Below are 230,686 nucleotides of genomic sequence, written 5' to 3'. Positions count from 1 at the left end.
CCCGCGCGTGTCTGTCCTCCACTGGCACAACTACAGCATAATTATCTGACATCACTGCTTGCTACACATCGCACTGACGCCCTGAATATGGTGATGAAAGCCATTCAATCAGGAGTCGAAATCGAATCGATTTACCTGGATGTGATTCAGCCTGCACAGCACGAACTGGGTCGTTTATGGCAGACGGGACAAATCAGCGTGGCCCAGGAACACTATTGTACCGCGGCAACGCAGTTTGTCATGTCACAGCTTCAACCCTGGTTTCTCAAAACCACTTCTGCAGACCAGACCCTGGTAGCAACCTGCGTCGGCGATGAACTGCATGAAGTGGGTCTGCGGATTGTAGCTGATCTCTTCGAAGTCAGTGGCTGGAATACAATTTACCTGGGAGCAAACGTACCGCCGGAAAGCATAGCGGAGACTCTCGCATCCAGCAGGGCACAAATACTCGCCATATCCTGCACCATGACACAACATTTATTCGCCATGGCCGATGTCATTCGCATCGTGCGTTCCCACTCGGGATGCGAACAGGTAAAGATCCTCGCAGGAGGCTATCCTTTTAATATCGATCCCTATCTCTGGAAGCGTGTGGGAGCCGATGCAGCTGCTCTTGACGGAAAAGACGCGATCGATGTAGCCAACAGGCTGATTCAATCCCGGTGCCAGGCGGATAACCGGTCCGCTTTATCAGCAACATCTCAACAGGTAGAAGCACAGGTTCTTTCAGGACTGAACCAGTCGGACGATGATCTCAGCCGGTTGAATAACAGCCTGATCACTCTGCAACGTAAGCTTAACAAAGCGAATGTGGAACTGGCTGCGTTGAACAAGGCAAACGAAGAGAAAGCACAAGCCTTACAGCAGGCCGACCGTCGCAAGGATGAATTCCTTGCCATGCTGGCCCATGAATTAAGAGGTCCACTGGCGCCAATGGAACTGGCTGTGGGCCTGCTGCAGATGGATGATCTTGATCCATCTCTCATTCGAGAGTCTTGCGAGACAATGCAGCGTCAACTTGATCAAATGAAACACCTGATCAATGATTTGCTGGATGCATCCCGTATTGTGCACGGCAAAATTGATCTGAAAAAAGAAACACTCGACCTGACGCACGTTCTGAACCGAGCCATCGAAACTGTCAATCCCTTCATTCGAGAGAAGCAGCAAGACTTGAAACTGGAACTGTCAGAAACGCCAATCTTCCTGGAAGGTGATGAAATTCGGCTGGCACAGGTTTTCGCGAACCTGTTAACAAATGCCTCAAAATATACAGATAAAAAAGGCACGATCTGGCTTAACACAAAACAGGACAGGGATGCCGCCGTGATCGAAGTCTGCGATAACGGCTTCGGAATAGATCCCGAATTACTGCAGGACGTATTTTCCACATTCACCCAGGAGCAACGCTCGAAGCTGCATTCCAAAGGGGGACTCGGCTTAGGACTCAGCCTGGTGAAACAATTGGTCGAACTCCACCAGGGAAGTGTCTCGGCCGACAGCGAAGGCGCAGATCGGGGCTCAGTATTCTCCGTCAGACTGCCCGCACTGGAATCAGAAGAGAACTCCACCTTTGCGGAATCCGAATCGACGTCGTTGTCTTCCCAGAACATTCCCTCCCGTCGAGTGCTGATCATTGAAGATACGGCTGGCATTGCCCGTATGATATCACTCCTGTTTGAAAAGCTGGGCCACGCACCTCTGGTGGCCACCAGTGGCGCGACTGCAATCAGAATGTTTCAGGAAACGCCACCTGAAATTGTCGTATTGGATCTGATGCTGCCAGACATGAGTGGCCTGGAAGTCGCTCGAGAACTCCGAAGACTTGATCAAAAGAACTCAACACTCATCGTAGCTTTAACTGGACACAATGACGATGAACACCGTCAGCAGGCGCGAAAACATGGCTGTGATGAGTACTACGTAAAACCGATCGATATAAAAGACCTGCAGGAACTGGCGACGCATCCGAAACTGATGTCAATTAACAGATGACATCAGGCGAACAGAGACGTCCTTCAATGCAGGCATAGACTACGCTCACAAAACCTGTTTGCAGTACTGCCTTTGCTCTGGTTTTTCTGCGAATATCATGAATAAACCGCATGGCGCGACAATACGATCAGTAACAATCACCTTCGCGCCGCCACTTCTATTCGATCATCATTGTAATACGTTGCGCGGTTAATGATGATGATGGAAGGCTGCATCTTTAGCGTTTCCACCTGAGAGTACGTATGCCAGCAGATCCAGAATTTCTTCTTTGCCTAGAGTATTCAGCAACGCTGCCGGCATGATGGAGACAGGGGAGCTGCGCTGGAACTCGATCGCACTCTTCAATACTTTCTGCTCCTTCACCTGAGGCGGCCCCGTCACGATTGTGATTGAGGTCTGATCCTCTGCGACGATGTTGCCGTTCAGGCTCCGTCCGTCATCCAGCAGGATCAATACCGTTTTGTACTTATCCTCAATTTTACGGGAAGGCTCCAGAATCTCCGCCAGGATGGCTTTAGGGTCGTTCTTATGCTTCTTGATGACTTCATCAAGATTGGGACCGATTGAAAGATTATTGCCGAGGGTCGTACTGTCCTTATTTAACTTATGACACTGGGCACAGGCAAGTTTGGTGAAAACCTGCTGTCCCCGCGTAAAGTTTCGATGCTGTCCCACCCGTTTCAGGTCGGCTTCCAGATCGGCCAGTTTCCACTCTGTAATCTTAGTAACCTGCTCTGGATTTTTAGCAAGAAATTCTTTGAGATCGTTCGTCACGTACATCGTTCCACGCATCAGCAGGTGATGTCCGGGGAAGGAGCAGATATAAGGATAAGCGCCTTCCATCGTCGGAGCAACAAACTCGATCGTCTCTTCCTGACCATGGTCAACCAGCTTGCTGGCCCACAGGATTTCTTTACTCTCCGGAACAAAACCAACGGAAAACCCGCTGGCTCCCAGATCAATCGCCGCGAGTCCCACTTCATCAGCTTTCCCGGGATTGACCAGCATAATGTTATGAGGCATATAATCCGGGTTCGCAAATGTAAGCTTCACTTTCTTGCCAGGCTTGACGGTCAATTTCGTCACATCATATCTCATCCGTTCGCGGACCGTCCCGATGCGAATCGTCGTGAGTTCAGGCGTATCACTGAGAATGCCTGACTTCTGTGTTGCGGCTTCCTCCGATTCCGCAATCACGCCACCACGCATCGTGCTTTCCACGTTGAACCACAAATGCTTCACCGTGTTCGCGGCAATCCGCGCGTGAGGCTCAGGAGACTTCAACAGCACTCCCAGTAACTCAAGATTCCGGTCGTTATGTTGCTGATGCAGCCAGAGCGCTTCGAGCAGGTGGTGCGCATCTTCTTTTTTATTCGGATCAAACTGTTTGACCCACTCCCTGGTGGCAGCAATCACAGCCTCTGAATCGCGTTCACTCAATTCGACGCGGGTCCGATGGCGAATGCCATCAATGGGCGATTTCAGATTTTCGAGCAATGCGGCAATTGGCTGACCGTCAATAGCAACCGGCTCCTGCAGGGGACGTCCCTTCGCCGTCATTCTATAAATACGACCATGTTGATGGTCGCGGTTGGGATCACGCACATTATGCTGCATGTGTCCGATAATGACATTATGCCAGTCGCAGAAATACAATGATCCATCAGGGGCAAAAATCGCATCGGCAGGGCGGAAATTCTTGTCTCCACTCATCATCAGGCCTTTGGATTTGTCTTCCGTTCTGGATCCGTCTGCATTAACTCTCATTACCGCCAGGTCATCACCGGCAGGCTCACCCCACACAGTACCATCTTCGGCGTTTCGTGCCAGATCGTAGTGCTTGATGCCCAGAAACCCGATCACGTTACAGATCAGAAAGTCCCCCTGCATATCTTCAGGAAAGTGAGCACTGCTGACCACTTCGCTGGCGGTGACAGGTCGCACTTCTTTTTTCAACAGTTCGTGCATTTTGAATCCGGCTTTATCCGGTCGTACCTGGTACGCACGGCCCCCGGTTCCATCGGTTGCGTAATGATAACCCCAGTAATCAAATGAAATGCCGTGCGGATTCGGAGAATTGATCGCATGCATCGAAATGGTGAACCGTCGCGGATCAAAGCGATACATGGCCGACTCACTGGCCTGTAGAGACGGTCCCCAGGGGTGTTCGTGGTTATGCACCATGAATACACCACTCTGCCAGTAGATGGCACCATCTGGACCATAAATCAGATTATTCGCAGCATGGTGAGTATCAGAAGAATCGAGGCCCTGCAGCATCACAGTACGGACATCGGCTACGTCATCACCATCTGTGTCTTTCAGGAAGACGATTTCCGGTGCGGAGGCCACCAGCACACCCCCATTCCAGAACTCAAAACCCAGCGGATTCTGGATCCGGGCAAACTCGGTCACGCGATCTGCTTTGCCGTCGTTGTCATCATCATGCAGAATGATCAATGCATCGTTCATCTCTTTCAGCGGTTCCCACTTGGGATAAGTCGGCCAGACAGCCGCCCACAGGCGCCCTTTGGTATCGAACTGCATTTGTACCGGGTTGACCAGTTCGGGGAACTGTTTTTCATCGGCGAACAGGCTGACCTCAAAACCGTCAGCAAGAGCCATATGTTGAATGCCTTCCTCACCACTGATATAGTTGAGGTTCCCCTCTTTCACTGCACTGGAACTCTTGCTGCCTCCACCGACATTCGAGATCACTTTAACGGGCTGCGGTACATTGCTGTCGTCAACTTTAAGATCCTCACCCTTGGCAACGGCCCAGATACGTTCATCTCGATTGTTCGTCATCACATCCAGCATCGAAAGCTCATGCTGCAAGACAACGGCGTTAGTCTGATCGTTCGTAAACTTGAGAATCGATCTGCCTCCCCACACATCGTTCCCATCACGGGCACGATAGCGGTTATTCCACTTATACGCCTTATCCAGTACAGCCGACCGCAGAGGTTCCATCGTCTGCGATGCGCTCACCTGGTGACCGGACAATGACGACGAAATAATTTCGGCCAGTTTTTTGTTACCTTCTTCGGTCAGATGCACTCCGTTGATGGTCAGTGGCGCACTCGACTCCTTGAACATCTGCAGAGAAGGGTGAAACAGATCAACATACCCGACCCCCGCTTCTCGCGCTGCGGCTGCCGTGGCCTTGGTATAGGCGGCCAGTTGTATGTTGTGCGCCTTGCCATCAGGCACGTTTTTGTTTCCGGTATCTTCATGTGCAATCGGGCTGAACAAAACAATGCGAGGAAAAGATTTTCCGTTCGCCTTGGAGCCACGGGTCCTTTTGACAAAGTCCACGAGCTTTCTCTGATACTCGTCCGCCTGCTTCACACCTTCGAAAGATTCATTAAAGCCGAAGAAAGCAAACACGACGTCCGCTTTCACATGCCGCAGATATTCGGTAATCGTGGCGGCACCTTTGCTGCGCGGAAATGAATCCACACGGTCGCCGCTTGCACTCATGTTTCGAAAACGAACCTGTTTTCCCTGCAGTTCACTCTGTAACAGTGTTTCCAGCCAGCCGTCATGCTGCATCCGATCAGGCAGTCCATTACCGAGAATGGCAACCACATCTCCCTGTTGAAAAGCAAAGGGCAGGGGATCACGGTAACCAGCCGGTACGTCGACCAGCGTCGGATCGTCGTTTTGGCTGTGAGACTCCGCACCGACGGACTTGGACGTTGACTTATACGGAACACCCGCTGATCCCCTGAAGGTCAGATATTCCAGCTTGCCCCCGTGTTTGACGTCAATCTCCATCGTAAAGGGAGCGGCCACTTTCGCGACCTTAAACACCTCTTTCCGATTTGCGTCCAGCAGCGTCAGTGTGAAATCTTCCAGACGTCCCTCGAACCCCTGGCGGTTCCAGATACCAATCTTTTCGACATCGACTGGCTGCCCCAGATCGACTTCCCACCAGGGATTTTTTGTGCCCGCATTGGCAGTATGGGTCTGACCCCCTTTACCCCAGTCAGAACTTTTATTGCCATCCAGTGCCTTGGCAGCGACAGCGGAACCCATGGTGCTCGACTGTGTGGCCTTGCCCCCTTTTGCGATATTTTTCCCACCGCTGATCACTTCGACTTCTGCCAGTGTGAGAATGCGTTTGTCGCCCGGAAGTTCAATGCGTACAAACTGCGCCGGCTTACCTGTCGCAATCGAAGCCGTCGGCTTCCGGGACGTTTTTTTCTCAGGCTTGTTATTTTTCTCTTGCGAGTGATGATGCCCTTTGTGTTTTACTTTCGGCTTTTTAGTATTGTGATTAGCCGGTATCGGACTCTTAAAACCGGCATACGCTTCCGGTTTGATACCACGCGCATAAGTTCCATTACCAAATGTGTTAGGTTTAAAGGGACCAACTAAATCAACGTCAGCGTCCTCTTTGATCGCATCTTCCATCCCGAGCGCCCAGAAACACGCGTTGACCAGCATCCGCCGGTAGCCTTCATTCAATAGATCCTCGGGTGTTCCATACAGCGTCGTAAAAACGCGGCCTTTCTTTCCAGAAGGGGAGGTATACGTCCGGGTCCATTCGGAAGGCATAGGTGGCTTCGTCTCGTCGGCAGGTGAATCCTGTTTCATGCCGTTCAAAGGCTGTGCCATCGTCAGCACTTCACCATCAGTCGGCTTGCCCACATAGCCGCCCGCCTGCACCCAGATGTCTTTCACACCGCGCAAAATCGGATGATTCTTCTTGTCGTCAACTACTTTGATACGTGTGCTCTGCTTATGGTTGGTTCCATAGTGCCCCACCCAGGTCTGCCCCAGCACCTGATGACCAAAGCCCAGTTCGTAGTCTTTATCTTTACTGTTGTAGGAATATTCCGAAAAGGGAGCTGTCGCAGGCATATTGAACGCATGCGTCGCAGTTCGCATGCCGACCGCCGGCCCCCCCCGCTTGAGGTAGTCAACGAAATGCTGCATCTGTTCTTTGGGGAAATTCTGGAACCGCAGGAATACTACCGCCAGATCCGCCGTTTTAAGGGTTTCGAGTCCCGGCATGTTGGAGTTACCCGCCACGATTTCTCCGGTTTCCGGATCGATATTAAACAACACGGTACACTTGAAGCCGTGGTGTTTTGCCAGAATACGTGCCAGTTCCGGCAGTGATTCTTCAGACCGATATTCATGATCGCCTGCAAGAAAAACGATATGCTTTCCTTTACCAGGTCCCTCCGTCCCTTCGTAAACCAGCGGCGCCGCACTGACGAAACTGGTCACACAGAGTGACAGACACAGAGCAACAGTCCAACCAGCGGATTTCAAAGAAGGTACGGCACAGCGGAGAAAAAATGGCTTCATAGTTCTAGCATTATCCGTATTAAAAGAGCGACAGAGAATCAGATTGAAATTCATATCAACATTCTCAGTTTAATAGCAAATACAGGCAGAAGCCAGCGTTCCACGCATCAACTAGAGGATTATGCCTTGCCTGATTACAAAAAAGCTTCCTGGACCACTTAAAAACCCGTTTTCATACCAGTTTTTAAAGACAATTAAATCCACCATGAAAACAACAGGACAGTATGCGAAAAGGCGCTTGATCGTTTGCGAAGAACCCGGTCCCAGAAACAAAATAAAACGATTCACCACTCCAGTGAATCGCTGAATAACGCCCGGGTGGGTTCGAACCACCGACCTACGGATTAGAAGTGAACGAGACAGGCTGGAATAATCTACTATAACAGACTCAAATACTACCTACGCAGTGTTTGAGGTTATTACAACACCTTTTGAATGCCGCGCGAATGCCAATTGATCGGTATAAACCTGAACCAGTTCCGGCGTGTGTTTACAGAACACTGCCATACGCTCCCCCAATAGGTCAATTGCACTTAACCTGTTGCAGTTGGAATGATATGCCCTGCTATCTTTCACGACATTCCAGCCATTTATGCGAGGGCTCGCCTCATTCTTCCAGCCGAGACTTCAACCACGAATAAATACTCACTCCGATTTGCTGGTAACCGACCTTGTTGGGATGGACGCCATTATTGACGGGATAGCCGTTGACGACATCAAGGTTTAACTCAGTGGGGATGATGAACAGGTTTTGTTTTTCGCGGCCTGCGAATTTTTCGATTTGCCGTTGCACCAGCCGGTGTTGAATTTTTTTCCAGCCCCAACGGCTGTAGCGGTCTTTGTAGTTGGCATAAAATGCTTCCTGGCGGGAATTCCCGGGCGTGGTCAAACAAATTCCCACCTCTGCCTGCGGCGCGGCAGCTTGCAGGGCTTTGATTAAGATATCAGACTGGGTGAACATGCCATCGACTTTTGCATCAATGGCGTCCTGTTTCGCTGAGAAACAATCGTTGATGCCCAACATAATAATCACAACGTCTGGCGTGTTGCCGTTGCATTCTTCTTTGAAGTAACGTTTGAAGTCGAGGCCCGGCTTGCCGTCCTTACCGACGTACACGAAGGGGCTGCTGCGTTTACGGTTGGTACCATCGGGGTTGGGCTCGTACTGCGAAACGAACCGTTGCCAGGTCCAACCACCGTAACCTTCATGGGCGACACCTGCGGCGGCGGATTTCGGTCTGTGTGTTCCCAGCATCTGCCATTTCGGATTACCGGGTGTTGAGAGAAGTCGAGCGATTTCGTTGGAGTATGTGGTTGCGTTTGTTAAGCTGTCACCAATAATCAACAACCGACAGGTGTCGCGGAGGAAACCGGAATTGGCCGCTGAAACATGCAGGACTGTTTTCGCTGTTCCCAGGTTCGCTCCGTTGGCGTCAGTCACTTTGATGGACAACGGATGCTGGCCAACATCGGACGGTGTCGGTGTAATGGTCCAGCGGTCCTGTTCGACCGTGCCAATGTTACAACTGACTTCAAACCGGTATTTTTCTGGCGTTTCGGTCAGCACGATGTTGTCGTAGTAGATATTCATCTCCACTCCGGGCACTGCATAAAACGTGGGCGGCAATGTCAGTTGCAGAGATGCTGTTTTTTCTGCAGCGGCCACGGGGAACGCTGACAGAAGTAAGAGGAGAGATAAACGGATTCGTAATCGCGGAGCGTTCATTTTTTGCACTGTTCACTCAATCTGGTATTAGCCGGGATTTTAATTCAGGTTGATCCTGAAACCGCTCAGGCATAACCCGTTTTCTATCCTAACATCGCCCCCGCTTCGCGCCCAGTCGTTGGATACAAACAGGCTGTCGCACGTCTAGTTCTGTAGTGAATCAATCTTTGAAATAAAATCGGTTGAAAGAACTGACATGAGTTGGAGATCGTATGCCGTAAATGGCCGTTGGATGTGAGCTTGTCTCCAGAGGCGACTTCATCTTGAAATGGATTTCCACCCTGGCAGCGTCATTTCAGACGGCGAGATGGCTTGCGAGTCCCGGCCTACGCCCTGCGACGTTAGCTGGCACTTGATCGTAATGTATTTTGTTTTCATCAAGGCAAAGCCACTTCTAACAAAATTCACCGCCTTACTCTGTTTCGACAGAAACAGAACTGCATTAAGTCATCTCGGGGACAATTTCCCGGAAAAGCAAGTCCAGGGCCATTCTGAAGAAACTGGTTTTTGCCTTTCTATTTTCCTCGAAAGTTCCGAAGACGACACTGTCTGGAATAGTTGTAACAGTCGCTTATGATCGTTGCTTTTCCCCTGTCAGCACTCTTTCTCCCATAATTTCCTGCTGACGTTTTACAATTTACCGAACTCAAATCACTGAAAATACTCGCTATATTCGAACAGAAATTCGGTCCTTTTTGCAGACTCAAAACTGTTCAGATTCCGTTAATTTAACAAAACCAGGCAATTTGTTTTTCCATTTGCCGGTGTCTACGGCGATACAAGTAGCTCAGTCTTTTTGACCACGGCTTCAGGTGCGCAACTATGTATACCCACAATATCATTCGCCAAAATAATTCTTCGTCTCAAATACCTGATGACAATGAGGTAATACCTCCGCTCGATCATTGTCCGTTTATGCGATATTACTCAGCCGCACACCCTCATGTATACAGATATATCTATTCTCTGGTTCCCAGAAAAGCAGATGCCGACGAAGTCATGCAGGAAACATCTGTGGTTCTGTGGCAGAAATTTGAAGAGTTTCAGCCGGATCGCGATTTCACCCGCTGGGCTTGCGGGATTGCCCGTCTGGTTGTGCTGGAATCTCTGCGAAAGCAAAGACGCTTCATCGTCGGATTTGATGAACAATTGATTAAGGAACTCTCCATCCGTAGAGAAGAAAGGTATGAACTTCTGGAGATACGACAGGAGTTTTTGGAGGAATGCAAAGAGCAGTTGGATCAGCAGGACCTGAACCTGCTTGATCGGTATTACAACTCGCAGGAAAGTGACGTGCCCCCAAGTATGACACGCAGAGAAAAGCCATGCAACCATACCGTAGTGGCTCTTCAATGGCAGGAGCGCATTGGCAATGAATTGGACGGGATACGACGCCGTCAGCGACGATTCGTTCATCGACTTTGCCATCAGTTTTTGGTCCAGACATCTTATTTCATGTAAAAGGCGACACTCAGCAGGGCAGGTGCCCTGACTTTTCTTGACTCCCTTCGTTGATTTGAGATATTATAAATCTCATAAATCGACCAATATTAAGGTTGATCCAGCCATTGTATTTTGAGTTTCTGTTTAGGATGGACTCGATAAACTCTGCGATGGCAGACTTGCAGGCGAAGAATGGGATGTGAAAGGCTTGATTCGCGTCTGAATTGAACTCGAAGAGTTGCGTTCATTTTTCACAGCTTTGACTTTTTGTCATTGTGGGAACCAAACAAAGGACTCATTGAAAATGATCTTCGCATATCTCGGACCTGGTCTCGGCGCAGGTGCGCTACTGGTGGTAATCGGAGTTTTCTCACTCATTGCCATTACACTGTTCACATTCCTGTGGTTCCCGATGAAACGATTGCTGAAACGGATCTCGGAGAAAAGGAATTCATGATTTATGAATTCCTTTTCGGCGTTGTGGTCTCCCTGATTCTAATGATTGTTTTCAAGGGGCTCCAAATCCGTCGTTCCGTCGACAGCTGGATTCTTTCGATCGCAAAGTTCGTCTACCATAGCGGTCATCCCCTGCTGGACGATGATCAGCGGTTTAGACTTGCTAAGCAGGCATACAAACCGGTGGTCTTCTCTTTTTTGCAGGTGCTTTTCAGGACTATATTGCTCGTTCTTATTGTCGGCGCGATGATCGCTCTATTGGCCATTACTTTGGAGTCGGCCAGAGGGGAAAACCAAAATTCTTTTTTTTCTCCTGAGCTCTGGAGAGAGTCGGCTTTCCCGCAATACCTGCTACACTGGCCTTTCATCGCCGGGACTTTGCTTCCGCTCATCCTGCTGCCCTTCCTTCCGAAAACATCTGGTAGCTGGGAATACTCTGCCCTGGACAAATTTCTTCACTACCTCTTCCTCGGCAACAGAGGGATTACGAGACTCCAATGGTGCTTCGAGTGCATTCTGAACAGGAAGGAACTCGTTCCGCCTTTGCAACACGTCTACATCGCCGGGCTGGCACGGTCTGGCTCTACCTCGTTGATGCAGCACCTGGGTCAGTTGCCAGAATTTGTGAGCCTTTCCTATCGAAACATGCCATTTGTGTTGATGCCTCGAACTGGCCCAAAACTGATCTCACGCAAGACAGACAAGGAGAGGGAGCGGTCACATAAGGACGGAATGCTGCATAGCCTCAGCACCTATGAAGCGTTAGAGGAGCCATTTTGGCTACACTTCTCCGGGCCCGACTTTATTCAAGAGGAACGCTTGATTCAACATAACGTTGCCGAAGACATCCACGTTGAATATCAGAAGTTTCGGAGCATGGTTGCAGGTGGCAAGACCTATCTGATGAAGAACAACAATCATCTCCTTCGCGCCAAGTCACTCCATCGACTTGATGCAGGGAACGGACTGACCACAAGGACCGTGATTCCATTTAGAGAACCGTATGCTCAAGCGAAATCACTACTTGAGCAGCACAACATTTTATCCAAATTGCAGAAGGAAGACGATTTCGCCCTCGACTACATGGATCTCCTTGTCCACCACGAGTTCGGACTCCATTCGAAAATTCTGTTACTCGGCGAATATGCTGACGAATCGCTTACAGCCTCTGACCCGAGTTGCCTTGAACATTGGCTTCGCGTCTGGCACGTTTTCTACCGCGACGCATTCGATCTCTACGCGGGCGAACCCGACTTCTGTTTCTTTTGCTATGAGAAATATTTAGCAAATCCATGCGGGTCGTTGTTGAGTCTGTGCCCGTTTCTCGATATTGATGCCAAACGATTCGAAGCTATTGAAGTCAAGGAATGGCGACGCACTCGCTCCGAACAGGCTGAATCTACTGTTCCTTCAGACTCCAGACAACTCTATGACAAGCTGGTTAAGGTGGCCATCAATCATGAAGTTTAATCGCGACCAGGCAATCAGAGTTCTTCGACGCTTTCTGGTTCTGTTCTTTTGTGTTTGGGGGCTTGTCTGGCTGAGCATAAGAGCTGTCGAAAAACAGCCAAACGACCGAAACATCGTAGATAAATTCTTGCTGGCCGCCGCAAGCGTCCCTGAAACTGTGAAACTCTGGTTCTCTGTAAAATCGACCGGGCTGGAGCATCAGGAATTCGTGATGAATACAGAACCTGGTCTAGCCAGGCTGGGTGAACTCTCTGATATTCAACAACTGAACAACCACCTTTACCTGCTATATTACCGCTACGAAGGGACCGATACAGGTAGCGTTTATCTGCAGAACATCAAGACCGGTGAAGTGGCACATACCTGGCATGTTCCGCTACGGAAGATCTTCGCAGACATACAGGGGTTAAAACAAGAAGTGAAGGCCGATTTCGAAGCACAGGAAATCTCAGTCTCCTTACATAAACGGTTACCGAACAATCTCGCCGCGATTCGAATTCTTTCGCCGATTATCGGAGATGACATGTCCCTGATATTCCACTGCGGAGTACTGGGGTACATGTATAAGCTTGACAAGAAATCAGACCTGCTCTGGAAGAGTGAGGAGCTTGTTCATCATTCGATTGAACTGGACGACGACGGCAATATCTGGACTTGCTCCGTTGATTTGAGGCACTCACTCGCCAAAAACTTGCGATTTCGTGAGGACGCAGTGTTATGCCTTGATGCGAAGGGCAAGAGGCTCCATTTCTACTCACTGAGCGACATGTTTTCAAACAACGGTTTGCTTCAGACGCTGTTGGAGGCGACGCCGGCGACGACAATGCCAGACGGTCCCTACCGGGATCCGTACCATCTGAATAATGTGTTGCCCGTCAAGCGTGATGGTAAGTTTTGGAAGAAGGGAGATTTGTTTTTAAGTCTTCGCGATAAAAGTGCGATCGTTCAGTTTCGACCACAAGATGGTTCGATTGTGTGGTATCAACAGGGGCCTTGGCTTGCACAACATGATATCAACATCGTGAATGAGTCGACCATTTCGGTTTTCAATAATAACGTGAGCTTTACGTCCTGGGACTGGTCGGACATTCAAGGAGGGAGTAGTAATATTGCCTTTTTTAACTTTTCTGATAAGACCACAGAGTACTTCGGCAATGGTCTCTTCGTTTCGACAACTGAGGGGCGGCAAACGCAAACGGTAGACGATTGGATTCTGGTCGAAGAGACAAATAAGGGAAGATATCTCTTCATAGATTCTTTGGGCAACGTCCACTGCCAATTCTATATCCCGTACCACAACGAACCTTCACACGCCATGAGTCCAAATTGGGCGCGTTTATATCTCAAGAGTGGATCAGAGTTTCTATTGCAGGAGTAAACGACTCTCTGAAAAATCGGCAACCTTCAGATTCACTTGCGGTCACTGTGTTTCATTGCCGAAAGGACTGGCTTTTTCCCAAATGCGAGAACTCGAGCAAAAACATCTGGAATGGCGTGACGAACAGTAAGGAAAAAACATTTCACCGCAGGCTGGATTTAGTTGTGCTATTCTGAAATAAATAATACCCCTCAATGTGACCATATCACCTGACAATCGGGGCGTGCGTCTCGGAAACGCTTGATTGCTTTTTCTGAGATTTGGCAGTTGGTGAGATTCAGTGACTGTAATTGAGGCAGTTCAAGCAGGGCATCAATGCTGCGGTCAGAGATTAATGTGTTTGATATCTCGAGCGAACGCAACTCCTTGAGACTGGTGAGACCGGCCACGGTCTCGTCGCGAATGCCCGTCTTTGACAGGTTCAATTCACGCAGTTCACTAAGTGACTGTAATGTAGGCAGACAGTCGGATGTCGCTGCTGTGCCTGTCAGATTCAGGCCGACCAGCGCGGTGGCGCCCTGGATCTGGCTGAGTATTTTGTCGGTGCATTCTCTGTTGTCTGAAAAATTGAGCCGGGTTCCCTCAGGGACGACTTTGAGGTTTTCCAGTCCCTGCAGGTTAGTCACCCCCTGGGTCAGTTCGATGAGAACCGGTTCAGAAAGTGATTCAATGTTCGTCAGACCCTGGATGTTACAGTATGCGGTGAGCAGTTCTCCCGAACTGGTAGAACGAATCTGTCCACCCCGGCTGAGGACCGACATCAGCGCAGCCTTGCCGGGAGAAAGGAAGACGCGGCGCTGAAATTCGGAATAACGCCAGGGAGTCAACGCGCCGTCTGCTTCTCTGACCAGGCAGCGGAGATTCTGACTGCCCTCCTGCGATTCGCTGAGCAGTTCCCCCGAGGGCGTAAAGCTCGCAGAGGAACCATCCGCGAACATCTGCCCCTTCCACAGCACAGGACCGATTTCGGGACCTTGCTGATTGTCCAGTTTGTGAATGCAGAGTGTTCCCATTTTTTGTACCAGCAGGATCAGGTTACCCGCAGGGGAGGCAGAGAGAAGTGCAGTGGTATAATCGGGAAACTGATACTGACTGATCCGGGCCTGTTGTTTGTCGGGGGAGAAAATAACCAGAGCCCTGTCCGACTTACCAGCTTTAGAGCCCAGCCCCATAAAATACTGGCTGTCTGATGACCAGTTCCAGAATGAAGCATGTGAATCCTCAAAGGACTCTGGTTTGGGTATCTGAAGCTTTTGTTTGAGGTCACGACTGTAGAACGCTACTGAGTCCGATTGTTGCTGTGGGACTGCGATCCACTTTCCGTCAGGACTCCAGCGAATGATCATGATTCCTGGATTTGCTGGTTTCTCAGGAGACACTTTTCCGACCAGTGTTCCATCCGGTTTGTGCAGTGAAACGATACCATCGGTTCCACTGACCACAGCGAACACATTTTCTACAGGCGACCAGGCCGTGATCAATCCATAGCGCCCCTCTTTTTCGTAGGGTGGGGTCCAGGTAATTTTGTTTTGGTCGCGGTCGTAGACGCCTGATTTACAGGCAATGTAACGGCCGTCATGACTGAACGATATTTCCGGCCTGATGTAGTGTAGATTGTTATAAACCTTAGCCAGGATTTCGGCAGGAGGTTGATCGGGTTGACCGGACCACTGAAAAAAGTCGCCCCTCTATTGTTCCGATAGTAAGGAGATCGCCGCGCGGGTCAAAGTCCACTCGTGCGGCAGAGCCGGGGATCGACACGGTTTCCGCTCCGGTTCCATCGGCATTCCAGAGCTGAATATGAGAACGCCTGGACGTGGTATTGTAGCGACTGAACGTTGCCAGTTGTGTTCCTCGCCGATTCCAGACCATATTTTGCACTGGAAGATCTCCCCGGGAATCCCAGACAGGAACAGTAGCTGAGGGAGGTTCGACGACAGCTTGAGCTTCACCTGTTGTGAAATCGTACCACTGCAGTTCAAGCAGATTATCCAAGGCCAGAATACGTTGTCCGTCTCTGCCCGGTGTCGCTGCCAGCAGGTAGTCCCTGAGGTTTGATTCTGCTTTGCGAAAGGGGACCGGTTTTCCTTTTAGGGGAATCAGATACGAGGAGTTAGATAATACGAGTAAGCTCTCGGAATCAGGAGACCACAGCAACTCATGCGCCCAGAGATTAGCCAAAGTATGCCGTTTCTGGATATCCCCCTGGGGAGATGCCAATAAAATCTGTTTGTCGTCTGAAAATGCGATAGACTTTCCATCGGGGCTCCATACAGCCTGATGAATTGAGAAGGGATGATCTTGTAACCAGGGTTCGATTTGATTCGTCTGTGTATCGATGTGTAACACAGCATTCTTTCCTGTGCTACAGGCGATTAGATTATGGGAATCGGGAGACCAGGCCAGTTTCCAATAAGCAGGTTGCGGTTGCCCGGTCCGCATTAATTTTTGATCAATGAGCACGTCTCCGGGAGTACCGTCGGGATGATAGAGCCGTATTTGACTGCGATGATTCTCGTGATAAAGTGCGACGGCAATGTCGCGTCCATCAGGGCGCCAGGCCAGGCTGCTGATTCTACCCTCTAAAGGGATATTGATGGGGATTTGAACTGCTTTTCGGGTAGGATCGATCGAGGAGATAGTCACGCCTTGATTCGTAACCAGACAGTAGGAACGGCTGTCTGGCGACCAGGAGTACCAACTGTCCGCGGTCCACTTGTTGAATCTTATTGATTGATGAGTCTGAAGTTCCTCTCCTGTGGCAACCTGGGTCAATGTCAGGATTGGTGAGTTGTTGCCATCGCTGGAAAGATAATACTTCCCGTCCGGACTGAAACGCGCCTGTTTGTGAACTCCCGTCAGCGGGATTTGCCAGTCTGGGATTTCCGGAAACACGGCGGGCTCATTCAGAATCCCCTGAATTTTTGACGTTTTCGTCTTTGCGGGCCATTTGAAATCGGCAGTAAGATCTGGCTGTTCTTTTTTCAGCACGGATGGCTGCCCGGGCTCCTGCCTCGCCAGGGTTGTCTCAGGCTTCCGAGTGATACTGACGACTTCCGACTGTCCCCTCAAGACTCGGATCTGGTGTTTGTCGAGTTGAATCCGGTCGCTGGAGCCGTTCAACTGTAACTGGTATTCGCCAGTCGAGAGTTCGATTTTCCAGCCCGACTTCTGGTCGGCGACCTTGATGACCTGACCTGCCTGCAGGACATTGATCTGGATGTCGTCTGAAACACCATCGGCGAGTCTGATTTCCACAGAGCCGGATGCAGACTGCAGGAAAATAATTACGGACAGGACTGCGATCAGTCCCAAGCCTCCCAGCGAAGCCAGCAGAGTTCGTTTTTGATTGTCTCCACGATTGTCGTCAGAAGCGGGTTCGAGAACGGTTTTTTTTTCCGGTCGGGAGTCTGGCGCAAACCGGGTTCCATTCAGCGAGCTTTCCAGGATCGTCTGAGACGTATTGTGCAGGTCGGCGTATTCACTGGCGTCGGCTGAAATCAATTGTTCCAGATGACTTCCCTCGCAGTACGGTTCCAGGCTGTCTGCGATTTCAGCCATGGAAGCCGGGCGGTTTTCCGGTGTTCGCTCCAGCATTCGGGAAACCAGTTCTACAAGTGGTGCAGGCAGGTCCGCGCGAATCTCGGTGAGGGGGATAGTCGGTTGGGACGTGATTTTTTGCAGACGTTTCCAGACAGGTTCCTGTTCTTCAAATCGATACGGAGATGTTCCGGCGAGCAGTTTATACAGCGTGACTCCCAGGCTGTAGATGTCGGCCCGGTAGTCGACATCCATCATGGACTCCGCCTGTTCGGGGGCCATGTATTCCACGGTTCCCATGATCTGGCCTGTGGTGGTTAATTCCGCTTCCTGCTTGTCCTGATTCAACAGTCGTGCCAGCCCCAGGTCGAGCACTTTAACGACTCCCTGCTGCGTAATCATCAGGTTGGCGGGTTTGATATCCCGGTGGATCAAAGCCTGCTTGTGGGCAAACTCCAGTGCCTCTGCCGTCTGCCGGACAATTTCACAGGCATCCGCGACAGATAACTGTTTGAGTCGTTTGGATAACTGACTGACGTTGACGCCATCCACGTACTCCATCACAAGGTAATGAGTGCCTTCGACTTCGCCAGCGTCATGCGCTGCGACGATGTGGGCATGATTCAGGCTACCGATGGCCTCCATCTCGCGTTCAAACCGTAAGACGGCGGACGGATCGTCAGACATTTTCTTGTTGAGTACTTTGATGACGACTTCGCGTTTCAGTCTTCTGTGCAGCGCACGGTAGACAATGCCCATGCCACCGGCCCCGATCTGTTCGAGGATCTGGTAGTCTCGCATCTCCTCTGGTACCCCCATCAACGAGGGAGTGTCCTTCTGTTGCTGTTTTATACCTGCCCGTTTTGCAATCTGGATTGCTCTTAGAATTTCCGGGTCGTCTGCAGGCGGGGGAGATTTCAGGCCGCGACGTAACCAGGCCAGCAGGACCTGATCTTCCATGGTAATAATGTCATTGCATTGAGAACACTGTTCCACGTGGTCGGAGAGAACCTGTGAAGATGGTTCATCCAGTTCCCCCATCACAAAACGGTACATTTCCTGATGGTCCGGACATAAGCGGTTTGACGGGATTTGAATCATTTTTTCTGTTTCAACCGGATATCAAAATAAAGACTTGTGAGCGGTTACGTTAACAGTCAGAATAAACCCAGTTATTCCAGTTGACCTCTATTTTGTAATTATCATCATGTGTACTGAAACGAATTACAACCCGACCTCCCTGAGCCTGCTGGAACGCGCCCGGGGTGGAGACGAGACGGCCTGGGAGATGATCGCCACGATTTATGCACCGCTGGTTTATCGCTGGGTATCTCGCTATTCTCTGCAGTCCAGTGACACGACCGACATCCTGCAGAACATTTTTCAGACAGTCCATCGGAAGCTGGATGATTTTCAACACGATCAGCGCTGTGGGTCTTTCCGCAGCTGGCTCAAATCGATAACCCGTTCTCGCGTGATGGACTTTTTCCGCGCACGACAGAAACAGGACCAGGCTGCCGGTGGTACTGACGCCTGGCAGCAGTTGCAGGCACAGCCGGAAGTGACGTCGAACCCGCAGGAACTGCGAGAAGAAATGGCCGAAGTCTATCATCGCGCCCTCCAGATTCTGGAGCAGGACTTCAGCGACAATGTCGTCAAAGCCTTCTTGCGGTTTGAAATCGATAACGTTCCCGCCAGCGAAGTTGCCGACGAACTGGGCATGACCCGCGACGCCGTATACGCAGCCAAAAAACGGGTCCTCAACCGACTGCGGGAAGAACTCTCCGGACTATTGTAACGTTCTGCTGCATTCATATCTCTTTTTCTGTTAATGGCTTCAGATGAGCTATTCTCTTGCTTGCGCAATGCGCTGCAAACTCTCTGATTAATAGAACGGCACGATTGGACTCAAAAATTCGAATTTCTATTTTTTCAGATTCGAGTCCAATGGTCGCGTTTTCCTGAGTGAGACGATTTTTCGTTTCATATTTCCCTGAACTGACTGTTCAACAACCAGAGAAAAGGAAAACGCCCGATGTCCCACCATTTACTGATACCTGTGTGCCTGACTCTAAGCCTACTGGGGCAGACCGCCGATCTGTCTGCCTGTGAGAACTGTATTAAAAAACAGACGGTCGCAAAACTGGAACAGAAAATCAAGATTCTGGAAGGATCGGGGGCACCTGAGCAGGTAATTGAACAGGCTCGGAAAAAACTGCTTGAAATGAAAAAGCTGGTGGTTAAAGAGAAGAAAAGCATACTCGGCTACGATGCTGTTTCCCGCGAATTTTTCGTATTTCTGGACGGAAGCCTGAAGCAGGCCAGTGGTCCATGGCTGGATCCGCAGGAAATTTTGGAGATGAAAACCCCCTTCGTGAATTATTCCGGTCCCGGTATCAAAGTGGGGAATGCGCGCTGGGGAGCGTGGGACGAAGCAGGAAACTGGCGCTGGTATTACCGGGAGATAGATCAGAAAGATGTTCTGAATCCGAATATCTTGAAGTCGGGGGAACTACCTCCCTGGTTTATCGAAGATCAACGACGCGCAAAACGATCAATTTCACAATCTGATAACAGATCTATGACACCACAAAAAACAGCCAGTCTTCTGTCACCAGCGGTTTCCTATCTGAAGCACCACAAGTTTTTTCAGGTGGAGTTTGATAACGAGGAGAACCCGCGGCGAATTACAATCAAAGCACCTTATACAAACCCGTATCCCAGCAAATCAGAAGTGAGACTGGCCGAGATTGATTTTACTCAGCTGAGAGGACTGGACGGACTGCGCTCATTGACATTGGAAGGAGTGAATCTCTACGGCAGAGCTGAGGGGCTTGGTTTCTTTCCACGCCTGGAAGCTCTCACTCTGATCAATACAAATATCAGCGATCAGGATCGGGGGCGGATTACGACATTCACTCAACTAAAGACACTTCGGCTGGAAAATGTTCATCTGGGGAGACACCTGAATGACCTGAGCACTTTCAGAAAACTTGAGAAGCTGGCGCTGCGAAATTGCGGACTCGATGAGGACGACGTGGCAACACTCGGCAGTCTGACCCAACTTCGAGAGCTGGATCTTTCGGGAAACTCATCATTGAACGACGTGGCCTTATTTCATTTACGAAACCTGAACCAGCTCGAAGAATTGAAAGTGGCTTCCTACTACAACCGGATCACTGAAAAAGGATTACAGTACTTGAGACAGCCTCGAAAACTGAAGACACTGGATCTGATCGGTTGCATGTTGAAGGCAGACGGGCTGGCGGCGATAGGTGATGTATCAAGTCTCGAAACACTGAATTTGAAAGTGTATTGCCCTGAACGTGTTGATGCACACTTTTTTGATCCACTTCGTCATCTGAAATCCTTAAGAGAGCTCACGCTCGAATGCAGGCAGTTGAAGGGCGGCGAGGGACTATCATCTCTGTCCCAGCTTCCTGAGCTGGAAGCGTTGCATCTGCTTCAGACAAAATTGCAAGATGAAGATATAAGGTGGATTGCTAACTGCAACTCATTGAAAGCGCTGACACTTAATTCATATGAGGTTACCGATCAGGGGGTCAGCTCTCTTGGTTCCTTGAAACAACTGGAATCGCTCAATCTGGATCGATGTCGACTGGATGGCAGCGGGCTGGTTTCGTTGCAACAGTTGCACCGGCTGACCGATGTTAGTCTAAATCATACCGGAGTAACGGATGCCGTAATTCCTTTTTTATCCAGCCTCTCTCAGTTGAAACGGTTGACTCTGGAGAATGGACGCGTTTCGTCCGCCACACTTGAGTCATTGAAGGATCTCAAGAAACTCTCCGAGCTCAATCTGACGAATTGTCCTGTTTCTGATGAGATTTGTGAGTTGCTCACCCAGATGTCAGCGCTGAGAACTCTGAATCTGAATAAGACCAAGGTAAGTAATATCGGACTGGAAGGACTGCAGAAGGCGACCGGTTTGGAAACACTCTCTCTCCGCCGGACGAAAGTAACCCGGCAGGGGGTACAGCAGCTGCGGACGGTATTGGCTGATTGTCAGATTACGTTTTAGAACCAGAATGGCAGAATCCTTCCCTCTCAAAAGAAGCTTGTCAAAGGAACACACACGATGTCGAAACGAATGCTGATGATTCTGGCTGTCTTTGTATCTGGCTGGCTGCCTGCCCTGAGTTATGCTGATGAAAAGGTCGATTTTTATTTTCGCTTTTTAGCCAGCTATGCCCGGTCACCCGACAGTATCGAGAAGAATGTACCCGCTGGGGCAGAGAGTTTTTTCAGGCGTCATGGCGTGAAAAACATTCATGAGCTGCGTCTTGGATTCAACCGCGCGCAGCTTGCTGAATTAGCACAGAAATTAGCGGAAGAGTATCAGCGTGTCTTAAAAAATCCACGATCGATGGTCCGTACAAATGCCCTGGAGCTTTTACATGAGTTTGTCAGGGACCTGGATCCGCAGCTCGCTGCCCGTCTTCCTCGACCACAACGTCGTCAATCCTCTGGTGTTGGACCTCAAAATGCGATTGAAGACAGTATCAAAGTCAATCAGCAGACGATGGGACTGGGACAGGCGGCCATCAACCAGGGATATATTCTGGGAGAATCCCAGGGACAACTGCGAATGCCGAAAGTCACTCGTCCACGCAATCCAACGCCGGGCAGTTTTGCTGATCGTTTTCGAAATCGCATGCCCGATCAGTTGGGCAACGATCTGGGAAAACAGACCGGCCAACTGCTGGATCTGGATTCACTTCCCCAATTGCCGGCTCTCGACCTGGCTTCCCGTCCCGCCACGATTCGAAATCCAGAACCGAGGGAAGGCTTTGAATTCAACGAGGGGGGATTTCTTACCCCCGATGCGAATTTTGAGCCTGATCCGCCGGGCAGTGAAACGGAGATGGCACAAGCTGACCAGTCCACAAACCCGAATGATATGCAAACAACGGAATCAAATCAGATCAAAGGGAAATATGATGATCCGGAATTGAATCAAATCTATGAAGACTTTCAGGAATTGAAAAACAGCAAAGCTTCCAATGAAGAGCAGCATGCTGCTCAACCCGAAACTCCGATGAAAGAGTTTCCAGACATCCCGTATCAACAGCAGAATGACCCTGAGCCAGATTTGGAGTCGGACCTGCTTGTCGAACGACCCGAATTTGTCAAACCACCGCTAGAAACGGCAACGGCGAGCAGCATCATAAAAAAAGGTTTTGAAGAAGTCGCTAAGACGCTGACTAAAACAGACATCCCAATTAATGCTTATGAAGCATATTCCGGATATGACTTGATTACGGGTGAACCATTATCCCCCATGGAACGAGTCGGGCGTGGTGCAGAAGTTGCTGTCGATCTAGCTTCAAGAGGATATGGTGGTGCTGCAGTAGGAGCATTGGTGGGATCAGCTGGTGGGCCAATTACTTTAGCTGCGGGAGCAGTTGTCGGAGCTGTTGCTGGAGAAGTAATCATCAAAGGCGGCAAGAAAGTATACAAGTGGCTGAATCCCTAAACACCTCAGAGACTCCTTGCCCATAGAGTATTCATCTTTATCAAGAACATCAATACGCTGACTTCAACTTTATGAAAGGCAACTTCATGCCCACATTGCGATCCATTCTGTTAATTCATGGACTGCTTTTATTGTGTTGTTCGAGCCCCAGTATCGCACAGGACCGGATTCGCGAACTGGCTGACGAGCAATACCGGGCGGGGAACTACACGCAGGCGATTCGGATCTATGACCAGGCTGTCATTGTCAATCCGCAGAACTCGCTGAACTTTCATGATCGGGGAGTGGTCTATGCCGCGATGAAGAATTATGAGCGGGCGATTACCGATATGCTGATCGCGGAAAGTCTGAATCCGCGTAATCCACATCATTTTTTTGAGAAGGGACGGTTTCACTACGAAACGAAAGCGTATGAACTGGCTCTCGCGGAATTGAATCATGCGATTGTTCTCGATGATGAATATGCCCACGCTTATCTGTATCGAGGGAAGACGCTGGTTGAGATGGGACGGGAGCACCAGGGGCTTGCCGATTTAAAAACGGCAGTGAGGCTCAAGCCAGCCTATGACAAAGCGTATCAATGGGCCGTTACAAAGATTAAAAATCACTGGGTTCGGCTGGAATCGGTTCAGTTCAGAATTGATGAGCTGGGCAAAACGGATAGCTACCATACTCGGGCTCATGTTTACGCGAATCTGAAACAGTACGAGAAAGCCCTGGCCGACTTTGACCGGGAAACAGAGCGTGCCTCCGGTCCAACGAAAGAATCACAGATTAATAACTGTAAAGAAAATCTGATTGAGGATATCGCAATTGAAAAAGCAGTTGAGAAAAAACAGGGGCCGCCCCCAGACCCTGTAGGGAGGAAAGTGATCGTCCTTGCATCTGCTGACCTGAAAGAGGGGACCAAAGTCAAAGGTCAGGTTCACACCGGTCAAATTTACACTGTATCGCATGAATCGGGTGACTGGTTTTACCTGGCTGAGAGACCGGGATGGGTTCATCAACGGTATGTCATGCTGTTTGATGAGGCGGCTGACTATGCCGGACTGAAACATTTTGAGCGCCGTATTCAAGCGGCGCCTGCTGATCTCGTGGCGCTGTATTCCCTGGGCAGCCTCAAGGCCTGTCTCGGAAAGCATAAAGAAGCGATCGTCTATTTTCTCGACGGATTATCTGCCATCAAAAAACAGCAGCGTCTGCTGAAGCGGCTCTATGGAGATCAGACACTGGTGCTGTTTCAGTCTGATTTTATCATGAATGTGGGCAATTGCTATCTGGCCTGTGGCGGGGAAAAACGGGCCATCCATTATCTGAATCAGGCGATTGAAATCAGTCCGCTGAACTACGAAGCCTGTTACAACCGGGCTCTGGCTTACATCCGCCTGGGACAGCGACAAGAGGCGGTTAATGATCTCAACAAAGCCTTGGAACTCAGCCCCGGTCATCTGTTGGCGCAAAATCTGTTACGCAAAATTATCGTCGACTGAGATTACTACTCTGTCAAAGGCCACTTCTGCCGGCACGTTTGTGCCTGTGACATTTTCATCCTGTGGATCACGTTTGAAACGATGCATCTTCCCAAATGTCGTCTTCAAATTATCATTTTCGAGTCCAATTCCTGCGTTCTCTATTTAGGAACCAGGAAATTTCAATCCAAATTCTGAGAATGAGGAACTCGAATGCAAGTACATACCAAAAGGGTGCGAAAACGAATTAGTATCTGTTGTCTGCTGCTGGGGGCATTGTTTGAATGTGGCTGTCATTCCGAAACGGTCAATGCCAAAATCCAGAATCCATTCGGCACAGAACATAATCAGCTGTTAAAGAAGAAGACCGGACCTGTTGGAGAAGAGCAGGGGCAGATCCACTTTAATACCTTCTTTCTTCCCTTCATGGTCAAGTTGGGAGCGGACTGGGAACAGAGCCAGTCAGAACCGATTATCACAAATCGGGCTGGAGAAATATTTCCACCAGATAGAATTCCTGAAACAGACTGGCATGATGTGGCCCGAGCCGCCGTTTTTGTTGGCGTCTCTGACTGGCCCGCAAAACCACTACCGAAATCACACCAGTCTGGTTCCATGATTTCAATTGAGCTGAATCCCAGCTATCCCGGCGATTTGAGCCAGATTCAGCCGTCTCTGATGACCTACCGAAAAGAATGGCTGAGCGGTGCATTGGGAGATTTAAAACTGCGAGACGACACGCCCGATGTCAAGCTGATGGGAGTCAGATGGTCCACGTTTGAACTGGATGGGAGTCAGACTGAAAAGAAACGATCGTTTCGGTTTTATCTGGCACGCATTTCCGGCTGTATTATTGAGATCGGCGTTGGTTATCCGTCAGTAACTTCGTCTGCTGAAGTCGACCAGCGACTTACGAGTACTGTTTCACTCGGCCCCCCTTCAGAAGTCGGGCAACTGCAAAAACTCGATCGTTATGCGCGGCTGGGGGTGCTGAATCTGCTCTCAACCGAAGCAAGAGATCAAAGCCTGGGAGTTTCGATGCTGGGGATTCTGCGTAAACACACATTACGTGAACTGGAGAACGTGTCTTACACTCTGCGAAGACGTTATTGTGAGTTAAAAGCGAGCCTGGATCAGCATAACAGATTGCCCCCGGAACGCGTTCCAACAGGTGAACGGACAGACGCCTTTGGGAATCGCTATATCGTCTATTCGCTATACTCTCGGGTCGCCGTGAATGTGGAGCAGGAGTATCGTCTGGTCCGAAACGGTTTGAGCCTGATCTCGGCGATGCGTCGAGAAATTGAAAAGGCACCTGAACCGAACCCACAAGCCATTGAGTTGCTTTTGTCCACTCCCGAAACGCCATATGAGAAAGCTTATGCCCTGTATCGCGCCATTAAATATGGAGACACTCAGGAGGCACTGAAACTGATTGAAAGTGGAGCCGACCTGGCGGTGCTTGATAACGAAGTTGAAGGCTGGACGGTTCTGCATGCTGCCACTTACTGGGCTCACCCGGAGATTGTAACAGCATTACTCAAAAAGGGCTGTGATCCGAATGCTGTCATTTCCGGAACCAGTTATCGACCATTGGATGTTCTGGTTTCGAATACGCCCGATAAACCCCTCGACAGTGAACTGCATTTCTTCATGAATTCAAGCGTCAAGGATCCACGGACCATCAAATGCATCAAACTGATCTGGGATGCGGGAGGGCGAGGTGCCGTGTTTCAGCGAGTCCTGCAGTCGAATGCAGATCTGGGTGACCAGGAAGCAATCAATCTGCAGCGGATGCTGAAATAGCAAGTTTTCTTGAATGGGATCAGAGTATTAACCTTAATAAAACAGGTTTAAATGTGTCCCTCATTCTGGAATCAAAGATAAGTTTAACTATCAAATCAGATTCGACTTAAAAAGTAACACTAAATGAATCCTATGATTACATTCTACTTTATGAGCAATCATCAAGCGGAGCGAGCGATTACTCTGCCTTTTTTTCAGGAGAGAAGGCTCATGGGACAAACAGCATTGAAGAATGGTTATCGTTTCCTGATGCTGGCTCAAGCCCCATCCCAGAATTGTAAAAGCATTTCAATAATTCCCTGTAATTGGCCAGTAAAATCTGCGCGTAAGAAAACTGTGAGTTTATCTCGATAGAGATAATCTTACGCGTAGACTCATCCTCTAAGCGATTTCGTGTCAATCATCTGTAGTATCAGCATGCTGACTGGCGGTCTCCTGTAATCCATGCCATAAACGACGGACGGTTGCTTCCGCACACCCTGGAATTTCAGCGAGTTCCGCATTTTCAATCTGGTGCGCGCACTTCAACTGCATGATAAATACACGTCTCACGTCGGTCTCTGAAGCCACCGTTGAAATATCAATTGACAGTTCAACAGTGATACCAGAAATAACTGCTGACAATCGGGACTTTCCACGTTTCGTAAATTAGCTTCAGTCCTGCGTGACGAACTCAACACTCGGAAGAAACTCACGGACTTAGAACCTTTAATTGGAGACACAGCAGAGGTAATACTTAAACATGAAGTAAACTGCGTAAACTCTGCTGGCCTGTAAGGCCAATTACAAAAGTAGTTTTTAAATTTCGTCAGAACTCACATAGCACTAAATACATGAGACACTGCCGCGACTCGTTTTTGACGATCCCGAGTCGCGCCCCAGCCAGGCGATGGCCTCGTTCAAAAGCTCTTGAGGGACCGCCGGGTAGTGGATTTCGGCCACGACCAGCAGTGCGTGATCAAGAAACAATCTCTTCAGTCACTGGGAGGCACTCTCGTGGCGGTGCTGTAGCAACGTTTAATGCTACTCCGGTTTTTGTCACCATAAACGTGAATAAGTCATTTTGATTTCGAATACGACAATAACGAATTCACCCTGGATAGACCACAACGAGTTATGAGTAGTTTAGTAGACATTCGCGAAAACGAAGAATAAAGTTACATATTGAAAATCTAAGATTGCATCGTATCATATACAGCATGCTGGCATTATATCCAGCATCTATGTGTGATATGAAACCGCTGGGGTATCATAGAAGAACTAATACCGGTTATTTTGCAAAGGGCACGAATGGTAGATGTTGCTGCCGAACGCGAATCTCGCTTAGCGACTCTGCACCCGGTCTTCCGCGAACTCGATGCGGCCGTTCACGCATACGTTGATCTTGTCCGTGAAGCCCCGAACTTAACGGATGACCAGATCGAAGCGAGGCTACTCACTTCTGGTACAGAACAATCTGTCGCAACTGGTTGTGTAACATTCGTGCCGCTGGCATTCGGGCGGGTTGTAGTAACGCACTTGGGCGTCAATGTTTCTGACACATTCGTCGAATACGATTTGGCGACGAAGAGTGAAACAGAAAAGCCATTTGCCGAGCAATTTGAATACATCTGGGCAAAGAACGTCGTAGACATCTATCAGCGATCGCCCGATTACAACGAAGCATTTAAAGCAATTTCCATTCGCAGCGCGGAACTGTCTGCCGTAAACAACGCATTGAATGGTGGTTGCGATCCAGATTCGCTTCGTGAATCAACAATTGCACCGCCGACGGTATTTGTGGGCACGCCACCAAAACAGTGGTGGCAATTCTGGAAGTGAACGAGCAAAATAACAAAGCCGTGAACTCGAGCACTCGTTCACGCGGCAACTGAAAATCGAAGTCTTTCGGCCGCCGCCGGGTTACCTCAGGCGTAATCCAATAAACTCATTCGTTTCTTCAGACGTCCTGTAATTCGACCGTTAAAAGGTTTTACTTCACATTGATCTGATCGGAAATTGATCCATGTCAGTCCGACCTCTCAATTCTGTCCGTGAAACTCGTTAAATGCAGGACAGTAATTCAAAAGGAACATTAACGCAGTTTCCTCATTAGTTCCAGGAGCTTAAGTTGTATCGCAGTGTCTGGCTGCGATTATGAAGGGGCAGGGCATGTGTATCTGGTTTGACGCAAAGACGAACTGAGATGTCGCTATTACGAATTGGCATAGGTTAAGTTGCGCTTTATTCTCGGTTAAGATTCCAGTTTTTTTATTCTACAAACACTCCGTCTCTGATTGAGTGATTTTATTTATACTTTCTTACTTGAATCGAGGATTTATCATGCGCCGACGAGCTTTTACATTGATTGAGTTGCTGGTCGTGATTGCCATCATTGCCATCCTGATCGCGTTACTCCTGCCGGCTGTTCAACAGGCTAGGGAAGCAGCCCGCCGCTCTGCCTGCAAAAATAACTTTAAACAGGTAGGCCTGGCTTTACACAATTATCACGACACCCATTCCGTATTCCCACCCGGCTCACTGATTGCGGACAGTACTTGCGGGTTTTCCGTGCAGATCCGAGGCTGGGCCTGGAGCGTTTACATCCTGCCTTATCTGGACTTCGCCAACTTGTACAACCAGTACACGTTTACCGATAACTATTACAACACGAGCGTTGCCGACTGGTCTTTAGGCGCGACGCAGATCCCCGTCTATCTCTGTCCCAGTGATGATCAGGGGTTCGAACTGGTGTCCTGCTGCAGTAATCGGACTAATGGTGATTGCACAGTTGGTTCTGCCGGTGATGCCTGTGACAAGCAGGATTTTGGTATTACCAATATGGCGGGGGTGTCGGACAGTGTGCAGCGTCGCTGCTCTGCGACGGCCAATCGTATGGGAGTGAATAAAAATGGCATCTTCTTTGCGCTCTCGAATACAAAAGTCCGGGACGTCATCGACGGTACAAGTAACACCTTTATCGTAGGAGAAGTACTCGGCGGAGGCCCTGGTTCTCATGACGGATTTTACTGGAACTACAGTAACCTGGTTGATACGTCCGATGGCATCAACGGTTTTAATACGCGTCTGGGAACACCGCCGGGAAACTATCGGTTGGATGGGGCGCTGTCCAGTCGACATACCGGTGGTTGCCATATGCTGATGGCCGATGGCAGTGTGCACTTCATTTCCGAGAACATCGATGCGGGAGTTCTGGCAGACCTGACCACGCGTGCCGGTGGAGAAGTTGTTGGCGAATTCTAAGTTTAACGTTTCTATAATATTTAGTATCAGGATGAGTGCGAACCGGTTACGGCTCCTTCTTCTGTTTAGCAATAAAGGTACACTGTAATGATTCGAAGCGGGCTGTTTATCGGATTATTAAGTCTGGTTCTGTCTGGTTGTGGAGCACAACTCGGTGACGAACCATCGCGTCGGGTTGTTCAGGGAACCGTGATTTATGAGGAAGCACCCATCACGGATGGTCTCATCCGTTTTACCCCCCTTGGTGAGCAAGGGGGGCCGGCTTCTTCTGCGTATATTAAAAATGGTACGTTCATCATTGATCATAAGGGGGGCGTTCCATTAGGGAAGCATCGTGTGCAGGTAGAAGCATATCGCCCCGTCGATAAGAAGGTGGAAGACAGCCCGATGGACGATGGTCCGTCCACAGAACAGTACCTTCCCGATGAGTGGAACTCCGCTTCTACACTGGAAATTCAAATTGAAGCGGGACAGGAACCGCTCAAACACGAATTCAAACTGAAGAAATAGTCAATCTGAAAGAGACGCTGTTTAATCAGCTGACTCTGATTGCTTAAGGTCAGCCTCCCCCGAACCAGGCGGCTTTAATGTGTAAATTGTCAGGCCTTCGATCTGTTTCCTGCTTTGGGGCAGCAGCAGACTGAACAGCCAGCCGCTGAGAGCACAGGTCAGAATTCCAATGGCGCCGTATAGAAAAAAATGAACGGTGCCCCGCAGTTGTACCTGGTATAGTACGAATGCACTCAGCGAAAATCCAAGCAGGACCCCCGTCTGTGTCGTGCGGCGTGTAAAAATTCCCGCGATAAACATTCCCGCCAGTCCTCCGCCGAACAGTCCCATGATTTTCAGAAACTGGTCCCAGATGGATTGCGTGTTCGCGCGCGCCAGGTAGATCGCTGTCAGCGTTCCAAAGATCCCCAGTAACACAGTCAGCCAGCGCGCCAGCCGCAAGGCACTGCGGTCGGTGGCTTGCGGGCGTAAGCTCTGGTAGAAGTCGGCAGTGATGGCTGTGGCCATGGAGTTGAGGCTGGTATCCAGGCTCGACATGGAAGCCGCAAACAGGCCGGCGATCACTAATCCCGAGACACCGGCGGGAAGCTCATGCACAATGAACCAGGCGAAGATTTCATCGGTGCGACCGAGCGGATCGAGTCGTTCCGGGCTGGCCCGGTAGAAGACCCACAAGCCGGTTCCCAGCGCAAAAAACAGCGTCCAGACCGGAATCGATGCGGCGGCGTTGAGCCAGATTCCCCGCGCTGCCTGACGTTCGTCGCTGGTGGTCAGATAACGTTGAATCACTCCCTGATCGCTGCTGTAGGGAATCAGAAACTTGAACAGGTTCCCGACAATCACAACGCCGATTCCCGTGGATGCCACATCCCAGGAATAATTCACCGCATGCAGTTTGCCGGCTGAGAGACTTGCTGAAATGGCCGACTCCATCCCGCCCGGGATTTTCGACAGTATCACAAACAGGCTGATGAGGGCCCCTCCGATCAACACGAGAACCTGTATGACATCAGTCCAGATGACCGCTTCGATACCTCCCAGCGTCGTATACAATGTCGCCACGCAGCCGATGACCAGAATACAGGTATAGACATCCCAACTGCTGACCGTCGACAAAGCCAGGGCCGGCAGATAGACCACGACTCCCATGCGTCCCAGTTGAAACAGCAGAAATGCACTGCTGCCCACCAGACGCGTCGGTAGTCCGAAACGATGTTCGAGGTACTCATAGGCTGTCGTCACTTTCAGGCGACGGTAAAAGGGGAGATAAAACCAGATCACCAGTGGTGCGACCACCAGTATCATGAAGTTACCCAGCAGGTAGACCCAGTTGGTGCGAAAGGACATGGCTGGGAATGCCATGAAGGTAATGGCACTCAGCGAACTGCCCAGCAGACTCAAACCGGCAGCCCACCAGGGAATACGCTGGCCTGCCAGAAAATATTCCTGGCAGTTCTGGTTCCGCCTGGCAAAATAAACGCTCATCGCGATCAGCATGACCGAGTACAACCCGAGCACAATCAGGTCGGCTGTCTGAAAGCCTTGAGAAAGACGCCGTGAATGTCCCCAGAACAGTGTTTCCGGATAGACCAACAGCACCCCTTCCTGCCAGTTGCAGGCGGACTGAAGTGCGTCTCGTGTCTGGGCAGCGGTTGGCATTAAGCTAAAAGGGGCGATGCGCCAGGTGTCGGTGATCGTGTGATAGAGCAGATCGTGGTCCTGCGCGGAATCAGCCGGCAGCAGGAAATGAGAAGGCCCCAGGTTAAGGGCGGGCTGACTGAAAGTACTGCGCGGCGCCGAACTGACGGGTTGCCAGTCTCCCTGTTTCTTGTAGAGATAGACTTCGGAAGCTTGTTTCTGCAGCAGATATAAACTCCCGTTCTGAACCCGCAGCACAGGCTGCTGGAGCTGTCTTTCAGGCAGTTGCCATTCCTGCCACTTGCGTTGCTGTTGTGTGTCGGCTGAAACATCAAGCGACCAACCTTTACTGTCGGCACTGTTCTCAAACTGGCCCAATAGATACAGCACATCATTCAGAACAGCACAGGCGGACTGTTGAATCGAATCCGGTAATCGTGGCAGAACGGAAAGTTGCAGTCGTTCGTCACTGGCCCGGATCAGACGCACTTCTGCCGACGTCCCCCCGCTGCAGATAACGCCGGCTGTGGTGGATTGCAGACTGGCTCCCTGTTTAAGTTGTTGAAACAGCGTCGACCATTCTTCATCGGGGGCAAGGTCGGCCTGCTGCCAGGTTGCTTCCAGGCCGGTGAGTGTGAAGATGCAATTGTCTGCAGAGACGAACAGCAGTTGATTTTGCAGGACGGCATACTTGCCGGCAGTTTCAGTTTCCGGAACGGATAGCTCCTGCCAGTCCAGCGCAGCGGTTTGAGGCTCGGCAGCGCGGGCACTCCCGCCGAAAGACATCAGACACAGGTAGATGAGGAGGAAATACCGTAAGACATACAGCAGAAAGCATCCTCCTGTGCTACCAGGAGTCAAACCTGCTGTAGAAGTCATTCAGACACCCAATGCCGATACAATTCCTTGATGTTATCGGGAAGCTTTTCGAAAGCCTCTCTGCGAACCGGGATCGCATCGTAATTTTTACCTCCCGTTTCCAGCACCATCCGTTCATGATCGGGCGTGCCGCGAATCGTTGGCGTCAGATTGAGCCACCAGGGAGCATAGCGAATGATCAATGCGGCCCGCGACTCATCACTGTAGTTCGGTGCGACAGCATGCCAGAGCCGACTGTCGTAGAGGAAGACGCTGCCGGCAGGACCCGTGGCCTGCAGTTCATCCGGGTGATTCGCATCCTGGTCAATGTCGCTCATACCGCCTGCAGCCGGGTTGTTATCAAATTTGTGGCTGCCGGGAAGAATATAAGTCGCGCCGTTTTCTTTGGTAAACGGAGTCAGCATCCAGATCGAAGCCAGGTGCATCATCACGTCCGGATAGGGGGCCTTGACGTGTGTGGTATTCGTGGCATTGTAAGGCCAGTCGGCGTGCCAGTAACCCCGATCATTGCCGGGATGCGTCACTACACAGTCCGTACAGGAGATACGGACAAAGTCGCCGAAAATCTCTTCCGCGGCTCCCAGTACACGGGGATCGGCCAGGTAAGGAGTAAAGCATTGAGTGGCATTGACCACCTGCTTTAACAACCCTACGCCAATCACGCCGATCCGGTGCCCGCGGGCACGCGTTTTTTCCAGCTCGCGTTCGGCTTCTTCGTGATGCGTCAGTTGAGCGGCGACAACTTCTTCACGGATGGAATCGATCTTACCGGGAGGAATCACATTTTCGACAACACAGTACCCATCCTGTTTGAGGCGAGCGGCAACTTCAAATTGATCCATGGTTGTTCTAACTGCTTTTGATGTTTGATATTTTTAATCGGCCGTATGTCCCGTCACTGTGATACAACCGATTTTTGTCTGAAAAGAAAGGCCCATCGCAGTCTCACCTGATTATGGAACGGCCTGATTACCAAGGTAACATTTTCCTGACCATCGTCTATTCACAATTGCGAATCAGATATTCTGATACGCGTCATTTTCGTGTTGCAGTGTACTTACCTACTATCGCTTAAACAATTTGTTCCGGACTTTGAGAGGTCTGGCGAAATTCACCCGGAGTCTGACCAACTTTACGGCGAAACAGATCCATAAAATAGGCGGCACTGTTAAACCCGCAACGGTAGGCGATTTCCGTATTGGAGAGCGTTGTTTCTGCCAGTAGCTCCCGGGCGCGCACCAGTTGCAGGCGGATGATCTCTGCTTTGGGAGAACGGCCCAGCAGTTTTCGAAACCGTCGTTCCAGCACGCGGCGTTCCAGGTTGACCTGCTTCACGACGTCCTCCACCTGGATCTGCCGACAGGCGTAGCGTCTAATATACTGAATCGCGGTTGCCAGTTCCGGATCGGTGACAGCCAGTGAATCCGTCGAGTGCCGCGACACGACCCGGCGGGGAGGGATAAAGGTCAGATCGGGAACCGGTTTCTGGTGCATTAAGGAATCCAAGACGGCAGCCGCCTGGTATCCCACCCGTTGGGGATCCACGTCGATGCTGCTGAGACGCTCGTCACTGAGCTGGCAGAGAATATCGTCGTTACCAACTCCCAGTACCGCGACTTCTTCCGGAACGGAAATATTGTGTGTCTGACAGGCGTTCAAGACTTCCCGCCCTCGTGTATCATTGCAGGTAAAGAGCGCCAGTGGTTTGGGCAGACCTTGTAACCAGCGGGCGATCTGTTCCTGCTCGCGTTCCCAGGAAGGCCCCTCTTTGCCGCCTCCCCGTGGTGTAAACAGCGCGCATTCGGCACCGGTTTCCTGAATCTGCTGCTGAAATTTAAGACAGCGTTGATCGAGCATGGGACGCAGGCCGGTTCGAAATCCACAGGCGGCAAACGACTGATAACCCCGGTCCAGAAAATATTGAACCGCCAGTTCTGCGACCTGCTGATTGTCAGGCGCGACAAAGGGAACCTGTGGCTTGGGAATCAGTTCTCCGAGTAGATCAACCGTTGGTACACCGGATTGCTTTAACAGCCGTGCCGTTTTGGCGGTGTCGATAAAAGCGATGATCCCGTCACCGTCCCAGGAAGAGATCCAGGAAGGCGCTACTTGTCCAAAACCGCAGGGGCGATACAGAATCGACCAGGTTTCGTGTTCCTGTATGTATTGCCAGACGCCGTGCAGAATTCCACGACCATATCCTCTCGACGTTTCCACAAGCAGCGCTACTCGCAAACGATCCACTATGATGAGCCTTGTTGTTTTAAATCAGTAATATTCCAAAAGCTGTTGATAGTATTTTTTGTCAGTTCTGTTTGTAGAGTCTGTCGCCGGGAATAGCAAACCGATTCTGCCTTAAAAATCGGAAGTCGCAAAAGTGAACAGGTTATTCGCTATGTTGAATAGACGTCGGTTGCCGTAGCGACCATCATGAGAATGCGGTTTTCATTCCGGTCACCAGATCTTTTCAGTCAGAGTACCGGTGATTCACGTAGGAAAACAAAACAGACTTTTCATCGATTCAATACGGGAGCAGTGACATTATTTTTCATTCTCGACGATTCCTCATGTTGTGTTTTTTGCTGGCGGGATGGTTTAACGTGACCACGGTCTCTGCGAAAGAACCGGCGATCGACAAATTATTCCTCCTGGCTGGCCAGTCGAACATGGTTTCACAGGGAACCCTGGCAGAACTCCCGGAACAATTACAGCAACCACCGACGAACGTCTATTTCTGGTCAAACGGAACATGGATTCCTTATCACAATAAAGTTGCTTACGTAAAGCCCGGTAAGGAATTCGGTCCCGAGCTGGCGATTGCCCATGAACTGTCGCGGGCATTTCCGGACGAGAAGATTGGTCTGATCAAACATGCCAAAGGAGGCACGGCCATTCGTCTCTGGCAGCCGCGCATGCCTCTGGTTAGAGGCTTGTTTCAGAAACTGGACGACGCGCAGAAAGCCGGCGGGGGAGAAGTCGCTGCTCTGTTCTGGATGCAGGGGGAACGGGATGCCCGCTTCCATGAACCGGCATATGCAAAGAAATTCCAGAACCTGATTCAGGCGGTTCGACAGAAGTCAGATCAGCCTGAGTTACCGGTTGTCTTCGGTCGTATCAGCAGAATTATTCCGGAACGGGAATATACAGACCAGATCCGCCAGATACAGCAGCAGGTTGCCGATGAACTGGCGAACGTCGTTATGATCGATACGGATGCACTGGAACGGAAACCGGAAGAAATCACCGTGAACGGCAAGCCGACAAAGTTTCTGGCGCATTACAGTTCTCGCGGACAGATCGATCTGGGAATGCAACTCGCGCAAGCCTATTTAAAACTGGCATCGACTGGGGGCGCTGCTCCCCAGTCCGATGCTCTGGCAACGCGGCTGTTGAATGCCGAATCAAATGGGCAAGCCTGTTGTGAGAATGCAGCCCAGTTCGAAATTGCCCCTGTCAATCTCCCTTATCATCCCCAGGGGGACAATGACCATTATGGCTGGCCCGTCGCTACCAAGTCGGGCGATTCCCTGATTGTCGTTCATCGCGCCATGCCGGGACATAATGTGAAACTTTCGGGCAAAGCCGATGCCGACACGACCTATTCCGTGATTGTGCGTTCAACAGATGGAGGCAAAACCTGGTCCACACCTTACGATATACGGGACTGCATGCAGGCAGCAGACCGTAATCGAGGCGGAATGATTCCCCTGTCTCATCGTTACAAATTCGGCCCCAAAAACTTAAGTCCGCTCGGATACAAAGTGCATCTGAATGCCATTGGAACGCTGCGGAACGGGGCAGTCATTCTGGTCAGTAATCATGGTGTCTTCCGTTCGGATGACGAAGGGAAAACCTGGCGCCATCTGAAAACCGCCTTTCGGGAAGACCATCATTCCGGCCCCATTGTTTATGTCGGCCCCCGGATTATCGATGATCCGAAACTGGGCCTGCTACTGTTCGGCCACCATACGAAGTATAAGAATCATCGCCCCGGCACGATCGTCAGGGAACTGGCCCTGTATCAGTCGAAAGACGGGGGAGAAAGCTGGAACAATATCAGCATGCCGCTGCCCGACTGGTGTCATCAGGCCGAGCCCAACTTTATTTTTCACCAGGGAGAGTTCTATGGTCTGGCCCGGAACCAGACGACGCGCCATTTGATTCAGCTGCGCGGCAAACCCGGCGCATCGTTTGAGGCCAAAGAGACCAACATGATCAGTAAACGCTCGGTAGATACTTCCGATCTGATATTCAATCCCGTGACCGGAAACTTTGAAGCGGTGCAGTCGGATCGCAGCAGCATGTCGATCAATCTCTTCAGTATCTCACCAGAGAAATGGGAGACGGCGGACTGGAAGCTGGAATGCCGATTGCTGGACCGCAAAGGAATATTTTATGCGACAGCCGACGGCTTTCATACCGGAGGTTCTGTCGTCGATACAAAAACCGGTGTGCAGCATGTCTTCTTCTATTCCGGTGCACCGGGGGGACCTGCAGGTGTGTTTCGACTGACGCGTCCCCTCAAGACCACTCTACTGACGACCGATTGTGAAACGGAACAAAAAAACTGAACGCGATTAGAAATGAAAGTGTTCCCCAGGAATATTCCACGTCGCGTTTTTTAACCATTATTTACATGCCGTTGAAAACGAGCAAATCAAGTACGCATTAAAAACCACTCATCCAGGTACACAACCAGCAAGAAAACAATATCGTAACCGGTTGTCAATTAACACCTTACAATTACGCCCGGGTGGATTCGAACCACCGACCTACGGATTAGAAGACCAGATACATTGCTGTTTTCTAACTATAATACAGCACCTATTGTATCCTTTCTACCCGATACTTGGTACAAAAGGATACAATAATAAGGATACACAAATCCTCAGTGGTCCACTTCAATCAGTAGGGTTTGATCTCATGACAAAAACAATATCAAAAAATTGGGCAAATCGACAAAAAGCAAAAGGCATCAAACTAGAATTACAAGCTTATCCAGCAAGGGGTTGTTGGAAAAAACGACACAATCACAAAATATACTATTTCAAACATCCAATCACAAAAGATGGATATGAAGCAGCACTTTTGGAATGGTTGAAACACAAAGCTGAATTGAACTTTGAAAAGCCCTATATGGCTTTAATCAAACATTACCTAGACCTCTTCAAACCAGTTCAAAATCATTTTGATCAAACACGAGAACAAACCACCAAAGAACAAAAGATTGCAACGCAGATTGACCAGTTTGTGAACTGGCTGGAAGAAGCCTTTGTTGATCCTGAAACATTTATTCCAGAAGTGAATTCTTCAACATCATCTTTCTCCAAAAAAGAAATTGAATATTTTGGTATTGTAAAATCTGATGATAGTCCTCAAGAACTCAGTTTTACCAGAGCTTGCATGAAGGTATTGAGTAACAAACCTGAATTTTCAGATAGCTTTGCATGTCGTTTTTTTGGCAAAGATCATTTTGGCACTTTGACTTTTGAGCTTTCTGAACATTGGAAAGAAAAAACAGAATTTGCACAAACATCAGGTATCAAAATACCACAATCATTGGGCTATTGGGCAGATGATTATCTGAAAGCAAAAGCAAGTCAAGCTCTAGCTGGTCAAATTGAAATCAGCACTTATACAGATGCAATTGAAAGACTTGGAAAATTCAGAAATTTCTTTGGGGATAAAACGCCAATCACTAAAATTGATTCTGAGGCAGTCAAAAAGTATTACTATTTTTTGCTGAATTCAGAATATGCAAACAAAAGATTATACTTCCAATATTTCAAAACCTTTATCCTTTATATTGTCAATGAAGAAGCATGTAATCTTGAGCACATTCCAAATGCAATTGCTAGTAAGATTTTGGTCTTCCGCCAAGTGAGCAAAGCAAAAAGCGATATGGCGAAAAAGAAACATGAAAAACTTTGGACAAAAAAAGACATTCAAAGAGTCATAGCCAAAGATTCAAAAGTTCCTCAAAGGTTTCAATGTTGGATTTTGTTGATGTTAAATTGTGGAATGACACAATCTGACTTGAATGATTTGAAACGAGATGAAATTGATTTAGTAAAAGGCAGAATTGTAAGGATCAGAAAGAAAGCTGAAAAGTATCAAAACCCCCCAGTTGTAAATTACAAGCTCTGGGATGTGACTCTTAAACTTTTGAAAAAAGAAATGGCACTTTGCACTGATGAAGTTTTTGCACTTCAGGCGATGAACAATGCAAGGATCGTCACTGAAACAATTCAGGTAGATGCCACAGGCATTGTTAAAACAACAAAAGCAGATAATGCTTCAAGGAATTGGGGAAGAAATAGAGCCACTTATGGTTTCAAAGATCTGCAATTGAAGTTTGTTAAAAAAGCAGGCGTCACTGCTCTTGCAGAAAATATTCAATACATTCCATTGAAGCCAATTTATTTAGGACAAACCCACAGAACCATTGCTGACAAACATTATGATTCAAAAGGGGGTAGGGCTTACAAACCACTTGATCAAGCCATTGCCTATATTGGCAAGCAGTTTGGTTTAAAGTAAAACACAAAACGAAGCAGGCATTTCAGGATGCCCCTGGTGAATTGAATTCACTAAGCAGCCTTGCTGCAGCATACGCTGAAAACGGTGAATTCAATGAAGCGATCAAGTGTTTACGAAATGCGGAGAAAAGGGCCCCTACAAATTACACTGAAATCCGCAAGGCGATGTTGAACGCATTTCAATCCAACAAGCCTTATCGACAGGAACTAAAAAAAAAGTAATCAGTGACGCCACCAGTCTCTAAACCATATGATGATACTTATTGTGTTTTTTGCGGTGTGTTCAGCATCTTGCTTTGCTGTGCCTACGGAAAAAACCGCAGAAACTCAAACGCTGATAACAGCAGCACCCTGGTTGGCGGATTATTGAATCACAAGCACCTTATCGATCTGCTCACTGATAATATATTCCATGATCCGCAGGCTTTGCCGAATCGCTTCGTCTTCAGGGAGCTTTTCCATCTCGTCCAGGGAAATCGAAAGTTTACGAGCGGTATGTTGAAAATAATCCTCCGCCATTATCGAGTCATATATTTCCGGGCTGAAGACGACTCGTCCCTTGCGGCTCAATAAAAAGCAGGTCGGGGCAACATGAATGCCATGGTATTTCTGGTTGGTAGCGCCTCCCTCTGCCTGCCGCTGGTCAATTGCGGCCAGTGTTTTAAATCCGCGATTTTGATGAAACTCACGGATCTTTACTTTGGAAGTACCAGGCGGATAGATTTCCAGGAAGATGATCTCTTTGTCCGCGTACTTCTGATGCAGCCTGAGCAGCATTTTTTTGATTTCACCGACGTACTTTTCAATTTCGGGGGACATCCCTGAAAAATCGTAATTCAATACATCCTCGAGAAAGAGCAGCACTACGACCTTGCCCTCGAAGTCTTTCAGTTGATGAGTGTTTCCGTCCAGCCATTCTGTCACCTGCAGGGGAGGGGCCTGCGAGAAAAGATGCACCATCTCTGGAGGCTCTGGGTCTTCAGGCAGCGGCTGCTCTGTCCCGGTTGTGTATGTCCGACCGTCGATCTTGTTGTCATACACAGTCTCCTCTGGAAACCGCAGTGCCAGTGTCTCAGGGGCGATTTGCTGATGCGGATGGATGTCGAGGACATCCCAGGTGGTACTCCGCCCGGGGACCGTGGGGACGGCTGGCAGGTTCTCCAGGTTCTTCGTGAAGATCTTGATCTCGTTCGCTTGGGAAGATTGCTCCTGTTTTTTCGGAGTGCCGGTCGTGTATTCCTGAAACCGGATGCGTGTCGGGTAAAAACTACCATCAACCTGTTTGACCTGCAGCACCTCTGCATGCTGGCTCAAACCCCAGGCGAGTTGGTTCTTTTGATCAACATATCCCCATTCGATCCGTAAGGGGAGGTAACCCTGTGAGGGATCGACCCAGACGCGTGTCCGCCAGCGTTTCTCCGGACTCTGCTCATGCGGCTCGTTCAGGTACTCAACAAGGATCAACGCTTTTCCATCCCGGTTTTCTCGCCCTACAACCCGGTACCGGTGCGGCGGCTTTGTCAGGCAGGCATCCAGACTGTATTCAGACAACTCTTCTGTCCAGTGAAATTGTTTGAGTCCCAGCGGTGCGGTCGTCTTCAGGTTATGGATCTGCTTCAGATCGTTTCCGATTTCACCTTGCGGAATCTGGTTGTTTTTCTTTCTACCGTACCACCGCCTCAAGGGAGGCTGGTTCTGATTGGACCACGAGATCAGCTCGATCGCGTCATAATGCTCATTTAAATTCTCCGCCGGCCAGACTGGTCCCTGCTCTAAAGTGGTATTCTTCTGTTGTAACTGATAAGGCCGTCGTTGATGAAACGATCGACCATCTGTCCAGAAGTAACGTTGATCTACCACTGTTTCACTCAACCGCTTCTGTACTACTTCCGGGGTTAATTGACTATCCAGGAACATTTCCTGTGAAGAGTATGAGTAGGTAACCCTCATCTGGTACTCGTCCTCGCTCATGATCTTTCCATCGATCTTGATCTCACTTCGGTCGGCTTTCTGAATATTTCTGAGTGCTTCCAGAATCAGTCTGTCCCGGGTGATGCAGTTCATGTTCTCCTGTGCCATGATCCGGTACGTCATCCCCAGCGGGAGCAGACGCTGGAGGTTGTTCCGGTAACCGCCCAGAATCTCTTCCACGCTCGGCAGCTGGTTCGGTTTCTCTGCGACCTTTGTTTCCGCCTGTGAAGTGCCGGGTAGGGGGGCCAGCGACAATAATAACAAGGCCACTGTTACCAGCAGGAATTTTCCCCGCCGCGAAATCCGGTGCTTCAAGGAATCACACATGATCGACGTCAGCCGCTGTTCCAGAATCCGCTGGGTTCCCATACCGGTCGCAGCGGGGATGCACTGCGCCTGAGAAACGAAGCCTGTTGCTTTGACGAGGACTTCCGCATAGGCACGTCGTTTGTCTGGTTCAGTCCAGATGACCCAAGCATCACAACAGGTTTCTTCAATCACCCGAATTTCCCGGCGGCCCCACCACACGACCGGGTACCACCAGTAGAGTCCCGTTGTCAGGAGTTCGAGCAACCGCACCCAGTGATCGCCGCGGCGGTAATGTGCCAGCTCGTGCAGCAGCAGCGTTTCGACTTCAGCGTCGTTCAGTTCCTGCAGGAGTTGTGCCGGCAGGATAATTCGTGCCCGGCTGAAGCCGGCCCAGAGCAGGGGAGAGATCGCGCCTGAGATCAGGTCGACCTGGGGTACCGATTTCAATCCGATCTGTGTTCCCAGTGTTCGAGCTCGTTGCTGCAGTTCTGCAGGCGCGGGTTGAGCCTGTTTCAGCAGTCGCTGAAAACAGATGATTCGCACTGCACCCACGAAAAAACATACCATGGTTCCCGTTCCCCAGATCAGGAGTAACAGGGAGGACCATGTCCACTCCAGTCCAGCGAAATACGAAGTCAGTCGTGCCGACCAGGCTGGTTCAGTGAATGATTCCACCATCGGGGACGGTTGTTTGGTCATACCAGGGGATGGGATGTCCTCTGCTGTAGGATCTGCAGCTGTCGTCGTCTTTCGCAAGCCCTTTCGCAGAGCAGCAAAGGACGACAGCCCCGATTTGGCAGCAGCCTGACTCTCAGGCGTCGATTCTGTTTCTGCTCCTTGGGGAGACGCTATTGCGGGATGATTAGGTGCAGTCTTCGTTTTCGCCGTTAGCAGGTCGATTCGCGGATACCAGACAGCCGGGGTGATTAACTTGATCAACACCAGCAACAGCAGCAGATGCAACACCGCCGGGTTTTTCACCCAGCGGCGGACTAGCAGTACCATCACAAACAGACAGCCGGCGATCATCGCATTGCTGATCAGAAGTTTCCAGAGCAGATCCATTGCCATCTCCTTATGGTTTTTGGTGTTGTTTAGCCAGATCTTCGATCAAATCCATCAGCACTTTCTGCTGTTTCCGGTTCAGATCATTGTGCTGCGCCAGTTGCGTCAGCAGAGGCGTCAGGGAACCTTCACACAGAGCCTCCGCCACTTCCTGCAGGCGTCGCCCCACCAGTTCGTCACGATCCATACTCGCTTCGTAGATAAAAGCAATGCCAGCTGGTTCGCGGCTCACATAGCCTTTAGTAACGAGCCGTTCCAGCAGCTTTTTAACGGTGGAATAATAGGCGTCGGTTCGCTCGGGTTCAAGGATTTCAGTTATCGCGCGAATTGTTGCTGGCCCCTGCTGCCAGAGTACCTGCAATACACTCAGTTCCGCTTCCGTGACATCACGCGGCGTCTTGACCATCGCTATCGCATCCTTTCCATAAACCTGGGACATTATGTCGCAGGCAAGGGTAGGACAAACCGTCCCATGTGTCAAGCTGATGTTGGAAAAAAGGAACGGGCAGGAATTTTCACCTGCCGTACTGATAATTATCAGCTTCTGCTCCAAAACCAGCAGGTGGTTATTTGGGCGTTACGTTTTTATACCAATTTGCCACTCCCCGGCAGGCGCTACGCTTTCTGGCCGTTGTTTACATTTAGTGGAGGTGAGTTGCCTCTAACTCGTATTCTGATACATGTGAAGGTTTTGATAGAGCCAGAGGAGGCTACAAAACTGTCTGGAGCCTCACGATATATCGGCTTCATTAACTCGTTTTTCTCGGTGGGAAGGATCGGTAAAGGCACGATCGGACCAATTGCCGCATGGGGCCCATTCCAGGTCCGGTAGGCGTGGCATTTCAACTCTCCGCCGGCAGGGATGGGTGGTTTGCGGGGTGTGGGTGAATGAGTCGCAAAAAGATTCCATCTTTTGGGAGCAAGAGGTCTCACGTTCGAATCGTGTCGAACCGACTTTAAACCATTTTTGAGAAAAGGTTTAAGAAAACGAAAAACGGTCCACTATCTACTAAATGGTAGTGGTCCAGTACGTGGTCCGTTATTCTGCGGTTTTCTGTACAAGATCACACCCTCTGAGACGCCCAGAATCGCTTCTCTCGTCCCTTGATTCCAACCGTGGGCAATTTTCTCGCACTCTGCCTCTAAAACGCTCCTGAATGCCTCTCAGGAGGTACGTCAGTGCTGAGTGCCTTAAACTCCAGAAATGATTTGACTATTTGGGCACAATTGGCAAAATTGAAGGTACCTATTCAGCACAGATAGCGTTACGGTTTTCGACCGGCAGGCGCTACGCTTTGATTTCAGGCCAAGCACTCAATGTTGAGGCCGTTCTGATCTGGAAACAACGGGGCAACCTGTTTTCTAAAACTAAAATAGTAGTCCAACCATTGAATACCCAGCTAGACGGTAGTCTTATTCACTGCCTGTCTCCACCACGAAAGACGTCCAATGCCAACCCGATATGCAACCATCTCGATCAGTCACCACGGTCGACTTCTCGACCGATTCTGCACGTTTTCGATCTTCCTACTTTTACTCATGATGATCAACACTATGGCTGCTCAACAGGCACCAGGAGCCGAGATCGTTTGTTTGACGGTGGATGATCCGAACAATTACGAAGCGGTCACGTTTCTCAATCGCTACGCGACGCAGGAGCTTCGGCCGGCTGGCCATAGTGTTACGATTCTGGAAGGCAATCAGCCGTTGCCAACAGATATTCCTGGGCTGCTCAAAGCGGTTCCACGAGCCGACCTGTTGATTGTATTTATACGACGGGCAACACCGCCAGCCGAACAGCTCGAAGCGATCAAAAAACATCTCAATGCGGGTAAACCACTGCTGGGGATTCGAACGGCCAACCACGCCTTTTTGCCTCGGGGTAAGGATGCCAAACCTCCTGAAGGAGGAGCGGTCTGGCCGGAATTCACACCGGCTGTACTCGGCGGACAAAACACCGGCTATGAGACCAAGGGGTTGCCTTATCGGGTCACACGCCACCCAGATGCTCCCGCGAAAACGCCGTTCTTGAAAGGGATCGACCCGTCCAGCATCCGCGGTTACCAGTCGCTGTACCTGGTCTTGCCACTCGCCGAAGATGCTACCCCGCTGCTGCTTGGTAAAGCGGAGACGGATACGCCGGCCCAGCCGTTAGCCTGGTACCGCACCTACGGTCCCAAACAGGCTCGGGTCTTTTACACAAGCCTGGGTGCACCCGAGGATGTCAAACAGCCTGATGTGATCCGGCTCTACAACAATGCGATCACCTGGTTGCTGGCCGATTGACGGGTCGTTTTTACACTGCCCCAGGTAGGACTCGAAGGTGGGCATGTTGCCTCCTCGTCATCCTCAATCCTGATTAGTATATCAAGTTCTGGATGCGGTTAGGGGGGCAAGGTCAATGACTTTTTGCTAATCACGAAATACACGAATCCACAAATATTTCTGATCGACAAACTCAGTTGAGCGTGCAGTCCCCGTTTCAGATTTGCCAGGGCGCGCGATAGGGGCGTTGCAGCATCTGATTGGCTTCGTCATCACCGATGAACTGTTCTTTCTCAGGGTCCCACTTTAGTTTTCGTTTCAGCCGCATGGCGATGTTACCCAAGTGGCAAATGCTGGCGGTAGAATGTCCGGCCTCAACGGGTTCGATGGGATCTTTCCGCGACTTGACGGAGTCAATGAAGTTCTGGTAATGATTCTCGCTGACGGGTAGGTGAATCTCATCGGCTGTGATCACCGAATTCTTGATGGCATCTGAGGATGCTTCTACCTCGCGCATATTGTTGACACTGAATTGAACCCAGCCTTCAGTGCCTTCGATGCGGGCTCCGAAGCCGGGATCCTGTGTACGACAAATAAACTCGATGCCGTTGGCGTAGCGTGCGCGGAAGTCGGTTTTCATCGCAGTGGTGTATAGATGCCCTTTGGGCGGCCAAACGACCCCTGGTTGATTCTCGAATTCCACCGGGCCAGTGCCATCCATGTCCAGCGCCCACTGGATGATATCGGTTGAATGAGCACCGGTGTTGGTTACCTGTCCCCCTGAATAATCGAGATGGAAACGGAAACGGTAGAAGCAGCGATCGCTGTGATAGGGAGCCATCGGAGCGGGGCCTAACCACATGTTATAATCAAATCCAGCGGGTACCGGCATTTCCTTCCAACCTGGGCCCGGTCCTGCACCGCTGCTATTAATAATAGAAACCACGCGTTTGACCTCGCCGATTCGGCCATTGCGTACCAGTTCACACATGCGGCGCACTAATTTATTCGAGCGATACTGAGAGCCGGTCTGTAAAATACGATTGTGCTTGCGAACTGCTTTGATCATCTGCTGACCATCGTGAACGGTGAGTGACATGGGTTTCTGGCAATAGACGTCTTTGCCAGCTTCACAGGCTTTTACAGTCGCCAAAGCATGCCAATGATCGGGCAAAGTGATCATGACGGCATCGATGTCTTCGCGTGCCAGAACATCGCGAAAGTCACTGTAGGCATCACATCCCTGGTACTTCCCCGAACGCGCCTTTTTGGCATAGTGCTCATTCACTTTTTTCTGAGCGGGGTCGCGTCCCAGAAAATGCTCTTTACGAGCATATCCACCACTGGCTTTGTTGACGTCGCAGACGGCAACCACCTGAGCATCTTCGAGCCGCAACATACCGGGCAAGTCGGCACGACTCTGATTTCCACAACCAATCTGGGCAATGTTGATGCGGTTACTGGGGGCATTCGCACCAAATACAGAACTGGGGACAATGGTGGGCACCATAAAAGCAGTACTGGCGGTTGCAATGAAGTCACGTCGCGTCAGCTTGCTGCTCTTATTCTCAGGGGGGAGAATTTTATTTTGCATATGAGAGTACTCTCTTAGAGATTGAGTTTGGAGCCCGTCAAAGTTTGGCCTCTACACTAAATCAGTGGCCATTTTCACCATATCATTTTATGCATTGTTAATGATATCAATAGTTTGCCCTCGCCGACAGTTTTTATCCGAGTTTCCCCAGATGGATTGAGCCTGGGTGCCTGGCCGAGAACAAGTTGTTGGAGGTTTGTGATCGGTGGGCGAAGGAGTTTTTCCTGCGCAGGCCGGAAACAGCCCGGCTTCAGGCCATTTGAAAACGGAACAACTTTAACAGGTTCTGCGCATGATGCAGACTGACGCCATTACTTGAAACAAAGACATTTTTCGTATCGTCTGCACAGAACCCGGGAAGCGTGCTCTCCCGAAGTTTGAAAAGATACGAATTGCCGTCAGGGACTGAAACGAGTGCAGAAAACAAACCTTGAGATCTGTCAGCCACTAAGGGAGCTACCATGGTTCCGTTAGATGAAATCGCGAAATAGATTTCTCCTCTGACTGTGGTTTCAAAATCGAATATACGATGACGATCATCCAGAAGCTGGCCATTCTGATTATGGAATACGATCTCCGGAACGATGAAGTTGGGCGGCGCATATTTGAGTGGCGAGACGCCCGTGAACCGAGGGGTCTGGATGCTGACGCGGAATGTATCGAGGGCCGGCGAGTTCGCCTGCATGACTAGTCGCTGGAGCTTCTGTGGAGGCCCCAGATTCAGTGAATCGCCAATTCGTCCTTTGCTTTTGCTGTCTGAGTGAAGATTTTTTCGGGTCACCAGGAGATTCGCCTGCGGGCTTAACAGCAGCGAGGGAATGTATCCCCGGTTAACAAGAGTATTTTCATCTCGAACTTCCAGCCCCAGTGCCTGTGGAGAACGGGAGCCCTGTGAGGTCTGTCGCGCAGGGAATTTGAGATAATAGCTGGCCAGTTCCTTGCCGGTTGCTGCATCCCAGATGCGACCACCATAGCGGGTTACCGCCCAGATACGTGTTCCATCATCCGTTTGACCTGTAGCAAGACTTAAACTCCGCCCCCTCTGTTTGATTTCTTCTGCAATTTTGAGACCGGGGTCATGGCAGAGCAGCTTGACTGTGGTGTCGGCATTTTCCTGTGGGATTTTGAGAAGATTTCCTGCGTCGGTTGAGAAGACGACAGGATAATCATCTTCTTCAAATACAACCTTTAACTCGTCACCGTTCTGGGAGCTCGGGGCAATTCTGCCCGAACCTGATTTAGATTTGTCTGGTGCCGTGAAAGATGCCGTTTGCGACTCACTACCAGATGTGTTAGAGCTGTTCTCAGTCTCCTCTGAGGAAGTGCAGCCAGGAAGCAAAAACGCGAAAAGGACGGTGTTAGCAAGTAGCATTTTCACCAGAATGCACCTTCCAAAAAAGAGAGAATGCTGAATCAGATTATGTTCTGATTCTCACAGCAGTAATACTCGAGTTTGCTGTTGAAATCAGTCGTTGTAAAACTTTGACTCACACTATGATTTATAATGATTATCTGTATGTATTAAGTAGACCGGGTTCCCGGCCCATTGCAGCAGAAACGATTTTTCACTCGTCGATTTTTCGCCAGCGCAACTTGTGGTATGTCGTTTTTCCATTGCCATGACTCACCAGCAGCAGCGTGTCCACCGGATCTTTAGTGATCGTCTGAAATCCGCTGCTCAGTTGGGAAACGTCTCCCTGCCAGGAGTAGAGTGGATTCCCGTCTGCAAAAGCAGAAATTGTCGCCAGTGTTCCTTTAACCAGAACCTGTAATCGAATCTCGTGCCTTTTTCCTTCTTCAATGATGAATGCCGACGTGCTGCAGGGACTGCTGCTGTGACTGGGATCAAGTCCGCCAATGGTAGCAAGACCGCTGAGTTTTCTTGTTCCCCATCCAAAAAACACCGAATCGACGGAACGGTTTCCCACAGGCAAGGCCAATGCGATCGCCTTTGAGTCTGTGAGCAGAATATGGCGGGTGAATGCGAATTCGACTTCATATGAACCTTGCGGTCTGGCCGACAGTCGCAGGATATTTTCGTATCCTCCTGAATTCAGATTCAGCGTGTTGCCTGTTTTTTCCCAGTTGCCACTGATAACATCGCGTTTCAAGTCTAAGTCGGATATCAGGTCTTGCCATTCTCCTGCTACCAGTGGTGCATCATCAATCAGCGGAAACTTCAGAATACGTTCGTATTCCACTTTCGTAACATGGTCGTTGCTGTTATTTAAGGCGCCCGCACAGACTCTGTACTTACCGATATCAAAATCGAGTATGACCGGGTCGCCGCATTGTTTACCATTGAGAAAGACCGTCACCTTTCGTCCTTCAATTAAAACCAGCAACTGGTCAAACTGATTCAAACCGTGAGTCGGAGCGTGTTCGCTGAGTAAGTGGTAGGCAGGCATTAACGAATTCGTTTTTGCCCCAAACAGGGAACGCCGCAGACTCATTTTGCCATGTTTTAGTTCGATAAGAAAACCAAGGTCCGTTAAATCATTATGCAAATTGACCAGCCAGCCTGCTCCTTCTATGGTTCGCACATCGACCTGGATGAGTCCGGACCCAGTATGATCGGCCCAGGGCCATGCCCCATCAGTAAAACCAGGATCGGCCTCAATCAGCATCCGACCATCACGAATTGCTGTGAAATAGGAACCCGTTCGTAGAGGAGCCCGGTTAAAATCAAACTCCTGAACATGAACCGGCTTCTGTTTCATGATCGCTAACAGCTCCGAAAGGACCGGATCGGGCTGGTCGATTGCTGCTCTGGTTTTACGGGGTGCTGCACTCACTTTAGGGGGTTGCTCCCCACGATCCAACACTTCAATGGCAAGCGTCTGTTTCCCATTGTTTTCGACTTCAAATTTGAATTGATCCCAACCTTTAATCACCGCGCCGTCCCTGGTGACAGTGACTTCGTGCTGACCAATCTCCAGATCAACCTGGCCCATGTTTCCATCGAATTTTACTTTATCTTTGCCATCAATGGTCACGCCGGCAGTTGGGTCGTCTATCGTGACTTTAACGGTCCGGTCCCCCGTGCGGAACAAAAAAGTAATCGCCCCTAAAAGCAAAAACGCGGGCAGGGCTGCTGCAAAGATTGTTTTTTTCCGTGCCGAATCACCGTTAAAAAAATCGAACCAATTGAAGCGTCGTTGATGGTTCCCGGAGGACCGTTCTGACTTTTGCTTTTTAACCGGTTTCCGCAGTGCGGGAAACCCCTCGTTACCGACTGGCACAGCGGCTTTCCCCGACGGATTATTTGCTTTTTGTGGACAGGGCGTCGATAACTTTCGAGGATTCTTTAAATAAGCCGTCAACGCATCGACCACTTCCCGCATCGACTGATAACGCTCTTCTTTTTTTTTCGCCATCATTTTCAGGCAGATCGCTTCCAACTCAGGATCGATCCGCTGCTCATACTTTGAAGGCAGTACCGGATCCACTGCGATGATTTGACCGATCAGCATGACAACAGGTCCTTCAAACGGAACCCGGCCTGTCAGCAGTTCGTAAAGAATGACCCCCAGGGAATAGATATCACTCTGCGTTCCCACCGAGTTAATATCCCCCGACACCTGTTCCGGAGACATATACGCCGGCGACCCCATGATCATGCCCGCAGTTGTCAAACGTGCTGCATCGTCTTTATCCAGCTGGCGCGCTAAACCAAAATCCATAATTACCGGTTCATTATCCTCATCCATGATGATATTTGCCGGCTTGAGATCACGATGGATTACCCCTTTCTGGTGCGCCGATTCGAGGGCCAGCGCCAGTTTACGAATCACCACTGCAATATTTCGCATGGATTTGATCTTTCCGCTGGAGAGAAAGCGGGATAACGGCATTCCAGAGATATACGCCATCGCGATATAACTGAATCCGTCCTGACTTCCTACATCATAAACCGGACAGATCCCCCGGTGTCTTAAAGTCGCCGCGGCCCGCGCTTCTCGATAGAACCGTTCCAGTAGAGCTGCTTCTGAATCAGGATCGTCAATCTTGGGAACTTTCACAGCAACCTGACGGTCCAGTTCTGTGTCATGCGCCAGATACACAGCGCCCATCGCCCCTTCGCCCAGTAGAGCCTCGATCTGATATCGACCAAATTGCCCATTAAGTACCAGATTTCTGTCGCTCTGCTGACTGGTTGACTGCTCTGGATCGAGAGTGGCATCAGGCTCATCATTGGTTGCCTGTGTGTGGTTCAACTTGCGATCAGAAGAGGGCAGTAAATCGGATGCCGTTGGCCCAGCCAGTTTTTCAATCAATGCCACATCTGCAAAATAGGCTGCCAGATCCGTTTTTAAATGGGGATGATCTAAAAGCAGTTGCTGCTGATCGATGATCTCGCCCAGGTCAATTCGACGCATACAACTGGCAATAATCATTTCGAGATCGCCACTCAGAAGCTGATTCTCTTCAAACATATCCCGCCCTTAAAAAATAGTTCGCAACAATTTGAATTGCTCACTTAAACTTGAGGTTTGATGCTCAAGTCTCACTGTTGAGCTTCTTGCGTAAATTTTCGAGCCCGCGTTTGATCAATGATGCCACGGCTGTTTCCGAACGATCAAAATGCTTCTGCAAATCCGCTAACGACCAGCCTTCCAGGTGACGTAACCGCACTGCTTCCCGTTGATCTTCAGGAATCGAAGCCAGCACTTCTGCTAATCTGACTGCATCTTCCGCCTGCATGACTCTCTGGGAGGGACTCAGAGTTTCCAGGTGAAATAGACCCTGTAGATTCTCCCCAGCCGCTGCTACTTCATTGACGATTGTTCGTTTCTCTGCCCCTAAATGTTTTCGAATGGTATCCTGGATGTTTCGTTCGTGAATTTTTTGTATCCAGGCAATGAACTGCGCCTCTTCTTTCCCGTCAAATTGTTCAAAGTTGCGAAGCGCTGACAGACAGGTTTGCTGTACGATGTCTGAGTCATCCACCCGCGCCTGCAGCTGTCCTTCCAGTGCTCGCTGGGCGATTAATTTCAAATAGGGACGGTGTCGATCCAGCAACTGTCCAATCGCATCCTGATTTCCTTTCAACGAATCGTTGAGAAGCTGCTGGTAGTCCGGGTTGAGCATGCTCGTATCCTGAGAGATCTCGATCAGTTAACGAAAATAATTCGAGTCTCTTATTATGTATACAAGCACTCCCGTTTTAAACAGAATTTCAGAGAATAATTCTTGATATCCGTGACTAATGGACCAGAGCTGACCAGCGGAATTATCTTGTGAGTGGATACCTTTACGGCTCAGATCCCCATCTGGCTTTGGGAATGATTATGACCGAAGTACCACTTAGTAGATCACCGATGCGTTTGCCCGTTATCAGCAGCATGGCTGCCTCGACCAAAATCATCAGAATCGTAATTGGCGCACCGACCAGTATTCCGATGACAGGAATACATAAAAATATCGGTCCGATCGCGAGCGGGAGATTGCGCAGGATTCGTGGACCCACCCAAAATGGATCGTCATTATTATTCAGCACCTGCAATCCCAGAATTATTTTTCCGGGACTTGAGCCGGCAACATCGCGCATCAGCCAATATAAGGAAAGCAGAACGCCAATGAACATCAGCCCCAGTATGGGAATAAGGACCAGGGGAGCCAGAGCAAAAGTTGCCAGACAATCAATAAGATAGGCACATACCCGGATTCCGACACTGGCTGAATCAGTGACCGGGAGACTGACCGCGGGTGTGGGGATTGCCGGGACAGTCTCTGGTTCTGAACTGGCAGACAGTATCTCGGTTACGGCCGGTTGATTTCTGGTTGTCGATGGATTTTTCCTGGCAGCTGACCGTTTCTGTTCAACAAAAAACTCCAGACGCTGAATCTCCCTGGGGGTAAAAACTCTGTCAATTTCATTTGAAACCGTAATCTTCAAGTGCCGACATATTTTCCACAACTGCTTTTCAGAGACCCGCAACTTCTGACATAAATCGTTGCAATTCATAGTGATACCTCACCTTGGATCGTAAGAGCTTAATTTTTAACAAGAGGGAAAAGAGGCAATCACTCCTCTCCAGTTTGCTTCCTGGATGAACTGACAGATGCCAGGCGACAAACAGTCCACATCATTAAAAGCGTAGCGGCGAGTCCAACTTGGCGGTGAAAAAAGCGTGTTTCAACAAAAATCTGAATATTTATGACCGGGGATCGACGCAGGATTGTTCTTAGCCACTCAGCATTCAATTTTGGAGATTGCCTCAACCAGCTTCTGATGACGAAGTTGACGGATAATCTGACACTTGGATTCAAGTGACTGTCGTGATAGCAGCCCAGGTATCGATCTTTGAACAAGACGAATATGTGCCGGTCTTATCGCTGTTTCTTCACCAGTCGGGCCAACCACAGGTCGCTACCCCCCTCTCCACCTGGACGGCTTGATACGAACAGCATGCTTCTGCCGTCACTGAGTAGTTGTTCGCGTCCCCCCCCATGAATATTTTCGGGAAAGAGCAGTTGCGGCTTTGACCAGGGCTCTTTCCAGTCCGGTCGCGTGAACATCACGAGTCTTGATTTGGGCTTCTCCGACTCAGAATCGAGATGCTGAGTCATGATGAAGAGGCGACCGTCATCACTCATGGTTCCCAGATCTCTTGACAGACCGACCGCTGGCAGTACGTCATCACTCAAAAACTCAAAAGGTGCCTCCAGCGATTTTCGCCGCCAGACAAAGAGAGTGTCGTCGCGACCGGAGAGGCCATTCCAGGACGAGAAGATGGAGGGGTGGAATGCTGTTAAACCGTCCGACGTCAATTTGTAAGCACCTTTGCTTCCCGCGGGGCCCGCGGCAATCGGATCCGGAACTGCCTCCTGCCAGGGCGCATCCAGACTGTCCCGCGTTGAGACCAGCGATTGTTTTCCTCCTCGCAGGAACGACAGGCGGAGGCCATCTACGGAAATCTGTGGTCTCTCTTCCCCGGAGTCGGTATTAATTTCTGCCGGTAAGCGTTCCGGAGCAGACCAGTCTGCTTCCCGCGACGGGCGGGTGGCAATCCATAAATCACGATTGCCGAACGGAGACGCATCACGAACGGAACAGAAAACGAGGGTCCGGCCGTCTGCAGTCATGTCTCCACCCAGGTCGAAATCCCGTGAATTGATGACGGGGCCCAGGTTCTTATCGATTTGCCATTCCCAGTCGCCCGAAGCAAGCAGGTCGGCAGCCGACGCCTGCTGGGAGACGGCGGAGAGGTTGTGTTTCGCAGAAACATCAGATCCCTGCGACGTGACATCAGCGAGTCCTGCCCCGTTTTGATCTGGTAGTGAATCACCCGACCAGATGAGGGCGATTACTCCGACCAGAGCCACCAGGCAGGCAGCCCCGATCAGACCGGCCCGGGTGCGTGGTTTGACTGCATCAGGTTCGGTGCTCGTCGGCTCGGATTCGTGATGGGCAGACGGCGCTTTGGGTGGGGGAGTATGAGACTGTCTTTCGGGTGGTGCAATGTGACAGTCATCGAGTGCCACGATAAATTCCCGCATGGACTGAAAGCGTTCGTCCGGATTTTTGGCAACCATTTTGCGAAAGACTGCGGCGATCGAATCCGGAACGTCGGGACGTTTCTCCTGCAGGTCCGGGATCTCGCCTTCGCGGTGCTGCACGAAGACCTTGAAGATGGTGTTCCCGGAATAGGGAGTCTCGCCGGTGAGAAGATAGTAGAGAGTGCAGCCCAGGCTGTAGATATCCGATCGAAAATCGACCAGATGTGCATCAAGAGACTGTTCCGGGGCCATGAATGAGGCCGTTCCCAGAATGGCACCGGCGGCCGTCAGTTCCGAGCGGCTGACAAACGGGTGACCGCTGTCGTCGGTAGTCGAGTCTGCTTTTGAAGTATTGTGCCCCATCGATTCGACGATGTGTGCGAGCCCCAGATCGAGTAATTTAACAGTCCCCTGATCGTCGAGGAGCAGATTGCCTGGCTTAATATCCCGGTGAACAATTCCCCGCTCGTGGGCATGCTGCAGCCCGCAGGCGGCTTGCCGGATACAGTCAACTGCCTGACTGAGAGAGAACGGCCCCGATACCCGCACGATTCTGCTGAGGTTGTCTCCACGGACATATTCCATCACGAGAAAATTGACGCCGCGGGCTTCATCGGCATCGTAGGCGCGAACGATATTGGAGTGTTCCAGGGTGGCAGCGACGCGGACTTCCCGTTTGAAACGTCTGATCTGTTCGTCGGATGCCAGCATCTGCTGCGAAATCATCTTTAAAGCCACGACCCGATTCATGTTGCGATGAATGGCTTTGAAAACCATCCCCATGCCGCCGACATCGATCAGGTCCAGAATCAGATATTTGTCGATCAGCAGTTCCGGCTCGCCTTTGAGGAGAGCGGAGGCCTGGTAGGAAGTCAACTTTCCTTCCGCCACGAGCTGCGATGCCAGCTGTCGCGGATCGGCTGATGGTTCGTTTGACGAAACGGAATCGCTCACGGAAGCGAATTCGTCAGGCGAGAGGACTCCGACTTCCGAGAGTTTAGATAGAAAGCTGTCACAGTCAACCGGCGGATCGTCTTCCGGCGCTGTTTCACTTTCAGGCGTGTCTTCATCTCCCAGTCGTGGAATGTCGGCAATCACCTGATCCAGATTCTGTTCCAGCAGGTCCGCAGAGGGCTCCGCATTCTCGAGCAGGGAGCGGACTTCGGCCAGCAGTTTCTTATCTGAGCCGTGCTGTTTTTGGAGCCAGGTTTCGCGTTTCTCTGCCGGGATCTCAAGGGCCTTCAGAAAAACCCGTTGTACCGTTCCAATCTGGGGATCAGTCATCTGCCTGGTTGCTTTCTGTGTCCGGACCGAGCGCGCGATACAACCAGGCCTTGGCATACTTCCAGTCATTATTGACTGTCCGTAAGGAGACGTCCAGCTGTTCCGCGATTTCTTCGCCAGTCAAACCGCCAAAAAATTTGAGTTCTACAATCCTTGCCGCCCTGGGTAACTCTTTCGCGAGTGTCTCCAGAGCTTCGTTCAATTCAAGGATGTCTAACCCTTTGGCGTCATCCGCGACAGAAATGTGCAACGGAATTCCGCGACCCTCTTTTCCGCCGCGTTTGAGCCGCTTTCGCTGGCGTGCGTAATCGACCAGCAATCGCCGTATAATCGTCGCCCCGGCAGCCAGCATTAATGAGCGATCAGCGGGATCGAGATTTTGCTGTTCCTTGAGGCGGAGGTACGCATCGTTGACCAGGAGTGTCGGCTGAAGCGAATGTCCGGGGCTTTCCCGGCGCAGGGCCTTCTCTGCGAGCTCATGCAGTCGATCGTAAATCGATTGATTCCAACTATTTGAGTCATCACTGGAAGATTCGGTCATCAATAATGCCTGTCGATCAGGTTCTTGTCGCGGTCCCGGAATTGGCGGGGGGACAACCAGAGCAGGGGGTTCCTTCAGAGAGCCAACGCATCTCTGAAGAAATTTATTCTACGGCAGCACCTCTCCATTCGCAACGCTGCATTTTCACGATCCTTCGCCGGAAAATGTTTCCAAAAATGCGAAATCAGAAAAAAACGTGATTCTGACTGCACACTATGCAGCAAGTCGTCGCCAAGGAAGTTACAGGGGAAGCGATGAGATGTTACTACCAACTTCAGGAGAGAAAAACATGGCGATCTACGATTCAACGGACCCAGAACTGAGCGACTACATCATTGGCAAGACAACCGGACATGCTTACAACGTTTATAGTTCGCTGGGTGTAGATCACCGCAACCAGGCAAGTCAATGGGGCGGAGTAAACTATAGCGGGGGGAGCAGTTCGAGAGTCAGTGCCGGACCGGGCATTTTCGATTCTGCATTTGAAGCCGCCGGGGATTTCGTCTGCATTTCGCTGGGTACCTGAAAGAACCGGATTGGCGCTGCGGTTGACTGGCATCATGGCATTTCTGATCTGTGGTGTCTCTTACGAACTGGGTGGGTGGAGCCTACTGGCCGTGACCGCCACCGGCTGGTTTGCTCCGCGCATTGCTGCGTGTCTACTGCAATTCACATTGTATCTTGTTCTGTTCATGGTTTATCTCTGTTTCGTGCTATTCCTTGTAGCCGCCTGCGGGGGGCTGTTTATCGGCGGTATCTTTGTACTGAATACTCTGCTGAAATCATAACACCGCCTGTGCCACATTCATAATCAGGCTATCCACTTGAAAAGCCGACTCGTATAACTCGTCAAGGGAGAGTCCCATGTTCAAACAATGTTTTAGCATGCTGTTTCTGGTTTTCGGTATCCTGTCCTGTCCAGCGTTTGCGGAAGACCGTATCTGGACCAGCGCCGATGGAAAACAACGGGTCAAAGCGGCGTTTGCGGGTGTCAAAGGAGAGCACATACAACTCTTATTACCCAATGGCTTTCAGGTGAGTCTTCCCAAATCCCAGTTCAGTCGGCGTGATCAGGAGTTCGTAGAGCAGGCATCGAAATCAGACGTGCCAGCGTCTTCCCCCCAACCGGAGTCGAATGAGACCGACCGTCCTGTTGCGATGAACGAACCCCCGAATGCCGACACACAGGGCACACCCGGCGATCTCAAGCTTCTGGCGAATGATGAAATCGGGCAATCATCGCGGGCCCTGGCAGAGAAACATGGTCTATCAGTATTGCATGGATTGCCAGTCATTCATCTGGATCATTTTTTACGACTGGATTCGATCCCATCGGCAACGGAGCGAAGCCGCGTTTACAAGCAGGCGGAGCAGGCCCTGCAGAAGGAACAGCTGAACTTCGGAAAGTTCCTCGAACTGGTCGCACTCGGAATCGATGCTGAATGGATTGAACCCTTCCTGCCTTCTTTTATCGCCAATCATTTTCCGAAATCAGTCGTCGAGTCACTTGTGAACTTCAAGTATCAGACCGGGGGCTCGATCGGGATCTGGAAAGGCAACAATGAATTTGAAAAGCGAGCCGCACAAGAGCGATTTAACAGGGAATATCGGAGCCAACTGACGAAGATGGCGATCAGAACGCCCTTTCGCATCTGTTTTCTTTCGAAAGCGAAGTTGTCGCCTTACGATTTTTCCCGCAAGGGGCTGGTTGTGGCTGCATTGAAAAAGGACATGAGCCCTGTCGCCCCCGGTGATGAATGGAAGAGTGCTTTCCCCGTCCTGCCATCTGCCGGCTACTATCGCAAAGAGATCAGCGTCGCTGGATCACCTGTTGCGGGTTCGACTTTCTGGCCTGTTTCACCGGAGGTTGTTAAAACGTTACCTGGTCGAACAATCAAAGGTTATACGGGTGGAGTGCGCACGGAACGCTGGGCGTATATTGCCACGGTCGTGACCTTTCATAGTTCACCTTTACTGGAGGTCACCGAGCGTAACCTGCCTGCCATTTTTGGAAGTGTGGATTCCATCAATATTTTTGCCGAACCCACGTTGCGAACCCACCTTTACAGTTTTCCCCTGAAGCGTTATCCCAGTTCCGTGTTGGTCGCAGGAAATGTTCATCCGGTTGCAAAACCTGAATCGAGCATTCCCTTTGATGAATTTGCTTTAGCAGGTCTGATTGCAAACGACAAACAGATCGAAGTGCATGCAGAGACCTGGAAAGAAATCTGGAATCACGCGGGGCTGCAGGATCAGGAAGCTTATCTTTTTATAAATGAGCAACTGAAAAAGTACTTCGATACCAGCAGCGGCTTTCCGAACATGCTCAGTTCAGAACAGACTTCAACTCAAAGAGAACAACAGTTAAGTGATGCTCGTGAGACACTTTCAAAACTCAAGTCCAACATCGACCAACGTCTGCATCCGACACGCCAGCCCTTTTTTCCTCCCTATGCCGGAAACGTTGGCCGGGACTGGGGTGAGCAAGACAACACTCTGAGTACCGCGCAGCAGAAGCGACTGACTGACTGGCTGGCGGAGCGAACCCGGGTCGCCGAGAATCGATTCCGCTTGACATTAAAACTGTCACTGGACGGCAGAACGGATGAACCGACACTGGTCGAAAGCCGCCTGCATCCGGATCTGGCTGCCGCTTTCCAGAAGCAAGGGAAAGAACCGGAACATTACTTTTCCCTGGATGAGAATCTGGCCTTTGACGAACGAGGGGAACTGGATCTGAACGGCACGAAAACCGGACTGTTTCGCATCCCGGGTCCTCAGTTTAAAACATACCAGTTTCTGATCAATCTCGGTCAGCCTGGTAGGACGCTGGCCAGAGCGTTGCCGGACCAGATTGTCAAACAAGCGTTGTCACAAAAGCCAGGCGAAACACGCATAGCCGTTTTTCTGGACGTCCAGGTTCATGATTTGAAACTTTTGGATACCGGTTTCCAAAATGAGGGAGCAGGAGGACGTCCGTGTATCGTTGTCGATGTGACACCCACGCACCTGGCCGTCGGCAAAGATCGCCAGGCTCCCCTGTTTGAGGTGCCTCTGGATCGTACTTCGCTACAGAAACTTGAAGCCAGCCAGCCCCAGAAAAAAATTCCAAGTCAGCCAGCAGGGAAGGGCCAACCCCTGGAATTGACTCCGCAGAGAATGCTGCCGCTGATTGCGAAAGTGGCCCCTGAATTCCTGGACGATGAGGAACAACTCGATCAGTTAATGGTCATGCGCTGGCGATTCGAGAACGTGTCCCAGTTTGATGTCAAACCCGATCAGATCTATTTCTTTGACAAGGGATCGCCATCTCTTCCGAGCGATGCAGAACGGGCTGCTAAAGCGGAAGAATTCAAAGCATGGGCCCAACGGTGGGCAAAGACCATACCGGATCAGATCGCCGTTCAATTTAAGGAATTTAGCTTTGAAGGACTGGATCGCCAACGTCCCAGCCCCGCTTTGATTTCCCGGAGTCTGGTCCCATGGCTGAAAGCCGGTCTTCCATACAATTTGCATCATGTTATGTATGACTTACAGCACCCTGATCGAATTCAGCCGCCGATGTCTGCTGAAGAAGTACAAAGCTTCTTGGATCTGTTTGCGATTGCCCCCCGGGATGTGGTACTGGAGCAGCAATTTGCTGTCCCGGATACAAAAGGCAACACTCACAAGGTGCTGACCCCGAATAACCAGGGTATTCCCGGTCTGACGAGCGTCCAGCCTGCTGAACCCATTTTTCCAGTGCTGCGTTTCGATAAAGAGATCTGGTCACCCGAAAATCCGCAACTGGCGGCGACTACTCAGAAACCAAAGTTAGAGGTCATTTTTCAAGTAGTTTCGCTCAAGCTGGTCGAAACGCTACCCTGCCAACCCTGGATTGAGGGGGAGTCGAAATTTCATCATCGAAACTATCCTGCCGATCGCATTCCCGACAACGGACAGTACGCCCTGATCCAGGTGAAACTGAAATCGGCCCGCCTGGTCGACCCTGCTACGGATAAGACAGTGCTCCCCTTGGTGCTGAAAGAGTATCGCTCTGTGAAAAAAAATGATGCCGGGAAAAATTAAGTGCATAAGCTTGATTTCTTGCACTGAAATCTTTCACGACGATCCAGTCAATTTCGCATGAGTTCTCGACCACTATTCGACGCCGGGATGAAACAGGAAAAAATGGGGAAAACAGAAATTCTCCCGATTCTCGTTGCACTCTCTCCTCTTAAGCATCGCCAAGTCTGGTGCAGGCAGAGACTAGTGTGAAAGAGACATCCCGTTCGCGGGAAAGGAAATAATCATGAGACACAGCCAGACACGATTCGAAAAACTGATTCACCTGACGCGATCGATTTTCCAGAGTCTGTTCGCCTGGCCACAGCGACGTACTGCTTTCCGGGCGAAAAAAACGTGGATTCAGCCGACGAGCTGCCAGATCGAATTTCTGGAAGAGCGTACAATGCTCACGGCTGCGTTTTCGGAACTGGCGAATCCCAACCCAGGTGAATTTACCGAATTCGGTGCCTCAGTGGTCACGTTGAGTACCGGTAACATTGTTGTCACCGATCCGAGATACAACAATTGGAGCGGGGCCGTCTATCTCTTTAACGGCGAAACGGGTGGGCTGATCAGCACGCTGATCGGGGACTCTTATGAACAGATCGGAAGTGGTGGCGTCACGGCATTACCGAATGGCAATTTCCTGGTGAGTAGTCCGCGGTGGAGCAATGGTAACCTGGGCTGGGAAGTCGGAGCGGTTACGTTTGGAAACGGTGTGACCGGTGTGACCGGCGTCATCTCGGCTGACAACAGCCTGGTGGGGACCTCTCCCAGTGATGGAAGTGGCGGCGGAAGAATTCTCGTATTACAAAATGGGAATTACGTTGTCAGCAACCCCTTCTGGGACAACGGCCCGATGACCGACGTCGGTGCAGTCACGTTTGGTGATGCGACAACCGGTGTGACAGGCGTGATTTCAGAAGCGAACAGTCTGATCGGCGCCAGTGCACAGGATAAAATAGGATTCCACTATGGCAATGATACGGGAATCAAAGTGCTTGCGAACGGGAATTACCTCGTGGGTAGTCCGTTCTGGGACAACGGCTCGATTGAAGACACCGGCGCGCTGACCTGGGGGAATGGAACCACTGGTACGACCGGGGTCGTCTCGATGTCCAACAGCCTCATCGGTTCATCCGAAGATGATCTTGTCGGAGACTTCATGAATGGAAATGTGAATATCACGTTGCTCGCCAATGGGAACTACGTACTCAGCAGCCCGGGATGGGATAACGGTTCTGTCACGGACGCCGGTGCGGTGACATTCGGGAATGGAACGACGGGTGTGAGCGGCGTGATTTCCTCAGCCAACAGCCTGGTGGGAACAACGGCCGGTGACAGACTGGGCTACTTTCATCCCACCACTTCCAGTGTAACAGAGCTCACGAACGGGAATTACGTCCTGGCCAGTCCCCTCTGGGATAATGATAACATTATCGATGCCGGTGCCGTGACTTTTGGCAGTGGTACAACTGGTGTTAGCGGAGAAATATCTGCGACGAACAGTCTTGTTGGTATCACAAAAAATGACAAACTGGGTTTTGGTGGTTCATCCTTGTATGGAGTCTCACCACTCGCGAACGGTAACTATGTGGTGAGTAGTCCTTATTGGGACAATGGCTCCGTGTCCGATGCCGGAGCTGCTACTTTTGGGGATGGAACAACCGGCGTCAGCGGCGTGATCACCGCCGATAACAGTCTGGTCGGCTTGACGAAAGATGACCTGGTGGGATATGCCGGAGTGACGGCATTGACTAATGGGAACTACGTCGTCAGTAGCCCTGCCTGGAGCAACAGTTCTGAATTAGCCGTCGGTGCAGTCACATTTGGTAACGGCACCACCGGAATCAACGGCGCGATCTCATCTGCGAACAGTCTGGTCGGATCGAGCAATGCGGATAACGTGGGCAATGGAGGCGTCACAGCACTTCCCAACGGTAATTATGTCGCCATCAGCAGCAACTGGTCATTCAAAAAAGGGGCAGCGACATTTGGAAACGGAACCACCGGGATTACGGGAGTCCTCTCTGCGGACAACAGTCTGGTCGGAACAAAAAATTATTCTTACGTCGGTTTAGATGGCGTGACCGTGCTGGCAAACAGCAATTATGTCGTTGTCAGTTCGCAGTGGGGAAATGAATCGTATTACGATGTAGGAGCGGTCACCTGGGGGAGTGGAACCGCCGGTATTTCAGGGGCTGTCTCGGCAGCAAACAGCCTGGTTGGAGCAAAGAGGGACGACAATGTGGGTTCCAATGGGGTGACAGCACTCACGAACGGAAACTATGTCGTCAGCAGTCCGGGCTGGGATAATGACACAATCACGAATGCAGGAGCAGTGACTTTCGGAGAAGGGACGACCGGAAGCAGCGGTCTGGTCGCGACGACAAACAGCCTTGTCGGCTCAGCGGTCAACGACCGTGTGGGCGAATTTACATATGGTATCTCCGCCGTGACAGCACTTTCCAACGGGAACTATGTGGTTGCGAACCCGAACTGGGACTATGGCTCGATTACCGATGCTGGTGCCGTGACATTCGGAAATGGAATTACGGGAATCAGCGGTGAGATTACATCAGCCAACAGTCTCGTCGGAACTCATAGTGATGATCAAGTGGGGAAATATCGAACTGGCGTCTCCGGAGTCTTCGCACTTCCCAACGGGAACTATCTTGTGAGAAGTTCTTATTGGGACAATGGTTCCCTTAATGAAGGAGACGGTGTCACGTTTGGCGATGGCACCACAGGTGTGAGTGGTTTCCTTAATTCCAGCAACAGTGTGGCATCGATCAAAGGGGGGAGTTTTTTCATCAAGCTCATTCTGGATAATGTCAATCAGGCTTTTCTGGTGGCCTACGAGGAAGAGAATACGATCTGGGTTGGCTCGCAGATCGATGGCTTCGCGGGAACGACCTTCGATCTGATTGAAGATGTCGTCATCAGCGAGAATGCTCCAGAGCAATCTATTGATCTCACGGGACTGGAACCCGTCATAGACGGGCCCGTCGTCTGGTCGGCCTCGTCAGACAATCCTGATGTCCTTCCGGCCTCCGGACTGACCGTTCTGGATGACGGGGGGAGGCCGAAACTGAGAATCACTCCGCTGGCAGGCAGGACCGGCACTGCCCGGATCACCGTGCAGGTTGAAGATGGCGGACTGGATAGCGACCTGGCAACGCCCGAGGATAACGGCCTTTTCCAGCGTTCCTTTAATCTCACGATTAACGCCATCGAAGAATCACTGGATGAGCATCTTGCGTTGCGGATTGTCAGTTCCCCCACAGCGGTTGACGTCCATGGTGAAGCAGCCGCATTGCCAGAGGATCAGGCCTGGTTCAGTGAATGGTCGAATTACTGGGTAGAAATCTGGGTGAAGACCGAAGACTTAAGCAGCGAAGGAGTCGCCCTGGTTGCCGTCGAACTGGGTTATCAGACGGATGCGACCTCCGCCACGGAGATTCAATTCGGCCCGGCGTTCACACAAAACCAGTCTGGTACGATTGATGATATCAGTGGCAAGGTTGAACAACTGGCCGCAAGTACTGAAACCGTTGAATTGGGCATTGAAAAGCAGCTGTTGTTCGCCCGCATTAAATTTGCCGCATTGGATCAGGACGAAGTCGCTTTGGGACAGGGAGGGGTGGGGTTTGGCTCGGAGACGCTGTCGTTTGAAATTACCAGTTCACTGATCGGACGGGGAAACGGGCAAGTAGTCGAACCGTTGAATATTGAGAATTCCGGAGTCGAAATCTACGCGAATCCCTTCGACCTGAATGATGATGATCGGATCAATTACCGGGATCTGATTCTGCTTGTCGGGCTCTATAATGTCATTCCATCAGAATCCGATTCTGAGTATGCCTGGTTTGCCGATTTTGATCAGAGTGACCGCATCGATTATCGCGATCTGATTGCGTTAGTCTCTAATTATGGTAAATCAAAACTCAAAAAATCCGTCATCAATTATCCAAGCAATTATCCTGATGCCTGGGACCAGCAACTGCAGGTTTCATTGACTCCACAGATCGGAACAAATGCTCCCCCACTGACTCAATCCCAGGCGGAGACAGCACTGCAGACTGCCAAAGAAGAAGTGAGTTGGGAACTGCCTGAAGAAGATCAGCATAAGCTGACTGGTGTCAATATTGAGGTGGTTGATCTGCCAGGAAAGACCTTGGGCCGAGTGAACGCTGGCACGATTTATATTGATGTAAATGCGGCGGGCTTTGGCTGGTTTGTAGATGAAACACCGCGCGCTCACAGCGAGTTTCAATACGAAAGCGAGTTGACGTTGATTGCTTTGCCTGACAGTGATGCAGAGGGGCTGATAGATCTCTGGACGGTGATCTGTCATGAACTGGGGCATCTGCTGGGCTATGAGCATGCCAGTGAAGGATTAATGGAAGCAGCCCTGGATCCAGACGAACGCAATCTGCCAGATTGGCATGACGAAGCTGATGACTTTTTTGTATCGTTGAAGGACGATTCTGAACTACTCGTGTTTTGATGTTACAGGATGACAGCGTGGCCGTGAGATTAATTTGAGTTCCGAGGCTGTCGGAAATACTTTGCATCGGGTAGGGGTGTGTACTCAAGCATAAATAGTTTTATTTTCACGGACTGGATTCCATACAATCAATCGAAAAACTAATTACTTTCTTGGTCAAATAATACAACACGCATTTCCCACATTCCGGGTTAAAAAGACAGGCGCCTGGCGATAAGTACTTTCGAACAGAACAAGAGGTGTTGGGGCAGCTGCAGGAGGGCCGTTTCGGAGCGAGGAAATGCGCTACTCATGTTCGTACTTTTAGGCACTCGTTGACCGTTCGCGTAATGCTTCATACAGGTTGGTGTGATTCAGCAGAATGTCTTTCAGTCCCTGTTTGATTTTCTCTGAGTTCAGCGCCTGGGTGCTCATTTCGATGTGGGCGTCCAGGGCGTTCATGATGGCTTCATCCAGTTCTGAGCCCAGATCGGGAGAATTGCCGAATTGTTCTTTCGAATTACTGCCTGCCTGCTTTCTTAAGGTCTCAGATTCGAGCAGTTTTCCGAGAATGACATTATTTACATAAACCAGTTTGTCGTTCTCGCTGAGTTCGCCGGTAAACAGGTCATTCACCTTTTCGATGATCTCACTGAGTCGGGCTTTCAACTTCTCCTGAACGGCACCACTGCCCGCTTCGGTGATCGGGTCCAGTTGCAAGCCGTCTTTGTCGTGTAATTGCATCTGCTGTTTACCACGGTTTTTCAGATTGTGGTGAGTCAGTTTGACCTCTGACAGATCCACGCCTTCGCGCTCGCGTCCGAATTTCAGCAGCCGCTGCAGATGCCGGTAAAAAATCGAGCGTTTTTCGAAGTCGGTATTTCCATAATCAAAGATCTGGGACAGGAACGTATAAGCCCGCAGATAAGTCTGCATATTCCCTTTGAATAGATGGAGTGCCTCCATCGTTTCCTTGGCGGTTTTGGCTGTCTCATCATCGTTATTCTGTTTGGCCAGATTGAAGTCTGCTTTCGCGTTTTCATACTGTTTCAGCAGACGTTCGGCCACTGGCTTGATAGCGGCTTCCAACTGGCTCTGCTTCGATTTCGGGTTGAGTTCGACATTCACCACCCGTTCGACTTCAAAATCGTCATAATAGCCGGTCCCGTCCAGCGTTGACCGCAGATCCAGTATCAGGTTTGGATCAGTGATATTAGACAGGCTGGCTGTCGTGAAATAGACTTTGAATGAGGCGAGAATCACTTCCGGATCATTCACAAAGTCGAGTACATAGGTGTCTTCCTTACCCGGATAGCAGCGATTCAGTCGGGAGAGGGTCTGTACTGCCTGTATCCCGTCCAATCGCTTATCAACGTACATGCCACACAATAAAGGCTGATCGAAGCCGGTCTGAAATTTGTTAGCCACCAGCAGGATCTGGTATTCGTCCCCTTTGAAGGCTTCGCGGATATCGCGTCCCTTCAGACCGGGGTTGAGTGTCTGGCTGGATTCTTTGAACGGTTCGGGGCCGGACTCTTTGTCGTTGACTTCCCCGGAAAAGGCGACCAGTGTTTTGAGCGGGTAGCCTTTTTCTTTGATATACTTTTCAATGGCCAGTTGCCAGCGTACCGCCTCCAGGCGACTGCTGACGACGACCATTGCTTTGGCTTTCCCGTCTAGCAGCATGGCGACCGTTTCCCGGTAATGTTCGACGACGATCTGAACTTTCTGGGAGATATTGTAGGGATGCAGTCGGACCCAGTTCATCAGGCTTTTCATGGCGGCGCCGCGTTCAACTTCGGTGTCGTCAAATTCTTCGCCTCCATTCGCCAGTTTATAAGCCAGCTTATAAGACGTGTAATTCTTGAGGACATCCAGAATGAAACCCTCTTCAATCGCCTGTCGCATGGAATAAACGTGAAACGGTGCCGGCAGGTTCCCTTCGCCAGCAGGTTGACTGGGATCAGGGCGACGCCCGAACAGTTCCAGCGTCTTGGCTTTGGGAGTGGCCGTAAACGCGACGTAAGTGATGCCTTTTTCACTGGCGCGGGATGCCATCTGTGCTGCCAGAATGTCTTCGCTGCTGATTTCGCCCCCGTCGGCAATGGCTGCCTGTTCCTCTGCCGATAACAGCTGTTTCAGTTTGGAAGCGGCTTCCCCTGTCTGTGAGCTGTGCGCCTCGTCGGCAATGACGGCAAACTGTTTGCCCTGGGTGGCTGCCAGTTCGCGGACTGCTTCCAGCGCAAACGGGAACGTCTGGATCGTACAGACGACAATCTTTTTATCCCCGGACAGGGCTTCTGCCAGTTCTGAACTCTTGCTGCCGCCTCCCCCCTTAATGGTGGCGACGACACCCGCTGTCCGTTCGAAGCCGTAGATGACATCCTGTAACTGACCATCAATCACTTTCCGGTCAGAGACGACCAGGACCGTATCGAAAATCTTTTTGTTCTCGGCATTGTGCAGGTCTGCCAGAAAATGAGCCGACCAGGCAATCGAATTCGTTTTTCCCGAACCGGCGGAATGCTGGATCAGGTACTTCTGACCGGGGCCTTCGGTTAAGATCGCCGCCTGTAGTTTGCGGGTCGCGTCCAGCTGATGATAGCGGGGGAAGATGATTTTAGAGATCTGTTTTTTCTGATCCAGTTCGGCGACCATATACCGCCCGAGGATTTCCAGCCAGCTTTCTCGCTGCCAGACCTGTTCCCAGAGATAGGAAACCATATAGCCATTGGAATTGACCGGATTTCCCGCGGCACCTTCATTGCCCAGGTTGAACGGCAGAAAATGAGTTGCTGTCCCTGCCAGTCGAGTGGTCATCTTCGCTTCCCGGCTGCTGACCGCAAAATGCACCAGAGCGCCCGAAGGAAACGACAGGAGCGGCTCGGCTGCCTGACCTTTGGGGGCTGGATCTCTGTCATGGCGGTACTGATCGACGGCGTCTTCAATGCTTTGTGTGTTGTCGGTTTTCAGTTCAACTGTCGCGACGGGCAGACCGTTCAGGAACAGGACCAGATCGATACTCTTTTCATTATGCAGAGAGTACCGCACCTGCCGCACGACTCGCAGCCGGTTGGCAGCATAATGTTCCATGATCTCCGGGTTGATGGCCAGCGCGGGTTTGAATTGTGCCATCTTGAGTTTGTGGCGCATGCCCAGTACATCGAAGCCCTGCCGCAATACAGAGAGCGTCCCGCTCTTGTTGAGTGCGTCCCGCAATCGGTTGAGTAACGCCTGTTCTGCTCCTGCGCCGTGATTCTTCGTCAAAACTTCCCAGGCTTTGGGCTGTGTTTCCTGCACCCAGGCGACGACATCCGCGGGATAGAGTGCCCGCTCCCGGTCGTAATGGGCCGCGTCTTTGTCGGCAAACAGCCAGCCCGCCGCGGACAGCTCATCGCAGATCTCGTCTTCGAATTTGATTTCTTTGTGCAGGCTCATATTTTGGCTTTCTCTATTGAGTTGTTCCAAGGAACATCCTCATATCTTGCGATAGGAAAAGGTATCAGGCGATTAACATATTGTCCTGAGTATCCCATTCTATTGAGCAAGATTAGTGTGATATACCATTTCAGCAATTGATTCGTTTCCCAATATAATTTCTCCAGTTCGATACTGAATTGATTCTTCCATTTAGACATTGCTAATCTGTTTGACTCATTCGGATGAATGATTGCGTTTCGAACATTTGTTATCAATTTAGGACCGGTAGTAGGTTTTAAATGTTTTGATAATTTACTGAGAGACTTCAATTGGCTGGGGGGCTCAGAAGGGATGCCACAATGTGCCAGTAAGAGTTGAATTTGATTGGCAGCATTTAACTTGCCAAATTCACCTGATTCAAGGATTTTACCATCATCAACGAATACTAAGCATGACAGCATTTCTAATGGAATCTGACCGACTGCTATTGCCGCTTCAATCCCCCCTGATCTCCTTGAGGTTTCTATCAACCAATGCACAGCAAGTTCTAGTGGTTCTCGCCAATTTTCATTTGCCCAAAGCTTCATAAAACCAGGGAATGCAGTAGAAAGATAATGACCACGATTTGAGCTTAACCACCCGTTCAAATAAGAATCGGCATCAACGCTATGGTTTTGCCATATTTCACAGCTTTTAGGAGTGACTTCATTTGATCCCACAACCAATATTGGAGCTGTCCAATTAGTAAACGAGAAGGACAAGAATATTCGGATGCCATTGAGAAGGGGCTTGATTTTCTCTTTTTTGAACGGTTTACCATCGATCCTGCTGATTTGCCCTACCCCAGTTATTGCAATATTCTCACTACTCCGAGCCACTTGGCTAAGACCCAAATAGTCTCGTATTGGTTGTAAAGCAATACGGAACCCCTCAGCTTCAAGTACTACCTCAGACCAACGAACTGTTTGAGTATCAATTTTATCATGATAACTCTGGCCACCATAAAGATCAGGATAGTTGGGGATGTGGAAAGTCACATACTGAAGATCGTGATCAGTACCGATATCGATATCGTTCTTGATATGTCCTGCAATATGATTATCTAACACGTAATAGATTTGACCAGTTGTTGTGAACGAATTTGAGACAATTTCAACTTCGCCATAGTTAAAATCATGAGTGTTTATGTCTGGGAATTCGAAGTATAGCCCCATCGGAGACCATTTTTGTAAGATTCTTACCGTTCCTGTACACTCGACTAATTGATCTGAATCTTCAAGAGTCTGCTTGAGCGTGGCTTCCTCTTCAATAAGCAGAATTTCTTGGTCTGGTTCTTGTGTGGTGTAGAACGGCTTTATTCGATCTGGGGTTGAGTCCTTGTTACACATCAACAATCCCTCCCCAAATTAATTGGCTGGATATCTGAAGAATGTTCATACTGTCTCCGGTGCTGCGTATTCTCGTAAAGCGATTTTGCCGGTTACGGCGGCAGAGAATAGCGCGGTACGGTATACGAGGTCAACGCTATCCATTGTTCTGGAAGCAGTTTTGTTATTCTTCGAACCCTTCAAATCCATCTATTTCTTGAATCACCAGACGTGCTGTCTCCCGAAACATGACTGCATCATCTCTGCTCTTGAATACAGCTACCGCGACACGGAATCTTCCGTTTGCAAGTAACTCCTGTCCATCAATTCGACAAGGCTTTGGTTCGTCTATCTCGTCTCTAAGCATTTTGAGAATCTTCATCTCCCACCCAATAGAATTGATAAGACCAACAGGGAAAAAACCTTCGTAGTCAAGCATTGTTGCTACCTTTCATTTTGTTGAATTAATTAGATGATGCTGAATCATGACGTTTCCAGAGAAGCATAATCGCGGACATTGATCTTACCGGTGACAGCGGCGGAGATCAGAGCGGTACGGCGTTCCTGTAGGAGTTCGATGGCTTGCTCGGCTTCCGTTTCAAGTGAATCAAATTCTCCCACTTTTAAATCTATGAAATCAGCGATTTCAGCTTGTTCTGTAACCGGTGGCATTGTGACGAAAAGGTCAGAAAATACTTTGTTCGATAATTGTTGTTGAGCAGTCCCATAAGCACCGACGGAAAGCTGTTCCATCCAGTAAATACTTTGCGAGACTTTGCTGAGATATTTTGGGGTCAATTTATTACCAGTGCGAATTATCATCATCTGAGCATTGATAAACGCAGTTTCGAAACTGTATGCTCCGACGTCAAAAAGTGCCATTTCACCAATTCTGCCTGTGCTACCGCGGACTTTCACAATCAAATCACCATCTTGTGCTTTGCCGCGGTTAAGTGCATCAAACTTTTCATGAGAAATGAACTTTGATTCCTTTAAGTCGAGTTTTCCTCCAACAATGTTTTTTGACGAAAGAAAAAGAATACCATCGGATGTGAGATCATTCTCATTAGGGTACTCACTTCCACGATCTCCGTCGACAAAAAATGCATAACGCCTCAATGAGCAAACTTCCCAGTGTTCCGGGACATCGCCCAGCCATTCGATGCCGCTGTCTTTCATGGGGGCGTTGGGATTCAGGCCTTTGGTGACCGCGTGACTGATGACCGCCTGCCGCTTTTCCTTCAGCAACTCAATCAACCGCCGCTGCTCCGCCACCAACGCATCGATCTTCGATGTTTCCACATCTATATAGTCACAGATTTCTTGCTGCTCGGACTTGTCTGGTAAAGCTACTCGAACATTCTTGAATTTGTCCCAATACAGACGAAGTCTGAAGTCTGTCACACCGTGCGAATACCGTCGCATTTGTTCGATAGCTTGTGGAGTTCGAAATAGATGTTCAATAAATTGAGTTTGGAAGTCAATTTTTGGTCTGGCTACCACATATGCAGGGCTTACCATGCCTTCAACCTTTACAGTCCCAAATCCACCCTGCCATGCTCTCATCATGTTGTAAACAAGATCGTTTGGTACGACTCGTTTATATTTTGATTTATCATCAATTCGAGTAATCTTTCTATCTGATTCACTTTCGCTTAATTCTCGGTCTGATACTCCATGATGGATTGAAACCTGCAGAACGGGTAAGTCATCATTACCACTTTCAGCTACTTCAGCGAAAAGAATGCCCATTCGAAACACATCCCAATGCTCCGGCACTTTGCCCAGCCATTCAATACCACTCTCTTTATATTCGGCATACTTCGGAAAACTCATTGCGACAGCTCCCCGATCATGGCGACGATATTATCTGTGACGCCTTTCAATTCCGCGTCGATTTCGTCCAGTGTGCGCGGGGGCTTAAAGACATAGAAATGCCGGTTGAAGGGGATTTCGTAGCCGATTTTGGTTTTGTCGTGATCGATCCAGGCATCGGGGACATGGGGCAGGACTTCCCGTTGGAAGTATTCGTCGACGTCTTCATTGAGGGGAACGTCTTCGGTGTCGCGGAGTTTGGTGTCGATTTTGGGCTGGCCTTTGCGTTTGCCTTTGGTCTCTTTCACGATATTGCCGTCTTCGTCGCGCTCGGGGCGTTCAACGGTAATCGTCTGATAGCCGAAGTCGGTGGTTTTGAAAATCCGGCTGATCGGGGTGCCACCTTTGGTTACTTTCTTCGCGTTGCCGAACAGACGCGTGATCTCGTCGATATGCTCGCTACTGAGTTCCTTGCGTTTGCTGCCCAGACTTTTGCGCATCTTTTGCCACATGCAGCTGGCATCGATCAACTGGACCTTGCCTTTGCGGTGTTTCGGCTTGCGGTTGGTGACAATCCAGATGTAAGTGCTGATGCCGGTGTTATAGAACATATCAGTCGGCAGACCGATGATAGCTTCAAGCAGATCGTTCTCGAGTACATAGCGGCGGATCTCGCTTTCTCCGCTGCCCGCGCTGCCGGTAAACAGAGGGGACCCGTTCAGGACGATACCAAACCGGCTGCCGCCATCTTTCGCGGGCCGCATCTTGGAGATCAGGTGCATCAGGAATAACAGTGAACCATCACTGACGCGGGGCAGGCCGGGACCGAACCGCCCGTTGAAGCCGTCCTGCTGGTGCTCCCGTTTGATTTCCTTTTGAATCTTTTTCCATTCGACGCCGAACGGGGGATTGGAGAGCATATAGTCGAAATGTTCCCCGGGCAGCCCGTCTTCGGAGAGGGTGTTGCCGTGGATGATCTTGCTGATGTCCTGCCCTTTGATCAGCATGTCGGCTTTGCAGATCGCGTAGGATTCGGCGTTGAGTTCCTGACCGTACATCACCAGCCGCGCGTCGGGGTTCTGGCCGCTCAGATGTTCTTCGGCAATGGAGAGCATGCCCCCGGTTCCCGCTGTCGGGTCGTAGAGGGAACGCACGATGCCGGGTTTGGTCAGGGCGTCGTCATCTTCGATAAACAGCAGATTGACCATCAGCCGGATCACTTCGCGGGGGGTAAAATGTTCCCCGGCGGTTTCGTTGGAGAGTTCTGCGAACTTACGAATCAGTTCTTCAAAGACCAGTCCCATCTGGGCATTGCTGACGACATCGGGGTGCAGGTCGACATTGGCGAATTTTTCGGTGACCATATACAGTAGATCGGCTTTGGCCAGCCGTTCGACCTGGGTGTGGAATTCGAAGCATTCGAAGATATCGCGCACACTGTCTGAAAAGGACTCGATATAAGAGAACAGGTTTTCGCGGATATGGTCCTGATCGCCCATCAGTTTTTTGATGTCGAGGGGGGACGTATTGTAGAACAGCTGTTGCGACTTTTTCTTCAGGAACGGTTCGGGGTTGATGTTCGCGGCTTCGCGTTTCTCTTTTTCCTTGAGGACGGCGTCTTTCGTCGGTTCCAGCACACAGTCCAGCCGCCGCAGTACAGTGAACGGCAGGATGACTTTGCCGTATTCGGACTGCTTATAATCGCCGCGAAGCAGATCGGCGACCGACCAGATGAAAGAGGATAACTGCTGCTGATTCATGGTTGTGGGTTCTTTGAAGTGGAAAACGCTGGTAACTCTTGGCAGGTAAACAATTTATCAAGTTGCCATACTACACAGAATGACAGAGGTGAGCAAGCAGGAGGGATGGCTGATGAGAAATGATCTGAAGGACAATTCGCAGGCGAAACGATTGCAGATCTGAAAGGGGAAAATTGAAATCGAGGGCTTGATTGATTCCAGGAGCTGTGCTGAGTGTGTGCCATCTGTTCGCAAGAGTTTATCCGGAACCTCGGCCGCAAATCGTATCGCCTCAGGCGGGCTGGTCTCGCACAGAATATCGGGCTATATTTTGGATTTGACCAACCGGGGGAGGGAACTCCTAATCTTTTTCCCGAGTTGAGTCATGCGGGTAGCTACGAATAGACATTTCCCAAAGATCAAAACCATACTGTTCTCTAACAACCGTCATCCGCATCACATCTGTAGTACCGTCTGCAATTCGTAGCCCCATGAGATCACGTACTCGGTCACCGAGGTCGACTTCGCGGCTGTAACCCACCGCACCATGAGCACGCATTGCTGCATCACAGGCCGCCAACGCAATCTCAACTCCTTCGGCCTTAATGCCATTGACGAGTGGTTCAGCAGCTTCATAGTTACCCTGGTCATAAAATCTAGCTGCCTCTCGTGCCAGTGCCGCTGCCATCCGCAGTTTCGTAAGGTATTCGCCGATTGGTTGCTGAAGATGGGTGAACCGTCCAATCGGTCCACCTGATACATGACGCTGTCGGATTCGCTCAGCCATGATTTCCAGTGCACGCTCACCACAACCGATTGCCGCTGCAGCTTGCATTAACCTCCAGTAAAGGAAGTGCTTCTCGAAGATTTTGCTTCCGTCTCCATCCTTACCGATCAGATATTCTGGTCCCACATACATATTGTTGAATTTGAGTCCACCGAAAGAATTACCCGTCAGACCATGAGCGAAACGATCGACGATCTCCAGGCCAGGGTGGTTAATCGGCAGCAGGAAAACTGACTGAGCATTGGGTGAGCCTTCAGCAGACCTGGTATACAGCACAACATGTGTCGCCTGACGCAAACGCGCATTCCAGAGTTTCGAGCCAGTTAAGCGGAATCCACCACCATCTCTCACTGCCTGGCTCTGCATACTTTTCGTATCCGTACCTGCATCTTCCTCAGTGATCGCCACTGCAAAGTAGGCTTCTCCTGAGACGAGTTTTTGGAGTGCGGTCTTTGCGATAGGAGAATCCATCATCACCACTGGCCGACCGTGAGCACCTCCGACGACATCTCGCAGATTCAGGTTGTACCGACCTGCGTGTCTGAATACTTCCAGCATCTGCTGGGCGTTCCAACCGCTTCCTCCGACTGATTTTGGTAAGTCCAGACCGGGCAGTCCGAAGGCAGCACTGCGTCGTCGCCATTCTCGCGGTGAGGTAAGTTTCCCTTCTGATTTCAGTTGCTCCGCAAGATCGTCGATCGCAGTTTTCATCTGATCGATGGTCAACGAGGAAACAGGTAAGGGCTCCGTTTTAGAGGGAATAAGGCGAATTTTGAAGACGGTATTCAGCTCTTGGACAGGCTGAGTGTCTGCCAGCCGTCCCGGGCTCCTTAAATAGATCCGTTTGTAGGGAGCCGAAGATGTTTTGCGTTTCTCAACAATGAACTGATAGTCCTTCATCGGTTTTCCTGGATTTAAAACGCGAATTTGTGTTTCACCGCTTTCCTTCAACAGGGCAAAGTGACGACCCAGCACGATCCCATCTGATGTTGTCACTGTGTAGGCCAGAATGTTTAACTCGCCTCCTTTGATGCTTAGCTCAGGTCCATCATCGTCAGACCAGTACGGCCCTGATTTGGTGTGAACACTATTTCGGGCGGACACGACCTCGACTTGGATTTCATATCCAGCGATCTGGTCGGACATCCAGCCAAGCAAGTTAACAAATCTGTCATTGGTGATCCGTCCTTGCTTTAGCTCTGGATGTTTTTGGAACAGTTTCAAGGCGAAGCGATGGGGCTGGAGATGATGTGGCTGACCAGTCATCGACCGAAGTGTCTGCAATGCAATTAAAGCCGCTGAGATGGGGCAAGCCCCGCCTCCATCTGGATTGATCAGAGCATCGAGCTCTTCTTGTTCTACGATTACCGGGGTCTGGCTGGAGTGGGCCTCCCGAACCGACTTGATCGCATAGGTTGGTGGTGACAACCAGCGGCTCTTATCTGCCTGCTCAACGTGATCTTCAGCATTAACGATTGGTGTGCAGGATAACGTGAGTATCAATGCTACAAACGCACTCAGACGAATTTCAGCCTTCGAGAGGTTGACCATAAGATAGCTCCAATAATTCTATACAAAGAAGGTCATGCCTGATGATGAATGCAACTGGGAAGTCAAATGCCAATAGCTTTTGATCTTGATAGAAGTCTTCAATTTGCCATATTACCATAAATGAGTAAGCAGGCATGCGGGCTTTGCTGTTGAATTCTGAAAAATCTCCCTGTATCGGAAGCATTTCACCTAAATTTCAACGGTTTCCGCGTCAAAATAAATGAGGGCAAAACCGTTAACTATCAGCGTAAGGCATCGATTGCTGCACTCCCTTCGGAGGTAGTCTCTGGAGTGAAATTACCATGTCCGATAAGCCAGAATGATGTGGCCTGCCCAGGGAATCCCCATCCACTTAATTCTCCAGAAGCCGCTAACCTGTCGATGCCTGAGGTCCTGCCACGTGGGGAGTTGTCCTGGTGGATGCCCCAGCAGTCTGAACACTCTCAAACCCCGTCCATCAGCTCTGCCAGACTGATGTCGAGTGTCTTGGCGATCCGCTCGATGTTCCGCAGGGCAAGATTCCGTTCTCCCCGTTCAATCCCACCGACGTAAGTCCGGTCCAGCTCACAAGCGTAGGCAAAATTCTCCTGCGAGTAACCTTGCTCTTTGCGCAGCTTCCGGACCCGCTGTCCAAATCTAACCAGAATATCTTTTCGTTTTGCCATGCAAGTATTTAACACTTGACAGCGACGATAAGACTACGGACTATAAGTATCATATGGTGTGCACGTATAGGCAGTCAAAATGCAGGTTCTAAGGATATTTGTCACTGAAAGAGGAGAAATCAATGTTGCGACCACCAGGTGGTATAAGTTGTGCCATGAAAAGAATCATTTGTGTCAATCAAATAGTTGCATCTGCATGCGTGCTATTCCTTGCTCTCACGCTTTCGGGCTGTGGTAGCGATACTACAGTAAGTAAACTCCCGAGGTACTCGACCCCGTCCAGTAAACCCTTACCTGAGGAATATCAAGTGCTTGCAAAGCATCTGGGAATGGCGCTGAAGTCAGATTCAGCTCAACTTCAGAAAAAACGTGAGACATCAGAAGTCATGGCGGATTTACAGGCCGCCTTATTAGACTTACGTGAGATCAAATCGAATGATAAAGAGATCATCTATGTTTCAGACCAGGTCCGAGACGCGGTCACTGTGGTCTTAGAGCGTTTTGACAACTTAAATTCCCTGCCAAAGCCTCCCGATGAGGGAACACTGTTTGTAGGTTCATTTGTTGATGGATTCTTTGGTAATTTTGCAGGAGGCTATCACCGTGGCCTTGATGCAGAGGCAAAACAGAATGCTTTGAATTCAGAAATGCAGCCGCTGCTTGCCGCGATTGATAGGATTGATGCGGCACAGAAGATGCTTCCCAAAATTGCAGAAAAGTATTCGGCAACCTTAAGTGACTCGACCGGTCTGATCATCGCCGATTTTAATGAATCCTGGGGAGACTCTGGCCCTGATGATTGGATTGCACTTCAAAACCTTGGGGAAACACTTGAAGACTGTACCATTTTGGTGGAATTGACTGGCGCGAACGGAGAGGTGCGAAAAAACGTGCATTTTCTGAAAACTTGGCCTGAGGCTACCTGCATGTGGGGACGGTATCAGGGCGGAGAGAAAATCCTGGGAAAAACCGTGGATAGGACCACAGTCGTGTACGTGAAAGAAATGAAAGTCACCATTTATTCACCGCAGTTCGCAACCCGGATCGACTACACATACAAGGGAGCTGAAAAAGATAAAGACGTTGCTTATCGCTGTGAAAACCTGAGTTTTCAAGGGGCTTACCAACCTTATGAAGCTGGCGTCATTTGGGATACTCAGCGTGGGGCTCAAATTACCTTGAACGGAGTGGAATTTCTTCCCAAGTGTCGCGTTAATCTTACGTTTCGAAAAGGAGATCAAGCAAAAATATGGTACTGGGATTATGATTCCTGGATGAAAGGGGAAACCAAGACATTCGACACACCTGCGGGAGGTCTGGAATTCAAACCTGACAGGATTGAATTTGAAGTATCTTTTCCCCAGACGAATTACAAACACAAAGCAACCCTAAAAGTCGATCAGGAAACTAATAAGCTGGTGAAAATTCAAGACTGACATTCCCGTATCAGTGTTGACTTGTCCCTCAGGCCGGGTTCTTCGATTTTAAGTTGCACAAAACGTCTCGCATTCAATTCGTAATGCAAGGCGTTTTTTTACGTATACAGACAGACGCAGGATTCCAGTAGCTGGACTCATAAGCGAATCACCACACGTGCGGATACAGGGAGCCATATGATTTTGCGTATCTCGCTTATCAATCATCCCCAGAAAGGAGAACCGAGCATTGGTTTATGTTGGATTAACGTTTGTTTCTGTCGCATTGCTTTTGGCGATTGCGGCATTCCTGAAGGAACGCCGCCTGCGATTGGCACTGCAGAACATTTTAAACCGTTTACTTTTTCGATGGAGGCTGTATGGAGAAACTCACAAAGAAACTGCTGATACTGGTCGGGCCGCTGATGCTGATGACCGGTTGCCAGGAGCATTCCGATCAACGACTCACGCAGATGGCACTGCAACAAACAAAGATTCAGGCTGAGCAGAGCCGTCAAATGCTTGAGTTGCAACAAGAAGTGGCTACTGGTGCTCGCCAGTTAGTGTCCGCTGATGCTCAGTCGCGACAGGAGATCGTGGCTATGCAACATGATTTACAGATCGAGCGTGCAAACATGGCACAGCGGTGGGACCAACTTGAGCAGGAACGCAAATCCATGGCCAGCCAGCGATACTATGATTCTGTGATCGCTGAGGTGATTTCCAATCTCGGCATCATCCTGATTTGCCTGTTACCGCTAATTGTCTGCTGGCAGTTGCTTCGACAAACCGTTGAACCGGCGACGGAGAACGAAGTCGCCGAACTCCTGCTGGATGATCTTGTTTCTTCTAAACCGCTGCTCTTTCCACAAAAACCATTCATGCCAGAAAACTCTGAGCATCAGGAACTGGCTTCTGATGCTCCTGCTCAGAACAGACTCGGCACTATGAACTCTTAAAACAGAAAGTAGAAATCCAATATGTCTCACATCGTTCAAATCCAAACCGAGGTGCGTGACCCGGTTGCTATTTCTGCCGCTTGTGAACGTCTTAAGCTGCCACAGCCGGTGCAGGGGACGTTCAAACTCTTTAGCAGTGAGGCGACCGGGCTGGGGGTAGAACTGCCGCAGTGGCGGTATCCTGTCGTCTGTGACATTACCAGTGGTCAGCTGCAGTATGACAACTTCGAGGGACGCTGGGGGGATCGGTGCCACCTGGATAGGTTTCTTCAGTCCTATGCCGTTGAAAAAACACGGATCGAAGCGCGCCGCAGGGGGCACACGGTGACGGAGCAGGCCCAGGCTGATGGCTCCATTAAGTTGACGGTGCAGGTAGGAGGTGCAGTATGACTCGAATCATCGAAATCACCGTTGCCACAGATGGCCAGACCCGCGTGGAAACCAGGGGCTTTTCTGGAGAAGGGTGCCGCGAAGCCAGCCGGTTTATTGAAACAGCCCTCGGCAAGCAGACGGAAGAGCAGCTGACCGCTGAATTTCATCAGTCGGCAGGTCAGCAGCAAACCAACCAGCAACGGTCCTGAAGCAACTCAGATCTAAATAGTGTTATTTAAAATGGAAGGAGAACAGTTTGAACATAAGAAACCGACTCACCGAATACATCCGGGCTTGCTTTACCGGGATCTGGATCGAATCCCACGAACACCAGGAGGCCCTGACCGAAATTGCAGAGCTCTGCCGGGATGAACAGTGGCAACTTGCTACCTGGGATATCGATGCGGGATTAAACATCCCCGGACAGAGTGAGGCAGAGGTAACCGGTTCTGATCCGCTGGCGGCGATCCGTGCGGTGAATGCCTTGGTCACGCCAGACGGGACAGCCTTGATCGTGCTGCAGAACTTTCACCGGTTTATGCAGTCCGCGGAAGTGGTGCAGGCGTTGTCGCGTCAGATCATCGCCGGCAAGCAGAACCGCACGATTGTAGTGGTGCTGTCTCCCGTGGTCCAGATCCCGACCGAACTGGAGAAAATGTTCGTTGTGGTTGAGCATGATTTGCCTGACCGTGACCAACTGGAAGAGATTGCCCGGGGGATCGCCACCGAAGCCGGGGAATTGCCTGAGGGAAACGAGCTGCAGACAGTGCTTGATGCCGCTGCGGGGCTGACACGGATGGAAGCCGAAAATGCCTTCAGTTTGAGTCTGGTGCGACAGGGACGAATCACTGCTGACGCGGTCTGGGAACTCAAGACTCAGGCACTGAAAAAGAGTGGTCTGTTGTCACTATACCGCGGAGATGACGATTTCAGTCATCTGGGAGGCCTGACAGCCCTCAAGACGTTCTGTAAACGGGCTTTGCAGCAACCGAGCCGAGATGATCCCAGAAAGCGGCCACGGGGCGTTCTGTTGCTGTCTCCGCCCGGGTGCGGGAAATCCCAGTTCTGTAAGGCACTGGGGCAGGAGGTGGGGCGTCCCGTATTAAACCTGGATGTGGGGAACCTCCTCGGTTCGCTGGTAGGGCAGTCGGAAGAGCGGACGCGGCAGGCGTTACGGGTGATTGATGCGATGGCTCCCTGTGTGGCGATGATCGACGAGGTCGAGAAGGCGTTTTCCGGACTGAACGGTAACGGCGACTCAGGTGTCTCCTCCCGCATGTTCGGGACGTTTCTCTCCTGGCTGGCCGATCATCAGTCGGACGTGTTCGTGGTTTGTACGGCAAATGATGTTTCCAAACTGCCGCCGGAATTCGGACGCAGCGAACGGTTTGACGGCATTTTCTTTCTGGACCTGCCGGGCCGGGAGCAGAAAAATCAGATCTGGGACCAGTATATTCGGTTATTCAGTCTCAATCCGGAGCAGGAGCGTCCAGAGGATACCGACTGGACCGGTGCTGAAATTCGCAGTTGCTGTCGGCTGGCAGGTCTGCTGGAGGTGACATTGCTGGAAGCACGGCTAAACGTGGTCCCCATCGCGGTGACTGCGGCTGAGTCTGTCGAGCAGTTACGAACGTGGGCCAACGGTCGTTGGCTCGATGCTGACCAGCCCGGTATCTTCCATTGGGAATCGCCCAGGAGAAAATCCCGCCGAAGTATTAAACATCTTTCTTCAATCAACTGACTTATCCGTCTCAAAGGAAGGAGCACCATGCTCACCCGACAGGAGATACTCCTTATCAGTGCCGCACTGCAGTTCTGGGCTGAGGAGATGAATCCCGAAGACACACATCTGCTGAAAATTTACTCTGGTCTTGAGACCTCCGATCAGATCTGGAGGTCCGATGATATTCAACGGCTACGGACACAGCTAAGCTCAGCGAGTCTGAAATATGCTGTCGCCAATGCTGGGGGAACCGAACTCCTGACCACAGAGCTGTTTTCGACCCCTGAGGCTGCCGAACAGGCCCGCCCCAGTGAAACCGGTCAGGTCGGAACTCTGGTTCTTCCTGAACTCACAAATAAAGTCTGATCAAACCCCTTTCCCCAATTCCGTGACACTGATGAGCCGCAGATCGGCCACTGTGAGCTACTGCTCCAATGTCATCTGGCATCGCCGTGGCCTGTCCGGTTTCACAATACGTTTATCTAATCACACTGACGAAAAGTCCGATACCGACATAACCGGTCACAATTAATTCATATAAATTCCCGCTGCAACGCTGCCTGATCAATTGAGATCTGGCAGCGTTTTTCATTTCCACCAGTCACAAAGGAGTCCTCATGAGTAATTCCATGCTCGAAGAACCACAGACTGAATCATCGCACAGCACGGCTTCACTACGATTGCAGAGCACGATGGCGGCCGCCCGGCTCAGTTTCACCTGGCTGGGCGTCCGTAAATCACTGACAGCCCCGCAGAAGAGCCAGGCTGCGGATTCATTTGGTGCTGAAGGAAAGTTTCTTTCCGCTGGTAAAAAACTTCTGGATACCTCACATCCGGCCTTCAAAGCCGTAACAGCAGTGCGCGGACGGGCCGTGGCCTACTGGAAAGGAGTCTCGCTCCCCTATCCGGAGCCCGGCATCCGCCTGATTAAACAATCGGACATCCATGAATTTGATCGGCGTCTGGCCGGTTTTCGGGATGAACTGAACGAAGCGGTAACCGATTTGAACCGGCACTTTGATGAACTGCGGTCCGCTGCCCGCAACCGACTGGGAGACTTATTCAATCCGACCGACTATCCGCATTCGCTGATCGGCATGTTTGCCATTGAACATGATTATCCTGCGGTGGAACCGCCGCGTTATCTGCAACAGCTGAGTCCGGAACTCTATGAACAGGAGTGCCGCAGGATGCAGTTGCGTTTTGATGAAGCGGTTCAACTCGCAGAACAGGCGTTTCTGGAAGAGCTCACGAAACTGGTCGAACATTTGACTGATCGATTGAGCGGCCAGTCTGAGGGCAAACCCAAGGTGTTCCGGGACACAGCCATCACCAACCTGACTGAGTTCTTTTCGCGTTTTCAGGCGTTGAATGTCCGCTCCAACGAACAGCTGGATGACCTTGTAGACCAGGCACAGCAGATTGTGGGCGGCCTCAAACCGCAACAGTTACGGGACAATGGTATTTTGCGACAGCAGGTCGCCACGCGACTGGCGGGAGTACAATCCTCGCTGGATGGTCTGCTCATTGATCGCCCGCGTCGCAATATCCTGCGAAGACCCCAGGGGGAGTAACCATGGAATTGATCATCAAGCAGGGGGGACTGGTCCGCTGCATCTATGACGAAACGATTGAACTGACTCAGCTGGGAAAACCGGTGATCAATCGTGGGGCATATGTTGAACCGGCAGCGGACGGACAATGGACGGCCGACCTCTCTCCGGTCAATGGCCCCTTGTTAGGGCCGTTCTCCCATCGTTCTGCTGCTTTGACCGCAGAACGCGACTGGCTCAATCAACACTGGCTGATTTCCGGCCCGTGATGTAATTCTACCTCGTCTGGTGCGGGGTGGTTGTGTATTTCTCATGACCATCCTGTGCGGGTGGTCGTTCTTTTTTATCCAAGGAGTAAACGATGACCCAACAAGACCTGGACAGTGCAGTCGCCTCAGCCACCGGTGAAGACATTCATGCGATCCGGAAGCGGGGCTTCAGTCTGGCTGACCCACTGGAAGTGGACTTTGATCCGGAGCCGGATAATCAACGGCCCCAGACTGTGGACTGGGATGCCTGGGAGCTGGAATCGAATGTCTCTCTGTTCGCACAGCCGTTCGGCAGATTCCCGGGACTGACCTGAAATACCAGGCACATGTAATCATCCTCATTTCCAGGGAACCATGATGATTCAACAAAACCAGCGTTCTTTCTCTGCGGGACAGATGATGGCAACTCCCGATGTGCTGCACCAAATTCCGGAGTATGAAGTACAACGGGCACTGGCCCGGCACCTGGCCGGAGACTGGGGTGACTGCTGCCAGGAAGATGCCGGGGCCAACGATGCGGCCCTGCAGACAGGCGGTCGTCTGTTTTCCGTCTACCATACGGCAGACGGGATCACATTCTGGATTATTACCGAAGCAGATCGTTCGGCAACCACGGTGTTGTTGCCGGAAAATTACTGAAAGTTCACTCACAACTGAAAGTTGTATTCTTAAACAAGGAGTAACGTATGCAGATTTTATTCATCAATAACGACGGTTCAGGTTTCGCAGACCAGATTCAGATCACAGATGGCACGACAGTGGAAGCCCTGTTTCAGCAGCGGGTTTCGCACGGCCGTCCCCAGGACTACCTGATCCGCGTGAACCGTCAGCCGACCACCGCCGGTTATGTTTTGCAGGAAGGAGATCGCGTTTCGATAACTCCGACCAAAATCGAGGGTGCGATATCCCGACAGCTCATAACCGTATTTTTATTTCCTGTTCCCTCACCGAAAGGAGCCCCATGGGAGCCCGACAACGTCTTAACAGTCTCAACCTGCTCGCCGTTCTGATGATTTCAGCCATCATTGGCGGCGTCGTGCAATCGTGGCTGTTGTTTCTGGTCAGCGCCGCAGCACTGGCCGCTATCCAGATTCATAGCGGTGATATTCGTCCGACTTCTCGCTCGTCCCGGAAAACGCGGCAGCGACGCTGAATCATGTTGACATTTTCATTTACAGAGGCCACCTGTCACAACGGGTGGCCTCAATTTTTTTATAGGAGAAACCTTTCAATGAACCGATCACACCCGCGGCGGCTCTGGATCAGGGCTGCGGCTAAGATTCGGGAGCAGTACCAGTCGCAGGTGACCGGTTTCCCCAAAGTGAATTCGCCCCCGGTGGACCAGTGGACGCGGGTCATGCGTCTCTCGCGACTGCTGACGAAAGCTCAGCAGCGTCACTGTCCGGTCGCCTTCCAGCGTTGTCTGGAACAGTATAAACATTCTGTGTCTCGAATGATTCACGATTTAACGGCCTGTCACAGCGAGCTCACCGCCATCAAGCGACCGACGGTGGTCCCGTCTCTGGGGGATCTGGTCGCCGAACTCAGTTCCCTGCCAGATGAATTCGAGGAAACCCGCATCGACTGGTCCGAACGGGAAATCGTCGTCCGGACTCCACCCGTCATCCTGAGGGAAGTCAACCTGGGTGAATTTGAAATCCGGCTCCGCTGGAGTGAGCTCGGTGATCCCCAGCCCTATCGGATCATTTCCTTGGCGGAAACCGGCACGGACGACGTACATCATCCCCACGTCCAGGGAGACACGCTCTGCGAAGGAGAAGGCAAAATCCCCCTCAATCAGGCGTTGGCAGAGGGCCGTTTGGGGGATTTCTTTCTTCTGGTCCAGCAGATCCTGCAGACTTACAACTCGGGATCTGCTTATGTTCCCCTTGATCGCTGGTGGAATACCAGCTGCGCTGACTGCGACGATTCGATGTCCCAGGAAGAAAGTCGCCCCTGTTCCATCTGCGAACACCAGATCTGTGAATACTGCCGTCGCAACTGTACGGCTTGTGGCGATCACCTCTGTTCAAGTTGTGCTGATACCTGCGAAACCTGCGATGACACGTTTTGTCGCGGTTGTCTTTCTAACTGTGAGTCTTGCGGCGAATGTTACTGTCGGCCCTGTTTGTCCGACCAAACCTGTTCATCCTGTCTTGAAGAATCCATGGAGAATGAAGATGCCTTACCCGAAGAATCAACCCCTGACGCGCCGCCTGCTGCAGCGCCCCCGTCGGAAACGTCCGAAGCAGCGCAAACGTCGCCCGCTCCAGTTCAGCCCGTATGCCTGGGCCAAACTGATCTACCTGCGTGACCGGGGTCCGACGGAGGTCGGTGGCTTCGGAATCACTGAAGCTGCCGATCCCTGGTTCGTAACGGACATCGTCCTGGTCAAGCAGACTTGTACCGACGTGACAGTCGCCTTCGATGATGCCGCCGTCGCGGACTACTTTGATGATCAGATCGATGCGGGACGGCACCCGGAACAGTTTGGACGGATCTGGATTCACACGCACCCCGGTATTTCCGCGCGATCCAGTCAGGTGGATGTGGAAACCTTTGCCCGCGTGTTCGGGAACTGTGACTGGGCAGTGATGTTTATCCTGGCCCGAAATGGTGCTACCTATGCAGAGCTGAAACACGCAGGCAGACCCAAGGCGGAAAAACTGTCGGTCGGCATTGATTTCAAACCGGAGTTCGCCGCCAGCGATCAAAGTTCCTGGGAAGCGGAGTACCTGGAATGTGTGCGGGAAGAGCCTCTGCCACCATTGTGGGATCTGGCTGAATGGCTGGATTACGAATTTGCTTATTCCGAGCAGTGGCCAGTTTTTCCCATTTAAGTAATCCCATTTAAATATCACTTCGAATTAGAACAAGGAGAAGCCATGAATCTTGTAACTGATCGTTTTGTCCGCCAATCAGAACTGGTGCCCAGAGAAAAACTCAAACCATTGACTGTCACTGTCACGGTCATTGGTGTGGGTGCCATCGGACGGCAGGTAGCCCTGCAGCTGGCGGCGCTGGGAGTACGGCGGCTGCAGTTGATTGATTTCGATCTGATTGAGCCGACTAACATCACGACCCAGGGATACCTGGCAGCAGATCTGGGACGTCATAAGGTTGAGGCAACGGCGTGTACCGTACGGGCCATCGACGATAGCCTGGAAGTGGAACTGGTAATCGATCGCTTCCGGCCCGGGCTGGTAACAGGGGAAGTGGTATTTGTCTGTGTGGATTCGATCAGCAGTCGGGCCGCCATCTGGCGATCGCTACAGCATCAGTGTGCGTTCTGGTGTGATGGCCGGATGCGGGGAGAGGTACTGCGAATCCTCACGGCCGTTGATTCGAAATCGCGGGACCACTATGACACGACACTGTTCACCCAAGCGGAAGCACAAACCGGTGCCTGCACTTCCCGTAGTACCATTTACACGGCCAGTATCGCAGCCGGATTGATGCTGCATCAGTTCACGCGTTGGCTGCGCAGTATTTGCACAGAGCGTGATCTGACCCTGAACCTATTGGCAGGCGAGACTACAGCAAACTGACAAATCGATCATTTCATTATTTCCATCAGCACGAATCAGAGAGATATGAGCAGGGGGCCACCTTCGATGGTGGCCCGCCTGCATTTTTTTATCTATCAGGGCATTTGATCTGGTGCTGGGATTCCAATCTGCACAGGCAGCCAGAGTGATTTTCTTTTTGCGGGGCAGGAATTCTTTGAGATAATAAGATCAAATAAATGTACAAAAAAAGATTGATTCTTTTCAATCGCAGGCAATAATAATGATCCGCAGGCAAAAATAAAGATCACTGAAAGGAATCAGGATTGGGAACAGTTGAAAGTCCTCATGTTGTGGACAAGCATGCTCGGATGCGTGTTCAGCCGGTAATGATTCAACTGTAGAATGCAATCACTTCTGGATTTATGTATTTTCTAAAGTGTTGCGCGATAAGATCAGAGAACTCATTCCTTTCTCTGAAACGACGAAGCAGCCTCTCATCCCCACGCGGGATTAGAGCATGCAGGTATCCTACAATTGAGGATAATTGCTGAACCGGATAGAAGCACAGAGTTAATATCTCAGTTTCGAAGAGCATCCTATAATTCTGATAAGAGGATCTCTAGTTAAGCTGTAATCTCTCTTCTAACTTTTCCGATCTCAATACGTCACCTCAATTGGCATTTCTAATCTACCCACTACGCGAAAAGCCAGGTTTATATCATTGCTGGTGGTGTGGATATTTTGCGCATGCCTACTATCTCTCCCCACCCCAGTTGTGCCATTGTAGGAAAATTCGCCAAACAAAGGTACTTGGTTTCTGGCTACCTGATCGTGTACCAGGCAGAGGAAGGAGATTGATTCTATCGCAGTGCGATCATGATTAGACAAATCAGAAATCTTCGTTTTTGGGTTTTAAATTCTCATCAGAGCCCGGAACCACCAGGAACTCCTGGATGTGAACGAAACATACTACACCATTCAATTTTATAGGAGAATGTAATGACTGAAGTAAATGAAGAGTATCTAGAAGAACCAACTTTCGTCCATTCAACAATGGTTGACCCTGTTACTGGAGAGGTTCACCGAATCAAACTTTTCGTTGGTGAAGAATGGATAGACGTCTTTGTAGAAGGTCGCGATGAATTTATCACGTTAAACATTGCTGGCAGAAAAATGTGTGCGACTCTCCATCATGCAGATGATAACCCTGAAGAGGTACCATATTTTGATTTTCGGTTAGGCCAGCCCGAGTAATCACCGAATCTGATCGGCGACTGAAAAATAGCCGGGAAACAGCGCTGGCTAACTCCGGTATGAGTGTGCGCACAGTGAACTATCTGAAAGAGCATAAGGTGCATACGATCGGGGATCTGGTAAAGTTGAAACAGGAAGACTTGTTATCGATACCAAATTTCGGAGAACAAACTTTACAGGAGTGTATTGATTTATTCGATCGCCTGAAAGTACCGAATCCCGGTTGGGAGATCGTGACGAAGAAGAATAATAAAAAAACCAAATCCTGAAAGAGTGAGTGCTGATCGGGGACAAGCCGAAGGGCGAGCGTAAGCGAGACCGAGTGCTTGTCCCTAAGCACTCACTCTGGATTGAATGAAATGAAATACAGAGAACATTACCGTAGGTAATGTATAAAGGCGTAACTCAAGTTGTCCCTTTAGAATCCTAACAATAAAGGCATAAATCAAATGGGAAGTTATACATGGTAAAAGAAAAGTACGAATTGACCGAAAAAGTGGGTCTCGAAATCAACCAGTTTGTGGGTGTAGACGTGAAAGATTCCGGAAAGGAAGAACTTTACAAGATGAAGTTCTCAAGCGACGCGCCCGATGCTGTGGTTTCGATCGACGGGACTGACGAATACATCAAACTGGATATTAAAGGTGGTGAGTTGCGTATCTTCCACGGTTCGGTTGAAGACGACACTCTCGATGAGTTTCCGGCGATCCATATCAGGCAGAGGGCTTGATATGGCTGACGTCAGATTCAAGATTAAACGAATCAAACGCGGATACGGAGATAAGGCATTCTGGAAAGGAGTCGTTTCTATGATTGCTCCAGAAAAGCTGAAAGGTAATCCTGCTAAAGCGACGGGGCATGTTCAGTGGCAGTGGCGGAACCGTCTGTTGGCCTTGAAAAAGGCAGGTTATGCTCCGGCACTGAAACCGCTGCAGATGCAGTTCGCCCGCAATTGCCCTCCTGCGAGTGTGTTAACCGATCAGAGTAGCCTGCGACATTGTACCTTACAAAAGATCTGTCCGTTTTGCTGGGGACGGCGGTATGTCTTCAAAGCCTGGAACCACGCCTGTCCAGCGATCATCACTGACCGTAACAAGTTTAGTCCGCGCGATCGTGAAGTTGTGTGGTTGGAGCGTAACGAGGTTTATGATTCGCTGGACAAGCTGCTGACCGCGGCGAAACTGAATAGGGAGCTGGAGCAGGTCTTGTTGAAGCAGCACTGCACGGTGCGCGGTGCAATTCGGTTCGAGGCGTTTTTTGTCAATATCAATGACCCGAAATGGCTTATGATCCGTCGATCTACGCTGGCTTTGACGGAGGGCTATAATGGGGAATTGCAGGGATCACCTTACCTGACACGGCACTGGCAATCGAAGCATATCAACAAAAGGCAGCTGTCGGAGGCTGTGGCGTGTGCGACAAGTTATCCGCCGGCATTGCTGAAAGCCAACGCGGAGCAGACTAAAAACCTGCTGGACGCGACGAAAGGTATCCGCTCGATCAGCTTTCGAGGCTGTATGCGGTAGTTCTTAGAGCATTAAATCATGCTTTCTGGAACGTCTCTTTTTAGGAAATGAACAATGAATATATCTAAAGCCGACTCCCGTCGGAGATCCCGTTCTGCAGGGTCTAAACGTCCCACGGATACACTCAAACGGTTTGGGTTAATCCAATCTGTGAAGTTTGCAGACTTAGATTGTGAACATGAATGGTTGATCGAAGGAATACTTGTCAAGGGACAAGCCGGAGTCATTGGTGGACCGGCAAAGTGTCTCAAAACTGGATTTATAATTGACATGGCTATCAGCCTCGGATCGGAAACGCCGTTCCTGGGAAAATTCCATGTTCCAACAGCTTGCCGAGTAGCTGTCATGTCCGGTGAAAGCGGGAAATCTTCCATTCAGGATACTGCGAATCGTATCGCGGAAACCAAAGGTCTGAGTCTTCGAAACATATCTGGAGTATACTGGGGATTCACCTTACCGATTTTATCTGATGAGAAAGACCTGGAAATGTTAGGAGAGTGCCTCAGGTGGAAGAAGATACAAGTGGTCTTTATCGATCCCTTGTATTTATGCCTCTGTGGTGGAGGGAAAGCAGTTTCACCAACAAACCTGTACCAGGTGGGCCCTATTCTCAAACGGTTGACTGAAACCTGTCTGAAAGCGGGGGCTACTCCGGTACTCGTGCATCACACTACCAAAGCGGCTGCAAAACCTTCTGAAAACGCATCTGTCAGTCTGTACGATCTGGCATTTTCTGGTGTCGGTGAGTTTTTCCGTCAGTGGGTTCTGCTTAATAAAAGAGAAGAGTTTACGCACTGCGACGGTTTCCATCAGCTTGGGATGTCAGTCGGTGGGAGCGCGGGCCACTCAGGGAAGTGGAATATCGACGTGAGAGAAGGGGTATTGGATAATGACTTCCGGGGAAGGAAGTGGGACGTCAGTGTATGGAATGGTCCAGCTCATGGTGAGGAAGAACCTGAAAATATGTCTGGGGGAAATTTGACGGCTTCCAGTATTTTGTCCGAATAGTATTGATTTAAAAAGTGCTATTTAGATTCGATCATTTACTGCTCGGAAAATAACAATCAAACGCATTAGAAAGCGAGCCAGTGGCGATAGAACGATTCTATGGTCACTGGCTCGATTGTTCTTATTCCGGGATTTAAAGTTGCAGGTGGAAGTTGTCTCCTGGATCAGATGTGAGTACTGACGAACTTCTATTATCCAGTTACAAAGATCTGCTTGATCAGAACCATCTGCTTACCATGAATAGACTGGTTGTGCATGCGCAGTCGGCAGAAGCCCACATAAGGGCGTCACGCAATATATGTAGTATGAGTCGCCAGGAACTGGCCTGACAGATTGGACGCACATTTAAACCCGTTTACACAGATCTGGCCTACTCTGCAGCGGGCTCTCGTGGGCGAGCAGGATTACTCTCTTTTCAGTGTGCGCATCAACGCAAACGCCACCGTGCTGCAGATAGAAGGCTGTTCTTCGCTCGCACCCTGACCGGGACCGGGCTTCCAGATCGTCACCGGGACCTTCCAGTACGCAACAACTAAAACGCTGAATCTCACAAAGTAAGGTGATTCCAAGACGATCGGCACGACACCGAATCACCCGATCTGGAGCGTCGATCGGGAATCCATCGTCCATGCCTACAGCCTCTCCGTCGGCGACAACAACAGATCTTAAACGGTACTGGCTGCGCCTCTCCCGGAGGCAATGACTTCTGATCACTGCTCATCTATTTAAGCTCATACACTGCCCAGTTTATACGGTCATACAAAAAGACACGATCGAACCCGGTATCGAAAGTGTGGTCTTCTTTCTCAAGAGACCACTCGAATAAACCCATTGCGTGATCAGGAATCGTGACCAGAAGAAGCCAGCACTGATCGCACCTCTTCAGGTACTCAGGTAATTTCGATTCTTTTTTAGCAATAGCTTTAGCAACTTCCGGCCCCGTCTGATCGCTATAAAAACCTCCTGAATTAGGGGGCGGCAACCTTGCCGGCCAGTCTTCAACCAAAGACAGTTTGATCTGTTCGAACTCGACAGGCAAATTCACCCCATCCTCATTTCCTTCTGCATCTTCATAGCACTCAGGCACTATCGATTTCGCGAGGTTCATGCGAACAAAATCACATAATACCTTAGCATTTCGAGCACGCAGTTTCTCTTTAAGATACTTCTGATGAAATTTGAAGCAGATCCAGTGCGGAGAGATTCTCGGATCACTCTGGAGATGATCCTTAGCGAGTTTGTATATCTTTTCTTCTTCGGCTTTCCTTTGCCTGCACTCACCAGGCTGATCTGCCATGACATCCATTACTTCAACGCCGATCTTACCAGATTCCGTCTCCAGCACGGCATCCGGAGGGTCGTCCGATTTCACTAGGCAATCCATGCCCAGGTGACTCATAAGCGCGACAACAGATTCCAGCTCCTCATCCTTTTGCTCTGACCTAGTCATACTTAAACTCCTGGCTCAAAAAGTAAATTGAAGACCGACAAAGTATCCCCGAACCAAAACGAGTCAAGGCCAAAAAGGCAGAGCAATAGGACGGCATCATGCAGACATCTAGAAACGAGCGACAACAGATCATATCGGATCTGCTTCCTCACTCTCATAAACCGGCTCCCACTTGCAATGCGTCATCCGCTCGTAATAGTCCATCGAGCGCTTAACCAGGACGAAGATTCGCGAACCGTGGCGACCAGGAACAATCAGTCCCCTGATACGGCGTGGGAAGACCTGATACCAGACTCCGCCCTGTGCAGCTGAGTGTACAGGCAGCTCGATTGTTTTGAGGCGTGATTTCGGAAGGACAACACTGGCGAGTTGATGCAACTTGACCGTCAAAAAGGATAAACTTCCGCAGGTATAGTTGTAGCACCTTTTGAAGACGATCAGATCGTGCACGCATTCACCCTCTTCGATCATGTGCCCGTACCGATCGTGAATCGAATAATACTCATAAATCTGGTCATCACTGTCGACGGTATATTTACCGGACCACCGTCCCAAGCGTTAACGCGTGCAGCCCTGTGCTGTCCTGATTTTGGTTTATTCCATAGGATGCTCAGGGATTTAGTTTGATACTTACTTTTATTATTAAACAGTCCATCCAGGGAATTTCAGAGAGCCTGCCGATTGGAAATTGAGGGAAGGGCGGATGGGTGTAAACAACGGTCAGAAAACGTAGCGTCTGCCGGTTGAAAACCGTAGCGCTGTCTGTGTTGGATTCGTCCGGAAGTGGCGATGTGGGAACGAATGCGTGGTCGTTTGCTATTTCGTCAGTAACGGTCGCTTGCTTGAGCTTTTTGTGTGCCGCCGTTTTGCTTGAAATGAATCCCGGTCATTCTTCAGAGAGCGGAAGAACTGGGAACTGGAAGTGAATGCAAAGTTGGCTGTAGATCTTCTAACTGGATGTACCAGACTACATCGTTCCACTCGAATTCACAGTAATTCCCGTTGTGTTGCTGTAATACCAGATTCTCACCCTTATTCACATAACAGACGAGGACTGAATCAACTTGCCATGTACGGGCCGTGGAGCCACCTGCCGGTGCATGCTCGGACAACGTAGCAACGAGCAAAACCTCTCCTTCAACAAACTCCTTTTTTGATCTCGCATACTTCCAGCCCAGATATGGTTTCTGAGTGATTCGCGCACTGCGAACCTCTGGCAGCGGTCCGGAAACGACTTCGAGCTGGACGTCCTGGCCGCTTTCGGTAAAACAGATCCCGCATACTTCGTCGTCGTTCCCCCGCTTCCAGTCCATAAATCCACATCTCGGGCACCGCAACAACTGATACCCTCTCTCACGTGCATGCTGCTCACAAAAGGGGATTTGGGCAGACTCGGTCTTAGCTGCTGCTAGCTTACATCCGATTTCCTGACATGTTTTTGACATGACTACTTTTCTTCTTTTTATGAACTGTGACATCAGCGGAGAATTCAGAGAGCGAGTGTTGGATCAGCGTTCTATAGCCTGCCTAACTCCCTAAACTCGCTCTGTCAATACTACTTCAATCAATTTTAGCATGGTTTATGATTGTTCCGAGTGTATCAATTATTTTGATTTTTTATTTGATTACTGAGATTTTGCCTGTTAGGTTGACACGGTCACAAAGCATCATGTGCACATAAGTTGTGTGTGTTTTTGATTACATTTCGGCTTTTTTAAGCATATCCATATCTCTAGACAAAGAAGTGTTCTTAGAAGCGTAAGTGGCCTGCTTCACATTTACAGTACCCGACACTTGCAATTCTGCTCTGTCAAGTTCTGCCTGAAATTGTCTTTTTCATTTACTGTACTTAACTATTTTTAGTTCATTTTCAGATTACGTCTGACTATCAATAGAAGAGGAAACTCACAAATGTTGCTCACACACTGGTTACAGAGGTTACGTGCTGGACGGATACGCGTTGCTGATCTTCGGGGGCGTAAACGGAAAAAGAAACAGCAGACGACCTCTTCAGTCGAACGATTAGAAGAACGGGCAGCTCCCGGTCAGATCATGAGCGTGAGTTCTCTGTTGTCACTTGGGCTGGGGGTTTCACCTGGCATGCAGACACTGGTTGAAGCAGGTTATGGGGAAGATCTTCCCGGTCCAGCTGTAGGTGAAACACAAAGCAGTCAAAATTCCCGACAACCTCTAAATACTTCTTACGATGCATATCTCGGTCAGGAAGATGAACCCTATCTACCTCCGCTTGATTCGGAGTCCAACAATGAGGGTGGTGGTGGCGGCAACTCGTCGTCCGTGCCAGGTGGTTCCCCCGGCAGTCGGTTTAGCGCAGCGATATTGGGAAATGCGTTTCCCGATTCTGTCTGGGATGACAACGAAGTCGTTCCTGAGGAAACATCCAATCAAGGTTTATATCCTGCCAGTTCCTTGAGAGGGGTGGCTGCATCAGGTTCCTTTGGTGGTTTGGCAGGCGGAGGATCTTCCGGAGGAAATCAAGCCAGCAGTCCTCCCGAGCAAGGCCAACCGGATGGGCAAACCAACCAGCCTCAATCCAGTAACCCTGACCCCAGTGTAAATGGGCAGCCGGTTGTCACCCCGGCAAACTTCACGGTAGATACGACATCAGTAGACACTACGACTAACAATTCACAGAAATCCAATGCCTCTCAAGGCGCTGATCAATCTGCCGCTGGTTCTGAGAATGCAAACTCCAATCCAGCTCAGCGCGATCATGCGAATCATTCAAACTCAAATTCTGATTCGGGAGGTCGAGGCAACACGCAGCGGGATTTGATTACAGTGATTTCAGCTGCCAGAGGTCTTAATGTCGCCATCGATGGCAAAGGACAGAAGATTGAAAATTTACGTACTTTCCAGGCGGAGGAGCATCCTGGCGCAGACAGTGCTCTGCCCTATGGAATGTTTGAATTCAATGTGACAGACATTGAGGTGGGCGGTTCGACGACCGTCGATTTGATTTTGCCGGAAGGATCCAATGTCGACACGTATTATAAGCTGAACCCCGATACCGGCGATTTGTTTGAATTCACTTATGATGGAGAAACCGGAGCCACCATTGATGGAAACATCATCACACTGCATCTGGTGGATGGGGGACGGGGTGATTTCGACGGCATCGCGAACGGAGTCATCGCAGACCCCGGTGGACCTGGCGTCACCGGGGTTATTTCATTGATGGCAGTAGGTGCCACCGGTCTGGATGGCTGGACGGTAACGGAATCAGGCGGCAGCGGTGGGTTGGAAGGTTCTGTGGTCAAGGATGGAAACGACTTGCTGATCAGTGAAGGTAATTCCTATCAGGTTTCCCTGGAACGCGACATCACCATTCCCGACAATCCATCATTGTTAAGTTTCGCCTATGAGGGGAACTTCGACATAACCAGCACTGACTTCATTAACGATGCCTTTGAAGTGGCTCTGCTTGATCAAAATGGCGAAACTGTTGTTCCTTCGTTTCTGTATCAGCGCGACGCCTATTTCAATATCACAGAAGGTGAACTGCCCACGTTTGGCACGACCACCAATCATCTTGTGGGAGAGAGCGGCTCGACTTTAGTGAGCGGGGTCGTGGATCTGGATATCTCGCATTTGGAAGTGGGCTCTACGGTTAAGGTTGTCCTGCGTCTGATCAACGATGACGATGATACCGGAACGACGTTCCGGATCATCAACTCTTCGGAACAGCCTGAGGCTGATAATGATGCTTATACTGTCGGAGAAAACGGTGTACTGGTCATCGCTGCGCCCGGGGTTTTGAGTAATGATACCGCCCCTGGTCAGGGATCCTTGACCGCAGTCAAATCGACTGATCCCTCCCACGGAGCGGTTGTTCTGAATTCTGATGGTTCTTTCACCTACACCCCTGACACTGATTTTGTGGGAACGGACAGTTTCACCTATATCGCGCAGGACGGCACTTATGATTCCTATGAGGCCACCGTTTCCATCGTAGTGACCGGTGTCAACGCACCTCCCATCGCAAATGATGATACTAAGACTACTTCAGAAGATACTGCAATTACGTTCCCGGCTGCCGATCTGATCGCCAATGATAGTGTGGGCATCGGAAATGAAACCGGCCAGACTCTCACGGTGACTTCGGTCACCGCCACCGCAGAGACACACGGCACGGTAGTTTTGAACGGTGATGGGACGATCACGTTCACTCCCGATGCCGACTACAATGGCAGTGCCAACTTTGAATATACCGTGTCCGACGACGGCACCACGGGTGGCATTCTCGATACAAAAACGGATACCGGCACGGTTACCGTCAGCATCACGGAAGTCAATGATGCACCGACTGCCAACCCAGACATCTTCGAAACGACAGAAGACACCGGATTCACTTTTAATGCCAGTAACCTGATCGTTAACGACAGTGCCGGTCCTGCTAATGAGGGCAGCCAGGTCCTGTCAGTCACTGCCGTTTCGGCGACTGCCGATACTTACGGTTCCGTGGTTCTGAATGGCGACGGTACCATCACGTTTACCCCAAATGCGGATTTCAATGGGACCGCCAGTTTTGAATATACGCTCGCCGATGATGGAACCACCGCTTCCCTGCCAGATAGTCAGATCGATCTCGGGCTGGTGACGATTATCGTTGCGGAAGTTAATGACGGTCCGACCGCCAATAATGATGCCATCATTACATCAGAGGACTCGGCGATCACCTTTGCAGTGACAGACCTGCTCACCAACGATGAGTCCGGTCCCCTCAACGAGGCGGGACAAACCCTGTCCGTGTCTTCGGTCACCGCTACTCCCGACACACACGGCACTGTGGTGCTGAACGGGGACGGCACGATCACTTATACTCCCGACGCCGACTTCAATGGCACGGCCAGTTTTGATTATACCATTGAAGACGATGGTACGACCGGAGGAGTCCTGGACGTTAAAACAGCAACCGCCACTGTGAATGTGACGATCAATGCAATCAACGATACGCCCACGGCAAATAACGATTCCTTCCTAGTTGCCGAAGATAGCGGAACCACTCTGCTGGACGTGTTGAATAATGATTCGATCTCGCCGGATCTGGGGGAAACTCTCACTGTGGTCAATGTGAGTGCCGGTTCTGCGGGGGGCACCATTGAAATTACTAATGGCGGAACCGGGATTAATTACACTCCTGCAGCCGATTTCAATGGTACGGAAACATTTACCTATACTATCAATGACGGTACGGTCGGCAGCAGTGATGTTGCCACCGTCACGATTACGGTCAGCGAAGTGAATGATGCGCCTGTCGCCACCGTTGATGCGCAAACAACGACCGAAGACACGCCGCTCACGTTCTCAGCCAGTGATCTGGTGACCAACGACAGTGTGGGGCCAGCCAATGAGAGTGGCCAGTCTTTGACGGTCACCGCCGTGACCGCTACTGCTGATACACACGGCACCGTGGTGCTCAACGGCGATGGTACCATCACCTTTACCCCGGACGCCGACTTCAACGGGAGTGCCAGCTTTGAATATATGGTGACCGATGACGGCACGACGGCAGGTGTCGCGGATGCGCAGTCCACGACTGGAGTGGTGAATCTCACGATTAGTGAAGTCAACGACGCGCCCACGGCGGGCGCCGATACCGTTGCGGCCACCGAAGACAGCCCGCTCACGTTTGCGGCTTCCGATCTCCTCACCAACGACAACGCCGGCCCCGCCGATGAAAGTGGGCAGACGCTGACCGTCACGTCCGTTTCTGCGACCGCCGACACGCATGGAACGGTGGTGCTGAACGGAGACGGTACGATCACCTTTACCCCCGATGCCGACTACAACGGGGCTGCCAGCTTTGAATACACGATCACCGATGACGGGACCACAAATTCGGTCGCGGATAGTATGACGGCGGTCGGCACGGTCAACTTGGATATTGCAGGCGTGAATGATGCTCCCACCGCGGGCGCTGACGGGTTTACGGTCAGCGAAGACAGTACGACCACCCTGGATGTGTTGAGCAACGATTCGATCGCCCCTGACTTTGGCGAAACACTGTCGATCGTCTCGGTAGGCACCGGTTCAGCCGGAGGGACGGTTACCATTGCCAATGGCGGTGCCGATCTGAGCTACACCCCGGCAGCCGACTTCGTGGGCACAGAAACGTTCACCTATACTATCAACGACGGCACGCCCGGCAGCACCGACCAGGCCACGGTCACGATCACGGTGACTGAAGTGAATGATGCCCCTGTAACGGCAGACGATCTGGTGACCACCAGTGAAGACAACGCGTTGACCTTCAATGCCGCGGATCTCCTGTTGAACGACCAGGCTGGCCCGGCCAATGAAAGCGGTCAGACCCTGACCGTCACGGCAGTCGTAGCCACCGCGGACACGCATGGTACGGTCGTGCTGAACGGGGACGGCACGATCACCTATACGCCGGATGCCGACTTCAACGGCACCGCTAGTTTTGCCTATACGGTCACGGACGACGGAACCACTAATGGCAGCCCGGATGCGCAATCGACCACCGGGACAGTGAACATAACTATCAGCGAAGTGAACGACGGACCGACGGCCGTTGCAGACAACATTACGGCGACCGAAGACACACCGCTCACGTTTACCGCCAGCGATCTGGTGGCCAACGACAGTGCTGGCCCCGCCAATGAGAGCGGACAGACACTGACGGTCACCGCAGTGACCGCCACCGCTGATACACACGGCACCGTGGTACTGAACGGGGACGGCACGATTACCTTTACACCCGATGCCGATTTCAATGGGACTGCCAGTTTCGATTATACCGTATCCGACAACGGTACGACCGAGGGGTTAACAGACAGCCTGACCGACATCGGTGCGGTCACCATTACAGTCAGTGAAGTCAACGATGACGTGACCGCCGTTGACGATGCGATTTCAACGGCCGAGGACGTCGCTATCACCTTCACGGCTGCCAATCTGGTGACCAACGACAGCGCTGGCCCGATCAGTGAAAGTAGTCAGACGCTGACCGTGACCTCAGTGACGGCGACCGCCGATACGCACGGCACCGTTGTCCTGAACGGTGATGGGACAATCACCTTTACCCCGGATGCGGATTTCCATGGGACCGCCAGTTTCGATTATACGGTCTCCGATAACGGTACCACCAATGGGGCACCGGATGCCCAAACCGATGTCGGTACCGTCACCGTCACTATCACTGACGTCAACGACGCGCCGCTCACAGTCGGCGATGTCAAAGCCACCACGGAAGATACACCGCTCACCTTTACCGCCTCGGACCTGGTAACGAATGACAGTCCGGGACCCGCCGATGAATTTGGCCAGACTCTGACCTTGACCGCGGTGACGGCCACAGCCGCTACACATGGGACTGTGGTGTTGAACGGGGACGGGACCATTACTTTTACCCCGGATGCCGACTTTAATGGGACCGCCAGCTTTGAATATACTGTGACCGACGACGGAACCACCAATTCCGTATTGGATTCACAATCTTCTACGGGGACAGTGACCATCACGGTCAACGAAGTCAACGACGGACCCACGGCTATCGACGATGTCAAAGTGACCGCCGAAGATGTAGCACTCGTTTTTACCGCCACTGACCTGGTCACGAACGACAGTGCCGGCCCGGCCAATGAGAGTAGTCAAACCCTGACCGTCACCTCGGTCACTGCGACCGTCGATACACACGGAACAGTAGTTCTCAACGGAGACGGAACGATTACGTTCACTCCAGACGCCGACTTCAATGGCACTGCTAGCTTCGAATACACGATCAGCGATGATGGAACGACCGGTGGACTCGCCGATCATCTGACTGACACCGGCACAGTCACGATCACAGTGACGGAAGTCAATGATGTCCCCCTGACGGTCGGAGATTCCAAGTCCGGTACGGAAGACATCTCACTCACGTTTAATGCCAGTGATCTGGTGGCGAACGACAGTACTGGCCCCGCCGATGAAAGCGGCCAGGCCTTAACGGTCACCGCTGTGACAGCGACTGCCGATACGCACGGCACGGTGGTGCTCAATGGCGATGGGACGATCACCTATACGCCCGATGCGAACTATAACGGTTCCGCCAGTTTTGAATATACAGTCACCGATGACGGCACGACCAATGGTAGCCTGAATGCGAAAACCGCAGTGGGAACGGTGACTCTTGATATCGCTGCCGTCAACGATAGCCCGATTGCCAATGACGACAGTTTCTCAGTGGCTGAAGACAGCACGACCACCTTCGACGTCTTGAATAACGATTCCATTTTTCCGGATCTGGGAGAAACGCTTTCGATTATCGCGGTGGGCACCGGTTCTGCCGGGGGAACGATCGTAATCACTAATGGCGGCGCCGATTTGAGCTACACGCCGGCAGCCGACTTTACAGGCACAGAAACTTTCACCTATGTCATCAATGACGGTGCTCCTAATAACAATGCGACGGCGACTGTTACCGTGACCGTATCAGAAGTCAACGATACCCCGTTGGCTGCCACCGACCAGATTTCAGCCAGCGAAGACAATTCGGTGACCTTTAATGCCTCTGATCTTCTGGTGAACGACCAGGCCGGACCGGTTAACGAGAGCAGCCAGACACTCATAGTGACAGCCGTCGCAGCCACCGCGAACACACATGGGACAGTCGTTCTGAACGGAGACAATACGATTACGTTTACGCCGGACGCCGATTTCAACGGCAGTGCCAGCTTCGAATACACGGTGACCGACGATGGAACCACGGCGGGGGTACTGGACGCAAAATCCACAACGGGTATCGTCAATCTCACGGTGGGCGAAGTCAACGATAATCCGACTGCCGTGGACGACACGCAGACAGCGGCTGAAGACATGCCGCTTGTATTCAGCGCCGCCGACCTGGTGGCCAACGACAGTGCCGGCCCGGCAAATGAAAGTAGTCAGACCTTAACAGTGACCTCGGTGACGGCAACTGCCGATACACATGGCACGGTAGCCCTGAACGGGGATGGCACGATCACGTTTACTCCCGATGCCGACTATGTCGGGATCGCCAGTTTCGATTACACCGTGTCAGATAATGGAACCAGCGGTGGTTCTGCAGACTACCTGACGGACGTTGGTTCGGTGACGATTACCGTTACGGAAGTCAATGATGCGCCGACAACAACCGCCGACACACAATCGACGGTGGAAGAAACACCTCTCACCTTTACCGCCGCTGATCTGGTGACCAACGATAGTCCGGGCCCCGCCGATGAAAGCGCCCAGACACTGACGGTGACCGCTGTCTCGGCCACTGCGGACACGCACGGCACGGTGATTTTAAACGGGGACGGCACGATCACTTATACTCCCGCTGCCGACTTCAACGGTACCGCCAGCTTCGAATATACGGTCACCGATAACGGCACGACGAATGCGATGCTGGATCCGCAATCTTCGACGGGGACAGTGAATGTCACCGTCAGTGAAGTCAATGACGCTCCCGTGACGGTAGACGACATCAAAGTAACGGCCGAGGATACCGCCTTAACCTTCACGGCGACAGATCTGGTGATAAACGACAGTGCCGGCCCGGCTAACGAAAGCGGACAGACTCTCACAGTGACTTCCGTGACCGCCACCGCCAATACGCATGGCACGGTTGTGCTGAACGGGGATGGGACGATCACCTTCACTCCTGACGCCGACTTCAACGGGACGGCCAGTTTCGATTACACGGTCACCGATAACGGTACGACCGGAGGAGTTGCAGATCAACTGTCTGATACCGGGACGGTCACGATCACGGTCACGGAAGTGAATGACGTGCCAATCTCGACCGCCGATACCAAGTCTGCCGTCGAAGACACGCCGCTCACGTTCTCGGCCAGTGATCTGGTGTCCAACGACAGTGCGGGTCCGGCCAATGAAAGTGGTCAGACCCTGACGGTCACCACCGTGACCGCTACCGCGAACACCCACGGCTCAGTCGTGCTGAACGGGGACGGGACAATCACCTTTACCCCGGACGCCGACTTCAATGGTAATGCCAGCTTTGAATATACGGTGACCGATAACGGGACAACGGCAGGACTCGCGGATGCGCAATCCACGACCGGGGTGGTGAATCTCACGATTAGTGAAGTCAACGACGCGCCCACGGCCAGCACCGATACCGTCGCAGGCACCGAAGACACCCCGCTGACGTTTGCGGCTTCCGATCTCCTCATCAACGACAGCGCCGGCCCCGCCGATGAAAGTGGGCAGACGCTGACAGTGACCTCGGTGTCAGTCACCGCCGATACGCATGGAACGGTGGTCTTGAACGGAGACGGTACGATCACCTTTACCCCCGATGCTGACTTTAACGGCGCGGCCAGTTTTGAATACACGATCACCGATGACGGGACCACAAATTCGGTCGCGGACAGTATGACGGCGGTCGGCACGGTCAACTTGAACATTGCGGGCGTGAATGATGCTCCCACCGCGGGCGCTGACGGGTTTACGGTGAGCGAAGACAGTACGACCACCCTGGATGTGTTGAGCAACGATTCAATCGCCCCCGACTTTGGCGAAACACTGTCAATCGTCTCGGTAGGCTCCGGTTCAGCCGGCGGGACGATCAGTATTACCAATGGCGGTGCGGATCTGAGCTACACTCCGGCAGCCGACTTTGTGGGCACGGAAACGTTCACCTATACCATCAACGACGGCACGCCCGGCAGTACCGACCAGGCCACGGTCACGATCACGGTGACCGAAGTGAACGACGTGCCCGTGACGGCGGACGATCTGGTCACCACCAGTGAAGACAGTTCGATCACCTTCAATGCCGCGGATCTCCTGTTGAACGACCAGGCTGGCCCGGCCAATGAAAGCGGCCAGACCCTGACCGTCACCGCCGTCTCGGCCACCGCCGACACGCATGGGACGGTGGTCTTGAACGGGGACGGCACGATCACCTATACGCCCGATGCCGACTTCAACGGCACCTCCAGTTTTGCCTATACGGTCACGGACGATGGAACCACCGATGGCAGCCCCGATGCGCAATCGAACACCGGGACAGTAAATGTTACCGTCAGCGAAGTGAACGATGGACCGACGGCCAACACTGATAGTATCGTGGCAGTCGAAGACACACCGCTCACGTTTACCGCCAGCGATCTGATGGCCAATGACAATGCTGGCCCCGCCGATGAGAGTGGCCAGACTTTAACGGTCACCGCAGTGACCGCCACCGCTGATACACACGGCACCGTGGTACTGAACGGGGACGGCACGATTACCTTTACACCCGATGCCGATTTCAATGGGACTGCCAGTTTCGATTATACCGTATCCGACAACGGTACGACCGAGGGGTTAACAGACAGCCTGTCTGACCTTGGCTCTGTGACTGTCCTGGTTACGGAAGTCAATGATGCACCACTGACCGCAGGTGATACCCAATCGGCCACGGAAGATACGCCGCTGACCTTTGCCGCCAGCGAACTGCTTACCAATGACAGTACCGGTCCTGCCAATGAAAGCAACCAGACTCTGACGGTCACTGCCGTGACAGCGACTGCGGACACTCACGGCACGGTAGTTCTGAATGGGGACGGCACCATCACGTTTACTCCCGATACCGACTTCAACGGGACCGCCAGCTTTGAATACACGGTCTCCGATAATGGCACGACCGCGGGAGCACCAGACGCAAAGACCGCATCCGATACAGTGACGGTCAACATCAGTGCCGTGAATGACGCGCCGACCGTGGTCGTACCTGACACAAGTGCTGATGAAGGAGAAACGGTCAACCTGGTGGCAACCTTCACTGATCCTGAACCGGGGGACATCCATACGGCCATCATTCACTGGGGGGATGGCACCACCGAAGTCGGCACGGTGATCGAGGTTAATGGTAGCGGGACCATCACCGGCAGCCATATTTATGCCGACAATGGAAATTACACGATTACTGTGGAAGTTACAGACGATGGCAGTCCAGTCGAAGCGGCTTCTGCTTCCGGGATTGCCACCATTGGGAATGTGGCTCCTTATCTGTCTGCCGGCATTGGATTTTCACCCGTTGAAAACGGGAGTGATTATGAGATGAGTTTTGTCATTTCGGGGTACTTTGATGACCCGGGATTTGACAGTCTACTGGCCAATACGAGCGAGTCCTTCACGATGATTATCGACTGGGGCGATGGTACCGTGATCAACGTCACTCCCGCTGTCACTCAGGGGGCAGAGGGCCAGCGCACCAAAGGCTACTTCTCTGAATCGCACGTCTATACTCAGACAGGAACCTACAATCCGACGGTCACGGTCACCGACGATGACGGGGGAACCACTTCAGTCACGCTGGGGAGTATCCTCCCGATCAGCATAAACGTACATCCGCACATTCAGCTTAGCGCCCAGGGACGTTTGCCGGTGACCGTGTATGGAGATCAGGGAGTCGACCTGTCTCTGATTGACTCCAGCACGGTTCGTTTCGGACCTGCGGGTGCGCCGCCAACTCCCGGCCACGGTGGTTGGCAATTAAAAGGAAATGGCGATGTGAAGGCCCACTTCGAAACACAGGAAACGGGCATTCGCATCACGGATAAAGTGGGATTTCTGACAGGTCAGCTTACTGATGGTACTTTCTTTATCGGTATGGATGTCCTCGACTTTGCGCAAGGCAATAAAAAAGGCAAAGGGAATGCTGGAGTCGTAACAGAAGACCCCAATCCGGCCGGTGATTCCAAATTCTTCGTCGCCGACAACGGCGTGCACCGCGTTTTTCGGTATGACTCCGCGGGAGCATCGACTGACTCGATTGCCGTTGACTCAGCTGCCAGGGATGTACGCGGTGCGACCGTCTATGATGAGAATCCCGACGATAACATTCAACCTGTTTTGTGGACCGTGGGGGGGGCACAACAGGTTGCCGTGCAGAAGGTCGACGGGACCCTGATTGGTTCCTGGAGAGCCGTTGGTATCGAAGACCCGCAGGGGATTGCGACCGGAGGCGATGACATCTGGATTGTCGATGCCGCCACTCACCAAGTCTTGCGCTATGTCGGATATGGTCATCAAAGTGCTTTCTTCGGGGTTGGTATCTCTTCTTCCTCGTTTGCACTACACCAGGACAATGTAAGCCCCAGCGGCATCACCACGGATGGGGATACGATCTGGGTGGTAGACGATGTTGCCGATAGGGTCTTTGTTTATGATGTTGCAGGAACTTATCTGGGAAGCTGGGACCTGGATCCCGCAAACTCAGATGCGGCCGGTATCACGATTGCGCTGAATGATTCCACTTCCATCTGGGTTGTTGACCGTAATGATGACAGGGTTTACCGATATGATGATGCCACTGGAGTCCGCTCGGGTAGCTTAACTGCCGCCTCGACGTTTGATTTAATCGGTGATAATCTCAATCCGGAGGGCATCGCTGACCCGGATCCAAATCAAGCTCCGGTGGCTACAAACGATACGGTGTCAGATGTGATTGGCGGAGTGGCTGAGGTGATTGACGTCCTGGCAAATGACACCGACCCTGAAAGCGATGCGATCTCGGTCACTTCTGTCTCGACACCACATTATGGTACTGCCGTAATCAATGGGGATGGGACCATCAGTTACACCGGTACGATCGGATTTGGAACCGACACTTTTACTTACACTATCAGCGATACCAGTAGCGCCACTTCAACTGCCACGGTCACGGTGACGGAAACTGGTAACTATCCCCCAACGGCAGTCAATGATTCTGTGAATGATGTTCTCGAAGGGCAAGCGGTAGTGATCAGTGTTCTCAGCAATGATACGGATCCTGAGAGTGATACGCTCTCGATCACGGCTCTGTCCACCCCCGCCTATGGGACGGCTGTGGACAACGGGGATGGCACGATTACCTACACGGCCGGCACCGGATTCAGCGGTGACAGTTTCACTTACTCGATCAGTGATGGAAATGGCCACACCTCTACAGCGACTGTTACGATCTACGAAGCCGTGAACCAGCCCCCAGTCGCCTACAGTACCACCTTGGACCCCGTGGAGGCGGGAGTAGAGACTATCATCTCAGTCATCGCTAATTCAACCGACCCGGAAGCAGATACACTCACCGTCGTTTCCGTTTCAACACCTCTCAATGGAACTGCCGTCGATAATGGAGATGGAACCATCTCCTACACGGGTAATGCCAGCTTCGGTACGGACTCCTTCACCTATACCATCAGCGATGGAAACGGCAATACTGATACCGGAACGATTAATGTTACGGAACTCGTCGATTTGCCCCCTATTGCTGCTGACGACTTTGCTTATGAAGTCGCGGGTGGCTCACCGGTAATCATCGATGTCCTCGGTAATGACGCTGATCCAGAAGCGGGGACACTGTCGATCACTTCACTCTCCACACCGACAAGCGGAACGGCTGTCGACAACGGCGACGGAACGATTACTTACACCGGTCCCCTGGGATTCGGCAGTGTCAGTTTTTCTTATACGGTCAGTGATCCCGGCGGTAATACAGACACGGCGATTGTATCGATTTATGAATTGATCGCCGTGGATGACGCGGTCAGTGTTACAGCGGGATCTACCGTTACCATAGATGTGCTCACGAATGATAACTATCCGTCCGGAACAACGCTGACATTGCTTTCTGCCAATGGTGCCTCTCATGGGACCACTACGCTACAACGCCGCATTCCCGCCGCATTGCAGACTGAATTTGAAGGTAGCATGGAATATGAGATGGGTGAGTCCATCGACAATTACGTGCTCTGGTACTACGGGAGTTGGGACGATTACGCCATGATGTCGGGAAACGATGTCAGCATCTTCGATGTACTCTACAGCAGCACTGATGGCAACTATGTGGGCACTGATACGTTTAATTATGTAGTCCAAAATGACCAAGGCGTTCAAGATACCGGGACGGTGACCATCACCGTCAATGCGAATCAGGCCCCCGTTGCCGGTGCAGATACGGCAACGGTCGTGGCGGGGAACTCGGTAGCGATCGAGGTACTTTCAAATGACAGTGATCCAGAAGGTTCGGCGGTGAGTCTGGTTTCGCTGGGAACGGCCACCTATGGTACGGTTTCGCTGGAACGCCGAATCCCTGTTGCCTTGCAGACGGAATTTGAAGGCAGCATGGAATATGAAATGGGTGAGTCCATCGACAATTACGTGCTCTGGTATTACGGCAGTTGGGACGATTACGCCATGATGTCGGGCAATGATGTCAACATTTTCGATGTGACTTATACCAGTACCGACGTCAATTATTCTGGCACCGACTCTTTTACTTACACAATTGAGGATGAGCAGGGAGTTCAGAGTACGGGCACGGTGGCGGTGACTGTCACCGGAAACCAGGCCCCCGACGCGGTCGCTGATACTGCGACAGTGGTTGCGGGTAACTCGGTTATAGTCGATGTGCTGGCCAACGACAGTGACCCGGAAGGTTCGGCGGTGAGTCTGGTTTTCCTGGGGGCGGCCACCCATGGTACGGTCACCCAGCAGCGCCGGATTCCGGCTGCCCTGCAGACGGAGTACGAGGGGAGTTGGGAATACTCGGAAGGTTACTCGATCGATGACTATGTGTCGATGTTTTACGGCAGTTGGGAACAGTACGAGAACAGCTCTGGCAACGATGCCTCAACCTTCGATGTGACTTACACCAGTACCGATGGCAGCTATTCGGGTACCGATACGTTTACCTACACGATTCAGGACGAACAGGGAGTCCAGAGTACCGGGACGGTCACGGTGACTGTCACCGGTAATCAGGCCCCTGATGCCGTTGCCGATACAGCGACGGTAGTCGCCGGTAATTCCGTGGTGGTTGATGTGCTGGCCAACGATAGCGACCCGGAGGGGGGGACAGTAAGTCTGGTTTCATTGGGAACGGCTGCCCACGGTACGGTCGCCCTGCAGCGCCGGATTCCGGCTGCTCTGCAGACGGAGTATGAGGGGAGCTGGGAGTATTCGGAAGGTTACTCGATCGATGACTATGTGTCGATGTTTTACGGCAGTTGGGAGCAATATGAAATCAGCTCGGGCAATGATGCTACGACATTCGATGTGATTTACACCAGTACTGATGGCAGTTACTCGGGAACCGATTCCTTTACTTATACAATTCAGGACGAGCAGGGGGTCCAAAGTATAGGGACAGCCACGGTGACGGTCACCGGAAACCAGGCTCCTGACGCCGTTGCCGATACGGCAACCGTGGTAGCCGGTAATTCCACTGTGATTGATGTGCTTGTCAATGACAGCGATCCTGAAGGCACGCCGCTGAGTTTGGTTTCGCTGGGAACGGCCACCTATGGTACGGTCACACAGGAACGCCGGATTCCCGCTGCACTACAGTCGGAATATGAAGGAAGCTGGGAATACGCGGAAGGGTATTCGATTGACGACTATGTCTCGATGTATTACGGGAGTTGGGAGCAGTATGAGAATAGCTCGGGCTACGATGCTACTACGTTCGATGTGATTTACACCAGTACTGATGGCAGTTATACGGGAACCGATTCGTTCACGTACACGATCCAGGATGAGCAGGGTGTGCAGAGCACGGGGACTGTCACAGTCACCGTTATCAGCAATCAAGCTCCTGATGCAGTTGCCGATACAGCGACGGTAGTCGCTGGTAATTCTGTGGTGATCGATGTGCTGGCCAACGACAGCGATCCGGAAGGGACGACAGTCAGCCTGATTTCTTTGGGAACGGCGACATACGGTACGGTCACACAGCAACGACGTATTCCGACTTCCCTGCAGACCGAGTATGAAGGCAGTTGGGAATACTCCGAAGGATATTCCATCGACGATTATGTCTCATTTATGTATGGCAGTTGGGAACAGTATCAGAACAGCTCTGGCAATGATACCAGTATTTTTGATGTCACGTATACCAGTACTGACGCCAATTACTCAGGGACTGATTCGTTTACCTACACGATCCAGGACGAACAGGGAGTCCAGAGTACCGGGACGGTCACGGTGACCATCACCGGCAACCAGGCGCCTGACGCGGTTGCCGATACTGCGTCGTTGGTCGCCGGTAACTCGGTGGTGATTGATGTGCTGGTCAACGACAGCGATCCGGAGGGTTCTGCGGTTAGCCTGATGTCACTGGGAACAGCCGCCTATGGTACGGTCACATTGGAACGCAGGATTCCCACTGCGCTACAAACCGAATATGAGGGGAGTTGGGAATATACGGAAGGATATTCCATCGACGATTATGTTTCCTTCCAGTATGGCAGTTGGGAACAGTACGAGAACAGCTCAGGCAACGATGCCAGTATATTTGATGTAACATATACCAGTACTGACGCCAATTACTCGGGAACTGATACGTTTACCTACACGATCCAGGATGAACAGGGAGTCCAAAGCACGGGCACCGTGACAGTGACGATCACAGGTAACCAGTCCCCCGATGCGGTTGCCGATACGGCGACGGTGGTCGCAGGCAACTCGGTAGTGATTGACTTACTTTCCAACGACAGTGATCCGGAGGGGACAACGGTCAGTCTGGTCTCCCTGGGAACCGCTGCTCACGGTACGGTAGCCCAGCAGCGCCGGATCCCGGCTGCCTTGCAGACTGAATATGAAGGAAGTTGGGAATTCACGGAGGGGTATTCCATCGATGACTATGTATCGATGTATTACGGTAGCTGGGAACAGTACGAAAATAGCTCGGGCAATGATGCCACTACATTTGATGTAACTTACACAAGTACCGATGCCAACTATGTCGGTACCGACACGTTTACCTACACGATTCAGGACGAACAGGGAGTTCAGAGTACGGGAACAGTCACCGTTACCGTCAACGAAAATCAGGCACCTACTGCTGTCGCCGATACCGCTACCGTGATTGCCGGTAATACGGTGGTGATTGACATCATGTCCAATGACAGCGATCCGGAAGGTTCGACCGTAAGCCTGGTTTTACTGGGAACGGCCACCTATGGAACCGTAGCCCTGCAACGCCGTATCCCGGCCGCGTTGCAAACCGAGTACGAGGGGAGTTGGGAATACTCAGAAGGTGGCTACTCCATTGATGACTATGTATCGATGTATTACGGCAGCTGGGAGCAATACGAGCTCAGCTCGGGCAACGATGCCACCACGTTTGATGTTGTCTATACAGGCACCAGTGCAACCTACGTAGGCACCGATTCATTCACCTATACGATTCAGGACGAGCAGGGCGTCCAGGGGTCAGGGACGGTTTCAGTCACTATCAATGAAAACCAGGCACCTGCCGCCATTACTGATACTGCATCCGTAATAGCCGGATATTCCGTCGTGATCAATGTGCTGGTCAACGATAGCGATCCAGAAGGTTCCGCAGTGAGTCTGGTTTCGCAGGGGACGGCTGCCCACGGTACGGTTACATTGGAACGCCGAATTCCCGCTGCCCTGCAGACCGAATACGAGGGGAGCTGGGAGTACTCGGAAGGCTATTCGATCGATGACTACGTCTCCTTCATGTACGGCAGTTGGGAGCAGTATGAAATTAGCTCCGGCAACGATGCCAGTACATTCGATGTGACCTACACCAGTACCGACGCCAACTATGTGGGCACCGACACATTCAATTATGTAGTACAAGACGAACAAGGGGTTCAGAGTACGGGAACGGTAATGATCACCGTTAACGAAAACCAGGCACCTGTCGTCGCTGCTGATACCACGAGTGTATTGGCCGGTAACTCGGTTATGATCGATGTGCTGGCGAATGACAGTGATCCGGAGGGGGCAACAGTGAGCCTGGCTTTACTGGGAACAGCGGCCCACGGAACCGTTTCACTTCAACGACGGATCCCAGCCGCCCTGCAAACCGAATATGAAGGCAGTTGGGAATACACGATGGGGGGATACACCATCGATGACCATGTCAATTCCAATTACGGCGGGTGGGAACAGTACGAAAATAGCTCCGGTAATGATGCCAGCACGTTCGATGTGACTTATACCAGCACCGATGCCAATTATTCTGGTACTGATACGTTTACTTACACGATCCAGGATGAACAAGGGGTCCAGAGTTCAGGATCTGTCACTATCACCGTTCTGGAAAACCTGCCCCCCAGCGTCGTTGCGGATAGCGCCAGCTTGACGGCCGGGGAATCGACTGTGGTCGATGTTCTGGCAAATGACAGTGATCCGGAATCGTTTGGTCTCACCTTGATTTCGGTAAGTGGTGCCACTCACGGGGCTGTGAGCATGCAACGTCGAATCCCTGCCGCGCTACAAACCGAATACGAGGGAAGCTGGGAATATTCAAACGGCTATTCCCTCGATGATTATGTCTCGATGTATTACGGAAGCTGGGAGTATTACAGCCAGAGTTCCGGGAATGACGTCAGCTACTTTGACATTAAATACACCAGTAACAGTCCCAACTATGCGGGCAGTGATACCTTCACGTATATGGTCGCTGATGAACAGGGATTACAGAGCACAGGATCCGTGACGATCACCGTTCAGGAAAACCAGAACCCAGACGCTATCAATGATACGGGAAATGCCGTTGCTGGAAATCCCTATGTGATTCATGTGCTCAACAACGATAGCGACCGACAGGGTGACAGTCTCACGATAACCTACGTTTCCACACCCGCTAACGGAACGGCCTCCATTAATGCAGACGAATCAATCACATATACGGGAAATCCCGGTTTCGGATTCGACTCTTTTACTTATACGGTCAGCGATGGTAACGGGCATACCGATACGGCCACTGTTTCCATATATGAAGTCTACAACTTCGCTCCCGTGACATATGAGGATCACATTTATGATGCGCCGCTCGGCGTTCCAGTGACGATCGATGTGCTGGCCAATGATTACGATCCTGACGGCGAGCCGATTTCAGTCATCGCTGTCTCGGACCCCACCTATGGGGCAGCAATCATTAACGCTGATGGCACGATTACTTACATTGCCGAAGAAATCGCGAACGGGGATGCGTTCCAGTATACGGTCAGCGATCCTTACGGTAATACTTCAACGGGCGTTGTGAGCGTCAAGGACTGGAACTATGACTGGGAGTTTACCGACGAGTCGAATTATGAAAATTATTACGCACACACTGATGACGCTGATATCGCCGTAGGTGGAAATGCGTTCGTCTTCGCCCAGGCGATCGCCACCGATCCCTCCATCATTACAGGGGCAATTTTCACCGAAGTTCCCCAGAATAAAAAATCCTATGGAACGTCTGCCACACAACTGACAGCATTTGGGAATGCGGATGGAACAGACACCTATGGCATTCTCTCGACCGGTGAGGCAGCCCTGGTTAATGACCCCGGTCAGCTCTCCAGTTATGATCTGGGTGGTGGTAATATCCGGGGAGACAATGACTATGATGTCACCGTTCTTAAAATCGACATTGATGTTCCCGAAGGGGCTGATTATCTGTCACTCGACTTCCAGTTCTTGACCGAAGAATTCCCCGGATTTATCGATGCCATCTATGATGACACATTCATTCTGGAACTCGATCAGACTACATGGACGACTTCAGCAGGAGTCATCTCAGCACCGGATAATTTTGCCACGTTTTCTTCCGGTGGTCTGGTGAATGTGAGCGGTGCGATTCAAACGGGCTTGTCCGCCGAAAACGGAGAGGGCACCGCCTATGATGGAGCCGGTAAAACCGGAACCGGCGATCATAATGGCGCGGCGACAACTCTGCTCCAGGCGCGGACTCCAATTACGGCGGGAGCGCATACACTCTACCTGTCTATTTTCGACCAGGGAGATGCCCTGAATGATACCACGGTCCTGCTGGATCGCTTAACTGTGGGAACTTCCACAGCCACGGTTTCTGCAGGCATCGCAAATCTGATGAGTGTCGAAGCGTCGGCCGACGATGAGGAATTTATGGTCGGCGATCCAGTGCTGCTGAACGGAAAAGTGCTCACCAACAATTTAATTGCTAGTGTCACGGTCAACGGTACCCAAGTGGAAGCAATCGATGCCGGAAACAATTTCTTTTCCACGATCACCCTCCAGCCGGGCATCAATATTTTTGAGATTACGGCCACGGATGTTTTTGGGGCAACCAGTACTACCCAGCTCACACTCACAGGATTAGTGGCCACCAATGGCCCGATTGATTTTCAGACAATGGATGATGTCTCGACAAGTGTTACTGGCCAGTATCGGCGTACCTCACATAATCCCAATATCCTGTATGCTGATGTGGCCATCCACAATGGGGGCCAATACGATGTTCAGGCACCACTCTTGATCGGTGTGATCAATATCAGTGAGCCCAGCGTACGCGTTGACGGCTTTGACGGGGTGACTGCTGACGGAATTCCTTACTATGATTTTACTGGCCTGCTTGATCATGGCGATTCGGACAATGATTTAACGTTAGCCTCCGGTGAATCAACCGAACTCGGTACGCTCGCATTTCTCAACTATGAACAGTTGCAGTTTACCTATGATCTGGTTGTGCTGGGACAGCTCAACCAGTCACCGCGGTTTATCACCGCTCCCGAAGTCGAAGTGGTCGCCGGGCAAGCTTACACTTACCAGGCAGCAGCCTTTGATCCCGACGGTGATCCGCTCGAATATGAGTTACTTACTGCCCCGACAGGCATGACCATCGACTCGGCAACAGGCGCTATCGTATGGAGTCCGCAGGTAGAAAACGTGGGGACACATACCATTGTGATTGAAACCACCGATGGGAAAGGAGGCTTTGACCAGCAGGCCTTTACGATCAGCGTGCTGGATGCTCCTCCCAATCGACCGCCCGAATTCACTTCGACTCCTGTCATCGACGCCTATGTCAACACGGAATATCTCTACACCTCAACAGCAGAGGATCCGGACGGCGATACACTCAGTTATTCAGTTGTGAGTGGGCCAGCAGGGATGATAAACAGTGAAACAATTTCGCGTGACTGGATCACCTGGACGCCGGAAGAAAATTCCGTAATCTCGTTGTCCGGGCTGCCTGCTGTCAACAGTCTGGAACTGAATCAGGCAACCGGCGTGCTGTCAGGTGCTCTGTATTACCACGATGAATTTTATACCCCTTCATTCGAAGTGGATTATGACGGAGATGGAGTCGGTGATGTGACTGTCGCCGGAGATGCTACAGACAGTTCCTTCAGTCTTTTGCTGAATAGTGTGCAGCTCGCACTGTTCGATACCATTCAAGTACGAGCCATCGATGATTTTTATTCGGCAGAACCACTTGCCTGGACGAACGTGGATGTCTCAGGTGTGACATTTACCCCCACTCCCGGTTTCTCAAGTCTGAAATACTCAGCTTCAACAGGCGTGATTTCCGGAACGGTTGACAGCAGCCTGAATCTGTTCGAACCGTTTGTTGAACTGGATTACGATTTCGATGGTGTGTATGAAACCCGGATTGCCGTGAACCAGGTCGATGGCACTTTCAGCTACCTGGTTGACGACTCACTCCTGGATGCCAGTGGAAATATCAGCGTACGTGTCACCAGTTATGACAATCAACAAGGGGGCTTCAGCTGGACGCCCACTGCCGCCGATGTGGGGAACACTTTCCTGGTGACGTTACAGGCCGACGATTCCCAGGGAGGTCTGGCACAACAGACCTATCAAATTTATGTTCATCCTGAAGCAGGCAATCATGCCCCTGTGATCGTCAGTGAGCCCGCTGAAACTTTGGAACTCCCTAACCAGAGTCTGAACCCGGCACAGGGCGATGTGGATCCTGAAATCCTGAATCTGGCCGTGACTCCTGGAGCTACTACGACAGAAACGATTTCAATTACGTTGCCTGCCTTGGCGGCCGATTTTACAACAGATGTCGTGATCGTTGTAGACACTTCTAATTCAATGTCAGGGGAACTCGCCTGGTTAAAAGAGATGATTCCCGATCTGGATGCTGCCCTCAATGCGGCCGGTGTTACCGATAACCGGTTTGCCCTGGTCCGCTATATCAATGATGCCACGATCGTCGGCACCAATCCGCCGGTGCAACTGACACTCATTGGCCCCGCTAATGAGATTGTAAAATCCATCACCGTTCCAGCCACAAGCGTCCGTGCCGCCATTGATGATTTTGTCCTACCGACCGATGGTGACTATACCTTGATTGTTGGTTCGCAGAATGGCGAATTTGCGGACCCAGAGGCGACACAGGATCCGCAACCGTACAGTTTCGTGATTGATCAGGAACGGGATGCCGCCGTTGCCGTTTCGGGAATGGGAGACTACCAGGAATCCATTCAGGCTGGGGAAGAATCAACGATCACCTTCGACGCTCCTCAAGGATTCCAGCTTTACCTGGACTCACTCGATGGAACTTCCGGTAATCTGCGGTATCAACTTCGTACTCCGTCCGGTGATTCGATAATCCTGACGCCCCCTAATCAATATGTATCCGCCGGAACTGCCGGATACGACTACGGTCCGATCCTGCTTCCGGAAGCTGGCACCTATACGCTCACCGTCAAAGGGAATTCGACGAATGACACCGGCAATTACCATTTGCGTCTCGTCGATATCAATAATTCGTCCACCAGTCTCAGCTTGAATACTGAAATCGACGACACGGTTTCCGAAGCGAAAGCAAGTCAGTTCTACCAGTTTTCCGGAACCGCCGGACAGACGGTTTTCTACGACACGCTCTCCCAGGAAATTTACGATTACGATGATCCCAATTATGACTTTGATTCCTACCAGATCACGCTGGTCTCCCCTTCGGGGACGAGCCTGTTTACCAGTTCCGAGATGTTTGAGATCGAAGACATGGATCGGGGCCCGGTCGTTTTGCCGGAATCGGGCGACTATACTCTGATTGTTTCCAGCAACGATACTGACGCCGTAGATTATGATTTCCAGCTGCTCAATCTGCAGACGGCCGGCACATTGGTTACTGCTGACACTTCGATCTTCGACAGTTTAACACCGGCAGAAGAAACCAAGGTTTATCGGTTTGACGTGACCGCCGGAGACGAATTTGCCTTTGATCTCACTGCGCGAACGGGCACTGGAAGTGCTTTCTGGGAATTGATTGATCCTTACGGGCGGTCCGTATTTGACGTCAATATGTATTCCACCTCTGTCTCTGACCAGTCTCCCGGAACCCTGCTGTCCACGGGCCAGTATTCCCTCATTGTCAAGGGGGGAACGGCCAACACGGGGCTCGTGGATTATACCTTCTCAATTGATACGCTCGGATTTACGGCACCGACTCCCCCCACAGGAACAGCACAATCTTTTGGTGATATTGTGTCAGGTAGCCTGGATGTTGCAGGCGAGCAAGACACCTATCTCTATACTGCAACTGCAGGCCAGCAGGTCTTCTTCGATTCACTGGATGCCGTTCCCACGAACTTGAATGTCACATTAGTTTCCCCCAGTGGACAACAATTGGTCATGACGTCCTTTGGCAGTGATAATATGCTCGGGTTTGGTGGTTTTGAAGGAGAAGGGAGCCAGTCCCCCTGGCCCGTTACACTTTGGGAACCTGGCACCTATCAAGTGGTGATTGAGAGTGCACAGAACCAAACCGGTAGTTATCGGTTCCGCTTCTTGGATGTTTCAGATCAGACCACGGTTGACTTTGGTTCCATCATTTCTGGAGAACCTCAGGTCTTAGAAGAACAGCACGTGTATCACCTGAGCGGACAACGTGGTGATCGCGTTTCTATCCAATTGGATGCGTTTACTGATGCGGCCAGCTTTGTCAACAAAGTTGCCGTTGAAGTAAATGGTGGCACCGAAGACGGATATAACGGAATCGCCGGAGCACTCTCGCTCCCGTTCCGGCCGGATGCCGCCGTGAATGTCATTCTGGTGACGGACGAAAACCGTGACGTGGTCAACAGCTCACTCACGTATAATACGATCCTGGCACAAATCGAAGCTGTGGGCGCGACGCTGCATTCCGCCATCATGCTGGATATTAAAGCCGACTCTGCAGAAGGTTCATTCAGCCAGGTACTGGATTCTGGGCAAATCGATCCCAGTGGGACTGTGAATGTGTCGCTGGTTGACTATGAATTTCCCGAAGGAGGGGGAGGAACCTGGATTACCGTCGGCGAAACGGAATTGACTGATGTCCCCGGCTTCGAATCACTGGTGTTTGACCCTGTCACGAGTACCTTATCCGGCGTTATTGATACGAGTTTGGGGTACAATTATCCCTATATCGAAGTCGACTATGATTTTGATAATTATGCCAACACCTCTTTTGCTCCGTCTGAAACCCCGGGAGCACTTGGCCTGACCGGGGAGTCAGCTTCGGACACGGGCTTCTACGCCGATACAAGCACGACAACGCTGGCCTTCAACACCGTGGATGCTTCCAATGTCACATCTAACGGTTCCTCAGGATTTTCAGAGCTCGACTACGACAGTGGAACCTATCTGCTTACGGGAACCATCGATCCCAGTACCGGTCTCTACATGGCGATGATCGAAGTGGACTATGACAAAAATGGAACCGTGGATGATACATTCTATTCCGATGAATTTACAGGGACATTTAATGGGACCGTAAATAGCAGCCTGGTGCCCGTTGATGGAGATTTCAATGTACGTCTCAACGATTTCGAAGGGTTTTCTCCTTGGGCCTGGGTTTCGACTGCCGGCGTACCAGGCTTTCCTGAACTGGACTTGGATGATTCAACCGGTGTGCTTTCGGGAACCGTTGATTTAACGCAAGGCTTTACTGATTATCTCGTTGAGATTGACTATGACCAGGATGGAACTACCGATGCTTCGGTCTATGCGGATGCTACGACAGGAGAATTCAATTTTGCCGTAAATCCCAGCCTGATCAATGCCGGTGGGAACATCAGTGTGCGGTTGACCGATGATGCAACTCAAACCCTGACATGGAATCCCCTCGATGCTTCTGCTTTGATTACTTTTACCGGAGCCGGCTTCTCTTCCTACAGCTTAAAGAATTCCACGGGAACCTTGAGCGGTATCGTTGACCTGAGTCTGGCAGCCGATGATTACACGATTGAAATCGACTACGATCAGAACGGAACCATCGATCAAACAACGAAAGCCGACGAGGATACGGGAGAGTTTACGCTCAATCTCAATCAGAGTCAGTTGCAGCCCGGTGGCACGTTTGAACTACGTCTGAAAGTCGGCTATGGAAACTACACGTCCTTTTCCGTGAATCCCAATCTATACTATGAACCTCTGGCGGTTTATCCCGGTGGGGCATTGGGTAGTTCTCCTGCCGATAATGCGGGAACAAAAGAAGAATACGTCGATCTGGCCTTTGATACAGGGGGGACGGTCTGGAGCCTCGATCAGTTGCGAGACGGGGGGCTCATTGCGAATTCTTTCTCCAACGCATTTGTTTCCACACTCACAAGCGATATTTTCAACCAGCAGGATCTCGACCTGATCGCTACAGATCCGAGTGTCGAGTTTACGATCCTTGATGAACGGGTTGAAAATGGGGTGGCCACTTTCACCGTTCAGTTTACTGGGGACACGGATGCGCATGCCTTCGATTTGCAGTTTATCCGACAGGGAGAACCGGGAATACTCTACGGATCGATTCCGACTACGCTGCAGGTAGGTTACCTGTACGATGTCGATGCCATCGATGCCGACAACGATACACTCACTTATGAATTGATCGGCGACACGCATGGGGCCTCCTTCAACTCTGAAACAGGGATTCTGACCTGGTATCCAGAATCTGCTGGCGACTATCAATTTACAGCACGCGTTACCGACGGCCGCGGCGGTGAGGATCTGCAGACCTGGACAGTCACCGTTACCGAATCGGGGGTCGCCAATATTGCTCCTACACTAACTGCGGTTACCGACCTCACCACGGAATCGGAGCGGGAAATCTCTATTCAGCTCACCGGCGCCGATGTGGACGGCGATACGCTCTGGTACTATCTCGTCGATGATACGGCCAACAGTTCTCCTGTTCCCGACGGTATGACCATTGATCCGACTACAGGGCAGATTAACTGGACTCCCACCACGGCCCAGGAAGGAACTCACACCATCAAGGTTCGAGTACAGGATGGCTTCGGCGGCACCGACGAAACGACATTTACCATCACCGTCAATGCACCGACCGGGTTCACTAATAATCGCCCCGTCATTACTTCCACAGCCCCCACAGCGGCCCAGGAAGGTGGGACCTACATTTACGATCTGGATGCCGTCGACCTGGACGGGGACCGACTTACCTATGAGCTATCCGTGGCCCCGGAAGGAATGGCCATCGATCCTGAAACCGGCTTAATTGGCTGGATTCCCAGTAGAGACCAGATTGGAACGACGACCGTCATCGCCCGTGTAACAGATGAACTGGGGGGCGTCGCCGTACAGACCTTTGACCTGCAGGTGAGCTCGGTCAATGATGCCCCCGAAATTGCCTCTCGGCCAACAGGCCCGGCGGGCGTCAATACACTCTGGTCTTATCAGGTCGAAGCCAGCGATCCCAACGGTGATGCTATCGTCTACCGACTGGACCAGGCGTCGCTCAATCGTGGCATGACGATTGACTCAGATGGCTTGCTGACCTGGACCGCTCCGGGAACGGGAGATTTCCGTGTGGAAATCACGGTTGATGATCAACGGGGGGGCACCATCACCCAGCAGTTCATTCTGCCCGTCCGCGATAATGCGGCGCCGATATTCAACAGCAACCCTCCGGCTCCCGCCATTGTCGGGGAACAATACACATACAATATCGACGTTACCGACCCGAATGCGGCTGATGTGGTCACCTTGACGCTCGATGCGGCCTCTCTTGCCCGCGGGATGGTCCTTACGGGAACGACGCTCACCTGGACCGCGCAGCAATTGGGCGATGTTCCGGTGACACTTACCGCCGACGACGGAAAAGGGGCAGAAACAACACAGTCCTTTACGCTGCCCGTCCAGGCTGCCGTTGTTGCCAGCGAACCGCCTGTCATCACTTCCAATCCGACCGGCCCGGCCTTCGAAGGACAAACCTGGAGCTACACCATCATGGCCACCGATGCCGACGATGATGACAGCACACTCGTCTATTCGCTGGAAAGCCCGGGAGAACAACCCACGGTTATCGAGTTTGATCCGGTCAGCCACACACTGACCTGGACACCGGCGGCGGCTGATGTTGGTACGAGCACATCCTTCACTCTGCGGGTTACCGATCCACAGGGTGCCTGGAGAGAGCAGACGTTCTCCGTCCCCGCTGTCGCCGTTCCCGTTCAGAATGATTCCCCCGAGATCACATCGATTCCCACCGGGCCTGCTGTCCAGGGACAAGCCTATGAATATCAGGTCACCGCCTATGATCCGGAAGGAGAGACGCTGACCTATTCACTCGATGCTGCAGCTGAGGCTGCCGGCGTCAGCATTGATGCGGATACCGGTTTGCTCACCTGGACAAATCCGGCAACGGTCGGCGATCAGGCCATTTCGATTACGGTGACCGATGAAGGCCTCAACCAGGTGACGCAAAGCTTTACGCTGCCGGTGGTCTCCAACAATCATGGTCCCGAGATCACATCGGTGCCGGTCGGCCCGGCTTATACAGACGAAGCCTGGCAATACCAGGTCGTGGCCACGGATGCAGATAATGACACGCTCACCTACACGCTGATCCAGCCGGCAACACCGCCTGCCACCGTCAATTTTAATACCACAACCAAGACACTTACCTGGACGCCTTTGACGGGAGAACAGGACCGCAGCTTTACCATTCAAGTGAGTGATGGCAACGGGGGAGTGACTACGCAAAGCTTTACCATTCCCGCAGTCCGTCGGAATACCGCTCCCGAAATTACGTCGATTCCCTCCGGCCCGGCTGTCGAGGGAGAACTGTGGACCTACACGATCGGCGCCACCGATCCGGAAGGAGATACGTTAACCTATTCCCTCGTTTCTCCCGCAACACTTCCGGCAGGGGTTTCCTTTGATGTACCATCGGGCACGATCTCCTGGACGCCCATCAGTTCGCAAAACCCGGACGGCCTCAGCTTCACCGTCCGTGCCGATGATGGCTTCGGCGCCTATGCGGAGCAGAGCTTTACGATCCCCGTCGTTTCACCGCCGGCGCCTCCTGTAAGTGGAGGAACGCTGCCGGAAATCACTTCCACACCGTCTGGCCCCATCTACCAGGGCGAGCTCTGGAATTACAATGTCACCTACAATGAACCGGACGGCGATCCCAACATCACCTTTGATGTACAGATCAATGCAGCCGGTGAAAATATCAGTATCGATGCTAACGGTCTAGTCTCCTGGACGCCTGCAGCGCAAGGACGTTACACAATTACGGTAACCGTCGATGACAATGCCGATGGCGACGCCACACAAACGTTTGATGTCGAAGTCCAGATTCACAATCTGCCGCCGGAGATCAAATCCACTCCGACCACCAATATCAGCGTCAATGAATACTGGTCCTACCTCGTGCAGGCCACCGATCCGAACGGGGATACGCTGACTTACTCGCTCGATCAGGATTCGCTGAATCGCGGTATGTCCATCGATTCCACGACCGGTCGTATTCTCTGGACCGCTGATTCCGTAGGGGAATTCCCTGTTGTGGTCACGGTCGACGATGGATTCGGCTTAACGGCGGTCCAGTCCTTCACGATTGGCGTCAATAATGCCGCTCCGGAAATCAGTTCTCAGCCCACAGGCCCCGCCTATGTCGGTTCCCAGTGGTCCTATCAGGTCGCGGCGACGGACGAGGACGGCCACAGCCTGCAATATGACTTACTCGCACCAGCAGTCCTGCCGGACGACATGCAAATCGATGCCAACGGCCTACTGACCTGGACACCGACGTCTGCCGGTCCGGTGGACATCAAAATCGAGGTCAGCGATGGATTTGGCGGCTTCCGCACTCAGTCATTTACGCTCGTGGCCGAAGCGGTCGCCCCCGCAAATGATGCCCCCGTCATTCGATCGTTGCCGACGAACTCAATTCGGGCCAGTGAAGTCTACCAGTATCAGGTCGACGCCTATGATCCCAATGGCGATCCGGTTGCAATCACGTTCGAAACCCTGCCTGCCGGTATGACCGTCGATGACAGCGGACTCATCTCCTGGCGTCCGGACGTACTGGGCGATTATGACGTCACGATCAAAGCCGCCGATCCAGCGGGGAATTTCGTCACGCAGTCCTGGACGATTTCCGTCTTCGCTCCCGTGCAGCTCAACGATCCCCCCGAGATTACCTCCCAGCCAACAGGACCCGCTGTGCGCGATCGCCTTTATACCTATCAGGCCACGGCCACCGATGCCAACGGCGATACTATCACCTGGTCTCTGTCTCCCACAATGACTGTTGTCGGTGATATGGCCATCGATGCGCCAACCGGCGCCTTTACCTGGACGCCCACCGCAAAGGGCAGCTATGACATCACCGTGGTGGCCAGTGACGGAACCGATGCGGTCTCTCAAACCTTTACTCTGACAGTGCTCAACAACGCACCGCCGGTTATCACTTCGACTCCCTCTCAGAACGTCGATCTCAACACGGCTTACGCTTACACGGTTACCGCCAGCGATCCGAACGCAGGCGATACGCTCACCATTACTCTCGAAAATCCTCCCGCAGGCGTTTCGCTCACGCAAACCGATAACAACACTGCCAGCCTGACGTGGACGCCAACTGTGGCCGGAATTCACACGATTACGATCCTGGCCACCGATCAGGACGGTGAAGTCGCCCGGCAGGAGTATGAAGTGCTGGTCACAGATCCGCTCAACAACACGCCCCCGCAGATTATTTCGAGCCCGCGGGATCGGATTCGGATGGAACAGGAATTCCTGTATCAGTTCCAGGCCTATGACGCGGATGGCGACAGCCTGACCTGGACGCTCACCGCCGCCCCTGACGGGATGACGATGGACGACCAGGGGCTCCTCCGCTGGACTCCCACGTCGGACGACGTAGATGGTTCACCTCACTCTTATACCGTTGTCGTCAGTGACGGCAGTGAAACCGCTACGGCCACCTATTCTCTGAATGTTACCACGACCCTCAAAAATGAAGGGCCTGAATTTACCACGAACCCGTCGACGAACCTGGTTGTCAATCAACCCTATGTTTACGACGCCGATGCCACTGATCCCGAAAACGATACGCTCATCTTCAGTCTGATGAAAGCCCCCGAGGGCATGACCATCGATGCGGAAACCGGCCTCGTCCGGTGGACACCGATGCTCGATGACCTGGGCGAACACACGATGACCGTGCGGGTTCTGGACACGATGGGCGCCGGTATTGAGCAAACGGTGACACTCACCGTGCGATCAGTCAACCGCACACCCACCCTGGAAGGCGATCCTCCCACCGATGCTTACACCAATAAACAATACACGTACGCTGTGCGGGCCACCGATCCGGATGGAGATACGCTGTCCTACGCCGTCTCCGCGCAAGATGAAAACGGCAGTGCTGTGACCGGCATTACCGTCGATGCCAACGGCCTTGTCACCTGGACGCCTACCACGGCCGGCAGTTACAGGCTGACTGTAACAGTTGTCGACGAGCACGGATTGGGAGCCGCTAAAATTTTTGATGTAGTCGTTCACGATGGTAGCGTGGTCACGCAAACATCGCCGCCCAACATTAAATCCAGCGCGCCCAAGATTGCTTCATCAGGCGAAACTTATTCCTATCTGGTCGACGCCCGAGATCCGGACGGCGATGCCATCACACTTTCGCTGGACGCCGCTTCCCTCGCACGCGGCATGACCTTTAATCCGGATAATGCCCGTGAAATCATCTGGACCGATCCCGCCACGGTCGGCGAAGTCTACTGGGCCACGCTGACAGCGACCACCGTGGACGGCACTGCCACTCAAACGTTTGCCGTCACCGTCATGCCCGCCAATACACCGCCCACCGTGGACGATGTCCCGCTGGCAACCGTCACGGCAGGTAATACATTCCGCTACGATATGCGCGTGAATGACCCCGATGGCGATCGGATTTCCTATAAGCTGCTGCTGGCACCGGAGGGATTAATCGTCGATGAATTCGGTCGGGTGACTTGGGAAACCACGGCCCAGACACCGCTCCAGGACTATACGGTCGATGTCATGGTTTCCGATGGACGTGGCGGCCAGTTCCTGCACGAATTCTCCGTCCGCGTTCAAGCCGATACTCAGGCTCCCAAGGTCACCATCCTGACCAATCCCAACCAAGGAAAAGTGGGCGAGGAAATCGTGATTTCAGTGAGTGCGTTTGACAATGTCGACGTGGATCAAGTGGAACTCCGCATTGATGGCCAGATCGTTGCCACCAACGGCGGCATCGCCCGCTTCACGCCCACATCAGTCGGCACCTACCACATCACGGCCACCGCCTGGGACTCCAGCGGCAACGAAGGAATTGCGACTCCGGTTGACCTGTTGACTATCGATCCTGCAGACCAGAATCCGCCCAGCGTCGATATTACTTCCCTTAGTTATTATCAGGAAGTCACCGCCCCCATCGACATCGTCGGTTCGGTGACGGACGACTCGCTGGAGAACCTGACCTGGACCCTCTCAGCCATTCCGCACGACGGCGGCGTAGCCAAAGTCTTCGCCACCGGCAGCGGCGCGATTACGAACGACATCATCGGCCGCTTCGATCCCACGCTACTGCGCAACGGCGTCTACACCATCGAACTCAAAGCCATTGATGCTGGCGGTAATGTGTCCGTTGATAGTGAAGTGATTAAGGTTGACGGGAATCTGAAACTGGGGAATTATGAAGTGTCGTTTACCGATCTGGACGTTCCCGTAGTGGGCATTCCGATCACCGTAACCCGCACCTATGACACGCTTGATTCCGATGTGCAAGGTGACTTTGGGTATGGTTGGTCCATGGATTTGAGTAACACCAAAGTTCGCATCGTGCAACCGGACGGCAGCGATCCGGGGCTGTTTGGTTATCCTATCTTTGAAGATGGTACCCGAATCATTATCACCTTACCCGACGGAACGGAAGAAGGATTTACTTTTATCCCAGAGCGACAGATTTCTGGCTATATTAAAACGGGGGATTACTTACCGAAGTTCATCCCCGATGTGGGTGTCAAAAGTCAGTTGATTGTCGATACCCGTTACATTCGTAAATTAGGTAATGGCTATATCGATATGGAAACAGGCAGAGGTTATTCCCCCGCCGATCCGGTTTTAGGCGGCGCTTACACACTCATCCTGCGTAACGGAGTCGAACTCGCCATCAATGCCGAAACCGGTGACCTTTCCACGATCACAGATTTGAGCGGTAACCAGATTACCTTTACCGGCATGGGAATTGAAAGTAACGCCGGACGCAGTATCGAATTCGAACGTGACTATGCGGGTCGTATTACTGCCATTATCGATCCGGCAGGGAATCGATTGGAATACACTTACGATACCGACGGGAATTTAGTTTCCATGACCGATCGTGTTGGGGCGACAACTCAGTTTACCTATCTGGAAGGCGTCAATGTTCCTGAACATTATCTGAGTGAAATCATCGACCCACTGGGAAGAACAGCCGCCAAAACTGAGTATGATGCTGATGGCCGTCTGCTCCGCACGATTGATGCCGATGGTCAGACGATCGAATATGACTGGAACACCGATTCCAAAGTTCAAAGAATCACGAACCAGTTAGGCTATACAACAATTGTCATATTGGACGATCGTGGGAATATAATTCGTGAAGTTGACCCTGTGGGGAATATAGTAACAAGCACTTTTGATGAAAATGATAATGTTCTTTCAGAAATAATTGTGATTGGTGAAGAAGACTCAGCAATCAATGGGGAAGCTGACGATCTTACCACACTCTATACATATAGCGAGAATGAAGATCTTCTAAGCTTCACAGATTCATATGGTAGTACAACTAGAATGACTTATAGAGAAACTGGGCAACCACTGACTGAAACAGACCCCTTAGGAAATACTTCAATAGTCAATTATGGTCCTAACAGTCTCGCTAGTTCATTAAAAGATATTTTGGGCAACAATACTAACATCAAGTACGACAGTAATGGGAATTTAACAGAACTGATTAATTCTTACGGCGGTAAGATCTTCACTAATACTCGGAATCAATATGGTGAAATCCTAACTTCAACGAATGCTACGAGTCAAACAGCTTATTTTGAATACAATTTAAATGGAGATCCAATTGCCCATTGGACGTTTGAAGGTGCTGGAGTAGATAAAATACAGATACTCTTTCTGACATTCTATGATGAAGAACGTCGAGTAATTGGTACCAAACAAGCAATTTTTCCTTCTGATCAGTTTATTATAGCAGATCTAGCCAATGCCATAATAGACGAGCAATATATTATTGAATCCTCATTTGCCACTTATAATTCCTTAGGACAGATTTTGCTTAACGTCGATCAGTACGACAACAGTGCTGAGTATCTTTATGATCGGCATGGTCAACTTATTCAGTCAAGAGTTCAAACCAGCAATAGCCAAGGCCAATCAGATTTTCTAATCACTCGTTATACATACGATGCAGCCGGTCAATTAATCGCTTCAACAGATTCCTATATTGAAGGAACTACCGAACCACTTACCGGGACACGAATAACTTATGATCCGGTAGGAAGAATTGTTAAAACTGAGCAATTGTCTGGAATACAAATTGAAATTTCAGGAATCGGCTCATATCTCGAAAGTGCTTTGGTTTCCACGGGAACGATTCTCGATTCTTATGTATCAACATTCGACTCGGCCGATCGAACTACAATTAATTCTGACTCATACGGTAACCAGACACAAATTACTTATAATTCTAAGGGAGATCTTACTGAAGAACGAACTCAGTCTGTTGATGAAAATGGGCAATTCATCTGGCTTGTCTCTAGAACAACTTATGATGAGTATGGCCGAACCTCCCTTGTCACACAAAATTATATAGAAGGATCTGGAGACCCAATACTCGCTAGCCGTACTGAATACGATTCTTTTGGTCGTGTAAAACGTACCGTTCAACTTGAAGGAGTACAAATTGACTTGGTTGAGGGAGAATCAATCTTAATCTCTTCAGGGCTTGAAGTTTCAGCCACAACAACAATATACGATGACCAGGGGAAAATTTCTCAAATCATATCAGAAACAGGTATTATCACTTCTTATGAATACGATTCTCTCGGCAGACAAACTGCGAGCATTAGCCCCGAAGTTAATATTAACGGGATACAGATTCGCCATCGAACAGAATCCGTTTACAATGCTTATGGTCGCCTTCAATCAACCCATTCCAATCTTCGACAATTTTCTGATGATACTATTGATCGTTCTGAAGAACAGGTCACAAGTTTTGAATATGACATTTTCGGAAACTTAAGCAAAACTATTTATGATGATGGAACATTTTCATTAACAGAATATGATGAATTAGGTCGTCTGATTTCAGAAACAAATACAGTCGGTAATTCAAAAACCTATGAGTATGATGTAGTTGGGCAACTCACCGCGGTTAATTTACCATCTGTGGCAGACCCTAGAAATGGTGACATACTTACAAGTCCTCTCTATAAATACGCACATGATGCACTTGGAAATCGAACATCTATCACTGACCCACTTGGAAATACAACAATATTTACTTATGACGATAAAGGCAATCAACTCAGTCGATCCTTAACTGACGGATCAGTTGAAACATTTACATATGATAATCGCCAACGAATGCTCACTCATACATCGTTTGAGGGAGTCATTACACTCTTTATTTATGACGATAGTCAAAGTGGTGTAGGAAGACTGACTGAAAAACAGTTCTTCAACAATGAATCAAGCTATCAGAATGGTACAGGTATTCCCGATGAAACATTTATCTACACCTATGATGCCTTTGGTAGAGAGGTCGTTGTTACGCAGCAATCGGCAATTGAAACCAAAGCAACAACCAAAACCTATGATTATAAAGGCCAATTAGTTCAAATCAATTCCCCAGAAGGAATTGTGAATTACGAATATAATGATCTGGGGCTTAAAACACGCACCTATACTGGAACGGTATCAGATCCGATTACTGATACCCTTTATACTTATGATGTGCTAGGGCGTTTGGAAACGGTAACTGTTGTTGAACGCAATGATGAAATCCTAACGACTCCCGAAACGACCACCTACAAATACGATCTGGTCGGAAATCTGGATGAAACCATTCTACCCAATGGTGTAATAACCGATTATACCTACGATGACCTGAACCGTCTGGAAACGCTCACGCATTATCTTACTGATGAGACGCCAGAAGATCTATCAGATAATGATAAAATTATTTTTGGTTACACAGTTCGCGACGACGGCAAACGTACACAAGAAACTGAAACCATCTACCGCGATGAAAACAATGACGGTCTATTTGATGCAAACGAAATCAAGACGATCACGACAGACTGGACCTACGATGACGCAGGCCGCATGATTGATGAAGTCTTCAGTCATTATGACGACCTGCTTAACCAATCAGCTCATTTCTCATACGACCTGACTGGTAACCGTCTGGAACAACAGGTCGAAAAAGATTTCGACGGCGATGGCGACATCGACAAAAAGACGACCACATACAGCTACGACGAAAATGATCGTCTGCTCTCTGAAACCACAGAGCTGGACGACAACAATGACGGGAGTGTTGATCAGACCAACTCCACCACCTATAGCTATACCGGTACACAGCAAACGGGAAAAATGGTTAGTGAATCGGGGGTCACACAGTCAACAACCGTGTTTACCTACGACCTCCAGGGACGCATGGAAACGGTAACCATTACGACCTTAGATGGCACAGGAACAGCGACCCGCGTTGAGAAAACGACTTATGACTACAATGCTATGGGAATTCGTGTCTCAGCAATTCACGAAAATGACATAAATGCCGATGGCACTTTTGATGAAACAACAAAGACAGAATACCTGAACAATCCAAGAAATTTCACCGGATATTCGCAGGTCATCCAAGAGACTGAATTCGATGAAAATAGTGTTGTCACGAAACGTACGGTTTACACAATCGGCCATGATGTCATCAGCCAAACGACGACAGAATATTTATCAAGTGTTGGGCAAACTCCTGTAACGCTCTTCTTTGGTTATGATGGTCGAGGATCAACACGCGTACTGTTTGAATTTGTAGGTACCATTGCAAATGTTGTGGGGGTTGAACAACTTTTCTTCTATGATGCCTATGGCAATTTGCTCAATATACAAGCCACTCAAGCTGCAACTAGCCTACTTTATAATGGCGAATACTTCGATGTAAATATTAGTCAACAATATTTAAGAGCCCGCTATTACGATCCAACAACCGGACGATTCAATCGGCTGGATGACTTTGCTGGCAACATTAAAGATCCACAAAGTTTACATAAATATCTTTATACTCATGGTGATCCAGTTAACGGACTTGACCCGACGGGGCTTTCGCTTTTAGGGAATGTCATGGCCTCGCTCGGAGCAAGATTGAGCGTTGCCGCTGGAAAAATAGGAGCCGCCCTTACTGTTTATGATAGAGCTGATACTGTTATTTCTATCGCCAAACTCGTGAGCCAATTTATCGCGACTGGAACTGTTAATCCCGTCGAAGTGGCAGCGGTAGCAGCGTCAATTATACCTGGTTCAGGAATTTTCAAGAAAGTTAAAGCTTGGATTCCTGCTTCCTTTACGCGGAGACTTAATTCTGGATTTAAACAACTCCAAGGTTCAACGGAATTTCTAACTGAAGCTGCCAGGAATTTTCCAGGAACAAAGTATATATATCGAGATGGTAAACCAACTAATTATGCAATTAATACAATTCTCAAAAAATGGAAAGAAGACGTAGGCGAAATGGGACTTGGGCTAGTGGCTGAAAAAATGGGATTGAAGCTTTATAGCGGTGTCATTCGAAAAGGTGAGCAGGGAGTTGACAAAATCTTCCGCAAAGGTAATAAGTGGTTTATTGGAGAAGCTAAAGGAACAGCTGAAAAAATAACCCGCAATGTCCCGTCTTCAGTCACAGGGCATCTCAGTCGAGTGGGTTCAGGAGCACAAGGAGCTCGACATGGTCAGATGAGCCAGTACTGGATCTTGGAAAAAATAAATGAACTTAAAAAAGTTGACCCAAAATTAGCAGGAGAGCTTGAAAAGGCTCAACAAAATGGGCGACTGTTTGGGTTAGTATCAGTAACTTCTGTCGATGAAATCACAGGGGAAGTCGCTGACCCTGCATTTGTTATGAAAGCATTTGATGAAATTGGTAACTTCACTTTTTAAATAAGATAGGAGTCATTGAAATATGAGTACAGGTTTGTCGGGATTTTCGATTGACCTTGAAAGAATTAGGAACTTTGAGGGTGATGAAGCAAAAGAGTATATTAATTTAATTCTTGAGGAAATGAAACGAGAAGAGGGGCTAAGCCCCGAAGATGAAGGTTCAAAAGAGTTCCTCGAAGCTTATAAAGATTATGAATTAAATTTGGAATATATTTTTGGTATCATAAATCAGTCTAATCAGTTCAACTCTCTACCATTAACAATATGCTGGAAGATTTGTGATCTCTTTGGAACAGAGCTTGATACTGAAGTCTACTCAATGCCACCAATTCGTGATTTAGGGTTCAAAACAAGTAAACTGAACGGGAGCTATAATACCCCGTTTGGATTTTCACCTGGAGATGAAAATATAGGGTATTTGACTTTAGAAGAAATCCAAGAAGAAAGAAAACAGTTAAAAGGCTGCCTGCAAGAATCTTTTGAACAAGCATCCGATATCATATGGATGCTTAACCCTCAGCAAATTGAGGAGGAAAAAGAAGAATGGAATAACATAATTTTACCAGCGAGAAAAACTTATCTAGACTGGTTAGATTATTGCATTCGTGAGGGAACGGATTTACTTATTATTGAGACTTAATAAAGTTGTCCCGTATGGCGTATGGTCAATTTACTTAGCCGCACGATAAGGTAACCGTACACCAGAACCATTGTAGGCGCAGGGTTTAAAATCTCGGGTTTCCTCACGTTTCCCACACAGGAGATCCCATGATCCAAAACAATTTGAGCGAAACCGCCCAAGTCTGGGCAGACCGACTGGAGCGATTCGACCAGGCTGACATCACCGTCGCGCAGTTCTGCCAAAACGAAAACGTCTCAAAAGCGTCCTACTATTACTGCCGGCGGAAGATCCGCGATACCACCAGGACAGACCATCAACGGCTTCGCGAAAGCACGTCTGCCCCTCCTCGACAGACTGCCAGAAAGCCGGCAGGTTTCCTGCCCGTCACGCTTGCAGCGCCCTCACCGGCCACTGTCATGGCGGTCGATCTGCCGGGCGGCATTCGTATTCGATTCGAGATCCCGGCCTGTAATCAGGAAGCCCGCTCATGATGGGTCTGCCCAGCGGCACGCCCATCTACCTGTGCACCGAGCCGGTAGATTTTCGCAATTATGCGGTCAAGGTATTTATGCGGAGCTGGAGCACCGTAAGTGTTTCAAGGAGGTGGTCGAGGCTGGTTCGTTCTCTGCATAACTGGATGCCTTTCTTAGGAAGATCGAAGCATTGCGAGAAGCTGGTCAGGCGCCTTGAATCGTCCCCTCCGTAATGACGGCGCGATGCCAGCTTCCAGAGCGTCGAGCTTGTCTGTCGGATCTGCCCGTAGATAGACCTCCGTGGACTTTACGCTCGCGTGACCCAACCATAGCGAGACCTTGCGGACGTCATGAGTGGCCTGGAGTGAATGCATCGCGCAAGTGTGGCGCAGCACGTGACGTCCTATATCGCTCGGCAGCGAAGCAGAGCAGCAGCTGGAACGAATACGCATAGGCGTCACAGGTGTGGGCGCTACATCCTCTTGCATGGGGTAAATACTCTCGTAGAAAGGTTGTCAGGTGACCTGGCACGCCGCGCCACCGTTCAGCGAATCGTATTGCATAACAGTTTTTGCAACCGGCTGTGATGGGCGTACACCATGCGGTGCCCCGGAAAGTATTTAGTCTATGCTCTATCCTGCTGTGGACTGAAAATCTTCAGATCGGGCTGACGGTGTTCGCCCGGGAGCAGTTTCTTGATCTGGCAATACTGCTTGATCGCTGATGTGTACCTGCGTTGAGCGGATTCAAGACGTTTTATCATCAATGTGCTCTGGCCAGCGGTTCTGTTGGTGGCATCAGCGTCGACACTCATCAGGTAATGCATTTCCAGCCAGGTGGCTCGAATCACATCTGCGAGCATCTGACCAAAGATATGATCAGAGTCGCCTAAAATCTCCTGTTTGAGCGCAGCCAGTTTTTTCTGAAGTGATTCCTGGATCATGGAGTCGCCGTTCGCAATCAGTGTGATCCACGCCTTCTCAGCGATCTTGGCAACGTCTCCTACTTCATTCCAGATCTGAGGTTGCTGATCGAGAAACTTCCGTAACAACCTGAGGGCGTTCTGATCACCTGCATTCGCTTTCTTGATGACCGATTCCAGGGCCTTCTTCTTAAGTATATCGGGGGATTTTGTTGATTCAGTCATACTGCTTTCCGCCTCCTCCATTCATGTCCTTTGTGGAGATAGTAGCCAGCGTTGATAAGAAGCGCCCTGTGCAGCAGCGTGACAAGCGATGCTGATTCAGCTGTGTGTCGCGATGCCTGCTCGGCCTGGGACAGTTTGGTTTCCCAGTACTGCTGGTCACGCTGCTGTTTCAAACGGCGTTCCTGGTCCTGATATTCTGCTTCTACTCCCTTTTGTCCCCGGCCCACATAAACTTTTACCGGTTTTCCATTTACACGTCGGCTTCTGTAAAAATACGCGAGTCCGCTTTCTTTGACATCCCAGCTCAATGTAGTTCTCCATAGTGTTGCAATACGCTTTTTTCCTGTTCCCAGGTTTATTCAGTAGATAAGGCATGATGATGGTTTAAGGTGATTTTGATTCCAAGGCTTGCAGTTTTTGTCGGATCTTGCTGATTTCCTTTGCTGGAGAACGACGCGCTGTTTTGCGAGGTTTCCGCTTAAAGGGTTCATTCTTAATCTTGCCCATCAAATGAAGGTATGCAAACTTGATGCGGTCTCTCTTGTATATCTGAACGGCTTCATTTTTCTCTTCTGTGGTAGGTAATTCCTGGGTTAAATTAAAGTAATCCACAAATTCGTGCTCCCACCTGTCATTGGACAGAAAGTTCGGGAAAATAGATTCTGCTATCAAGCCCTGTAGTCCCAGATCTACGCGAGAAGCGGGGCGTAAATAAATACTCAGAGTTGGCTTGTCATCTGGCTTAAGTTCATCATAGTACGACTGAATCACCCAGTTCAATATTTCATTTGGCACCATCAAACCAAACCGATTCCACATCTGCCGCAGGTTGTGATCACGGTATCCGTAAAAGTGCGGCTGACCAACTGCATGCTTGAGCAACCAGTCAGAGGCATGAGAGAAGTCACGCACGCAGAAGAATAGATCGGCATAAACCTGGATAACTTCCGGTGTGCATTTACAGAACCCTGCAATCTCGGAGTCAGACTGCCCACATAGAATCCTCGCCTCCAGTTCTGCACGCCTCAATCCGTCTTCCTGAAAAATCTGAAGGGAAGTATGAATTTCGGGGAATTGCGACGTATCCCCGGTTTTGAGATAGGTTAATACATCCCGGGTTATCTGGTCCTCAGGTATTTCGTCGCGGTCTGGTTCATTGAAAAGCTGTTCTGCGACTTCCCATCTCCAGCAGGGACGGGTAAACGGATCAATTTTTACAGTGGCGTTTGTTCTTATCATCTTAGATTCCTTTCTAAGGTTAAGGTCGAATTCACGAATTAATTATTCGACTTGAATACGATCAAGTCAGATTATATGTCACTGGGAATGTGCTAACCAGATGTAGTCACGTATCAGGCACCTGCCTGCCCCTCGAAGGGGATCAGACAACAACGGGTATTCGAATATGTCCTGGATGTACTGTGGCGTTCAGAGACGCTCCTGGCCGGCCAGGAAGGAGCATGAAGCTGATCGCCTGGAGCAGGGACGTGCTGAACAGGAAGGGCCTATCTGCAGCGGCACAGGCACGATCCTTCAGGTTCTGATGTGCTTGCCGTTATACCGGTCATAGTATTCCTGCAGACGCCGTCCCTGGTCGCTCAGTTCCGCCTCTGCGGGCTTATGACCACGTCCGACCTTATTCCTTTGATATTTTCCCGCCATTACCGTGGTTGCGGTAATGATACTTCTAGTTGCCGTTCTTCGGATCTCACCTCATAAGTTTCTCCTGGAATATGTATGCACTACGAATTTTAGGATTCCCCAGTATTGACCTGGGAGACAGGGCAACATGGGGGGCGTATAGCTTAAATTCTGGTTGCCTTCTGTAAGTCCAGTATTTGAAGAATGTTCTCTATCTCTTCTGTCGGAGATTCTTTAATGGGCAGATTACAATCCCAGACGGCGGCCGTCACTTTCAGACCTGAAGTCAAGACACCGTAAGCAACTTTGATCTGGGTCTGATAATCTTGGGACGGAGGTATCTGCAGTTCTTTAGAGATCGGCACCCCCAGGATGGACTGATAGTAGCGCAGGAATACACGATCCCACTGATACAGTGGCGGGAAGTACGGAGTCACACAGTCCGCGATCATGGCCTGTAAGTCAGGATGAACGTGGGAACCGGGATGGAGATAGACGGACAAGCCGCTAGCATCGGTATTCTGGAGTTCTTCGTAGTAGGCCCCGATGACTTCATGAAGTACTTCAGTTATTCCATGAAGGGCAAACCAGGCCCAGAGCTGTCTGAGATGATGATCCTTGAAACCTGTAAAGTGAGGTGGCCCCACCGTGTGCTTCAGTAGCCAGTCGGAAGGGGTATCCCGATGACGCACGTTAAAGAATAAATATTCATAGACATTTACAACTTCCGGGGAAAGATCACAGTACTCGGCGATCTCTGCATCAGATTCTCCTACCAGAATAAGTGCTTCCAACTCAGCACGGCTAAGACAGTCTTGCTGGAAAATCTGGCAGGCTTCATGGATTTCCGGATACAGGGCATCGTCTTGGGACTTTAGATAGTCAACAGCATCCTGAGTGATCTGGTCTTCCGGAATGTAATCCGCCTGCGACGATTCACTGAATTCGCAGGCCATTTTCCATCGCTGACACGGCGGTGCGAACAGGCTCATCTGAGGGAGTTCATTAGTGAATGACATCTCGTACTCCTTTGTATGTCTACTACAAATTGGTCAGGCACTTTTTTGATTTCGTAAAGTGCAAACCCACATTGTATGACAGGTCAACTGGACCAGCTAGATGACCTCTTTTGATAGAAGCGTTTCAGAGCCCTGTTTATTAGAGAAAAGTAGCCGAGTATAGGTTGAAAATTATTTTTAGTTTTTTTTGTAACCTTCCTATCGAGTAGTGAATTCGAAAATAATGTTTTCAAGTATTCAGGAAAAGAACCAGATCTATGAAACTAAAACGCTACACAGAAGAACAAATCCCCTTCACTTTCAGTAGTATGAGTCCGGTACTGCGGTGGCGGAGATCGTCAGGAAGATGGGGATCACCGAACTGATATGTTACCGCTGGAATAAGAAGTATGTCGGTCTGGGCGTCGCTGAAGTCAGCAGACTGAAGGAGCTGGAAGAGGAGAGCCGGAAGCTCAAACAGCTGATGGTTGACCTGAACCTGGAAAAGAGCAGTTCCAGGACGTTCTCAAAAAAAACTGTTAAGCCCGCTCGTCATCGTGCTCTGATTCAGGAACTACAGGTTATCGTCAACAGTGGTATTTCCCATGATCATCCTATGATCCGTTTGAAGTCAGATGTTGGATTCAAAAAGCGTTATTTAGATTCAGATAGCCCAAGCCGTGTTATACGACTTGGGCTATCTGCGAATCAGATGTTGTCAGTTTGCAGGGGCCGTCATACTACCCGGATGTAGGGACGGATAGCAGCGATTTCCCGAGCCGTGTAAATTTCTCAACTGATCCGACCCCACCTCCCGACTCGTCATCAAGATTGAAAGAGTAAGTATGAAATTCTTAAAAGTGCATTAAACTTATTCGCTTTCCACGAGAGAACGGCTCCCTTCAGGAGCAGGAGCGAACAGGTTACAGTAAGTATCCAATGCCAATTCTCGAAAGCCTTCGGGAATGCGTGAGCCCCATACGGCATCGTATTCATCTCTCAGTGGCACGTACTCAATCACAGCATTCAAAAAATAGTCTTGTGTCATGTTTGAAAGTTTTTCCATTTGAGATAACAGGCAGTAACAAAATAAGGGTGACAGTTCATCTTTCTCAAAAACAAGAGTGTCAAGGACTGCGCTATCTATAGTGCATTTACTAAATTTCATCTTACAATTTATTCCAGTTCTGGCCTTCTGAGTTTGAGATTGCAAATTTATGACCATAGTTTTTTCAAGATCATCAGCTTGACTGTCATAATATTTCTCATATCGTTGAAATGCCTTTTTACCAAGTAGTTCGCTTGGACTAAGTGGCTTGTAACGTTTCTCTGATGAATAAAACTGCGAATCGATGAACAATTTCATTGGAACGATTCGAGATGTCAGTAAACGCGCTAAATCAAACCAAATCTTTTCATCGCCGTGCCCATAGGTTAGATTTCTGCGCATCCAATACTGAGCTCGCAATTTATTAGCGAGTTGTTCCCAAAGGTATTGAGGGGATGGGAATGTTTGTCGATTATTCATTTAAGTCCAGTCCTTTAAAATGTGATAACAAGTGTCAGTATTTATGGAGTAACAGTTCAATCTTCCTTGTTTCTTGACGCTTATCAAACCTCTTTTCTCGAGCCACGCAACGGCTCGTTTGACCTGATCGCAGGTCAATCCAGTCTTCAAAGAAATGTCTTTCTGCTTAACGCAAATCCAGCGCCGATGTTGTTCCCGGATAATTTCTGCAGATGCTGCTGCCAGGTCTTCCGATATGCTGGGACTCCGGCTGGATAACTCATTCAGGAACAACATCATTCTGAGTGCAGACGAATTGCTAACGCTTTGCATAAGCTGAATCGCGGAGATCGAACACGCCTGAGTGCTCTGCGCCACAATGCCCGGTTGCCATCCGCAGTTATGTAAATACCTCAGCACAGATGCATAGCGTTCAATACACCTTGGCTGGCCATTTACATTCCACCGGATCTGACAATCGTCGTTCGATCTCTGTAAGAGGAATTCAGCATTGTGCATGATCAATCCCCCCTTAATGCGATCGTAGGGGAAAACCATCCCAACTGGTCGTCCGCCATTTTCAGATGAAGCATCAAGCAGGCATTCTTCATATTTCTGAGCAGCAATCGTTTTCTGAGGCTTGGTCAACACTTTTCCCGGTCTACAGGATGTATGCCACTTTAGCTTGTAGAGGTTTTCATAAACTAAGTAGATCGGCATATTCCAGAAGACAGATCTGAATCCCTCGAAAGTAAGCCGACTCATTGGACAGCCTGGGGCAAAGCCAGCCTTGCGAACACGAGGTTTGCTATCCGTTAAGCCAAGTATCTCAAGCGAGAGTGATACCAGTCGGGTTTCCCTTTTGATCGCGTCTCGCTCAATATCATCTAGACCAAACATGAATCTCTCCTGTTGGAATCGATCCATCGACCAATCCGCCAAATGGCGGTTTGGCCTTCCGGATCCTGTTGATCGGGGAAAACACCAAAAGAAAACAGAGCATATATTTGTTCTTCTTTCTCCCGATCAAATAATGAAATCCCGGCACATTGACGGCGAAGCCGAGATGTGCCCTGTTTCTGAGTAAGTCTTTGTATGAACTCTTAGAAAGGTAACTCTTAGTTATGTTTCCGCCATTTGGCGGGTTACCAGCTGACCAACCAGCCAAAGAGCGGTTTCCAAGTTGCCATCTGGCAGGTTGCAAACTGCAATAGGTGCTGCTGGAACACCTATTGATTGAATCAATCATTTTTCTTCATTCCTTGCTTTTTGATATTCGCTGGCGATCTTTTCCCAGATAATCCAGATATGACGCTTTCGTGAGCCGCCGAACATTTTTGTCTTCCAGTCAATAAGACCGGAAGATTTTAAACGCTTGAGTGATTTCTCAATCTCGTCCTCTGTTCGATAGAGTTGTTTGCCAAGTTCTTTCGATGACGATGCATTCCATTTGTAAAAAAGTTTCTTGTCCGGTCTGGGATCGTACCCAGACAATTTGATCCAGTAGAGAATTTGTGACAGAGTCAGAGCGTCGGTAGCATTTCTGGTTATAGACATCACATATTTGGGGACGTAAGTGCCACGATCCACATCTTCTGGATCGAGCTGCTTAAGGAACTTTTCACGAGCCTCCTCATTCAATGTGTTCTGAGGTGTCTCTCCTTTGTGGAAGGATGTGTAAGAACTTCCGTATTTATTGTCGTCAACGTCCTCGAAGAGATCCTCAAGGACTTGATTCGATTGTCGAGGGGAAATAATTCGAGATGTACGCCGCTTCTTTGTGGTAACATTCAGCTTCCCGTGGTCTGGGTTTTGAGTTAACATATTCCTTGCTTTCTACGAGCGTCGGCACGTGGTTTTAGAGGCATGTGTCGACGCTCATCTTTTGTAAATGTGATCTTTTCAAAATCGCTTTCAGAGCTGTTTTATTACACGATGATGAAAGTAAATAATACTATTTAGATTCTCCCCGATCCGGGTATCTCATCCCATGCTGAATTATCCATTCAGCTCTCCTTTGACTGGCGTCAACTTTGTCGATGTGGTCTTCGCATCGGCGATCACGATTTGTCTCGAATAATCTGCCATGCTGGTGCGATTTAGAGCCGCGGCCACTCTGATCAAATCATGTTGTTCTTGTGAAACGTAGAACTTGACTAACTGTTTAGATTTCTCTGCATTAATCATTGGATCTTTCCTTCAGCTTGTTCGTTCGCGATCTAGAAGCCCCCTTGGCTCCAACAGACCTTCAGCATGACTTTCAAACCCATCGTCACGAAGGTCAATTTGGAACCGGTGGCACAGGTGATGACATAAGGTGATGTGGAGTAATGGCTTATGGTGATAAAATATTTTTTAGTCTCGTTTTAATTTCAAAAATGGAAACGCATTTCTGTCACATTTTATGAGTCACGCGGATGACGGCAGAAAAAAGGACCAATCCAGAGCCGAATTTGGCTCAGAAGATGTCATTAAGGCATCGAAGTAATCGGTTGGATAGAACTTTTGAAATTCTTCAAACAGGCTGGGCTAGAGCGGCGATGTCCAGGCTTCTTAAGTAATAAACAACCTTAGAAACAATCCTTTATCAGGCAGACTCCAGTGCAGTGTGTCTTTGCGATTAGAGAGATGGTTTAAAATGAACACAAAAGGACTTATGTTCATTGACAGGGAGAAAAAAAAGCATACATTCAGTCAGTGCAGCTGTTTGTGTATTTTCAGTCGTCGAATTAGATGGAGTTGCCACCAATGACTAAGGACATAGTATCTCGCATTCACGTTGCGACACATCATTTGACTCGCAAGATTGCTCAAATGGTATACGGAATCGATCAGGCCAATCAATTGAAGGCCGGCCTCGAAGAGATAATCGCTAGAATGGACAGTGACATCGCGGAAAAGGTTTCACAACTTGAAGCTCATGCCGAAGAATTTGGCATTGATGAGGGATCTAGTATGATGATTGAGCGGTATCGTCACGACATGAACGCCCTGCGTGAGAATGCCACCGAGCTCCAACCTCAAGTTGAAGAAGCTGCCGCAAATCTATTCGCCTACAATATCGCACTCGAATCGCTATGTACGTCATTGCTTCAAACTGCTCGCCAACTAATGGTCTCTGCTGGAGGTGGCAAGAACAATTGTGCTGATGGCCGCATGATTGGAACTCAATCGCTTAAAGTGGTGATTTGGGAGGCCCGAAACCAATCCATTCACTACGACGAACCACCTCTACGTCCACATGTTCAGAGTTGCTTTGATGTCTTGGCCAATGAATTCGGCCCTGAATTTGATTTGGCTGCGCATCCGAATAAAAACCTCGCACCTGTTGTAATTCGTCATTTGGGGTGGAGCGACATATTTACATTTGAAACAGACGTTCGACAAATTCTTAATCTTACGTGATCAAAATGTTTGCTGGCAAAACGGTGAACGTTAGGACTCAGTGCAGTCATTCCTGACATTGGCCTTCTAACTTTTGTGCTTTTGCTTTGTATGCATAATAGATATATAATACCCAGTTCAAGCGCCAGCTGACCCGACACGACGCTTGGTTGCTGTCTGCAAATGCGGGGAATACGGGTGCGGCTACACGGCGTGCCACGTTCACGACGACCGCTTGAAGGTTCACATGCGCGACTACTGGACCAGCAGACAGCAAGCCAACACAAGGGTATCCTTTACATTTGACTCCGCGAATTACCACGCTGTAATCGATGAGATCGTCGCCGAGGCTCGTCGATTTCACTCCGATTTAGGCAGGTAACACCGAACGAGAGCCCGCCGCATAACAAATCGATGAACCGGAGCCGGTTATAACCGCCCGGCACGACCGTCGTGGTAAACTCATTCGTTACTTCAGACGTCCTGTAATTCGACCCATTTCGCGAAATGGCAATGGTCGAATAGTACCTGAGGCTAGTGCATGGGAATGACGGTACGCACCGCAGGTCGTTCAATGTCATTTTCGGGACCTAAATTGTGTTGGCATGCGTGAAAACAAGAACAAATAGTAGAACGAGGGGGCATTCCAGGGTATCATCAAGCGAACTGACTTCACGGGCGGTCGAAACCATCTATCTGGGACAAGTCAGCTGGATATTTTCGGCATTAGAAAGCAGTTCAACAGACACCAGCAGCCTAGACGGTCACAATGAATAGCAGAACCATTATCGTAATCTGTCTGATCTTCGCGGCTTTCATGCTGGTTGGCGTATTCGGCGTTGGCCTTCTTGCCTTTCGATTTTTTCGTCCCACTGTTGTCAGCATGCCGCCAGAGTTGAAACACCCATCTATCGTAACCGGACAGGATTTTCTTGAGAAAAAAGAATTCTCTACGATCGCGGTCACAGGGAAAGTCACTGATATTGTTTATATGACAGACTCTGAGCCAGAGATCGCTGTTGCCGGCGAGAAGGGATATGTCCGACTTTCCCCCAAAGGTGTTGAGAAGAGTTCGCTCACATTCCATTCTCGAAACACGCATGTCGACCTCATTGACGTCGATAAAGATGGAACCTTTGAGTTCTTGAATCGAGGTGGGGAGGGTTGGCAAGACGCATCACTGATCGACCACACCGGGCGGACCTTGTGGACATACGGAGGTTCGCCTGCCGTCAATGATATGGATGCTGGTGATATGGACGGGGACGGGATTGCCGAGTTTGTTGTAGGGCACAATGGAAGTGGTGGAGTTCACCTGCTCGACAAAACGGGACGTCCACTCTGGAAACAGTCTGATGGAAATGTCTGGCACGTTGAATTCGTTGATACAGATGGCGACGGAGCTGTTGAAATTGTCCATAGTAATGCAGGTGGAGATATCACTGTTCGCGATAAGAAAGGCACGATTGTCAAACGTGCTAAACCGGCGGCCTACTTTTCAGATTTTTCATTGTGCCGTTGGCCGACGAAGAAAGATTCAGAATCGTTGCTGCTTGCTGAGAATGACACTATCTGGGTGTTTGACTTCGACGGAAAAACGGTCGCCCAGTTTGACGCTCCAGGTTGTGGAACGCTCGGTCATGCATACGGTACCCTGGTTAAATTTGCGAATGAAGAACCGGAATATCTTGCCGTTGTTGTTGAATTCGATAATTGGCAGCGTTCCGTATTCTACGTTTACAAACAGGATAAAACGCTGGTTTATCAGGAGGTCCTGGGCGAGCTATGTGCCTCGATCTCTACGATCCCCGACGGGGAAGAAGCCGAAATGCTCCTGTTAGGCGGCGCAGATCGGATCTGGAAGTACTCGTTGATCAAGCCAGGCGGGAAAGAGCAGCAATAGTTCAGATTCCAGTGGCTACGACCTGATCCCAACTTCTCAGGTCTTTTCTGATTCAACCCGCTGTTATGGATACTCCCCAAACACTTTTGCAGGATCAGTAATTGAAATAGAGACAGCCAGACGATTGACTCATCAGAGATAAAGGCATTAATTTGAATTGATGTCTATTTTAACAGATTATCTGCGAGTCTGATAATCAAGCTAACCATAGTTATCCTAAAGGAAAGGCCGCTTGAGCACGAAGATGCCCGAAGAGCAAAAGAAAAGTCGAAGACCAGGGCGGATTTGTCCGGTCTGCAAAGGCACAGGCTTGGACAAGACATCGCATCGCCGCTCGACCGGCGGGCACGATGATCGGTCTTGTCGTTACTGCCACGGCGAGTGCTATATCGACGAGGATGACGAGAACACATCACAGCATGACGACACAAGAGCCTAACGATGCGCTGCAGCAAACCCGGGCATTCGCGTTCGGGTTGCAATCCACGCGTCCCGTAGACCGGGTCGCTGAGCTTAGGACGTTATGAATTCAAATGAAACGGAAGAAATTATATGCCATTGCATCCTTACTCTTGATCGCCGCGATTTGGTTTGGTGCGGTTGATTGGTCGTGGTTCGTCTATGAATGCCCCGACTGCGGCTACGTCAAAGATGTCACACAATACCGCGTCTTTGAGATCCCCGTTCACGAAACTGTTTTCGAGTACCCGTCAAGGAGTTTGGGCGATTCGCTGCAGATCTTCACCAGCTACAATCGTGATTTCAATATCTTTGAGGTTTTCAGTTTTGTTTTAAATTTAAAAAGTACTTTCTAAGTTGAGTTCATGTCCCCGTGAAACGTGAGCAGCTCAACCTTTCTTTGCGACGGCTGTCTTTCCATCGACCTGTTTCCGGAATACTCAGGGCGATCCATGCCTGCGATCAAACATTTTAGTGGTTACTTTTGCTTTAACACCAACTGCTGTTGTAAGTAATCTGAGATCGACAACACTAAAATTAGGACCAACTGTTGTTGTCAGTAATTGGAGCCAAGCACCACCAAAAGGATACAAACAAAATCGCACCCAAAAGGATACGATATACACAAAATAAACAAGCCGTAACTCGTTGTGAGTTACGGCTTTATAAGCACGCCCGGGTGGATTCGAACCACCGACCTACGGATTAGAAGTCCGTTGCTCTATCCAGCTGAGCTACGGGCGCTGAAGTTTCCTGATAGACCCCGATTGTGTGAATCATGTTCGCTGCAGTGGGACTTCAGGACGTGCTGGATTTTAACGGGAAAGTACTTTCATTCTCAATACTTACAACACTGAATGAGGGACCGGAATTGAAAAAAATCCACTTCGGCGTTGAGATCGCTCCAAAACCACCTCCGCATTTCAGCATATATGCAGACAAAGCACGATTAATATAATCAATCAGGCGTGGAAATGTTAATCGGCCTGCTTAACCAGTTCGTGAATCCTGTTGATCAGAATATCTTCGGTACCGCGAGCCCAGCGACCCGGCAGATTGTAGTAGATCATCGAGAAATCAACTTCATAGCCTCCTTCGTCCCGCATTCGTTCAGAAGCAACATAGCCGAAGATGTCATTGGCATACGCAGTCACCCAGACCGCATCGCTGTTCAGTTCTTTTTTGAGCCGGAGCGCATAGTCCACAACGACTTCACCTCCCAGAAAGATCATCGTCAGCTGATTGCCGAACTTCCAGACCTGCACCGGAGCAGGGTAGCTCGTCGGCAGCTTACCAAATTCCTCAAAATGCTTGAGCATGTTGTACGCATGCTGTCTGACCTGGGGCCGCCGATGATCCAGCGTAGTTTTCGGTCCCTCTTTCGCTGGAGGATCAAAGGGAAGATCGGCTTTACCGAAAGCGGTGCCCAGTGGAGCGGTGATGGGCACCGCCGGTTGTTTGAGCAGACGGGCAACTTCCACTGCAATCGCCCGTCCGTGACCAATCGCCAGGTCGCGGGCGACCTCTTTGTTTCCGCGAACCGGATTCTGGTCGGCACCACAACCGATTGTACAGATTGCGATGATGTCTCCCTGTTGTTCTTCAATATATTTTGCAGCATAGCCGGCCCAGTCCCCATTCAGCCGATTGTAATCACTGCCAAAGGTCGTGCAATGACAGGCGTAGTTGAATATCACTCCCCGCAGCTTACCATTCGCCTCGGTGACTTTCAGAACCGGCAGACTGTGATCCACGGGTCCATCCGGATTCACACCAAACCCGGTCCATTTGCCATTTTTCAACACACGTCGATTCTGTGCAAAACCGACTTTCCCTGTCACAAACGACAGTGTTCCCGGCTGCAGATCTTCAATCGCCCGCCCAATCGTCTGGACAATCCGCTGCTCGACGCTGTTCCAATACTTTTGTGAAGCAACGCGTTGCGCCTCGGTCATGGGCGTGGCAAAGATATTGGATAGTCCTTCGACGGGTTGCGGTGCAGTATGTGAATGTGTGCTGCAGAGGACCAGTTGGTCGCGACTCAAACCATACTTCTGTTTAACATGTTGCGCAATACGGTCTGTAAGACTACCGGCAAAACCGATCGAGTCAAGTGAAACCAGCGAGCAGATTTTCTGTTCTGGCGTTTTAATGGCGATCGCGCGAACGAATAATGGCTCATCGACTCCTTCATACACAACGTCTCGATTTCCATACCCCGAGAGTCGAAGCGGTGTCTCCGGAGTAATTTCTGTTCTGGCAAAACCGAAGGAGAAGGGGAACTCAGCGGCAGATGCATCATTCGCCCTGAACAGACCGGCTGCGAATACAAACGGCAGACACAGCAGCCATGGCAGCCATGGAGGAAATCTTTCAGTCATCGGAACCTCCTCAAAACCCAGACACAATTCTCAAACAGAGACATAACAGGGATTATGACCGGAAACCGCCTGCATGGGAACCAGTGCTCCCTCAGATTTTGGAGATTGTCTTGACCTCTTATAAAACAACAAAGCCCATTGAATGAGTATTGTCGCGCCAGAAACACACTCTTCAACGGGCTTTGTTGTAATGTAGATCGCGGACTGGTTTGTGTTTGTCTGTTTATTTTGCTGTTTTCCTCTATGAATTTCTGGTGAGGAATCTCAGGTAGATCTTGCTTTTCTGACGTCGGATTTCTATCAACTAAACAGTGTCCAGTTTTACGATAACGTCTCCAGAGCCATTTAGAGCGAGTTGATCAGAGTGAGAGACTCTACGGTGAAATGTGATGCGCTCTGGTATTCGCCAGTTTTGTAGTGGGTATTCAAAACGGTATTTTTCACTCTCAAACTCATGCTTCATTCCATTGAACTCGTCGGAGAACAGACTGCGTTCGCTAAAAGGAGATATTGCCGATGGCCGGAGTAACGGTAACCTGCCCGCATTGCCAGAATAAGTTGAAACTCAAGAGTCCTGATCTGCTTGGGAAAAAAGTGAAATGCAATTCATGTGAAACACCGTTTGTGTTGAAAGCCGACGGCAAAAAGAGATCGAAGCCAGCCCCTGATAAATTCGAAGACGACTTTGGTGAATTCGATAACTCTGTGATGGAACGCGCCCGCCGCGCCCGTAAACGGAAAGGAAAGTCAAGTACCAAAAAAAGTACTGCATCAGCAAGCGAGAAGTCTGCCAGGTCAGCCAAGAAATCGGAAACGAGTATACCACTTCCGCTATTAATTGGTGGCTGTGTGCTGGGAATGTTGATCACGGGGGGACTGGGGTACTTTGTGTTAAAATCGAGCAGTGCCCTCAATGCCGGGCAGGTAGCCGCCGACAATGTAGAAGTGCCACAGAAATTCGATAAATTCTCGCCCGAAGTCGGTGATATTGGCTGTGAGTATCCCGCAGGCTGGAAAGTTAAAAACGGAGGAGGTCAGGGGGGAGTACAGAGCTGGGCCAAATTTATTTCACCGGATGAAGAAATCACCATTTCCATTCGCGGGAACATGGCCGGTTCTGCGTTGGGAAGTGCCGGGCTCGCGATGAATCAGGGAGGCGATGCTGAAGACATCGAGCCCCCTGTAGTTGGCATTCACCATTTAATGAAACAAAAGTTTGAGGACGATTATTCCAACTATGAAGAGCTGGGTAACTACACATTACTCAAAACCAAAATGGGGGATGCCTGCCAGTCAATCTTTACCACGAAAAGTCTGCTGGGCGGAAAACAGAAAGGCTATCGTGTGACACTGCTGACAGGTCGGGTACAGTTTAATCTGGTCTGCCTGTGTGATGACGGAGTCTTTGATAAAATGCGGCCCGTCTTCGATCATGTCGTCGATACGGTGTACGAAAAATAATTTACGGGAACTTCCGGTTTGTACGTATTACCATTAATCACCTCAATTCTCGAACGATGGTATTCAGTCCCCTGGAGATGCGTCATTCAAAGGGGGATACAGTCTAGCCCCAATGCCAGGCGAACTGTTTCTTGAAGTGATGGTAGTACAGGCCAATCATCCTCAGCGCGACAATTTCCAGGTAAAGCAGGACCGGTATCATGAAAATGACGACGACAATACCGTGCTGGGCAGCGATATAGGCAGTAAAGAAATAAACCACCGTCGAGACGAACATCGCGCCGGCTGTAAAGAAATAAGCGGCGAATGATTTAAGTATCGTGAGCAGCATCAGATCAATCCGGAGCACGGTTTCAAAGCCTCCCACGGCCACACAGAGCGCCAGGATCGGCCAGAAAAACAGTCCCGCACTATACAGAGAAATCAGAATCGCGATCTGCCCTCCCGTCAGTAAATCAGTCAGTGCTTCGTGATCGACTCCAATCATAAAGATTTTCAGCAGCAGAAAGCCTTCGAAGTTGACGGCGTAAGCCAGAAAAAGCATCGCAGGAAAATGTACCATGAACCAGGTGGCAATCCACTGCAGCATTGGAAAGAAGAAGCCTTCCTCGGGACTTAACTCGGGAAGTTCTTTGCGTCCTGTAGCCGATTCGTAGATGACGCTGAAGCGATAATTGCTGTACCAGCCTAGAATGATCAGTTGCCCAATCAAACCTAAAATCGCGGCGAAGGGTAAAATGATGTCTTTGGCAAAGAGCAGCATGCAGATCAGGACGAAGGTAAACAGGTTGCCGGGGTCAAGCAGAAACAGAAAAGTCTGAACCAGATCCTGCGTGTAGTTATTTTCTTTTTTAGCGGTGACCGGTCCATCTTCATCGCCGTCATACTTTTCCGCCTTGACCATCGGTTTGCGTACGGGACGTCGAATCGTTCTGGCTTTCGCCTCCTCTTCGACGGCGTCATCGAGCAGTTTCGAAAAATCATCTCCGTCACCGAATTCTGCTTCCAGTTCAGGAATTTTTATGGTTTCGCCGCACTCTTTACAGCGGAGTTTTTTTCCTGCTGCTTCGTCCTGAACCTTATAATTCTTACCGCAGATTCCGCAACTGATTTTGATCGTCATCCTGGTCTCTCATCAGAAGAAGCATATATTTTGTCGGCTGTTTTTTTCTTAACGTTTCAGAACATCATGAAGATCAAATTCTTTTCGGATATTCTGTTCCCCTATACAACCAGCATCCTACCTGTTCGCGTGACGACCTGCAGCACCTTATTCTGCAATTCAGCAAACTTCATCAGGTTTTCCTGATTGTGAAACAGGTCATCTATTTCTTCCGCAGTAGACTCTTCTTGAACTATTAACACTTCGACAATCCTATTTTTAAATAAGGGTGATAAATACTCACTCAAGAATAGTTTCTCTAATGAACCTTCCTGATCAATTTGATCTTTATGAAATGGAATGTCCCACCACCGCCTCACTGAGCGCAACAGAAGTCATTCTCATCCACTGAATAAAACTCACTGTTTCAATCCGACCGCATTTTTCTCTAAGGAGATTCTAACGTGCTGCAACGTCAACGAAGAACTAAAGGATTTACCCTGATTGAACTGCTGGTGGTTATCGCCATCATCGCCATTTTGATCGCTTTACTGCTACCAGCAGTACAACAGGCACGGGAAGCCGCCCGCCGCAGCTCCTGTAAGAACAATGTCAAACAGATTGGAATCGCCATGCACAACTACCACGACGTGCACAACACGCTGCCTCCCGGTTACCTGGACGACGATCCTGCCGCCAATGTGACTAATCATAACCTGTTGGGTTGGGGCACATTCATTCTGCCTTATGTTGAGCAGTCTGCCCTTTACGATTCTATCGGTTCGGCAGGTGGTTTTAACAACGACTGGACCACTATCCCGGAAATCACAACAGGAACGGCGACTGTGACGGTTCCTTATTCCAAAATCAAACTAAGCGCCTACATCTGTCCCTCTGATCCCATGGGAGGCATCAATACCGATGTCGGTGGATATGGTAAATCCAATTACACCGGAGTTGCCGGAAACACCTATAAAAGCTCCGGCTCGACCAAGCCGACCGGTTCATTTTACGATAACTCCAACGTCGCTTTCCGGGATATTCGCGATGGTTTAAGTAACACTATGCTCATCGGCGAACGGGGAACGGAAGGCGCCAAAAACGGCACCATCTGGATCGGTAATTACTCCGATGCCGCCTACTATACACAGAACGCAATCACCTCACCAAGCAGCGCTTATTATGGCATCAATGGAACCGCTGGTTCCTGGAACTTCACCAGTTCCCACACCGGAGGCTGTCACTTCCTGTTTGGTGACGGGGCGGTTCGCTTCCTCAGTGAAAACATCGACCTCGCCACCTACGGCAACATGGGATACATCGCTGACGGAAACGTCATCAATCTGCCTTAAGCTCAGCACATTACTTTAAAAACTGATGGAGTGCGTCGTCCAGTAGGGACGGCGCTCCATCTTCTCACTCCTACTCACATTAATACCTGAAGAGATGACAGGCACAATGAAATATTTCGTAATCCTATTTTTGACCCTCACCCTGGCTGGTTGTGAAAGCAGTTCCACGGCTGCTCCCGAAATCAGCCCCGGCCTTTCACAGAACCAGTTGGTTCCTACCCTCGAGAAAATCGCAGAGACCGGTGAATACTCGGCCGTGCTGCAGGACCTGACCGTCGGCCTGGAAAACGCCGGCCACATGGAACAGGCTGTCACCGTACAGAGCTTTAACGAACTCTCCGATCCCGAAGACGTGAAGGAACTCGCAGCAAAACTGGTGGAGACGATGAAGAAGTAGAGTACTTATTACTTTTCATTGATCAGCTTCTCGAAATCCAGAATTGCCACCTTATTTTCGGCAGCCAGAGCCAGCAGCTTTCCATCAGGGGAAACAGCAATCTCTATCCCCGGTTGTGAGACTTCAATGTTCTGACTGGTAGAGAGATTCCACAGCTTCACTTTACAGTGGCGTGAAGCAATCACCAGCCAGCGGTCATCGGGAGTAAAGCGGATAGAACTGAGCATCCCGCCTGTCTCAGTTTTGTCCTGCTTCAATTTTCCTGACTCTGTATCCCAAATCTGAATCTGCCATTTTTTGTGTTTATATTGAAAGAGACTTCCTCCCGCTGCAATCAGTTGACCATCGTGAGAGACCGCCATTGAGAATAACATCAGGTCATCCGGCTGAAGAATCGTTCGACTGGTATCAGTCTGAACGTTCCAGACTTGAACAACTCCCCTCATCCCAGCACAAACCAGCGACTTTCCATCGAGAGAAAATTGCACTCCGACCACATCATCAGCAGGACACCGCAGACTTTTCATTTCCCGTCCTGTCGCAACTTTGTAGAGATGAAGATTCGGTTTTAGAGCATCTTCTTCCCCCACTATGGTTCCGACTGCAATACTCGTGCTGTCAGGAGAGAAGTCGAGAGTAGTGACTGACTCAGAATCTAACTCGATCCGTACTTGACGAGACCAGTCTTTGACACGCCAGAATTGCACGCTGCCATCATAGCTGCCTGTGGCAAGCAGTTTCCCATCTTTCGAAAAATCAACACTGCTGCCGCCATCTTTAAAGCTGTTAAACGTCGCCAGGCGCTTTCCACTGGCGACATCCCAGACAATTGCCTGGCCCGGGTCTGGTTTCTGTAGTAATCCACGAAATCTGCCATAGGTTACCGCTAACATTTTACTGTCAGAAGAGAACTCTAAATCACTGATGACACTGGTATTCCCATTTGGATCTTCGGGAATCACCAGACTCTGCGCATGACTCCGAAATTTTTCGCGAACATCAGACCGATCCTCAGCCGACAGATGCGAAAAGCCCAGCGTCAACCACATGGCTCCCGAGATAAGAATTCGTAACATTGATTAGACTCCCTGCTACTGAGGTTCTTCCCATAGATCTTCGGAATTCCAGAATTGAATATACTCTATTTCTATTATAGAAGAATCATATCTTGACTTACCAATTGTTTTCTCAGTAAAGGCCTCGAACAAAAAAAGGAAATCGTAATCTGTTGCCCCTTATTTCTGACGTCCTGCTTTATCACAGTTACCGTAAACGATATAAATGAGAAAATGCCCATAGCATAAAGTTTCTTTTTATCTGGAGCCCCCGATGCCCCCCGCCGATTTTAAACAAAAACTGTTAGCTGGTCTGGGCGGAGACTGGCCCGCGCCGCCGGACTTGAATGTCAAGCACCGTGATACGATTCAGAAGGATGGTTACCGGATTGAATCGCTGACCTACGAAGCCGAGGTCGGCGATCCGATTCCTGCCATGCTGCTGATTCCCGACATGGTCTCGCCTGCACATCCGGCGCCCGCCGTCGCGGTCTGGCACCAGCATGCCGGGCAGTACCATCTGGGGAAAAGCGAACCGGCAGGCCTGACCGGAAACCCGATGCATCACACCGGAGCCGCACTCGCCAAAGAGGGTTTTGTCGTGCTCTGTCCCGATGCACTCTGTTTTGAAGAACGGCAGGACCCGACGGGCAAACTGAAAGCGGGAAATTACGAACGCTTTGAATTCCTGCGCTACGTCGTCGATGGCAAAAGTATGGCCTGGAAAAATATACTGGACATGAAACGAGCCATCGACTTTCTGCAGAGCCGTCCCGAAGTCATAGACGAGAAAATCGGCTGCTACGGGCACTCGATGGGTTCCACACATACCTGGCTCATCGGCCCCTGGGAACCACGTATCAAATGCCTGGTGGGCAACTGCTGTCTGCCTACTTATAAAGGCATTCATCGCGAACACATGCTGCACTGTTTCCCCAATTTTATTCCGGGCATCTATGAATACGGTGATACACCCGATATCGCTGCTCTGATCGCTCCCAGGCCGTTGCATATGAATTTCGGCGAACTCGACGGAGGCAGCCCCATTGATGAAGTCCGCCGCGGTGTCAAAATAATTGCAAACAACTATGCTGCCATGAATGCAGAAACAAACTTTACTTATTATATTGAAGAGGGATCCGGGCACGTGCTCTCTCCCGCCATGTGGGAGAAGACCCTGTCCCAGTTCCAGCGATATCTAAAGACTTAACATTTTTAAAAGCACGGAAATATTCATGGATGCATTGAACTATACCAGAGAACTCGTGACCTTCGAGTCCACCAGTTGTTTCTCGAACCTGGCAGTCAGCGATTATGTGGAAGCCGTTCTGAAAAATCTGGGGTTTGCCATTGAGCGTTTGGAATACGACGACGCGAAGGGAATTCGCAAAGCCAATATCATCGGCCGGCGGGGCTCAGGGCAGGGGGGCATGGCCTATTTTGCTCATACTGACGTTGTTCCCGCTGATCCCTGGTTCACAGAAGACTTCAGTCCTTTCACACCGACGCAGATTGATGACAAGCTGTACGGCCGAGGCAGTTGTGACATGAAAGGCTCCATTGCCTGCATGCTCGCCGCCGCGAAACAGTATGTCGAACGCGATTTGAAACATCCGCTCTACATCACATGTACCGCCGATGAAGAAGTAGGCTATCACGGTGCCCGGAACGTTGCAGAAAAATCTACCATGTACCAGGAAATGGTGGCTGGTGAAACTCATGGGATTATCGGAGAGCCCACTCGACTGGAAGTCGTTTATGCTCACAAAGGAACGTATGGCTTTCAGGTGATCTCACACGGTCGGGCCGCTCATTCCAGCCTGAGTACCGGCGTGAATGCCAACCTGGCTATGATTCCGTTTCTCGTCGAAATGAAAAAACTGTATGACGAATGCATGACCGATCCCCGCTGGCAGAATGAAGAATTCGATCCCCCTACGAACGGATGGAACATCGGGATCAACGACAAGACTTCGGCCGTCAATATCACGCCACCTCAGAGTATCTGTACGGTTTATTTCCGTCCCATGCCAGGGCAGGAGCCAGACGAACTGGTAGAGCGTGCTCGCAGCGCCGCCGAAAAGTGTGGCCTTGAATTTCAGTTCAAGTGCGGCGGCACCCCTGTTTACACAGACCCGAACTCTCCCTTCGTCAACGAAGTCCTGCAGATTGCCGGCAAAGATAAAGCAAAGACCGTTTCCTATGGCACGGATGGCAGTCTGTTTCCGGAAATGAAGAACATGGTCGTCTTCGGGCCAGGAGACATCGGTCAGGCACATACGCACGATGAATTCATCGAACTGGAACAGCTGGAGTTGGGCACACAAAAGTTTGCTAAGCTCATTGAACACTGGTGCTGCTGACAGCAAAAGAGGTCATTACTCTGGAGCAGCAGCGTTGTTGAACTGTTCCGGATCAAACGGATCGGCAGGCTTCTCTTTGACCAGCTCATTGATTTCCTGATCGGAAAGTTTTTTCGGCTCGAAACCGGAAATCAGGGAGACATCCCCTTTTAACTGTGCTGGTTCCACTTCCATATCAGCCTGCTGAATTTCCTTTGTCGTCGAAATACCCGCAGCCAGTTTCAGCAGATTTTCCCGTGCCTGTCCGGTACGGCGTTGCGCCCGCTTCGTCAGACGATCTGCACGTAACTGATCTTGCTTAATACGATCCGCAACTACATCGGCAACCCATTTCTGAATAACCACCTGTTGTTTTCGTCCGGCATAACCCGTGTATACCACCATTCCCTGCTGCGGATGTTCCTGCTCTGATTTGACCAGTAGCTGGCTGCGCAGTGGGTCTTCCAGGTCAATCCACCGCAATACTTCTGCCAGGTTTTTCTCAGCATAAAAACGATGGTTTCCATATCGACGGGTGACCTGTGTCAGACGAAATTCCGATTTCGCAGCATTGCCGTGACAATTGGCATTCCCACATTTATTCAGCATGATCGGCTGAATTTTACGTACAAATAAAGCCGACTGCTCGCGCGAGATACCGGTCAGCGAGGTCGCCTCGTCAGAACTTTCCAGTTGTTTTTTGATCAAAGTTTCCTGAATCTTTTCCTGGACTGTAGGCTGATTCTCGGCTGAAACGCCCATCAGTCGACGTAGCATCAACTGTGGTTCCGAACGTTTTGGTTCCAGCCGGATCGCATCGCGCAACTCACTTTTGGCCTCTTCGTAAAGCTCATTGGTGATGCACCAGCGGGCTAGATCCAGATGTGAATTCGCTGTCGGGTACTTCATTGCCGCACGCTGTTTCAGGTAGATTTCATGTAAATCCTTCGCTTCGAACAACACGCTGTCGAAGGGAACCACCATGCTGCCGGTCGGGTTCTTAACGAGATATCCACCGGCACTTTCACTGATCTCGCCGGAAACCATGCGGCCGGTTTTCATCAACAGCAATGAGGTCTCGGAACGAACTGTTGCCGGCAGGGGTTCCTGAGAAAATGCAAGATCCAGATCGGACAGACCGAAGCAGACCAGGCAGGCGTACATGATAATTGACGATTTAGATTGGGAACTGGAAATCTTCATATTAACCCGTTTCACGAGTGTGAGACAGAACAAGATAAACATCAACGAGATGGCTGTACTATGCCTAAACGATTGATATATCAAGACTTGGATTTAATTATTGTGTGGGGAAAGCAGTCAGAAGAGGTGAGAGAATTCTGAGTACTCTCTCTTATTTCATTTTGCGAATCTGGTCAACCCAGGTTTACCACCGCGCCCTTCGTGGAACGTTCCATGGCTGAAATCTTCCAGACTGTCTGAGCTCCACCGGTTGATTTCAATGGAAATCCAGTCAGAATAGAGGCTCAGAAAATAGTAACATCTGCTGAGATCGCTCGGCATCCAGTTTAGGACAGAACATAAGATGAGTGAGGATTCCCAGTATCTGGCACAGCTGATTGGAAAAACGGTCGTCGTCGACCTTTCCAGTCTGTATGTGATCGCCGGAACTCTGATCGGGCAGGATCAGCATTACCTGTTTCTGGAAAATGCAGACGTACATGATCTGCGCGATACTACTACCACACGGGAAACGTACGTCCATAAAATTGGTCTGCACGGGATCGCCGCGAATCGAGAGCGCGCGCTGGTCTCGCGAAGAGAAGTCGTTTCACTTTCGGCGCTGGAAGATATTATTCGCTGATCCGTTCATCTCAAACTAAAAAGCCCCACGGAACCAGTGTCCCGCGGGGCTTTATTATTTAACCAGATAATCTCAGTTTACAGAGACCATCCATCACGGTAGTCACGACTCAGGAATTTATTAGCTTCTGGAGCGTTCGTGAATTCCATTTTCTTTGCATCCCATTCCAGCTTCTTGCCGGCACGAATGGCAGCATTGCCCAGCAGGGTCGTTTCTGTCAGACGGCTGGCGTAGTTGAAGCTGGACATTGCCGGATCTCCGCCTTTACAGGCCACAACAAATTCTTCAAAGTGACCGGGAGAACGAGGCAGGCTCTGCTCCGGTTTTTTGAAGTCTTTGAACTTGTCTTTGGGCAGCAGCACATATTCTGCGCCGTAGTCATCGGGCGTATAAAAATTACCTTCATCTCCCACGAGAACCACGCCACTCGATTTCATTTTCTCACCCATCAGCAGTTCTTCAGGTGGTAAATTACCGCCATCGTACCAGGTCAGTTTCAGCGGGCAGAGTTTGTTTCCTTCGCCGCGCTCACCAAACTGATAAGTGATCTTCGTGGACTTGGGATAGGTTTCGTTTTCGATCATGCCTTCCTGTTCTGCGACAATCGACTGTGGATCGTACAGATCCAGCGCCATCACATGCATGTTCATGGTGTGACAAGCCATGTCGCCCAGAGCCCCGGTGCCGAAATCCAGCCAGCCACGCCATTCAAACGGATGGTACAATGTGCTGAATTCGCGGTAGGGTGCAGGTCCCAGGAACAGATCCCAGTGAATGTGTTTGGGAGCCGGTTCCCCTGTGGGTGGACGATCAACGCCTTTGCCCCATACAGGCCGGTTGGTCCATACATGTGCTTCCCGTACGTTCCCCAGTACGCCCGAACGAATGACTTCGACAGCTTCCCGGAATCCGTCCTTGGCTGTTCCCTGGTTCCCCATCTGAGTGGCCACGCCATGTTCTTGAGCTGTTTCCCGCATCACACGTGCTTCGTGAACTGACCAGGTCAATGGTTTCTGAGTAAAACAGTGCTTGCCTTTTTTCATCGCCATCACACTGGCAGGAGCGTGTGAATGATCTGGAGTACTGACAGTGACCGCATCAATCTGGCCTTCCATTTCGGTCAGCATTTCCCGGTAATCATTAAACTTTTTCGCTTTGGGATAGCGGGCTGCCGCTTTGAGCAGACGTTTGTCATCGATATCACAGATGGCAATCAAATTCCCGTTATCGGCGGCAGATTTTGAATCGCTGGAACCTTTGCCGCCGACACCAATCGAAGCAAAATTCAATTTTTCCAGTGGCGATTTTTCTGCTGCCAGCAGGTTTTGTCCGCTTACCCAGAACGCGGCGCCTAACGCCGAGGATTGTTTAATAAACTCGCGGCGAGTAGTACGTTGACTCATGAAGTGCTCCTGTTTGAATGTCTAATGTTATCGTATTACGCCATTTTATCTTTGTCGGTTAAAACGTTTCTGAACTTTCAGGATTCTCATATCGGATAATTTCTATTTATTGTAGTTATCCCCCAGACGAAAGAAAACAGAATTACGCCTAAATCAGGCAGGATCTTCAAACAGCAGCTTCAGGGCTGAGGCTTGAGAGCTCCTGATTATTTTGAAATATTTTCCAGCGAGACTTTTCTCTGAACAGGAATCATGTCAAAGTAAACTTAAGATTCAGCGTTCCCACCCAGATCACCCCGCTAGATGAAATTGACGTAATCTATGAACACCCATGAATCCACCGGCGAAAACCCAGTTTTTGATATTTTAATTTCTGGCGGTACTGTGATTGATGGTACAGGTTCTCCGCGCTATCAGGCAGATGTCGGTATCAAAGGGGATGCCATCGTCGCGATTGGTGAACTGCCTGAAAGTTCAGGAGCCACCGTGATCGACGCCACCAACAAAGTCGTCGCTCCCGGTTTTGTGGATGTACATAATCACTCCGACAGCTGGCTGCTCAATACACCCAACTTCATCTCCAAAACCTCTCAGGGCTTCACCACCGAAGTCATCATGGCGGATGGTATCTCGTATGCCCCCGTGGACCGCTGCACCGCTGCGGACTGGGTCTATTATCTGCAGTCGCTGGACGGACTCTACCCGCATGAATATACCGGCTGGGAATCGCTGCAGGATTATATGAACCTGATCGACGGCAAGAATGTGCAGAACGTAATGACGCACATTCCCTATGCGAACCTGCGTTCAATGGCGTGTGGTTTCGGTCGTCAGCGAGTTGATGATTTTCAGATGAAACAGATCTGCGCCGATGTCCGCAAAGGGATGGAGGCAGGCGCAGTCGGCCTGTCAACCGGTCTCGATTATGTCGCGCAATGTTTTTCCACAACAGATGAACTGGTCGAAGCCTGTCAGGCAATGGCCGAATACGACGGGCTCTATGTCTCGCATATCCGCTACAAAAAATCGCTGATGCCGGCTATCGAAGAACTGGTTGAGATTGGAAAAAGAGCAGGGGTCAAAGTGCATATTTCCCATATGAAAGGGCAACATCCCGGTCAGGCAGAAGAGGCTCTCGAATACATCGACAAAGTTGCCCGTCACGAAGTTGATATCTCGTTTGATGTGTATCCCTATCAACCCGGTTCCACCATGCTGCACTTTCTGCTGCCTTATGAAGTATTTGAAGACGGACCGAAAAAAGCGATTGAAAAGTTAAAACAGCCCGAAATGCAGTTGCGTTTCAAATATGGACTGGAAAATTATCTGCTGGATATTTCTGCGATCCAGATTGCCTGGGTACTCACCGAAAAGAATAAACAGCATCAAGGCAAATCGCTGAGCCAGTATGTGGAAGAATCAGGTCTTCCTAAAGAAGAAGCATTGATCAACCTGCTGATTGAAGAAGAAATGGCGGTCCTGCTGGTCTTTAACATGGGAGATGACCGGCTCGTTGATCCTGTTCTGAAGCATGACCTGTACATGATGGGAACCGACGGAATTTATATGGAAGGGGGCATGATCCACCCTCGCCAGTTTGGTTCGGCAGCCCGTCTGCTGGGTCCCTGCGTACGAGACCACAAGCTCTTTTCACTGGAAGATGCTGTCTATAAATTATCCGGTTCTGCAGCGAAACGTTTCGGCATGGCGCAGCGGGGGTTCGTGAAAGAACAGCATTTTGCAGACCTGGTGATTTTTGATCCTGATACGGTGCAGGATCATGCCACCTATGATAATCCGCAGCAATTCTCCAGCGGCATCGAATATGTCTTCACCAATGGAATTCCCATTGTACACAATAATCAGCCGCTGGAAATCACTTCGCAGACATTACCGGGCCGCTATCTCCGCTATCAACCTAAATAAGGCTGCAGACGGGCAGCTGTCTGTGGATCCCGGTATTGATCTTTACCAATACCATACACGGCTCCCACCTCAACGGCCTGTTCCTGGTACTCCGGATAATTGGAGACCAGCATCAGCGGACTCTGTTTGACATCGGAACCGGCTTTGATCTTCTGGATGAGTTCAATACCGTCACTGTAGTCGGCATCCAGTTTGCGGTTGATCAGGACCAGGTCATACTCCGTCGATTTTAATTTCTCCATGGTATCGTTTTCCACATCTGCCTGATCAATCTTCACATCAAAGTGGCTGGTCAGAAAGCGTGATAATGAACTGGAATCCGGCACACATTGTCCGACACTCAAGACACGTTTTGGCATTGGTATAAATCCTCTCTCATTTAATTATAATAATACTATTTTTAATTAGGGAGAAATCAGCCGCACAGGCGGGACAGTTCCTGAATCGCTTCTAGAGCATCTTCCACATCAGGCACCTCAACCCCTGGTTCACGACCATTGTGATCGCACTCTTCCAGCAACAGCAGATCTTCATAGCTTTCGTTCGCCATCAACCGCCGTCGTGCACGTGCTCCCAGCGTTCCTGCCCGGATGGCATGCGCATCCATATGATGCTGAATCAACCAGGCAGTCCTTTCTGTAATCAATCCTTCCAGCGCCTGCAAGCCCGCTTCGACGTGATCATGCGGATCAATGGCCTTTCCCACATCATGCAGTAATGCAGCCAACTGAAACTCCTCGTCATAGGGGAGCTCATCACAGGCCAGATCATACACCTGCAGGCTGTGATATAACGCATCTCCTTCCGGATGATATTTTTTGGACTGTTTAACTCCCGCTAATGGGAGCAGCAACAAACGATACATCTGGAACCGGTCGATGCTCTCTTCAACTTCCGCCAGCCGCTGATCCAGATCGATCCCCGGATATTCTTTTTCCAGCAGTTGTTCAAACTCAGGCAATGTGGCACGTTCAATCCGTTTCCCGGTAATCGAACACTTGAATCCATAGCTTGAACGCTCGGTGGGATACAAAGTCAGTTCTACAGGAAATTCATCTTGAATATGGATGTGTGTAAAAATTCGCTCTTCACCATGTTTTTTCACGGTTTTGTGTTCGACACGATAGGAAATCCCTTCCTCATCCAGTTGCGCCGTTATTGCTTCACAACTGTGTGAAAACACATGAATATCAATATCCGAGCCCTGTCGAATATGTCCGGTCAGAGTACTGCCGATCAGTTTTGGATGAAACGGCTTGAACATTCGCAGAAACCGCAACGCCTGCAGCCGCATGCCCAGCAGATTTTCAGTGCGGGATTCGCCCTCAAACGTGCAGGCAAAACGCTGGATTTCGTCTCGAATTTCGCGGTTACTGGGGAGATCGGCTGGTTTAACCCAGCCCTGGCAGACTTTACGGGCCGCTTTCATTTTGGCCCGATAATATTCTGTCTCTTGTCGCGAATACATCAGTCGTGCCGCTTCAAAAATAATCTGGCGGCGCTGTTTACTCGAATTCATTCATAAATCGGTGAACGTTCTCACCGTCGAATCGTTGACAGGGTGAAATGATATTCATGAACAGCCATAAATATCAGTCAGCAGGGAATTCTAACGTTTGATGAAGGAAAAGCAAATCGCTTTCGGCTCGAATTCCGCTTACTTCGCCTCTGCGAGCTGCTTCTGCTTCCATTCATTATAGAGAATACTACTGCGAAAGCGGCTGAATCCTGCGCCGGCACCAACACTCGCCGGTTTAGCTCCAAAATCCAGTCCTCGTGCCAGCAGCGGTGAACTCTCCGAGACTTCCCAGTCCTCGGGTTTATAGCGATGATTGAATGAATTATTAGGCCGGCGAAATGCAAACGCCAATGTATCTCCCAGAGATGTCTCATCGGTATTTCCCCAAAACTGGCTCCAGCTTTTGACATCGGTCACTCCGGACTCAGCCTTGCCGCTCAACCCCAGCCAGTCATCTACATCATAGACATTTGCATCTCCTGCAAATGACCGGTTTTCCTTTGAACCTTTGGCTGACAGCATTGAAAGCCCCAGGTTTTCTACTTTGAACGCACAGTGGTCACTCTTAACATGAATATTTTTCACGAATCGTTCAAACACAAAACCTTCAGCACCTTGAACCGTACAATGAGACAGATTCAGATTAATATCGCCCCCCGCAGTCGTACCGGTACTTTTCAGAACAGAGAATATTTTTCGTGAAAAAAGAATCGAATCATCAACCGAAATCGTCTGTTTCCCCGTCCCTTCGATTTCAAAGGATGCGCGTCCTCCCACGAAAAAACAGTTTGTTATTGTCGAGTCGGTCGGTTTTAAAAATTGAACTGCTGCCATGCCTTTGTCATTCTGCTCTGAAATCGTACAGTTCAGCATTTTTAAGTTTCCACCATTCACCACAATCGCCGCCCAGGGGACATCTTTACCGACTTCGGGAGGATCAAATTCAAAACCGATCCCTTCCAGAGCCAGGGTTCCTTTCGATACCCGTAGGATATGGCGTACATCCGGGTCCCGTTCCGGCCGTGACCGCAAACCAAGCCGGTTCTTCCCGCGTTCATACTGAAAAACTGGAGCATAGCCAAAGCCGGCTTCTATGCTCAAATCCTTATCTATTTCCAGATGAGGCACTCCAAACGGCCCATCCCCATTCACGCGAATCAAATCTCCCGCTTTGGCAGCGGCGACTGCAGCCTGCAGGGTTTCGAACTCCGGTTTTTTCTCCTGGGTATAGATCTGAAATTTCTTTGCCGGTTCTCCGTTCAGCATCCGTGAGATATCACTCCCCAGATTCGCTTTTCGCAGAAACAGAATTGCAAAAGCAGTCTCTGCCAGTTTCCCGCGCGAGTCTTCCCAACTGCCATCCTCTTTCTGTGTCTGTATTAACGCGGAGGCCCCTTTGGAAAACCAGTCGGTTTTTCCCAGCGTTTCCAGCCCCAGCAAGACGCCTACGCGCTCTGTCGACCAGAGAAAGTACCGGGCCGATGAGGCACTGATTCCTGCAGCATAGGTGCCCGCCATCTCCAGACCTTTGGCAAAAATCGGATCGGAGATCAGAGTATCGCCTTCCTTCTTCGTTTCGGTTCTGGATTCTGCATCCTTCAGAACGTCCTGATTGAGCGAACGAATCTTTGTCGCACGGGCCACTGTCAGACAAAATAAACCTGCCAGCGTCATCGAATTCCTGGATGGTTCTTTCATCTCTTCGGTTGGCAGCTTGTAACTCCAGCCTCCATCTTCGTTCTGCGTTTCAACAAACCGCCGTGCCACCCCGATCATTGAATCATCAATGTTAATATTCGAACGGGAAGCCGTCCACAGGCCAAGCACCGCAAATTGAGTGCAACTGTTATCGCCGGGTGAGGTTCCCAGTTTGGGTCGGGCTCGCGGGTTACTTAAACTACTCGCAGATGCCAGAGGACAAGTATAACTCCAGCCTCCCGTTGTGGTCTGACCTGCAATTAAACGTGCAGCGAACCGGCGGATCTCAGCCTTGTCTTCTCGATTACCGATTCGCGATAAGAGCAGAATTGCCAGAGACAGATCATATGTTGATTTGAGTTTCTCTGAGTCCTTCAGGACAAACTGCCTGCCTTTCTGAATCAGAGGATCATTGACAGGGATCCCATTCTCCAGAAGCGCCATCGTACAGAGCGCTGTAATCCCCACCGGATGACCTTCAAATTCCCAGCTGCCATCTTCCTGCTGCTGGGATTTGAGAAACTCGACTCCCTTAAGACGGGAAGCGGTCACTTCCTGCTCAGTCTGTGCCTGCATATTGGAGGACACGACTGTTGAGAATATCACAAAACCAATACCAAAACACACATATTGGAACAGTTGACGGCGCATCACTGACTACTCCAGGCGGGGAAGAATAGAACCTTTAAAGATAATAATATCTTTAACAAACATTCATGCATTCTAAATCAACCGCCTGGAAAAGCGAAATGGAAATTTAAAAATCCTCGCACTTGAGACAAAAGTAAAACAAATTGATGATCGAAATTGAGACTACTTCTGCTGGGTGGACATTCTGGCTTGAGCAGTAAGGTCCTTAATTTTGGAAACCACCCGCTGCTCGACCGATTCAGCAAAGGGACCGGGGTACGAAGTATAAATCATGGCTCTGTTCCCTTCGTAGCCCCCTTCTTTCAGGACACGCAGACTGGGAAGATAGCCGAAAACATAATTCGAATAACCGGCAATCCAGACAACAGGCTCCTGTTCCTGGGAATTCTCATTCCCTGATTTCAGTTCCTGCTGCAGTCTGAGAGAATAATCTACTACCGTTTCGCCACAAATGGCTGCTAAAGTCAGATCATTCCCAAACTGAATGACCTGCAGAGGAAAGGCATAACTGGTCTGAATCCCCCCCCGCTCATCGAGTTGATCCAGGAGACGAATCGCGTGGCTCTGTTCATATTTGTTGCCTGTTTCTTTCCGTTTGAGCAGTTCTTCCCGGGAAGGGGGCGCGGCAAATTCCAGTTCGACCTCTTCCATGGCAATTCCCAGTAGCCCATGAATTTCACGAGGCTGTTTGACGGAGAGAGCCACCTCAACAGCATTGGAGAGCGCACGACCGTGCTGTTTCGCCAGATCCAGAGACCGGCGTGGATAGGGATTCTGATCTCCACCACAGCCCATCATAAACAGCGCCACCATCCCCGGATGAGCGTCTTCCAGATATTCCTGGGCATATCCGGCATAGTCACCACAAAACTGGTAAAAGCTGAGCGTCGTATTGTGACAGGCATAGCCAAACAAAGCTGCCACCAGAGAACGATCAGGCCGTTCTACAATCAATACCGGTACCCGCTGATCTACAGGGCCTTCCGGGTAGGGACTATTAATCACTCCCTTGGGAGTGGGCAGACGACGGTTCATCGCAAAGCCGGCCCGCGCGGAAGCATACTTCAACTCAACCGGTTCAAGTCGAGGCAGAGTTGCTTCGATCGCCTTGAGAAGTTTCTCAACCAGCATTTTCGTATATTGCCGGGCTTCAGCACCTCGATCTCCTCCCAGTCCGCGGCGGGTCGCTTTGTCTTCCCGTAATTCGGGTCCACAATGCGTATGGGAAGCGTTCATCAACAGGGCGACAGAAGGAATTTTAAAATCCGATTCAAGACGCGCAGCAATGGGATCGCGAAGTGCTGGCGTAATTCCAATCAGGTCGGTTGTGATAATCACCACTTTTTGGCCGCGGCTATCTTCCAGAATCAGCAGTTTGGCGTACAGATCATGCACTTTTCCCTCTGAAGGTTTCGTGCGGGCTGCATAGCCTGACATCCACATCGGTTTGTCCGGCGTAATCACAACAGAAGCAGCAGCACCACGCCATTCCGGATTGCCATCAGCTTCCGCCGCAGCAACCCTTGTTATCGCGGCAGACGTTGTCCAGTGAAACAGAATTGTTACCAGCGACAGTTGGAGAAAAAACGTTTTCATTGTAATACCTCACGGGATTGTCTTCATATTAAAGTAACTAACTCAGACTCCACAGACAGCACAGTCTGTTCGACGTAAGATCCGGTTTCTTTGAAATGTCATATCCCGCAGATCGAACATCAGCAGTTGATTCGCCAGTGTCTCACCTAGTCCACTGATGACCTTGATCGCTTCCATCGCTGCCATGCAGCCAACCGTTCCAGAGACTGCACCAAATACGGGAAACTCCCGTTTCCAGGCAGGAGGATCGTGGGGATACAGACAGGCCAGACAACCGGTCTGCCCGGGAATAAATGTGGTCAACTGGGCTTCCAGGTCATACATGGCACATTCCACGAGCGGTTTTTTCTGTAAGACCGCCTGGCGATTCATCGCATAGCGTTCCGGGAAGAGCGGGGCACAGTCGACAATCAGATCGACCTGATTCACAAGCTGCTCTGCATTTTGCTCACTGATATTTTCTGGAACAGCCACAATTTCCAGTCGGGGATTCAACTCTTTCAAACGTCGCTCAGCAGATTCGACGCGAGGTTTCCCCAGCCAGTCATGCGTCATTAACAATTGACGGTTCAAGTCACTCGGCTTGACATTCCCGGCATGCGCAATCACCAGTTTTCCGATTCCCGCCGCCGCCAGTTCGTATGCGACCACACTTCCCAGGCCACCACATCGCGAAATCAGAACGGATGCGTTTTTGAGTTTCTCCTGTCCGGCTTCTCCAAATTCGGGCACCCAGATCTGCCACTCATAAACTGCTCGTTCTTCATCCGTCAGGGGCGCAAAACCGGACATCATGACTCCTGTATCTTGAGGCGGGATTTCTGTTTAATAATAATTAAGGAGTGTTCCTCATCCCCCGGAAATCGGGGAGAGAATCGACACGACCTGCTGAGGTTCCAGCGTCCGTGGTTCTTCCCATAATACCTGTTCATTCGAAACAAACAACAGGATGGAGGGATGCAGAACATCTGAATCCGGAAACAGCAGAGGCTTCAGAGCAGTCGAATGCGTTTCTGCGACCCGCTTCACCAGATCCTGCAACGTACTTCCCGGTGGAATTTCGTATTCTTCAGTACCGGTGCCGGCCGCTTTTTTGACCTGGGCTGTATATTCCACCTTAATCTTCATTGCTATTGCGCTTTCATTTTTGCTGAAGTATCTGTCTTTGTTTCGGTTGCCTGACTGTCAGTAGAATTTTCTCTCGGGAATTCTCCTGTCTTTTGTGGCAGACTGCGGACCACCCCTTCGGTGATTATCAGTTTGATATCTCCCAGACGCTCAGATTCGGATGCATTGTGAGTAATATGCAGGGTTGTCACGCCGGTCATACGCTGCACTTCACTCAGCAACTTACACATATCGCCACGGGTGTCTTCATCCAGGGCACTCAATGGTTCATCCAGACAGAGAATGGAAGGTTTCGCAGCCAGAGCACGTCCCAGGGAGACTCGTTGAGTTTCTCCTCCGCTCAAACCAAAGGGGGTTCGATCCAGCAGAGAACTGATTCCCAGCAATTCTCCCAATTCGTCCACCCGTAAATTAATATCCCGCTGACTCCATTTTCGCACTTCTAAAGCGAATGACAGATTATCGCGAACCGTCATTGTATGAAACAGTACGCCATCCTGGGGAACATATCCTATTTCACGCTCAGCCGGACTGGCATCGGTCATGTGTCTGCCGTTCAGGGAAACTATGCCCGACTGGACCTTTTTTAAGCCACAGATAGTTTCCAGAATCGTTGTTTTACCGCTGCCGGTCTTACCCATCAGAACGGCATAGTGTCCCCCCGGCACTTCAAAGCTGACGTCTTTCAGACGGAATTCGCCAACCTGGACACAAAGTTTTTTTACTGAGATCATAATCTGTCAAATCAGGTAGTTGAGATCGCTGTCATAGCAGAGTTCGAAAGATCACATTTATATCGCAGCGCCGCGGGTCAGCCCAAACATACGGGCAATCACCAGTACAATCAAGGCAGCCACGACCATAATCAATGAGGCGGCAACAGCACCTTCGATGTTACCGACTGTCAGTTCCAGGAACACCGTGGTTGGCAGCACTTCTGTTTTCATACGGGTTGCCCCGGAAAAGACCAGAATCGGACCGAACTCACCCAGTGAGCGTGCCCAGGCGAGTGTGCCCGCCGCCAGCAGCCCACGATAAGCCTGAGGAAAGACCACACGCCAGAAAGCCTGTCCTCGACTGCAGCCCAGCGTTAAGGCCACCTGTTCATATCGCGGGCCAATCTGATCAAAGGTAACTCGCATCGTCCTCACTGCAAAAGCACAGGCCACCATGAACTGAGCCAGAATCACGCTGGGGATTTCGTAGGTCACCCCGATTGATTTTCCGAAAATCACTTTTGTCACTTTGCGAATCACGTCATCAACCGAGTCAGTTTGCGCCGTCGATGCGCTGGGCAGATATTCCACTCCTGACTTTTCGGCGACCATTCTGTTGAGCCATTCAATCTGCGGAATTTCGACCTGAAACAGGATCAGCAGGCATAGCCCAATCACCAGTGGAGGCAGCACGATGGGAATGTCCAGGATGGCATCAATCAGCGTTTTACCGGGAAATTCGTGCCGCGACATCAGGTAGCCAATCGGCACAGAAACCCAGAGCGAAAGCACTGTCGTAATGGCGCAGGAGATCAGACTTAACCAGATCGCGTAGCGAATCTCCGGCTTGGCAAATGCCTTCCAGATGTGATCGGGCGTGGTATAAGTAGTCTCGGCGGTCAGCATCGCCACAATCAGGAATACATAAAACGCACTGATGGAAATAAAAATTGTATAGAATGCCAAATCAGAGCGGGGTTTAAATTCCCGTATTTTCTGTTCGTTCGTACTCGGCTCTGTCATAGCGACCCCGAAGCAATGCGCCAGCGAAATCCACTGGATTCAAAGATTGCCCGCGAAGGAGCCGCCGTGAGCTTATCCACCAGACGCTGCATCAGGTTCGGATACTTAGTCGATTTGAGGATCGCGATAGGCTGTTCCGCCAGAGGACGCCCCTCTTTGATTTCCACCACATCCAGCTTGTCCGTCACTTTCGAAATATTTGCGCGATACACAATAGCCGCATCCAGTGAACCGGTCCTCAACTGATTGACCAGCAGATCCGCAGTGGGGGTGTTCGTTTTGACGTTCGGCTGCACAGCGTCGTAGAGACTTTGATCGTTGTGAACAAGCGGGCCCAGTAATCTTTTAGTCAACGCTCCCAGGGCGCTCTGTTCATGATGTGCCAGCCCCACCTTGATATCTTTTCCGGTAAGATCAAACACCGATTTGATCTGTTTGGGATTCCCTTTCTCTACAATGATGACCATATCTGTCTCAGCTACTGTGAGAGGCAGGGTAAACTTCGGCTGGACCTGCACCATGTAAGAAGTATCACAGGCGAAGTAGGCATCGGGCCGCTGGCCACTGTTGATCTGTCCCACCAGAATACCACACCCGTTGTATACCGTATTGACCGTCACTCCTTCGCGTTGTTCAAACTCTCTCAAAGTATCTTGAATCGCCAACCGGTTCACTCCGCCACTGAAGAGCAGAATCGTCGGATGAGGATCCCATGCGTCCCCTTGCACTGTTTCATAGCCCTTTTCCGCAAACTGCTTCTGCCCTTTTTCCGGTGCCTGCAGATAACGGGCAAACATCAGTGCCTGCTGCGGTTTATCAGAAGAATTCAAAACGCCAACGGTCACATTTTTGATCGTGTCTGAAAATTCTGGCACATCAACCATGGAGGCTTTCTCTGGATGCTGATTCACGGTGGCATCCCAGACAATCGCAGCATCGACGGCCCCTAACAGGACATCAGAAGAAATCTCCGATACTGTTGGTTTAAAAACGCGTGCCGACCTGGAAACCGCATCCCACTTGCCAGCTTCAGTCAATTTCTTTTTGGTCAGCTTTCCAATCGAAGCCGCATCGGGATTGGCTAACGCAAACGTCACATCTGCTTTCAACAAGTCATCAATTGATTGTATTTTTTTGGGATTCCCTTTTTTGACCATAATCACAGGATGCATTCGGGCTACCGAAATCGCTTCATCAAGCAGACCTTTCTCACGGGCAATTTCGATATAGCTGGTGTCGGCCGCCAGGTACAGATCACCTTTCTTCGCCACCTGCAGATTACTGAGCAGGGTTCCAGAACCGCCATACTGCAGATGCACGGGAATGCCGAATTCTTCTTCCGCAAATTGTGCTGCCGCTGCCGCTACCGGTGGTTTAATGCCTGCTGCGCAGTACATTACCAGCGAGTCGTCTTCATTCGCCGTTGTGTGAGTTTGCGTTTTCTCTTTGGGGGGAGAGTAGATCAGTAACCCCAGCATGACAGCCAGAAACAGGATTGAGCCCCCTGCGATTGCCATTCCGCTATTAATTCTTCCTGTCCGGCTGGGAGACAGTGTTGACAGTTTCCCATTCTTACCGCAGAGATATTTCATAAGTTTACCTGAATTTGAGATTTCACTTGTCGATTCAAGAGTTGATTAACGCTTCTTTTTCAGTCTGAGGTGACAGACGCCCCGCATTGATACCAAGTACCCGCTGCGCCGACTGCACTGCCTGATCATCATGCGAAACCATTAAAACACAGCCACCGTTTTGTGCGAATTCATTGAGAACATTCAAAACAATTTCCGAGTTTTCAGCATCCAGATTACCGGTGGGTTCATCTGCCAGCAGCACTTTGGGTTGATGAAATAAGGCACGTGCTAAAGCGACGCGTTGTTTTTCTCCAGTACTGAGTTCTGCCGGCGTGTGATGCAGACGCGGCTCCAGTCCAAATTTATTAATCAGTTCTGCGGCGCGCTGACGCGATTCGGGCAAACGGGTTGCCAATGCTGGTGCCAGCACATTATCCAGTACGTTCAGGTAGGGCACCAGGTGGAACTGTTGAAATACAAATCCCAGATGCGTCGATCGGAAACGGGCACGCTGATCGTTTGATAAAGCATAAGGATCGGTATTTTCAATCAATACCTGTCCGCTATCCGGACTCAACAGCCCTCCTACCATTAAAAGCAGTGTCGACTTTCCACACCCGCTGGGCCCCTGAATCGCTACAAACTCGCCACCATCTATCGATAGACTGACCCCATCCACAGCCTGCACACGGTGAGAACCTGATTTAAATGATTTCGTCAGCGCTTTCAGTTCCAGTAACATATCTGGTTGATCATCCTTCCTGAAGTATCGTTGCAGGATCCTGTCTCGCTGCCATCAAAGCGGGAATCCAGCTGGCTAAACTCGCCAAAAGTGGTGCAAACACCAGGCTCAACAGGAGCCAGCGACCTGAGAAAAGCACATCCTGGGGATGAACGGAATCCGGTAACTTGCCCCAGATCACGCCAATTCCATATCCCAGAAAATAACCGAGCAGGGCACCGATCAAGCCAATCAGCATGGCTTTAATAATAAAGATCCCAAAAACCTGGGAAGACCTTAGACCGATTGCCCGCAGAATCCCGATCTCAGTCGCACGACGTCGTACATTCTCAAGCGACAGAAAACCGATCCAGGCTCCACAGCCGAGTACCACCAGAGGTACGAGTACGGCAGCAAAATCCGCATGTCGTTCTATCAGTTGAATCCGATTGGCCTTCTCCTGTTCCAGTGAAGCGACTGCGGTCGCATGCGCTTTATTGCGGGCTTCTGCCCGCGCCAGAGCAGGGGGGCCTCGTTCGATGATCTGAGTGCCGGGTAAAATTTCTCCAACATCTTTGCGGATCTCAGCAACACGGTCTTCTGTTGCACAATTACATTCCAGTGCCAGGATTGCATTCACCAGATTCTGCATGCCCAATAATTCCTGAGCCTGTTTTAAATTAATCCAGACCGTACTGTCATCAGCATTCCCCCGTTCGGGATAGGCCAGGGAGACCTTGAATGGCTGGCCCAACAGTTTGACTTCATCTCCGACTTTGAGTCCGAGTTTTTTCTGAATCTGATATCCGAGCACCATCGAGCCTTCCGGTACTAACTGCTGAAGCGGTTTTTTCAGAGCCCGCTCCAACAGGGGAACTTCACCCCGTGTCCCGGTCAGAATGATTTCGCATTCTTTTTCCGGCCAGGTAACTTTTTTAGCGACCATCGGTAACAGGTGATTGACCGTCACGATATCTGAATTAGCCAGTTTTTTCACATTTTCTTCAGGCATCGTTTTCGCAACCATACCCGTCAGGTGAAATTCACTCAGATCCTCATCTGCCGGTAAAATCAGAATATTGAAGCCCAGGCCTTTGGTGATTTTTCGCATTGCATCTTCCAGTTGCGCACCTGCCTGCTTCACTTCTTCTGATTTCTTCTCCAGAATCAGTTCCGTCTGAATTTCATCAGCCTGCAATAGTGTTAACGCCGCCACCAGACAGGCTACTGCCACTACAACCGACAACAGTCCCAGCAGAAAATTCATCTTGCGATGCTGCATTTCCTGAATGATCAAGTGAAATAAGGACATTGATTTTAGATCCTTCTGAACAGACCGCTAACGGCACTCAGATATTAAATTCAAATTATTGGTTATTGTTTTCGGGCCAACAGCATGTAGCTTCCTGCCAGAATGATGACCAGCACAACAGCGCCCGCAAGCAGGAATAATTCGATCTTATAATGCACGGGAGCAGGTCCTGACTTCTCTGCTGTCAATAAGGTTCCCTCACGCGGTTCAGTGGAAACAGCCTCTTCTACGCTATCACTCTTAACGGCTTCCGTCGTAGTTGTCTTCTCTGATCCCGCGTTGGCAGGGTCTGCTTTATTACCTGATAGCTGTACCATGGAAGCGGGATCCTGATTTTCTGCATCACTATTCGAAAAACTGGTCAACCCTGTCAGAGGCGGCAGTTCTTTTTCATCTTGAGCTGTAGGCGTCACCAGTTTTTCCCAGGGAACTGACATTAACAGATCGGTTCCCGGATTCTGATCTTTCACCTGACAGGTGCAGGGACCGGTCAAATCGCGACAGGCCTGCTCGATTGTCCCCGGATTGATGCCTTTTCCAATCAAAGCATACAGAACCCGTCCCCGTCCGAATACGGGCAATGTCATCGGTTCTGAATCAAAGTCTTTCAGATCGTTCTCTGTCGCCAACAGCATTTGTGTCAGATATTGTTCTGCAGAATCATCACGAGAGCAGGTCACAATACTGAATTTCAACTTTAAACTGTCTGGCGAAACGCTGACCAGCCCCTGTTCAATATCAGCCTGTTCGATTTCAGGCAGTTTCAGGATTTTCTCCATCCGCTTGAGTTCTTTGACCAGCAGTTCGCGAGCGGCTTTGTCTTTTTCGGCATCACCACTTTCCAGAAAGACCCAGACAGCAGTCTGACCAGAAACCAGCTGTTTCGCGATATTCTGTCGCAGTGGAGAATCAATCAGACGGTTGATATTTTCTTCGGTCAGTTCCCCTGACCAGAAACCAGCGGGAACCGGGGCGGGCAGGGGAGTCCGCACCACAAGCAGTGGTAGCGTTTCTGTTTTTTGCACTTTCCAGAGTTCCACTTCTTCCGGAGCTGGCTCAGCGTCCAGATCGACCAGCTTCAGTTCAACATTGGCCGACTTTTGTGCGATCGTCCCTTCCTGATCAAAGTGGGAAATCAGCTTCTGCTGTTCCGGCGTTAAGCCACCACGATGAAACACGACCGCACTGTATTTGTCGGCGGGCCAGCGTTCTAATGCATATCGAAATACCGGGACCGAGCAGGCCCAGATCACTGTAGTCGTAAACAGGATTCCAAGAACAGCCAGTGATGTTAAACACCGTCTCATGTAATCACCTTTCGCGGAGGGTCGGATAGGGCGGGTCGCTGTGGTTATTGAAATCGGCGATCACTCCATCACTTCAGATCTCATAAACCGATCTCAATACATACTATGATGACAAAGTATGAGGTAAATGTGAAGAAAAGATGATTTCAACACGAAACTTTTATCGGAACTGATGAGCGAGGTGATTTTGAATGTAAATCTGCTGTTTTATTTATGAATTCACAGCAGTTCTGCAGTTTCGGCATACTGACGATACCGGTGTGCGCTGTTTTTCAGGGATCCCGCTCTGAACGGAGAGCGATTCATGCTGAAACTTACTGTATCCAGATGATTATCAGCAGCACGAGAGATGTAGCAAACAGCAGCATGGAAGCGCACCCCGACTTCATCTGGATATCATACTTCTCGATCAGAGCATCAATGGCTTCTTTAGATTCTTTCAGACCCTCACCGGTTGATTCGCGGTAATCTTTGATGGCCTGAATTTTATTCCCTTGACGAAGCGATTCGATAATGTGCTGCGCGACCTCAGACTGACCATTGGCTGCATCCTCCTGGTCTGATGGACTCGGCTGATTCTCATCATTCACAGCAGTATTTCCTCAAAGAGCGGGTACAGATAACAGGGAGACCAACAATAGACTACCACCTGTTTTTGCAAACCTGTTTCAGAAATCAGCAGGTTGCGACACTGTTCTACCACTTTGATGATTCGTGGTTCAAGTATAATTTCCATTCCGTTCCCTGAATTACTCGGAATAATTCAGGGAACGGGAATTGTCAGGATGCTACAACGCAATCAGAAATCCGCCGGCTGCGTTTCTGTGAATCCACTCGCGCCTGGTTACTGTAAGCACGCGCCAACAGCATTTTCATCTCTGACAGTGAGACTTCCTGAAGATCAATTTTTAACTCGAGCAGACGATCAATCACGGCATTCGCCAGATCAGTACGATCTGCTGCCGGTGACAACCCATTCCACAACTCTTCCATGACCTGTTCTGACATGACCCTGTTCTCCTGATTAATCATTGCAACACTTTGTCTTAAAAAAACTTGAATACACAGCCTCAAGTCCGTTAGCCCAAGAAGCTGAAGCTCTTCACCCCTGGAAAAGCCTGACGAGTTAGAGAATCGCAAGGACTGTACCAAACCGCCGGAAAAATCTGTCTGACCAGACAAACCTGCATAAATGCCTGCTGTGATTGAATCTTACGCATCACCAGAGATAGTAAAATTCACAATCATTGTTTTGACGCGAATAGAACTGTCGTCATTTTGCGACAATCTTACATCAACATGATAATTCTTACGAAATCGTCTTCCCCAACAGGATTTTACTCAAGTTTCCCGCGAAGCTTTCGAACGAGCGTTTCATATCAATATGACAACACAAATCTACGGTAAGTTCGCCTTTTCCAGACTCATTCTCAGAATCCACAGTCCAGGCGTCTCAGCGTCTCTCGACGGGCAATTGAGGACTGGCAGCAGGTGCAATTCCCCGTTTCTGGTCCCACCAGCGAATCGCGGTTTCGCGCTCTTCGACAGTCTCTTCCAGCAGTGAGACCAGCAACAGACGCTGGGCAGGAGTTAAAGAAAGATCTCGACGTCGCATCGATGTATCTGCCAGTTCAAACAGATCCGCAATATCAATCTGGCTGTCAATGCGACCTAACCAGAAACGCGAAAAAGAAGGAATATGTTTCGGAAGTAACTCTCCTACCGGGAGGACCATCGACATTACGCCGACAGAAGAACCGGTATTGAACAGGCTGTTGAGAGCTGTCTTCGTATGGTCACCGATAAAACACCCGATTTTTACGGAATGGGTATCAATGGGAATCCCTGCCAGAGGCACTTTGACCGGAGAATAATCATTTTTCAAATCACTGTTGCTGGTCTGAGCCCCGAGATTCACCCAGGGACAGATATAGGAGTGCCCGAGAAAACCATCGTGATATTTATTGGCGTAGCCATGCAGGATCGATTCCTCGATCTCGCCTCCCAGTCTGCAGTGCGGACCAGCTGTCGTACCAGCCTTCACGTTCGCACGGAACAGCTGCGTGCCTGGTCCGATATAAGCGGGACCTTCGATACGTGTGAAAGCCTGGATCCGGGCATCCCGGTCAATCACAATCGGTCCCTGCCGAGTATCGAGTACTACAAACGGATCAATCTCAGCGCTTTCATCAACCTGAACCAGATCCGATGGCCCCACAACCGTCAGGTTATCTAAATTGGCTGTGGCAGGTCGTGTTGAGGCTGATAATGCGAAGTCATCTACGAGCTGTTGACGGTTCTGATTGACCAGGTCCCATGGAAAATGAAGTTCCGTTCCTGCGACTTCAACAGGCTTTCTGGTGGATGCGATTTTCTGAATTGCATCATCCCAGGCATCAGTTGTCAGCAGCGCCGCCTCTTCCGGTTCCAGCAACAGATAAGCAACCGTATCCCCCATCATTCCGACGCTCTCTGCAGTGACGTCGGCCAGACAAGGAATTTCATGAAGGGCAGGCAGCCAGCGTCCGTTGATCAACAGCGTGGGGCCTTCGCTGAGCCAGATGGCATCATTGATTCGTGCCTCTGGAAATTCCTCTGCGTAGACTTCTGTCAGAGCAGGGCGAATCAAAACACCCCATTCCTCGACAGGCACTGACTTCAATATCCGTTCACGCGCAGTATACTGACCGCACAGCAGTTCAAATACCGGCCGCATCAATGCAATGGGGGTAAACTGCAGCGCAGAACGGTCTTCAAATAAAGCAAGTCGATTCACTTTGCACTTCCCTGTGCGAAATCGATGAAAAGAATGAAATCAATGAAACTGGATGAGAGCCTGACTCTTGTAAAGTCATAACAGATTTACAGGATTGAGGAAAGGCAGTTTTTGACGACATATTTCAGGCGTCAGAACCTCAACCCGACATTGATATTCTCTTATTTCTTTCCTGGTTTCGCACACCGAAAAGTCAGAAACCCGGCAAGACAATCCGGACTGGATTCATTCTACCGGGTTCTGAAAATTGATTTATATTAAAATCGCCCAGGCGGTCTCAGAAGATGAGGCTGCTAACGGGCAATAGGATCTGCTACAGAATTACTGGCTAACTGGTAAATGGCAGATTGACATCCGGCCTGTTTGGTGTATTTGTCTGAAATCCCCAGTACTGTTTCAGCAGCCCCGAGTAACAGCGTTCCACTGGAATTCAGCTGGCTGCTGATGCGGTTCAGTATGTCTTTTTTCAATTCCGGTTTGAAATAAATCAGGACATTGCGACAGAATACGATATCAAACATTCCCAGGTGCCTGAAATCTTCCAGGAGGTTCAAATGCTTCCATTGGATTCCGGCACCCAGTTCAGGTTTAATTTTCCAGCCCTGCTCACATTGCTCAAAATATTTCATCAGCAAATGTACGGGCAAACCACGCTGAACCTCAAACTGTGAATAGACTCCTTCGCGGGCTCTTTCCAGAGCTTTCTTACACAAATCCGTCGATATGATTTGAATATTCCAGTCATTCAGTTCCGGGTAATTCTCACGCAACAGCATCATGATGCTGTAAGGCTCCTGACCATGAGAGCATGCAGAACACCAGATTCTCAGCTTCCGCGTCATTTTACGCTCATTAATGATCTCTGGTAATATATTAGCCTTGAGTTCATCGAATGGGCGTCGATCGCGGAAGAAGGACGATTCATTGGTCGTCATGGCTTCCATGATCTCTCTTTCCAGGCTCCGATCCATTTTTGATTTTAAACTCAATACAAGATCCTGAATCCCGTTCATACCGTGAACTTGTGCCAGAGGAACCAGACGGGCCTCCAGCAGATACTCTTTATTCTCACCGAGAGAAAGACCTGTGGTTTCCATTAAAAAATTGGTTATGTAATTATAATCTTCCGGAGACACGAGATCACCACTTTCTATAAAGAACAAAGTCGGGCCAGTTCAGGAGCAATATTCCTGAGTGGTAAGACCTGGCTGGCCAGTCCTGCCTTGGCAATCGCGCCAGGCATTCCCCAGACAACACTACTCTGCTCGTCTTGTGCGATAATATAACCTTTACGCTCACTGATTGATTCCGCGCCTTCGATACCATCATCTCCCATACCGGTCAGCATGACTGCCAGTACTGAGCTGCCATACCATTTGGCAGCAGAAGCGTATAATGGATTTACGGAAGGGCGGCAAAAATGTTCCGGGGCATCCTGATTCAGGCGGATTATCATCCGGTCATCCTGTTTATCAATCACCATATGGAAATCCCCCGGGGCAATATAAATATGGCCTCGCTCTATTAACGCTCCGTCCCTGGCTTCAGAGGTTGGACGCTTCGTCTCCCGTTCGATGTGCTCAGCCAGGGTCCGCGTAAACAGAGGTGGCATGTGCTGGGCAATCAAAATCGGCAACGAAAATTTTTCTGGTAATGCAGTCAACATGGTTTTGAGTGCATTCGGCCCACCAGTACTCGAACCAACCACCATCACCATCGGTGTTTTGGCCGGTCGTTGAACGACTGCCGTCTTGAAACGGGAGCAATCCGACTGGTCTGTACTATGTTTTTTCACAAGCGCTTTGATGAGCGGCAACAGATCCCGGGCAACCTGCTCGATCGCTGCTGCTGAATTAGTGGCAACGGGCTTTGGAATACAGCCTGCTGCCCCCAGATCAAGTGCCTGGAGAGTGACCTCTGCTCCTGCTCGAGTCAGAGAACTGGCCATGATGACCGGAAGTTCCGGATAATCCTGCTTCAACTGTTTCAGACATGAGATCCCGTCCATGACAGGCATCTCAACATCCAGGACCACAACATCAGCCCGATTCGCCTTCAGCCAGGTGAGAGCTGTCTGACCATGCATCGCAGAGCCGACTACTTTCACTTCCGCATCCAGATTAATCGCCTGTGTCATCAAGCCCCGTATTACAGCTGAGTCATCGACCAGCAGTACCTTGATGATCGAATGGCTCACAGAACACCTGTTTCTTCCAGTTTGTCCCTGACAATGTCCTCGGTAAACGGCTTCATGATATATTCATTCGCACCCGCCTGCATGGCCTGTACGATTTGAGGCATATCGTTTTCTGTTGTGCACATTACCACAATTGGCTGCTTCTCACGTGCTTCTGCCCGTAAAGCTTTCAGGAATTCCATCCCATCCATGATCGGCATGTTCCAGTCGAGAAGAACTGCGTCCAGTTCCGGATTCGCACGAGCGACTTCCAAAGCCTGTTTGCCATCTTCTGCTTCCAGAACATTCAACCCGAAGGTTCCCATGATACGTCGTCCCACCAGTCTGACTGCGCGGGAATCATCTACAAGTAATATTGTCTTCATTTTCACCGGTCTCCCAGTATGTTAAAAATAGCACTATGTTATTAAGTTGACGCCAGACACAGAGATCACCGAACCTGATTGCCGAACTGATTCTGTTTCTGGCGTGAAATTAAACTGTCTGAAGGAAGTCTAGGGCACGTTTAAGGATGTGACGCGAACAATGCGTAAAATCCTGAATTTTCCTTTATTTTGAGCGATTTACCTCATTTGAATCTGCATTCAAATAAAAAACCGCCAGGCTAAACCGATGCGTTGAAACACATGTCTACCCTGGCGGTAATGACGATTTTCAGCATTGCAGAACCTGGACTGTCAGGCGCTGCAGCACAGCAGATTAGATGGCTCGCATCCGTTTCAGGAAGGCGGCAGCGGCTTCATCCAGCTTCACAGATTCCTGTGTCAGTCCTTGAGCAGCTGCCAGCATGTCATTGGCGGCTGTTCCACTGTCACTTGCTGCCTGGGAAACGCCTGAGATATTATTGGTCACCTCAGCAGTCCCACGAGCGGCTTCCGCCACATTGCGGGAGATCTCATTCGTCGCTGCCGTCTGTTCTTCGACAGCACTGGCAATGGTGGTTGAAATTTCATCAATCTTGCGGATGCTTTCACCAATCGAACCGATTGCAGAAACAGCGATATTTGTTGACCCCTGGATCGCAGCAATCTTTTCACTGATCTCCTCAGTAGCACGAGCAGTCTGGCGTGCCAGTTCTTTTACTTCATTCGCAACCACAGCAAATCCCTTACCGGCTTCACCGGCACGGGCCGCTTCGATGGTCGCATTCAATGCCAGCAGATTTGTCTGCTGAGCGATGGAAGTAATTACCTTCACGACCTGACCGATTTCGCTGCTGGCATCACCCAGTTGCTTAATGGTGTCATTGGTACGATCTGCTTCTCCTACAGCCTGCGATGTCATGTGAGACTGCTCTTGTACGTGGCGTGAGATTTCGCTGATCGAAGCGCTCAATTCTTCTGCAGCAGACGATACGGTCTCAACATTTCGAGTTGCTTCTTCACTGGCCGCGGCGACGACTTGAGACTGTCGTGCCGTTTCATCCGACATATCAGACAGACTCTTGGAACTGGCCTGCATCTCGGTAGCAGAAGAAGTCACGACTCCGACAATGCCCTGAATTTCGTTCTCAAAGTCATCTGCCATTCTGACCTGTTCTGTTACCACAGACCAGGAAACCATCGGACCGATATAATTGCCTTCCTGATCCATAATTGCCGTTGCCAGCAGGTCCAGGGTTTCATCTCCCACTTTGATTTTAGCTCGGTGTGGCAGATTTGAAGGATCGGCCAGCATACGTCGCTGTACTTCCGGATTCTTATGAAAAATGTCAATACTCTGACCAATCAACTGATCTACGGGTTTGGGCAGCAGGTGCTCAAGCTCTTTCAACTGCTTGTAAGAAGCAGGATTCATGTAGACCATTTCGAAATCTTTGTTTGCGAGCAGAACATTGATTGGAATATTATCCATCATGTTCTGAATGCGGACCATATCATTTTCAGCTAGTTTTTTCTTTGTAATGTCTGATGCGTATTTGACAACCTTAAACAGCTTGCCCGCTTTATTCCGTATGGGATTATAAGAGGCAGAAATCCAGATTTCCTTGCCTCCTTTACCGATCCGCTTGTATTCAGCAACCTGGTTCAGTCCTGCATTCAGTTTTTCCCAGAATTCTTTGTATTCATTACTGATCTGGTATTCTGGTTCGACAAACATCCTGTGATGCTTCCCCTGAATCTCTTCCAGAGAATAGCCAAGTGTGGCACAGAAATTGTGATTGGCAGTAATAATCGTTCCATCCATATTAAATTCGATGACTGCCTGTGCGTCACTGATAGCCCCCAGTTGTCCCGAATAATCACAGTTTGATTCTTCCAGTTTCACCTGCTCAGTGATATCTTCCCAGGTCAGGATAGTTCCTGCAGAAGCAAGCTGATTCAAACTGATTTTCAGCGAGCGGTCTCCAAGGGAAGCCGTGATCGACTGCTCACCGGTTAATCCCGATAACGCGGCCTTCAGTTCTGGCAGTTTCGTAAACAGCTGGCTGATCGAACCACCCACCAGCTTCTGCGGGCTCACCCCCAGGTCACTGCTCAGTTCCTGAATGAGTTCCTGACCTTTATGATTCGCGTAGGTTACTGTTCCTTCCGGGTTCAGAAACAGAATGGATTGAGGACTGTGTTCCACAATACCATAAAACTGATCTGTATCCTGCGACTGTTCAGTAGCCGCGCTCTGTCCCGTATTCTGTACTGAATCAATCGACATAATACTCTTCTCCTTCGGATGGTTGATCTGTGCTTCAGATCGTAAAGGTAGTTCTGAATTGGTTTGGTCATCTTGTTCTGAAATCGGCTGGTCTTCCACCAGGGAATCCACTTCTTCAAAACCGGCTCCCACTGAGCCTGATACTGCCGTTGATTGAAGCTGTTTTGCGCGACTTGAGTCTTGGGCACCTTCAATCATCGTTGTCGAAACTGCTTTGAGAGCCTGACGCCAGGTCTCTTCCAGCTCTTCACTCCATTGATCTTCAGCAAACTCTGCCAGCACTCTGAGCAGAGTATCCGTGACTGGCGGGTAGTCATCATCCTGGATGCCCATTTCGCCATGTTCTTTCCCCAACTGGTGTAACACTTTGGTCAGTGCAGGGGGGCTCTCGAGCGACTTCAAAACCAGAACCAGCGCCTGAATCAGTTTCCCGCGCTGTTCTGAAAAATCGGTATGCGTGAAATAGCGCAGCAGATCGGGGTAGTCCTCGAACAGCTTTTCATAAAACCGTTCTGCCAACTGGTCAGCACGTGGCGCAACCAGTTCGAACGATTCCCGCAATGCAGTGACATTGAGATCCACAAGCAGAGCCCTTATTCAGACACCAGATTTTAGTAAAACATCACTCAAAATTTAAAATTGTTTCCACATCCAGGATGACAAACAATCCTTCATCCAGTTGAAACACACCAATGGTCACCGCCCGCCAGTGTGGATCCAAAGTTCTTGGCACCGGCTCCATGGAGCGACCTGACACATTGATCACATCGCCAACTTCATCAACCAGCAGGCTGAAGGATTCTTCACCCACCCGCGTAACAACATTCATAGAACGGTCGTCTTCCAGGTCAGGCAGCCCCAGGCGTTTGCGCAGGCTCACGGCTGTTACAATCTGACCACGCAGATTTAACAGACCTTTGATCTCCGCGCGTGCCAGTGGTGTCGGTGAAATCACCTGCTCCGTCAACACTTCCTGAACCATATTTACAGGCATGCCCAGTAACTGGTCATCAACGCGGAACGAGACATACTGACTCGAATAATCTAACTGAGACTCCATCCCACTACCGGAATCGGTGACTGCGATGCTCATGCATTTACTCCTGTTTTATATTTCAATCGTGCAAAAGACTCATCCAGACAGGAGATCAGTTCATGCGAATTAAATTTAACCAGAAACTCATCAAAACCGGACTCCCGGGCCCGGGCCTGATCTGCAGAACTGTTTGCAGAGGTTAAAGCAATCACACTCAACTCCTGAGTATTCTGCTGAGACTTAAGCCATTCGCAGAACTCAAAACCATCCATCATTGGCAGATCCAGATCTGTAATGACGGCATGGAACCTGGAATCTTTCTCCAGAAGTTCGACAGCGGCGATGCAACTGTCCCTGGCCACTACAGAGTAGCCTTCCGTTTCCAGCGCGGTTGCCACCAATTGCCTGAAGAACATCGAATCATCCACAATTAAAACTCGAAACGATTTTTTATCTTCAACTTTTTCAAACCAGTTCGGCGTTGAGCGGGTCACGTAATATTGAGTATCAATCACATCAATCGCATTTTTGCCGATGATGGCAGTCCCCAGCACGCCCGGCCGATCTGACTGCATCCGAATTACAAGCTGCTCATCAATAATGTCTTTGATCTCATTAACCATCAGTCCCATCGAACGGTTATTTTCAGAAAAGACGATAACAGGTTGCGGATCAACGGGTTCTCCACCACCAAAACCAGCGCCTTCGATTGAAAGCAGCGGTAACAGGTTATCGCGGTATTGGACTACCTTGCGGTCTCCATTTAATTCAATACTTTCCAGCGGAAATTCTTCCAGTCGTGCGACCAGGGACAGCGGCACAGCCATTGTCACATTATCTTTCACACCGAACAGCAGCATACTGATGGTATTCCGGTCAGAACTCGCCGTTGCTTCTTCGGCAACCGATTGAGAATGAGCTGAACTCCCGCCACACTGATTAAAGATTCCTCCCACATCGAGAATCATCACCACCCGACCATCTCCCAGGATGGTCGTTCCCTGGTAGAGTCCGATATTCTTTAAGAGGCGTCCTACCGGCTTTACCACGATTTCTTCGGTATCGAAAATCCGGGAAACGATCAGTCCAAACTGATCTTCACCTACCTGAACCACCACGATGTTCGTGTCCTGCAGATCGTCATCTTTGGGAGTATCCTCTTCCAGTTGCAAAACTTCATTCAGATGCACGAGTGGTAACAGACGATCTCGCAGACGAAATACCTTTTTATCATGAATCGTCTCGATTTTTTTGCAGTCTTCTGCAGAGAGTCGAACCAGTTCCACCACGCCCAGTTGAGGGATTGCGAAAGGCTGTGAACCACTCTCCAGCACCAGTGCAGATACAATCGCCAGGGTTAACGGAATTTTAATTCTGACTGTCGTCCCTTTTCCCATTTTAGAATTGAGGTCTACAGTTCCCCCGATTTTTTCAATCTGAGTTCGAACAACATCCATGCCTACGCCGCGCCCGGAAATGGAGCTGACCTGTTCCGCTGTTGAGAATCCTGCCTGAAAGATCATGGAAAACACATGACTGTCCGTCACATGAGGTGCGTCGACTTCTTTGATTAATCCCTGTGAAATTGCCTTTTTCAAAACCCGTTCACGACTGATTCCAGCACCATCGTCCTGTATCTCGATGATGACATGTCCGCCCTCATGATACGCGTTCAAGTGAATCGTTCCCGATTCTGCTTTACCGGCTGCTTTACGAACCTCAGAGGACTCAATGCCGTGATCGGCAGAGTTCCTCACCATGTGAGTCAGGGGATCTTTGATGGCATCCAGAACGGTTCGGTCCAGTTCCGTTTCGGCCCCGGTCATTACCAGTTCGATATGTTTATTCGTCACCTGAGATAAATCGCGTACCAGACGGGGAAGCTTGTTCCACGCATTCCCGATTGGCTGCATGCGTGTCTTCATCACGCCTTCCTGCAGATCTGTTGTCACCCGATTCAAATGAGTGATGGGAGCAGCGTATTTCGACTCCTCATCCCCCCGCGCCAGTTGCAACAGTTGGTTACGTGTCAGTACCAGTTCACCCACCAGGTTCATCAGACTGTCAACCACATTCACATTCACACGAATAGACAGGTCTGCCACACTTACTTTGGAAGAACGGACTGCTCCCTCTTCGGTCCCACCTGCAGCGGGAGTCAGCGGATCTGCTGATTCTGCCAGAACCTCTGGATGAGAATCAGTGAGTGCGGCTGGTTCACTTTCATTGGAATCAGCGATGTCAGTCGGACTCGGTCCGCCGAGCGGTTTATCTTCAACCTGGTTTTCCACTGAAATGTCTTCGACTTGCCCCGAAACAGGAGCAGAAGGGGGCTGCTGAGGAGGTGACTCCAGCGGAGCTGTCGCCAGGTTAGCCAGCTCGTCCAACATCAGAGTTAAAGTCGAATGATCTGTTTTCGGTTCTTCTCCGGTTGCTTCCAGGCCCTGTAAGAGCTCTTTAATCCGGTCGATAGCCTCCAGAACCAGCGAAATCGCTCCCGGAGACACTTCGAGCATCCGCTCACGCATCTTTCCCAGAACATTTTCTGCCGAATGCGCAACTGCACCAAGATTTGTGAGACCAAGAAAACCACAGGTCCCTTTAATAGTGTGAATAGTGCGAAAGATACTGGCTATCAGCTCAGCATTCTGGGGATCTTTCTCAAGCTCTACTATTTCCGAGTCTAATTGACCTAAATTCTCCCAGCTTTCTGCCAAAAACTCCTGCAGAATATCGTCCATCAGCCCGTCCTGGTGATTAGGGAACGTAATTGAAGTGTAAATAAGACTTAGGCGTGGAGAGCTAAAATAAATACCAGCAAGAACTTATCAACATGTTTTTATGCAAAATCTGTCGATATAATCCCCCCAAAAGTACGTGATCTCCCCTTAAGCACTATCGTCATTTCTTCTTAAGCCCCTTGACCTCCTGTTATCGATAGAAGCAGAAGTGAGGGGAATTCCCCAGTATACTTAGACTCCAACAATCACAGGTGCACAGTCATTTGATTAAACAATTTATTGATATCCTATTTTGAATTAACAAATGTACTAACTGACACGAAATACTTAACTTTATTGCATAACAAAGAAATCAAAGCGAAGTCGGCGTTCGGTTGTGTGGTCGTCCTGAGACTATTACAATCCACCCCGATTGAAAGTTACCCGACAGCGGACAGAGGAGCTTTGTGGGATCGTTCCCCATCACCTCTGCCGTCAAATATACACATCTAATGGTTCATTAAACGAAGGAGTAAGTCCTGTGGCTGCGGTAAAGGTTGGTATTAATGGTTTTGGTCGTATTGGGCGTATTACATTCAGAGCACTCGCTGCTCGTCCAGAAGAATTCGAAGTAGTCGCCATCAACGACCTCGGAGATCCTAAAAAACTGGCTTGGTTGTTAAAATACGACAGTGTTCAGGGTCGTTTTCCTGGAACTGTTGACGTCGATGGAAGCGATCTGATCGTCAATGGTAAAAAAGTTCGTGTCTGTGCTGAACGTGATCCCCGTGAACTTCCCTGGAAAGAACTGGGAGTCGAAGTGGCTTTGGAGTCGACGGGCTTTTTCACAAACCGTGAAGCCGACGGAAAACCAGGTTACGACAGCCACCTGACCGCTGGAGCTCGTAAAGTTGTCATTTCTGCACCTGCGAAAGATACACCAGATATGACTGTTGTATTTGGTGTCAATGATGACCAGCTGACCTCTGAGCACATCTGTGTTTCAAATGCCAGCTGTACAACAAACTGCCTGGCTCCCATGGCCAAAGTCCTGCATGAAAACTTTGGAATTGAACACGGTTTAATGACGACCGTGCACGCTTACACCAACGACCAGCGTGTTTCAGACCAGTTGCATTCAGATCCTCTGCGGGCACGAGCCGCTGCTCTGAATATTATTCCGACAACGACTGGTGCTGCGAAAGCAGTGGGACTCGTCCTGCCAGAATTGAATGGTAAATTAACTGGGCTCAGCCTGCGTGTTCCAGTACCTGTAGGCAGTATTACTGACCTGGTCGTGAATCTGAGTAAAGATGTGACCGTCGAAGAAGTCAATGCTGCCATGAAAGCTGCTGCAGACGGCCCAATGAAGGGCATTCTGGAGTATAACACAGACCCCATCGTTTCCAGCGATATCGTGGGAAATACCCACAGCTCTATCTTTGATGCCAGCTGGACAACAGTAATTGGTGGAAAAATGCTCAAGGTCTTAAGCTGGTACGATAACGAATATGGTTATTCAAACCGGACCGCAGACATGATCGCTCGTCTGGCCCAACTATAAGCTGTATCAGAGCTTGCAGAATACAAGCCTTGATTCAGTCCGAAATTTCAGCCGAGATGAGTTTCATCTCGGCTGTTTTTCAAACCAGACAAACGTATACAGGTCAACCCGCCATTTAACTTTCGTCTAGACTCTGCTCAATCAGATTGTCAAAATGTGACGCTTACAATTAAAGCCAGTCTCATAATTTAACTGATGATGATTTCAACGTACTGACTCCAGACCGCATCCAGTTAAATAATCACAACTTCGATCTGAGATCACATGATTGTGGAATATGGGAAAATACTGCATTCAGACTGGATAATCACCCAGGCACTTGTTTTTGACTTTCCATCGTATAGTATTTCTGGAATCTATGACTAACTCAGAACTTAAGTATAAATTGAATTCGAATTCTCCCGTGATCGCACCTTCAATGCTGAAGTGTGATTTCGGTAATCTGCATCGGGAAATCGAACTGCTGGAAGATGCTGGCGCTCAAGTACTCCACTGGGATGTTATGGATGGTCATTTTGTCCCCAACCTTTCGTATGGCGCACTGTTGATTGAACGAGTCCGCTCATTGACCAGCATGGCCTTTGATGCGCACTTAATGATCAGCCATCCGGAAAAGTACATTGATGACTACATCAAAGCCGGCTGTAATTCCATCACCGTACATATCGAAGCAGTTCCCGATCCCGGTGATATTTTAAAACATTTAAATCAGTCGGGGGTCATCCCTGGCCTGGCCGTCAGTCCTGAAACTCCCCTGAGTGCTGTCGAACCCTACCTGGATCAGGCGGGCCTGGTCCTGATTATGAGCGTGGAACCCGGGTTCGGCGGACAATCCTTCATCGAATCGAGCATTGAGAAAATCAAACAGCTGAAATCAATGATTCCCGCCGACACGATACTGTCGGTCGACGGCGGAATTGCCATGGATACCATTGCTGAAACGGCCGGCGCAGGCGCCAACTATTTTGTAGTTGGAAGTGCCATCTTTGATCAGGCCGACTATTCTACAGCTGTCAGCGAACTGGCTGCAAAAGCCGGGAGCAAGACAGCTTCCTCAACTTAAAAGAGATACCTAATAATGCCAACGGTGGTGCTGATACGACCTGGTTGTACAGACTTTGATAAAGATGAACGAATACAAGGAACGCTCGACCTTCCTCTGAACGCGGAAGGTGAGGAGCAGGTCAAGAATCTCGTTGCGCAGATTGAAAACTCAGGGATAGAAACGATTATCACATCCTCTTCAGAACCAGCCCTGTCAACTGCTGAGCAGTTAGGGGAAAACCTGGGAATTCCTGTCAAGGAAAAAGAAGGGCTGAAAAATTTGAACCAGGGCCTCTGGCAGGGACTGGAGTACGAGGAAGTACGCCGGAAATACCCGAAACTGCTGAAACAATGGACCGAATCACCAGAAACAGTTTGCCCCCCCGAGGGAGAACTGGCCTCTGAAGCAGTGAAACGCGTGCAAAAAACACTACAAAAGTACCTGAAAAAGAAACAGAATTTTGCTATCGTAGCTTCTGAACCTCTGGCAACAATTATTTCCTGCCTGTTGCGAAATGAGAATAAAGATAAAATTTCTTTTGAGCACAACGGGAAATTTTGCCAGAATGAAATGTTCGAAATTCTTGAATCGCCTCCCAAAAAAAGTGATTCAAAGCAGGTAAGTTCGGACGATCAAACAGAAAAGAAGGATTCCCCCCAGGGTCAAGGAAACCACACCGAGAAGTGGCGGTTCGAGGAGGCCAAATAAGATGAGTTCAGCTCCGAAATCTAATATTGATTCATGGTTAAGTCATACTTCCCGCCCCAAACGGGGAGTACCGGAAGGGCTCTGGCAACGGTGTCCCGCCTGTAACGCCACAGTTTTCTGCAAGCAGGTCGAGCAGGGACTGGGCCTTTGTCCGGAATGTGATCATCATTTTTACATTTCAGCAGAAACCCGCATTCAGCAACTGCTTGACCCTGACAGTTTTGAAGAATGGTTTCCGGATATCACCGCCGGTGACCCGTTAGTATTTGCGGACAAAAACAAAACATACAAAGACCGGATCCTGATTGAGCAGAAGAAAACGGGCATGAAAGATGCCTGTATTGTAGGGCGTGGATATATGCGCGGTCGCCCCCTGGTGATTGGCATCACCGACTCTGCCTTCATTATGGGCAGTATGGGATCTGTAGTAGGCGAAAAGCTGACACGCGCCATCGAACAGGCGACTGCACTGAAACTGCCCTTGATCATTATCAGTGGTTCCGGCGGTGGTGCACGCATGCATGAAGGCATTTTCTCCCTGATGCAAATGGGTAAGGTCTCTGCCGCTCTCGGGCGATTCCATGATAAAGGAGGGTTGTTTATTTCGGTATTAACCAACCCTACTATGGGAGGGGTGGCTGCCAGTTTTGCCTCACTGGGGGATATTGTGGTCGCAGAACCAGAAGCACTGATCGGATTCGCCGGACCGCGGGTCGTTGAGGCTACAATTAAAAGCCCGCTGCCTGAAGGTTTCCAGACCAGTGAGTTTCTGCTTGAACACGGGTTCGTTGACCGGATTATTTCCAGACCAAAACTTCGCTCGGAACTGGCTCGCCTGATCGATTATTGTGCCTGATTTATCTGATCAGAAAACACAACGCCACCAACTGCATTGATGAGACAGGTCTTTCTTCAAAAGTATTATTTGAAGCTTTGCCTGGCAGCACTTTGCGTATTGCCTCAAAGACACTTATACTATTGGTAGTGGGCCGGTTTCTATTCTTCTGAACTTGGGATAAACCTGGTCCTGAATTCACTCTTTGCCTGCTGGTGAATACATGAACTTCTTAAAGCGTTTCTTTTCCAAAGAGTCCCGCCAGCCTCGCGTCAACATCAAGCAGCGTTTTGAACTGATCGGTCGGGTCGGGCAGGGCAGTATGTCTAAAGTCTGGCGTGCCCGTGATCTCAATTCAGGCAGGACCGTCGCGCTCAAGGTTCTCCATAAACAGAAAACGGAAGAACTGGAGGCCAGATTCGTAGGGTTAAACAAACCCAGGGAAGGCGACATTGCAGTTCAGTTTCAGCACCCTCATATTGTCAAAACATTTGAACATGGACTGACTTCCGAAGGTGAGCAGTTTCTGGTCATGGAGTTCATCGAAGGTTACAGCCTCAGTTTTCTTGTCGAAGCACAAAACGAGGACATGCGGACCAATTGTCTGAAATACATGATTCAGCTCGGCGAAGCCATTCAGTACTTCCATAATGAAAACTGGATCCACCGTGATATCTGTCCCCGCAATATCATGGTCGATAATGAACAGCAACTCAAATTAATCGATTTTGGTCTCGTAGTCCCGAATACACCGCCTTTTTTACTGCCTGGCAACCGCACTGGTACTGCTGCTTACATGGCGCCTGAGTTGATCAAGCGACAGAAGACCAGCCAGAAAATTGATATCTTTTCCTATGCTGTAACCTGCTACGAAATGCTCACCAGACAACTCCCCTGGAAGGCAGCAGAGACAATGGAGGCGGTACTCCAACACATCAATTCACCGCCAAAACCGATTCAGGAACTGCTGCCGGGAATCAACCCTCAGATTGCAGATGCGATCATGAAAGGACTGGAACTGTATCCGCAGGATCGCTGGCAGACTATTGATGAGATGCTGGTACCGTTTAAAGAAGTCTACCAGTCCCAGAAAACCGCTGTCACACAACAGAAAAGCGAAACCACTGACAGTTCCACGTCCAGACCTGCAGCCGCAGTGCCTGGTAAAAAAGGATCGAGGGAGAAATCAGATCCAAATTCGAAACGGCCACGCTCTGCCCAAAAACCAGTTCAGACACCTGAGCAGCGTCTCCGCCGGAGAAAACGCAAACCGCCGGTAGATGATTCCCAGGGAACTTCTGAAAATCAGCCGCAACCTGGCTCTTCACCTGGTAAAGAACAGCATGCATCCCGAAAAAATACACCTTCGCGTCCTAAACCCGGTAATCCAGATGAAAGTCACTGAACTCTCTCAACTGTAGTGCAGATTCTTTCGATGAGATAATTTTCACTCCAGTTTTTTTACGACAATTGATCAAGTTACATGCCCCTGTCTACCAGCCCGAACCAATCGAACCACCTGGCTTCTCTCAATCCGGCGCAGCGCGAAGCCGCCTCTACGCTTTCCGGTCCACTTCTGGTGCTAGCCGGAGCGGGTACCGGGAAAACCAGAGTCATCACCTATCGCATGGTGGAGCTCATCCGTACTGGTGTTGCGCCTGATAAAATTCTCTCCGTGACTTTTACCAACAAAGCGGCGAAAGAAATGCAGGAGCGTATGGCAGCGCTGCTGGGCAAAAGACTGCCTGCCAAGCCATTCATTTCCACTTTCCACTCGCTTTGTGTCCGCATTCTGAGGGAAGAAATCTCGCTTTTGGGATATCCTGAGAAGTTCGTCATTTATGATCGAGGCGATCAGGAATCGGCGGCCAGAACCGCGCTACGGGAAATCCGGGTGAATGACAAAAGCTTGCGACCCGGTGATCTGCTTAACAGAATCAGTACCTGGAAAATGGCAAATGTCTCTCCGGAAGACGCTAATAATTTTACTGAAAATGATTTCGACTTCCTGGCAGCCATGGCTTATCGAAAATATCAGACCAAGCTGCGGTCCAGTGGGGCAGTCGATTTTGACGATCTATTGATGCTTACAAACCAGCTTTTCTCTGATCACCCGGAGGTTCTCGAACGGGTTCAGGCAAAATTTGATTATGTCCAGATCGACGAATACCAGGACACCAATCTTTCCCAGTTCAGTCTGATCCGCGCCCTGGTGAAACCTCACCACAACCTGTGTGTAGTCGGCGACGATGATCAGTCAATTTATGGGTGGCGTGGCGCGGAGGTAAAACATATCCTGGGATTCCAGCAACAGTTCCCGGGAGCGAAAGTGGTCCGACTTGAGAACAATTATCGTTGCACGGACAAAATCATTGAACTGGCCAACCGCCTGGTAGCCCATAATCGGGATCGGCATAAAAAACACCTGATTGCCCACAAAAAAATGGGGTCGCCGGTACGCTTTCTAGAGCTGGCAGACGAATTAACGGAAGCCGAAAAGATCATCGGTGAAATCAGATATCTGCATGAAGCTCAGGATGTTCCATTACGCGACTTTGCCATCCTGTTTCGTACCAATGAACAACCCCGGGTGTTCGAGACGGAATTACGCCGAACCAATGTCCGCTACCAGCTGATCGGCAGCCAGTCATTTTTTGATCGCCGCGAAATCCGAGATCTGCTTGCGTACCTGAAAACACTGGCTTTCCCGCAAGATGAGCTTTCCATGTTGCGTATCATCAATACGCCGACGCGCGGGATCGGCAGCAGCACGGTTGAAAAATTAGTCAATCAATCCGTCAAAGCCGGAAACCAGTTTTGGGAGATGGTCGCTTCTGCTCAGCAAACAAACGACCTGAGTGCCCGCGCGAGTACCGCACTGAATGGATTTCACGACCTGCTCAAACGTTATCGATCCCGACTGGAACAGTCTCCCCGGGACCTTTCACGGATCATGCATGATCTGATCAAAGAAATCGACTACGAATCGGAAATCAAAAAACAGTACAAGACCTCAGAACAACAGCAGGCACGCATTGTCGTTCTCGAACAGTTCATCGAATCGATTAATGAATACTGCCGACGAACCAGCGATCCGTCACCCATTGGTTTTCTGGAAGAAACCGCACTGGGGGATCGTGATGACCTGAACGAAAAAGAAGACCAGCTCGCCCAGGACGCCGTCAAACTCATGACACTCCACAGTGCCAAAGGACTGGAATTTCCGCGCGTCTATCTTGTGGGAATGGAAGAGGGACTACTGCCACACAAACGCTCTGTCGAAGGTACCGATTCCGAAATCGCGGAAGAAAGACGAATCGCATATGTAGGAATCACCAGGGCCCAGGATTACCTCACACTAAGTCGTGCAGCAACTCGCACCAAATGGGGGAAAAAGCAACCCACACTTCCGTCACGCTTTCTCTTTGAAATGCGTAATACGGATGATGAAGAGTAACTCAGGCTTTAACCCTCGCTCTCTTCCCCCGCGCGTTTATGCTTCATGAGCTGCTGATTGTAATAACCGATCGTCTCTTTACGATTCAGCATTCCCAGCAGGATACCGGAGTCTTCCTGATCAACCACGGGCAAGGCTTCCACGTTAATCGCGGTAAATCGCTGCATCACTGTATTCAAATCATCATCCGGCCTGACTTTTACAAAGTTGGACTGCATGATATCTCGTGCTAACGCCAGCTTCCAGATGGTCTCGTCATACAGATAAGCTCGAACATCATCTTCGGAAAAGATACCAATTATGCGCCCCTCATTATCCACGACAGGGAAATAATGCTGCTGGGTTCCTGCCAGAGAGTGCACGATTTCATCAAGCGTTTTCGACTGATGAATCAATTGAATCTTTCTGCCTGGATCGAATACATCTGACACACGGCTCCCTTCAAGAACATCAATCAGGAAATCACCCCGATGTGCCGGCGAATCGAGTCGACTGGGATACTGTTTCTGATAGAGATGAACTTTCTGACAAAGCACAAAGCAGAGCGTGGAGGACAGCATGGTAGGTAACAGCAGTGAATAGTTTCCTGTAATTTCTGAAACCATGATGATCGTTGAAATGGGAGCATGCGCAGCTCCGGCAAAAAAACCGGCCATACCGACCAGACCATAAGCCTCCGGTTGCGTTACCATTTCAGGCCACAAATCCTGCAGTATTCGACCGGTTGCTGTTCCGACGCAGCCACCAATCACCATCGAAGGACCAAATACCCCACCTGAACCTCCCGATCCGATCGTCAGTGAAGTCGTAAATACTTTGACAACGGCAACCGTCAGCAACAGCGGAATGCTGATCTGGGCCGCAGAAGTTAATGCGTCCTGCAATATCCCATAGCCTGTCGACATTACAGTCAATGCCTGCAGATCTTTATTAAACAGATAATACATGCCGATCCCGACGATACCGGTCAAAAAGGCACCGATCGCCGGCTTGAACATTGGTTTGATCGGAATCGATTTGAAGAACCGGTTGGTCCCATAAAATGTCTTTACGTAAAACATGGCAGCCAGACTCAGGATGACCGACAGAATAGTATAGGGAATCAACTCGAAGTGGGAATCGACTGTATGATGCAGACCATCACCGAACAAAGGCATAAACTGCAGTTCCTGTGGGAGAGACATACAATAGACGGAATAAGCAATGATTGATGACATCGCAGCCGGCACAATCACATCTGATTCAAAATCAGCATTGCTGTACATGATTTCCGCAGCAAACAAGGCACCTGCCAGGGGCGCACGAAAGATCGCACCGATTCCGGCGCCGACACCCGCTGCCAGCATAATACGACGATCTCGCGCAGACAGTTTCAAGACTGTCGCCACCCACGACCCAAAACCGGCACCAATCTGGGCAATCGGCCCCTCGCGCCCCGCAGAACCACCTGTTCCCAGTGTCAATGCAGAGGCGATCGTCTTGACGATCGGAACACGAGGCAAAATCAGCCCCCGCTTGTTATGAAAAGCATCAATCGCGGCGTCTGTTCCGTGTCCTTCTGCCTCCGGAGCAATATTATAAACGATAATCCCTGAAACCAGACCACCTGCTGTTATCACTGCCAGCATCCACCAGGGAGAAAATGCTTTCCGGGCTTCTTCATCTTCATAGATCGAATGCTCCCCCACGGTCTGCGGGTGGTCAAATCCAGCGATGGCAACAAGCGTGTTATGCTGAACAACCTGGATCAATACATCAAAGACAATTCCTCCCAGACCGGCCACGATTCCAATCAGGCAGGAAAGTACAAACCATTTGCCACTGGTCTTCAGATCAAAAGAAGTAAGCAGCGCACCCAATTTCTTAAAATAAACCATTTTCGATTTTTACAGTCTGATTATGGAAAAAAATCTGTTCGTCGGCAACCAGGTAGAGACTTCTGGCTACTCATAATGCGGCGGGCTTCTGATTTCTACCTGCTTCTGCTGCGGTCGCGGATTAATTCTGCCCGCATGACTTGGAAGCATTTCACGAGTTTGTCATACTCTGATACTCGGTTGTAACGAATTTGCCCCCTTTTTTCGATGTATTTTGTTTGTGTCCGCGTGGAAAATTCTGAGTTTTATTTAGGTATTGAGACATCGGGGCACTCCGGATCCGTGGCAGTCTATCGCCCCGGTCAAAAAATCACCCAGGTTGAGCTTTCTCAACAGGGCAGGAAACACGCCCAAACCCTGGTTGCAGAAGTCAAAAATATCCTTGAACGTCTCGAAATGACTGCCCGACAGATTACAGCCGTGGGAGTCAGTCGCGGCCCTGGCAGTTTCACCGGATTAAGAATCGGTATCACGTTCGCAAAAACATTCGGATATGTGACTGGCTGTACTGTCGTCGGAATTGATACTTTCGAAGCGATTGCTTTGAAAAGCCCCCCTCAAATCAAGGAAACCTGGGTCATCTCCAATGCGCAGCGGGGAGATCTGTTTGTCGGGAAATATCTGAAAACCTCAGAACGGCATTGGCAGCAGGTCACTGATATCGGACTGAGAAGTATCGAAGAATTTAGTAACTTTCTACAACCCGGCGATACCGTTTCGGGGCCGGGAATTACTCTACTTCCGGAGAACCTTCAGTCTGATCCACGCCTGCTGCAACCGGAATTTCACATACCGCAAGCGGCTGAAATTGCAGAAATCACAGCAAGAATAATGCAGGAAAACCAGCCCCCCCGAAATGAAGTCTGGGACCTGACTCCCTTTTATCTCAGAAAAAGCGCAGCAGAAGAAAAATGGGACGCACAACAATAAAGCTGATGATCCACATCGCTTCAGATGAGCCGGATCAAGGTATGTGCCAGCAGTCCCGACGTTCCTTCAATCCTGACAGATCTCTGTAATCCCGTTCAATGCATACACTCTGATCCTCTTTAAAGAGCGGCTGGATTTCATGTTAAGTGAGTTTTCGTCGTAATACGGGATTTTTGTTTTTCTTGAAACATTTTCGGGAAGACACTCTCCCCGGGAATCCCGCTTGGCTATAATGAGGGTCACGGAAATTTTCGATTTCAGACTCCTGAGTTTATGTATGAACTGTCACGACTATTTCGAAAGAGTCCTGTTGTTCGACGTCGTTCGTCAGATTATCACTTTTCCATTCTTCAGACTGGAGTTGAATTATGGCTCTTTATGAGATTGAAACAAACGCACATATCATGGTGGGTTGGGCGAATACTCAAGAGGAAGCGGAAAATGCTGCTCAGGAAAATTATCCTGAAGATGAGATCTTAAGAGTCACTCGTCGTCCTCGCGACATGTGGGTGATTTCAAAACGCCTGCTCGGAATTGAAGGGCACACAGAACCCTGCGACATGGCACGCGAATGCCTGTTCCGCGCTTCCGGCGACAAAGTTCACGCTATTCGTCTTTACATGCGTGACACCGGTGCCGATCTCCACGAAGCACAACTGGCTATTGAAACCAATATGTCAGTCGGCTGGTAAGCCAGATCGCATTCCTGCTATTGAGACAACACACCGCAGAAACGGAATGACTTCACTCCGATGATCATACAAGGAACTCTCGTCAGTTCTTCAGGAACTTTTCACAGCCAGATCCGCCTCAAGGGAAATCAGATAGTCGAGGTCGGCTCGAATCTGGGTGATGCAGATCTCACATTTTCTGATGACTGCCTGATCTTTGCCGGCATGGGTGACATTCACATTCATGCCCGTGACGATGTCGGCGAGTCACAAATCTACAAAGAAGATTTCTGCACTGCCGCTGCCGCTGCTATTAATGGGGGAGTGGTGCACGTCGCTGATATGCCTAATAACCCGGTGCCTCCCATCACCGACGAAAGCTACAACGACAAAGTCAAACACCTGGCACAGCGAAATCCGGCGATCCATTTTACTCTCTATGCGGGGATCGGCCCCGGAACCAGACCGCTTTCATTTGCAGTACCATATAAAGCTTACATGGGTCCCAGCGTCGGTGATCTGTTTTTCAGAACACTGGAACAGTTGGATGAAACGCTGTCACATTACCGGGGTTGTAATGTCAGCTTTCACTGTGAAGATCCGATTCTGTTGGATGAGCACGCCAACGCCGCTACACACGAAGAACGCCGTCCCGCTGAATGCGAAATTTCTGCTACGCGATTTGCATTGCAGATGATCGAGAAATATGATCTTCGAGGCAAACTCTGTCACTATTCTGTCGGGGAAGGGCTGCCACTGATTCGCGAGGCCCGCAATCGTGGAGTCCAAGTCACCTGCGAAGTAACTCCTCACCACCTCTATTTTGATCAGTCTGACCTGACTGATGAGAATCGAGGAAAAATGCAGATGAATCCGCCACTACGGACCATCTCTGATCGTAAAGCGATGCTGGCTGCCTTACGCGATGGAACTTTGGATTACCTTGCCACGGATCATGCTCCCCATACCCTGGAGGAAAACGAGCAGGGGATCTCCGGACAACCGCATCTCGATACCTATGGCGCATTCGTAACGTGGTTGATTCTGGATCAGAAATTCACGCCCGAACAGGCAGCACAATTCTGTTCGGAAAACCCGGGCCACTTTGTGAACCCATATGTTTCACCGAAGAAATTTGGCCGGATTGAAGCAGGATATACCGCCAGCTTGACAGTGCTCAATCTCAAGCGACCAGTAACAATCAAACGCGAAGACATCCAGACCAAATGTGGCTGGTCCCCCTTTGAAGGGATTACCTTCCCAGGCTCGGTTGAAGCTGTCTTTATTGAAGGCAAACAGGTTCGCTGAAAAAACAGATACTCAACGCTATCGGTTCTGAATACTGAATCTAAACTACCAAAAAAGGTCTCACCTGAATCAGGTGAGACCTTTTTTTATGCTTGTCGCAGCTTTCTGTCAGTTGCTCACACTGGCTCGCTTCTGACTCTGCTCGGTTGCCCGGGCAGTGGCACTACCAGGTCGATTCATCAACCAGATCAGAACCGGGCTGGCAATAAAGATCGAACTGTAAGTACCGACAATCACACCCAGTACCAGACAGTAAGCAAACCCATGGATACCCTCACCACCGATGGCATAGAGGATCAGAACCACGATCAAAGTGGTAATTGACGTCAACAAGGTACGGGACAGGGTCTGGTTCAAACTGTCATTGACCATGCTGGTCGTCAATGCGGGATTCTTGCCTCGTACTTCACGTATCCGGTCGAAGACCACAATGGTATCGTTCAATGAATAACCGACGATCGTCAGAAACGCAGCAATCATAGGCAGGTTGATTTTGAAGTCATTCAATCCCAGGATCGGCCCCAGGGCCGTGTCGCTGAGATAAGCACCCAATGCAACCATTCCCAGCACAACCAGCACGTCATGTACCAGGGCAGCGACTGCAGCCAGACCGAAGGTAATTCGCTGGAAACGGAACCAGATATAAGCCACAATCGCAATCAGACTGATCAGCATCGCCAGTAAAGCAGATTCCTGCATCTCACTGGCCACTGAGCTGTCAAAACTGTTCACTTCATCCAGAATGGCAGTTGTCGCCATCACATCCTGCATCGCAGCAAGCGCGGTTTTCAAATCGTCCTCCAGCAGATCTGGCCCGGCCTGCATGGTCATTTTCTTGAACCGCTTATCCGCTTCCTCTTCCTTGCTGTCTGCTACACCCTGCAGTTGAAATTCAGGAATTCGATCATATTTATCTGAGCCATCAGCATTGGTGATACCTGCAATTGCTTCTTTCAGGTAGTTATCAACGGTAGACGTTTTCACTTCGCCACTGAAAGTCAATGAGACCTCAGTACCACCCGGTGAGTCCTCGCTGCCGGTCAGCTTTTTGACGTCACCATACTCCATGGTCACCTTACGCAACTTATGAGCTGCGTCACCGAAGGCTTCATTCAGTTTCCCACGAATCGTATTAGTTGCCGTGGTCTTAGTATCACCTGCATCCGCGTCATTTAAAGTTGTTCGCAGACGGAAGAAACGTCCTTCAGAAGCGGGATCGTTTGAAAGTTGCAATTGCTCAATTGTCAGGCTGTTGCCAAATGGCCCCTGCAACAGTCCTCGTACATCGTCAATTTCCTGTTTGTCTTCGAACTCGAACGTGACCATGGTCCCGCCGGTGAAGTCAATATCCAGGTTTTCCTGGCCACGCGTCACCACCACAATCAGACCGATCACAATCAATGCCCCAGAGAAAAAGGCGGCAATCATCTTCTTTCCGATGAAGTCGAGGTTCGTTGTACCAACAATACTCATCATTTTCAGATCGGTAATCCAGCGTTTTCGTTCGAAGATATCGAAGAACAACCGGCCCACATACAGGGCCGTGAACATACTCATCACAATCCCGATGAATAACGTGACTGCGAAGCCGCGTACCTGGTCGGTCCCGATAATATACAGCACTACAGCCACAATCAGTGTGGTCAGGTTGGCGTCAACAATCGTCGTGAAAGCACGGGAAAAACCGTTATTGATGGCCATTCTCAAGCTGGAGCCGCGGGCTTTTTCTTCCCTGATACGTTCGAATATCAAGACATTCGCATCAACCGCCATACCGATCGTCAGTACCAGACCAGCTAAACCGGGCAGGGTAAACGTAGCATCAATAAACGACATGCAGCCCATCACCAGCAGCAGGTTCAGCGTCAGACAGATGTTCGCCACGACCCCCGCAAACCGATAATAAATCAGCATGAAGATAATCACGGCGCAAGCGGCAATCAGAATTGCCTGTTTCCCTTTTTCCTGGACATCACTTCCCAGCAACGGGCTGATAGAGAATTCAGAAACAGGTTCCGGCTTCAAAGGAACTTCCAGAGCACCGGCATTCAATACATTCAACAGTTCATTCACTTCTTTCTGAGTGAAACGACCGGAGATGATCCCTTCGGTGCTGATCGTATCCCGGATACTGGGGGCGGACTGAACTTTGCCGTCCAGCAGCACAGCCAGATGCCGTTCAAATCCATCTTTACTGGGACGGTTTTTAGAAGTCAGCGTTCCAAACAGGCTTCCGCCTTTTGCATTAAACACGAACCGAACCGCAGGACCACCATTCTGGTCAGTGGTCTGGCTGGCCCGTACCAGGTATTTCCCGGTGACACGTCGATCTTCATTCGGTTCAATCAGAATCAGAACTTCCTCACCCTGAGTCCCGTCTTCGCGAGTCACAGGTCGGGCGACGATCTGATCAACGCCTTCGTATTTGTCATCGCCTTTGACTTCACGCCAGCTGGCAACCACACGTCCCTCTTTATCGCGAATGTCTTTTTTCTCGGGATTCTCCAGCGCTCGCGCCACTTCATCAGCATGATCGCGGTCTCTCCGGTTGGCAACAATAGCAAATTCCAGGCTTCCCAGGCGGGTAATCAACGATTTGATTCGCTGGACGTCTTCTGAATCCGCACCGGGAACGATGACTTCAATCCGATTCTGACCGACTTTGCGAACAGTGACTTCTTCTGTACCTGAGGGATTGATACGTCGCCCAATGGCACCGACCATCTGATCCATCACTTCGTTAGAGAGCTCTTTTTCACTCTGTGATTCATCTACTTCAAAGACCATGTTCGAACCGCCGGCAAGGTCGATCCCCAGGCGAATGGCATCGCGCCAGTCATGCCCGTGAGTCACCTGCCAGACAAAGGGAGTCGCAGCGATCACAGCTGTGAACAGGACCAGACCAATTTTCTTCCCATAGTCCTTCATTTTAAGTGCGCGGGCAATTACCACCCCCAACACGAAAGGTACTACAAACACGGCAAGAATAATCGCTATGATACTCCAGCCTGAGATACTTGATGGCGCTTTTTCAGTCACTTCCGCAGCGAAAAGACCTGCTGAGTGAAATTCAATCCCTGTCATTCAATTAGTCCTGAAACGATACTGTTTTATGCGGGCCGATTCATTCGGCGCTAAAGAATTACGCTGACTGCTTCGAGTCAGATACTGACGGTCTGTTCTATACTCTGGAAACTAACTGGTAGTCTCTTTGGTTTCAACCTGATAGGGCCCCTGAATCGCACTGCGACGAACTTTGATTTTTGCATTATCATCAATTTTCAAAGTTACTTCCTGTTCATTCTCTGCGATGTTGGCAATGGTGCCAATGATTCCGCCGATCGTCACCACCCGGTCATTTTTCTTCAATTGACCTAAAGCCGCTTCACGTTTTGCCCGTTCCTTCTGCTGAGGACGAAACATGATGAAATAGAAAAAAATAACGATGGCGATCAAAGGCAGAAACTGCAGAATGGGAGAAGGAGCTGGCCCTTCTTTTACTGGTGCGTCTTGTGCAAATAGATAGAGAGTCGCAAGTAGATTGTTCATTAAGTTCTCTTCCAGTGGATGCTGGATTACTTCATAAATTAACTGATTGACTGTACTTAGGATTAACCTACATCCTGCCGGGGACTGCATTTTGCAGTTACTTCACAGTCAGAAAACTGTTTCCGCTTTGAATGATTTGGCCCAAACCTAAACAATTTCAGGAGTTATCCTGAAATGAAGTAAGCTGTATCTTAGAAAGAAGCGTTCCAGCGGGCAAGGTGAACCGCCCGAAACTCCTCAACTTGATCATTGAGAATCGCCTGACGCAAATCTCGGAGCAGTTTCTGGTAAAATGCAATATTATGCAGAGAGATCAAAATTGGCCCCAGCATCTCCCGAGACATGAATAAATGCCTCAAATAAGCCCGGCTGTAGTCCCGGGAGCCGGGAGAATCAATCTCGGGGTCCAGCGGACTGGGGTCTCTCACATGCTTCTGATTTCGCAGATTGACCCGTCCCTGGCTGGTAAAGGCCATCCCGTTTCTACCATTTCGGGTGGGCATCACACAATCGAACAGGTCGACCCCTCTCATAATTGCCTCAATCAGGTCGGAAGGGCGGCCGACCCCCATCAGATATCGGGGCTTTTCAACAGGTAACATGGGAGTGGTGAAATCGAGCGTAGTGTACATATCCTCAGGATTTTCACCGACACTCAACCCGCCGACAGCATATCCGGGGAACTCCAGAGGCAGTAAACCCTCTGCCGAGCGTTCCCGCATTTTCTGATCGGTTCCTCCCTGAACAATCCCGAAGAGAGCCTGATCATCACGTTTCTGTGCATCACGACAGCGGGCAGCCCATTTGGTCGTACGATCAACGGCATCCTGCATTTTTTCCATGGGCACATCATGTGGCGGACATTCATCCAGACACATAATGCAGTCAGCCCCCAGTTGCTCCTGGATTTTTACCGCTTTCTCAGGAGAAAGCTCAAACAGACTTCCATCGATATGTGAGCGAAATGCAACCTGCTGATCATCCATTTTTGTCAGTTGAGCCAGGCTGAATACCTGAAAACCACCACTGTCAGTCAGTATGGGACCATCCCAGTTCATGAATTTATGCAGTCCGCCCATCTCGGCCACGATCTCGGCACCAGGACGCAGGGCCAGATGATAGGTATTCGCCAACACCTGCTGAGTACCCACCTGCTTCAACTGGTCAGGCAGCAGCCCTTTAACTGATGCCAGTGTCCCCACAGGCATAAAAGCAGGAGTATCTACAATGCCGTGGGGAGTATGCCACCGCCCCGCACGGGCTGAGGTTTTAGTATCCGTATGGAGCAGTTCAAAATGAAAGTGAGACACGAGAGTATTTCTGTTTACTAGAAGAATCGAATCAATTCGTCGCCCGGGCAGTCCTTAAACCTGCTTGAGCGCATCATTCAATATCCCCAGATACCAGAAAGCGATGCGGAAGACAACAAAGATGATAAATGCAGCCACTAAGGCCCATACCAGCCAGCCGAAAACAGCAGCTAAAGCAGTCAGGCTTCGCTGGGCATCCTGCTGAAACTGCGGACTTAATCTCTCCAGCGTTTCCGGTACCGTACCCGATGTTTCTCCGACATCCACCATATGGATGTACTCTTCTGTAAATAAACGAGTTTCGGCCAGTGCATCAGCCAGATGCTCACCGTCATTGATGGCTGCATTGACCTGGGGAATCGCTGCGATAAAGGCGCCATTACCCGTTGCTTTCAGACTGGCCTCCAGGGAATCGAGGATATTCATACCCGCCTGCTGGGTCAGAGCAAATGCCCAGGAAAACCGGGCGATCGCAAAAGAACGCATGCAATTCCCCAGGACGGGAATTTTCAGAAACAGATGGTGGAAATAGCGTTTCCCACCGAACATCCGGTCCAGAATCTGATATAGAACATAGAGCGCAAACAGTGAACCGAAAGTACAGGTCAGCCAGATCATGGCTCCGGAAGGTCCCGATAAACCAAGACCCAATACATCAATCGCGGCACCTCCCTGAGCAATTAATCCCAGGATCAGGATCATTAACGCGATTACCAGCAGGGCTACCACAAACTGAAAGACCGGCCAGGCAATCATTCGCAGGAAATTTTTCCGCATCTGTACCAGGTTATCATAATGTTCCGCCAGTGCCTTCAAAACCTCCGGCAGACCACCACTCTGTTCGGCGACACTGATCATATTCACCATCAGTTCCGGATAATAATTCCCCTGTTTCTGCAGGGCGGAGGTCACGTCATTCCCTGATTTCAATTCCATCACAATATCATTCACGGACTGCTGCAGACGATGATCACCCAGTTTTTTCCCTGCCAGCTGAAATGATTTGACGATCGAAACCCCCGACTCCAGCATCGTACTTAACGAACGACACAGCAGCGACAGAGATTTCATTGAAGCACGCGACTTGAACATGGAAACGACCTTCAGCAAGCAGAAATGAACCTGACGGGATTCTCATATCAGATGAAAGCATTTTCATTATTGCGAATCAGGACTTATCTGAGAGTGACAATCCCTTCCACATTGCGAAAAAAAAGAAAATTTGTCAGAGTAACCCTCATTGAATCGGGTTTTGTTTAGATAAATCGCTCTCTGGAAGAAGTAAATGGATTTTTTGCAACTGGCAGGTAAACGAATACTGGTTTTTGGAGTCGCCAACCGAAAAAGCGTGGCATGGCAGACTGGTAAGGTACTGGAGCAGGCAGGGGCTGAAGTCATTTATGTTGTGCGTTCTGAAGCACGGAAGGAATCCCTGTTAAAACTGTCAGTTGAAGCTTCGATCTATGTCTGTGATGTGGAACATCAGGAACAGATTGACCAGCTGGCGACAGAAATTGGCCAGAAATATGATGTGATTCACGGGCTGGTACACTCGATTGCGTTTGCAGACTATTCAGCAGGCTGGCTACCGTTTCATGAAACTCCCCGTGCCGCCTTTCTGCAGGCAGTTGACATTTCCTGCTTTTCATTGACCGCACTTTCCAATGCCTTCAAGGATCTACTCGATCCGGAGCAGGGGAGTGTCGTGACAATATCTATCTCGACGACGCGGATGGCTGCCGAGAACTATGGCTATATGGCTCCTGTGAAAGCAGCCCTGGATTCTTCCATCTGTTTTCTGGCGAAGTCGTTTTCCAACTTCTCCCGGGTGCGGTTCAATGCAGTCTGCCCGGGCTTACTCAAGACATCCGCTTCAGCCGGCATCCCTGGATATGTTGACAGCTATCTGTTCGCAGAAAAGGCCACACTTCGAAAATCAGCCGTCCAGACCAGTGAAGTCGCCAATACGGTCGCCTTCCTGCTCAGCCCCCGTTCCTCAGGAATCAATTCGCAGGGCATCGTTATCGATGCAGGCATGGGTACAAATTATTTTGATAAAGAAATCGTTTCCGAAGATCCCTGATCCATTAAAAAAAGCCGACTGAATCCCGTTCAGCCGGCTTTTTCGTTCACATCACTGTTAAGTCAGTGGAACCACAGTCATGTTTGACGAACTGATCAGTTTAACTTCTTCTTTTTGCCGCGGGCCCCTTTAGGACCTTTGCCAGCGCCTTTGTTTCCACGGTTTTTCGCCATGGCTGCTCTGGCTGCCTGACGTTCCGTTTCATCAAGTTTGCCGTCTCCGTTCGTATCGAACTTTTTCATCAGCTCTTCCCGATTCATTCCCGGTCTTCCACCCATCGATTTGCGGGCTTCCTGGCGTTCCGCTTCACTCAATTTTCCGTCGCCATCTTTATCAAACTTTTTGACCATTTCTTCGCGACTCATCCGTGGGCCCTTTTGTCCCATTTTCCCACGAGCTGCCTGGGCTGCCTTACGTTCGGTTTCATCCAGTTTCCCATCCCCATTCTTGTCGAATTTTTTAAGAAACTCTTCCCGGTTAAACCCAGGTTTTCCTTTACCTCCCGGACCTTTTCCCCCTTTATTTGCACGAGCTTCACGTGCCGCAGATCGTTCTGCTTCACTCAATTTTCCATCACCGTCTTTGTCGAACTTTTTGAGGATTTCTTCACGATTCGGCCGTTCCCCTTTTTTTCCGTCTGCTGCCTGTGAGCTGGAAGCTCCTGAAAAACTGACCACTCCCAGAACAAAAGCGATTATCAATACTGGTTTGATATTCATCAATCTCTCTCCTCAAGTTTGAAACAAACAGATTTTAATTTTCTGCAGTAGATTCATTTTACATCAGATCAAACCAACTTAAGGTAATTTGGTTTCGCAGATTTTCAAAAAACAGCTGGTTTTTGTATTTTTTGATGAACCAATGCATGTACAACGCCTGGGATACGAATCAAGGTTATGAAAGCTGATCTTGCCACAATTCCACATCTGCCAGTATGATGCCGCGCCTGTTGGCTTTGGCTCTGTACCTCTATTACTCACCTGTAAAATCAATTGATCAATTTATATCGATGAGTTCACAGCATAATATTTTGTCTCTCACGAATCAGATCAAAGCCAGTCGCATCTGCCTGATCAAACCCAGCGCACTGGGAGATGTCGTTCAGACACTCCCCATTTTACCTGTGCTCAAAGCAAGATTTCCTGATGCTCAGATCTCCTGGGTGATTCGTGACAGTTTTGCAAATCTGCTGGAAGGTCATCCCTGCCTTGATGAAATCATCCCTTTCAGCAGACGCAGTTCTGTCCCCTACTGGTGGGGTTTCCTGAAAGACCTGAAACAGCGCCAGTTTGATCTCGTTCTCGATCTGCAGGGATTGATGAGAACCGGAATTATGACCGCTGCCACACGCGCCCGCTGGCGGATTGGAATTGAAGCTGCTCGTGAGGGTTCTCATCTGGCTTATAACATGACGATTCCAGAAACGAGTCGCTCTGTCCCCGCCTATCAGAAGTACTGGAATGTGGCAGATGCCTTTAAGACTGAAGAAACCAGCAGGGAAACAAGGATTTATATCAGCGATCAAGACAAAGCCTGGGCGCGGAAGACACTTTCTACCGGAGAGCGGTCCTGTCCCACTCTGGCTATTCATGCCGGGGCACAATGGATCACCAAACGCTGGCCGCCGGAAAGTTTTGCTGCCGTCGGTGCTAAAGCAATCCGCCACTTTCGCTGTAACATCGTTCTGGTAGGCACTGCCGAAGAACGTCCATTGACCAGCCAGATCGAACAACTGCTGCATAAATTTGTGCCGACAGGACGTGTCCTCAACCTGGCAGGGCAGACGACACTGAAGCAGTTAGCTGCCGTATTAATGGAAACAGATTATTTACTCACCAATGATTCCGGACCTATGCATCTTGCTGCAGGACTGGGAACTCCCGTCACAGGGATCTTCACCTGCACGAGTGCACGACGCTCGGGACCTCCGGGAGATCAACACGAACTTGTCTCCACGAACGTTGATTGCGCTGCCAGTTACCAGAAACGCTGCCCTAAACGGGGTCCACAAAATTTGTGCTGCATGGACGAACTGGAAGTCACTCGAGCCTGGCAGGCGCTGTACCGACTGATCTCAAGCCAGGCTGCACAACGGGACTCCAGCGCCGCTTGAACAGAGCACAATCCTACCGTTCCGGTCGCTTCAATTCGTAATAACGGCTGAGAACCCTCACTCGGTAGATCTGATATGCCGTGATCAATCCCAGGATCGCCAGCACCATGCTGTATATCACAGGATACTGCCATAGCACAGACAGTTCGGGCCTGACCAGTACGAGTACAGTGACCGCCAGCAGCGAAAGTACCGTGGTAAATAATACCAGTCGCACATAGAAAAACAGACCGGCTGAAACGATTAACATGGGATAGCCAATCAATAATATTCCGATCGGTGCATCTGCAAGAACCAGTAACCCGGTTAACAGTGATACATCAGCGGCCGACCAGCAGAAACGGACTTTAATTTTATTATTGAGATGATCCAGCCCCCATTGGAAAAACAGAGCCAGTGTGGCCCAGAGTGCAAACAGAGTCATGATCTTCAGATGGTAATTGAAATCGACCCCTTGAGTCGAATACACGGTCTGAATAATTCCACTCGCCAGCCCGATCGCAGAGAGACGTGATACCAGCGCCGGCTGCCTGCGGAACCAGCGCTGGAACTGTTGCCTGAGGTTTGCAGGCTGCGCCAGGACGGGATCCCCCGCGATAAACCGCTCCAGATCTTCCGCCAGTTCCCGGGCTGTCTGGTAGCGATCTGCCGGATCTTTTTCAAGACATTTCAGGCAGATCAGCTCCAGAGGTCCGGGGATGTTCACATTCTGTATCCGAGGCAGGGGAGGTTCTCCTTCAATCACTGCTACCAGCGATTCCAGCGGGCTCTGTTGCTTAAAAGGAGAAACTCCCGTCAGCAGCTCATATAATATGATCCCCAGGCTGAAAATATCGCTGCGTGTAGAAATTTCATCCAACTGCCCCGCCGCCTGCTCGGGGGACATGTAACCTGGGGTACCAATAATCATTCCACTCTGAGTTTGTGCTTCGCGTTCATCACCAGGCTGGTGAGACGCAAAAACTTTCGCAAGTCCAAAATCGGTTACGTAGGCCACTCCCTGATCATCAATCAGGATGTTCGATGGCTTCAGATCACGATGGACAATCTCCTGGGAATGCAAACAATCAACGGCTTTGACAACCTGCTGCATCAGCGAAGCGATCTGGTAATAATCCCGGTCAGTGCCTTGATTCAGAAAGCCTGGTCTGGTATTCGCTAACGAGCCTCCCGAAATGTAATCCATCGTGAAGTAATGCTGCCCCAGATGCTGACCGACTTCATGAATGGAAATGATATTGGCATGCTGCAGCCGTCCCGCCGCCCGGGCCTCCTGGTAAAACCGGCGGACCTGTTCTTCTGATGCAAACTGATGACCTAATATTGTTTTTAAGGCAACGATCCGGTTCAAGTCTTTCTGGCGGGCTTTATAGACAATTCCCATACCGCCACGCCCGAGCTCCTCCAGCAGTTCATAGTTGCCGAATTCCGTCACTTCAGTTGGAGCTGTCCGTCGAGAACTCTCAGCAGAATGGATCAGCGTGGCGTCGTCAGGTCCCAGAGACTCTGCTAAGTGATCGCTTTCTTCTCTGCTGGGGGCCAGATGCTCAAGCGAATCCAGACATACCATCAGAGGTTTTAATTCCGGATTAATAGACTGCAAACTATGACAGCTTTCCTGATCACTGTTCTGCAGATAGTCCACATATTGATTCAGCACTTCAATCACGGACTCAGATGTTTGATCCTGCTCGTTACTCACGGTTTTACACTCTCTCTATAACCCGTTCACTACAGAAAATCATTTCCGTTCTTCAGGATGCTCCAGACGCTCCTGCAGCTGGTTTAACGCCCTGAGCCAGAGCATCTGGACAGCGCCCGGGCTGCGGTTCATCCTTTCCGCGACCTGTTTAAAAGAAAGCCGTTGCAGATTCCGCAGCATAATCACTTCCTGATAATCTTCAGGTAGTTCAGAAACCGCTTCCGCCATCAGAATTTCCTGCTCGCGATTCATCAGAATTCGACTGGGAGTTTCCGTTGAATCTTTCATCTCCCATTTCTGAGCAGTCGAGCGTGAATCTGCAGTTCCATACTGATCGAATGAAAACTCCCGCTTCACATCCCGTTTGGCTGCTCCCTGAAATTGTCTGGCAAAATCCAGCGTATTATGTTTCAGAATACCCCGCAGCCAACCCAGCCATTCGGCTTCGGTTTCCCCTTTGAACCGCGCCAGCCCCTGATGTGCCTCCAGTAATGTCTGTTGCACCAGATCGGATGCATCAACCTTCGTACGCATCCAGCCTTCGATTTGTGCCCGGGCAATCAGTGATATATAGGCACGGCATTTCTGCAGCAGTTCATTTTCAGCAGCCTGATCTCCAGCACGCGTGCGTTGAATCAGCTCTTGAAAATGGGTTTGCGACATAGTTGTTACCCGGACTCCAATTAGACTCAGTTTGTTGACTGATCATCCTGACAGAAAACAAAGCGGCGCTTAACCATCACTTCTTTTTATACTTGTTGCTGGCTTCTTTGAGCAGAGTCCGTTCCTGATCAGTCAGACTGGCTTCGCCCTCCCGACTGATTTTCTCCAGAATCGCGTCTACTCGCTCATCAAGGCTTGCCTTGGAAAGGTGAGAGTCTTCCTCAGTAAAAACCCGGAGTTTCTTTTTTCTGGCAGAGCGGTTTACCTGAAAACGGCTCCATTTACTGTCGAACTGCCGAGTCAGATTCCAGCCATAATATTTATAAGCCACTCCAAAAGCAGCTCCTCCCAGGTGAGCAAAGTGCGCGACAGCGTCACCACCGGGATTGATAAATCCAAACAGATCGACGGCGGCATATAATACGGCCAGCCAGCGTAATTCGATGGGTATCACAAAAAACAGGAGAACCGTCATACGCGGGAAGTACATGGCCGTCAGAAAGACCACCGCCATTACTCCACCTGAAGCACCGATCACCGGATTGGGACTGATCCCGATATGACACAGCCCGCTGATGACGATTGCAGAGAGATAGAAGGTGAGAAACTCACGGGAACCCAGAATCGGTTCCACAGCACGCCCGAACATCCAGAGCACAAACATATTGAAAATAATATGCGTAGGGACCTTCAGCGAGTGACAGAAACCATAGGTCAGCAGGCGCCAGATCTGAAAACTGGAAAAGAACGATTCTCGATCGAGCGCCAGATAATTGAGAATGGTTGGCGCGCCCCATTCAACCAGAAAGACAGCGATGTTCGCAATCAGGATATATTTAATGGCCCAGCCACCAGAGGACGCGCCAAATGAGCGGTAATTCCCCCCACCACCACTTTCATGCCGCAGGTAATCCCGGCTCTCAATCCCCATTGCCCAACTTATCCTTATGTGTCAGTTCGTAATTCCGGACGTCTGCAGAGGAGACGCCTGCCATCCATGCTGGTGTAGCGTGAACTCACTCCCACTCATCAGTGATCATGATTTGGGTTTGGGGAGCTGATTGCTGAGTTTACTCACTTCATCAATCAGTTCCAGTTGTTTCTGGTAAATCTTAATCAGATCACGTCGCAATTGATCTGTTTCAGCAAATTCCTGATTTCGTTCCTGTTCTTCTTCTTCCAGACCAGCGACCAGCCCTTTACGGAGTTCGACAGGCAGAAGTTCATCTTGTGGTGCCGTATCAGAACCGATCAGTTCACTCACGCGGGCTTCCAGTCGCTCTTTCGCAGCCGCCAGTAGACGATTCAGATCCTGTAATCGCCCCTGCGTTAACTTGAACTCCTCTGCGTCTTGCACCAGTTCATCCCGCAGGTTTCTCAGCGTGTTCATATAATTCAGAGGCACCAGTTCCCTGAACCGCCAGGGGCCACTTTTCCAGGTAACGACTTCTCCGGGTAAAGGAGGGTTCACCAGTTCCAGCGAATTCCGACTATTGGGAGTGAAACGGAAAGCACCGACAAAACTGGAGCCTCCCGGTTTGGTAGAGTCAGGCTGGAACGCATAGAAAACCTGTGAAGCTGCTGCTGCATCTGACATGTCAGGCCCTCCCAGCGTCTGATTTCCATTCAGCCGGACCCCGACCTCTCCTGTTTGAGGATTAACATTTGCTTCAGCATCCCAGTAACGATCCCAGCCCAGCATGGTCCGAGTCAGTTCGCCAAGAAGTTTTTCACGCTCTTTTTCTTTGGCTTCGATTTCTGACGCGTTCTTCTGAATCTGAGTTTTATTCTTCTCAACAACTCTGAGCCAGCTTCCCCGGACATCCAGCATTTTGGATGTCAAAAGAACTGCCCCCACTGTTGCAATGGCGACGAACCAGACCAGGATTACTCCGGATTTATGCATCTGTATTGGACCTTGATGGAATCAGACGAGATTTACTCTCGTACTCTTTATTGAATCTTGAAATACCTATGTTCGGTATATTTTAACACTTTTCGTAGCTTCAGCTTCTCCGCATGATTCTCTGTGTCAGCAACTGCGATCCCCTGTTTCTAACATCGACGCTCAGGAACTCCCGATAGAAAATAATTCGACTGGTACCAATTATTCGCACAGATCCCTGAGAGATCTGTCCAGAGGGACTGAAAAGCGGCAAAAAGCCAATCAGGACTATTACTTAATGATAAGTCCCTCTGTAAATCAGGGTCAAGGAGAAACCTGTATTATACGACTTCTCCTGATTGGATAATCAATAAAACCGATAAAAACAGACCAAATATGCCGTGCTGTCGAAATAAAACTACGATACCTGCTCAACAGTCTTCTAATAACGTTAACGGGACTGCTTGAATTCCTCTACTTTCTATCCCCTCTTTCCGTGCAATTAACACTCGAATGGCTTATAAAAGATTCAAAATATAAAATAGTTCAGATTCACAGCTTCCAACATTTTTCTGTCGTTCTGTTTGTTGCGTTTTTTCAGGCGCTGATTACCCTATCTAAAACAAGCTACACAAACAGATTCGAATTCATTCACAGTGTTTTCCAGAGTGCGATTCTCACAGCAGTCGCTTCTGACCCGTTTTCAGCCTTCAAACTCTTCACCAGAGGTCTCCGAATATGTCAACAGTGACAGTCAAACGAACTGAACTCAAACCGGGCGAAGTATTGTGCAGCTATTGCACGGCCCGTTGTTGTCGTTATTTTGCGCTGCCAATCGAAACTCCTGAAACCTGGGAAGACTATGACCATATGCGCTGGTACGTCATGCATGGAAGCTGTGCCATTTTTGTCGACGACGACGTCTGGTTCCTGATGGTTTACGGCGACTGTAAATACCTCCTGGATGATTATCGCTGTGGTAATTACGAAGATCGACCTCAAATCTGCCGTACTTACACAACTGATGAATGCGAATACGACAATGATGGTACCTACGACCGCCTGTTCGAAACTCCGGAACAGATCTGGGAATACGCGCATGCCGTCCTGCCACCCAAAAAGAAGAAAAAGAAGAAAAAACCTGCCGCTGAAGCGACCCACCAGAAACTTCCGATTGTCCATATTTAGCTCAATTGCTGAAATCACTCGCATTTTCAATTTTCATCAAGGCAGCAATGAACTCAGCTGCCATTCAATCCGGTAGAACGACAGTGAAAAAAGACTTAATTGAACCACGGACTCTCAAAGGGTTCCGAGATTATCTCCCCTCAGCGATGATTCCCCGGGAACAACTGATTGAAACAGCCAAATCCGTCTACCGCAGTTATGGCTTCAGCCCCATCGACACACCGGCTCTGGAATACACTGAAATCCTGACGGGGAAGGGGGGCACTGAATCGGATAAGCAGATGTTTCGCTTTGAACAGGGAGGTCGGGACGTTGCCATGCGTTTTGATCTGACGGTACCTTTTGCCCGCTTTGCTGCACAGAATATCGGTGAACTGGGTACCCCGTTTAAACGCTATCATGTCGGCACGGTCTGGCGTGGTGAACGCCCTCAAAAAGGTCGCTACCGCGAGTTTGTCCAATGTGATTTTGACACTATCGGCACTACATCGAATTCTGCGGATATCGAAACCCTGTTTATCATCCATGACCTGATGGTGAAAATCGGTTTCTCCGATTTTACGATTCACATCAATAACCGCAAGATTCTGAACGGTCTGCTGGAAAGCCTGGATCTCCAGTCACGTTCGGCGGAAGTACTGAGGGCACTCGACAAGCTCCCCAAGATCGGTGCTGACGCTGTCATCAAAGAAATGCAGGAACAGGGCGATCTCACACAGCAACAGGCGGAAAAAGTGATTTCCCTGACCACTGTCGAGGGCTCCACAGCAGAAATACTGAATTCGCTTGAGAAACAGCTGGTCGGCAATGAATGTGGAGAGCAGGGGGTCGCTTATCTAAGGGAAGTCTTTGACGCCGTCGACAAGGCGGGCATCGTCAGCGAACGAATCGTCCTTGATCCCTCAATTGCCCGGGGACTCGATTATTACACCGGAACGATCTATGAAACCTTCCTGAACCAGTTGCCTGGAATCGGGAGTGTCTGTTCTGGAGGGCGTTATGATAACCTCGCAGAACTGTTTACGACTCAACAACTGCCAGGTGTCGGAGCCAGCCTGGGTCTGGATCGCCTGCTGGCCGCCATGCAGGAGCTGAATCTGCTGGACGAGATTTCAACTCCCGCCCCAATTCTGGTTACACAGATGGATGCAAAATACACTCCCGACTATCTCAGAATCGCTCGCGATCTCAGGATGTACGGTTTTAATGTCGAAGTCTACCCGGACACGAAAGCCATCAAGAAACAGTTCAAATACGCCAATCGGCATGGTTTCAAAATTGTGATCGTCGCTGGAGACGATGAATTTGAAAAACAGGAATGGCAGGTCAAGGATATGCAGACGGGAACCCAGACGGCCGTCCGCAAAGAAGAACTGCTGGAACACATCAGACGGATACTGGCATAGTGTCTTATCAGACTTGGAATGACACATTGACCGAAATGGTCGGTACGCGCGTTGCGTGCTCGCCTGACATTGACCACCTGTCAATTCAGGATTAATGGACCATTAATCGCCGCTCACGTTTCTGTCAAATTTCATTCATACTGCAGTTGATATTACTCCCCCAAGTATAGATACTTACAGTATCTCACAACCCTGCTCACAAAAGAACAGATCTTCTGATCATCTTTTATCCGGGACAGTAATACATATGGTAATTCGCAGAAACCATTATGATGCTGCGTTCGAGGCATACCTCCGCGCCCAAAAAATTCCTTACGTGGCAGTGGATGAGAAACGACGCGCGCTCGCAAAAGACGCTTCCATCAAGTCACTCGACTTTATCGTCTACGCCAGCCAGGGCCCTAATCTCCTGATTGATGTCAAAGGTCGCACTGAAATCTCGCCGAATCAGAATCAAAGCCGTCGCTGGGAAAACTGGGCCACTCTGGAAGATATACAAGGGCTACAGCAGTGGCAGGAATTGTTTGGAAATGACTTTGTCTCTGGCTTTGTTTTCGCTTATCAGCTCCCTGAAAACTCGATCTCCAACAGCCTGGAAAAGCTATTTGAATTTCGGGGAAACCTCTACGCGTTCTATCTGGTCAAAATCGATGAATATCGACAAAAAATGAAACCCCGCTCTGAAAGCTGGCAAACGGTCTTTCTACATCAGCAGGATTTCCAAGAACTGCGAAAACCCGTTGATGCCATCATACAAGCCTGAAACATGATTCAGCTGAGTTCCATTGAAAACCAGTACAGTATCCGTATTTCAGCAATGGAATTCCGGTGAAATCACTCCCGTTTTTAACCGGAACAGCCTTTTCAGGATGCAGACAACCACATCTGATGTTACAATCCTCATCAGGAACCGTGTTCAATCCCAATCCAAGTTTTTAATCTTTGATTATGAAGAGAAATCAAAACATGCCCGAACGCTTCTGTCAATTCTGTGTTACAACAGGCGTTTTACTGGCTTCAGCTGGAACTGTTCTGGCCCAGGAAGAAACACGTCAGAGTGGACTGGTAGAGACATCTCAGACATCAGTTGTCGAATACATCCTGGTGGCAGTCCTGGTCGGACTGGCATTATTTGCCATCTGCCGTACCAGTCATCGATCCTGATTATTCTTATTCACTCCTGCCTGCTGATATCAGTTCCTGAACACATCTCATAAACAACAGCACTTTTATTCCCTGGGGTCTCCATCCCCCTGGAAACGCTACAATTAACCTGGACACAGGCTAATGCCATCAAAGATTTCGGTCAAAGAGCAAACTTCCCGCAGGGTTGTCATTACGGGGATTGGCCTGATTACTCCTTATGCTGTTGGACGCGAACAGTCCTGGCAAAAACTGCTCTCCGGTCATTCTGCGACCAGACTGCTGCAGGATCTGTCGAATCAGCTGGGACGCCCTGTCACAGGGGGGGTGATTCCCGACTCTGATCTCTCTTCATCATCGCTCACTCATGCTCCTTTCCAGAATGATCCTTCCATCAATCTGACTCTGAAAGCAACCAGCGAAGCGATCAGGGATGCAGGACTTGACCGAAGTCGACTTTTCAGTGAATCAGCGGGATGCGTCATCGGATCCAGCAAAGGGGGAATCGCTGGCTATGCCGAACTGGCTGCCGCCTCTTTCGGTAACTCGACAGCAAACAACTCAATCCCACCGGAATTCTGGCTCCAATGTCTGCCTGATGCATGCAGCCAGGCGGTTGCCGCCGAGTACGGACTACAGGGAGCATCGTTGACTCCGGTTTCAGCCTGCGCCACCGGTCTCTCCAGCGTCATGCGAGGCGCCGATTTAATTCGAGACGGCATTTGCGACACTGTGATCGCAGGCAGCACCGACGCTTCCCTGGTACCTGCTGTACTGGCTTCGTTTCAACGGATGGGGGTGCTGGCAACGGACTTCCCCTCACCAGCACAAGCCTGTAAACCGTACGACAGCCGGAGAAATGGATTTGTCGTAGGCGAGGGAGCAGGGATCTTAATCCTTGAATCCCTGGAGCATGCATTAGAAAGAAATGCAACCCCTTATGCAGAATGGCTGGGAGGAGGACTGGGCGCTGATTCGACGCATCTGATGCAGTTCGATCCCGCCGCAGAAAGCCTGGCTCGATTAATTAAAGATACATTGCATCGAGCAGATGTCTCGGTTGCAGAACTGGACTACATCAACCTGCACGGGACTGGTACACAGATCAACGACCTCTATGAAACCCGGGCACTGCAGAATGCACTTGGTGAGCTGGCACAATCGATTCCGTGTTCCAGCCTGAAGGGGGGCATGGGACACCTGCTGGGGGCAGCCGGCAGTGTCGAGCTCGGGTTCACATTACTGGCGATGCGGGATAACATCGTCCCCCCGACATTGAACCTGGAACATCCTGATCCACAATGCAATTTGAACTATACACCTCGAGTGGCGGTTCCGAAACCTGTCAACACCGCGCTGAAGCTCTCATTCGGATTTGGCGGTCATCTTGTCGCCGGGATACTGCGTTGCTGGCAACCCTCGCGCTAAAGCAGAGTGGGAATCACATTTCCTGAAGCGCTGAAACGTATTCATCATTCGTGATACCGTTCATTGCTCGAAACGAGCTGATTTCACAAATTCCCGAAATTCAGCATCGATATTCAAGAGCTGCTCGCGCGGTCCAGTCAATTTCAGATAAAAGTCTCGGGGACTGCGCGGAATAGCAACCCCGATCATGCGCATACCCGAAGCCACCTGGGAATCAATTGCGGGACCAGAATCAAAGGTACCTCGCAAATCCAGCCAGACCACATCAACACCATCCACACGCATCGTTTTTTCGAGAGGACTTTCACCGGGCTTCAACTGAAACTGTCCCTTCCATCTCTGCAGATTCGCAGCGATTCCTCCTCCAACGGAAGAGAGGGTCAACTTGACATCATTGCCCGCTTCAGGAATCCTGAAACTGGCTGAAATCATGCCCTGTTGCGCAGGGGAGAGGGCAACCTGTTTCCAGCCGTGTGGTACCTGAAACCGGATACCGTCAATTACGGTTTCTCCCCCTGAAGCTGAATTATTTTCTTTGGTTTCGTCATTCGAGACAGCCATGGCAGGCGCCATGGGAATCGGTGGATCAGCCTGTTCTGTGGATGGTTCTGATCCACATCCCTGTATCAGAGAACAGGACAGTATCAGAAGATGAGAGAAAACAACCCGATCACGATGGACGTCAAATTTCACCTGACAGCTCCCGGTTGGCAGATCACGCTAGCGACATCAATAGCGACATCAATAAACACTGCTGAAGTGTGTCAGTTTAACCGTTCCTGCCAGCCTCAGCCAGAGTTTCTGCCTCTGCATTATATTTTTGAGAGAGGCGGGTGATCTCATCCCGGATTTCAAAGTAGGCATCAATAACATCAGAATCCCATTGCAGTCCTTTTCCTTCCCTGAAGATATTCTCCAGACGTTCCAGTGGCATTCCGTTTCGATAGGGACGGTCACTTCCCATCGCATCGTATGCATCTGCTACCGCGATAATCCGAGCCATCAATGGTATATCAGATCCCCGTAATCCGTCCGGGTAGCCGCGTCCATCAATCTGTTCGTGGTGATTTCGTATACCTGGAAGGATATTCTTCAGTTTTTTAATCCCCGTCAGGATTTTATAACCAATCATTGGATGTTTTTGAATCTGCGAAAACTCTTCGTCAGTCAGTTTTCCTTCCTTACGGAGAATACCGTCATCGACGCCGATTTTCCCGATATCATGCAGCAGCCCCGAAAGATAAATGTCCTGAATAAACTCGCCTGAATAGCCCAGCTGTTTTGCCAGTTGCTGTGCAATCAACGCGACCCGCTCACTATGACCACGTGTGTATGGATCTTTGGCATCCAGCGTGGAGATAAATGACTTCACAAAGCTCAACATCAGTTCTTCCTGTTGAGCGTAGAGGTCAATATTTCGTAAATGCGTCCCCAGAAATGATGCGACTGAATTTAACAGGCTGGCTTGTATCGTTCCATACTCTTCACTTTTGAGTAAATTACAGCTGAGAATCCAGCCAAAGGAATTGATGCCATCAGAGACAGGCACCAGTACCAGATTATGCAGGTCTGGGAATTCAAGAGACAGCAGAGAACTCTCTACCTGGTTGATTACCAGAGGTTTATCCCAGTGAAATCCATCAAACTGAGCCACGAGCCGTGCCAGCTTCAGTTCATCAAAGTCAGTCTGACTGTCAGACAGGAACTGCGACGTATTATCCTGGGCTTCAAACCAGATTATATTTGTCTCAGCTTCAATCAGAGTGCTGATTCGATCCAGGCAAAGCTGGCCCAGTTGTTCCGGAGTTTCTGAAATCTTTAAATGCTGAGCGACCTCATGCAACAGGCTGATTTCTTCAAATGTCTCATCCAGACACTCCGATAAATTATCAACCTCGTCGTTTAACTGAGTGAGCTGCTGTTCTTCCTCAAGGTGTAGCACAGCCAGGCTTAATAAGGCATGCAACGATTTCACATCCAGGACCCGCTGGCTTTCCAGCCAGAAATCCAAATCTTCAGAACTCCACTCCTGCTTGACTGCGGATAATACCATCTCCGTCAGCTTCCGCTTTTCTCTGGAAAACACAAAACCAACTGCGATAAACCGCTGTTTCGCATCTCGCAGCAGGGGGATCAGAAAATGAGTAATCCCATTCGGGTTTTCAATGAGTGTGAGCCCTTCCACAGTCTCAATCTCGTTGAGAACATCTGCAGGGAAATAGGCGAGGGATTGCGCATTCGACTTGTTGTGGAGAAGCTGCTGATTACTGTCGAAGCAGTGCATCGACAGGCCTGTCAGCTCTGAAATCCGCTTCAAACGACTGAGAGCAAGCTCATTCTTTGCGTCCTGATGCAAAGAATGATCCCATTCACCGCCACGTTTGCTGAAGTTCGACAACTTCTTTAATGAGTCAATTGTGCCTAAAACCATAATCCGATCTCAACTTTCTAAAGGTAATTTCCCTTAAAAAGCTAGTTCGCAAACACCAGTCCGCAAATCAGAAATCACATCTGGACAACGATTGCCGGCTCTTTCCGCCAATCCTGAACTTTTCAGCCGGAATACGAGCCAAATAGACTCAAAACAGCTTTAAAACAGGGATAGTGAACAATCCCTGCGACTTTTTCTGTAAACCGTGATCATTTGAATCATGAACCTGTCGCGGATTCGTGTAAGCGGTCTCACCTTGATCCATAAGCCGATATACGTAAGAGAATTAGCTACTCTCAGAGGTCACCGTTGACAGTCAAGGATGTCGTAAAGGGGTATTTTCCATGTTCACCAGTAATGAAAATAAATTACGTAGCATCAGACATCTACCGGAAGGATTTTAAGGCTCTACGGGATTGAATTGATTATTCAGGCTGAGACTGGAAAAGAAGAAGAGGCCACAGAAAAATTGTTGCGAAAATTTGAGAATGGGCCAGTGATGTCACTTTCAAGAGCAGGAAACAGGACAAGTGGAATACCAGTTTTCAGGTCTCGGAGTCGCTCTTACGATATCGGGCACTTACCTGATTAAGCTGCTGACGTTCTTTGGGAGTGAGTGACTCTAAACCGAATTCGTGAACCTTATGCAGCAACAAATCGAGCTGTTTTTCGGCATCCCGATTCTTTTCACGTTCACGCATTTTTTTCTGTAATTTGCGTTTTTCGCGCCACTTCTGGAAAAATCCAGCCTGCTTTTCTACCAATTGACTACTGGAACGCTCCAGACTGGTATACCCCTGGGAAAAGTCATATCCAAAGATCGAATCGTCATATGAATCCTCTCTTTGAGCCGACGTAAATTCGATTAAATTCAACATCAATAACAGAGCACTGAAAAAAACGACCCATGCACTGTGAGTACTCAAACCAACAACCATGCCAATGCCACCAATCCAGAAACTGACGCTCAGCAGGATCCGATGTACGACAGTCTCATCAAATCGACGGGAGAGAAGTATCTGAAGGATTTTTCCTCCGTCCAGAGGTAGCACAGGAATCAGGTTTACCAGCAATAGCAGCCAGTTCAGATTGAAAACCAGCAGTAAGATCGCCTGTCCCAACTGATTACTTAAATCAACAGTCGGCAGCTTGATCGGGTTGAGTGAATCTGAAAGATGCCCGGACCAGATAACAGCAGGTACAGTAATTCCACAGAGCAGTAGATTGACAGCTGGCCCTCCCAGTACGGTCAACAGTCGCGCAGAAAACGTTCTTTCCGGGCTGCAGGGGACCAGCCCCCCCAGAGGCCAGAGAACAATCTGATCTGCTTCGCCTCCTGTCAGTCGGCAGGCGACCACATGCCCCATCTCATGCAGAAATACACTGATAAACAGGATCCCAAACAGGGTCACTCCCAGTCCCAGAGAGTAATGAGACCAGAAGACCAGCAGTAAAACTGGTAGAAAGATACTGACCCGTACCTGGGTCAGGAACCAGGTTCCGATTGAAAATGACCAGTGTAATGGATTGGAACGACTCATCTTTACAAAAACCTGAAGAAGATCATCATTGAAATACCAAAGTCAAGTGGCAGGAATGATCAATCCGGAAACCGGCGGTAAGGTTTAACGGAACCGGGAGCAGCAATTACTTAATGTTATACACCCCATATCCCGTTGGCAATTCCACTCTTTTCTACCTCGCTAAATCTTAGCCAATTTCAACAGCTAAAACATCCCCAAAAACTGTTTTGCACCGATCTCCCGGGCAATCTGTGCCTGTAACTCCCATTCCGGATCACCTGCCTGGTGTACCTGGTTTGTAGAAATTGCCAGCACACCGATCGCCTGATCTCCCTCAATTATCGGTATCGCATAGGATTGTTTTGCATCAAATTTTTGCAACCATTCTGACGATCCCTGTAGACCAGATTCTTTCGCCTGCAGGGTTCCGATTGCTGGTTTTTGATCAATCACTGCCTTGACGATACCTAAGCCTGTGTTCTTTAACGAAACTTCCTGTGTCAAAGCGGAAAACTCTCGCTTTACCTGTTCATCCATTTGTGAATCTGCCCGAAAACCAAGCTGTACCAGCTTTCCAGACTGACAACGCCAGAGTCCGATTGCCCGTCCTCCCAGAACTTCCATTAACCGATCCAGAACATCCGAAATTGATCGCTGACGCTGTAAAACGGACTCAAATTGTTCCATAATTTCTGTAAACTGCTGCTGCATATCTGAGTTTCACCCTGAACTGATGGAGACTGCTTGAAATATAAACTGATCGCTGGAGTGATCCATTAATAGCTCTTTTCAGATGCAGGGAAATCACCTTTGCTCTGAATCAGCCGATACTATAGTCAGATAAACCTTGAACGAGAGGATATCTACGGTATAGAATGGACTTAGCTCGCTGTAAATTAGACAGTTGGTTATGTTTTCACTTCTACGTTACTATCATACAGCTACCGTATCATAATTCCAATCTGTCTCATTCCAACGACGTGAGACTCCCAAACCACTGACCAATCAAACATATCGGACGACAAAAATATGGATCTGCCAACTTGCCCATCATGCGGAGCATCAGTATTAGATGAAGACGCAGCAGAATGTCCTTTCTGTGGCGCATCTATGACGGCAAAGTCCTCCTCAAAAAAACCGGCTGCCAGCAGTAAGCAACCGGAAAAACCTGCTGTAGCAGCACCATCCGCCGCAGGGAAACGAAACAGGCGTGAAACAGTTTCTGATGATGATCCGTTTGAACTGGAACGCCAGCAACAGACTTCCAAGGTCATCCAACTGCTGCGCAAGCCTGTTAAAGGCAAAATGAATCGTTACGTCTGTCCAATGTGTGACACGCCGGGATTCGCTTCTTCAAAAGTGGTTGGCAAAGAGGTGAAATGTTCTAACGCGGGTTGCCTGGCACCTGTTTTCCTTGTACCTGACACAGAAGCAGCGGAACGGAAAACTACGGAAGAGAAGAAACCTGACCCCAATCAGAAATCGAAACTGCCATTGATCGCGGCCATCGTTGCCTCAGTTGCTGTCATTGGTGGCGTTTATTTCTATTTCACCACATCTGTTCCCGATGGCTCAGAACTGGCAAAACCGTTTGATAACCCGATCATCAAAAACCAGTCAAAAAACTCGATGATCCCCGATAAAAACAAACCAACTGTCAACCCACTGGCGAATAATGGGCAACAGACTCAGAACACCTCTACTGATGTGAAACAGCCTGTTTCTCCTGAACTCGTTCAGAAAACTTCTCTGGAATCAATGGTTGAATTATCCCGTTCTCGCGACAACCGCAGTAAACCTTTCAGTCGTCGTTTAGCGGCAGAAGCATATGCGATTTCAGGTGACCTGACAGGCTCTCGAGAACAGATTGCCCGAATTGATGCTGTCGATCCACATCTGCCATTCTACAAACTATTCCCCTTGATCGAGATCGGCTGGCTTCAGTTACAAGAGAAGGATACAGCTGGTTTAAAGAAGACATTAGATGAAACCGTAGAGCTTTCTAAAAAGATTCCGGAATATGGAGGTCGCGATACCCTGGATCTCATCTCGCGGCTGGCCGCATTCTGGGTCGCGGCTGGAAATGAAGATGCAGCAGAAGAACTGATCAGCAAGCATCAGGCTGAAAACAGTCTCGCACAACTGTCAGCCTATCTGCAGATTGCCCATGAAACCAATTACTATGATTTCGAATCACTGATTGATCTGCATCGGCGTTGGAATGCGCCGCAGTCTGTTGCAACGACTTTGATCCTGATTTCGCATGATTATGATGAGGCAGCGTTGAACTGGGCGGCCCTGGCACCAGAAGCAATCGACCGCACCGAAGCAGTCACGCAGTGGTCTCTGGCAGTATTGGAACAGGCAGTCAATCAAGATAAAAAGCCGGGAATTGACATGATTCAGCCTGCAGAAATGAAACTGTCTGCAACGGGAAATGCTCTGATGTATGCCCGTTGTGCTTTTGAACTGAATGCATTGAAGAAACCTGAACTGGCAAAAGCTTTTCTGACTAAATCAAAATCGTTTCTGGAAAAGATTCCGGTTCCTGCCCCTCTGAAACTGGGGAGCCTCAAAGAAATTTATACGATGAAGTTACCCGCTTCAGAACCTCTGGAACTGGCTTCTCAGGCTTACATTCAGATCGCCTGTGCCGAAGCTGAACTGGGTGAGCAGACTGAAGCAAACCGTTTCCTGAAAAATGCGGTTCAGGCTATTCAGGCAATGGCCCCCAGCCTTGCCGCGGTACAGGATAAACAGAATGAATCATCAAATTTCAATTTCAAGGAACAGATCAAGGATACATTAAACCTTGATTCCGACGACCGAATCAATCGGGCAATCAGAGATTACCGCAAACAACTCAATTCACTGAAGTCTGCGGCTGAGAACAGATCGACCCTCCTGGTCAATTTATTATCCCAGGCTGCAAAAACGAAATTGTCTGCCAGCGTGTGGAATCTTGCCCAGCAAAGCCAGCAGGCAGCGGATGAAAACCTGAAAGATACACTTCTGGACTCCAGTCTGCCTGCCACGATTTTAGATGCTAGTCAGAAAAATTCCGATTTGACAGCCCAGATCAAAAAAGCACTTAATGACAAGATCCCTCCTCTGCAAAAAGAGGACCTGCTGGTTCAACAGACTTTATTCCTGGTCAAAAATAACAAACCGGAACAAGCTGCCCACGAAATTAATCAATCCGATTTGAAGAAAGCCTGGAAAGGACAGCTGTCGCTGAAACTACTCTCAGTTTTGATCAATCAATCAAAGTTTGAACAGGCAATCCAGTTTGTCACCGCGATCAAAGATCAGGTTTTGAGAGAAGATATGTTGAACGCGATCGGTGCAATCGCAGCTGTTCAAAACAAAGTACCTGAAGTTTCTGAAATTCTGGAGAGCAATGTCTACACTCCGACAGAACGAATTTCCGGTTACCTGGGACTGGTCAGTGGCCTGCAGATCGCCAAATCCAAAGCACCGGCCCCCGAACCGACTCAGCAGCCAGCTGGCAAACTGTAATATACGATTCATATCGATTGTCCCACGACAATAAGCTCAGTTCCTGTTTTTTTTCAAATGTTGTTGAACATCGTTAAGTATTTCCCTGATTTCCCGCCGAATCTGAATCTGGACCTGTCAGCTGGCTCCAGGCGATCTATACACAAAAACACATGTCCTGCTACGCTAATTTCACCTGCTATGCCTGACTTATATTTCAACGATTTCGGACTTTAGCTATTTCTTCATCCAGAGTTCCCTATTCATTACTTTTGGTATAAACTAACATTCGCGAATGGATCTCTTGGAAATAAGAGCTGACAGCTTCTGATGAACCGTCTGATCCCGTGCAGACAATTATGATTGATCAACAATGATCCCCAGATATACATCATGGAGGAAATGTATGAGCCGTATTGCTCATTTCGCGTTTATCCTGTTATTTTGCTTAACCGTCTCCCAGTCAGCCAATGCTGAGAACAAATCTGCCCCCAATATTTCACTGGCACAGATTAACGCAGATGGCATGATTGCCGATCTGAAGTATCTGGTTCTGGACCTCGCTGAGGAAAAGAAGGGCTGGAGCAATCTCGAAGAACTGCTTCCCTCATTTCTGGAAGGGATCGATAAAACACGCCCGCTGCGGATCGATATCTTACTCGGTGAAAACCAGAAGGAACGCTATCGACTCATTCTTCCAATCAGCAATCTGGCTGAGTTTCGTGATAACCTGGAAATCTTCGAAATCTCTTCCAAAAAACAGAGAAATGGTCCCTATATTCTGGGGAATCTGTTCGAAGGCTTCATGAAATATCTACAGGATGACAAATATGTTGTTATTTCTGAAAAGCTTTCTGAAGTCAATGAAATCGAGGATCCTCTCAAACGAATTCAGGAACTGCTGAAAGAAAAATATGATTTCAGCGCTCTGATTACGAATGAAAAAGAGGGAGTCGCTGATCGTAAAAAATCAATGGCCAGCACCCGTAAACAGTTGCTTGCAGCTGTCAAGAAAAAACGGGATGAGACAGACAACGCTTTCGAATTGCGTAAGCTTGCCTTCACACATCAGATGGATGAACTGGAGCGCCTGTTTGTCGAATCAGAAAAAATGGTAATTGGCTGGACAACCGATGCTCCTGCTAACGAAGGACGCCTTGTCTTTACCTTAAAAGCGCTTGAAGGTACTTCCCTTGATGCAAGTATCAAACAGTTTGCCACAAAACCCAGTTACTTCGCCAATGTTCCCGTCAAAATGGATGGCATTCTGAACGGTAGAATCAATCATCCCCTGGATGAAATGCGAAAAGAAAATTTCACTGCGTTTTATAAACTGCTGCTGCCAAGCCTGCAGGATCGTATTGATGCCAATAAAGATCTGACAGACGAACAGAAAACGTCCGGTAAGAAAGTTGCCGCGTTGATTATTGAAATGCTGGATGCTGGCAAAGAAACTTCACTCATTGATGGGTTTATCGACAGCAATTCGACTGCAGATGGAAAGTACACGCTGCTGGGCGGTATCCGTTCCACCGATGGCGCCAAACTCAAAGAAATTGTGGAACTGCTGCCCAAATTAATGAAGGACCAGACTGTTGAGACAGATGTTGTAAACGAAGAATCTCTGAAGATCCATAAGATCAACATCAAAGATGAGTACAAAGCCGGTTTTGAAGAACTGTTCGGAGCAGGGGAGGCCCTCTATGTTGGCAGTACTCCTGAGGCACTCTGGGTTGCCGCGGGTCCGGATTCCATCAAACGGATTACCGATGCTTCTAAACTGGTAAAAGAACCGGCACCAGAAAAGGTGAGTCCGGAAGTTATCGAACTGAATGTAAAAACATTGCCCTGGCTGAAGATGATCAATAAGGTTCGTGGAGAGAAAGGAAACCAGGAAGTTCGTGAGATGCTGATTAAATCCCTCACAAGCACCGATGATACTTTTTCTTTTGTCATGAAACGCGAGGGTGAGACCATTGATGGCAAGGCGAAGCTGGATAAAGGGATTTTAAAATTCATCGGGAATGTGATTGCCAAATTCTCGAAAGAAACCCTTTAATACTGCATTCCAGCTTAGCAAAAACTGAGACAGCCGCTGCGATACGATTTTATCACAGCGGCTGTTCTGCTTTATATTTCTGGTAAGATGCCTTCAAAGAAACGTCTGAAACGTCCACAGGTGTCAGTTCCAGAGAGCATCACATTTAACCATAGCGTCTCTCGATCTATAATGCTCGATCCAAAATGGCCCTGGAGACACTATTGTGATACTGGACACAGCCGAAAATGATCTGGCTCTGGTTAATCCCAGTCATCCATAATTTCTTCCAGTTGAGCCTCTTCGCTCAGATCAAGTGTCAGACCCGTCAATTGATCTTCCACTGATTCCGAGACTGTAAAAACAGGCTTGGGTTTCACTGTTTCCACTGAGATATTCTGAGCTGCAGACTGGTTAGTTACTGTTGACGCTGGTTGCGCACGCTTTCCGGAATTGGGTGTATTGGCAACACGTGTCGCTTCAGGCTGAGCAAAGCGTCTTACTTTTTCCAGAAATTCACTTTTGGAAAAGCTGGTTTTAATAATGTAATCATTCGCCCCCCCCTGGATCGCAGCAATCACGGTTTCCTTGCTGGCATCAGATGTCAACATAATGATTTTGGTCTGAGTCAGAGTCGGGTGCGACCGAAATGCCTTCAGGGTCTGCAAACCATCCCAGACAGCCATCTGCACATCCACAATCGCAATATCTGGTGGATATTCCAGAGCTTTATGAAAACCTTCCGATCCATCACTGGCAACTGAAACAAAGTATTCACGACGTAAAAAAGAGACCATCAGATTGCGAAATAAAGGATCATCGTCAATCACAAGTACTCGGGCATTTGTTTTTTCTGGTGAATGTAGCATTAGAGGAACCCACAACTTATGTTCGAAATCTGTCACTAAGACTTACTGGCGGGAAGAATTGAATCAAAGACCTCGTTTAACACAAGCAGCATCTCCTGGGAGCGGTTATCCATTTCGAGCTCATATTGATTTTCATACTTAGCGTTAATTTGAGATGATTCAATACTCTCTTCAGTTAACAGTTCTGCATTGCTCATAGGTACTTCTCTCAAAGTTGACAATGATTTCGGTTTTCCAAGGACCTGGTCACAAACACATCGAAGTGATGTCCGTTGATAAAAAGTAGGTCAACTTTCACTATCTGGCTGATTTTTCTATAAAAAAGCAGGGGGAAGGCGTCTGCTCTTTTGACGCAGTCCACCCAGGCGGCAAAATCAGACCTCAGAAGGAACAGAGAGCTTTAATCCTTCATGTATGCTTAATAAAGCTACTTACTGTCAAACCGGATTGTTCCATCCCAGTCCAGCGGGGCAATCCGATTGGTACGAGTGATCTGTAAGGCGAGAAAATCCTGTGCACGATCCGAAGGAGGGATCTCATGCAGGAGACGGAACGCTTCTTCCCATTGGCCTTGAATAAAATGTTCTACCGCCGTTTCGTAACACCCAACTTCTTGATCTGTCAAAGTTTCAGTATTCGACTCTGGAGGTAATAACTCGCTGACCACCACCGGTTTTTCCATTCCATACGGCAGTATCCGAGCCAGCTTTCGGACACGGCCTTCCTCCCGATCCAGTTTCGTCCGTACAATTTGTGCGGTTGCTTCATCCATTAAAACCGGCACACGCAGATGCTTTGTCAGCCCCTCCAATCGACTGGCGAGGTTCACGACAGGCCCGAACACGGTCACCTTTACCTGATCGCTGGTGCCGATTTTTCCAGCAACGGCTCTCCCATGCGCAATCCCGATTCCCATACGAAAATCCGAAAGGGGATGGTCGGGTTGCAATTTGATCTGCTCAAATGCATTGCGTATCGCCAGTGCAGCGCGACACGCATCGAGGGGAGCCAGCTCGGAAGAGAACGGCCAGCCCCAGAATCCCAACGCAGCGTCTCCCTGAAAATCGCCCGTCACGCCACCAAAATCAAGAATGTGGGATGTCATGATGCCTAATGCCTGACTGACTCGTCCCAGAAGACCAATCAAATCCTCAGAGGAACTTTCCGCATGCTGGCTGAATCCCCGCAGGTCACAAAACAATACTGTCACATCACATTCACGAGGTTCGAGAATCTCTGTATTCAGGTTATCTCCAATCGCCGCGAGGATGGGAGGCGCAAAAAACTGCCTGAGACCGGCCTGTTGACGTTCCAGTTGATTGAGCCTCCTTACCGATTTGACGATCGATGCCACCAGCTCGGTAAATTTCACATCTGCCTGGAGATCAATTCCTCCTGTCCCCTGTGGTGCTGAAACCTGGTAAGGCTGGTTTAACTCGCCCGCCACATAGAGGCCCCATTTCCCGTTCATCCCCTCTTCGATCGGCGTGCAGAATGCCCAGTCAAATTCTGCTACAGCGGTGTAATCTTCCTGATTCTCTTTCTCCTCCCTGGCAGCCCACACATGTAGAACCGAGCGTTTACTTTTTTTGACTGCCTCCAGAACCAGTCGGCCACTGGGATGAAAGCCTCCCTGGGTCTGACGTCGTCTTTCCCAGAAAGGAACCTCAACCCGATCCTCATCATTCAAACGCACGACAGCAACCGCATCGGCATGCTTCACGCCGGAAAGCAACATTGTCACCAGTCGATGAAACAGATCAGCGTCGTTGCGGGCATCCAGAATTAGTTCCGGTAAATGCGCCAACACATCAATCCTCTGATCCGCATCACGATATCTGACCTTCACCAGTTCGTTCGGCTTGAATGTGACCTCTTCCAGAGGAGACTCTCGTGGAGAGGAAAAACTGGAAGCCGAATCCAGCAGTTGAAATGTGGTCGAACCAATGACGAATGTACTCCCCGGTTCCAGCAGAAAATCATCGAAGGCAATCCCCGCCAGAAAAATCTGATTCTCTGCATTCGAGAACCGTGACACGGATAACTGTTTCGGCTGTACTTTGAGCAGCGCGTGTTTTCGTGAGATTCGATCATCCCAGGTTATCGAAATATCTGCTTCCGGGGAACGACCTAAGACCAGTTCCTGGCCTGGCTCCAATGTGAACCGGTTGGAATGCTGAGACTGGGTTCCATATATGACTAACTCCAACAAGCAAAGTCTCCCCGTTTATACATAAAATAGTTTAGTTAACTCTGCTGTTGACCGGATCAACTGGATGTGGTTGATCCCTGCTCAGAACGCTTTTCGGAGTGATGCCGGGACCAGTCCCAGACGCGGCGTTCTGTCAGGACCCGCATCACAAAATACCAGACCGTAAAGATCAACAGACAACTCGTCACCAGTACGATCAATCCGTACTGAATTAACCAGTTCCGCATTTCAGCGACCGGTTTCAATGCCATGCTGCGACGTTCCTGGACCACTGCCGTCCAACCAGTCGTCCCAATTGGAGAAAATGCCGCCAGCCAGATGTTGTCCTTGTTATTCTCCGATAATACTGCCTCAACTGGATCCTGGTAATCATCCACCATAACTGCCTTACGTCCGGGTTGCCCCTTCTGTTGATCTAATTTAATGGATTGTATTCGTTCAAAATCTTTCGCTGTCAATACGAGTTGATCAACCTCGTCCCGCTTCAGACGCCGCAACGTGTCTGAAGTCATGCGAGGGTGTGCCAGCATCTTACCATCGCGGGTATCGATTAAGGCAATCTTTCGATTTCCAAGATTCTCCGTATCTCCACTGATGCTCTCGTCAAAACCTGACAGTAACTGATCCAGATGAGTGGTTCGCGATAAGACTCCCAACACTTTTTCGTGCTGCAGATCCCAGACAGGGACGGCAACCGCGACCATCCATTGATGTGTGGCATCGCTCTTAAAGACCTGACATATATAAGGCTCTTTGATAGGTTCAATCCCCTCGGGAATCTCATCTTTGTCATACTCGGTACCGTGTCCGTGGAAATAGTCTCGATAGGAAAAGTCCTGCCCGATAGTCGGTCCAGGAGGGTCGCGCCAAATCTGGGTCCCCTTGGTATCAGTAAGAAACCAACTCGTATCCTGCTCACGATCCAGGGCAGCACGTTTCTCATCTACCAGAGTTTTTTCCTGCATCAAATAGTCAAATAGCTCAGGATACCTGTTTATAATTTCTCCATCTTCCTCAACATCTCCCTGCATCAGTGAACGCAGCAGGGTCCGATCCGAGAGTTCAATCAGTTGTACTTTGCGATCCTGCAATTCCCGATCCATGTTTTGTGACAGCAGATTTGCAGAGATGGAATCACCGATCAGTGCGCGCTGCGTTAAGTTTTTCCGAAATTGTAATACCATCTTATTGACCACTGCACTGGCAACGGGAATCAACCCGATCATCAATAACAGAGGACCAATGATCCCCAGCGCAATCAGGGGACGGCGAGCCCGGTGCTGTTCTCTCTCTACCAGACTGGTTAAAACAGCTTGCGCATTGGGAAATCGTTTCTTCGGATCAGTCTCCAGACAACGATCTACAATATCGATGAGCCGTCGATCTATTCCGGAAACTTTTCGGTGTTCTGCCGGCCGTGGTGAATTACGGATCAGTTCCCGGTAAGCCGCTAACTTTTCATCAAGTGTATTCAGACTGCGAATTTTCTGCTCATTTTCTGCAGTACGGTAAGGCGCGCTCCCTGACAACATGTGATACAGCAGCGCCCCCAATGCATATACGTCCCAGCGGGAATCGGGAACGGCTTGCAAATCAGCCTGCTCCGGAGCCATATAATACAAAGTTCCCAGGGAAGGGCTCTGTTCATCTGAGAGTCGTGATTGACCAAAATCACAGAGACGAGGCTCGAAATTCGCATCCAGTAGAATATTGGCCGGTTTCAGATCACAGTGCAGGATACCTCTACCATGAGCGTGCACCAGAGCCAGCAGAACGGTTTTGGCAATTCTGACCGCTTCCGAAACAGGTAAAGGCCCTGCTTCCAGAAAAGAGGAGAGTGACCCATTTTCCAAGTATTCCATCATATAATACGGCGGATCGCTGTTCCAGCCCACACCCTGCAGACTGATAATATGCCGGGATGTGTATAACTCGGCCAGTTTTTCGACTTCGCGGTTCAACAGCGACCAGTCCAGACCTCGACGATACGTGTAGAATTTGATCGCCACATATTTTCCCGTATTCTCTTCCTGAGCCAGCCAGACAGATCCATAGGATCCTTCTCCCAGTGATCTCATCAGGAGATAACCCGGGACTTTTGCCGGCAGCAACTGCTGATCCTTGCTTAAACTGGCTGCACGGGCTCGTTCATCAGGCGACTGAACCAGGGTTTTATCAGTCATTTCTGCTTCTATTCCCTGATTTTCCGGTTTCTGATCCTCTGAATATTGAACGTCGCCAGTACTTTGAGCGTTCTCTTGAGGATCTGACTCATTCATGGGAACAATATCTTTGATAAATAACACGGGTGGAGAAATCACGCACAGAATGGCTCTGGGAACCGTCAACAACTCTGCTTCTATTCTATGCAATTGAGAGTCGGCTCTCAATGACAATTCTCAGAACGTAACTTATTGAAAATCAAGGTTTTTCTCCCTTGGAAGACACCAAAATTCAGGGGCGTTATTAGTTGTGATATCAGGGCCTTCCGGCTACAATTTGACTGTGTCTGACAGACTCGAATTCTGCAGCGTTTCAGGCGGTTTTCAAACCCTGTTTTGACCAAAAAACAACTTGCAATTCAGCGAGTGGAATTGAACGTTACAGCATGGAAAGCAGTATCCTTTCTCAACCAGTTGAAGAGTGTCGGGATGGAGCATCCAGTACCTTCGATTAGCACCTGTCGTTTCTGACCACTCCGGTTAATAAATACGATCAAACCAACCAGATCAGAAATAAATCAGTAGTTCATTTCCTTAAGGAGAACAAGGATTGGCTAGCGACAACGGCGAAGAACCGATTATTGATAAGAATATCAAATACCTGGATATCCAGGATGAAATGCGCGACAGCTACCTCACGTATGCCATGAGTGTAATTATCAGTCGCGCACTTCCGGACGCACGGGATGGGTTAAAACCGTCTCAGCGCCGGATTCTTGTCGCCATGAATGATTTGAACCTGGGAGCAAGTTCATCAAGGGTCAAATGCGCAAAAATCTCGGGTGATACCAGCGGTAACTATCACCCCCACGGGGATGGATCCATTTACCCGACTCTGGTCCGACTGGGCCAGGACTGGGTAATGCGAAATGTCCTCATTGACAAACAGGGCAACTTTGGTTCCCTGGCGGGCCTGCCACCAGCAGCCATGCGATATACCGAAGCCAGACTCTCCTCTGTCGCTGCAGAAATGCTGGACGATATTAATCGTAACACCGTCGACTTCGTCCCGACATACGACCAGAGAAATGATGAACCGGTTGTTCTGCCATCGAAATTCCCCAACCTGCTCGTAAATGGTTCCAGCGGAATTGCCGTTGGTATGGCCACCAGTATCCCTCCTCAGAATCTGGGAGAAGTCTGCGAAGCCATCACATTACTGATCGACAATCCGGATGCCACTATCGATGATATCCTGCAGGTGATGCCCGGTCCGGACTTCCCGACAGGGGGAATCATCTGTGGACGTTATGGCATTCGCAAAGGTTATGCGACAGGGCGATCCACCATTACACTCCGGGCACGGACTCATTTCGAAACGGAAAAACAATCGGATGTAATCGTCGTTACCGAAATTCCTTACATGGAAACACGGGATCGCATTCGCGAGAAACTCGAAACCCTGGTCCGAGATGACCGGGTGAAAGGGATTTCGCGCATCGTTGACTTAACCGACAGAAATGTCCCTCCCTGGAAAGTACACCTGCAGATCATCCTGAAACGGGATGCCGACAAAGAAGTGGTACTGGCGCAACTCTTCAAGTTCTCCCCACTGCAAAATACCTTCAGCATCATACTGTTGGCGTTGGTCGGGAACCGCCCGGAAACCCTTTCTATCAAAGAGCTGATTCAACAGTTTATTCTGCATCGAATTGATGTAATCCGCCGTCGCACTGAATTCCTGCTGGCTGAAGCCCGTAAACGAAAACATACCGTTGAAGGGTTGATGATTGCGCAGATTGATATCGATGAAGTCATCAAAACCATTCGAAACTCCCCCAGCCGGGCAGAGGCCAAAATCAGCCTGCAGGGTTTGCAGGTCGATGGCAAGCTTATCGAACGCGCACTGGGAGAAGATGGTTTCAAAGAATATCAGAATGAGCAGGGGGTTCATGAATATTATTCGCTGTCAGCCAATCAGGCAGAAGCGATTGTCTCGATGCAGCTTGGTTCGCTGGCCAATCTGGAACGCGAGAAGCTGAGTGGCGAGCATCAGGAACTCCTCAAAGCCATCTCCGAATATCTATACCTGTTGTCAGATGAAGATCATATCCGCTCTGTCATTCGTGAAGACATGCTGTTGCTTCAACAGAAATATTCGGACAAACGCCGTACAGATATTTCCGAAGATGAACTGACTGACGTCAATCGAGATGACCTGATTACAGAAGAACCGATGGTAGTGACTCTCTCACAAAGAGGTTATATCAAACGAACTCAACTGAATACTTATCAGGCACAAAATCGAGGTGGGAAAGGAATCAAAGGTGCGAAAACGGATGAGGAAGATCCCATTCAGCATCTGTTTGTTTCCAGTACGCACTCCTATCTGCTGTTCATCACGAATCGAGGGCGCGTGTATTGGCAGAAAGTTTATGACCTGCCACTTCAGGGACGCACAGCCAAGGGACGAGCACTCGTTAACCTGCTTTCACTTCAGGAGGATGAAGCCGTTTCGAATTGTGTGGCTGTCCGGGAATTTGACGAAGAACGCTTTCTCGTCATGGCAACGCGAAATGGAATCATTAAAAAATCCCCGCTCTCTGCTTACTCCCGTCCGCAGAAAGGGGGTATCATCGCGATCAAACTGGATGAAGACGACGAACTGGTGGAAGCCCTGATCGTTTCACCGGGTGAAGATCTGCTGCTGGCAACCTCTGATGGAATGGCCATTCGATTTGCCCAGTCAGATGCCCGTAGCATGGGACGAAATACGCGTGGTGTGAAAGGCATCAAACTTTCCAAGTCAGGGCATGTCATCGGAATGGTTATCGCCGATCCTGAAACCTGTCTGCTGACAGTCTGTGAAAATGGTTACGGTAAACGGACTCCATTTGGATTTATCCCTCCTGCCGAAGAACAGGAAGAAGAAGTTCTCGAAGCTGAAGAAGAAATCACAGCAGAACCGGATTCTGACTCCGAAGAAAATACCGATGAAGAGCAGGAAACCCGCAGTGGAATGCATTATCGACGCCAGAGGCGTGGCGGAAAGGGTATTCGAGACATAAGGACTTCAGCACGCAATGGCAATGCCGTCGATATTATTCCGGTAGCTGAAGATGATGAAGTCCTGATGGTAACAACAAGCGGCAAAATCCAACGGGTCAGAGGCTGCGAGATCAGCCAGGTCGGCCGAAACACCCAGGGAGTCCGGGTCATCACACTTGATACCAATGATAAACTGGTCTCGCTGGCAAGAATCCCGGCGGAAATTGTTGACGAATCTGAGAATGAAGACCCCGTCAATACGCCTGACGAGAATATTCAACCAACGACGGATACTGACAGTTCAACCGATGAGATCAATTAATTTTCACCTGAATTGTGAGTCCTGATTTTTTTTCTTTCAGAAGAATGGATACTCAAATGAAACAGATTTTAGTGACTGGAGGCTGTGGATTTATCGGATCCAATTTCATTCGATACCAACTCTCAGAATACCCGGATATTTCAGTAACCAATCTCGACAAGTTAACCTATGCCGGCAATCTGGAAAACCTGAAAGAATTTGAAAACCATTCAGGATATACCTTTGTTAAAGGTGATATCACAGACGCCGATTTTGTGAACTCTCTCTTGAATTCCACCGATTTCGATGCCGTGATTAATTTCGCTGCCGAGTCGCATGTCGATCGCAGTATTCTTGATTCGGGTCCCTTTATTCATACGAATATTGTGGGGACTCAAATTCTGCTGGATGCAGCCCGCAATAAGAATATCGCTCGATATGTGCAAGTCTCAACGGATGAGGTTTATGGCAGCCTGGGTGCTGAGGGATTATTCACGGAATCAACTCCGATTGCTCCCAACAGCCCGTATTCTGCCTCGAAAGCCTCTGCCGACCTCTTAGTAAGAAGTTACATTAAAACTTTCGACTTCCCCGCCATTATCACCCGCTGTTCCAACAACTATGGTCCCTACCAGTTTCCAGAAAAACTGATCCCGCTATTCATCTCGAATGCTCTGGAAGATAAATCACTGCCTATTTATGGTGAAGGAACAAATGTCAGAGACTGGATTCATGTCATTGACCATTGTCGTGGGATTGATGCCGCTTTGAGAAAAGGGAAAACCGGTCAAATCTACAACTTCGGTGGGAATGCAGAGATGCAGAATATCGAAATCACCAGACTGTTATTGAATATTCTCGATAAGCCAGAGTCTCTGATCAAATATGTCACAGACAGACCAGGACATGACCTACGCTATGCAATTGACTGCAGCAAAGCAGAAGCAGAATTAGGCTGGAAACCTGAAACCAGATTTGATACTGGATTAAAAGATACGGTACAGTGGTATCTGGACAACCCGGAATGGGTCAATCGAATCCGTTCGGGACAATATATGAATTATTATGAGCAGCAGTACGGCAACCGCTTAAATACTTAATTTGTATCATCATTTGACTTCAGGTAAATTGAGCTGAATTTCTAACATTCAGTTCTCGACTCTTCA

The 230,686-nt window shown here is 49.8% G+C and carries 152 protein-coding genes, 1 tRNA gene and 2 pseudogenes (1 of these 155 running past the window's edge); 72 read left to right on the top strand and 83 right to left on the bottom strand.

Annotated features, from left to right (window positions below):
• Window positions 1-1,995 carry the 3' portion of an ATP-binding protein gene (locus tag GmarT_RS12740; RefSeq protein WP_187782361.1) on the top strand. 384 nt of this gene lie to the left of the window's left edge, so the window shows 1,995 of its 2,379 coding nt (coding positions 385-2,379); its start codon lies off the left edge, out of view; it ends in the stop codon at window positions 1,993-1,995.
• 189 nt (window positions 1,996-2,184) lie between these two features.
• Here the strand turns inward: GmarT_RS12740 and GmarT_RS12735 are convergent, their stop codons facing one another.
• Together GmarT_RS12735 and GmarT_RS12730 are read right to left on the bottom strand one after the other, a co-directional pair.
• Window positions 2,185-7,317 carry a PVC-type heme-binding CxxCH protein gene (locus GmarT_RS12735; RefSeq protein WP_232288139.1) on the bottom strand — a complete coding sequence of 1,711 codons (5,133 nt, stop codon included), beginning with the start codon at window positions 7,315-7,317 and terminating at the stop codon, window positions 2,185-2,187.
• Between the two features lie 607 nt (window positions 7,318-7,924).
• Window positions 7,925-8,983, bottom strand: coding sequence for an SGNH/GDSL hydrolase family protein (locus GmarT_RS12730; protein WP_196251320.1), 1,059 nt, complete (start codon window positions 8,981-8,983; stop codon window positions 7,925-7,927).
• A gap of 882 nt (window positions 8,984-9,865) precedes the next feature.
• Here GmarT_RS12730 and GmarT_RS12725 point away from each other — a divergent pair.
• From GmarT_RS12725 to GmarT_RS12720, 3 genes are all read left to right on the top strand, one after another.
• On the top strand, window positions 9,866-10,504 hold the full coding sequence (locus GmarT_RS12725; RefSeq protein ID WP_081459460.1) for a sigma-70 family RNA polymerase sigma factor: 639 nt from the start codon (window positions 9,866-9,868) through the stop codon (window positions 10,502-10,504).
• 384 nt (window positions 10,505-10,888) lie between these two features.
• On the top strand, window positions 10,889-12,412 hold the full coding sequence (locus GmarT_RS29510) for a hypothetical protein (protein ID WP_157158936.1): 1,524 nt from the start codon (window positions 10,889-10,891) through the stop codon (window positions 12,410-12,412).
• Window positions 12,402-13,790: an arylsulfotransferase family protein gene (locus GmarT_RS12720; protein ID WP_002646121.1), complete on the top strand. Its 1,389-nt coding sequence runs from the start codon at window positions 12,402-12,404 to the stop codon at window positions 13,788-13,790. The genes GmarT_RS29510 and GmarT_RS12720 overlap by 11 nt, the downstream gene beginning before the upstream one ends.
• A 191-nt stretch (window positions 13,791-13,981) precedes the next feature.
• On the opposite strand, the gene GmarT_RS12715 is transcribed toward GmarT_RS12720, so the two are convergent.
• Window positions 13,982-15,271: a hypothetical protein gene (locus tag GmarT_RS12715; RefSeq protein ID WP_002646122.1), complete on the bottom strand. Its 1,290-nt coding sequence runs from the start codon at window positions 15,269-15,271 to the stop codon at window positions 13,982-13,984.
• 145 nt (window positions 15,272-15,416) lie between these two features.
• Window positions 15,417-18,386 (bottom strand): WD40 repeat domain-containing serine/threonine protein kinase, encoded by a 2,970-nt coding sequence (locus tag GmarT_RS12710; protein WP_187782360.1) that lies wholly within the window; start codon window positions 18,384-18,386, stop codon window positions 15,417-15,419.
• A 151-nt stretch (window positions 18,387-18,537) separates the two neighbouring features.
• On the opposite strand from GmarT_RS12710, the gene GmarT_RS12705 reads away from it, so the two are divergent.
• From GmarT_RS12705 to GmarT_RS12685, 5 genes are all read left to right on the top strand, one after another.
• A complete protein-coding gene (locus GmarT_RS12705; protein WP_002646124.1) occupies window positions 18,538-19,128 on the top strand; it encodes an RNA polymerase sigma factor in 591 nt (196 codons plus the stop codon).
• A 237-nt stretch (window positions 19,129-19,365) separates the two neighbouring features.
• Window positions 19,366-21,372 (top strand): leucine-rich repeat domain-containing protein, encoded by a 2,007-nt coding sequence (locus tag GmarT_RS12700; protein WP_149302796.1) that lies wholly within the window; start codon window positions 19,366-19,368, stop codon window positions 21,370-21,372.
• A gap of 57 nt (window positions 21,373-21,429) precedes the next feature.
• Window positions 21,430-22,827, top strand: a complete 1,398-nt coding sequence (locus GmarT_RS12695) for a pre-toxin TG domain-containing protein (protein WP_002646127.1) — start codon at window positions 21,430-21,432, stop codon at window positions 22,825-22,827.
• 86 nt (window positions 22,828-22,913) lie between these two features.
• Window positions 22,914-24,317 carry a tetratricopeptide repeat protein gene (locus GmarT_RS12690; protein ID WP_002646128.1) on the top strand — a complete coding sequence of 468 codons (1,404 nt, stop codon included), beginning with the start codon at window positions 22,914-22,916 and terminating at the stop codon, window positions 24,315-24,317.
• Between the two features lie 192 nt (window positions 24,318-24,509).
• Window positions 24,510-26,102, top strand: coding sequence for an ankyrin repeat domain-containing protein (locus GmarT_RS12685; protein WP_002646129.1), 1,593 nt, complete (start codon window positions 24,510-24,512; stop codon window positions 26,100-26,102).
• Window positions 26,103-26,498: 396 nt separating this feature from the next.
• Here the strand turns inward: GmarT_RS12685 and GmarT_RS12680 are convergent, their stop codons facing one another.
• The gene (locus GmarT_RS12680) at window positions 26,499-26,726 is read right to left on the bottom strand and encodes a hypothetical protein (RefSeq protein ID WP_002646130.1); all 228 of its coding nucleotides are present in this window, start codon (window positions 26,724-26,726) and stop codon (window positions 26,499-26,501) included.
• 666 nt (window positions 26,727-27,392) lie between these two features.
• Here GmarT_RS12680 and GmarT_RS12675 point away from each other — a divergent pair.
• The 3 genes from GmarT_RS12675 (at window position 27,393) to GmarT_RS12665 (ending at window position 29,855) form a co-directional block, all read left to right on the top strand.
• Complete coding sequence (locus GmarT_RS12675; RefSeq protein WP_002646131.1) at window positions 27,393-27,923, top strand: hypothetical protein; 531 nt, start codon at window positions 27,393-27,395, stop codon at window positions 27,921-27,923.
• Window positions 27,924-28,424: 501 nt separating this feature from the next.
• Window positions 28,425-29,345, top strand: a complete 921-nt coding sequence (locus GmarT_RS12670; protein ID WP_002646132.1) for a DUF1559 domain-containing protein — start codon at window positions 28,425-28,427, stop codon at window positions 29,343-29,345.
• Window positions 29,346-29,432: 87 nt separating this feature from the next.
• Complete coding sequence (locus tag GmarT_RS12665; protein ID WP_002646133.1) at window positions 29,433-29,855, top strand: hypothetical protein; 423 nt, start codon at window positions 29,433-29,435, stop codon at window positions 29,853-29,855.
• 21 nt (window positions 29,856-29,876) lie between these two features.
• On the opposite strand, the gene GmarT_RS12660 is transcribed toward GmarT_RS12665, so the two are convergent.
• The 3 genes from GmarT_RS12660 to GmarT_RS12650 all read right to left on the bottom strand — a co-directional run bounded on the left by GmarT_RS12660 (window position 29,877) and on the right by GmarT_RS12650 (window position 34,616).
• A complete protein-coding gene (locus GmarT_RS12660) occupies window positions 29,877-32,372 on the bottom strand; it encodes a sodium:solute symporter (RefSeq protein WP_002646134.1) in 2,496 nt (831 codons plus the stop codon).
• Entirely contained in the window at window positions 32,369-33,214 is an 846-nt protein-coding gene (locus GmarT_RS12655) for a phytanoyl-CoA dioxygenase family protein (RefSeq protein ID WP_002646135.1), read from the bottom strand. The genes GmarT_RS12660 and GmarT_RS12655 overlap by 4 nt, the downstream gene beginning before the upstream one ends.
• 229 nt (window positions 33,215-33,443) lie before the next feature.
• Window positions 33,444-34,616, bottom strand: coding sequence for an AraC family transcriptional regulator (locus tag GmarT_RS12650; protein ID WP_044237611.1), 1,173 nt, complete (start codon window positions 34,614-34,616; stop codon window positions 33,444-33,446).
• A gap of 356 nt (window positions 34,617-34,972) precedes the next feature.
• On the opposite strand from GmarT_RS12650, the gene GmarT_RS12645 reads away from it, so the two are divergent.
• Both GmarT_RS12645 and GmarT_RS12640 read left to right on the top strand, forming a co-directional pair.
• Window positions 34,973-36,943: a sialate O-acetylesterase gene (locus GmarT_RS12645; RefSeq protein ID WP_157158937.1), complete on the top strand. Its 1,971-nt coding sequence runs from the start codon at window positions 34,973-34,975 to the stop codon at window positions 36,941-36,943.
• 352 nt (window positions 36,944-37,295) lie between these two features.
• On the top strand, window positions 37,296-38,912 hold the full coding sequence (locus GmarT_RS12640; RefSeq protein WP_002646138.1) for a site-specific integrase: 1,617 nt from the start codon (window positions 37,296-37,298) through the stop codon (window positions 38,910-38,912).
• 362 nt (window positions 38,913-39,274) lie between these two features.
• Here GmarT_RS12640 and GmarT_RS12635 read toward each other — a convergent pair whose 3' ends face one another.
• A complete protein-coding gene (locus tag GmarT_RS12635; protein WP_002646140.1) occupies window positions 39,275-42,256 on the bottom strand; it encodes a M56 family metallopeptidase in 2,982 nt (993 codons plus the stop codon).
• A gap of 10 nt (window positions 42,257-42,266) precedes the next feature.
• A complete protein-coding gene (locus GmarT_RS12630) occupies window positions 42,267-42,662 on the bottom strand; it encodes a BlaI/MecI/CopY family transcriptional regulator (protein WP_002646141.1) in 396 nt (131 codons plus the stop codon).
• A gap of 1,148 nt (window positions 42,663-43,810) precedes the next feature.
• Between GmarT_RS12630 and GmarT_RS12625 the strand changes: the two genes are divergently transcribed.
• Window positions 43,811-44,542 carry a ThuA domain-containing protein gene (locus tag GmarT_RS12625; RefSeq protein ID WP_002646143.1) on the top strand — a complete coding sequence of 244 codons (732 nt, stop codon included), beginning with the start codon at window positions 43,811-43,813 and terminating at the stop codon, window positions 44,540-44,542.
• Window positions 44,543-44,738: 196 nt separating this feature from the next.
• Here GmarT_RS12625 and GmarT_RS12620 read toward each other — a convergent pair whose 3' ends face one another.
• The 7 genes from GmarT_RS12620 to GmarT_RS12590 all read right to left on the bottom strand — a co-directional run bounded on the left by GmarT_RS12620 (window position 44,739) and on the right by GmarT_RS12590 (window position 55,443).
• Entirely contained in the window at window positions 44,739-46,115 is a 1,377-nt protein-coding gene (locus GmarT_RS12620) for a Gfo/Idh/MocA family protein (RefSeq protein WP_002646144.1), read from the bottom strand.
• Between the two features lie 250 nt (window positions 46,116-46,365).
• Entirely contained in the window at window positions 46,366-47,493 is a 1,128-nt protein-coding gene (locus GmarT_RS12615; RefSeq protein WP_149302791.1) for a hypothetical protein, read from the bottom strand.
• A 187-nt stretch (window positions 47,494-47,680) separates the two neighbouring features.
• Window positions 47,681-50,551, bottom strand: coding sequence for a serine/threonine protein kinase (locus GmarT_RS12610; protein WP_002646146.1), 2,871 nt, complete (start codon window positions 50,549-50,551; stop codon window positions 47,681-47,683).
• 64 nt (window positions 50,552-50,615) lie between these two features.
• The gene (locus GmarT_RS12605) at window positions 50,616-51,206 is read right to left on the bottom strand and encodes a sigma-70 family RNA polymerase sigma factor (protein WP_002646147.1); all 591 of its coding nucleotides are present in this window, start codon (window positions 51,204-51,206) and stop codon (window positions 50,616-50,618) included.
• A 163-nt stretch (window positions 51,207-51,369) separates the two neighbouring features.
• A complete protein-coding gene (locus GmarT_RS12600; RefSeq protein WP_081459464.1) occupies window positions 51,370-52,083 on the bottom strand; it encodes an RDD family protein in 714 nt (237 codons plus the stop codon).
• Window positions 52,084-52,448: 365 nt separating this feature from the next.
• Complete coding sequence (locus GmarT_RS12595; RefSeq protein WP_002646149.1) at window positions 52,449-54,902, bottom strand: serine/threonine protein kinase; 2,454 nt, start codon at window positions 54,900-54,902, stop codon at window positions 52,449-52,451.
• A complete protein-coding gene (locus GmarT_RS12590) occupies window positions 54,895-55,443 on the bottom strand; it encodes an ECF-type sigma factor (protein WP_002646150.1) in 549 nt (182 codons plus the stop codon). The genes GmarT_RS12595 and GmarT_RS12590 overlap by 8 nt, the downstream gene beginning before the upstream one ends.
• A gap of 289 nt (window positions 55,444-55,732) precedes the next feature.
• Here GmarT_RS12590 and GmarT_RS12585 point away from each other — a divergent pair, with 289 nt between their 5' ends.
• The 4 genes from GmarT_RS12585 to GmarT_RS12570 all read left to right on the top strand — a co-directional run bounded on the left by GmarT_RS12585 (window position 55,733) and on the right by GmarT_RS12570 (window position 64,000).
• Entirely contained in the window at window positions 55,733-55,969 is a 237-nt protein-coding gene (locus tag GmarT_RS12585; protein ID WP_002646152.1) for a hypothetical protein, read from the top strand.
• Between the two features lie 10 nt (window positions 55,970-55,979).
• Window positions 55,980-56,231, top strand: coding sequence for a hypothetical protein (locus tag GmarT_RS12580; protein WP_002646153.1), 252 nt, complete (start codon window positions 55,980-55,982; stop codon window positions 56,229-56,231).
• Between the two features lie 76 nt (window positions 56,232-56,307).
• Window positions 56,308-59,511 (top strand): SHD1 domain-containing protein, encoded by a 3,204-nt coding sequence (locus tag GmarT_RS12575; RefSeq protein ID WP_081459465.1) that lies wholly within the window; start codon window positions 56,308-56,310, stop codon window positions 59,509-59,511.
• Window positions 59,512-59,734: 223 nt separating this feature from the next.
• Window positions 59,735-64,000 carry a hypothetical protein gene (locus GmarT_RS12570; protein ID WP_002646156.1) on the top strand — a complete coding sequence of 1,422 codons (4,266 nt, stop codon included), beginning with the start codon at window positions 59,735-59,737 and terminating at the stop codon, window positions 63,998-64,000.
• Between the two features lie 303 nt (window positions 64,001-64,303).
• On the opposite strand, the gene GmarT_RS12565 is transcribed toward GmarT_RS12570, so the two are convergent.
• The 7 genes from GmarT_RS12565 to GmarT_RS12535 all read right to left on the bottom strand — a co-directional run bounded on the left by GmarT_RS12565 (window position 64,304) and on the right by GmarT_RS12535 (window position 75,323).
• On the bottom strand, window positions 64,304-67,417 hold the full coding sequence (locus tag GmarT_RS12565; protein ID WP_002646157.1) for a type I restriction endonuclease subunit R: 3,114 nt from the start codon (window positions 67,415-67,417) through the stop codon (window positions 64,304-64,306).
• Window positions 67,414-68,787: a YopA family protein gene (locus GmarT_RS12560; RefSeq protein ID WP_002646158.1), complete on the bottom strand. Its 1,374-nt coding sequence runs from the start codon at window positions 68,785-68,787 to the stop codon at window positions 67,414-67,416. The genes GmarT_RS12565 and GmarT_RS12560 overlap by 4 nt, the downstream gene beginning before the upstream one ends.
• Window positions 68,788-68,950: 163 nt before the next feature.
• Window positions 68,951-69,205: a hypothetical protein gene (locus GmarT_RS12555; RefSeq protein WP_002646159.1), complete on the bottom strand. Its 255-nt coding sequence runs from the start codon at window positions 69,203-69,205 to the stop codon at window positions 68,951-68,953.
• A gap of 44 nt (window positions 69,206-69,249) precedes the next feature.
• Window positions 69,250-70,602, bottom strand: coding sequence for a restriction endonuclease subunit S (locus tag GmarT_RS12550; RefSeq protein ID WP_002646160.1), 1,353 nt, complete (start codon window positions 70,600-70,602; stop codon window positions 69,250-69,252).
• Complete coding sequence (locus GmarT_RS12545) at window positions 70,599-72,341, bottom strand: type I restriction-modification system subunit M (RefSeq protein WP_002646161.1); 1,743 nt, start codon at window positions 72,339-72,341, stop codon at window positions 70,599-70,601. The genes GmarT_RS12550 and GmarT_RS12545 overlap by 4 nt, the downstream gene beginning before the upstream one ends.
• Before the next feature lie 340 nt (window positions 72,342-72,681).
• The gene (locus tag GmarT_RS12540; RefSeq protein ID WP_002646162.1) at window positions 72,682-74,658 is read right to left on the bottom strand and encodes an acyl-CoA dehydrogenase family protein; all 1,977 of its coding nucleotides are present in this window, start codon (window positions 74,656-74,658) and stop codon (window positions 72,682-72,684) included.
• 443 nt (window positions 74,659-75,101) lie between these two features.
• A complete protein-coding gene (locus GmarT_RS12535) occupies window positions 75,102-75,323 on the bottom strand; it encodes a helix-turn-helix domain-containing protein (RefSeq protein WP_002646164.1) in 222 nt (73 codons plus the stop codon).
• A gap of 122 nt (window positions 75,324-75,445) precedes the next feature.
• Here GmarT_RS12535 and GmarT_RS12530 point away from each other — a divergent pair, with 122 nt between their 5' ends.
• From GmarT_RS12530 to GmarT_RS12440, 20 genes are all read left to right on the top strand, one after another.
• Window positions 75,446-76,759: a hypothetical protein gene (locus tag GmarT_RS12530; RefSeq protein ID WP_149302788.1), complete on the top strand. Its 1,314-nt coding sequence runs from the start codon at window positions 75,446-75,448 to the stop codon at window positions 76,757-76,759.
• Between the two features lie 359 nt (window positions 76,760-77,118).
• Complete coding sequence (locus GmarT_RS12525) at window positions 77,119-77,697, top strand: HlyD family secretion protein (protein WP_002646166.1); 579 nt, start codon at window positions 77,119-77,121, stop codon at window positions 77,695-77,697.
• 21 nt (window positions 77,698-77,718) lie between these two features.
• Window positions 77,719-78,087: a hypothetical protein gene (locus GmarT_RS12520; RefSeq protein ID WP_002646167.1), complete on the top strand. Its 369-nt coding sequence runs from the start codon at window positions 77,719-77,721 to the stop codon at window positions 78,085-78,087.
• Window positions 78,084-78,278, top strand: coding sequence for a DUF2997 domain-containing protein (locus tag GmarT_RS12515; protein WP_002646168.1), 195 nt, complete (start codon window positions 78,084-78,086; stop codon window positions 78,276-78,278). Before GmarT_RS12520 ends, GmarT_RS12515 begins: the two co-directional genes overlap by 4 nt.
• 47 nt (window positions 78,279-78,325) lie before the next feature.
• Window positions 78,326-79,810 carry a Ycf46 family AAA ATPase gene (locus GmarT_RS12510; protein WP_002646169.1) on the top strand — a complete coding sequence of 495 codons (1,485 nt, stop codon included), beginning with the start codon at window positions 78,326-78,328 and terminating at the stop codon, window positions 79,808-79,810.
• A gap of 27 nt (window positions 79,811-79,837) precedes the next feature.
• Window positions 79,838-80,158, top strand: coding sequence for a hypothetical protein (locus GmarT_RS12505; RefSeq protein ID WP_002646170.1), 321 nt, complete (start codon window positions 79,838-79,840; stop codon window positions 80,156-80,158).
• 251 nt (window positions 80,159-80,409) lie between these two features.
• Window positions 80,410-81,366, top strand: coding sequence for a hypothetical protein (locus tag GmarT_RS12500; protein WP_002646171.1), 957 nt, complete (start codon window positions 80,410-80,412; stop codon window positions 81,364-81,366).
• Window positions 81,367-81,368: 2 nt separating this feature from the next.
• Window positions 81,369-81,614, top strand: coding sequence for a hypothetical protein (locus GmarT_RS12495; protein WP_002646172.1), 246 nt, complete (start codon window positions 81,369-81,371; stop codon window positions 81,612-81,614).
• A 92-nt stretch (window positions 81,615-81,706) separates the two neighbouring features.
• Window positions 81,707-81,928, top strand: a complete 222-nt coding sequence (locus GmarT_RS12490) for a hypothetical protein (protein ID WP_002646173.1) — start codon at window positions 81,707-81,709, stop codon at window positions 81,926-81,928.
• Window positions 81,929-81,968: 40 nt separating this feature from the next.
• On the top strand, window positions 81,969-82,253 hold the full coding sequence (locus GmarT_RS12485) for a hypothetical protein (protein ID WP_002646174.1): 285 nt from the start codon (window positions 81,969-81,971) through the stop codon (window positions 82,251-82,253).
• A gap of 47 nt (window positions 82,254-82,300) precedes the next feature.
• Window positions 82,301-82,624, top strand: coding sequence for a hypothetical protein (locus GmarT_RS12480; protein WP_002646175.1), 324 nt, complete (start codon window positions 82,301-82,303; stop codon window positions 82,622-82,624).
• Window positions 82,576-82,767 carry a hypothetical protein gene (locus GmarT_RS12475; RefSeq protein ID WP_149302785.1) on the top strand — a complete coding sequence of 64 codons (192 nt, stop codon included), beginning with the start codon at window positions 82,576-82,578 and terminating at the stop codon, window positions 82,765-82,767. Before GmarT_RS12480 ends, GmarT_RS12475 begins: the two co-directional genes overlap by 49 nt.
• Window positions 82,768-82,845: 78 nt before the next feature.
• Window positions 82,846-83,928 (top strand): hypothetical protein, encoded by a 1,083-nt coding sequence (locus tag GmarT_RS12470; protein WP_081459466.1) that lies wholly within the window; start codon window positions 82,846-82,848, stop codon window positions 83,926-83,928.
• Window positions 83,819-84,454, top strand: a complete 636-nt coding sequence (locus tag GmarT_RS30360) for an MPN domain-containing protein (protein ID WP_369010749.1) — start codon at window positions 83,819-83,821, stop codon at window positions 84,452-84,454. The genes GmarT_RS12470 and GmarT_RS30360 overlap by 110 nt, the downstream gene beginning before the upstream one ends.
• Before the next feature lie 45 nt (window positions 84,455-84,499).
• Entirely contained in the window at window positions 84,500-85,162 is a 663-nt protein-coding gene (locus tag GmarT_RS12465; protein WP_002646181.1) for a ThiF family adenylyltransferase, read from the top strand.
• 960 nt (window positions 85,163-86,122) lie between these two features.
• Entirely contained in the window at window positions 86,123-86,377 is a 255-nt protein-coding gene (locus tag GmarT_RS12460; RefSeq protein WP_002646183.1) for a hypothetical protein, read from the top strand.
• The gene (locus GmarT_RS30355) at window positions 86,377-86,646 is read left to right on the top strand and encodes a DNA-directed RNA polymerase subunit alpha C-terminal domain-containing protein (RefSeq protein ID WP_063825428.1); all 270 of its coding nucleotides are present in this window, start codon (window positions 86,377-86,379) and stop codon (window positions 86,644-86,646) included. Before GmarT_RS12460 ends, GmarT_RS30355 begins: the two co-directional genes overlap by 1 nt.
• A 194-nt stretch (window positions 86,647-86,840) precedes the next feature.
• Window positions 86,841-87,107 (top strand): hypothetical protein, encoded by a 267-nt coding sequence (locus GmarT_RS12450; protein WP_002646185.1) that lies wholly within the window; start codon window positions 86,841-86,843, stop codon window positions 87,105-87,107.
• A gap of 79 nt (window positions 87,108-87,186) precedes the next feature.
• Window positions 87,187-87,903, top strand: a complete 717-nt coding sequence (locus GmarT_RS12445) for a hypothetical protein (RefSeq protein ID WP_149302782.1) — start codon at window positions 87,187-87,189, stop codon at window positions 87,901-87,903.
• Window positions 87,904-88,053: 150 nt separating this feature from the next.
• The gene (locus tag GmarT_RS12440; protein ID WP_157158938.1) at window positions 88,054-88,911 is read left to right on the top strand and encodes an AAA family ATPase; all 858 of its coding nucleotides are present in this window, start codon (window positions 88,054-88,056) and stop codon (window positions 88,909-88,911) included.
• 721 nt (window positions 88,912-89,632) lie between these two features.
• On the opposite strand, the gene GmarT_RS12435 is transcribed toward GmarT_RS12440, so the two are convergent.
• The 3 genes from GmarT_RS12435 to GmarT_RS12425 all read right to left on the bottom strand — a co-directional run bounded on the left by GmarT_RS12435 (window position 89,633) and on the right by GmarT_RS12425 (window position 91,674).
• Window positions 89,633-90,361, bottom strand: coding sequence for a hypothetical protein (locus GmarT_RS12435; RefSeq protein WP_002646190.1), 729 nt, complete (start codon window positions 90,359-90,361; stop codon window positions 89,633-89,635).
• Window positions 90,362-90,490: 129 nt separating this feature from the next.
• Complete coding sequence (locus tag GmarT_RS12430; RefSeq protein ID WP_002646191.1) at window positions 90,491-90,916, bottom strand: hypothetical protein; 426 nt, start codon at window positions 90,914-90,916, stop codon at window positions 90,491-90,493.
• Window positions 90,917-91,254: 338 nt separating this feature from the next.
• Window positions 91,255-91,674: a hypothetical protein gene (locus tag GmarT_RS12425; RefSeq protein WP_002646192.1), complete on the bottom strand. Its 420-nt coding sequence runs from the start codon at window positions 91,672-91,674 to the stop codon at window positions 91,255-91,257.
• 598 nt (window positions 91,675-92,272) lie between these two features.
• Here GmarT_RS12425 and GmarT_RS12420 point away from each other — a divergent pair.
• From GmarT_RS12420 to tnpA, 3 genes are all read left to right on the top strand, one after another.
• The gene (locus GmarT_RS12420; RefSeq protein WP_002646193.1) at window positions 92,273-128,569 is read left to right on the top strand and encodes an Ig-like domain-containing protein; all 36,297 of its coding nucleotides are present in this window, start codon (window positions 92,273-92,275) and stop codon (window positions 128,567-128,569) included.
• Between the two features lie 22 nt (window positions 128,570-128,591).
• Window positions 128,592-129,209: a hypothetical protein gene (locus GmarT_RS12415; RefSeq protein ID WP_002646194.1), complete on the top strand. Its 618-nt coding sequence runs from the start codon at window positions 128,592-128,594 to the stop codon at window positions 129,207-129,209.
• 128 nt (window positions 129,210-129,337) lie between these two features.
• A complete protein-coding gene (gene tnpA, locus GmarT_RS12410; RefSeq protein WP_002646195.1) occupies window positions 129,338-129,682 on the top strand; it encodes an IS66 family insertion sequence element accessory protein TnpA in 345 nt (114 codons plus the stop codon).
• Window positions 129,683-129,837: 155 nt separating this feature from the next.
• Here tnpA and GmarT_RS30350 read toward each other — a convergent pair.
• From GmarT_RS30350 to GmarT_RS12385, 7 genes and pseudogenes are all read right to left on the bottom strand, one after another.
• Window positions 129,838-130,065 (bottom strand): annotated as a pseudogene (locus GmarT_RS30350) (tyrosine-type recombinase/integrase); the annotation flags it as partial.
• On the bottom strand, window positions 130,013-130,252 hold the full coding sequence (locus GmarT_RS30525) for a hypothetical protein (protein ID WP_498072120.1): 240 nt from the start codon (window positions 130,250-130,252) through the stop codon (window positions 130,013-130,015). The pseudogene GmarT_RS30350 and the gene GmarT_RS30525, both read right to left, overlap by 53 nt.
• A 37-nt stretch (window positions 130,253-130,289) precedes the next feature.
• A complete protein-coding gene (locus tag GmarT_RS12400) occupies window positions 130,290-130,811 on the bottom strand; it encodes a hypothetical protein (protein WP_002646196.1) in 522 nt (173 codons plus the stop codon).
• Complete coding sequence (locus tag GmarT_RS12395) at window positions 130,808-131,119, bottom strand: hypothetical protein (protein ID WP_002646197.1); 312 nt, start codon at window positions 131,117-131,119, stop codon at window positions 130,808-130,810. Before GmarT_RS12395 ends, GmarT_RS12400 begins: the two co-directional genes overlap by 4 nt.
• Before the next feature lie 76 nt (window positions 131,120-131,195).
• Window positions 131,196-131,840: a hypothetical protein gene (locus GmarT_RS12390; RefSeq protein WP_149302778.1), complete on the bottom strand. Its 645-nt coding sequence runs from the start codon at window positions 131,838-131,840 to the stop codon at window positions 131,196-131,198.
• Between the two features lie 504 nt (window positions 131,841-132,344).
• A complete protein-coding gene (locus tag GmarT_RS30225; protein ID WP_261337830.1) occupies window positions 132,345-132,473 on the bottom strand; it encodes a hypothetical protein in 129 nt (42 codons plus the stop codon).
• Between the two features lie 143 nt (window positions 132,474-132,616).
• Window positions 132,617-133,471, bottom strand: coding sequence for a response regulator transcription factor (locus GmarT_RS12385; protein ID WP_002646200.1), 855 nt, complete (start codon window positions 133,469-133,471; stop codon window positions 132,617-132,619).
• Window positions 133,472-133,790: 319 nt separating this feature from the next.
• Here GmarT_RS12385 and GmarT_RS12380 point away from each other — a divergent pair.
• A pseudogene (locus GmarT_RS12380) lies at window positions 133,791-134,204 on the top strand (transposase); the annotation flags it as partial.
• A 117-nt stretch (window positions 134,205-134,321) separates the two neighbouring features.
• Here the strand turns inward: GmarT_RS12380 and GmarT_RS12375 are convergent.
• The 3 genes from GmarT_RS12375 to GmarT_RS12365 all read right to left on the bottom strand — a co-directional run bounded on the left by GmarT_RS12375 (window position 134,322) and on the right by GmarT_RS12365 (window position 136,781).
• Complete coding sequence (locus GmarT_RS12375) at window positions 134,322-134,978, bottom strand: hypothetical protein (protein ID WP_002646202.1); 657 nt, start codon at window positions 134,976-134,978, stop codon at window positions 134,322-134,324.
• The gene (locus tag GmarT_RS12370; protein WP_044237626.1) at window positions 134,979-135,857 is read right to left on the bottom strand and encodes a helix-turn-helix transcriptional regulator; all 879 of its coding nucleotides are present in this window, start codon (window positions 135,855-135,857) and stop codon (window positions 134,979-134,981) included.
• 345 nt (window positions 135,858-136,202) lie between these two features.
• A complete protein-coding gene (locus GmarT_RS12365; protein WP_002646204.1) occupies window positions 136,203-136,781 on the bottom strand; it encodes a hypothetical protein in 579 nt (192 codons plus the stop codon).
• 924 nt (window positions 136,782-137,705) lie between these two features.
• Here GmarT_RS12365 and GmarT_RS12360 point away from each other — a divergent pair.
• Together GmarT_RS12360 and GmarT_RS12355 are read left to right on the top strand one after the other, a co-directional pair.
• Complete coding sequence (locus tag GmarT_RS12360) at window positions 137,706-138,362, top strand: hypothetical protein (protein WP_002646206.1); 657 nt, start codon at window positions 137,706-137,708, stop codon at window positions 138,360-138,362.
• A gap of 748 nt (window positions 138,363-139,110) precedes the next feature.
• The gene (locus GmarT_RS12355; protein WP_044237632.1) at window positions 139,111-140,244 is read left to right on the top strand and encodes a hypothetical protein; all 1,134 of its coding nucleotides are present in this window, start codon (window positions 139,111-139,113) and stop codon (window positions 140,242-140,244) included.
• Window positions 140,245-141,373: 1,129 nt separating this feature from the next.
• Here the strand turns inward: GmarT_RS12355 and GmarT_RS12350 are convergent.
• Together GmarT_RS12350 and GmarT_RS12345 are read right to left on the bottom strand one after the other, a co-directional pair.
• Window positions 141,374-141,447: transfer RNA gene (locus GmarT_RS12350), tRNA-Arg, on the bottom strand.
• A 233-nt stretch (window positions 141,448-141,680) separates the two neighbouring features.
• Window positions 141,681-143,084: a neutral/alkaline non-lysosomal ceramidase N-terminal domain-containing protein gene (locus GmarT_RS12345; protein ID WP_002646209.1), complete on the bottom strand. Its 1,404-nt coding sequence runs from the start codon at window positions 143,082-143,084 to the stop codon at window positions 141,681-141,683.
• 516 nt (window positions 143,085-143,600) lie between these two features.
• Between GmarT_RS12345 and GmarT_RS12340 the strand changes: the two genes are divergently transcribed.
• A complete protein-coding gene (locus tag GmarT_RS12340) occupies window positions 143,601-144,545 on the top strand; it encodes a hypothetical protein (protein ID WP_002646210.1) in 945 nt (314 codons plus the stop codon).
• Between the two features lie 103 nt (window positions 144,546-144,648).
• Here GmarT_RS12340 and GmarT_RS12335 read toward each other — a convergent pair whose 3' ends face one another.
• Together GmarT_RS12335 and GmarT_RS29505 are read right to left on the bottom strand one after the other, a co-directional pair.
• Window positions 144,649-145,668 carry a zinc ribbon domain-containing protein gene (locus tag GmarT_RS12335; protein WP_002646211.1) on the bottom strand — a complete coding sequence of 340 codons (1,020 nt, stop codon included), beginning with the start codon at window positions 145,666-145,668 and terminating at the stop codon, window positions 144,649-144,651.
• A gap of 101 nt (window positions 145,669-145,769) precedes the next feature.
• Window positions 145,770-145,910 carry a hypothetical protein gene (locus GmarT_RS29505; RefSeq protein WP_155367875.1) on the bottom strand — a complete coding sequence of 47 codons (141 nt, stop codon included), beginning with the start codon at window positions 145,908-145,910 and terminating at the stop codon, window positions 145,770-145,772.
• Window positions 145,911-146,111: 201 nt separating this feature from the next.
• Between GmarT_RS29505 and GmarT_RS12330 the strand changes: the two genes are divergently transcribed.
• Complete coding sequence (locus GmarT_RS12330) at window positions 146,112-146,999, top strand: DUF1559 domain-containing protein (protein ID WP_002646213.1); 888 nt, start codon at window positions 146,112-146,114, stop codon at window positions 146,997-146,999.
• A 106-nt stretch (window positions 147,000-147,105) separates the two neighbouring features.
• Window positions 147,106-147,396 carry a hypothetical protein gene (locus GmarT_RS12325; RefSeq protein ID WP_002646214.1) on the top strand — a complete coding sequence of 97 codons (291 nt, stop codon included), beginning with the start codon at window positions 147,106-147,108 and terminating at the stop codon, window positions 147,394-147,396.
• Between the two features lie 8 nt (window positions 147,397-147,404).
• On the opposite strand, the gene GmarT_RS12320 is transcribed toward GmarT_RS12325, so the two are convergent.
• Window positions 147,405-148,472 (bottom strand): WD40 repeat domain-containing protein, encoded by a 1,068-nt coding sequence (locus tag GmarT_RS12320; protein ID WP_002646215.1) that lies wholly within the window; start codon window positions 148,470-148,472, stop codon window positions 147,405-147,407.
• A gap of 253 nt (window positions 148,473-148,725) precedes the next feature.
• Between GmarT_RS12320 and GmarT_RS12315 the strand changes: the two genes are divergently transcribed.
• Window positions 148,726-149,661, top strand: a complete 936-nt coding sequence (locus GmarT_RS12315; protein WP_002646217.1) for a dienelactone hydrolase family protein — start codon at window positions 148,726-148,728, stop codon at window positions 149,659-149,661.
• A 25-nt stretch (window positions 149,662-149,686) separates the two neighbouring features.
• Window positions 149,687-150,814 (top strand): M20 family metallopeptidase, encoded by a 1,128-nt coding sequence (locus GmarT_RS12310; protein WP_002646218.1) that lies wholly within the window; start codon window positions 149,687-149,689, stop codon window positions 150,812-150,814.
• A 15-nt stretch (window positions 150,815-150,829) separates the two neighbouring features.
• Here the strand turns inward: GmarT_RS12310 and GmarT_RS12305 are convergent, their stop codons facing one another.
• Entirely contained in the window at window positions 150,830-151,996 is a 1,167-nt protein-coding gene (locus GmarT_RS12305) for a hypothetical protein (protein WP_149302772.1), read from the bottom strand.
• Between the two features lie 343 nt (window positions 151,997-152,339).
• On the opposite strand from GmarT_RS12305, the gene GmarT_RS12300 reads away from it, so the two are divergent.
• On the top strand, window positions 152,340-152,618 hold the full coding sequence (locus tag GmarT_RS12300; RefSeq protein ID WP_002646222.1) for a hypothetical protein: 279 nt from the start codon (window positions 152,340-152,342) through the stop codon (window positions 152,616-152,618).
• Between the two features lie 77 nt (window positions 152,619-152,695).
• Here the strand turns inward: GmarT_RS12300 and GmarT_RS12295 are convergent, their stop codons facing one another.
• Window positions 152,696-154,021, bottom strand: a complete 1,326-nt coding sequence (locus GmarT_RS12295) for a Gfo/Idh/MocA family protein (protein WP_002646223.1) — start codon at window positions 154,019-154,021, stop codon at window positions 152,696-152,698.
• A gap of 321 nt (window positions 154,022-154,342) precedes the next feature.
• Here GmarT_RS12295 and GmarT_RS12290 point away from each other — a divergent pair, with 321 nt between their 5' ends.
• Window positions 154,343-155,947, top strand: a complete 1,605-nt coding sequence (locus GmarT_RS12290; protein ID WP_002646224.1) for an N-acyl-D-amino-acid deacylase family protein — start codon at window positions 154,343-154,345, stop codon at window positions 155,945-155,947.
• Here the strand turns inward: GmarT_RS12290 and GmarT_RS12285 are convergent.
• The 21 genes from GmarT_RS12285 to GmarT_RS12185 form a co-directional block, all read right to left on the bottom strand.
• Window positions 155,935-156,306: a response regulator gene (locus GmarT_RS12285; RefSeq protein WP_002646225.1), complete on the bottom strand. Its 372-nt coding sequence runs from the start codon at window positions 156,304-156,306 to the stop codon at window positions 155,935-155,937. The two genes, GmarT_RS12290 and GmarT_RS12285, sit on opposite strands and share 13 nt — an antisense overlap.
• A gap of 56 nt (window positions 156,307-156,362) precedes the next feature.
• Window positions 156,363-157,466: an HD domain-containing protein gene (locus GmarT_RS12280; RefSeq protein WP_002646226.1), complete on the bottom strand. Its 1,104-nt coding sequence runs from the start codon at window positions 157,464-157,466 to the stop codon at window positions 156,363-156,365.
• 138 nt (window positions 157,467-157,604) lie between these two features.
• On the bottom strand, window positions 157,605-159,815 hold the full coding sequence (locus tag GmarT_RS12275; protein ID WP_002646227.1) for a prenyltransferase/squalene oxidase repeat-containing protein: 2,211 nt from the start codon (window positions 159,813-159,815) through the stop codon (window positions 157,605-157,607).
• Window positions 159,816-159,977: 162 nt separating this feature from the next.
• Window positions 159,978-161,411 (bottom strand): neutral/alkaline non-lysosomal ceramidase N-terminal domain-containing protein, encoded by a 1,434-nt coding sequence (locus GmarT_RS12270; RefSeq protein ID WP_002646228.1) that lies wholly within the window; start codon window positions 161,409-161,411, stop codon window positions 159,978-159,980.
• A 42-nt stretch (window positions 161,412-161,453) separates the two neighbouring features.
• Window positions 161,454-162,206: a HesA/MoeB/ThiF family protein gene (locus GmarT_RS12265; protein ID WP_149302769.1), complete on the bottom strand. Its 753-nt coding sequence runs from the start codon at window positions 162,204-162,206 to the stop codon at window positions 161,454-161,456.
• 54 nt (window positions 162,207-162,260) lie between these two features.
• Complete coding sequence (locus GmarT_RS12260) at window positions 162,261-162,527, bottom strand: MoaD/ThiS family protein (RefSeq protein WP_157158939.1); 267 nt, start codon at window positions 162,525-162,527, stop codon at window positions 162,261-162,263.
• 14 nt (window positions 162,528-162,541) lie between these two features.
• A complete protein-coding gene (locus GmarT_RS12255; protein ID WP_002646231.1) occupies window positions 162,542-163,273 on the bottom strand; it encodes an ATP-binding cassette domain-containing protein in 732 nt (243 codons plus the stop codon).
• Window positions 163,274-163,330: 57 nt separating this feature from the next.
• Window positions 163,331-164,278 (bottom strand): ABC transporter permease, encoded by a 948-nt coding sequence (locus GmarT_RS12250; RefSeq protein ID WP_002646232.1) that lies wholly within the window; start codon window positions 164,276-164,278, stop codon window positions 163,331-163,333.
• Window positions 164,275-165,870: a molybdate ABC transporter substrate-binding protein gene (gene modA / locus GmarT_RS12245; RefSeq protein ID WP_081459469.1), complete on the bottom strand. Its 1,596-nt coding sequence runs from the start codon at window positions 165,868-165,870 to the stop codon at window positions 164,275-164,277. The genes GmarT_RS12250 and modA overlap by 4 nt, the downstream gene beginning before the upstream one ends.
• Window positions 165,871-165,904: 34 nt before the next feature.
• Window positions 165,905-166,594: an ABC transporter ATP-binding protein gene (locus GmarT_RS12240; protein ID WP_002646234.1), complete on the bottom strand. Its 690-nt coding sequence runs from the start codon at window positions 166,592-166,594 to the stop codon at window positions 165,905-165,907.
• A gap of 10 nt (window positions 166,595-166,604) precedes the next feature.
• Window positions 166,605-167,885 carry an ABC transporter permease gene (locus GmarT_RS12235; RefSeq protein ID WP_002646235.1) on the bottom strand — a complete coding sequence of 427 codons (1,281 nt, stop codon included), beginning with the start codon at window positions 167,883-167,885 and terminating at the stop codon, window positions 166,605-166,607.
• A gap of 62 nt (window positions 167,886-167,947) precedes the next feature.
• Window positions 167,948-169,192: a hypothetical protein gene (locus GmarT_RS12230; protein ID WP_002646236.1), complete on the bottom strand. Its 1,245-nt coding sequence runs from the start codon at window positions 169,190-169,192 to the stop codon at window positions 167,948-167,950.
• Between the two features lie 314 nt (window positions 169,193-169,506).
• Window positions 169,507-169,782, bottom strand: coding sequence for a hypothetical protein (locus GmarT_RS12225; protein ID WP_002646238.1), 276 nt, complete (start codon window positions 169,780-169,782; stop codon window positions 169,507-169,509).
• A 190-nt stretch (window positions 169,783-169,972) separates the two neighbouring features.
• Entirely contained in the window at window positions 169,973-170,200 is a 228-nt protein-coding gene (locus GmarT_RS12220) for a hypothetical protein (RefSeq protein WP_002646240.1), read from the bottom strand.
• 445 nt (window positions 170,201-170,645) lie between these two features.
• Complete coding sequence (locus GmarT_RS12215; RefSeq protein WP_002646241.1) at window positions 170,646-171,968, bottom strand: putative sugar nucleotidyl transferase; 1,323 nt, start codon at window positions 171,966-171,968, stop codon at window positions 170,646-170,648.
• Window positions 171,969-172,261: 293 nt separating this feature from the next.
• Window positions 172,262-173,104 carry a CheR family methyltransferase gene (locus tag GmarT_RS12210; protein WP_044237680.1) on the bottom strand — a complete coding sequence of 281 codons (843 nt, stop codon included), beginning with the start codon at window positions 173,102-173,104 and terminating at the stop codon, window positions 172,262-172,264.
• Window positions 173,105-173,118: 14 nt separating this feature from the next.
• A complete protein-coding gene (locus GmarT_RS12205; RefSeq protein ID WP_002646243.1) occupies window positions 173,119-174,165 on the bottom strand; it encodes a protein-glutamate methylesterase/protein-glutamine glutaminase in 1,047 nt (348 codons plus the stop codon).
• Window positions 174,162-174,530, bottom strand: a complete 369-nt coding sequence (locus GmarT_RS12200; protein ID WP_002646244.1) for a response regulator — start codon at window positions 174,528-174,530, stop codon at window positions 174,162-174,164. Before GmarT_RS12200 ends, GmarT_RS12205 begins: the two co-directional genes overlap by 4 nt.
• A 334-nt stretch (window positions 174,531-174,864) precedes the next feature.
• On the bottom strand, window positions 174,865-177,399 hold the full coding sequence (locus GmarT_RS12195) for a methyl-accepting chemotaxis protein (RefSeq protein ID WP_002646245.1): 2,535 nt from the start codon (window positions 177,397-177,399) through the stop codon (window positions 174,865-174,867).
• A 40-nt stretch (window positions 177,400-177,439) separates the two neighbouring features.
• On the bottom strand, window positions 177,440-177,910 hold the full coding sequence (locus GmarT_RS12190) for a chemotaxis protein CheW (protein WP_002646246.1): 471 nt from the start codon (window positions 177,908-177,910) through the stop codon (window positions 177,440-177,442).
• On the bottom strand, window positions 177,907-180,594 hold the full coding sequence (locus GmarT_RS12185) for a hybrid sensor histidine kinase/response regulator (RefSeq protein WP_002646247.1): 2,688 nt from the start codon (window positions 180,592-180,594) through the stop codon (window positions 177,907-177,909). Before GmarT_RS12185 ends, GmarT_RS12190 begins: the two co-directional genes overlap by 4 nt.
• Before the next feature lie 520 nt (window positions 180,595-181,114).
• On the opposite strand from GmarT_RS12185, the gene gap reads away from it, so the two are divergent.
• The 6 genes from gap to GmarT_RS12155 all read left to right on the top strand — a co-directional run bounded on the left by gap (window position 181,115) and on the right by GmarT_RS12155 (window position 188,182).
• On the top strand, window positions 181,115-182,137 hold the full coding sequence (gap, locus tag GmarT_RS12180) for a type I glyceraldehyde-3-phosphate dehydrogenase (RefSeq protein ID WP_002646248.1): 1,023 nt from the start codon (window positions 181,115-181,117) through the stop codon (window positions 182,135-182,137).
• Between the two features lie 358 nt (window positions 182,138-182,495).
• Window positions 182,496-183,200, top strand: coding sequence for a ribulose-phosphate 3-epimerase (gene rpe / locus GmarT_RS12175; protein WP_149302763.1), 705 nt, complete (start codon window positions 182,496-182,498; stop codon window positions 183,198-183,200).
• Between the two features lie 15 nt (window positions 183,201-183,215).
• Window positions 183,216-183,890, top strand: coding sequence for a histidine phosphatase family protein (locus tag GmarT_RS12170; RefSeq protein WP_002648139.1), 675 nt, complete (start codon window positions 183,216-183,218; stop codon window positions 183,888-183,890).
• A gap of 1 nt (window position 183,891) precedes the next feature.
• The gene (gene accD, locus GmarT_RS12165; RefSeq protein WP_002648140.1) at window positions 183,892-184,746 is read left to right on the top strand and encodes an acetyl-CoA carboxylase, carboxyltransferase subunit beta; all 855 of its coding nucleotides are present in this window, start codon (window positions 183,892-183,894) and stop codon (window positions 184,744-184,746) included.
• A gap of 202 nt (window positions 184,747-184,948) precedes the next feature.
• On the top strand, window positions 184,949-186,130 hold the full coding sequence (locus GmarT_RS12160; protein WP_044239397.1) for a serine/threonine protein kinase: 1,182 nt from the start codon (window positions 184,949-184,951) through the stop codon (window positions 186,128-186,130).
• Window positions 186,131-186,208: 78 nt separating this feature from the next.
• Window positions 186,209-188,182, top strand: a complete 1,974-nt coding sequence (locus GmarT_RS12155) for an ATP-dependent helicase (protein ID WP_002648142.1) — start codon at window positions 186,209-186,211, stop codon at window positions 188,180-188,182.
• Window positions 188,183-188,190: 8 nt separating this feature from the next.
• Here the strand turns inward: GmarT_RS12155 and GmarT_RS12150 are convergent, their stop codons facing one another.
• The gene (locus tag GmarT_RS12150) at window positions 188,191-190,059 is read right to left on the bottom strand and encodes a chloride channel protein (RefSeq protein ID WP_002648143.1); all 1,869 of its coding nucleotides are present in this window, start codon (window positions 190,057-190,059) and stop codon (window positions 188,191-188,193) included.
• Between the two features lie 207 nt (window positions 190,060-190,266).
• Here GmarT_RS12150 and tsaB point away from each other — a divergent pair, with 207 nt between their 5' ends.
• From tsaB to GmarT_RS12135, 3 genes are all read left to right on the top strand, one after another.
• Window positions 190,267-190,989 (top strand): tRNA (adenosine(37)-N6)-threonylcarbamoyltransferase complex dimerization subunit type 1 TsaB, encoded by a 723-nt coding sequence (tsaB, locus tag GmarT_RS12145; RefSeq protein ID WP_002648144.1) that lies wholly within the window; start codon window positions 190,267-190,269, stop codon window positions 190,987-190,989.
• 368 nt (window positions 190,990-191,357) lie between these two features.
• Entirely contained in the window at window positions 191,358-191,681 is a 324-nt protein-coding gene (locus tag GmarT_RS12140; protein ID WP_002648145.1) for a DUF6793 family protein, read from the top strand.
• A 60-nt stretch (window positions 191,682-191,741) separates the two neighbouring features.
• On the top strand, window positions 191,742-192,968 hold the full coding sequence (locus tag GmarT_RS12135) for an amidohydrolase family protein (protein ID WP_002648146.1): 1,227 nt from the start codon (window positions 191,742-191,744) through the stop codon (window positions 192,966-192,968).
• Window positions 192,969-193,076: 108 nt separating this feature from the next.
• Here GmarT_RS12135 and GmarT_RS12130 read toward each other — a convergent pair whose 3' ends face one another.
• The 4 genes from GmarT_RS12130 to GmarT_RS12115 all read right to left on the bottom strand — a co-directional run bounded on the left by GmarT_RS12130 (window position 193,077) and on the right by GmarT_RS12115 (window position 198,919).
• The gene (locus GmarT_RS12130) at window positions 193,077-196,052 is read right to left on the bottom strand and encodes a protein translocase subunit SecDF (RefSeq protein WP_002648147.1); all 2,976 of its coding nucleotides are present in this window, start codon (window positions 196,050-196,052) and stop codon (window positions 193,077-193,079) included.
• 111 nt (window positions 196,053-196,163) lie between these two features.
• Window positions 196,164-196,517 carry a preprotein translocase subunit YajC gene (gene yajC, locus GmarT_RS12125; protein WP_002648148.1) on the bottom strand — a complete coding sequence of 118 codons (354 nt, stop codon included), beginning with the start codon at window positions 196,515-196,517 and terminating at the stop codon, window positions 196,164-196,166.
• Between the two features lie 191 nt (window positions 196,518-196,708).
• Window positions 196,709-197,827 carry a tRNA guanosine(34) transglycosylase Tgt gene (gene tgt, locus GmarT_RS12120; protein ID WP_002648149.1) on the bottom strand — a complete coding sequence of 373 codons (1,119 nt, stop codon included), beginning with the start codon at window positions 197,825-197,827 and terminating at the stop codon, window positions 196,709-196,711.
• A 54-nt stretch (window positions 197,828-197,881) separates the two neighbouring features.
• Window positions 197,882-198,919 carry a type II secretion system F family protein gene (locus GmarT_RS12115; RefSeq protein ID WP_002648150.1) on the bottom strand — a complete coding sequence of 346 codons (1,038 nt, stop codon included), beginning with the start codon at window positions 198,917-198,919 and terminating at the stop codon, window positions 197,882-197,884.
• A gap of 193 nt (window positions 198,920-199,112) precedes the next feature.
• Between GmarT_RS12115 and GmarT_RS12110 the strand changes: the two genes are divergently transcribed.
• A complete protein-coding gene (locus GmarT_RS12110) occupies window positions 199,113-199,910 on the top strand; it encodes an enoyl-ACP reductase FabI (protein WP_002648152.1) in 798 nt (265 codons plus the stop codon).
• Between the two features lie 95 nt (window positions 199,911-200,005).
• Here GmarT_RS12110 and GmarT_RS12105 read toward each other — a convergent pair whose 3' ends face one another.
• Window positions 200,006-200,629: an EF-hand domain-containing protein gene (locus GmarT_RS12105; protein ID WP_002648153.1), complete on the bottom strand. Its 624-nt coding sequence runs from the start codon at window positions 200,627-200,629 to the stop codon at window positions 200,006-200,008.
• Between the two features lie 311 nt (window positions 200,630-200,940).
• Between GmarT_RS12105 and GmarT_RS12100 the strand changes: the two genes are divergently transcribed.
• Entirely contained in the window at window positions 200,941-202,023 is a 1,083-nt protein-coding gene (locus GmarT_RS12100) for a glycosyltransferase family 9 protein (protein WP_230682328.1), read from the top strand.
• Between the two features lie 13 nt (window positions 202,024-202,036).
• Here GmarT_RS12100 and GmarT_RS12095 read toward each other — a convergent pair whose 3' ends face one another.
• The 4 genes from GmarT_RS12095 to GmarT_RS12080 all read right to left on the bottom strand — a co-directional run bounded on the left by GmarT_RS12095 (window position 202,037) and on the right by GmarT_RS12080 (window position 206,294).
• Entirely contained in the window at window positions 202,037-203,725 is a 1,689-nt protein-coding gene (locus GmarT_RS12095; RefSeq protein ID WP_002648156.1) for a serine/threonine-protein kinase, read from the bottom strand.
• Between the two features lie 39 nt (window positions 203,726-203,764).
• Window positions 203,765-204,388: a sigma-70 family RNA polymerase sigma factor gene (locus tag GmarT_RS12090; RefSeq protein WP_002648157.1), complete on the bottom strand. Its 624-nt coding sequence runs from the start codon at window positions 204,386-204,388 to the stop codon at window positions 203,765-203,767.
• A 76-nt stretch (window positions 204,389-204,464) separates the two neighbouring features.
• Window positions 204,465-205,319: a rhomboid family intramembrane serine protease gene (locus GmarT_RS12085; RefSeq protein ID WP_002648158.1), complete on the bottom strand. Its 855-nt coding sequence runs from the start codon at window positions 205,317-205,319 to the stop codon at window positions 204,465-204,467.
• Between the two features lie 105 nt (window positions 205,320-205,424).
• Window positions 205,425-206,294 (bottom strand): hypothetical protein, encoded by an 870-nt coding sequence (locus GmarT_RS12080; protein WP_002648159.1) that lies wholly within the window; start codon window positions 206,292-206,294, stop codon window positions 205,425-205,427.
• Window positions 206,295-207,011: 717 nt separating this feature from the next.
• Between GmarT_RS12080 and GmarT_RS12075 the strand changes: the two genes are divergently transcribed.
• The 5 genes from GmarT_RS12075 (at window position 207,012) to GmarT_RS12055 (ending at window position 211,438) form a co-directional block, all read left to right on the top strand.
• Window positions 207,012-207,461, top strand: a complete 450-nt coding sequence (locus GmarT_RS12075; protein WP_002648160.1) for a YkgJ family cysteine cluster protein — start codon at window positions 207,012-207,014, stop codon at window positions 207,459-207,461.
• A gap of 47 nt (window positions 207,462-207,508) precedes the next feature.
• Window positions 207,509-208,867 carry a histidine--tRNA ligase gene (gene hisS, locus GmarT_RS12070; RefSeq protein ID WP_044239412.1) on the top strand — a complete coding sequence of 453 codons (1,359 nt, stop codon included), beginning with the start codon at window positions 207,509-207,511 and terminating at the stop codon, window positions 208,865-208,867.
• A gap of 247 nt (window positions 208,868-209,114) precedes the next feature.
• Complete coding sequence (locus tag GmarT_RS12065; protein ID WP_002648162.1) at window positions 209,115-209,630, top strand: HYExAFE family protein; 516 nt, start codon at window positions 209,115-209,117, stop codon at window positions 209,628-209,630.
• 203 nt (window positions 209,631-209,833) lie between these two features.
• Complete coding sequence (locus tag GmarT_RS12060) at window positions 209,834-210,031, top strand: hypothetical protein (protein ID WP_002648164.1); 198 nt, start codon at window positions 209,834-209,836, stop codon at window positions 210,029-210,031.
• Between the two features lie 123 nt (window positions 210,032-210,154).
• Window positions 210,155-211,438 carry a beta-ketoacyl-[acyl-carrier-protein] synthase family protein gene (locus GmarT_RS12055; RefSeq protein ID WP_002648165.1) on the top strand — a complete coding sequence of 428 codons (1,284 nt, stop codon included), beginning with the start codon at window positions 210,155-210,157 and terminating at the stop codon, window positions 211,436-211,438.
• Window positions 211,439-211,498: 60 nt separating this feature from the next.
• On the opposite strand, the gene GmarT_RS12050 is transcribed toward GmarT_RS12055, so the two are convergent.
• The 4 genes from GmarT_RS12050 to GmarT_RS12035 all read right to left on the bottom strand — a co-directional run bounded on the left by GmarT_RS12050 (window position 211,499) and on the right by GmarT_RS12035 (window position 216,103).
• Window positions 211,499-212,131 carry a hypothetical protein gene (locus tag GmarT_RS12050; RefSeq protein WP_002648166.1) on the bottom strand — a complete coding sequence of 211 codons (633 nt, stop codon included), beginning with the start codon at window positions 212,129-212,131 and terminating at the stop codon, window positions 211,499-211,501.
• Window positions 212,132-212,207: 76 nt separating this feature from the next.
• Window positions 212,208-213,869 carry an HD-GYP domain-containing protein gene (locus GmarT_RS12045; RefSeq protein ID WP_002648167.1) on the bottom strand — a complete coding sequence of 554 codons (1,662 nt, stop codon included), beginning with the start codon at window positions 213,867-213,869 and terminating at the stop codon, window positions 212,208-212,210.
• A 545-nt stretch (window positions 213,870-214,414) separates the two neighbouring features.
• Entirely contained in the window at window positions 214,415-215,410 is a 996-nt protein-coding gene (locus GmarT_RS12040) for a M50 family metallopeptidase (RefSeq protein ID WP_002648168.1), read from the bottom strand.
• Between the two features lie 186 nt (window positions 215,411-215,596).
• Window positions 215,597-216,103 carry a hypothetical protein gene (locus GmarT_RS12035; protein WP_002648169.1) on the bottom strand — a complete coding sequence of 169 codons (507 nt, stop codon included), beginning with the start codon at window positions 216,101-216,103 and terminating at the stop codon, window positions 215,597-215,599.
• Window positions 216,104-216,502: 399 nt separating this feature from the next.
• Between GmarT_RS12035 and GmarT_RS12030 the strand changes: the two genes are divergently transcribed.
• Window positions 216,503-218,911 carry a hypothetical protein gene (locus tag GmarT_RS12030; protein ID WP_002648170.1) on the top strand — a complete coding sequence of 803 codons (2,409 nt, stop codon included), beginning with the start codon at window positions 216,503-216,505 and terminating at the stop codon, window positions 218,909-218,911.
• Between the two features lie 385 nt (window positions 218,912-219,296).
• Window positions 219,297-220,949 carry a hypothetical protein gene (locus GmarT_RS12025; protein WP_002648171.1) on the top strand — a complete coding sequence of 551 codons (1,653 nt, stop codon included), beginning with the start codon at window positions 219,297-219,299 and terminating at the stop codon, window positions 220,947-220,949.
• 242 nt (window positions 220,950-221,191) lie between these two features.
• Here GmarT_RS12025 and GmarT_RS12020 read toward each other — a convergent pair whose 3' ends face one another.
• The 4 genes from GmarT_RS12020 to GmarT_RS12010 all read right to left on the bottom strand — a co-directional run bounded on the left by GmarT_RS12020 (window position 221,192) and on the right by GmarT_RS12010 (window position 226,288).
• Window positions 221,192-221,797 carry a response regulator gene (locus tag GmarT_RS12020; protein ID WP_081459572.1) on the bottom strand — a complete coding sequence of 202 codons (606 nt, stop codon included), beginning with the start codon at window positions 221,795-221,797 and terminating at the stop codon, window positions 221,192-221,194.
• A 35-nt stretch (window positions 221,798-221,832) separates the two neighbouring features.
• Entirely contained in the window at window positions 221,833-221,994 is a 162-nt protein-coding gene (locus GmarT_RS29500; protein ID WP_002648173.1) for a hypothetical protein, read from the bottom strand.
• Between the two features lie 230 nt (window positions 221,995-222,224).
• On the bottom strand, window positions 222,225-224,006 hold the full coding sequence (locus tag GmarT_RS12015; RefSeq protein WP_230682331.1) for an adenylate/guanylate cyclase domain-containing protein: 1,782 nt from the start codon (window positions 224,004-224,006) through the stop codon (window positions 222,225-222,227).
• Window positions 224,007-224,065: 59 nt separating this feature from the next.
• On the bottom strand, window positions 224,066-226,288 hold the full coding sequence (locus tag GmarT_RS12010) for a serine/threonine protein kinase (protein ID WP_149302754.1): 2,223 nt from the start codon (window positions 226,286-226,288) through the stop codon (window positions 224,066-224,068).
• A 493-nt stretch (window positions 226,289-226,781) separates the two neighbouring features.
• Between GmarT_RS12010 and gyrA the strand changes: the two genes are divergently transcribed.
• Together gyrA and rfbB are read left to right on the top strand one after the other, a co-directional pair.
• Window positions 226,782-229,541, top strand: a complete 2,760-nt coding sequence (gyrA, locus tag GmarT_RS12005) for a DNA gyrase subunit A (protein ID WP_002648176.1) — start codon at window positions 226,782-226,784, stop codon at window positions 229,539-229,541.
• Between the two features lie 56 nt (window positions 229,542-229,597).
• Window positions 229,598-230,620: a dTDP-glucose 4,6-dehydratase gene (gene rfbB, locus GmarT_RS12000; protein ID WP_002648177.1), complete on the top strand. Its 1,023-nt coding sequence runs from the start codon at window positions 229,598-229,600 to the stop codon at window positions 230,618-230,620.
• Window positions 230,621-230,686 lie beyond the last annotated feature (66 nt).

Source organism: Gimesia maris (assembly GCF_008298035.1).
Taxonomy (GTDB): Bacteria; Planctomycetota; Planctomycetia; order Planctomycetales; family Planctomycetaceae; genus Gimesia; species Gimesia maris.
Note: the sequence above shows the minus strand (reverse complement) of the source record. Positions and strands in the feature narration are given on the sequence as shown.

Excerpts from the sequence above, each read along its gene's own strand:
- GmarT_RS12570 (WP_002646156.1), top strand. The coding sequence starts at position 59,735 with ATGAGACACAGCCAGACACGATTCGAAAAACTGATTCACCTGACGCGA.
- GmarT_RS12700 (WP_149302796.1), top strand. The coding sequence starts at position 19,366 with ATGTCCCACCATTTACTGATACCTGTGTGCCTGACTCTAAGCCTACTG.
- GmarT_RS12475 (WP_149302785.1), top strand. The coding sequence starts at position 82,576 with ATGGGAGCCCGACAACGTCTTAACAGTCTCAACCTGCTCGCCGTTCTG.
- GmarT_RS12635 (WP_002646140.1), bottom strand. The coding sequence starts at position 42,256 with ATGGATCTGCTCTGGAAACTTCTGATCAGCAATGCGATGATCGCCGGC.
- GmarT_RS12640 (WP_002646138.1), top strand. The coding sequence starts at position 37,296 with ATGACAAAAACAATATCAAAAAATTGGGCAAATCGACAAAAAGCAAAA.
- GmarT_RS12190 (WP_002646246.1), bottom strand. The coding sequence starts at position 177,910 with ATGAGCATCGCAGTCACCGATTCCGGTAGTGGGATGGAGTCTCAGTTA.
- GmarT_RS12495 (WP_002646172.1), top strand. The coding sequence starts at position 81,369 with ATGGAATTGATCATCAAGCAGGGGGGACTGGTCCGCTGCATCTATGAC.
- GmarT_RS12325 (WP_002646214.1), top strand. The coding sequence starts at position 147,106 with ATGAAATATTTCGTAATCCTATTTTTGACCCTCACCCTGGCTGGTTGT.
- GmarT_RS12355 (WP_044237632.1), top strand. The coding sequence starts at position 139,111 with ATGAATAGCAGAACCATTATCGTAATCTGTCTGATCTTCGCGGCTTTC.
- GmarT_RS12490 (WP_002646173.1), top strand. The coding sequence starts at position 81,707 with ATGACCCAACAAGACCTGGACAGTGCAGTCGCCTCAGCCACCGGTGAA.
- GmarT_RS12030 (WP_002648170.1), top strand. The coding sequence starts at position 216,503 with ATGACGGCAAAGTCCTCCTCAAAAAAACCGGCTGCCAGCAGTAAGCAA.
- GmarT_RS12110 (WP_002648152.1), top strand. The coding sequence starts at position 199,113 with ATGGATTTTTTGCAACTGGCAGGTAAACGAATACTGGTTTTTGGAGTC.
- GmarT_RS12080 (WP_002648159.1), bottom strand. The coding sequence starts at position 206,294 with ATGCATAAATCCGGAGTAATCCTGGTCTGGTTCGTCGCCATTGCAACA.
- GmarT_RS12235 (WP_002646235.1), bottom strand. The coding sequence starts at position 167,885 with ATGTCCTTATTTCACTTGATCATTCAGGAAATGCAGCATCGCAAGATG.
- GmarT_RS12040 (WP_002648168.1), bottom strand. The coding sequence starts at position 215,410 with ATGAGTCGTTCCAATCCATTACACTGGTCATTTTCAATCGGAACCTGG.
- GmarT_RS12625 (WP_002646143.1), top strand. The coding sequence starts at position 43,811 with ATGGCTGCTCAACAGGCACCAGGAGCCGAGATCGTTTGTTTGACGGTG.
- rpe (WP_149302763.1), top strand. The coding sequence starts at position 182,496 with ATGACTAACTCAGAACTTAAGTATAAATTGAATTCGAATTCTCCCGTG.
- GmarT_RS12310 (WP_002646218.1), top strand. The coding sequence starts at position 149,687 with ATGGATGCATTGAACTATACCAGAGAACTCGTGACCTTCGAGTCCACC.
- GmarT_RS12285 (WP_002646225.1), bottom strand. The coding sequence starts at position 156,306 with ATGCCAAAACGTGTCTTGAGTGTCGGACAATGTGTGCCGGATTCCAGT.
- GmarT_RS12105 (WP_002648153.1), bottom strand. The coding sequence starts at position 200,629 with ATGAATATCAAACCAGTATTGATAATCGCTTTTGTTCTGGGAGTGGTC.
- GmarT_RS12010 (WP_149302754.1), bottom strand. The coding sequence starts at position 226,288 with ATGAATGAGTCAGATCCTCAAGAGAACGCTCAAAGTACTGGCGACGTT.
- GmarT_RS12295 (WP_002646223.1), bottom strand. The coding sequence starts at position 154,021 with ATGAGTCAACGTACTACTCGCCGCGAGTTTATTAAACAATCCTCGGCG.
- tsaB (WP_002648144.1), top strand. The coding sequence starts at position 190,267 with ATGTATTTTGTTTGTGTCCGCGTGGAAAATTCTGAGTTTTATTTAGGT.
- GmarT_RS12665 (WP_002646133.1), top strand. The coding sequence starts at position 29,433 with ATGATTCGAAGCGGGCTGTTTATCGGATTATTAAGTCTGGTTCTGTCT.
- GmarT_RS12630 (WP_002646141.1), bottom strand. The coding sequence starts at position 42,662 with ATGGTCAAGACGCCGCGTGATGTCACGGAAGCGGAACTGAGTGTATTG.
- GmarT_RS12605 (WP_002646147.1), bottom strand. The coding sequence starts at position 51,206 with ATGCTCAACCCGGACTACCAGCAGCTTCTCAACGATTCGTTGAAAGGA.
- GmarT_RS29500 (WP_002648173.1), bottom strand. The coding sequence starts at position 221,994 with ATGAGCAATGCAGAACTGTTAACTGAAGAGAGTATTGAATCATCTCAA.
- GmarT_RS12595 (WP_002646149.1), bottom strand. The coding sequence starts at position 54,902 with ATGACTGATCCCCAGATTGGAACGGTACAACGGGTTTTTCTGAAGGCC.
- GmarT_RS12705 (WP_002646124.1), top strand. The coding sequence starts at position 18,538 with ATGTGTACTGAAACGAATTACAACCCGACCTCCCTGAGCCTGCTGGAA.
- GmarT_RS12345 (WP_002646209.1), bottom strand. The coding sequence starts at position 143,084 with ATGACTGAAAGATTTCCTCCATGGCTGCCATGGCTGCTGTGTCTGCCG.
- GmarT_RS12725 (WP_081459460.1), top strand. The coding sequence starts at position 9,866 with ATGTATACCCACAATATCATTCGCCAAAATAATTCTTCGTCTCAAATA.
- GmarT_RS12025 (WP_002648171.1), top strand. The coding sequence starts at position 219,297 with ATGAGCCGTATTGCTCATTTCGCGTTTATCCTGTTATTTTGCTTAACC.
- GmarT_RS12515 (WP_002646168.1), top strand. The coding sequence starts at position 78,084 with ATGACTCGAATCATCGAAATCACCGTTGCCACAGATGGCCAGACCCGC.
- GmarT_RS12385 (WP_002646200.1), bottom strand. The coding sequence starts at position 133,471 with ATGTCATTCACTAATGAACTCCCTCAGATGAGCCTGTTCGCACCGCCG.
- GmarT_RS12520 (WP_002646167.1), top strand. The coding sequence starts at position 77,719 with ATGTCTCACATCGTTCAAATCCAAACCGAGGTGCGTGACCCGGTTGCT.
- GmarT_RS12400 (WP_002646196.1), bottom strand. The coding sequence starts at position 130,811 with ATGACTGAATCAACAAAATCCCCCGATATACTTAAGAAGAAGGCCCTG.
- GmarT_RS12500 (WP_002646171.1), top strand. The coding sequence starts at position 80,410 with ATGAGTAATTCCATGCTCGAAGAACCACAGACTGAATCATCGCACAGC.
- GmarT_RS12305 (WP_149302772.1), bottom strand. The coding sequence starts at position 151,996 with ATGAAGATTTCCAGTTCCCAATCTAAATCGTCAATTATCATGTACGCC.
- GmarT_RS12290 (WP_002646224.1), top strand. The coding sequence starts at position 154,343 with ATGAACACCCATGAATCCACCGGCGAAAACCCAGTTTTTGATATTTTA.
- GmarT_RS12420 (WP_002646193.1), top strand. The coding sequence starts at position 92,273 with ATGTTGCTCACACACTGGTTACAGAGGTTACGTGCTGGACGGATACGC.
- GmarT_RS12130 (WP_002648147.1), bottom strand. The coding sequence starts at position 196,052 with ATGACAGGGATTGAATTTCACTCAGCAGGTCTTTTCGCTGCGGAAGTG.
- GmarT_RS12590 (WP_002646150.1), bottom strand. The coding sequence starts at position 55,443 with ATGACCGAATCTTCCAGTGATGACTCAAATAGTTGGAATCAATCGATT.
- accD (WP_002648140.1), top strand. The coding sequence starts at position 183,892 with ATGAGTTCAGCTCCGAAATCTAATATTGATTCATGGTTAAGTCATACT.
- GmarT_RS12695 (WP_002646127.1), top strand. The coding sequence starts at position 21,430 with ATGTCGAAACGAATGCTGATGATTCTGGCTGTCTTTGTATCTGGCTGG.
- GmarT_RS12660 (WP_002646134.1), bottom strand. The coding sequence starts at position 32,372 with ATGACTTCTACAGCAGGTTTGACTCCTGGTAGCACAGGAGGATGCTTT.
- GmarT_RS12435 (WP_002646190.1), bottom strand. The coding sequence starts at position 90,361 with ATGACTAGGTCAGAGCAAAAGGATGAGGAGCTGGAATCTGTTGTCGCG.
- GmarT_RS12685 (WP_002646129.1), top strand. The coding sequence starts at position 24,510 with ATGCAAGTACATACCAAAAGGGTGCGAAAACGAATTAGTATCTGTTGT.
- GmarT_RS12470 (WP_081459466.1), top strand. The coding sequence starts at position 82,846 with ATGAACCGATCACACCCGCGGCGGCTCTGGATCAGGGCTGCGGCTAAG.
- GmarT_RS12150 (WP_002648143.1), bottom strand. The coding sequence starts at position 190,059 with ATGGTTTATTTTAAGAAATTGGGTGCGCTGCTTACTTCTTTTGATCTG.
- GmarT_RS12085 (WP_002648158.1), bottom strand. The coding sequence starts at position 205,319 with ATGGGGATTGAGAGCCGGGATTACCTGCGGCATGAAAGTGGTGGTGGG.
- GmarT_RS12670 (WP_002646132.1), top strand. The coding sequence starts at position 28,425 with ATGCGCCGACGAGCTTTTACATTGATTGAGTTGCTGGTCGTGATTGCC.
- yajC (WP_002648148.1), bottom strand. The coding sequence starts at position 196,517 with ATGAACAATCTACTTGCGACTCTCTATCTATTTGCACAAGACGCACCA.
- GmarT_RS12335 (WP_002646211.1), bottom strand. The coding sequence starts at position 145,668 with ATGACGATCAAAATCAGTTGCGGAATCTGCGGTAAGAATTATAAGGTT.
- GmarT_RS12480 (WP_002646175.1), top strand. The coding sequence starts at position 82,301 with ATGCAGATTTTATTCATCAATAACGACGGTTCAGGTTTCGCAGACCAG.
- GmarT_RS12690 (WP_002646128.1), top strand. The coding sequence starts at position 22,914 with ATGCCCACATTGCGATCCATTCTGTTAATTCATGGACTGCTTTTATTG.
- GmarT_RS12545 (WP_002646161.1), bottom strand. The coding sequence starts at position 72,341 with ATGAATCAGCAGCAGTTATCCTCTTTCATCTGGTCGGTCGCCGATCTG.
- GmarT_RS12505 (WP_002646170.1), top strand. The coding sequence starts at position 79,838 with ATGCTCACCCGACAGGAGATACTCCTTATCAGTGCCGCACTGCAGTTC.
- GmarT_RS12065 (WP_002648162.1), top strand. The coding sequence starts at position 209,115 with ATGGTAATTCGCAGAAACCATTATGATGCTGCGTTCGAGGCATACCTC.
- GmarT_RS12250 (WP_002646232.1), bottom strand. The coding sequence starts at position 164,278 with ATGACAGAGCCGAGTACGAACGAACAGAAAATACGGGAATTTAAACCC.
- GmarT_RS12710 (WP_187782360.1), bottom strand. The coding sequence starts at position 18,386 with ATGTACCGTTTTGTGATGGGGGAACTGGATGAACCATCTTCACAGGTT.
- GmarT_RS12220 (WP_002646240.1), bottom strand. The coding sequence starts at position 170,200 with ATGTCAGAACAGGTCATGGAAGAGTTGTGGAATGGGTTGTCACCGGCA.
- GmarT_RS12460 (WP_002646183.1), top strand. The coding sequence starts at position 86,123 with ATGACTGAAGTAAATGAAGAGTATCTAGAAGAACCAACTTTCGTCCAT.
- GmarT_RS12585 (WP_002646152.1), top strand. The coding sequence starts at position 55,733 with ATGGCGATCTACGATTCAACGGACCCAGAACTGAGCGACTACATCATT.
- GmarT_RS12045 (WP_002648167.1), bottom strand. The coding sequence starts at position 213,869 with ATGGTTTTAGGCACAATTGACTCATTAAAGAAGTTGTCGAACTTCAGC.
- GmarT_RS12610 (WP_002646146.1), bottom strand. The coding sequence starts at position 50,551 with ATGTTTGAAGAGAATCAGCTTCTGAGTGGCGATCTCGAAATGATTATT.
- GmarT_RS12675 (WP_002646131.1), top strand. The coding sequence starts at position 27,393 with ATGGTAGATGTTGCTGCCGAACGCGAATCTCGCTTAGCGACTCTGCAC.
- GmarT_RS12450 (WP_002646185.1), top strand. The coding sequence starts at position 86,841 with ATGGTAAAAGAAAAGTACGAATTGACCGAAAAAGTGGGTCTCGAAATC.
- GmarT_RS12575 (WP_081459465.1), top strand. The coding sequence starts at position 56,308 with ATGTTCAAACAATGTTTTAGCATGCTGTTTCTGGTTTTCGGTATCCTG.
- GmarT_RS12555 (WP_002646159.1), bottom strand. The coding sequence starts at position 69,205 with ATGCTTGACTACGAAGGTTTTTTCCCTGTTGGTCTTATCAATTCTATT.
- GmarT_RS12655 (WP_002646135.1), bottom strand. The coding sequence starts at position 33,214 with ATGGATCAATTTGAAGTTGCCGCTCGCCTCAAACAGGATGGGTACTGT.
- GmarT_RS12280 (WP_002646226.1), bottom strand. The coding sequence starts at position 157,466 with ATGAATTCGAGTAAACAGCGCCGCCAGATTATTTTTGAAGCGGCACGA.
- GmarT_RS12140 (WP_002648145.1), top strand. The coding sequence starts at position 191,358 with ATGGCTCTTTATGAGATTGAAACAAACGCACATATCATGGTGGGTTGG.
- GmarT_RS12365 (WP_002646204.1), bottom strand. The coding sequence starts at position 136,781 with ATGTTAACTCAAAACCCAGACCACGGGAAGCTGAATGTTACCACAAAG.
- GmarT_RS12170 (WP_002648139.1), top strand. The coding sequence starts at position 183,216 with ATGCCAACGGTGGTGCTGATACGACCTGGTTGTACAGACTTTGATAAA.
- GmarT_RS12720 (WP_002646121.1), top strand. The coding sequence starts at position 12,402 with ATGAAGTTTAATCGCGACCAGGCAATCAGAGTTCTTCGACGCTTTCTG.
- GmarT_RS12550 (WP_002646160.1), bottom strand. The coding sequence starts at position 70,602 with ATGAGTTTTCCGAAGTATGCCGAATATAAAGAGAGTGGTATTGAATGG.
- GmarT_RS12230 (WP_002646236.1), bottom strand. The coding sequence starts at position 169,192 with ATGAGACGGTGTTTAACATCACTGGCTGTTCTTGGAATCCTGTTTACG.
- GmarT_RS12560 (WP_002646158.1), bottom strand. The coding sequence starts at position 68,787 with ATGTGTAACAAGGACTCAACCCCAGATCGAATAAAGCCGTTCTACACC.
- modA (WP_081459469.1), bottom strand. The coding sequence starts at position 165,870 with ATGAAATATCTCTGCGGTAAGAATGGGAAACTGTCAACACTGTCTCCC.
- GmarT_RS12735 (WP_232288139.1), bottom strand. The coding sequence starts at position 7,317 with ATGAAGCCATTTTTTCTCCGCTGTGCCGTACCTTCTTTGAAATCCGCT.
- GmarT_RS12060 (WP_002648164.1), top strand. The coding sequence starts at position 209,834 with ATGCCCGAACGCTTCTGTCAATTCTGTGTTACAACAGGCGTTTTACTG.
- GmarT_RS12340 (WP_002646210.1), top strand. The coding sequence starts at position 143,601 with ATGGCCGGAGTAACGGTAACCTGCCCGCATTGCCAGAATAAGTTGAAA.
- GmarT_RS12370 (WP_044237626.1), bottom strand. The coding sequence starts at position 135,857 with ATGTTTGGTCTAGATGATATTGAGCGAGACGCGATCAAAAGGGAAACC.
- GmarT_RS12535 (WP_002646164.1), bottom strand. The coding sequence starts at position 75,323 with ATGGCAAAACGAAAAGATATTCTGGTTAGATTTGGACAGCGGGTCCGG.
- hisS (WP_044239412.1), top strand. The coding sequence starts at position 207,509 with ATGAACTCAGCTGCCATTCAATCCGGTAGAACGACAGTGAAAAAAGAC.
- GmarT_RS12565 (WP_002646157.1), bottom strand. The coding sequence starts at position 67,417 with ATGAGCCTGCACAAAGAAATCAAATTCGAAGACGAGATCTGCGATGAG.
- GmarT_RS12185 (WP_002646247.1), bottom strand. The coding sequence starts at position 180,594 with ATGGACGATATTCTGCAGGAGTTTTTGGCAGAAAGCTGGGAGAATTTA.
- GmarT_RS12465 (WP_002646181.1), top strand. The coding sequence starts at position 84,500 with ATGAATCTTGTAACTGATCGTTTTGTCCGCCAATCAGAACTGGTGCCC.
- tnpA (WP_002646195.1), top strand. The coding sequence starts at position 129,338 with ATGATCCAAAACAATTTGAGCGAAACCGCCCAAGTCTGGGCAGACCGA.
- GmarT_RS12275 (WP_002646227.1), bottom strand. The coding sequence starts at position 159,815 with ATGCGCCGTCAACTGTTCCAATATGTGTGTTTTGGTATTGGTTTTGTG.
- rfbB (WP_002648177.1), top strand. The coding sequence starts at position 229,598 with ATGAAACAGATTTTAGTGACTGGAGGCTGTGGATTTATCGGATCCAAT.
- GmarT_RS12155 (WP_002648142.1), top strand. The coding sequence starts at position 186,209 with ATGCCCCTGTCTACCAGCCCGAACCAATCGAACCACCTGGCTTCTCTC.
- GmarT_RS12415 (WP_002646194.1), top strand. The coding sequence starts at position 128,592 with ATGAGTACAGGTTTGTCGGGATTTTCGATTGACCTTGAAAGAATTAGG.
- GmarT_RS12160 (WP_044239397.1), top strand. The coding sequence starts at position 184,949 with ATGAACTTCTTAAAGCGTTTCTTTTCCAAAGAGTCCCGCCAGCCTCGC.
- GmarT_RS12300 (WP_002646222.1), top strand. The coding sequence starts at position 152,340 with ATGAGTGAGGATTCCCAGTATCTGGCACAGCTGATTGGAAAAACGGTC.
- GmarT_RS12320 (WP_002646215.1), bottom strand. The coding sequence starts at position 148,472 with ATGTTACGAATTCTTATCTCGGGAGCCATGTGGTTGACGCTGGGCTTT.
- GmarT_RS12425 (WP_002646192.1), bottom strand. The coding sequence starts at position 91,674 with ATGGACTGGAAGCGGGGGAACGACGACGAAGTATGCGGGATCTGTTTT.
- GmarT_RS12035 (WP_002648169.1), bottom strand. The coding sequence starts at position 216,103 with ATGCAGCAGCAGTTTACAGAAATTATGGAACAATTTGAGTCCGTTTTA.
- GmarT_RS12200 (WP_002646244.1), bottom strand. The coding sequence starts at position 174,530 with ATGAAGACAATATTACTTGTAGATGATTCCCGCGCAGTCAGACTGGTG.
- GmarT_RS12255 (WP_002646231.1), bottom strand. The coding sequence starts at position 163,273 with ATGATCTCAGTAAAAAAACTTTGTGTCCAGGTTGGCGAATTCCGTCTG.
- GmarT_RS12600 (WP_081459464.1), bottom strand. The coding sequence starts at position 52,083 with ATGAATTGCAACGATTTATGTCAGAAGTTGCGGGTCTCTGAAAAGCAG.
- GmarT_RS12240 (WP_002646234.1), bottom strand. The coding sequence starts at position 166,594 with ATGTTACTGGAACTGAAAGCGCTGACGAAATCATTTAAATCAGGTTCT.
- GmarT_RS12270 (WP_002646228.1), bottom strand. The coding sequence starts at position 161,411 with ATGAAAACGTTTTTTCTCCAACTGTCGCTGGTAACAATTCTGTTTCAC.
- GmarT_RS12090 (WP_002648157.1), bottom strand. The coding sequence starts at position 204,388 with ATGTCGCAAACCCATTTTCAAGAGCTGATTCAACGCACGCGTGCTGGA.
- GmarT_RS12485 (WP_002646174.1), top strand. The coding sequence starts at position 81,969 with ATGATGATTCAACAAAACCAGCGTTCTTTCTCTGCGGGACAGATGATG.
- GmarT_RS12445 (WP_149302782.1), top strand. The coding sequence starts at position 87,187 with ATGATTGCTCCAGAAAAGCTGAAAGGTAATCCTGCTAAAGCGACGGGG.
- GmarT_RS12525 (WP_002646166.1), top strand. The coding sequence starts at position 77,119 with ATGGAGAAACTCACAAAGAAACTGCTGATACTGGTCGGGCCGCTGATG.
- GmarT_RS12115 (WP_002648150.1), bottom strand. The coding sequence starts at position 198,919 with ATGTTCAAGTCGCGTGCTTCAATGAAATCTCTGTCGCTGCTGTGTCGT.
- GmarT_RS12135 (WP_002648146.1), top strand. The coding sequence starts at position 191,742 with ATGATCATACAAGGAACTCTCGTCAGTTCTTCAGGAACTTTTCACAGC.
- GmarT_RS12265 (WP_149302769.1), bottom strand. The coding sequence starts at position 162,206 with ATGATGTCCGGTTTTGCGCCCCTGACGGATGAAGAACGAGCAGTTTAT.
- GmarT_RS12620 (WP_002646144.1), bottom strand. The coding sequence starts at position 46,115 with ATGCAAAATAAAATTCTCCCCCCTGAGAATAAGAGCAGCAAGCTGACG.
- GmarT_RS12375 (WP_002646202.1), bottom strand. The coding sequence starts at position 134,978 with ATGAATAATCGACAAACATTCCCATCCCCTCAATACCTTTGGGAACAA.
- GmarT_RS12055 (WP_002648165.1), top strand. The coding sequence starts at position 210,155 with ATGCCATCAAAGATTTCGGTCAAAGAGCAAACTTCCCGCAGGGTTGTC.
- GmarT_RS12315 (WP_002646217.1), top strand. The coding sequence starts at position 148,726 with ATGCCCCCCGCCGATTTTAAACAAAAACTGTTAGCTGGTCTGGGCGGA.
- GmarT_RS12360 (WP_002646206.1), top strand. The coding sequence starts at position 137,706 with ATGACTAAGGACATAGTATCTCGCATTCACGTTGCGACACATCATTTG.
- GmarT_RS30225 (WP_261337830.1), bottom strand. The coding sequence starts at position 132,473 with ATGGCGGGAAAATATCAAAGGAATAAGGTCGGACGTGGTCATAAGCCC.
- GmarT_RS12075 (WP_002648160.1), top strand. The coding sequence starts at position 207,012 with ATGTCAACAGTGACAGTCAAACGAACTGAACTCAAACCGGGCGAAGTA.
- GmarT_RS12540 (WP_002646162.1), bottom strand. The coding sequence starts at position 74,658 with ATGGTCAACCTCTCGAAGGCTGAAATTCGTCTGAGTGCGTTTGTAGCA.
- GmarT_RS12020 (WP_081459572.1), bottom strand. The coding sequence starts at position 221,797 with ATGCTACATTCACCAGAAAAAACAAATGCCCGAGTACTTGTGATTGAC.
- GmarT_RS12530 (WP_149302788.1), top strand. The coding sequence starts at position 75,446 with ATGTTGCGACCACCAGGTGGTATAAGTTGTGCCATGAAAAGAATCATT.